The organism is Brevibacillus fluminis (genome assembly GCF_052072235.1).
Taxonomy (GTDB): Bacteria; Bacillota; Bacilli; order Brevibacillales; family Brevibacillaceae; genus Brevibacillus_D; species Brevibacillus_D fluminis_A.
This window is the reverse complement of the sequence record NZ_CM125436.1, coordinates 4,159,076-4,389,761: the sequence shown is the minus strand read 5'-3', so window position 1 is coordinate 4,389,761 and position 230,686 is coordinate 4,159,076. Positions and strand designations below refer to the sequence as shown.

Below are 230,686 nucleotides of genomic sequence, written 5' to 3'. Positions count from 1 at the left end.
CCGCAACGAAAAACGGCATGGTCGCGACGATTCCGTACGGCGTGTGGTATTCCGGCACGATCATGGACCAGGCGCCGGAAACGAAAGGGAAGTGGGGCGTGTTCCTGCTGCCTGCTTTCGAGAAAGGCGGCAATCGCGCTTCCAATAACGGCGGCTCCGCGCTGGTCATCCCGGCAGCCTCCAAGAACAAGGAGATCGCCTACAAGTTCGTCGAGTTCGCGCTGACCGATACAGAGGCGCAAATGCTCTTGATGAAAAAGTACGGCCTGTTCCCGTCGCTGCTCGAAACGTACAAAGACCCGTTCTTTGATGCACCGCAGGAATTTTTCGGCAACAAGCCGATCTTCCGCATGTTCGCCGACGAATCTGCCGCGATCCCGGCTGTGAATGATACGAACGATTACCAGCGCGCAGCGAAGCATGTGGCAGACGCGCAAGCCAAGATTTTGCTGAGTCAGGCGGATGTAAAAGCGACGCTCGATGAGGCCGCCGAGCTGCTTTCGGTGGAGACGCAGCGAAAGGTCAAACAGTAAGAGAAGGAGCCGAGCACCGTCGCATCATGCATGCCGCGCGCGGTGCTGCGATGGGGGCTTGCGTATGACGGCCCCCATCCGACATAGGGAGGATGGCAGTAGTGGAACCAATCAAACGCATGCGGATGACATCAGGCATGACGCCGTACCTGTTCATCGCACCAGCCATTTTGCTGTTTCTCATTTTCACGGTGTACCCGGTGTTCCAGTCGCTTTTGCTCAGCTTTCAGGTGAAAAAGGAAGGCCAGATGATTTTCGGCGGCTTGGCCAATTACGCGCGCTTGCTGAACGACCCGCTGTTTTGGGCGAGCGTAAAAAACACATGCATCATCCTGGTCGTACAGGTGCCGATCATGACCTTTTTGGCGCTGCTTCTCGCCGTATTGGTCAATGCATCCTTCATCCGCTTCCGATCGTTTTTCCGCATCTCGCTGTTCATGCCGGTCATCACGGCGCTGGTGGCGTATTCGATCGTGTTCAAAATCATCCTCGATGACAACTACGGCTTGCTCAACTATATGCTTGCAAGCATGGGCTTTGCGCGGATCGGCTGGCTGACGGACCCGTTTTGGGCGAAGGTATCGATCATTTTGGCCATCACATGGCGATGGACCGGCTACAATATGGTGATTTTCCTGGCGGGCTTGCAAAACATTCCGAAAGACATGTACGAGGCCGCCAGCTTGGACGGGGCGGGTTCCGTCCGGCAGTTTTTCGCGATCACGGTTCCGCAGATGAAGCCGGTGATCCTGTTCAGCGTCGTGCTGTCGACGATCGGCACCTTGCAGCTGTTCGACGAGCCGTACATTTTGACAAAAGGCGGTCCGGCAAACGCGACGCTGACGATCACGCAATATTTGTACCAGCAAGGCTTCAAGTTTTTCGATTTCGGCTACGCCTCGGCGATCTCCTACGTGCTGGTCATCATGATCGGGGTGCTGTCGTATGTGCAAATGAAATGGGCGGGTGATAAAGAGTGAAAAAGCTCTCGGTTTATACGCTGCTCTTTTTCGCCACCGTCGTCTCACTCGTGCCGTTTTACTGGATGTTCATCAACGCCACACACCAAAGCGGCGAAATTTTCAGCGTGCCGCCGAATTTTTTGCCGGGCGATTCCTTGGTAGACAACTACACCAACCTGCAAGGGAACATCAACATATCCGGCGTGATGATGAATTCGCTGATCATTACGGTGATCTATACGGTCCTGAGCGTTTTGTTCTGCTCGATGGCAGGCTATGCGTTCGCCAAGTTCCGCTTTCGCGGGCGGGACCAGATTTTTTTCCTGCTGCTGCTCGCGATCATGATTCCGTCGCAGGTGACCTTGATTCCGCTGTTTCAAATGATGGTAAAATTGCAATGGCTCAATACATACCAAGCCGTGATTTTGCCGACGCTTGCGAATCCGTTCGGCATCTATCTCATGCGGCAAAACATGAAGGCGATCCCCGATGAGCTGCTGGAGGCAGCGCGCGTGGACGGGTGCGGGGAATGGCGCATCTTTTTCACGATGATCTTGCCGGTGATGCGTCCGGCGCTGGCTGCGCTCGCCATCTTCATGTTCATGAGCCAATGGAACAATTTCGTCTGGCCGCTGTTGGTCATGAGCGATAAAAGCATGTACACCTTGCCGGTCGCGCTGTCGACGCTGGTCGGGTTCACCCGGATCGATTACGGGCAGGTCATGCTGGGAACGACGATTTCGACACTGCCGATCATGGCATTTTTCCTGCTGCTGCAGCGCCAGTTCATCTCAGGCCTGCTGGGCGGGTCGGTAAAAGGGTAACGAGAAGGAGGGCATTCGATGCTGGCTGCGGAGAGGCATAGCAAAATATTGCAACAGCTGGAGCAAGACAAGACGGTGACCGTCGCGCATTTAAGCCAAAGTCTGGACGTATCGGAGGTGACGATTCGCAAAGACTTGATCAAGCTGGAGAACGAGGGACTTTTGACGCGCATCCATGGCGGGGCGACGACGACCAATTTTTTGCCGATGGAGCGCAGCTTTACCGAAAAGCTGGAGCAGCGCATGGAGGAGAAACGGGCGATTGCGCGCCAGGCGCTCACACATATCCAGCCTGGCGATACGATCATTTTGGGCGTGGGGACGACGACGATGGAGCTGGCGAAGCTTTTGCATCACATCAGCGATTTGACGATCGTCACCAACGCGGTCAACATCGCGATGGAGCTGAATATTCAGGGCAAGCACAACGTCATTCTGGTCGGCGGCGAAATGCGGCTGAAGTCGTATGCGCTGGTCGGTGCGGTCGCGGAGGATTGCCTGAAAAAGCTGTCCGTCTTCAAATGCTTTCTCGGAACGGACGGCATCCATCTGGAAAACGGCATCACGACATTGGCGCTGGCCGAGGGCAAAATCAATCGGGTGATGATGGACCGCGCCCGCAAAGTGTATCTTCTGGCGGATCACACCAAGTTCGGCGAAACGTATCTGACCCGCTTCGCGGAGCTGGGCGATGTGGACCGGATCATCACCGACCGGCTGGATGAAGCGGTCTGCCACGCGTATCAAGACCAAGGGGTCAAGATCGAGATGGCGATGTAGGCAAGCGTAAAGGAAGCAAAAGAGGGGCGGGAGTGGAATGGCACTTGTTTCTTCAACGGCGATGCTTGCGCGTGCGCGTGAGGAAGGATACTGCATCGCTGCTTTCAACGTGCACACGCTGGAAATGCTGCAAGCGGTGGCAGAAGCGGCGGAGGAAGCGGCGGCGCCGCTGATTTTGCAGTCGACGGTAGGGACGGTGAAGCATCTGGGCGCAGGCTATGTGGCAGCGATGGCAAAAGTCGCGGCAGCGTCGGCCAGCATCCCGATCGCGCTCCATCTCGACCACTGCCATGACGAAGAATTGATCGCGGCATGCATCGACGTTGGCTATACGTCTGTGATGATCGATGCCTCCATGCATCCGTTCGCCGAAAATGTGGAGCGGACGCGGCGGGTCGTGGCGCTGGCGGCGCGCCACGGCGTCAATGTCGAGGCAGAGCTTGGCAAGGTCGGCGGCGTGGAAGACGATCTGGTCGTTGCAGACGCGGATGCGGTGCTGGCCGATCCGGCCGAGTGCGAGGAATTCGTGCGGCTGACAGGCGTGAGCACGCTTGCCCCGGCGATCGGCACGGCGCATGGCATGTACAAGGGAGAGCCACGGATCGATTTCGCCCGGATCGGGGCGATCGCGGCGCGTGTGGACGTCCCCTTGGTGCTGCACGGCGGCTCCGGTATTCCAGTAGAGCAGGTGAAGCGTGCAGTGTCGCTCGGGATGGCCAAAATGAATGTGGCGACCGAGCTGCGGATCGGTTTTTCCGACGCGATCAAAGAGGTGTTTGCGGAGAATCCGGACGAAAATGATCCGCGAACGTATATGAAGCGGGCCAAAGCAGCGGTCAAGTCGATCGCGCTCGCCAAGATGAGCATGTGCGGCTGCATCGGCAAAGCACGGTAATTTTACAGGGGAAAGGATGAAGAGGCATGCGGGTCAATTTGGATGATGTGACCGTCTTGCAGCAGTTGGATACGATTCGCGCACTCCGCGATACACAGGAGTACGACAAGCAGTTTCGGGAGGGGTGGCAACTGGCGCAAACGATTGACCTTCCCGCGTCCGGCAAAGCGGTGCGCAATGTGCTTGTTTTGGGCACGGGAGGCGGTTCGGCGGCGAGCGTCAATTTGCTGAAATCGTACCTGTTCGATGAGCTGCGCGTGCCGGTTCAGCTGAATCAAGGCTATACGATTCCCGCCTTCGTCAATGAAGAGACATTGGTGATCGTCGTGTCGCATTCCGGCAATACGGAAGAGGTCGTCGCTTCTTATGAAGCCGCGATTGCGGCTGGCGCGCAGCTGTTTGCCATCACGGCGGGCGGAACGGTTTTGGCGATGGCCAAGGAGCATGGGCATCCTCATCTGTTGGTGCCGGGCGGCATGATGCCGCGCATCGCACTCGGCTATATTTTTCTGCCGATGTTGGCGGTTTTAACCAAAGCGGGGCTTTGCGCCGACAAGGAGGCGGAGGTCGACGAGCTGATCGCGTTGTTTGCGCAATGGAGAGAGGCATACGGTCCCGAGGTGCCGACGGCGGAAAATGCGGCAAAGCAAATCGCGTTGGAAATGGACGGCTTGACTCCTGTCATTTACGGCACGCTGCCCTTTTTCGATGCACCTGCGTGGCGCTGGAAAAACCAGCTCGGCGAAAACAGCAAGGTCATGGCGTTCTGGAATGCCATTCCGAGTCTACACCACGATGAGGCTGTAGGCTGGGATGCCCCTGCCGCCATGCTGAAAGGCTATCATTTCACGTTGCTTCAAGATGCGGAGGATAGCGAGAAGACGACGCGCCGCGTCCAAATCAGCGCGGAGATTTTGCGCGAGCGGGCGGGAGCGGTGCGGGTCGTAAGCTCAAGCGGCAGCTCCCGGCTGGCCCGGTTGTTTTCCATCGTCTATTTGGCTGATTTCGTTTCCCTTTATGCGGCCTTGGTGCGCGGGGTCGACCCGACGCCGGTCGACGTGATCAATCTGTTCAAAAGCAAAATGGGCCAGCCGCTCGTGCAGGTACAGGTACGCCCATGATCGTCACGGTGACGCTGAATGCGGCGATCGATAAAACCTATGTGCTGCCATCTTTTACGGCGGGAGCCTTGCACCGTCCGCAGCAGATGCTAAGCCTCGCAGGGGGCAAAGGGATCAATGTGGCCCGGGTGGCTCGCACGCTCGGGATCGAGGTGACGGCCACCGGTTTTGTTGCCGGGTACAACGGCAAAATGATTGCGGAAGGGTGCGCCAAACATGGGATCACCCCCTCCTTCTGCGAAATTGCGGGCGAGTCGCGCATTTGCATGACTTTTCTTGATGCCAGCAGCGCAACGGTGACGGAAGTGCTGGAATCAGGGCCAGCGGTCGATCCGGACGCATTCGCCTCCTTTCGCGCCCATCTCCGCAAGCTGGCGGCACAGGCACGCTATGTCGTGATGTCCGGCAGCCTGCCGCAAGGGCTTGCAGCGGATTCTTACAAGCTTTTGATCGAAGACGTCAAAACGGCAGGTGCGGTCCCCGTGCTGGACACGAGCGGAGAGGCGCTTGCCCGCGCTTTGCCAGCCCAACCTTTTCTGATCAAGCCGAACCGCGCGGAAGCGGAAGCGTTGCTTGGCTACCCGCTTGCGGATCTGGATGCAAGGCGGCAGGCTGTAGCCGACCTGATGCTGCTCGGTGCGCGGCATGTGCTGCTCTCGCTGGGCGAAGAGGGCGCTCTGTTTGGCGGAGGGGGCTTTTTATACGAATTGCCTGCGCTGCCGCAAGGGCCCGTGGTCAATCCGGTAGGTTGCGGCGATGCGCTTCTGGCAGGTGTCGTCACGGGGCTCGTGCGCGGTTATACGCTGGCGGAGGCCGCTACGCTGGGAATCGCCTGTGCGGCAACGAATGCGATGAGCCTGGGGGCAGGGGTCGTTCAGGTGGCTGACGTGGAACGGCTGTGGGAGCGCGCGGTTTGCACGGCAGTAAAGTGACGAAAGCGATGGGAGGGAGCGCCATTTGCGCTATGTAATCGGACTGGATGTAGGCGGAACGACGATGAAGGCTGCCGCTATGGATGAGACAGGTCGCATTCTCGCCCGCGGAGCGAAGGAAACAGGGCCGCTCGGCAGCCCTGAACGGATATTTGAGCGAATATTGGCACTGATTGAAGAGCTGCGAAAAAGCGCCGGCGTTCCGATCGAGGCGGTGGGCATCGCCATTCCCGGTCCATTTGATCCCAGGCGCGGGCTTTCGGTCCACTCGCCCAATCTCGGCTGGAAACAGGTCGATGTCCGCACGCCGCTGTCGGCAAGATGCGACCTGCCGCTATATTTCGAGCACGATTTGCGGACGGCGACGCTGGGCGAGGCGACGTTCGGCGCCGGGCGGGGCGTGGACAACATGATTTTTGCTCCGCTTGGCACCGGCTTTGGCGCGGGTGTCTACAGCCAGGGACGCCTGCTCGCGGGGACGAGCGGCTTTTTTGGCGAAATCGGGCACGTCACGGTTGCTGGCAACGACGCGCGCTGCAACTGCGGCAAAATCGGCTGCGTCGAAACGATCGCGTCCGCACCGGGCATCGCCCGGCTGGCCCGCGAGGAATTGGCGCGGTTGCTGCAGCAGGATGCGGAACTGGCACAAACGAGTTCCCTGTATCAGCTGGCGGGAGGCGATCTGGCAGCGATCACCGCTTCCGTTGTGGCGCAAGCGGCGGAAGCGGGCGATCAGACGGCCCGCAGCGCTTGGCATGCGGCATGCGAGGTGATCGGCTGGGCACTCTCCATTTTGATCAACCTGTTCGGTCCGCAAAAAGTGATTGTGGGCGGAGGGGTCAGCAAAGCGGGCGAATTGCTGCTTGAGCCGGTGCGCCGCAGCGTGGAACGGCATGCGATGGCGACGCTGCACGATTGCGTGGACATCAGCATCGCCCGGTTGGGGGCGGATGCCGGCATTCTCGGCGCCGGCGCGCTTGCGCTGCAAAACCATTCGGATGGGGAGAAGAGGGGAGCGATTGTACGATGAAGCGAGACTATGATTGGGAAAATCACCGGCTGCTGCAGCGCAGCCGCTTGCCGGGGCGGGCGTATTTCATCCCATTTCCAGATAATGCGTCCGCACTCACGTTTGAACGGGGCAACTCGCCGTGGTTTCGCCTGCTTAACGGCAGCTGGCAGTTTTTCTATGCGCCATCGCCATTGGCGGCGCCGGCCGATTTCCATCGGAATGACTATGACGCAAGCGAGTGGGATACCGTGCAGGTGCCGCACATGTGGCAGCTGGATGGGTACGGCAAACCGCATTATACCGATGTCGATTATCCGTTTCCGGCTGATCCGCCGCTCGTTCCGTCGGACAATCCGACAGGCTGCTACCGCCGCACCTTCCATCTGCCCGCCGATTGGGCAGATCGGCGGGTGATCCTCCGTTTTGAAGGGGTGGACAGCGCCTATCACGTCTGGGTGAACGGACAGGAAGCAGGTTACAGCCAGGGCAGTCGGCTGCCCGCAGAGTTCGACATCACCGCCCATTTGAAGCCGGGTGAAAATACAATCGCCGTCCGCGTGTACCAATGGTCGGACGGCACGTATCTGGAAGATCAGGATATGTGGTGGCTCTCCGGCATTTTCCGCGACGTTTCGCTGTTTGCCAGACCGCAGCTGTCGCTTGCCGATTTCACGGTGCGCACGGAATTGGACGCTAGGTACGAGGATGCCGTCTTGCGGTTATCGGCACGCGTCGCCGATGCTGCCGGGAGCGGATTTACCCTTCGCTATGTGCTGCTCGATGCCGAGGGAGCTGCTGTCGCTACGGGAACATGTGAGGTGACAGGCGGCGCTTCTGATGGGGAGGTTGTCTGCGAAGCGGCGGTTGCGGTCGCAGCCGTGCATAAATGGTCGGCAGAGCAGCCTTACTTGTACCGCTTGCTCCTTCGTCTGGAAAATGGAGCGGGCCAAATCAGCGAGGTTGTCCCCTACAAAGTCGGCTTTCGCCAAATCGAGGTCAAAGACGGCAGCTTTTTCGTCAACGGGGTGGCGATTTTGCTCAAAGGGGTGAATCGCCACGATCATCATCCCGATTTCGGCCGGGCGTGCCCGTATGAAACGATGAAGCAGGATGTGCTCCTGATGAAGCAGCACAACATCAATGCGGTGCGCACGTCCCATTATCCGAACGATCCGCGCTTTTACGACCTGTGCGATGAGTACGGGCTGTACGTGATGGATGAGGCCGATCTGGAGACGCACGGCTTTGAAAAGCTCGGCTGCTACAATCGGTTAAGCGACGATCCCGACTGGCAGGAAGCCTACATTGACCGGGTGCAGCGGATGGTGGAGCGCGACAAAAACCACGCCTCGATCATCATGTGGTCGATGGGCAACGAATCCGGCTTCGGCTGCAATTTCGTGGCGATGGCCGCCTGGTGCAAGGAGGCGGACCCGACGCGCCTCGTGCATTATGAAGAAGACCGGGACGGCGTCTTTTGCGATGTGTTTTCCACGATGTATTCGTCGCATGAAAAAATGGCCGAGTTCGGGGCGATGGAGCATCTGGACCGGCCGCACATTTTGTGCGAATATGCCCATGCGATGGGCAACGGTCCCGGTGGCCTGAAGGAATATGCCGAGCTGTTCGATGCGTACAAGCGGCTGCAGGGCGGCTTTGTCTGGGAATGGATCGACCATGGCATCAGCCACACGCTGCCGGATGGGCGCAAGCAGTACCGCTATGGCGGCGATTACGGCGACGTGCCGAACAACGGCAATTTTTGCATCGACGGGCTGGTGATGCCGGACCGCACGCCATCGCCAGGACTGATCGAACTGAAAAAAATCATCGAGCCGGTGCGCGTCGATGCTGCCCGGCTTGCGAGCGGAACCGTGCGGATCACCAACCGCTACGATTTCATTTCGCTTGATCATCTCGCCTGCACGTGGACGGTCAAGGCGGATGGCACGCTGCTGCAAAAAGGGACGCTTGCGCTGGGCGAGCTTGCGGCAGGGGAGAGCTGCGTGGCTGCGATTCCATATAACCTGCCGCACGCGCCTCTGCCTCACACCGATTATTGGCTCGAGCTGCGCTTTACGCTTGCCGAGGAGACCGGCTGGGCGGAGGTTGGACATGAGGTGGCATGGGCGCAATTTTTGCTGCCGACACCGACGCCGGTTGTAGTGCCTCACGCTTCGCCACAGCTGCTTTCGCCACTTGCGCTGGATGAGACTACCGAAACGGTGCGGATCAGCGGCGAATCGTTCTCGCTCGTGTTCAACAAGCGGACGGCTACCATCGATTCGTGGACCTTCGCTGGCAAAGAGCTGCTCCACAGCGGCCCCAAGCTGAACTTTTGGCGGGCTCCGATCGACAACGACATGTATGTGGTCAAAGAGTACGAAAAAGCATTTTTGCACATGCTCCAGGAGCGCATCAACGCGGTGTGTGTGGAGCAGCCCGCTACGGATACGGTGCGGATCAGCTGCAGCCTGCGCATTGCGCCGCCGGTGTGGGACTGGAAGCTTGCCTGCGAGTGCGTGTACACAATTCGCGGAAATGGAGAAGTGAGCATCGAGGTGACGGGCATACCGCATGGAAAAGTGCCTGAATCGCTGCCACGGATCGGCTTTGCGATGCGCCTTGCCAAGGAGCTTGACCAGGTGGCTTGGTACGGGCGAGGACCGGGCGAAAACTATGCGGACAGCAAGGAGGCCAGCCGATTCGGCGTATACACCCGCTCGGTCGACGAGCTGTTCACCAACTATGTTTATCCACAGGAAAACGGCAGCCGCTCCGATGTAAAATGGCTGTCGATCGCCGATGCGCGCGGAATCGGCCTGCTTGCGGCCGGTGCGCCGAGCCTTGCGTTCAGCGCCCATCGCTACACGACCGACGATCTGCAGCAGGCGAGGCATGCGACAGACCTCGTGCCGCGCGACTTCATCACGCTCAACCTCGACTATCGCCAAAACGGACTCGGTTCAAACAGCTGCGGGCCGGGACAGCTCCCCGCATACAAGCTGACGGCTGAGCCTTTCCGCTTCCGTTTCATCCTGCAAGCCTTCGACCAAAACACGATTTCGCCTGCGGGGGCAAGCAAAGCGCTCCTGCAAAGCCTGGCTCTCTAGCGCCAGGCTTTTTTCTGTTTGCAGCGAGTGTGTTCTTAACGATTTCGCCATACCAACTTAACGGAAAAAACATTGTAAATTTTGCGGCACATGCGTATATAATAGAAACATCCAAATAAAAACCACAAAAAGATAATGAAAAACAACAAAAACAACGAGTGCAACGAAGGGGGTACGCATCATACACATGGGGCTACACATCACGCGGCGCGAGGCCGCAGTCCCCATGAACGGGTGCATCCGTCGTTTCATCGGAATAAGCAGAAAAAACCACAGAGAGGAGGCAATAAATGTGAAAGTCGACTATCATGTGCATCTGGAGGAAGGGCCGTATTCGGTCAGGTGGTGGCAGCGAACGGCGGAAGCTTTGCAGGCGTTCTCGCCCATTGCGGAAGAAAAGCATACGCTCGCGTGGATGGAGCAGCTTTCGGAACGGATGGCCGCCCGCATCCGCAAAGGGGCCTACTCGCAGGAGTGGCTTGATCTGTACCGCATCCGGGCCAAGGAGCTGGGGCTTGCCCAGGTCGGAATCGTCGACCATTTGTACCGGTTTACCGAGTTCAAGCCGTATTTCGAGCAGCATATGCATATGGCGGACGATCCATTGGGGCGCATGCAGCGCATTTGGCTCGACCAGGTGTGCACGTCTTCTCTCGATGAGTTCGTCGCCTTCATCACCGAACAAAAAGCAATCTGGGCCGAGGATGGGCTGACGCTGCGGCTTGGCCTGGAAGCGGATTACTTTTTGGGCGGGGAGACGGTGCTCCGTCCGCTCATCGCCAAGTATCCGTGGGATCACATCATCGGCTCGATTCATTTCGTCGACGGCTGGGGCTTTGACAACCCGGAGGCGGTCGAGCGGTTTGACCAGTCCGACCTGCGCGAGCTGTATGAAAAGCTGTTCGGCATGGTGGAGAGCGCGATTCGCTCCGGTCTGTTCGATATTATTGCGCATCTGGACAATTTGAAGGTGTTCGGGCACCGGATCAGCGACGAGGAGCTGGTGCCGCATTACCGGCGAATCGCCCGGCTTTTGCAGGAGCATGGGATTGCCACCGAAATCAACACAGGGCTGTATTATCGCTACCCGGTGAAAGAAATGTGCCCGGCTTACGGCTTTTTGCAGCTGCTGCATGAGCATGGCGTGCCGATCACCACGTCTTCCGATTCGCATTTTCCCGATCATTTGGGCAGCTATTTGGGAGAAGCGCGGGCATTGCTGCGGCAGGCGGGATACACGGAAATTGCCACGTTTGAGTCGAGGGTGCGGAAGATGGTCGAGCTGGACTAATGTCAGATGAAAAAAAGGGCAGTTGAGGATGTGTGTAACGCCTCCGCTGTCCTTTTTTGCTTTTTCCCCGAACCTCTGGCATGTCACATGCAATACAATTGTCATCGTGTCGCGCTCTTGGGTACAATACGTACAACATCATACGCGAACAGGAGGAACGCATGCACATGTACAAACGCATCATATTCGCCAGCCTGCTGTTTTTCCTGCTGATTGCTTTTGCTGTGCCAGGTGCTGCAGAACGGCAAAAAGCGATTCGGGTCGCGGGGGATAACAATTTTCCGCCGTTTGAATATTTCGCCCAATCGGGTGTTTACTCCGGATTTAACGTTGACATGATGAACGCCGTCTCGCTTGAGACCGGCATGAACATCGAATTCGTCCCGCTGCCGTGGAATGAAGCGCTCAAAGCGTTGCAAAACGGTGAAGTAGATGCCGTGCAAGGGATGAAATACAGCCCGGCGCGCGATGCCATCTATGATTTTTCCGAGCCGTATTTCACCAGCTCGCAAGGCATCTTTGTGCGCAAAGACAACATGTACATTTTTCAGATTGATGATCTGGATGGACGGCGGATTGCCATCCAGAACGGAGATATTGCCAACGACCTGCTGCGCAAGCACCATAACGCCCGGTTCGTCACGACCAGCAGTCAGGAGGAGGCGGTGCAGCTTTTGCTGGCGGGGAAAGTGGATGCGTTCGTCGGCAACAGAATCACGGGGCAATATTTTATCCAGAAAACGAATCAGCAGGACCAGATCAAAATTGTCGGCGATCCGATCAACCCGACCGACTACGGGGTTGCCGTAATGCCGCGTAACCATGCGCTGCTTGAAGACATCAACAAGGCCATTTTGCGGCTGAAGCAAAACGGCACCTATGACAAAATTGAACGGAAATGGTTTGGCGAGTACATCATGCCAAACGCGCCCAATCTGTATGCGATTATGAAGGTGCTCCAGATCGTGCTGATCGTCGTCGGGACGATCGTGGTCATCGTGCTTTGGTGGAACCGTGTGCTGAAGCGGGAAGTGAAGCGGCGGACTGCCCAGATCGGTACGATCAATCAACAGCTGAAGGAAAAGATGGAACAGCTGGAGGAGAACATCCAATTCCAGCAGCAGCTTCTGGATAGCACGTACAGCTTTTATGTGACGCTCGACAAGGGGGCGACGGTATCGCGGATGAACCGGAAGGCAGCGCGTTATCTCGGAGTCGCGAGTTCGCTTGTCGGATTGCCGATGCATGAGACGCTTCTTTCGGCATTTATCCCGCGCGACGAGGTGGTTGCGGCGCTGACGCGAGGAGAGGCAACCCTGCAAAAAGAAACGGTATGGACCAGGCCGGTGGCGGATGACGGGGTGCAGCGGACGCTGCGCTACGATATTTTTCCGATTGTAAGCCCGGCGCAGGAGATTACCGGAGCGATCATCAATTTCATGGATGTTACCGAGCAAATCGAGCTGGAGAAAAAAATCGAGCAGGAGGACAGACTCCGCTCGCTCGGTCAGCTGATTTTGGGTATCGCCCATGAAATCCGCAATCCGCTGACGTCCATTTTGACCTATACGGAGCTGTTGCCCGCCAAGTTTGACAATCCCAAATTCCGGGCATTCTTTGCCGAGCAGGTGCCAGGCGAAATCAAGCGATTGAACGGGCTGGTCAGCGATTTGCTCGATTACGCCCGGCCCAAACAGCCGCATCCGGTTTCGTTTGCGGCAGAAGAGCTGATGGAAGCCGTGCTCGGTTTGTGTCAGCAAAACATCAGGGAACGGGGTGTCGACGTCCATGTACAGATGGAGGCGGGGCTGATGCTGTACGCGGATTTCAATCAGACCAAGCAGGTCGCGATCAATATCATCTTAAACGGCGTCGAGGCCATGCAGCCGGGTGGACAGCTGACGATTCAAGGGACGAGAGACGGCACACTGGCAAAGCTGTTGATCACAGATACCGGCGAGGGAATCGCCCCCGATGATCGCTACCGGGTGTTTGAACCGTTTTATACAACCAAGCCGCATGGAGTGGGGCTTGGTCTGCCCACCACCTATCATCTCGTGAAGGAAAACGGGGGCACGATCGACATCGAGAGCAAGCGGGGCAGCGGAACCAGTGTGATCATCCGCTTGCCCATGCCGCAGGAAGGGAGTGAATGAGCATGTACAATGTGATGATAATCGACGATGAGCCGGCGATTTGCCAGTCGCTCACGTTTGCGCTGGAGGACCGTTACCATGTCTATTCCTTTACCGATCCAGCCGATGCCTTGGCGCTGTTTGGCCGAACCGAGGTGGCGCTCGTGCTGCTGGATTTGAAGATCGGGCAGCATGACGGCAATGACGTGCTCAAAGAGATCAAGCGCCTTTCGCCGGAAACGGTGATCATCATGATGACCGCGTTCGGCAGCATTTCGTCGTCGGTGGAAGCGATGAAAAACGGGGCGTTTACCTATTTGACCAAGCCGCTTTTGCAAGACGAGCTTGCCGTCCAGCTGTCCCGCGCCGAGGAGTTTTATCACCTGCAATCCCGTGTCCAATGGCTGTCGCAGGAATTGGACAAGCGCTCCGATCATTATGGCTTGATCGGCAACAGTCAGGCGATGCAGCGGCTCTTTTCGCTGATTGAAAAAGTCAAGGACATCGATTCGAGCGTGCTGATCCATGGTGAGAGCGGGACGGGCAAGGAAGTGGTTGCACGCGCGATTCACCAGCAGGGCAAGCGGCACAAAAAACGGTTCCAGGCGGTCAATTGTGCCGCCATCCCTGACAATCTGCTGGAGTCAGAGCTGTTCGGCTACGAAAAAGGAGCGTTTACCGGTGCGATGCAAAGCAAGCCGGGGCAGTTTGTGCTGGCGGATGGCGGGACCATTTTTCTCGATGAAATCGGGGAGATGGACATGAGCCTGCAAAGCAAGCTGCTGCGGGTCATCCAGGAGCGCCGCGTGACCCCGCTTGGCGGTATTGAAGAAAAGGCGATCGATGTGCGGATCATCGCCGCGACCAACCGTGATCTGTGGCGGGAAGTGAAGGCAGGGCGGTTCCGGGAGGATCTGTATTATCGGCTGAACGTGATTCCGGTGCAACTGCCGCCGCTGCGTGAACGCAAGGGCGACATTCCGCAGCTGGTGCAATATTTTGTGGACAAAATCAGCGAGCGGATGGGCAAGCCGATCGACGGCATCTCACAGGAAGCGCTGCAGGTGCTGGAGGGCTATGCGTTCCCCGGCAACGTCCGCGAACTGCAAAACATCGTGGAGCGGGCGATTGCGCTGACCGGCTCGTCGCTGATCCAGAAGCGGGATTTGCCGGAGGAGCTGCAAAATATGCTGCAGGAGCAGCCGATCGTATCCAGACAGAAGCTGATTCCCGTCTACGTCGGCGAATCGATGGAGGAAATCGAGAAGCGGGTGATTTTGCACACGCTGTCCCATCAGGAGGGAAACCGGCGCAAAACGGCGCACATGCTGGGCATCGGGGAGCGCACGCTGCGCGACAAGCTGAAAAAATATCAGGAAGAGGAGCAGCAACACTAGCTGTTTTCAGGTGGGCGGCAATTTTCGCAGGGCGGCAGAAATTGCCGCCTCTTTTTTGTGCTTGGTAGGGCGAAAACGGCCATTTTTGCCGCCTGTACGGTTGGCACGCTTTTTGAAAGTATGTAATTTTCGAAAACAAACATAAATTCAAAACAGGGGGCAGTATTGATGAAAATGTTCCAAAAAGGGTTGCTCAGCGTATTCAGCTTGTTGATGACAGGCATTCTCGCCGCAGGCTGCGGTTCCCAGCCGGCAGCGCAGCCACAGCCCGACGCAAGCGCGCCAGCCAAGCAGGAAGCGCCGGCGGCAGCAGCGCCTGACGATGAAGTGCTGAAAAAAATCAAGGAGACAAAGACATTGGTTGTGGGGACGGACGCAACATTCCAGCCCTTTGAATTCAAAAATGCAAAAAGCGAATTCGACGGCTTCGACATCGACCTGGTTCGCGCTGTGGCCAAAGAGCTTGGAGCCGACAAGGTGGAATTCGTTGACACCGAGTTCAAAGGCTTGATTCCCGGCCTGCAAGGCAAAAAGTTCGACATGATCGCCTCGGCGATGTATATCACCGACGAGCGCAAAAAGACGATCGACTTCTCCGATCCGTATTTCCCGGGTGGCTTGTCCATTATGGTGAAGAAAGATAACAACGCGATTGCCGGTGTGGACGATTTGAAAGGCAAAAAGGTAGCGGTTCAAATCGGCACCAAGTCCGCCAAGTTTTTGAAGGAAAAATATCCGGACGTACAGCTGGTGGAAGTGGAGAAAAACGTAGAAATGTTCCTTGAGCTGGATAGCGGTCGCGTCGATGCGGTTGTGACGGGACTGCCGGCAGCCAAAGTGTACGCGAAGCAAAATGACAAGGTGAAAGTATTGGACAAAACGTTGACACAGGAAGAATACGGCTACGGGATTCGCAAGGAGAACGCTGGTTTGAGGGATGCTGTCAACGAAGCGCTGAAAAAAGTGAACGCAAACGGTCAGTACAAAGAAACCGTGCTGAAATGGTTTGGGAACGAGTAAGCGATTCAGCGATCGCATAGAGAGGGAAATGGATTGTGCCGGACGGGGCTTGCTCACGGGTCATGGAGAGCCCCGTCAACACAATCGTTTCGGAAGGTAGAGAAGGAGGGATTGAGAGATGGGCCTGGATTTTTCCGTCATTTTTGAAGACAACAACCTGATCGCCCTGCTGCAAGGTCTCTGGGTGACAATCTCCATGACGTTTATGGCACTCGTGCTCAGCGCCGGATTGGGACTGCTGATCGGACTTGGCCGGATGTCGAATAAAAAGTGGCTGTCGATGCTGTGCTCCTGGTATTTGGCCTGGTTCCGCGGCACGCCGCTGCTGGTTCAGCTGATGATTTTGTACTATGGGCTTGCGATTGGCATGCAGGTGGATTTGAGCGCGGCGACAGCCGGGGTGCTCGGGCTTGGCATGTACAGCGCGGCGTATGTCTCGGAAATCGTGCGAGGCGCGATCCAATCGATTGACAGAGGCCAGATGGAAGCGGGACGCTCGCTTGGCATGAGCCACTGGCAGACGATGCAAAAAGTCATTTTGCCTCAAGCGGTGCGCCGCATGTTGCCGCCGCTGTGCAACGAGTTTATCGCACTGACCAAAAACTCGTCGTTGCTCTCGGTCATCACCGTATCCGAGGTGATGCGCGCAGGCAACCTGATCGTCTCCAACAACTTCCGTTACTTTGAAATCTATATCGCGATTGCGATTCTCTACTTTGTGGTGAACTACTCCATCTCGGTCGGCATCGGACGTCTGGAAAGGAAATTGAACGTGGAGGGGGCGCGCGCATGATCCAGGTCAAACACATCCACAAGTTTTATGGCAAGCATCACGTGCTCAAGGATGTCAGCCTCCAGGTGAAAAAAGGTGAGGTGGTCGTCATCATCGGTCCCAGCGGCTCGGGAAAAAGCACCTTGCTGCGCTGCATGAACTATCTCGAACAAATCCAGGATGGCGCGATCGAAATCGAGGGCAAGCCGATCGGGCTGATCGAACGCAACGGCGAGAAAGTGGAAATGCCGCAGAATCAGCTGGACCGGATTCGCGCTGAGGTGGGCATGGTATTCCAAAACTTCAATCTGTTCCCGCATCTTTCCGTGCTCGATAACATCCTGATGGCACCGATGACGGTCAAAAGGATGAAGCGCTCGGACGTGGAACCGCTGGCAAAGGAGCTGCTTGTCAAAGTCGGCCTTGCTGAAAAGGCGCATATGTACCCGGATCATTTGTCAGGCGGTCAAAAGCAGCGCGTGGCGATTGCGCGGGCATTGGCGATGCAGCCGAAGGTCATGCTGTTTGACGAGCCGACCTCCGCGCTTGATCCGGAGCTGGTCGGCGAAGTGCTTGCGGTCATGAAGCAGTTGGCTGCAGAAGGCATGACGATGGTGGTCGTGACGCACGAGATGGGCTTTGCCAAAGAGGTAGCCGATCGCGTCGTAGTGATGGATGCAGGCTCGCTTATCGAGGAAGGAGAACCGGCCAAAATTTTCACCGCGCCACAGCAGCAGCGCACACAGGCGTTTTTGAGCAAAGTATTATCCCACGATTGATCAGGAAGGAGTCTGGCCCATGTTCCAGCATATTACCCAACCGCCATTCCGCTTATCAACAGGAAAATCAGATCCGTATGTCACCCGCTTGTCCGAGTGGATCGAGCAAACGGTTGATCCCGCGAACCACTATGATTTTGCCATTCTCGGCGTGCCGCTGTCCAAAAGCTCGATCAGCTTTTCCGGGGCGCATGCGCATCCGCAGCAATTCCGCCAGCTGTTAAGCGCGTTTACGACCTACAATATGGACGAGGACATTGAGCTTTCCGCGCTTCGCGCTGTCGATCTGGGCGATGTGGCGATGCATGTGACCGATATTTTGCGTTGCCACGCCAACATCGAAGGGGCGCTTCGCGAAGTTACGGCAGGGGTAAGCGGTATGCCGGTCATCATCGGCGGCGACCATTCCATTACGTTTCCCGCGATCAAAGGCCTCCGGCGAGCAAGCGGCAAACGCATCGGGCTGATCCAGTTTGACGCGCATCTGGACGTGCGTGATACAGCGTACGGCGGTCCGTCCAACGGGACTCCGATGCGGAATTTGATCGAGTCGGAGACGGTGCGCGGCAGTGACATCATTACCATCGGGCTGCGCAGCTTCGCCAACTCGCGCGAATATCGTCAGTACGCCGAAGAGCGGGGCATGACGCTGATTACCGCAAATCAGGTGCGCAAGCGTGGAATCGAGCCGGTGGTCGAGCAGGCGATCCGCACGCTCGAAGCGAAATGCGACGCCATCTACGTCACATTCGATGTCGATGTCATGGATCAATCCATTGTGCCGGGCGTGCCAGCCATCGGTCCGGCAGGGCTTTCCTCCACCGAGCTGTTCACCGCAGCGTTTGCCATCGGCCAATCGCCGAAGCTGATCGGCATGGACATGGTTTGCGTCGATCCGACCCGCGATGTACGCGACATCACCTCACGCGCAGCGCTTCATCTTTTCCTGCATGTGGCATCGGGCGTAGCGAAACGAAAACAAGGATAGAACGGATCAGAAAAGGCGTGCAGACACGGGACAGCCGTGGGCGCGTCTTTTTTACACTTTTGTAACCGTTTCCCCTTACAATAGTAGAAAGCAGTCGAGAGCATACAATCATCAGAACGATTTCGTGAAGAGATGAGGAGAGATGACCGATGTTTTCCAAAATTCTGATCGCCAATCGCGGCGAAATTGCCGTTCGCATCATCCGTACATGCCAAAAGCTTGGAATCACAACGGTGGCGATTTATTCCGAAGCAGACGCGGAGGCACCGCACGTAAAGCTGGCGGATGAGTCTTACCTCGTCGGCGGACCGCGCGTGAACGAAAGCTACCTGAACAGTGACAAGATTTTGGAGATCGCCCGGGAGTCGGGGGCGCAGGCGGTTCACCCAGGCTATGGGCTATTGTCCGAAAACGCCGGCTTTGCCCGTAAGTGTGAAGAGGCAGGCATCGTCTTTATCGGGCCATCCCCCGATGTCATCGCACGGATGGGCAGCAAAATCGAGTCGCGCAAAGCGATGGAGGAAGCGGGGGTTCCGGTCGTGCCGGGCATTTCGTATCCGCTTGCCGACGTCGAGGAAGCGGTGCAGGTAGCTGCGGGAATGGGCTATCCGATCATGCTGAAAGCATCGGCGGGCGGCGGCGGAATCGGGATGCAGGTCGTTTCCAACGAAGCGGAGCTGCGCAAGGCGTACGAGGGCAACCAAAAGCGTGCCACAGACTTTTTTGGCGACGGCGCCATGTATGTGGAAAAATACATCGCCAATCCGCGCCACATCGAAATCCAGCTGCTGGCGGACAAGGAAGGCAACACCGTCTATTTGTGGGAGCGCGAATGCTCGATTCAGCGGCGCCATCAAAAAGTGGTGGAAGAAGCGCCGTCTGTCTTTTTAGATGAAGCGACACGGGCGAAAATGGGCGCGTCAGCGGTGTTGGCAGCGACCTCGATCGGTTACAGCAATGCCGGGACGATCGAGTTTTTGGTGGATGAGGAGAAAAACTTTTACTTTTTGGAAATGAACACGCGGCTGCAGGTGGAGCATCCGGTGACAGAAGAGATTACCGGACTGGATCTGGTCGAGCAGCAGCTGCTGATCGCATCAGGCGAACCGCTGCGGTTCACGCAGGCCGATGTGAAGCGCCAGGGCCATGCGATCGAAGTGCGCATTTATGCGGAAGACCCGAAAACCTTTTTCCCATCGCCGGGAACGATCACGACATTCCGCACACCCCAAGGGGAAGGAATTCGCCATGAGCTGGCGGTGAGCGAACGCTCAGTTGTGACGCCGTTCTACGATCCGATGATCGCCAAGCTTGTGGTGACGGGAGCGAACCGGGAAGAGGCGATCGCCCGTCTGCAAAAAGCGCTGGACGACTACGTGGTTGAAGGGATCAAGACGAACATCCCGCTTTTGCGCGAGATCGCGGCGCACCCGGCCTATCTGGCTGCAGACACCACGACCGCGTTCGTAGCGAAGCATATCCAGAAAAAATAAAGGCACAAACGATGGACGCCAAGCCAGGTGGTAGCTCGCCGGGTTTGGCGTCTTTTTGTTTCGCGCAACTCTATTATTCTTGTAAAAATCTATGAAATAGGGCGTCTTGCATATTGACCTTTTTGCTACTTTTTGCTTCGAGAGAAACAGTTGACATTCACAATATATTGATATAGATTTAGTTGAGTCAACTACATATAGTTAGATTTGAGAAATTTCCACTTGACAAGAATCTAGCGATCGGGGGTGTTTTCTACCCCTTGTCACTGCTGGGTTTGCGGCTTTTTGGTGGTAGCTATACATACATAATGCGAGAGCGAGTCTCTTCCAGATCGCGATCTTTTCCGATCGATAGCAGGGGAGGCGTTTGTGTTATGCTCGTTTTCGATGTCCACAGGTAGTAGAGAAAGGAGACCGGTATTCATGCTGGTTGCGTACGATTCCAAGACCGGGAATGTAAAGCGGTTCATCCGCAAGCTGGGGCTTCCAGCCGTCCAAATCGACGAGAAGCTGAAGCTTGAGGAGCCGTTCGTTCTCGTTACATACACGACTGGCTTTGGCCAGCCCCCGGAAAAAGTGATGTCGTTCCTCGAACACAACCATCGCAACATGGTCGGCGTGTCCGCGAGCGGCAACCGCAATTGGGGCGACTGCTTCGCAAAGAGTGCGGATTACATCTCCGAAAAGTACGGAGTACCGGTTTTGACCAAATTCGAATTGGCGGGAACGCTTTCGGATGTGGAACGATTCAAGAGAGAGGTGAGCGTAGTTGCTTCATATTGAACTCAACAACCTGCTCATGCAGCGGGATGCGGAAGGCTTTTTTCAATTGGACAAGGATCTGGAGGCGGTCGACGCGTTCATGGCGGAAGTGATGACCAAGAGCTTGACGTTCCCCAGCCATCTGGAAAAAGTCCGCTACATGATCGAGCACGATTTTTATGAAAACGTATTTGAACACTATGCCGAGAGCGAAGTCGAGAAGGTGTATGACTTGGCTCATTCTTATGATTTCCGCTTCCAATCGTATATGGCGGCGTCCAAATTTTATACAGACTATGCGGTAAAAAGCGACGACAAAACGCTCTACCTCGAGCATTATGCAGACCGCGTGTCGATTGTGGCGCTGCACTTGGGGCGCGGCAATGTGGATACGGCGCTCAGACTGGCAGCTGCGATGATGGAACAGCGTGTGCAGCCGGCAACCCCAACGTTCCTGAACGCCGGGAAGAGCCGGCGCGGAGAAATGGTGTCATGCTTCCTTTTGGAAATGGACGATGCGATGAACTCGATCAATTTCGTGCTGGGCACTTGCATGCAGCTGTCCAAAATCGGCGGCGGCGTTGCCGTCAACCTCTCCAAGCTGCGCGGCCGCGGCGAGCCGATCAAAGGCGTTGAAGGCGCGGCAAAAGGGATCATGCCGGTTTTGAAGCTGATGGAGGACGCGTTCTCCTATGCCGACCAGATGGGGCAGCGCAAAGGCTCCGGCGCCGGCTACTACAATATCTTCGGCTGGGATGTCATGGAGTTTCTGGACAGCAAAAAAATCAATGCGGACGAGAAAATTCGCTTGAAGACGCTGTCGATCGGCTTGATCGTGCCGGACAAGTTTTATCAGCTGGCTGAACAAAACCAGCAGCTGTACGTGTTCGGTCCGCATTCCGTCCACAAGGCGTATGGCATTCACTTAGACGACATGGATATGGATGAGATGTACGACACGCTTCTGGCAGACAGCCGCATCAAGAAAAAGGCTGTGATGAGCGCGCGCGACATGCTCACGAAAATCGCGACGACCCAGCTGGAATCAGGCTACCCGTACATCATGAACCGCTCCAATGCCAACCGCGCGCATGCGCTGAAAGAGCTGGGAACGATCAAGATGTCCAACCTGTGCACGGAAATTTTCCAGCTGCAGGAGACGTCCGAAATGGGCGACTATGGCCAACCGGACATCATCCGCCGCGACATCAGCTGCAACCTGGCCTCGCTGAACATCGCGAACGTCATGGAGCATAAGAAAATCCGCGAATCCGTTCACGATGGCATCACCGGCCTTACAGCCGTCAGCGACATGACGACGATCGCGAATGCGCCGGGCGTGGCGAAGGCGAACGCCGAGCTTCACTCCGTCGGCTTGGGTGCGATGAACCTCCACGGCTTTCTGGCGAAAAACCGCATCGCGTATGAGAGCGTGGAAGCCCGCGATTTCGCGCGCACGTTCTTCATGATGATGAACTTTTACTCGCTGGAGCGCAGCATGGAGATCGCCCGTGAAAAAGGCAAGTCATTCGAAGGCTTCGAGCGTTCCGAATATGGCAAAGGCACATATTTCGAACGGTACCGCACCACCGATTACCGTCCGGTCACCGAAAAGGTCAAGGCGCTGTTCGAAGGAATCGCGATCCCGTCGCCGAAAGACTGGGCAGAGCTTGGCGAAGCTGTGCAAAAGCACGGCCTGTACCATGCCTACCGCCTCGCGATCGCACCGACGCAAAGCATTTCCTACGTGCAGAACGCGACGTCGAGCGTCATGCCGATCGTCGAGCCGATCGAGACTCGCACCTATGCCAACTCGACGACCTACTATCCGATGCCGTTCATGAATCGCGAGAACTTTTTCTATTACAAGTCCGCGTATCAAATGGACCAGTTCAAGGTAATCGACCTGATCGCAGAAATTCAAGCGCATGTCGACCAAGGCATTTCGACCGTTCTGCACGTGAACAGCGACGTGTCGACCCGCGATCTGTCCCGCTACTACATTTACGCAGCCAAAAAGGGACTGAAATCGCTGTATTACACCCGGACAAACATGCTTTCCGTCGAGAACTGCATCAGCTGTGCGGTGTAATGGAAGGAACGGGGACGAAAGGGGATCAAACCATCCATGTGCGCAATGAAAGCCGTCAACTGGAACCGACCGGATGACGATTATACCAATATGTTTTGGAGCCAAAACCTTATGCAGTTTTGGACGGATGAAGAAATTCCGCTCTCGGATGACAAAATGTCCTGGATGGAGCTGTCGGATGCGGAACGCACGCTGTACAAGCGCGTGCTGGGCGGCCTGACGCTGCTCGATACCGTACAAGGCGGCGTCGGCATGCCGAAGATTCTCGAGCATGTCGACGGGTTGCAGCGCAAGGCGGTCCTCGGCTTCATGGGGATGATGGAGCAAATCCACGCGAAATCGTACAGCAGCATCTTCACGACGCTGGCGACGACGGAAGAAATCGACGCCATCTTCCAATGGGTCGAGCAAAACCGCTACCTGCAGACGAAAGCGGAGACCATCGTGAAGTATTACCAAAACATCGAGACGCCTAAAGACTTGTACCTGGCGATGGCAGCATCCGTCTTTTTGGAAAGCTACCTGTTCTACAGCGGCTTCTTCTATCCGCTTTATCTCGCAGGCCAGGGCAAAATGACGAGCAGCGGCGAAATCATCGACCTGATTTTGCGCGATGAGAGCATTCACGGCGTCTACGTGGGCATTCTCGCACAGGAAGTGTTCGAGGAGCTGACGCCGGACGAGCAGAAGGACGCCAATGAAACGCTTCACGAAATGCTGCGCTTCTTCCACGAAAATGAAGTCGCCTACACCGATGAGCTTTACACGGAGCTTGGGCTGGCTGATGAAGTGAAGACGTTCGTCCGTTACAACGCGAACAAGGCGCTGATGAATTTGGGACTGGACCCGATCTTCCCGGAAGAGGACGTCAATCCAATCGTGTTCAACGGCATCAGCACCCGGACGAAGCAGCATGACTTCTTCTCCAAGAAAGGGAACGGCTATGTCCGCACCCTGAACATCGAGCCGCTGACGGATGACGATTTCAAATTTGATCTGTAAGACGTGAAATAAAACACAAGCCGACCTCCAGCTGGCGTCAAGTCAGGCGGGAGGTCGGCTTTTTTGTTTATCAGCGATGGAGAGCGGAAAGAATGACAGAATGGGACATTGTCGCATTTTTACCATACAAAGCGCAAGGAAATCCGGTATGCTATCAGTATGGATGCATAGAGGGAAGAGGGATCAAAATGACCACCTATATCGCGCTGCTCCGCGGCATCAATGTCAGCGGGCACAACAAAATCAAAATGGCTGAATTGAAGCGCACCATGGAAGGGCTGGGGCTTTTGCAGGTGCAGACTTACATTCAAAGCGGCAATGTCCTGTTCCGATCACCAGAAAATCCACAGTTTTTGCGCGAGTTGATCGAGGCGGGCATCAAGGACGCCTTCGGGTTTTCGATCACCGTCGTGCTGCGCACGGCAGAGGAGCTGGAGCAGATCATCGCGGATTGTCCGTATGCCGATGTTCCGCTTGCCGAGGGAGAAAGCATCCACGTCACTTCATTGACGGGACCGCCCGGTCAAAAAGCCGTGGACACGCTGGCAAACAGCGAGCGCGAGCAGGACGAATATCAGATTCATGGCTCCGAGATTTACTTTTTGTTCCGGCAGCGAATCCTGGATTCCAAGCTGGCGAAAAGCATGCAAAAGCTCGGCGATCAAACGACGACGCGCAACTGGAATACGATCAACAAGCTGTCCGCCATGGCAAAGGCGATGGAGCAGTAGCATACAACAAAAAAGAAGGCCATCCGTTCACATCTGATGGCCTTCTTTTTGTTTTCCACCTTATTCGTTCGGCTCTTCTTTCAGCCGCTGCTCCAGCAGCTCGGACGTTCCTTTCATGATGCGCAAGAGTTCCACAACTTCCTCGCGGCTCATGTTTTCCAACGCTTCCGCCATTTTCAGCACACGGCACCGATACAGCTTTTCTACCAATTCGACGCCCGCTTCTGTAATGGTGATCATGACGGTGCGCCGGTCTTCCTTGAGGCGGAGCCGCTCGATCGTTCCGAGCTTCTCCAGGCCGTCGCTGATCTGCGTGATGGCGCTGGAGGTGAGCCCGGTCACTTTGGCCAGGTCGGTCGCGCGCTGACTGCCATGTGTATGCAAATAATGCAGGACGTATCCCTGCGTAGCCGTAAGTCCAACTCCCCTCGCGATTCCCTCGTTGTTGACCAGACGAGGCAGATGCACGACGAGATCGAAATAGCTTTGAACCAGATCTGTTAACTTCTGCAGTGTTGTCACCTTCTACCCACGTATTTGCTTTTCATTATAACAAGAAGCGTGCTGGCCTGCACCAGCTGCTAAAAAACAAACTAATCGCAAGTAAAAGAAGGAAAAACAAAACGTTTACATGTGGTTTATATTGCCTTAACAAATCAATTCTATCATAAAACCATGAACGAACCCCCCAATAAAGGAGAATGAACTCATGAACAAGCTGTTTCGTCCGTTCCTCGCTACTGCTTTGCTCGCTACGGTTTTGACAGGGTGTGGGCAAGCGCAACAGGCTGCACCGAAAACTGATGGATCTGCGGAAGGATCTGTACCACAAGCACAGCCGGGCACAACGGCAAGCACTCCTTCCGAATTGACGATTTATACCGCGCTGGAAGATGACCAAATCAAAGCGTATCTGGAATCTTTCAAACAAGCCAATCCGAACATCAAGCTCAACATCGTCCGCGATTCGACCGGAATCATTACGGCAAAGCTGCTCGCTGAAAAAGAAAATCCGCAGGCGGACGTCGTTTGGGGCGTCGCTGCGACAAGCCTGCTGGTGCTCGACCAAAACAACATGCTGGAAGGCTATTCGCCAAAAGGCGTGGAGCGCATCTCCCCCGAGTTCAAAGACAAGCAGCAGCCGGAGCACTGGGTCGGCATCGATGCGTGGGAAACCGCGATCATCGCCAACACCAAGGAGCTGGAGAAGAAGCATTTGCCGATTCCGCAATCGTACGATGATTTGATCAAGCCAGAGTATAAAGGCATGGTCGTCATGCCGGATCCATCGGCTTCCGGAACCGGATTCCTGACGATCAACGGTCTGCGCCACCTGAAAGGGGAGCAAGGCTCCTGGACCTATCTCGACAAATTGAACGATAACATTGCGATGTACACCCAATCCGGCTCCAAGCCGGCGAAAATGGCAGCGGCTGGCGAATACCCAATCGGCATCTCGTTTGGCTATCGCGGCATCACCGAGAAAAAGAAAGGCGCTCCGGTAGAGGTCGTCTTCCCGAAAGAAGGCTCCGGCTGGGACGTGGAAGCCAACGCCTTGATGAAAAAACCGACGATCAAGCCGGAAGCCAAGCTGTTCCTCGACTGGGCGATCACGGATGAAGCGATGAAAGAGTACAACAAAAACTATGCGATTATCGGCGCGAAGCAGGAAGGCGCCCAAATTCCGGAAGGCTATACCAAAAACCCGCTGGAGCAGCTGATCAAGCTGGACTTGAACCAGGCTGCGAAAGACCGCGACCAAGTGCTGCAAGAATGGCAAAAACGATACAGCTCGAAATCGGAACCGAAGAAATAGATGTCTGATTGACCAGTGTTTTGCATGATGCCGCCGCTTGGCGCAAGAGAGGACGTGAACGAATGAGCAACCAAGCATATTTATCGATTCAAGGCGTTGCCAAACAGTTCGGCATTTTTCACGCTTTGAAAGGGATTTCCATCGACATCCAAAAAAACGAGTTCGTTTGTCTGCTCGGCCCAAGCGGCTGCGGCAAAACCACATTGCTGCGCATTTTGGCGGGGCTGGAGCAGCCGACTCGTGGCAAGCTGTACAGCAACGGCAGGGAGATCACCTCTCTGCCGCCTGCCAAGCGCAATTTCGGCATGATGTTCCAGTCCTATGCGCTTTTTCCCAACATGACCGCTGCGGGCAATATCGCTTACGGTCTCAAACAGAAAAAATGGAGCATACCGCAGATCGACCAAAAGGTGCAGGATGTGCTCGGCATGGTGGACCTGCTTCCTGCCAAAGACAAATATCCCATGCAGCTTTCCGGAGGGCAGCAGCAGCGCATCGCATTGGCCCGGGCCATTGCCCTTGAGCCTGACTTTTTGCTGCTGGATGAGCCGCTGTCCGCGCTTGACGCCAAGGTGCGCCTCAAGCTGCGCCGGGAAATTCGCCGGCTCCACGATGAACTGGGCATGACGACGATTATGGTGACGCATGACCAGGACGAGGCGCTGACGATGGCAGACAAAATCGTCGTGATGAACCACGGCGAAATCGTGCAGGTAGGTGCGCCGCAAGAGGTCTACGCCAAGCCGAACAGCCCGTTTGTCGCTGATTTCATCGGAGCATTCAACTTTTTTAACGCAGAGCAGTTCGCAGGCTTTGCCAAGCATCAGCAGATGCTGTACGGCATTCGGCCGGAGCATGTCCGCGTGCTGGATGAGGAAAGCGAGTTCGGTCTGCAGGCTGTCGTTGCAGATATGGAATTCCGCGGCTCCTTTTACCGGGTGATGCTGCAAGTGATGAACGAACAGAGCGAATGGACCGGGGGTTTCATGACGATCGATTTGCCCGTTGATCAGTCGCATCGACTCAACCTGAGAAAACAAAGCAAGCTGTCCTTTGAACTGCCGCTGGAAAAGCTGGTTTCGTTTGACCAAACGGCAGCAGCAAACTGAAAGGGAGCTACAACAGATGGCATTTACGAGAACATTGCTTACGGGAATTGTAGCTGTACTGGCGGTTTGCGTCCTGTGCCCGCTGGTCGTGCTGTTCGGCAAGGCATTTCAAGACAATGACGGACATTATGTCGGCCTGGTTCATTTCAGCAGCTACTTTTCCACCCCTGCTTTACTTGTTTCCATCACGAACACGCTGTATATTTCCATCGCGTCGACGGTCATCTCGGTCGTGCTCGCCTTTTTCTTTGCGTACGCCTTGAAGCGGACCAACATCAAAGGCAAAGGCTTCTTCGCTTCCGTCGCGCTGCTGCCGCTTTTCGCGCCGACGATGCTGCACGGGATCGCGCTTACGTATCTGTTCGGCAATCAAGGCATCGTCACGACCGGTTTTTTCGGCTGGCTGGCAGATGGTTTCAAGCTGGAGCTGTACGGTCCGGTCGGGATCATCATTGCGGAGGTGATCTATACGTTTCCGCAGGCGTATCTGATTTTGGCGGTGTCGCTCGCGATGGCGGACTACAATCTGTACGAAGCGGCGGAGACGCTCGGGGCTGGCAAGCTGCGCAAATTTTTCACGGTCACACTCGCCAATATCAAGTATGGGCTGATCAGTGCCGCATTCGTCTGCTTTACGATGAGCTTTACCGATTTTGGTGCTCCGAAGGTGGTAGGCGGGCAGTTCAACGTGCTGGCAACCGATATTTACAAGCAGGTGATTGGGCAGCAAAACATGGCGATGGGAGCGGTGGTCGGCCTTATTTTGACCGTCCCGGCGATCCTTGCCTTTGCCGTCGACCGCTTTATCACGCGGAAGCAAAGCGCAACCATTACGGCCAAATCGAAGCCGTACCGGATCAATGACAACAAAGGAAGAGATGCCGTTTATTTCATCTACTGCCTGGTGATCGCGCTGCTGATCCTGGTGCTGATCGGCACCGTCGTGTTTGCGGCGGTGGTGAAAGTGTGGCCCTACGATCTGTCGCTGACATGGGATCATTTCGACTTCAGCAATGTGGCAGGCGAGGGCATGCAGCCGCTGGTGAACAGCGTGGAAGTTTCGCTCTTGACGGCGGTGCTCGGAACGATCGCGACCTTTGTGACGGCTTACATGATCGAGAAAACGCGGCAGCTGCAGGCGCTGCGCCAAATCGGTTACTTTCTGGCGATCTTGCCGCTGGCTCTGCCGGGGCTGGTCATCGGCCTTGCGTATGTGTTCTTTTTCAACAAGCCGGACAATCCGCTTCACTTCTTGTATGGAACGATCTGGATTCTTGTTTTGGCGAATATCGTCCACTTCTTTTCCGTCACATTCATCACGGCGACCAGCGCGCTGAAGAAGCTGGACAAGGAGTTTGAAATGGTGTCGGAATCGATGGGGATTCCGCTTTACAAAACGTTTTTCAACGTGACGGTGCCGATGTCGCTTCCGGCGATTTTGGAAATCGCCGTGTACTACTTCATCAATGCGATGGTCACGATCTCGGCGGTTGTTTTCCTGTATGCGCCGGATCTGAAATTGGCCTCGGTCGCCATCGTCAACATGGATGATGCAGGGGACGTAGCTCCGGCCGCCGCGATGTCGGTTTTGATCGTGGCGATCAACCTGGGCGTCCGTGGATTGTTTGAGTTCTCCACCCGCTTCTTGCGGAAACGGACGGAACAATGGCAAAAACCAACGACAATGTAGGGCGAAAGGTGAGAAGCAGCATGATTAAGGCAGTGATTTTTGACTGGGCAGGCACGACCGTGGACTACGGGTGCTTTGCGCCGCTGGCCGTTTTTCTCGAAGTATTCCGCAAGCGCGGGATTGAACTGACCGCAGAGGAAGCGCGCAAGCCGATGGGGCTGCTGAAGCGCGATCATATCAAGGCGCTGCTCGAAATGGAGCGCATAGGCGACCTGTGGCGCCAGCAATTTGGCAGAGAATGGGCGGAAGCGGACATCGACCTGCTGTACGTGGATTTCGAAGCGCTTTTATTCCAGGTTCTGCGTCATTACGCCGAGCCGATCAAAGGAGTGCCGGAGATGGTGGTCCAGCTCCGCGAAGAAGGGCTGAAAATTGGCTCCACCACCGGCTACACGGCTGAGATGATGGCGATTGTATCCGAGGAGGCGAGGGCTCGCGGGTATGAACCGGATCTGCTCGTGACGCCGACGGAAATGCCGGCGGGGAGACCACATCCGTACATGATTTTTCAAAATGCGATCAAGCTCGGCGTTCCGACGATGCATGAGATCATCAAGGTGGGCGATACCGTAAGCGACATCGCGGAAGGCGTCAACGCGGGTGTCTGGAGCATCGGCGTCATCAAGGGCGGAAGCGAGCTGGGTCTTACCGAAGCGGAAGTTACCGCGCTGCATCCGGTGGCGCTGCGTGAAAAGATGGCGGAGGTGAGAGACCGTTTCCGGAATGCGGGGGCACATCTGGTCATCGATGCGATCACTGATCTTCCTTTGGCGATCCAGCTGATCAATCATCGTCTTGCTAAAGGGGAGCGGCCGACGATGGCGGCGGGCAATCCGTATCTGCTGCTCACGCCAGGGCCGCTCACTACATCGCCAACGGTCAAGCAGGCGATGCTCAAAGACTGGTGCACATGGGACAAAGACTACAATGGCCTGGTTCAGGCGATCCGTCAAAAGCTGGTGGCGCTCGCAACAAAGGACGCCGACGCCTATACGGCTGTGCTGATGCAGGGCAGCGGGTCGTTCTCCGTCGAGTCGGTAATCGGCTCGGTTATTCCGAAGGATGGCAAGCTGGCGGTAATCACGAACGGTGCGTACGGCAACCGGATCGTCCAGATGGCGAACGTGTACGGCATTCCGACCGCTGTTATCGATTGCGGTGAAGTCGGCAGCGTAGACCCGCGGCAGCTGGATGATCTGCTTGCGCGGGATGCGGCGATCACCCATGTGATGGCGGTCCATTGCGAGACGACGACCGGCATGTTAAATCCGATTGCCGATCTCGGACGTGTGGCAAAAGCGCACGGCAAAGTGTTCATCGTCGACGCCATGAGCAGCTTTGGCGGCATTCCATTCGACATGGCTGACTGGCAGATCGATTTTTTGATCAGCAGCGCCAACAAATGCATCCAAGGAGTACCGGGTTTCGGCTTCATCATCGCCCGCCGCGACGAGCTGCAGGCATGCAAAGGGCAGGCGCGCTCGCTCTCGCTCGATCTGTATGACCAATGGGAGACGATGGAGCGGGATAACGGCAAGTGGCGCTTCACATCGCCAACCCATGTCGTTCGCGCCTTTTACCAGGCATTGCTGGAGCTGGAAGCGGAGGGGGGCATCGCTGCGCGGCACGAGCGCTATGCCGCCAACCAGCGCACGCTCGTGGCAGGGATGAAGCGCATCGGATTCAAGCCGCTGCTCGAGGAAGCGCATCAGTCGCCGATTATCACATCGTTTGTGTATCCTGAATCCAGCGCGTTTACTTTTGCGGAATTTTACAAGCGCCTCAAGGAAAGTGGATTCGTAATCTATCCGGGCAAAATCACCGCAGCGGACACGTTCCGCATCGGCAATATCGGCGATGTCGAGCCGGCTGACATGGAGCGTTTGGTCACAGCAATCACACAGCACCAATTTTGGCGCTAACGAACAACGGGAGGCATGGCACATGAAAATCTTTTGCTTAGGCGGAGCGGGCAACATTTGTCGGGAAGCGGTGCTTGACCTGGTAGAGTATTCCGATTTCACGACCATCACGATCGGCGATTTCAATGAGGAGGAGGGGCGGAAGCTGGTTGCCGCCCTGCATGATCCACGGGTCGATTTTGTCAAAGTGAACGTACGCGACCATGCGGCAACGGTCGAACAGATGAGAGGCTACGATATCGTGATGGACGGCACCACGATCACGCTGAACGGCTTGTCGACCGCCTGCATTGCAGAAGCGGGCTGCCATGGGATCAACCTGAACGGATTCGGAGAAGAGGAGGCTTCCGACGAGGTGTTCCGTCGAAACGGCAAAACGTGCGTCCCCGGCTTCGGGATGACGCCTGGCGTGACGCAGATGATGGCGATGCACGCGGCCAACCAGCTCGACGAGATTGACGAGATTCGCGTCAGCCACGGCGCGTTCCGCCCGATCGCATTTTCCAAGTCGATCGCCGAAACGACGACGTACGAATACGATCCCGACTTGCCGGGCCGCGTCGTGTATGAGAACGGGGCATTCATCCAGGTCGCACCGTTTGCCCGCCCGCGAGAAATCCAATTGCCTGAACCGTACGGACTGACGACGCAATACATCATTCCGCATGCGGAGACGAAAACGCTCGCACAGGCATTGGCCCACAAACATGTGAAGCTGATCGAGGTGCGCGGCACATGGCCCGCCAAAAACATGCAGCTCGTCCGCGCGATGTATGACTGGGGACTCATGCGCAACGACAAAATCGTGGTAAACGGCGCAGAGGTCGGCATTCTTGATTGTATCGCCCAATATCTTTATAATTCTAAAGAAGGAAAAGAAACGGAATTATACGGGTACTCTCTCCATGTCGAGGTGACCGGCAAAAAAGAGGGCCGTTCGTATCTACATACGTTGACGCATACGCACCCGGCTTCCGATGGCTCCGTGCCAGGCTGGGAAAAGCTCCGTGCCTATACGCGCAACGTGGGAATTCCCATGGCGATTGCTGCATGGCAACTCGCGAATGGAGCGGTGAAGAAGACCGGCGTCATCACGCCGGAAGAGGCGTTTGACCCAGCGGTAATTTTCCGCGAGCTGGCTCGCCGGGAGATATACGTCCACGAGGAGGTCAAACCGCTATAAATGAAATGAAGGCGGGAGGTTGGCTAGCGTGTCACTGGTCGGAGAAGAGCGCAAAGAGTACATTTTGGAGCAATTGCATACGGCAGGCAAAGTGCGGACGAATGACTTGGTGGAGAAGCTGCAGGTTTCCTCCGAGACGATCCGCCGCTATCTCGAAGAGCTGGAGTATGAAAACAAATGCAAGCGAGTGTATGGCGGGGCGGTCAAAATCAATCTCGACCGCGAAGAGCCTTCCATGTTCACACGGGAGATTTTGCATGCCGACGAGAAGAAGCGGATTGGCCGCATGGCTGCGTCCCTGGTGCAGAACGGCGACATCATCCTGATCGATGATGGGACGACCTCCCTGCAGATGATTCATTTCCTCGGCAACAAAAAGAACATCACGATCATCACCAACTCGGTCACAGGTCTGACCTTGCTGGTGGACAGCATCAACAAAGGCTTGATGGATGCGGAAGTGTACTTCATCGGCGGCAAGGTTCATCCCAAGCATTTCCGGATCACCGGTTCGGTGGCACAGCAGATGCTGGACAACTTTTATGTGGACAAGGCGTTTGTTTCGATTGACGGAATCACGCTCGGCAGCGGCATCACGAGCTTTGATGCGGAGCGGGCGCTGATGGTGCGCAAATGCATCGAGCACGCCAAGCAGAGCATCGTCCTGACCGACCATTCCAAGCTGGGCTCAAGCAATCTGTACAGAAGCGCGGAGCTGCGCGAGATCGACATGATCATCTGCGACGTGCCCGCGCCGAAAGAGTGGGTGGCGGAATTGGAAGCGAAAGATATCGAGTGGCTGGCAGCGGAGTAATCGTCCGTTCTGCCGGCGGCCAAAAATCCCCATTCAGCGCTGCGAGTCGCTGAGCGGGGATTTTTTTCTAACGGAAACCATGTAGTAACCCGATATATAAGGGTGTGTGGTTCTCTTTAGCGTCAAGATCAACGAAAGAGGAGGAAATCAGGTTTGATTGGAAAAAAAGTCTTGGTTGCGTTTTTTCAAATGGTCCTGGTGGCTGCAGTAATCGCCACGGCTGTTGGGGGCAACACAGGAACAGCGCTGGCCGCGAATGAAATTTCCAAGCTGGTGCTTTCGAAAAACAGCCTCTCGATGGAGACGGGCGACACGTCCGCTTTGACGGCGACGGCGCTGTACACCAACGGCTCCAGCGAGGATGTCACGATTAAAACGGATTGGGTCTCGAGCAAGGACAGCGTCGCATCGGTGTACGCGGGGAATGTCACCGCAAAAGGCGAAGGAACGGCGACGCTGACGGCGACGTACATGAATACGACGGTTATTGTGAATGTGACCGTTGTGAAAAAAGTCAGGGCGCTCAGCAAAGACAAGCAAAGCATCGATATTCGCAAAGGGGCGAGCGACCAGGTGACGCTCACCGCCGTGTTTACGGACGGTTCGACGGATGATGTGACGGCAAAAGCCGAGTGGACCGTTGACCAATATTCGGTCGCAACGGTGTTGAACGGCAAAATCGTCGGCCAGGGAGCGGGTACGGCGACGGTCACCGCCAAATACGGCAGCCAATCCGTCACGATCCCGGTCAGCGTCGAGGTGATCAGACGGCTGGACCCGGGCAAAAACAGCTTGTCCTTGCCGCTCAATGGCTCGGAGCCGATCACCCTGCTGGCGACATTTGCCGACGGCACGGTGGAGGATGTTGCAAAAATCGCAGAGTGGTCAAGCGATAACGGCAGCATTGCCGATGCGATTAAAGGGGAAATCAAATCGTACGGAACCGGTACGGCGACGATCACCGCCAAATACGGGACCAAGACGGCAACCATCAAGGTGGAATCCGGCATCTCCCGCCGCCTGGATGTGGACAAAACAAGCCTGTTCATGAAAGTCAATGATGTCACGCAGCTCAAGCTGACTTCCACCAATGCGGACGAAAAGCCGGAGGATGTCACCGACAAGGCGGTCTGGACGTCAGGCAACGAAACGGTCGCCTATGTGAGCAAAGGGAAAGTCACCGCGTACGCGTCAGGTGAGGCTACCATCACAGCGACGTACGGGACCAAAACCGTGACGATTTTGGTGGATGTCGATGTGCCGCGCAAGCTCGGCGCCGACAAGACGACGGTCGCGGTGCAGCCGGGAGATACGAACAAGCTCGTCCTGACAGCGTACTACCAAGATGGGCGAGAGGAAGACATTACCGAAAAAGCCCAGTGGAGTTCCGCTTCGACCGCGGTAGCCGAGGTGCGTCAAGGCGTGGTTACCGGGATTGCGACAGGCAGCACGACAGTTACGGCTACCTATGGCAAACGGTTTCTGACCATTCCGGTCAGCGTCGGGGTGATCAAAAGTCTGACGGCTGATCAGACCAAGCTGATCCTGAGCAAAGGGAAAACAGCGAAGGTCGCGTTGACCGTCGAATATGCAGACGGCTTGAAAAAAGATGTAACGACGCTGGCGACATGGGCAAGCGCCCAGGAAGCGGTCGCGACGGTCACGGATGGTGCGGTTACCGCCGTCGCTGCGGGCAAAACGACCATCACCGCCACATACGAAGGCAAAACCGTCTCGATCCCGATCGAAATCGACCAGGCGCAGTCGCTTTCAGCGAGTGTCACGACCATCGTCATGGGGACGGGCGAGTCCAAGCAGGTGACGCTGACCGCCACAACGGCAGACGGCACTGCCAAAAATGTGACGGACGATGCGGAGTGGATCACGAGCAACGCGGCGGCAGCCGATGTAGCAAAAGGGCTGGTGCGCGGCTTGACCAACGGAAGAGCGGTTGTAACCGCCAAATACGGCGGCCAATCGGTCACCATCACGGTTGAGGTCGGAATCGTCACCAAGATGGACACGGACAAGCATTACATCACGCTCAAAACCGGCAATACGGTACAGGTCAATCTGATTGCGACGCTGTCGGACGGCAGCACGAAAAACGTGACCAAAGACGCGGAGTGGAAGACCACGTCCTACAAAATCGCGGACGTACAGGACGGTCTTGTGACAGCGGTCGGTTACGGTAAAACGACCATAACGGTTCGCTACTCCGGCAAAACGATCAGCATTCCGGTCGAGGTCGACACGTTAAAATATTTGAAGACGAGCGCGGTCAAGCTGGAAATGAAGCCGGGGCAGACAACGAAGGTGACGGCGACCGCCACCTATATGGACGGCACCGACACCAACGTGACGGTTGCAGGGCTGTGGGCCTCGTCCAAAATTCTCGTAGCCGATGTGAAGGACGGAATCATCACCGCGTATGGCCCAGGCCAGGCGACGATCACCGTCAACTTTGCCGGCAAAAAAACAGCGGTTGTCGTAGTCGTCAAACCGTAACATGAATCCCCCGGACAGCTCGTATACATGTGAAGAAGCGATTCGGGTTGCTCGGGGGATATGAACATGCTATTTGAAAAGGTGATTGCGATCGTAGCAGGCAGCTTTCTGATCGGGATCGGTGTGAACGGCTTTTTGGTGCCTCACCATTTAATGGATGGCGGCATGATCGGAGTGGGCTTGCTAGCCAAGTATTATTTCGGTCTTGCCCCAGGGGGCATCATGCTGCTCACCAGTATCCCGATATACGGACTGGTGTTTTGCTGCGATCGCTTTTTGTTTTACCGCAGCTTCCACGGGATGCTGCTTTCGTCGTTTTTCATCGACTGGCTCAGTTTTTTGCGGGAAGCGATGCCCTCATCGCTTGCGACCGCTTCCGTTGTCGGCGGCGCCCTGATCGGCAGCGGCGTCGGCATCATGCTCGCTTATCAAAGCAACACGGGCGGGACCGACTTGCTCGCACAGTTTTTGTCCAGGCGAAACAAGGTGCCTGTCGCGCTGTTGATTTTTTTGATCGATGGGGTCATCGTTGCATCCTCGCTGCAGGCAATCGGCCTTACGCGCATGCTGTTTTCCCTGATCACGATCGCAAGCGTCGCGGTTGCCACGCATTATTTCAGTCAGATTGGGCCTGAGCCTTATCTTGAATAAGCTTCAGGTTGTTTTGCAGCCGTTCGTCATCCGGTGCCATCTCGAGCGCCTGCCTGGCGAATGCGAGCGACTTTTCCAGCATGCCGAGATAGTAGCAGCTAAGTGCGCCCAAATCGTACAAGGTGTAATCCCAGGAGAACGGCTCATTGAGATAGGAGATGGGCCTCTCCTTGATTTGCAACGCTGCCTCCACCATATGATAGATGCACGGCCAATCTTGTTCCTTGTAGGCGAGTTTGGCCATTTCCACGTAAGGCTCCCGCAGGTGGGGTGCTTCCGCGATGGCTTTATACAGCCAGCTTTTCGCTTCATCCCGCTCCCCTTTGGCTTCATAGGCGCGGGCGATAAAGCGCATGGAAGCGGCACGTTCGTCTTTCCAGAGCGCGCGCGGCATGGTCAAATGACGTTTCAACGTTTCGATGCATTTGTCCCACATGCGGTAATACATGTATTCGCGGCCGAGATAATGCATATTGCGGTCGTGCTCCGGGTTTTCCTGCACTGACTTCTCCAACAGGGGAAAATATTGGCCGCGCGATTTCGTATTGTCCGGGTAATGGTTGAGCCGAATATCTTCGGACCAGACATAATGGTCGAGATCGGTGCCATGGTACTGCAACTCCTCATGAACCGGATGAATCCAGCGGAACCCGCTGCGCCGGTGTATCTTTTCCTGCCAGAAGGTCACACCCCGTGAGCCATCCGGGTTAAAGCTCCATGTATAGAAATATTTGAGCCGCGTCGCTTCCGGTGTCCAGACGTCTTCCAGCTTTTGACGCCAGCCAGCCTCCATGCATTCGTCGAGATCGGCGGTAACGCAAACATCGACGTCGCGCGGGATGAAGCTCATCGCCGCATTGCGCGCCACATCGAAGCGCCACGGGTCCACTTTGATTGAATAAACATAGGCCCCCCGTGCCCGCAGCCGCTCGACCGTATCGTCTGTAGAGCCCGTATCGGCAACGACGACCATATCCGCCTCCAGCATCGAGTCCATCCATCGATCCACGAATTGCGCCTCATTTTTGCTAATGGCATAGACCGCTACCTTGAGCTTATTCACGCGCATTGCCTCCCTCGATACCCGCAAGTGACCAGAGTTTTGCTTTCCATTGTTCGAATTCTTCATCCCAGGCGGCAGGATGATCATGATCGTCAAAGACGCGTTCCGTTTTCGTCTCTGCTTCTTTTAAGGCAAGGAATGCCTCCACATGCCGCCCGAGCTGATGCAAATACATCGCTTTGATGAAATGGGGTTCGCGTCGATGCGGAAGGTGCGAGATCGCATTGTTCAAGCTGAGCAGTGCCTGATCCACCGAGCCAAGCTCTCGGAAAATCGAAAACTGCAGCTGGTATAGATAGGCGGAGTCGTTGCCAGGCAGCGAAAGGCTTCGGTGGACGGCTTGAAGCGCTTCCAGATGCCGATTGTTATGCATATATTCCGCGGCGAGATAGCTCCAGGTTTTCCAGTAGCTGTCGAACTCTTTGATCGATTGCTCGAGCATGGGGATGTCATTTTCGTGTGAACGTCGGTTATGCTCGTTCCGGTACACCCACAGGTCAGCGATCGAGGTCACCTGTTCCAGGGCGTTTGGCTGCAAGACCTCATGGATCGGCAGCTTCCACGTGTAGCCGCGCCGCGAATGAATCCAGTCATGCCAGTTCACGGTGACGCGGTGATCCGGCCTGATTTTTTTCACCCGATAGCGGTAGCGAGAGCTTTCATACGTCCAATGGGCCGCCAAAAGGTCACGCCATCCCTCCATCAATGTCTCGTTTGCGGCCAGTGCGACACACAGGTCGATTTCGGGGGAAACCAGTGACAGGCACGTGTTGCGCGCGTCATCAAACCGGAAGGGCGTGACGCATATCGGATAAACAGACAGATTGACGTCGGGATGGTTTTCTTGAAAACGGGCAATGACCGCATTCGATCCGTCTGTCGAGCCGGTGTCGCACAGGACGATCTGGTCGGATGTCTTGACCGAATGCAAAAAAGCGTCCAAGTCCGCTTCGTGATCGTCGAACAAAGCGTAGACGGCGATTGTGGGGCCATACAGCTTCTTGACCGTATCAAGCGATTGGGTGCTCGGGTTGACGCCGACATAGGCGCCGATTTCTTGCTCCACATGCGAAAATGCGATGTGAGGGAAAGTAGCGAGCACCTCTTCATGCGTCCAGTCGTCTTTTACATGCTTTTCGTACGGGTTGCCCATGTAAGCGTCTTGCGGGTATTTGATGATCGGGATGCTGATGAAGACAAAATCGCTTGCGGCAAGCAGCTTTTCATAGACTTCCAACGCTTCTTCCTTTGTCATATGTTCCAGCACGTCACCCAAAAACGTGATGCCGTAGCGCTGTTCAGGCGTGAAGGTGCGGACATCGTCCGTGCGCAAAACGTCATATTTGCTCGCAAGCTGAAACGTAGAATGATAGGGCTCCCATATTTCCAAAGCGGTGAAATGCGTGTGCGGCAGGCGGGCGCGAAACAGGTCCGAATAAGTGCCGGCCCCTGCTCCCACGTCCAGTATCGAATTATCGCCGCAAATCGTGATGAAGCGTATCACGAGGCGTTCGATCCATGCTTTTCCAGATTTTGAACTGTAGGGCATACAGACCTCCTCTACGACATGGCATTCGGTCATGCCAAATCAACTGCTACAAAGATATTCAGTTTCTAGGAAAGCGTGATTGTCCCTGAGTAGGTAACCAGCGACTATTTTTGCTCGCGCGGCGACAACCTTACGCAAAAAACAAGACCTGCAGATGGTATACTAAAAGGGTCGAAAGAGAGAGCGGAAAGGGAGAGCGTAGTGGAGCGTACTCTAGCAGATCGGAAGGCTGCGGCAAAAAGGTGGGCGCAGCTGTATTTTTTTATCATGCTCGCCGTCGCGTGCATACTGGCTGGACAACCGGTACTGGCAGCGGGCGGCGGAAACGGTTCGGCGGGGGTGATCGATGCGACGAAATTTGATTTCTCGCAACATGAAATGGTTTCTCTGGATGGCGAATGGGAGTTTTACTGGAATCGGCTGCTTGTGCCAGGCGATTTCGCGAAAAGCGCCGCCCCGCCACCTGCATACGAACGGGTCCCCAGTCAATGGAATGCCTATCAAAGCGGCGGACATCCTCTCTCCAATCAAGGCTATGCCACCTACCGCGTGCGGATTCAGCTAAAGGAAAGCGATCGGAATCGCCAGCTGGCCTTGTACATGCCGAGCGTTGCAACCTCCTACATCCTGTGGATGAACGGTAAGGAGCTTGCCCGAAACGGCGTTGTGGCGATGCAGGCTGACGACATGAAGCCGATGAATTATCCCAAGGTCGTGACATTTCAGTCGGAGAAGAGCACGGTCGAGCTTGTGATCCAGGTCGCCAATTTCGTGCAGCGGAAAGGCGGATTGTGGCAGTCGATCAAGCTGGGCAGCGCGGAGGCGGTGTTGTACCAGCGGGACAAGCATGTCGCCTACGAAATGGTAATCACCGGCAGCCTGTTCATCATGGCCATCTATCATTTCATGATCTTTCTCTTGCAGCGTCGGGAGTGGGCGGCATTTTATTTCGGCGTGCTCTGCCTGATGATCGGCATCCGCAACCTGCTGCTCGGCGAGACGCTGGCGATCCGTTTTTTTCCCGGCTTGACGTGGGAGCTGGCGGTGCGGGGGGAATACATCTGCGTGATGATCAGCCTGGTCTGCCTCATCCTGTTCGTTCATGCCCAATATCCGAAAGAAACGAATCGGCACGTCCGCATCGTCGCGATCTGGATGTGCGCAGGCGTGCTGATGGCGGCGCTGTTGACCAAGCCGCTGCTGTTCACCCGGCTGCACATCTTCATCCAGCTGCTGACGGTCGGATCGCTCTGCATGATTTTTTGCGCCTATGTGCTCGCAGCGATTCGCAAGCGGAGCGGCTCCGTGTTGAACGGGATCGGCCTCGCGTTTTTTATCGTCTCGATCCTCGACGATTTCTTTTATTACTTTTTCAACCAAACCTGGCTGTTTGAAAACATGATTCCGCTCGGCCTCCTGCTCTTCATGGTTACGCAAATGATGAACTTTTCCGTAAAATTCGCTCGTTTGTTCCGCAACGTCGCAGACTTGAGCATGGAACTGAAAAGCGCCAATGAAATGCTGGAGCAAAAAGTGAAGCAGCGGACGGAAGCGCTGGAGCTGGCGAATCTCGATCTGGAAAAGGCGAATGCCGAGCTGTCGCAGATGGAAGAATCGCGCCGCAGATTGCTGTCCAACATTTCGCATGAGCTGGGCACGCCGCTCACCTCGATCCAAGGCTATGTCAAAGGGATGATCGACGGAATCGTGCCGAGCGGCGATCCCAAATACCTCAAGCTGATTCATGAAAAAACACTGCTCTTGGGGCGGATCATCCGCGATCTGTTCGAATTGACCAAGCTGGAAGCGCGGCAGATCCAGTTTGATTTCCGCGAGGTGGAGATTCATGCGCTGCTCGAAACCCTTTGCGGCAAATATGAGCTGGATGTCGAGAAGCACGGCCTGCGCTTGATCCGCGAGCTTCCTGCACAGCACGTAACCGCGCACCAAACCGTGGTAAACGTAGACCCGATGCGGTTTGAGCAAGTTTTCGCCAATCTGGTCGTCAACGCGCAAAAATTCACACCGGCCGATGGCATCATCCGGGTCGAGCTTCGTGTGGAGGCGGAATCTGCCAGCGCTGGCGTGGCCGTAATTACCATAGCGGACACGGGAAGCGGCATCGCAAAGGAAGAGCTGCCATTTTTGTTCGACCGCTTTTTCAAGGCGGCGGAATCGCGTAAAACCAAATCGGATGGCGTCGGACTCGGCCTTGCGATCGTGAAGGAGATCATTCAGTACCACCAGGGGCAAATCTCGGTGGACAGCGCGCCGGGAGAAGGGACGAGCTTCCTCATCAGACTGCCAGTCCGTTTTATTCCGGAGAGAGAAAGACAGGAGGTTTCGTAGGTGGGAGAAGGAAAAATTTTAGTCGTGGAAGACGAGACGGAAATCCGCGAGCTGGTTCGCCTGTATTTGGAAAACAGCCGCTTTCAGGTCGTGGAAGCGGAGCTGGGCAAACAGGCGCTGCAGCTGTTTGCGGAAGAGGAGCCGGACCTTGTGATTTTGGATATTCTCCTGCCCGATTCTGACGGGATTTCGCTATGCCGGAGCATCAAGCGGATGGCAGATGTGCCGATCCTGTTCCTCACCTGCAAAATGGAGAGCGAGGATATCATCACGGGCTTGAATACAGGCGGGGATGATTACATGATCAAGCCGTTCGATCCCGGCATCCTGATCGCACGGGTGCATGCACTGCTGCGGCGCCAGACGATGCTTCAGCGGCTGGGGAGCCGGATGCAGGAGGAGACGGAAGGGCAGGAGGGCTTGCGGCAAAAGGCGGGGTATGAGCATGTGGGGCTGACGCAGCGGGAGCTGGAGATTTTGCAGTTGATCGACAAAGGCTTCACCAATCAGGAGATCGCGCAAACGCTCTACCTTTCTCCCGGCACGGTCAAAGGCTACAACAATCAAATATTCGGCAAGCTGGACGTAAAAAACCGGACGCAAGCCATGGCCAAAGCGCGCGAGCTTGGCATCCTCTGAAAACCTGGCGACAGCCGGGTTTTTTCATGTACGCGCGTGAACGATGTTGACCCAATGTAAAGAATTTGTAATGTGGAAGGGAATAATTACCAATATGTAGAATTGAATAATCAAAGCCGGGAAACAGGCGTTGGGGTCGCAATCGTTGTAAAACTGCATAGATGCGCAAAAATAGCCAAAATTCTTGTAAGAATTCCATGGCATCGCAAACCGTTTTTGCAGCTGATTATTCAATTTTACGATAATTATGCAATTTTGCATTGATTTCTGCTCTTTTCGTACTGATTTTGCTTGAAAAAAAAGAACTCTTCTAGTTGGCATCAATCCTGCATATAAAAATGGAGTAAAAGCAAGGGGGTACCTACACATGAACTTTGAATACCTGTACGATGAAACGGAAAAGCCGCTTACCCGTTATGTAACATTCGTCACCAAGAAAAACCGCTACGACTTTGGACTGTTTCATACGCAGCAATTCAACGGCAAAAGCATGGTAGTTTCCTTGCAAAGCTTGAAGGCGGCGCTGATGGCTGCAGATGACGTGTACCGCAGCGATTACTGGATCAAAAAGCTGGAAATCGATGAGGAAGACATTGAAGTGGTGAAGGAGTTTTTCAAAAACAGCTTAAGCCCAATCGATTCCCTTTTGACGCAATATTAGGAATAGCCTTTCATCTTTGTCGGCCTGTCACGGGATTACACGAAAACAAGTATGTATCGGGAGGAAACCATGCTGATCAACTTTGAAGTGCTCAGTTCTTGCACCGGCAAAATTGAGAAAATCTTGAAGAAAGAAGCCAGCTACATCTATGAGCAGGAGCCATTCTGCTTGGTACGGACATCAGACGGCATGCTAGTGGAAATCACAAGCCAGTTCAGCGGTTATGTAAAATCAATGAAAGCGGTGCTGGGACAAACGGTGACTCCTGAAACGGTTCTGATTCGGATTGAAGAGAAGCTGTCACACGTATGCGCAGGCAGCGATTAAACGGACAGGTTGGCTGAGAGAGAATCGAATAAAGGGCTCTGGTACGCCAAATTGGCTGTGCCAGAGCTTTTTACCGTTAGTGGGCCAATCGATTGCAGGTCAAGTTTTTGAATTGTCGAATAATAGAAAATAAAGATATAATGGAAAAAAGTGGACAGAGGGGGCTTGTCAGATGGCGCTGCTTCCTACCGATTTTTCGTTAGCAGGGCGCACCCTGGAAGAAGACGTCTATACGGGTAACGGCACGTTTTTGCTTGCCAAAGGAACGTGTCTCACACCCGACCAGCTCGATTCGCTCGTCAAACACCGAATCGGTGCCATTCGCGTTTGTGATGCGTTTGAGGATGTACGGACAAGCTTCCCGCCAAAGGATTCGGTAGCCGAGCAGATGGAGCGGTTCGCCATGGAACGGGAATCGATGGCCCATTACGTGAGCGCGATGGCCCGGACAAAAGCATTATTTGACAAAGTGACAGAAGATTCAATCCCTTCGTTGGAAGAATTTACGGATGCTGTGATTCCGGTGGTGAAGGAAGTTTTGCAGGAGACGGGCATCTTCCGTTTTCTGTATGCATTGGAGGGCTCCGAAAACTACACGTACCGTCATTCGCTCAACGTCGGCATGCTTTCGGCGCTGATCGCCAAGCTCCTCTGCCTGCCAGATGAAGAGATCAGCCTGGTCGGACAAGCAGGGTTCCTTCATGATGTCGGCAAGGTGCTGATTCCTGCGGACATCTTGCTGAAACCCGGCAGGCTGACAGAGGACGAGTATGAGCAAATGAAATTCCATACGGTTTTCGGCTACGAACTCATCCATCGGATGGAAGGCGCGACCGAGGCGATTGCCCAATGCGCGCTGTTGCATCATGAACGACTGAATGGCACCGGCTACCCGCTCGGACTCACGGAAAGCGACATTCCGCTGCTTTGCCAAATTATTGCGGTCGCGGACACCTTTGATGCCATCTGTTCAGATCGTGTCTATAAAGAGCGGACGTCTCCGTTCGTTGCCGCCCAGCTGCTTTGGCGCGCCGCCTGTGACGGTCTTCTCAACGCCGACATTGTCACCCGCTTTGCCCATTACATCGTATCGCTGTATGCAGGCAGCAAGGCGCTGCTCAATACCGGGGATGAAGTGGAAGTCATCTTTATTTTCAAAGATGAGCCGATGCGCCCGCTTGTGCGCAAGGGCGAAGATTTTTACGATCTCCGCTCCCATCGCATTTGGGATATTGAAAAAATGATTGGCTAATCACGATCACTCCGCGCTGTTGGCGGAGTTTTTTGCGTATAGCGGGCGCTGCAATAGGCAGGCACCTATTTGTGCGCGGCTGTATACCTTGTTGGAGATGATGCATCAACCGATGGAGGGAACAGCATGCAGTTTTATTACCAAGACAAAATGCCGCTGCGGATTTTGGATGAAGGCGAGTTCTGGAAGCACCAGGAGGCGGAACATACCGAAGTGATCCGCGCCTTGACGCCAAACCTTGAGCCACAGTTCGTGGACGCCCTTGCCAGCTGGGAGCAAGCGCTGTCCCGGACGCAAGCCGTATTTGTCAGCTATATTGAGAATGTCATCCGTTCCGGCAACCAGATTTCGCCCGAAATGAACGCGCAGGTACAGCAGCTGGTCGCCTACGCCCTGGAGCAAAGCCAGCAATTCGTTGAGCTGCTCAACCAATTGGGAACGCAAAGCCAGGCGTTGAAAAGCAATCCGACGGCCATTACGGTTTTGAATCATATTCGGCGAGAGTCGGAGTATTTCATGGGTATTGCCAGCGCCTATCTCAACCAGTATTAGAAGGAGTATGGGCCGCTCACATGCGAAAAGCCCGCCTGAATTGGGGCGGGCTACAGCTTGATGGACGCGAGGATGGAAAACGGGTCGGGCAAAAGCGGCTTCTTTTTGGGTTTGGATGCTTCCGCAATAATGGCGGGCGGGGAATCCTGGGCGAACATCTCAAGCCGTTTCAACCGGTACTTTCCATCGGGGTAATGCGCAAGTCCTTTACTTGTGGAGAACGCGATCCGGTAGCCGCTCTCTTGCAGGATCGCCGCTGAGCTTGGTTTGGACTCGCCAAAAGGGAATGCAAAAATAACGATTTTTTTGTTCAAGTGGCTCTCCAGCGCCTGCTTGGAGTCAATCAGCTCGGTGCGGAATTCCTCGTCCGTGATTTTCCGCGTGTTGCGGTGGTGCACGGTGTGCGATTCCAGATCGACGAGACCGCTTTTATTCATTTCCTCAAGCTGCTGCCAGCTCATGTAATTTGGCCGGCCAACCGCACCGGTCACCACGAAAATGGTCGCTTTCGCACGGTGTTTTTTCAGGATCGGAAAGGCATTGGTGTAATTGTCTTCATAGCCGTCATCAAGCGTGATCAGCACCGGCTTCTTGGGAAGCACGGTTCCGCGCTCCCAGAAAGACAACAGCTCGCTTGCCGTAATGGTCGTGTACCCGTCCTTCTGCAGCGAAACCAGCTGATGCTCGAATTGCTCAGGCGGCACGTACAAATAGTTGTTTCCTTTGGAGATGCAATGGTACATAAGCACAGGAATGGACTCTTGCTGATTATGCTTTACCTGCATCTGCACCGGGACGGTGGTCGGATGCTTGCTTCCGGTTGGCGCGTGGCTGAAGCCGAGCATCATCGGGAACAAGAATGTGAGAAGCAGAGTCGTCATTTTGCGCATCGTGGATCTTCCCTTTCAGAAACAAATGGGTTTGATGGTTATTGTAGCAAAGCATTGTAGAAATCTGATGGAATCATTGAAAGAAACGGACGGTAGCGAATGTTGCGCCAAAGCGTCCGATACGTTTTTCGCGAATGTGCTGCGATACTCCCCGGTCAGCCTGACGTCAAGGCTGTCTGCGCACGGCAGTCACAAGGTTTTGCAGCTGATTGCACAAGTAAGACGGAGGAAAGGGGAATGACGTTACATGGTGCTGTGGAGATTTTTTGGGGGATGAAAAAAGCGAGGGATTCGCAGGCTGGGAGTGAAAATTGGTCTTGAAATTGGTGAGGAAATATTGTAAATTAATAGTGCAAATTCATGAAACATAACGCGCCCTCATAGTTAAATGGTATAACAGATCACTCGTAATGATCAGTTCGTGGTTCGATTCCGCGTGGGGGCATCTGGGAAAAACTCTTGGGAGATCAAGGGTTTTTTTGTTTTTGTGTCGAGGAGAAAAGGTAGTGTTGATTGGCAAAAAACTTCATGTCGGCAGGGTCAAGAGCCGAGATTGCTTGCAACGTTTTTGAGCAAACGAAAGAGGCTTTTTTCACGACTTGACCAGGAAACCTCCAACCGAACCCCGCCTTGATAGAGCAACGCTTCCAATCATCCATAGAAAAATTCTGTCCCTTTCGTCATTTTTCCCTAAATGATGCCAAAAACTGATATAATCATTTGCATATACAAATATTCAGAATAGGACATCGTGAATTGAGGACGAGCACTGATGAAACTGACCCGTGACGAGCAAAAAACTACGCTTTACATTGTTGGTTCCCTGTTGCTTTTCTCCATGATTCGTCTGTGGAACGGAACAGAACCGTTTTCCGAGGATCACCAAAAGTTTTTGCTTATTCATACGTTGCTTGAGTTGTTTAGCATTTTTGTGTCCTACTCGATTTTTCTTCAATCGTGGTACACCTTTACGCAATCCAAACATAGGCCGCTCCTGTTTGGCATTTTGTTTTTTTGTGTCGGAAGCCTGGATCTCGCCCATACGCTATTGTATAAGGGAATGCCCTTTCTTGCTGACGGACACTCTGTATCGCGCGCAACCTGGCTGTGGATTATGGCGCGGGTTACGGAGAGCGTCGGGTTAGGCAGCATATTGATACGCGGGGAGCTGTTGCGGAGCAAAAACACCAGCAAGCCGCTGCTGTTTGCGGTTGCACTGCTGTATTTGTTTGTCGTCATTTCTTTCATTACGATCTATCCAAGCCAGCTGCCGGTTCTGCTGAAAGAGGGCATCGGGGTTACGTCGCTTAAGCTCGGAGCAGAGTATGTGATCTCCTTCGTCCATTTGCTCAACATGCTGGTCATGCTGAATATCTACCGCAAGCAAAAAGACGTCAACATGCTGAGTCTGGTGACGGGGACTGTTTTTATCTTGCTGGGGGAGCTTGCGTTCACACTCTACAAAACGGTTTATGATCTGGAAAATGTACTGGGTCACATCTGCAAAGCAACAGGCTATTTCTTTTTGATGAAAGGAATATTTTTTCCGCAGTACCAGGAGGTTATTGAAGAAAAGGAGCTGGCCGAGTCCAAATTGCAGGTTGCCGTCGGTCAACTGGAAGAAAACGAGAAGAAAATGACCACGCTGGTCATCGAGGCGCAGGAGGAAGAGCGCAAGCGGGTTTCCCGGGAATTGCATGACGGAATTGGGCAGTCGTTGTACAGTATTATTTTTTCGTTAGGCATGGCGCAAAAACGAAGCGACTCGCTGCGGGTTGAGCTGGAACCCATTCAGTCGCTTGCCGACAGCGCGCTTGAAGAGGTACGCCGCATGGCCAGCCGTTTGCGTCCAAGCGTATTGGATGATCTCGGTTTGATTCCGGCTTTGCGTGCTTATGCGGAACAGTACCAGGATACATACGGGATCGAGACGCAGCTGGAGGTACTCGGCGTGACCGGTCGTTACCCTGCTGAAGTGGAGACGGCGCTGTACCGAATTTGCCAGGAGGGATTGACGAACGCTGCGAAATACGCGCAAACGCCGAAAGCGAAGGTGACGATTGAGCAAGCAGAGCGGTGCGTCAGCATGACCATCCAGGATTTTGGCAACGGCTTTCTGCTTGAGGAGGTGTTGCGCCGTCCGAACAAAGGCATTGGTCTGTTCAGTATGAGAGAACGCGCGGCGCTCCTGAACGGTACGCTCTCGATTCATAGCGATGTGCAGGGAGGTACGCGCATCGAGGTTCTGATTCCACTAGAGGGATAAAAGCTTGGCGAAATGGAGGACAGGATGAAAATACGGATACTGATAGCAGATGACCATACTATTGTTCGTACCGGCTTGGAGCGAATGATTGCTGATGAGGAGGACATGGAAGTAGTCGGATCGGTCGCCGATGGCAATGCGGCATATGAAGAGACGATGCGGCTCAAGCCTGATGTGGTTATCATGGATTTGAACATGCCCCCAGGGCAAAATGGGATGGTGGCGACGAGCCGAATCAAGCAGAAACTCCCTGATGTCAAGATTCTCATTTTGAGCATGCATGATGACCGCGAATATGTGTTCCGCGTGCTGCAAGCGGGGGCGTCCGGCTATCTGCTGAAAAGCTCGGCAGACATGGATTTCATTTCAGCGATCCGCACGGTCCATCGGGGAGAGGCGTATCTGTATCCCCGAGCCACCCGCTTTTTGATCGAAAATTTTACGAAGGAAGCCAACCAGCACCCCGGCGAGGAAACGCTTTATGAAAAGCTGAGCGACCGGGAGAAAGAAGTGCTGGCCTATACGGCACAAGGCTATGCCAACAAGGAAATAGCTGACATGCTATATTTGTCGGTGAAGACGATCGAGGCGAACAAAGTAAAAATTATGGAAAAGCTGCAGCTGAAAACAAGGCATGAACTCGTCAAATATGCGTTAAAACACGGACTGTTAAGCAACGAAAAGGAAATCTAGCCAAAACCCTCGCGTACAAAAGCGGGGGTTTTCGCATGTCTGGCCGAGGGAAACCCCTAATCGAGCAACAACCCGCTCGAAAAGAATAGGGTCTTCCCTAATTTCTTTTTTGCCATGGGATCGAGATAATAGAGATAACAAACGCGCGCATGTAGGTCTCCTGGGAGGAAAAGGAATGGAGGAAAAGCAGAAGCTGCTTTTTGACTTGCTTCGTCTTCAGGACGAGGAAAGGCAAACGCTATCGCACGATCTTTATCACGATATCGGACAAACGATGTATAGTCTGACTCTTGCAATCAAGATGGTTGTCAAACAGAACATCGATTCTACAACAAAACAGCATCTGCTGCAGTTGGAAAAAGCAATCGACAATTCGCTGGAAAAGCTGCGGGAAATCTCATTTGCGCTCCACCCATTCATGATTGAAGATCTGGGGCTGATCGATACGCTCGGTTCTTTTTTGCGCCGGATGGAATTGACAGTGAAATGCCAGATCAAGCTGACGGTCATGGGGGAACCGGTGAAGCTCCCGTTGGAAAAAGAACATCTCATATACCGCATTTGCCAGGAAATCGTCAACTATGTCGCCGCCCGGTATACGGTCAACAATCTCAGCATCGAGTTAACGTACGGCGAACAGGAACAGAGCGGATTGGTGGTTTGTGTAGAGTCACCGTCTATTGTTTCTGCTGAGCAGGTAGCAAACGATCTGATCCTGACAACGATCCGAATTGACATGCTGGATGGTACTGTCGAATTCGTTGAGGGGAAGATCAAGAACAGCGTGGAAATCCGGATACGTATCCCGTAAAGTGTCCGTGGCATTCGGTCAAACAAATCGTTATCGCAGTGGAGTGGGGGTTTCATGAAATCGATAAAGACAAAGTGGCTGTTGACATTCAGCCTCTTACTTATAATACCAAGTATTTCGATATGTTTTATAGTATTTTCACTTGCCAAAAACGCGCTTGATGATTTGGGCAAGGAAAATTTGCGCTCTTACGTGAAAGAGGCAGTCTCGATCATCGAGCTTTTGGATCAGCAGGTGCAGCATGGAAAAATCACGCTCGAAGAGGCGCAGGAGCTGGCAAAAACGCAGATCATTGGAATGCGCAACCCGGATGGCACACGACAACGATCGAAATCGTTCCAGATTGGACAATATGGCTATTTGATCGTCATGGATGAGCACGCCAACGTGTTGGGACACCCTTCCCTGGAAGGAAAGAACCTGGCTGATACGAAGGACGAAAACGGGGTTTTCTTTGCGCAAGACTTTGTCAAGAAAGCGCTGGCGGGCGGCGGAGTCACGACGTATTCGTGGACGATGCCGGATAACGAGGAACGGGTGGAGAAAAAGCTGGCCTACTCAGAAAAAGACCCGAACTGGGGATGGATTGTCAGCGCGACAACCTACAGCCTGGAGTTCTCTCACCAGGCCGATTATCTGCTCTATACGTGCCTGGTTAGTTTGCTGATCGCGGTAACGGCTGGCGGGGGGATCATCTACTACTTGTCGAACCGGATGACCAAGCCGATTTTACTTCTGCAAGGTCAGATGAGGAAAGTGGCTAATGGCGATCTGTCCGCTCCACGTTTACCGATCTCCTCCAGGGATGAGATCGGCAGGCTATACGATGACTTTGGAACGATGGTTGTCCAGATCAATGAAATTGTGCAAAAAATATCGTTGGCAGCCGACCAGGTCGCCTCGACATCCGGCGAGCTGAGTGCAACCGCTTTGGAATCAGGCAAGACGAGCAGCCAGGTTGCTTCCGCCATCCAGGAAGTCGCCGAAGGAACAAGCGCGTCCCTTTCAGGAACGACGCACGCGAGGACGACCGTTTCCGAAATCAATCGCGGGCTTTCCTTTATCACCAGCAACATGCAAATACTCGCGGAAGCGTCGATGGACACGTCTGCCGCTGCCAGCGAAGGCTATTCGTTGCTGGATGGATCACAGAAGCAGATGCAGCAGGTGAAAGCGACGAGCGAGATGCTGGCTGCCACCATCAGCTCGTTAGGGGAGAAATCCAGAGAGATCGGTCAGGTCATTTCGCTCATCAGAGGGATTGCCAATCAGACCAACTTGCTTGCCTTAAATGCCAACATTGAGGCAGCGCGAGCAGGGGAAGCAGGCAAAGGTTTTGCGGTTGTTGCGGCAGAAGTGCGCAAGCTGGCGGAACAGTCGCAGGAAGCAGCCAAACAGGTTGGACACGTCATCACGGCCATCCAGGAGCAGGTCACGGTATCGATTCAGGCGATCCAGGAGGAAGAACACGTGATCAAGGAAGGGATTGCCTCGGTGGAGGCAGCCAGCCGCTCCTTTTACAAAATTACGCATGAAGTCAAGGACGTCACGGCCAAGATTCAAGAAATCAACGCGGCGATTCAGGAAATCTCTGCGGAAAGCATCTCGCTGATCGATACGATCGGTGATGCCGAGCAAATCGCTCAAAGGACGGCAGAGCATAGCTCACAGGTGGCAGCAGCCTCTGAGGAGCAGCATGCAAGTTCAGAAGAAATATCAGCGGTAGCGGACACGCTCGCGAACATGTCGGAAGAGCTTCAGGGAATCGTCAGCAAGTTTGCCTTGTAACATTACTGTTCCGTGAAAGGATGGTTCGATGGAAAAATATAGGCTCACATGCAAAACGGAAGCTGCAGGCGAAATGCTGTCTTATCCGGGAAGTGATGGCGATGCGTTTGATGCGCTGACCGGGTTGCCTTCCTTCCGCTGCTTTCGGGAGCAGTTGGAAGCGTATTTTCACCGTCATCCTTGCAGCCAAGTTGCCATTTTGGTGATCAGTATCGACCGTTTCAAGGCATTCAACGCTTCGCTCGGCCACAAGGTAGGAGACATGTTGCTGCAGCAGGTGACTTTCCGGCTCCGATCAAACCTGTCCTTTGCTTCCTTTCTGGCACGGATGGGCAGTGACAAGTTTTTGCTGTTTCACCCGTTTGCAAACGAGCAGGAGATTCATGAGCTGATCAGGCAAATCGACGGAGCGTTTCACCAGCCGTTGTTGATCGACCGCTTCGAATGGAAAGCGACGATGCGAATGGGAGTCGCGCTGTACCCGCAGGATGGTGCCCAGGCGAGCACACTCGTAAAACGTGCGGAGTCGGCTCTCAATCGGGCAAAACTCCAGACGAAAAGCTTCCAGTTTTATTATGCGGACATGAATCATAATGAACTGGAACGATTCCTGCTGGAAAATGACCTGCACAAGGCACTCGGCAACGAAGAGCTGCATCTGGTTTTCCAGCCGCAAATCGATGTGCATGCATGTAAAATTGTGTCCATGGAGGCGCTTCTGCGCTGGACACACCCAACGAAAGGAACGATCTCCCCGAACGAGTTCATTCCGTTATGCGAGGAGACCGGGCTGATCTTGCCCATTGGGGAATGGGTGATCAAGACGGCATGCCGTCAGCTGCAACAATGGAAACAGGCTGGCATTCCCGTTGACAGCGTGTCCGTCAATCTTTCCACCCGCCAGTTTTACTCGTCTGGTTTGGCAGAATCCGTAGCTAACATCCTGTGGGAAACGGACCTGTCGGCACATCAGCTGGAGCTGGAAATTACGGAGAGTACGACAGCCGGACTGGAGCATTCCCTTGATACACTGAATGCCTTAAAAGCACTGGGCGTTACGATCAGCGTGGACGATTTCGGCACCGGCTACTCCTCGATGAGCTATTTGAAGAAGTTGCCGATCGACCGGCTGAAAATCGATCAGTCGTTCGTGCGCAATGTAGCGGCAGATCAGCGCGATGCGGCGATTATTACCGCGATCATTACGATGGCCGAGCAGCTTCAGCTGGGGGTCATTGCAGAAGGCGTGGAGACGCGCGAACAGCTCTCTTTTTTGAAGGGCAGCCGCTGCTCCCATGTGCAAGGATACTATTTTTCGCCTCCGTTGTCGGCGCACGAATTCGAGCAGCATGTTACGGCGATCCATAAGAAGGTTTTAGATGAAATTCATCCTTTGTGAAGCGTTGAAAAACCTGGTACAAAATCACTTGCATCTTATACGGCTTCATGATTACACAGAAGCGAGAGATCGCAACGCGGCGTGAATTTGCGCCTGAAGTGATTGTGAAGACATAGGAAAGCTCCCTTTCTCAGATCGAGAGGGGGCTTTTTTAGGTGAAAGGTATTTTTTGATAATGATAAAGATTTGTTCCATAATATTACAGTAATAGGTAGGGAGTGAACCATGTGATAAATATGTTTATAAATGAGGGGAAATTGGGTTTCGGTAAAAGAGATTTTACAAAACGGTAATTTGGTAAAGAAAGACCCCCAGGTTTCCCTAAGGGTTCGTTGATGGACAGCGAAAAGTATGGATTCTATCTGAACTTGATAATCCATTTGCTTGAAACAGTGCCACCCCTACCGTCATTGGCTGTAACAGTAATGGTCACAATATCCCCAACGTTAGCTTCAGGGTTTTTTAGAAAAGGTATTCTTAGTAGAGAACTGAATTCAATTTGAGGCGTATATCTCTCATCGTCAGCCACAGCAGTAAATGTTAATCGATCTGAATCAGGATCAGAAAATAAGTTATCCAATCGAGTAGTAACACTTGAATAACTTGGAGACACCTCGGTAATCTCAAAAACCCCATTGTCATCACGAACGACTGGAGGGCGATTTACGCTATTCTCGACTTATTCCCTTCTCGATGTGGAGGGTTTTCGTTCGAGCCTACACCGTGCGGGCGACTTTCATCGCACACGGCGTTCCATCAGCCGTACAATCTCAATCCTCCTTGGCAAAATTTACTTATTTCCCCACAAGGATTATAACATAATTTTCCAAACGCACGTTGTGTTACATGGGCAACGATATTACTCGACAAGATCTTTTTGAGCCATATCATGATTCAATCCTTGTATGAATTTGCCTAACCACCCTAAAGTTTTACCCTTATTCTAAGCCAGATTTCAATTTAAAAGACTGACTTGTGGGTGCTTCATAAAGTTTAGTGAGCTAACGGAGAACTTTAGCTCACTACACAAATTAGATAAAGCTGCCGCGGCAATCGGCAGTTTCATTGCGTTAACGGGCAGCATTCAATCGCTCTTGTTTTTATGCTCGAGATAATGGTAATATTTTACGGGAACGTGTGTTTGTTTTTTCGTTTTCCAACGGATAGGGGGGAATAGGCGTGGTTGAAATCATTGAAAAAGAGCAATTTTCGGTTGTTGGAAAATTAGGAAAGGGGGTTGCGAATGAAGCTCCCCAATGGATACCCTCATTAAGGAAAGAAGCAAATCGTAACTTTATTGAGATAAGCAATCTCGCCATCCATCATCATGTGCAAACGGCTCCCGTTTGTTTCGTTAAGGAGCCGATGTGTACATGATCCAATTGACGAACCGCCAGGCACGGCAATTTCTGCTATTGAAGCACGGGTTGTTGGGCGAATATCAGTTTACCGGAAAGCAGGGAGTATTGGATTTTGTGCGGCAGGTCGGCTGTATTCAATACGATCCCATCGATGTTTGCGGAAAAAACGCCGAACTGGTGTTGCAGTCGCGAATCAAAGGATTTACCAAGAACATGCTCGCCGAGTTGCTGTATCAAGATAGAATTCTTGTCGATTATCCCGACAAGAATCTGGCCATTATCCCCGTCGAGGACTGGCCGTATTTTGAGCGGTACAGGCAGGCCGCCCGACAACATGCCAAGCGCTATCCCGAAATGGAAGCGTTGATCGAGCAGGTACGAGTTCACATCCAAAATCACGGTGCGCTAAGTTCGGATGATCTCAAATTGGATGGAAATTTCGCTTGGCGGTCGGCTATCCACTGGAGCAGCGGAAACAATTCATCCCGGTCGGTGCTGGAGCAGATGTATTCGACAGGCGAGTTGATTATCCATCACAAAAAAGGAACGCGTAAATATTACGATATCGCGGGGAAGTACATACAGCCAAATCTGCTGAATGCGCCGGAGCCGCTGGAGGGCGAGCTGGAGCATCACAAGTGGCGGGTACTGCGTCGAATCGGCGCTGTTGGCCTTTTATGGAATCGCGCATCCGATGCCTGGCTGAACATTTGGGGATTGAAAGCGGAGCAGCGCAACGAGGTTTTCCGCCAACTGTTGTACGAAGCTCGCATTGTTGCTGTTGCCGTGGAACAAATGAAGGATATACTTTATTGCCGCGCGGAGGACTTGCCGCTTATTGAAGCCGTTCTGCAAAATCCAGAGCCGGAATGGCGCTGCGAGCTGATAGCCCCACTAGATAATTTCATATGGGACAGAAAACTGATCAACGAATTGTTTGGATTCGATTACACCTGGGAGATTTACACGCCTGCAATCAAACGGAAATTCGGCTATTATGTGTTGCCTCTACTATACGGAGAAAGCCTCATCGGACGAGCCGAGGTAATCGCGGAGCGAAAATCCGGGACGCTGGTTGTTAAAAACATCTGGTACGAGAACGACATAAAGCCAACAAAGCAATTGCGAACAGCCTTGAACAATTGTTTTCAAAATTTTGCATTATTCAACGGATGCGAGACGATTTCGACAGAGTCTTTGAACTGATATTTCCAGTCCCTTGGTAACATTTGCCGACAAGTCTCCGCGTACGAATCAGGTAAGCCGACGCGTCCGATAGTGCCGTTGTACGTAAGGGTACTTTTCCTTCATCCGATGAGTCTTATTGAGAGTGAGCAAGCTTTCGTTGCGAAAATAATCAACGAATAGTTGGGGGAGACGAAAGAGCATGTCTAAAATCATTGAAGGTTTCAGTCCTTTTCAAGGGGAACATTGCGAGACGACAGCAATGGGCAATTTACTTCAATTTGCGGGAGTCCGACTATCGGAGCCGATGTTATTCGGTCTTGGGCAAGGGCTAGGATTCATTTATTGGGATTCGAAGGCGATGGACTTTCCTTTTATTGGGGGAAGGGTGAAGCCGGATGAAATAGCTGCTTGCTTAGCGTCCCGGCTCAACTTAATCATCAAGGCGCAAGAAACCTCGTCCATTGAAAAAGCGTGGCAGAACGTACGGAGCTTCATTGAATGCGGAATTCCGGTGGGGCTTAAGTTGGACTCCTATTATTTGGATTATTTCACGAACAAAGTGCACTTTGCCGCCCACTATGCGGTAATCTATGGCATGGATGACGATTACGCCTACATGGCGGATACTAGACAACAGGGAGGACTTGTGAAGACGAGTTTGGCCCATTTGGCTATGGCTAGAAACGCAAAGGGGCCTATGAGTTCTAGGAATCGTTCCTTTACGATCGAGCCGATCGGCACCCATCCGCCGCTTATCCCCGCTATACGATCATCCTTAACCAAGAATGCACATGACTATTTGAATCCGCCCATTCGCAATATGGGGAATAAAGGCATTATGAAAATGAGCAATGAGATCCTGAAGTGGCCTTCTCGCAGCAAGAATTTTGAGCATGATTTATGCTTGACTGCGTTATTAATGGAAAGAGCGGGAACCGGCGGCGCTTTGTTTCGAAATCTATATCGAGATTTTTTAAAAGAATGCGTGGATCTGTTTGGAGACCCAAACGTCGAACAGGCATACTTGATGTTTACTGAAATCGCTCCCATGTGGGTTAACGTTTCTTCTTTGATCGACCTTGCAGGAAGAACGGGAAACCAGCAGGAGTTAAACCAGGTTTCCAAGCTTTTGCTCGAGATTGCGGATAAAGAACGCGTAGCCATGGAATTTTTATGTAAGTAATGTGTTCGGCATAAACAATCTGATTCTCGCAAACGGGTTTTGAGGAAGGTGCAGTCTATTTGAAACTTTATCGTCTGCTTGCCATTACGATGCTGCTGCTGAATCGCAAACGAATTAGCGCAAAGGAGCTTTCAAGAAAAAAGACGGCACGGAACATTATGAGTACCTTCAATCTACAGTAACAGTTCGTAGGAGGTTGGCATGGCCACACGTTTTCTTGCAGGCATTCTTTCCAGCTTTCTCTTTACTTTCGGAGCGGCGCTCTTCTTTTTCTATGACATCGACACGGTTGTGCCGCTGGCGATGTTTACGTTTCCGACGGTGTTTTTCATCGGTATTCCATTCTCATTTGTCATCGATCTCCTCATGAAGCCGCTGGGAAAGCAGCACAAGGCTATCGTTTTTTGGGTCGAAAGTCTTCTCTATATTCTAGCTGGAGTGGCCGCTACCGCGATCCTATTCTGGACAATTTCCGGATCGTTTCGGAACGTAACGGGGGAGATCTATCTTTTGGGAGTCATCGCTTCCTATGTGTATTTATTAAGTCTCCGATTTTTGAGAGCCAAAAGAAGTGCCTCACATAACGAATAGGAACAGAGAAAATTCTGATATTTTATAATAGAAAAAAATGGTATAATTGGAATCTGGGCAATTCCGAAATGATTCCGGTTTTCATGATGCAAATCGGTTTCACAATAGGCCGTAAGTCAGTCTGTATCCCATTTGAGAAAGGATGAATGACAATAATGGATGCCATTCTTACCAAATCCTTTAGCAATGCAACGCCGTTTCCGCCTACGGTCACGCCGATCTGGACCGAGCTGTCCAGCATCGACTGGCGCTTTCCCAAATGGATGGACCGCAATGGCGTCGTGTTCGGCAATACAGGCAATACGATTGTAAAAAGTCTGGATCATTGGACGACTTGGACAAATGTGGCCACGATTCCGAACGGCTATGGCGAGCCGAGGATGGTTTTGGTGGGGGAATCCGGCAGAATCGTCGTTGGGACTGACGCCGGGCATGTTTTCGTCTCGGATGAAGCGCAAACATCATTCGGTTCAGCGCCCGTGTTCACCTTTGAAAGCGGATATACCGACGAGAAGCATGGCCACTGCGTATATCAAAACGTCATTTTGCTGTGCGCGTACGGCATCAAAAACGCCGCGAACCCGCCGCGGGAGGTGTACATGTCCCGCGATTACGGCGCGACGTTCGTGAAGATTTTCGATTATCCGCCGGATGAGATGAGCGTGCCGGGCAACTTCCACATTCACGATGTGGAGTATGACCCATACGCGAATCGGATTTGGCTGGCGGTTGGCGATACGCCGAATAACCAGGTTTTTTACAGCGACGATCTGGGCGGGACTTGGACAAAAGTCTTCAGCAGTTACGTCGGGTCCAAATTCACCCAGATCATCGCCTACCCGCACGGCGTCGTGTTTGGTTCGGACCAGCAAGCGGATGGCCTGGTGTATTGGAAGCGGCCGAAGGGCTTCCTGCAAGCACCTGTTTTGGAAAGCGACATCGTGAGGGATTTCCTGTTGTTCAATGATAAAAATCTGTTTGTGCATTATGCCACGAGGCGATGGGTGGTCAGAGACAAAGACTACCAAATGGCATTGGTGCCATGGATTCGCGATAATAACGATCCTGCTGCAAGACCGCGGCTGCTGGCATCCGTGGACGGTTTGCAGTGGTTTGAAATTTACCGGCATGACTCGAATCAACTTGGCTTCTATAATATCATCGGGCCGCATCCGGAGGACCCCGACCGAAAGATTCTCGGCATTTTTGGCAGAAACGGCACCTCGTATGTGTTTAAAGCAAGTCTGCCTGTCTTTGCTTGACAGTCATAGATCCACGCGGGAGCAGGCTGGGCCTGCTCTTTTGCTTTTATGGCCTTTTGGCAGGGGGCGAAATCTGCCAGGAATGTTTCGCCGCTACACGGACTGCTGATGGAGCAGGTGATGGTAGACGCCTTTTCGTTGGAAAAGCTGCTCGTGTGTGCCGCTCTCGACAACGGCGCCTTGATCCAACACGACGATCAGGTCGGCATGGCGGATGGTACTAAGTCGATGGGCGATAATCAGCGTTGTCCTGCCTTGCAGCATTTCGGCCATGTTTTGCTGAATTACCCTCTCCGATTCCGTATCGAGAGCGCTCGTCGCTTCATCGAAAATGAGAATGCGCGGATTGCTGATGAGCGCACGCGCGATGACGATCCGCTGACGCTGGCCGCCGGATAGCCGGATGCCGCCTTCGCCGATGATCGTCTCGTATCCGAGCGGCAGAGCCTCGATGAACTCGTGTGCGCCGGCAAGCCGGGCTGCCCGCGCGATCTCCTCGATGCTGACGTTCTCGCTGTTCAAGGCGATATTTTCCCGCACCGAGCCGCGAAACAGCATCGTTTCCTGCTGCACGACGCCGACCTGCTTGCGGATGGAGGCGGCATGCACTTCGCGCAGTGGATAACCGTCAATATAAATCGTGCCGCCGGACGGCTCCAGAAGCTTCAGAAGCAAATGGGCAATGGTCGATTTGCCTGACCCGCTTCGTCCGACAAGCGCTACGGTTTGCCCGGGTTTCAGCTCAAGATCAAGGTTTTGCAGGATCATGTTCCCGCCGCGATCATACTGGAACGATACCTGTTCAAAGCGGATATGACCCTGAATCGAGGGAAGCATGCGCATTTTGTCCGGTTGAGGATGCTCCGGCGTCGATTCGTATACATCGTTCAACCGTTCCATCGAGATGCGAGCTTCCGAGAGTTCGCCTGCGCGCAGTGAGAGCATTTCCATTGCGAACAAAAATGAGGTGAACAGCACGGTGTAGGCTACGAGTTCTCCTACGCTAAGCTGACCCTCCATCACGTAGCGGGAGCCAAAATAAAGAAGTGCTACATGACTTAAGGAACGCAGTCCCCCTGCTACGGCTTTGGCGGCTGCCTCCAGCCGGTTGCCTTCCAACCGCAGTGCGAGCAATCTGCCCAGCTTGTGCAAGAGCTTTCCGCGAATCGTTCGTTCCAGGGACAGCCCTTTGACGGTAGCGATCGCATGAACAGCTTCGACGATCTGTGTCTGGGATTCTCCTTCGGCATTGAGCTGCTTGCGGAGGTTGCGGCGCATTTTTGGCAGGATGTACGCATAAAGGCCGATATACAGCGGCATGAGTGCGAATGCGACGAGCGCCAGACCGGTATGGTAATACACCATTAAGCCCCCATACACGAGCAGGGTCAACAAATCGAGCGATAGCTCGATGGCGTGGTCGGTCATCAGTCTGCGGAGCTTTTCGTTCTCGTACACTCGTGTGAGAATGTCGCCTGACGTTCGCTTTGTAAAATAAGAGTAGGGCAGGTGAAACAGATGACGATAGAAGCTATCCAGCATCGAATGATCGATCGCATAGGCAAGCCGTCCGATGAGCAGCTGGCGAACGGCAGTACAAATCGCATTGAAGCAGATCAGGGCGAGCAGGGCAGCCACAATCGTATGGAGCAGCGGCCAGTTCGCAGTGTTCAGAACACGATCAAAAATTTGCTGCGTCATAACCGGGAACATCAGCAAAATCAGCTCGATGGTTACGGATAGCCCCAATGCTGACAAGAACAGCTTCTTGGAAGGACGAACATAATCGAGATAACGTTTCCACAAAACCTCCCTGTCGTCGAGCGGAACGAGCGGGCCGGCAGGCTGCATGGTGACGACAAGCCCGGTCCAATGTTTGGTAAAGGTCTCAAGCGACATCGTATCGATATACCCCAAACCTGGGTCGGCCACAACAAGCTCATGCTCGCCGACCTCATACACGACAATGAAGTGATTGCCGTTCCAGTGAGCGATGAAAGGAGTCGTCAGCTCATGGAGAAGCGTGCTCGACGTATTCAGCCCCTTGGCCGCGAACCCGAGCGACTCAAGCGTTTCGATCAATCCGAGCATCGACGTTCCTTCCGCTCCTATGTTGCAGCGCTCGCGCATCCGGTTGACGCTGGCGTTCAATCCATAATAGCGGGCGATCATGGTCAGGCAGGTGGGGCCGCAATCCATCTCGCTCTGCTGCATGAGCACAGGGAATTTGCGCCGCCATTTCCAAGCCTTCCACGGTTTGCCGGCGCGTCCGGCGGATTGCTCGGATTCATGCGGTGCAAAACTGTCGTCTGCAGGTAATGCAGCCCGCTCAGCCTCTTCGGGAGGCGTAATCATAGCCATTGCTTTGGTCGAATAGTGGGAGGAAATCGAGCGGATCGATTCCAGAATAACCGGATAGTTTTGAATCAGCTCGTCGAAATCCGTCTTCGACAGGCGGAAAGCGGTCACCGTGTCGGCGGCCCGAATCGTCGCTTTGCGTGGTTCTCCCGTGAGCAGCGCCAGCTCACCAAAAAAATCGCCGGGATAAAGCCGATTGACAACTGCCGCTTCCGGTCCTTTCTCGACAAGCGCGGAACCTTCCTTGACGATGTAGAAGGCGTCGCCAGCCTCCCCCTCCCGCACGAGGCACATGCCGGGCTCATACGTACGAACCTCCAGACGGTCCAGGAGTGAGCGAAGCGCAGCATGGTCAACATGGGTAAGGACAGTGTTGTTTTTCAAAAATGTGCGGATTACATCCGAGGAAATAAATTGCCTGAAATAGTTATCGATAGCAGGGTTTTGGGCGACTAACTCCTGAAATTGGCTGCGTCCGAGCCGCAGCACTTCCAGTGGAGTGGAGGCGCGGATCGTGAGGGCGGAAGCTGCCTCTCCATCAAGCAGGCTGTGTTCGCCGAAATGCTCCCCTGGCAGCAGCAGCCCGAGATTCGTTTCCTTGCCCGCGCTGTTTACACCAATTTTTCTCGCTTTACCGGATACGATGAGATAAAAGCTGTCCGCTGTGTTGTCCCGGTCCACGATCGTTTGTCCCATTGAAAAAGCTTCCGATTGAAACTGTCCGGCAAGCAGTTGCTTCTCTTCGTCACTGAATACATCGAACAGTGGAAATTGCTGCAAAACGTGCATGCGGTTTTCGTTCACAAGCTTCATCCCTCACCCAAGCTCCATATATCTTCATGAATGTCGAGCGTCCGTTGATACGCCTCCAGCTTATCTTGAAATCGTTGCTTGCGGATGCTTTCTTCGACTGCCTCGGTTAATTCAGCCGGGTACAGACTCTCTACCAGGATGAGGCTGTATTCACGTTTCCGTTCAAACGGACCAAGCACCGTTCCCTGGGTTGCGTGAAAGACGGCTGCCGCTGTTTCCGGCTCCAGATCCGAACGGCTGATCAGGCCGACGTATCCGCCCGATTTGGCTGTTGCCGCATCCGACGAATACGCGCGTGCGAGCATGTGAAAGTCGGAGCCCTCCTCCACGCGGAATAGCAGTTCTTGTGCGGCACCGTATTCTTCCGTTGTGATTGTCGAGATTTCGGCGCGGTCAAATTCGTGTGCAAATTCCAGAAAGTGCTGCCGGATTTCATCGGCGGAGACAACGTGGCGGGCCAAGATTTCCCGCAGCGCTTGCGGTCTCAGCAGATCGATGAGATCATCTAGCGTCATCTTGCGGCACTCCAGCCATTCTCTGGTCTGAGAGGCCGTTACTAATTTGTTGGCCCGGCGGAACCGGGTCACCTCTGCCTGCAGTCCGGCGATGTCGGCGGTGAGCCCAAGCGCGCAAGCCCAGCACTCGATCGTCAGGTCGTCCTTGCAGCGGCCGATGTCCGCCCATGAAGCGTTGATTCGCAGCCGTTGCAGCAGTTGCTTCAAGGTCAAAGTCAAATGATTGACACGGAGTGAAATGATTGTTGCAGTATCCAAAATCCAATCCTCGCATTTCGCTAACATATGTCATTTATACTAGCAGCAGAGCCGATTTTTGGCGATTTTAATATTTTTCGAGACTTAAACAAAACTTAAACTTCCTGTTATATAATGGGCGCATCTGTAAAAAGGAGGCTTTCATAATGGCGGAGAACGAGAAGCAACAAAACGAGCTGACTTCCCTTGAACTAACGGACCTGTCCGAAGAATTGTCCGAGCAGCAGTTGAAGGACGTGAAAGGCGGAGATTGGAAAATCGGTTCCAAACCTCCTGTTGGTAAAAGACCAATTAATCCGTAAAAACGTAAAATGGCCAAAAGCCCCGAGCTGTATGATACGCTTGGGGCTTTTGGCTTTTATGGCTCAACTCCGAATTTATAGCCGAATCCGCGGATCGTCACGATGTATTTCGGGTTTGCCGGGTCTGCTTCGATTTTTTTGCGAAGGTTGTGGATATGGACCATGACCGTTCGTTCGTCGCTCATACCGTTTAAGCCCCAGATTCGTTCGTAAAGCTGGCCCACGCTGAACACGCGCCTTGGATGCTCAAGGAGATAGAGCAGTAGCTGAAGCTCCTTGGCAGACAAGGTGACCGGCTGGTTGTCCACGAGCACCTCCAGTCGCTTCTTGTGGATGATCAGCCGTCCGTCCTGCCAAACTTCGGCGCTGTCGTTCGCCTTCGGGCGCGACCGATAGCGCCGAAGCCCCGCTTGTACGCGCGCCACGAGCACCTCTGGCTCAAACGGCTTCGTCACATAATCGTCACCGCCCATGTTCAATCCGGCCACAATATCCTGCGGGCTTTTTTTGCTGGTTAAAAAAATGATCGGAATGTCCGAACGGCTGCGGAGCATCTGCACCAGCGCCAGACCATCGAGTCCGGGCAGCATAATGTCCGAAATGAGCAGATCGTAGGTTGAACGTTGAAACAGGCTGAGTCCTTGCTCCGCAGTCCTTGCGACATCAAGGCGGAACCCTTCCTTCCGCAAATAAATACCGACTAGCTCGCAAATATCGGGATCGTCTTCAATCAGCAGAATGGTCGTCTCCATGTTCTCCTCCTTCGCCAAGGTGATTCGTGTCAGCAGGGGCATCCCCGATTTTTGCAGGAAGCGTAAGGAAGAAGTCGCTTCCAGCGCCCAGCTTGCTGCTTACGCCAATTTCGCCCTGATGGCGTGCCATGATTTCCGCGCAAATCGCAAGCCCAAGGCCGCTTCCGCTTTTTGCGTGCTGACTGCCGGCGATCCGGTAGCGGCGTTTGAAGATGTGAGGAAGCTCGGATTCCGGGATACCGATGCCGGTATCGGTAATATGGATGATGACATGACCGTTATCCGAAGCGAAGGCTGGCAACAATTCTGCCCATATCCGAATGACACCTTCGCCGCGGGTGTATTTCACCGCGTTGGAAATCAAGTTGGCAAAAACGCGCTCGAAGCGGAACCGGTCCAACGTAACCAGCAGCTCCTTGGTAGAGGGCAGCGAAAAAAGCGGTTCTTCCCAGATCAATGTGATTCCTTGTGCACTCGTCTCGGCGGCGTAACGGTGACGTAATTGGCGTAAGAAGGGCAGGATGGGCACTTCCGCAAGCTCGAGCTGAATGTCACCGGTTTTCAATTGGCTTAATTCGACGACGTTGTCGATCAGCTTCTCCAGCATCAGACTCCGATCGTAGATGCGGCCGGCATAAAGCGGCGCTTCCTCCTCCGATACGACACCTGTCGCAATGGCTTTGGAAAAGCCTTTTATCGCTGTGAGCGGGGTCGACAAGTCATGATGGACTTCCGCCAGCAAGGTGCTGCGTATCGTTTCGATCCGGCTCAGCTCCTGATTTCCCTGCTCCAGCTGCAGATTCAACGCCTGGAGGGAGGAAGTCCGCTGCCTGATCGTCTCTTCCTGCGATGCAATGACTTTGTTCAGCTCGATCGACAGCAATTCCGACTGGGTAACAGCCCGCGTGAACAAGAAGGATAAGTTCAACAGCTGGGTCAGCAGAAAAAACAGCAGCCCGAACGAAACGAGCCCGCCGAACGCGACGAAGCCGGTATAATAGAAAATTTCATGAATGACGGTGAGAAAGAAAACGAGAAAGCCGATCATGTTGGAGCGCGAGCCTGTTCGTCGGCGCAGCGCAGCGCGAATGTAGATGTACATGACGTAAAGAAAGACGGGAAGCAGCAGCACGATAATGTACGGGACCATCAGCTGCGTGTACACCTTGGCTGGCGTTGCGAGCACAAAAGCCCCGAAAGCGCCCAAGCCGGCGGCAAACAAAGGGAAGATCCGCAAAATCGCATCCTGCGGATACTGCTTATTGACAAAGGCTGCCAAACTGAGGATCGTGACGATTTCCGACAAATATTCCAGCTTGACTCCCCATTCCCACGAAAGCCCTGGGAACAGGACGTAAACGAACGATTCACCCAGCAGGGAGGACCTTGTGCAAATGGCCAGACAAATCAGGCCGAACCATAAGGCGGCACGCTCCTGCTTGCGTAACAAGTAGAGGAAGAGCGTGTACACCGTCATGAGCAGCAAGCATCCTGTCACAAATGTCCAGACCATAATCCGGTTTCTGTGCAGCGATGCGATCTCTTCTGCAGCCCCCATGTCGATGCTCTCCCAAATCCCGCCTGTGCGCTGAACGAAATTGGAAACCTGGATGACCAATTCGTTATCGCCCGGACGCGGCAGAAAGAAGTATACCTTCGGGTAGTTTCGTGGAACCATGCTCGCGGCATCGGTGCCGACGATACCGAGGCCATTCAGTGGCTTGCCGTTGATCCAGAGTCGGTAGGCGCTGGCGACATTATTGACATACAGGCCGAGCGGTTGCCCGGCCGCCTCGGCAGATAAAACGAACTTCATGCGATACGTGGCATAGCCTTCATTCGCCAATGCCTGTCCGCCTACCGAATAAGACTCCCATTGAGCCGGAATCGTAACCGTCCATGCACCCCCAGGCGAGCCATCCGTGAAATCGCCGGGCTCCATCAAGCGATTCCAGTAAAACGCCCAAGGTCCGTCCAAGGTAACGACCCCGTCCTCTTGAGGATTCCATTGCTGCAAATCCCGCTTGTCAAGCGCTGCATTCCTATCAAGATTCGTTGCCCAGGCTGATAGCGGCGCATTGCACGAAATGATCAGAACCATCAGTAAATAAACGGCAAACGTTTTCATGCCCACTCTCCAGACAAGTACAATTTGGGCCAATCGTCATCGATCTGTCCATTCACCCCAGGACAGGATGTTCTGCGAATTGCTAAGGTGTAATTATAGGAAAAAATGAGCCGGATTTGAAGTGAAAAATGTCTGGGACGGCACCGAGCATGTGTTTAAGCAAACCGGTCAGTCTTTGCTAGACAACCAAACATTCATGCAACGCGTGAGCAGGCCAAGGCTGCTTTTTTTGCGGCCTTTTGCAGGATACAGAATATTCCTGTGATGTTGTATGATTGGTAGCGGGCAGGAATCAACGAGAATGAGTTGGAGGGAACGTACATGAATCGCATCTATTTTGCCGGAAATCCGTGGCCGGATGGGCACCGGATCAAGGCTTTCGCATGGAGTGGACGATTGGAGCCGGAAAGCGGACTGTGGTTCGATTTTCATCTGGAGTCGGATGATTATTATGCAGACGATCAAGATGATGAGGATGAAGAAGACGAAGACGTTGAGAGCGATTGGGCGTCCAAGATTGTCTGGAATAACTACCACAGTTGTACGCTTTCATCCACAGAATGGGGAGACGGGGGCTTCATGGTCGGATCTGCGGCGGAGCCGTTCGATTTCACGTGCCTTACGCAAACTGTCCTCCGCGCCGACCCGCTTGAAACGTATGATTTTGAAGAGCGGGCTTTCCACATATATTTGTTGGGCCATGATGCGGCAGCCGACCACCGGTTTACATTCAGCCGGGAAGCCGACGGTCGCTATTCCATTGAATGGCAGGGAAAAATCGCATTGTACTATGTCGGCTCCGAGGAGTTCGTCCATTCTTTCCGCGCGGGTGTTCAGGACGTGGAGTTTGAAGGGTTTTTGGTACCGGACGGCATGAGCGATTCGTTAGCGAAGAAGGAGCTGCAAAAATACGTGACAGATGTGGAGCGCTACACCTTGATGACAAAAGGGGCAGCGCGTTATTGGGTGTGGAAGTGACAGGGTCAAAAAGAGTGAGGTGAAACGATGGATTACCAAAAAGTGAGCAAGGAGCTGTCGTACGCGCTGCGACATGCCCCGCAGGAGTACGGTTTGGAGTTGGATGAACAGGGCTGGGTTGCGGTGGAACATGTGCTAGGTGCATTGCGCAAGCAGCCGAAATGGAGAACGCTGACAGAAGCGGATTTGCACACGATGATTGCGCGATCGGAAAAAAAGCGCCATGAGATCCGGGACGGGAAAATCCGGGCACTCTACGGGCATTCCGCTCCGCAAAAAATCACCAAGGAAGCGAAACAACCGCCTGAATTTTTGTACCATGGGACACCGCGCCATTTCGTCCCGTCGATTCTAAAATCAGGTTTGCTGCCAAAAGGAAGACAGTATGTGCATCTCTCCGATGAGATCGGGACTGCGCAGCAGGTTGGGGAAAGACGGGATGAACAACCTGTCATCTTGCGCATTGATGCATGGAAAGCATGGCGTGACGGCGTCTTGTTTTACCACGGGAACGAGATGGTCTGGCTCGCCGATCGGGTGGAGCCGCAGTATATTGCCATACTGGACGATTGCCAGCCATGAACCGGAAAACAGCTGTCTGGCTTGCCGGAGGGGTTCTCCTAATCGCATTCCTCATCGTCTGTTCCGTCAAAACAAGCCCATTCGGGAATAACATCGTGGTGGTCATCGTCAATGAGAGCGGGCAAACGGTCAACGGGGCAGCTGTCGAGTATTTCAATCAGCGCGAGACGATTCCGCCGTTTGTCACAGGCGGAGTGCACACGGTTGTGCTGGATATTAGCGAACATAAGGGGGAGGGCACCGTGACATACACGTCGTCCCAGCAACGTGAGCGAGAGGTGCTGCTTTGTGGCTATATCGAGGGAGGCAAGCCTGGGCTATACAGGGGAAAAATCACCGTGCGTTTGCTGAAAAATGGCAAGACAGAGGTGGAGAAGCAGCCTGCTCCGTTCTCCATTTTGTAGCGCATCCGCCTCTTCTAATTTCTTTCATTCGAGTAAAAAAAATCTATTAATTCGCACCCCCAATATTCTACAATATGAGCAGGTTGAGCAAAGAAATAATGAGCATTGCAGCCGGTCAACTGGATATTGTTATGGGGGTCTGCCATGATTGTTTACTTCAAAGATTTTTTGCTGAACACGTTCATCGTTTTTTCCCCGCTTGTCCTGTATCCATTCATTTACCAGACAAAGGATCGTCCCTGGCTCTACCGATTTTTGGTGGGGTGCATGTTTTCCTTTGCCATCGTTGTAACGATGTCTTTTCCGCTGATGATAAAGGGCGTCACGTACGATTTTCGCTCCATCCCGCTGACGGTCGGCTGTTTGTACGGCGGCCCGCTCAACTCTGTCATCCTGTACGTTATCGTCATCTGCTACCGCTATGTGCTGGGCCAACCGTTGAACCTGCTTTATGCGCTCGCCCTTTTGCCCAGCCTGGCCATCGTTGCGCTGCTGTGGAAAAAATATCAGACCAGCAAGCCGTACCAAAAGATCATCATCGCCGTTTTTCTGTGCACATCGATCAAGCTCATAACCTTTGGTGTGTATCTTTCGGTAACCAACAAGGTGGGCCTGCTCCTAAACAGCGTGCCGGAGACGATCGTAAGCTATGCGATCCAAGGCTTGCTGGTGGGAATCTTCGTCTTTTGCATGGAATTTTTGATGCGGTATTACCATTTGCAAGAAGAGATGGTGCGCAGCGAAAAAGCCAAAATCGTCAGCGAAATGGCCGCGGCGGTTGCTCACGAAATCCGCAATCCGCTTACAACGGTACGCGGGTTCATCCAGTTGCTGGGGGCGGACGGAATCAGTGCGGAAAAGCGCGGATTTTATCAAAAAATTTCGCTTGAAGAATTGGATCGGGCACAGATGATCATCACCGATTACCTTTCCTTGGCCAAGCCTGATCCGGAAACCGTGGAACTCATTCAGATCCAGGATGAAATCCGCTATTTCTCGAATGTGCTGCTGACTTATGCCAACTATAACAATACGCAGATCGAAACGAATATCGACTCGGAAGAGAACATGCAAATCGTGGGCGACCGGCACAAATTCAGGCAAGCGCTGATCAATATCGGCAAAAATGCGATAGAGGCGCTGCAGGATGGCGGCTCCCTCACCATTTCCGCGAAGAAGCGCGAGGGAATGGTGGTGATCGAGATTCGCGATACCGGGGTCGGCATGACAGAGGAACAGATCCAGCGACTCGGCACGCCATACTATTCGACAAAAGAAAAAGGAACCGGCTTGGGCACGATGGTTTCGTTTACGATCATCAAAAAGATGAACGGCACGATCACGATCAAGAGCAAGCCGGGCAAAGGAACGCTGTTCTGCATTCAATTTCCGCATGCATATGCTGCTGCCGGCAGTATGGAAGAGGTGGCTGCAGGGAAAGAGCAGCAACTGGTTCACAAAAACTGATGCCTACTTGTGACAACGGTGTACCGCTTGATACGAGGCAAGGTACAGCCGGTCCTGGTCCAGATGGTAATCCAGATAGCGCCCCGGTTCGGTCAACGATCCCAGCTCTTCTCGCATACAAGCCGAAAAGCCGTTGGCAAGCAGCTGATTGGCGATATAGTCCGGCTCCAAATTTTGCGGATGGCTGTCCGGATAGAGCGCATGGAGGTTTTGCAGCGAGCGCGATTGATGCTGGTAGTACATATAGGTGCCGAAAATTCGCGCGTCGTCCTGCAAATACGGCAGCAAGTGCGCCAGCGGCCAGGAATCGGCATACAGGGAAAAATCGTTGAACGAGAGCGTATCGATGACAAGGCTGATGCAGCCGTTTTGCAACGGAAGCCGCAGGTCGTTGTTGACGATGTAGAGCACCTGGAGCCTGGGATTGAGATGCTCAAGCTTTCCTTTCAGCTTTTTCAGCATCATCAGGCTGTTGGCCGTAAACACATAGAGCGTATCCGGCGGCAGCTGGGCCAAATATTTGGGCGGAAATACGTAGACTTCGACATTGGTTTGCAGCATGATCTGGTGCGGTCCCATGTTTTGCTGCAGCGATGTGTAAATCCACTGGCTGCCTTTTTCCATCAGGCTGATCCAGCCGGGTGACAGCTCCGGGAAAATATCCTGATCATAAATGAAATAATCTTGCATCGGGGAAGCTGCCACCGAAGAGGTGAGCAGGATGCCTTCCTTGATTTCGGCGAAGTAGCCGCAGCGGCAGTGGAGCCTTGCCTCCAGCAGATGCTGCCCGAATAAAGAGGCGTTTTCGAGCGCGAGCGGCTGGTTGCACGACGGACAGGCGAGCAGCGGAATGAACGACAATGGGACGCCTGTTTGCAGCGCGGGAGGGTCCAGCTTGCGCGTTGTCCGAATTTTTTCCTCCAGCAGGGCGATCGATCGGTTGAGCTGGGAGCTTTCCTCCTGCAAAAGCTGTTTCTGCTCTTGCAGCAAGCCGACGAAATATTCCAAATCGTCATTGTCGGCGAACTGCGAGATGCGTTTGAACGACATGATTTTTTGGATGTCCTGCATGGAAAAGCGCAGCTGCTTCAGTTCCAGAATCCAGTTCATGTCATCGACACAGCCGTCATGGAAGCGGTATTGGGCATCCTGCTTGACCGGGATCAACAACCCCAGCTCCATATAATAGCGGATGGTTTCGATTGTGACGGAAAATTGCTTGGCGAATGCGCCGATTCTCACTTTTTGACACGCCTCCCTTTCCTCTTTTCTATTATACTAGAAACGTGGGGTTAACCCTATGTTTTTGTGAAAAAGCGGTCGATTACGCGCTTGATGTGTAGATACGTGCATCCGGTAAACTGGGGAAGAGAGCACATGGCGCTTATGAAATGTAAGCGCAAGAAAGCGCTTTCAAAAATAGAGGGGGACATGCTGATCGCTTGCGATCGCATGACAACATCGAAAACAGAAAGTGAGGATGTGGAATGAAAAAAATGGCAACGCGCACCAAATGGTTGGCACTTGCGCTGGCAGGGGTGCTTGCGCTTGCAGCAGGCTGCGGCAACAGCGCCGCACCGGCAGGCGAGGAAAGCAAATCGAAGGAATTGAACGTGTTTAACTGGTCCAATTATTTGCCTGAATCCGTAATCAAGCAGTTCGAGAAAGAATCGGGCATCAAGGTGAACTACAGCACCTACTCGTCCAACGAGGAGATGCTGGCCAAGCTGACTGCAAGCAATGGCGTCTATGACGTTGCGGTCGCGACCAGCTACATGGTGGATATCATGAGCAAGCAGCAGCTGCTTGATCCGATAGATTTGAACAAGGTGCCGAACTTCAGCAACATCGGCCCGGATTATGTAAAAAAAGCGTTTGACCCGAAAAATGAATTCTCCATCCCGTATTTGGCGGGCAACATCGTTTTGGCCGTCAACACGGATAAAGTGAAAACACCGGTTACAAGCTATGCCGACCTGTGGAAGCCTGAATTCAAAAACTCCGTCGTCGTTGTTGACGATATGCGCGGCCTGATCGGGATGACCAACCAGATGCAAGGCAAATCGATGAATGAGACGGACGATGCCGTGCTGCAAAAGTCGAAGAGCATGCTTGTCGACCTTTTGCCAAATATCAAGGCGTTTGACAGCGACAGCCCGAAAACGCTGCTGATCAACGGGGAAGCAACCGTCGGCTTGGTATATGGCGCAGAGGCTGCGCTGGCCCAAAAAGAAGTGCCGGCGATCAAAGCGGTTTATCCGAAGGAAGGCGTCATCCTGTGGATGGACAACTTCGTGATTCCAAAAGGGGCAAAAAACAAAGAAAATGCAGAAGCGTTCATGAACTTCTTGCTGAGACCGGAAATCAGCGCGGAAATTTCCAAAGAGATTCCGTATACGAACCCGAATATCAAAGCCCAGGAGCTGCTCGATGACTCGATCAAGAAAGATCCGATCATCTATCCGACGAAAGAAGACTTGCAGCGCGGGGAATATGCAGGCGATGTGGGAGACAAAATCTCGCAGCTCGACCGCATTTGGAATGAGCTGAAATCGCACTAGATCGATCAATGAGGAAGTGAATGGAATGGGAGATTTGCAAGGAAAGGCAGCCGAAATCGTCCTCACGAGCAACGCGGTCTTCACCGGTTATGGGGATGCACCGAGCCCGGGAGCGGTGGCGATCGCGGGCAACCGGATTTTGGCCGTCGGGACGGAGGACGAGATTCGTCCGTTGGTGGGACCTGAGACAAAGGTGCTGGCTTATGAAGACAAGCTGATCATGCCGGGGTTCCACGACTTCCACGTGCATGTGCTGCTGGGAAGCCTGGAACAACAATGCATCAATCTGCTGTCGGCCAAATCGGAGGAAGAAACCGCTCAAATGGTCAAGGCGTATGCGGATGAGCATCCGGAGTATCCATGGGTGATCGGTTTCAGCTGGTACCATGTTCACTGGGATGAAAAAAAGCTGCCGCATCGCTCGACGCTGGACAAGTATATTCCGGACCGTCCGGTATTTTTGTTCAACGCGGAGTGCCACGGGGCATGGCTCAACAGCAAAGCGCTTGAGCTGGCTGGCATTACGCGCGACACGCCTGACCCGCCGTTTGGCGAGATTGCGCGCGACGAGAACGGCGAGCCGACGGGCTTCCTGTACGAAACGGCGATGGCGTTGGCCAAACAGGCATTCGAATTCCCGACCGAGCGTCGGATCAGCCTTTTGCAAGGGTTCCTCGACCATGCGGCACAGCTTGGCGTCACCTCGGTGGGCGACATGTTCCCGCTGGTGACGATGGAGCTTGGCGATCTCGACATGTACCGGCAGTTCGAGGAGATGGACCGGCTGACCGTGCGCATCCACTTTTTGACCGAGCTGGACGGCGATCTGGAAAAACCGCGGAAGCTGCGTGAAACGTACCGTTCCGAGAAGCTGCAGTTCGCCGGTTTGAAAAATTTCCTGGATGGCGTGCCGACGACGTATACAGGCTATTTGCTCGAGCCGTACGCGGATCGTCCCGATACGTGCGGGGACACGCTCATTCCGAAGCATGTCATTGAGGATTGGACCGTGCAGGCTGACCGCGAAGGCTTCCGCATCCGCTATCATGCGTGCGGCGATGCGGCCGTTCGCCTGGGACTGGATTGTTTCGCGGAAGCGCAGCGGCAGAACGGGGCGCGCGATTCGCGCCATACGATCGAGCATATCGAAGTGCTGCATCCAGACGATCTGCCCCGCTTCAGTGAGCTTGGCGTGATTCCATCGATTCAGCCGGAGCATCTGGCATCCGACACGTTTGCCGGACATACGTATTTGGCGCGTCTTGGCCCAGAGCGAAGCCGCCGTACCTGGCCGATCAACAGCCTGCAAAAATCCGGGGCAACACTCGCGTTCGGCAGCGACTTCCCGGTGGTCGGACTCGATCCGATCACGGAGCTGTACCGCGCCGTGACCCGTCTGCATAACGACGGCCAACCGGAAGGCGGCTGGAATCCGGAAGAGCGGATCAGCATGGCCGATGCCTTGCGCGCATACACGTCGGGTGCCGCTTACAGCAACTTCCGCGAGCACGATTTGGGCACGCTGGAAGCCGGCAAGCTCGCCGACATCGTGGTGCTCGACCAAAACCTGTTTGCCATCCCGCCGGAGCGAATCCGCGACACCAAAGTCTCCCTGACCATGATGGACGGCAAGATCGTTTATCAGAAGGAAGAAGAGTAACCAATTCAAGCTAGCTGCCGTCCTATTATGTGGGACGGCAGTTTTTTTCTCGAAAGCCGTTCACCCCGACCCCCAGCAGGCATTGTAACCGCTTTTGCGTAATTTTCTTGACCAAATCCCCTCACTTCCATTACAGCATCCGCTCAGCTTCTTTATCGAGCCAACCAACATGAAAGGGTATAACATGGTGCCGTTCCGGGCAATCGCAGAGGCGATCGGCATCACGGTCGAATGGGACGGGGCGACCAGCACGATCACGGCGAGCAAGCAGACGAGCCAAAAGAAGACCACGGTCGTGCTGCAGCTGAACAATCCGGTAGCGACGGTGAACGGCGTTCCCGTGCAGCTGCCGGTAAGTCCGGTGGAGCAGAAAGGTTACACGCTGGTGCCGCTCAGCTTTTTCAGCCAGCGGTTTGGGGCCCATGTGAACTGGAACGGCGCCACCCGGACCGTCACCATCGCCTCAGCGCAAGAGGATCTCTACACCATGGGATTTTATCATTCGTGCCGTAAAACCCTTGTTTTAGCTATGGGGATATAAGGCAAATTTCTCTGCATCTCCTGTAGGGGGGGGGCTAAGAGCAAACGAAATAGTGTTCTTTTTTTGAATGCTTGCATTAGATAAAATGTCTAGTGGTATTATTAACCATAGATGATGGTTTTGAGTAGATCAGTGGAGAGTGACCACAATATCGTAGTTGACTGTAACTATCACGTTGGCTTTTGCCCGAAGTATCGTAAAAAAGTTTTTAACAGAGCCAGTAGACATTCGGTTAAAAGAGTTGTTTCTTGAAAAGGCAATCGAACTACGTACTGAAATTGTTGAAATGGAAATCATGCCTGATCACGTTCATTTGCTCATCAAATGCGATCCGCAATTTGGAATTCACCGAGTTGCCAAACATTTGAAGGGCTATACATCGAGAGTGTTGCGGATGGAATTTAGGCATCTAAAAAACAGGCTCCCTGATGTGATGAAGAAATACATTGAGTCTCAAAAAGAAAGGGGTGATTGAATTTGCACAAAGCGTACAAGTTTCGTTTGTACCCAAATAAAGAACAAGCCATCCTCATTAACAAAACAATCGGATGCACGCGCTTTGTATTCAATCACTTTCTTGTGAAACGAAAAGAGGCTTACGAACAAGAAAAGAAAACGCTGAATTACAACGACTGTTCGGCTATGTTAACTCAACTAAAAAAAGAGTTTGAATGGTTGAAAGAAGTAGATTCTACTGCTCTACAATCCACCCTGAAAGATTTGGATTCCTCGTACAAAAAATTTTTCAAGGAGAAAAAAGGCTATCCCAAATTCAAAAGCAAGAAGAATCCAAAGCAATCCTACACATGCAAGATGAACATCAAAGTGGATGGGAATCGCATCAAACTTCCCAAACTTGGATGGGTTTCATTTGCCAAGTCCAGAGAAGTGGAAGGGCGCATCCTTTCCGCTACGATCAGACGCAGTCCCGCAGGGAAATACTTTGTATCTGTTCTTTGTGAAACAGAGATTCAGCCACTACCAAAAATCGAACAGACAGTCGGAGTTGATCTTGGTATCAAGGATTTTGCGATTCTCTCTACTGGTGAGAAAGTGGGAAATCCCAAATACTATCGCAAGTATGAAAAACAATTGGCCAAGTGGCAACGGATTCAATCCCGCAGACAAAAAGGCAGTAAAAACCGTGACAAAGCACGTATCAAAGTAGCACGACTCCATGAAAAAATCGCAAATACCCGCAATGACTTCCTGCATAAATTGTCAACCAAGCTTATCAACGAAAACCAAGTGATCTGTTTGGAGGACTTGCAAGTAAATCATATGGTCAAAAACCACAAATTAGCAAAATCCATTGCAGATGCGTCATGGTCTATGTTTCGGACGATGCTGGCGTACAAGGCGCAATGGTATGGCAGAACAATCTCGATTGTCGGGAAACAATTCCCTTCTAGCCAACTCTGTTCCACCCCTACCTGTGGCTACCGTAACAAAGACGTGAAAAACCTGAAAATGCGACAATGGACATGTCCAAACTGCGGTGTCCAACATGACCGTGACCAAAATGCTGCCATCAATATTGAGCGAGAAGGACTTAGATTGTTGGCATAGCCAACTGAACTGTGGGGCACACAGGGATAGCTTGGTGAATTTCCCCTCGTTAGGAGGGATTACCCAAGAATCCCCTGCCTTTAGGCGTGGGGAGTGTCAAGCGATTTCGTCCTTTGCAGAGCGGGCGCTCATCCCAAGCTTTGATTCGGTGGCGTTCGGCTGGAGCCGGATCGACGCGGATGGCAACGTGACGGTAAACGGAAAAGACTTTTATTGGCCGCAGGCGGCAGGCGACACGACGCCGGAAGGAATCATTGATGCCGCCGCTGGCCAGGGGACAGCCCCTTTCCTGATGGTATACGCAGGGGATGCGGCAGGAGAGCTGACAAAGCTTTTGGAAACGAAAGACTTGCGTGACCGCGCGATCCACAACATCCGCAAGCTTGTGGAAGAAAAACGTTTTGCCGGGGTTGTCCTCGATTTCGAGGGACTGGGAATGAATGACGACAACCCGCAGGTCAAGCAGAAATACAACGAATTCGTAAGCCAGCTTGCTGCAAAACTGCATCCGAGCGGCATTCAGCTTGCCCTGGCGCTGCATCCGCAAAACGGGGCGTTTAAAGGCTATGATTACGCAACGCTAGGCAAAATCGCCGATCTCATCGTCGTGATGGCGTACGCCTACGAGAATGAAAAGCAGCCAGAGCCGTTGGACCGGGTTAACGAAGCGATCAAGCTCGCGGTTGGACAAGTGCCGAAAGACAAGCTGCTGCTCGGGATTTCCATGGGCAGCGAAAATGCGCAGTCCGTCAACAGCAAGATCGGGCTGGCCAAACGGTACGGGTTAAAAGGGATCGCGCTGTGGCGCCTCGGTTTGATCGGACAGCCGGCGATGGCCGAGATGCAAAAAACCGTTCAATGGAAAAGCGCTGTTCAAGTGACCCATAGCTGAATTTTTATACGATGACAAAAGGCATGTATCCCACGAGGAATACATGCCTTTTTTTCTTATTGCATACCACGTCGGTGGGGCTGCTGCTGCCGGTAGTGCTCCATCATCCGCCGGTGATGGTACGCGCGCATCCGGTGGTAGTGTTCATGCTCGGCCAAGCTGTGATAACGTTGGCCATGTACGCGATGCCCATGCTGCTCGTGCATCCGCATGGTGCTGAAGTGATGGGCCATGTTCAAATGATGCTGCATACGCTGTCTGTGATAATCAATCGGATTCATCAATGCGCCTCCTCTCGTTATCGGTGCAATTGGTTTATCGTATGAAAATCGGCTCTGACATGCATAGACGAAGACCACGGAAAAAAAATTTTGGTAAAGAAAAGCATTAATCCTACTTGACAGATAGGAATTATCGTATTTTAATAAGGATATACAAAAGAGAGACCATTACGTTTCGGAAGTGGAGGGGAACTCCGGTGGCAACATTGCTCATACTGGTAAATATTATTTTCATGCTCGCTCTCATTGTTGGTTTGTACGCTTTGCAAAAGAAACATGTGTCGTTCTCCAAGCGTGTGTTCATCGCACTGGGAGCAGGTATCATTTTCGGGCTGGTTCTGCACAGCGCCTACGGCAAGTCCGATGCGCTGAAAACGTCCATTGACTGGTTCAACATCGTCGGTAACGGTTATGTCAAACTGCTGCAAATGGTCGTCATGCCGCTCGTCTTCGTATCCATCGTTTCGGCTTTCACCAAAATGAAGCTGACGCAAAACATCGGGAAAATCAGCACGCTGGTGATCGCTCTGCTGGTTGGAACCACGGCTGTCTCGGCAGCGGTCGGGATCACCAGCGCGTATACATTCAATTTGCAGGCTGGCCAAATCACGCAAGGCGAGACGGAAGCCGCCCGCGCCGATGCGCTGGTCAAGAAAATGGAAGGCATTCAGGACATGACCTTCCCGCAAAAAGTCGTCGAGCTGCTGCCGGCAAATCCATTCCAGGATTTCACGGGTGAACGCGCAACATCGACCATCGCGGTCGTCATTTTTGCCGGATTCATCGGTTTGGCTTACTTGGGCGTAAAACGGAAAAACGCGGAGCAAGCCGCTCTGTTCGCCAGCATGGTCGATTCCTTGTACGCGATCGTCATGCGTGTCGTTACGATTATCCTGCGTCTGACGCCATACGGCATTTTGGCGATCATGACGCGCGTTGCGGCAACCAGCGATTACAATGCGATCTGGAACCTCGGCAAGTTCGTCGTCGCTTCTTATGCAGCATTGATCGTCGTCTTCATCATTCATCTGCTCTTGCTGACCGTAGCAGGTCTCAATCCGGTTACGTATGTGAAAAAGTCGCTGCCTGTTCTCACATTTGCCTTCACATCGCGTACGAGTGCAGGAGCTTTGCCGCTCAATGTCAAAACGCAAAAATCGCTTGGCGTTCCTGAAGGGATTGCCAACTTTGCCGGATCGCTCGGTCTGTCGATTGGCCAAAACGGCTGCGCAGGTGTATATCCTGCGATGCTCGCTATCATGATCGCACCGACTGCAGGGATCGATCCGTTTACACCGGCCTTCATCTTGACCGTAATCGCGGTCGTTGCCATCAGCTCCTTCGGGGTGGCGGGCGTCGGCGGTGGCGCAACATTCGCCGCTCTTCTGGTGCTTTCCACCTTGAATCTGCCTGTAGGCTTGGCGGGTTTGTTGATCTCGGTTGAACCGCTGATCGATATGGGCCGCACCGCCTTGAACGTCAGCGGAAGCATGACGACGGGCATTCTTACCAGCAAAGCGACAAAAGAGCTGGATACGGCAGCATTCCATGAACACAATGAGCAGGCTGTGGAAGCGTAAGCGACCACAAGCCCAGCGTAAAAACGAAACAGGCAAAAACAATTTCCCAGCCGTCTGTGCATGCAGGCAGGCTGGGATTTTTTTGTGGCAACTTTTAAGAAATTTTTTCGATTTGCATAAGGGGCACGTAAGGTCTGGCGGCTACCATGGTGAAAGAAATTCGGTACGGCATACCGGGAAGGGACGTGTGTGATGAAACGAAAAAAAGGGAGCGTCGGTCGGATGATCCTTTTTGCAGTGATCGTGATCGTCGGGCTGGCTGCCGCTGCACCTTATGCGACGCTCGATCCGGCACTGAGCAGGATCAAGCTGGACACAGGATACCCGCTGCATTATCCGCTTCTTGTGGTGCACATTTTTACCGCACTGATCGCGCTTTTGACAGGGCCGTTTCAATTTTTGGCGAGATTGTGCAAGACCCGGCTGCCGCTGCACCGGCTTTTGGGCAGCGTGTATTTGGCTTCGATCTTGGTCAGCGGCGCAACGGGGCTTGCGGTCGCTTTCCACGATGGCAGCTTCACCAAACAGATGGCGTTCGTCACGCTGTCTGCGCTATGGCTGCTGACGGCGTGGCGCGGCTACCGGACCATTCGACAGGGGGATGTGGCGGGGCATCGCGTCTGGATGATGCGCAGCTACGGAATCACGCTGGTGGCGGTTACTGCGCGGCTCGCTGTGCCTGTGTGCATCCTGTTCTACGTGGCGGCAAAAGGGCTGCCGGGAACCGCCGGCATTGCCCGGATGATCGATGCTATTTTGCAGGTCAACATCTGGCTGGGGATCATTTTGAATCTGGTCATCATGGAGTGGAGCCTGATTCGCAAAGGTAACCGGTAGGCAAAAAAACGATTGACAGCAGCGAGAGCCGCTCCATATAATTAGTTTGCTTAAATAATTGTATTACAAATTAGTTGCAAACCTAATTATGTAGTTGAGGTGGAAAACATGTCTTTGGAACATCATCCAACAGCACAAAAGCTGCTGCAATCTCTCATGCAATTCCGCAAAGCATCGTGGCAATTGCGCTCGATCGAAGGATGCAAGCCGAGCGAACTCAGGGTGCTGTTTTGCCTTCACAAAAATGTTACCCCGGAAAATCCGGTCATGAAAGTTTCGGACATCAGCAAGCGTCTGCAGGTGACTTCACCGACCATCACCCAGCTGATCAAAAGCCTTGAAGCGGATGGGCTGGTCGAACGCAACATCGATCCAGCCGATCGTCGTGCCGTCGGCATCAAGCTGACGGAGTTCGGGGAGGCTGTCACGAAAAAGGCGATAGAAGCGCTTCATACCCGGATGAACGGTCTGATCGAGTATCTTGGAGAAGAAGACAGCAACCGTTTGTCTGAGCTGTTGCAAAAAGCATCAGACTATTTTCATCAGCGCGAGGCGGGCATTGACCCGATGCGTATGCATGGAGGTGAGGAAGACGAATGACCAAGCTTTTCCGTTTGCTCAAGCCATACCGGTTGCAGGTGGCTGTGATCTTGCTGTTCGTTTTTCTGCAATCGTTCGCGGAATTGTTTTTGCCGACCTTGATGTCTGACATCGTCGACATCGGCGTGGTGAAAGGGGATATTCCGTACATCCTCAAAATCGGCGCCTTCATGCTGCTGGTTGCGGCAGCGGGTGCGTTCTGTTCGATCGGCGCAAGCTTGTTGTCAGCCCAGTCTACAGCCGGGTTCGGCAAAATTTTGCGCGGCAAGGTGTTTGCGCGCGTGGAAAGCTTTTCGCTGCATGAAGTGGATAAAATCGGCACGGCTTCGCTGATCACGCGTACAACCAACGACATCACGCAGGTGCAGCAAGTGCTGACGATGATGCTGCGCATGATGGTTATGGCGCCGATGATGTGTATCGGCGGCATCGTGATGGCCGTCAGCAAAGACGCCAAGCTGTCGCTCGTCTTTGTCGTGGTCATTCCGGTATTGGTCGGCGCGATTTTTTTGGTTGTGCGCAAAGGGATTCCGCTGTTCCGAATCATGCAGGGCAAGCTGGACAAATTGAATCTGGTCGTGCGCGAGGGGCTGATCGGCATTCGGGTGATCCGCTCCTTCAATCGGCTGGACTATGAGAAAAAACGCTTCACGGAAGCCAACAGCGGCGTGACGGATACGGCAATCAAAGTCAACAAAATCATGGCTGCCCTGATGCCGACGATGATGCTGGTCATGAACGTTTCGATCATTGCGATCGTCTGGTTCGGCGCGATCCGCATCGACAACGGGCACATGCAAGTGGGCGACCTGATGGCCTTCATCCAGTATGCGATGCAAATCTTGTTTTCGCTGATCATGGTGTCGATGATGTTCGTGATGATCCCGCGCGCGCAAGCATCTGCCGTGCGGATCAACGAGGTGCTCGAGATGGAGCCGGACATTACGGATGCTGCCGATGTGAAGGAAGCAGGAGCTTCTCATGGGCTCGTCGAGTTCAAGGATGTTGTTTTCAGCTATCCAGGTGCGGAAAAGCCCGCATTGTCCGGCATCACCTTTACCGCCAAGCCAGGGGAGGTAACGGCGATCATCGGCGGGACCGGCTCAGGGAAAACGACGTTGATCAGCCTGATCCCGCGCTTCTATGACATCGACAGCGGCAGCTTGCTGGTGGATGGCGTCGATGTGCGCGAGATGGCACAAGACGCGCTGCGCCAAAAAATCGGCTTCGTGCCGCAAAAAGCGGTCCTGTTCACCGGAACCATCGCCGATAACATCCGCTATGGCAAAAAAACAGCAACGGACGAAGAAGTGTGGCATGCCGCCAGCATCGCGCAGGCGAGCGGATTCATCGCGGAGATGAAGGACGGCTACGACTCCATGATCGCGCAGGGCGGGACCAACGTGTCCGGCGGGCAAAAGCAGCGTCTGTCGATTGCGCGCGCCCTGGTTAGAAAAGCGGACATCTATATCTTTGACGACAGCTTCTCCGCGCTTGACTTCAAAACAGACGCCTTGTTGCGTCAGGCGCTGCGTACGGAGACAACGGATTCGACCGTCTTGATCGTCGCTCAGCGCGTCAGTACGGTAATGGATGCCGATCAAATCATCGTGCTCGATGAAGGGAAGATCGCAGGCATCGGCACGCACAAAGAGCTGATGGCCAGCTGTGAGGTTTATCAGGAAATCGTCTCTTCACAGCTTTCGGAGGAGGAGATCGCATGAGTGGACCACAACGAAATCAAGGGATGGGCTTTGGCCCGCCAGGCAGAGGTCCGGGCGGCGGTCCGATGGCGATGTCCATGCCGGTGCAAAAAGCCCGTGACTTCAAAGGGACCTTAAAGCGCCTCAGCCGCTACTTGCAGCCGCGAAAATACCAGCTGACAGCCGTACTTTTTACCGCAATTCTCAGCACCGTATTTAGTATCGTCAGCCCCAAAATTATGGGGACCGCGACGACCCGGTTGTTCGAAGGAATCATGGACAAAGTCAACGGCGTGCCGGGTGCGCATATCGATTACGACTATATCGGACAAATCATTTTGATCCTCGGCGGCCTGTATGTTGCAAGCGCGCTGTTCGGCTATTTGCAGCAATATTTGATGGCGGGCGTTGCCCAGAAAACGGTATACGATCTGCGCAACGAAGTGAACGACAAGCTGTCCCGGCTGCCGCTTTCGTTTTTTGACGCACGGCCGCACGGGGAAATATTGAGCCGCGTCGTCAACGATGTGGATAACATCAGCAATACGCTGCAGCAAAGCTTGACACAGCTGATAACCTCGATTGTCACAATCCTTGGCGTCATCATCATGATGCTGACGATCAGCCCGCTGATGACGCTGATCCTGGTCATCACCCTGCCGGCCAGCTTCATGGTGACAAAAGCGATCGCCAAACGGTCGCAAGTGTATTTCGTCGGCCAGCAAAAATCGCTGGGCGAGCTGAACGGCCATGTGGAGGAAATGTACACCGGCCACCGCATCGTCAAAGCGTTCGGCCATGAGCAGGAATCGATCGAAACGTTCCATAAAATCAACGACAAGCTGTATGATTCCGGCTGGCGCGCCCAGTTCATTTCCGGGATCATCATGCCGCTCATGTCGCTGATCAACAACATCGGCTATGTGCTGGTCAGCGTGGTCGGCGGCGTGCTCGTCACGCAAAACGCGATCAAGATCGGGGACATCCAGGCGTTTATCCAGTATGCGCGCCAATTTTCCATGCCGATTACGCAGACCGCCAACATCGCCAACATCATCCAGTCGACGATCGCATCCGCAGAGCGGGTGTTCGAGCTGTTGGATGAGCAGGAAGAAGTCGCTGAGGCGAATGTGCCTGTGACTGTTGAAGCGCCGCGCGGAGACGTGCGTTTCCACGATGTCACGTTTGGCTACAAAGCGGGCGAGCCGTTGATTGAAGGGATGAACATCGACGTCAAACAAGGGCAGACCATCGCCATCGTCGGACCGACCGGGGCGGGAAAAACCACGCTGATCAACCTCTTGATGCGCTTTTACGAGCTAAACGGCGGCAAGATCACCATCGATGGCGCGGACATCTCCGAAATGAAACGCGGGGAGCTGCGCAGCTTGTTCGGGATGGTGCTGCAAGAGACGTGGTTGTTTAACGGGACGATCCGGGAAAACATCGCGTACGGACGGGCGGGCGCAACCGATGAAGAGGTCGTGCAAGCTGCAAAAGCCGCACACGCGGACCACTTCATCCGCACGCTGCCGGATGGCTATGAGACGGTCCTCAATGAGGAAGCCTCCAACATTTCGCAAGGGCAAAAACAGCTGCTCACCATCGCGCGCGCAATTCTTGCGGACCCCGCGATCCTCATCCTCGATGAGGCGACAAGCAGCGTCGACACCCGCACAGAGGTGGCGATCCAAAAAGCGATGAACAGCTTGATGAAAGGTCGAACCAGCTTCGTCATCGCCCACCGCCTCTCCACCATCCGCGACGCCGACCTGATCCTCGTCATGAACAAAGGCAGCGTCATCGAAAAAGGCAACCACGAACAGCTGCTGGCCAAAGACGGCTTCTACGCCGACCTGTACAACAGCCAATTCGCAGCCACCAACCGGGAAAAGGAAGTCGTGTAAAAGTATAAAAAGAGGTTGAGCAGCAAGTGCGACTGCTCAACCTCTTTTTATACTCAAGATTTTTTTATATTATTATATTATTATTTTATCCCGAAGCGGGAGTGTTGACGCAGCACGGGATTTGGGAAAAAAGTGGCGCGCAGCCTTTACCATGCCCGCCAGGCGGAGCCAAAAAACGAAAACGTCTTTCGCGCCACATCTACTTCCTTGAGAAGCATCCGCCGCGCAGCGTGTGGCATTTGGGGCGCGGTTTTCGTTTTTTGGCGGAGCCGATCACCCCGACCCTCAGCAGGCATGGTAAGAGCGGAGCGCCACTTTTTTCCCAAATCCCCGAACGACCACCAACGTCTACCTGTCAACCTCCCGCCCCTCGGTGAGAAGCATCCGCCGCGCAGCGTGTGGCATTTGGGGCGCGGTTTTCGTTTTTTGGCGGAGCCGGTCACCCCGCCCCTCAGCAGGCATGGTAAGTGCGGAGCGCCACTTTTTTCCCAAATCCCCGATCGACCTCAAACGTCACTCTTCCGCATTGGCACCGGAAACAAGTCGCTCAACCGCTGCGTCCGTCCCAGCTCATCCTTATAAATCACATGCTCCCGCGAAAACCGCCTCGGACTGTCAATACCGGCCGCCGCCGCAAGCGCGAAGAGGGACGCGCGCATGCTGATGACATAATTCATGACACGCCACTTCTTTTCTTCCGGCAGAAGCGCATTCTGGTATTTCGGATCGGTGGTGGTGACACCCGCCGGACAAGCGCCGGTGTGACATTGGAGCGCCATGATGCAGCCGTTTGCCATCATGAAGCCGCGCGCTGAATTGACTGCATCCGCGCCGATGGCAAGAGCGATCGCCACCTTGTCGGGGGAAATCAGCTTGCCGGAAGCAAATATGGCAAATTTGTCCCGCACGCCAAACTTGTGCGCCGTATCGACGAGTGTGATCAAGCCGGGGATGAGCGGCAAGCCCATGGAATCGGCCATCGATTTGTAGGTAGCGCCGGAGCCGCCTTCGCCGCCGTCAACGGTAATGAAGTCCGGGAAGATGTCCATTTTGACCATCGTTTGGAAAAAATGCTCAAGGCTGTCTTGCTGACCGACGACAATTTTGATCCCGACGGGCTTTCCGCCCGCATCCTGCAGACTGCGGATGAAAGTGAGCGACTCTTCCGCATTTGTGAGAAACGCGAAGCGGTTGGGCGAATTGATCGTTTTGCCTACAGGCACTTTGCGCACCGCCGCGATTTTTGCACTCACTTTTGCGCCTTCCAGATGGCCGCCGCGAATTTTCGCGCCTTGGGCGAATTTCAGCTCGAACGCTTTGATGTACGGTTCACCCGCCTTCACCAGAAACTCATCGTAAGAAAAGTTTCCGTGTTCATCCCGGAATCCGAACAAGCCGGGCCCGATCTGGGAGACAACGTCCACGCCTGTCGCCAAATGTTCCTGCACGACCCCGCCTTCCCCGGTGTTGATCCAGGACCCTCCAGCCATCTGTGCGCCGCCGCCGGTCGAGAGAATGTAGTTCTCGCCTACGGAACCGTAAGACGTGGCGGATGCGCCGAACATCCCGTTCACTTTCCACGGCTCTCTCCGGTCGCGGCCGATGACCAGCGCATCCTCATCGGGATACAGCCAGCGCGGCGTCTGATCCGCCACGACTTTTTCCTTTCGGCTGAAAATGCCCTCGTGTTCGATGATGAATTTTTTGGCATCGACGTGCTCTTCATTCAATATCGACAATTCGTTGGCGAGCAACGGAAACATGCTATTCGCTATGTAATAGCCGGGGGAATCAAAGTCCCGTTTGGAGCCGAAGCTGATCAAATCGCTCCGGTATTTGGCGGAGTAAACCAGGCCGATGAACTCATAGCGGGAAAACGGCTTGCCGGCGCGATCGTCGTCGAACCAATACTGTCGGAATTCCGGTCCGAGCTTTTCCAGCAAATAACGCATCCAACCGAGTATCGGGTGGGAGCGAATGATCGAATGGTGAGTTTTCCTTCCATTCTCGCGCAACACGAGCACACCGACCAGCATGACGACGACAGCCAGCACAATGATGACCGCTACGATCGAAATGACCACAACGGCAATTTCTTGCAGCATGAATCGTACCTCCTTGGCATCCTGCCAGATGGAATGCAGAGCATTTCAGATAAAGCGAAAAATGGAAATATATGTTGTATACTTGTAAAAAGCGACGCGGAGTGAGAGAGCGTCACGCAGCTGCGCAGAGCGTTTCCGAGCGTCGTGAATCAGGGGAGCAGGAGGGATTGGATGCTGGATGTTTGCCAGATTTGCAAGGAAAGACTTGATCATCATATGCAATGCAGTTGCACGAGGCGAAAGGCTGTAACGACAATCAAAAGCGACCAGAACAGCGAGGCGAAAGGGTGCCCCAAATGCGGGGGAAGCTCCGTGAGCATCTCGGAAATGTCGGCTACCGGTGGGATGCTTTCGCGAATGTTTGATGTGCAACACCAGCAATTCGAGGTTGTAAGCTGTGATCGTTGCGGCTACAGCGAGTTTTATAAAAGAAACAGCTCATTTGGAAAGAGTTTACTCGACTTGTTCTTCAGTTAAGCCGGTCCCAGTCGGCAATTGTTAAAATAATGGAAACTGTCACTAATGATTTTTATTCATTTTATGCAAATAACCCCAAGCGCGAATAAAAAACACGTATCATAGCGATATCTTTCCTAAAAGGGGGACGCTATGATCAGTGACGTTCTGCTAAGCTTATTGCAAATTATCATTGTGAATCTCGTGCTGAGCGGCGACAATGCCATCGTAATTGCGCTTGCCTGTCGGAGGCTGCCGGCGCACTTGCAGAAAAAGGCCGTGTTTTGGGGGAGCATCGGTGCGATTGCACTGCGCATCATCCTCACGTTTGCAGCGGTATGGATGCTAAAAATTCCGTTTGTGCAGGTGATCGGCGGCGTTCTGCTCATCTCGATTGCGGTCAAGCTGTTGGCCGGGGAAGAGGAGCATGCTTCCATCAACAGCGGATCGAACATGAAAGAAGCGATGAAGACGATTATTTTTGCCGATCTGGTGATGAGCCTGGACAATGTGATCGCGGTCGCAGGCGCGGCAAACGGCAATTTGGTGCTGGTCATGATTGGACTGGCCATCAGCATTCCGCTGATCGTCTGGGGAAGCCAGCTTTTGATGAAGCTGATGAACCGGTTTCCGTTCATCGTCCTGGCCGGGGCCGCTTTGCTTGGCTATACCGCTGGCGAAATGATCGTGGGAGACGCCTTCATCGCACGCTTTCTTGAGCCGGTTCTGCCGCAGGCGCACGTTGCGGTGCCGATTGCGCTTGCCGTGATCGTGGTGGTGCTGGGCAAAATCAAGAAACAGAAAGCGGCGAAGCGCGAGGAACAGAGCGAGGCTTCCGAGGCCGTTTAAAAACGATACAAAGGACAAAAGACGGAGGGTGCGGATGGAAAACCGGGACTGGCTGATTTTGCACGAGTTATATCGGCACAATAACATCACAAAAGCTGCGCAAAGCCTGTATCTCTCCCAGCCGGCCTTGACCAAGCGAATCCGTCAAATCGAAAAGGAATTCGGCATTCAGCTTGTGCACCGGGGAAGTCGCGGCGTCCAGTTCACGCCGCAGGGAGAATATTTGGCCAAGTGTGCGGAGGATATGCTGATCCGGCTGCAGGCGATCAAGGATCATGTCGCCAGCATGGAGGATCGCGTGGCCGGAACGCTGCGCTTGGGCGTTTCCAGCTATTTCACCCGCTACAAATTGCCAGGGCTGCTCAAGGCGTTCAAAACGGCGTACCCGGATGTGGAGTTTCAGGTGATGACGGGCTGGAGCAAGGATGTGTACAAATTGGTGTACAACCACGAGGTGCACATCGGTTTTGTCCGGGGCAACTACAGCTGGCGGGGCGGCAAGCATCTGCTGTTTGACGAAACCATTTGCGTCGTCTCGGCGGAGGAGATTGCGCCAGCCGACCTCCCGCAATTAGCGCGGATCGATTACCAGACGGACGATTTGCTCAAGGCCGTGATCGAAAATTGGTGGGCGGACAATTACACCCAGCCGCCGCTCATCGGCATGGAAGTGGACAAGGCCGAAACGTGCCGGGAGATGGTGGCGAGCGGGTTGGGCTATGCGATTTTGCCGCGATTCATTTTGAACGGAAACGGCAATTTGCACACGATCGATCTCACCGATCGCAGCGGCGTACCCATTTTGCGCAAGACATGGATGTTTTACCACGAGGAATCGCTTGCGTTGAACGTCGTGAAGGCATTTGTTCAGTTTATCGAGCAGATGGAGATGGAAGATTCCGTGTAAATGTAAGCAACAATAGGAAAAGCGATGAGCCAGGACAAGCGGCTTCATCGCTTTTTTATGTTAAGGCCATTCCCCTGCCATTCCTTTTCGTTATGGATTTCAATGAAGAATCGATATTTTTCAATCAGGCTAATCTGCTCTACACTTTGCATATGGCAGCAGGACTGCAAAACAATTGATGATGTCAGAAACAACAGAGGTATTCACAATGCTTATACGTGTAGGCAAGGCGCTTCTCATCGCGGTGGTCGGCGGGACGATTTGCTCGCTCGTTCACTCGCCGCTTCCCTGGCTGTTAGGGCCTTTGATTCTAAGTGTAATCTGCAAGTTTTTTGGGATGAATGAAGTCTCGGTGCCGCCCTGGTTTCGCAAAGTCGGTCTGATCGTCGTCGGCGTCACGCTTGGCATGCGCATCACGCCGGAAATTTGGCAGACGATGGCAAACCATCTCGGACTGATGCTGATCGGTACCATTATCACGATATTGTTTGGCGTGCTGAATGCATGGATTGTTTACCGGTTTGAAAAGGTTGATCTGGTTACCGCCATTTTCAGCAACATCCCGGGGGGCCTGACGGAAATGGTTACAATCGGCCAAACCATGGGGGGAAACATGCAAATCATCTCGATGTTTCATTCGATCCGGGTGGTTATCATCGTTTGCTTCACGCCTTATTTCGTCCGCTTGCTGACCGCGTCGCCAGCCGGTGTGCCAACCGGAATGCAGGGAGGAGCGATCGTGGGGATTCTGCCGACGATCGCGCTGCTTGCCATCGGCGCCATCGGTGCGCTGCTGGTGTCAAAAGCGCATGTGCCCGCTCCCTTTCTGCTGGGGTCCTTGCTGTTTGCGGCAGCGGCTTGCCTCGCGTTTTCGATCGGGCAGGGAGGCGCAACGCTTGCCAAGCCTGTCGTCAATTTTGCGCAAGCAGCCATCGGCTTGAGCATCGGGCTTGAATTCAGACGGGATGATCTGGTGAAGCATCGTCGCTTCTTTTTTCTCGGGATGGCGCATTCGCTGTTTCTGTTCGTATTAAGCCTCACGCTGGCGTTTGTGCTTCCGTACGTGTCCGATATCGAGCTGATCGCAAGCGTGCTGGGGACGGCCCCGGGCGGCATTGCGGAGATGAGCCTGACAGCGCTGATGACCGGCGCCGATCCGCTTTTGGTCACGGCGTTCCAGTTATTCCGCGTCTTGTTTATCGTGACGGTCTTCTCGTTTATGATTCGCGCATTCGTCAAACGAATGGAAGCCAAGTCGCCGGGGACGATTGAAAAAACGTATCCTGCGTGACGCACAGTGAATTTTGAAAACAACAATCGGGGGAATCGCTATGGGAATGTATCAAATTGCAGTGATGGAAGGGGACGGCATCGGGCCGGAGATCGTGAAGGAAACGGTGAAGGTGTTGCAAGCGGTCCAATCGCTCGCAGGCGGCCTGCAGCTGGAGCTGCGCTGGCTGCCAGTCGGCTTGCAGGCTTACGAAACGCACGGCTCGACGCTCCCGACGGAAACGCTGGAAGGCTTGCGTCAATGCCATGCAGGCATACTCGGTCCAGTTACCACTCATGTGTATGACACGGAAGCAGACATGGTCAATCCGAGCGGCATGCTGCGCAAGACGTTCGATCTGTACGCCAACATCCGGCCGGCGAAAAGTTTTCCCGGCGTAGCGAGCCGCTATGACAACGTCGACATGGTGATCGTGCGGGAAAATACAGAGGGGATGTATGCGGATCGCAATCTTTTTGCAGGGCAAGGCGAATTCATGCCTGATCCGGATACGGTGCTCTCGCTGCGGGTTGTCACCCGGAAAGCGTCCGAGCGTCTGGCAAAAGTCGGGTTTGAACTGGCAAAAACGCGCCGGCAATCGCTTGCGGTCGTGCACAAAAAGAATGTGCTGCGAAAAGGCTGCGGACTTTTTTACGATAGCTGCATCGAGGTGGGCAAAGCCTATGAGGAGGTCGCGATTCGCGATTACCATGTCGATGCGTTCGCGCTCTATCTGGTGCAAAAGCCGGAAGCGTTCGATGTCGTCGTGACGACGAACATGTTCGGCGATATTCTCTCCGACCAGGCGGCAGGATTGGTCGGAGGTCTGGGGCTCGCACCCGGCTTGAATCTGGGTGATTCGTTCATGATCGCCCAAGCGACACACGGCTCCGCACCGGAAATCGCCGGCAAAAATATTGCCAATCCGGTCGCCGAAATCTTGTCCGCCGCTTTGATGCTGGAGTGGCTCGGGATCCGCCATCAGGACGCCAGCGCGGAGCGGGCAGCCGCGCTCATCCGCCGCGGAGTCGAGCGTACCTTGCGGGAAGGAAACAAAACGCCGGATATTCGCGGCTCACTGACAACGTCGGAATACGGCGATGCGCTGGTGCAAGCGATCGAGCAATGGCAATAACCCCTGTATGACACAAAAGCGCCTAGGCTTTTTCTTTAGGCGCTTTTCGGCGTGAAAAAAATGAAAAATATCGGAGTAATAGCGTTTATTCGAATTATTCGAATAATATTTGTCGATCAAAAATCCGGTGCTATGATGTCCCTAGTTGTAATCGCTATCATTTTTCATTCCAAGGGGGCACACAAATGAAAATGAAATCTACGAAACACAAATGGGTGACATTGGTATTGTCCGGGCTGATGGCTGTTGGCTTGACTGCCTGTGGGGGAGGCGGAAATGCTTCCGCACCGGCATCATCATCTGAGAAGCCGCAGGAGCAGGCAGCGTCCGCTTATCCGGAAAAACCGATCTCGATCATCGCACCGTCGGGAGCAGGCGGCGGTCTGGATAAAACAGCGCGTTCGCTGGCCAAGACTCTCCAGCAGACCAACCTGGTAACCAAAACCATGACGGTTGAAAACAAGCCGGGCGGCGGGCAATCGGTGGGACTGGCCGATTTCGTGACACAGGATACGAAAAACTCCTACAAGCTGCTGCTTCCGTCCACGCCGATCGTGATCAACCATTTGAAAAAAGACGGAAACAGCCCGTTCTCCTACAACGACATGACGCCGCTCGCACAGCTGACAAAGGATTACGGGGCCATCGTCGTACGGGCTGATTCCAAATACAAAGATTTGCAGTCGCTGTTCAATGATTTGAAAGCGGACCCAAGCAAATTTACCATTGCCGGCGGTTCCGCTCCTGGCTCGCTCGACCATCTGACGATCATGATGCCAGCGGTTAAAGCGGGCATCGATCCGAAAAAAATCAAATATATCTCCTATGACGGCGGCGGTGAGGCGATCGCGGCACTGCTCGGAGGAAACGCCGATGTGCTGGCGACCGATGTATCCGGCTCGGGTGAATTCGTAAAAGCAGGGAAAATCCGCGTGCTGGCCGTGTCCTCGCCTGAACGTTTGACAGGATTGTTCCAGGAAACGCCGACGTATAAAGAAGCGGGCTACGATACCGAATTGGTGAACTGGAGAGGCGTGTTTGGACCAAAAAACATGTCGCCTGATGCGGTTGCCTTCTGGCAGGACAAATTGAAGGCACTCAGCCAAACGGATGAATGGAAGCAGGAGCTTGCCGCAAACAGCTGGGATGACGGCTACAAAAATGCGGACGATTTCAAAAAATATTTGGATGAGCAAGAGAAGATGTTCAAAGACATCTTGACACAGCTGGGCATGCAGAAATAGCTCGTACAAAGGAGCGGGGATAGGGAGGAAACATCTGTGAGCAAAACCTTTGATCGCTACGCGAGCTTGATTTTTCTGGCAATCGGCATCCTGTTTGTCGTCGGCAGCCGGTCCATTTCCGCAAGCGCCTACGGGAGCGAGGTCGGACCGGACATTTTTCCACTGGGGCTGGGCAGCCTGCTCGTCTTGCTGAGCTTGCGCCTCTTTTATGAAACATTTCGCTATCGTCATGTGCAAAAAGAGAAGGGCACCTTGGACTACAAACGTTTTCTCATCATCCTGGCGGCAGCCATTTTGTACGCCCTGCTGCTGGAGGAAATCGGGTACATCATCAGCACCTTCCTGTTTCTGACCATCGGTTTCCAAACGATGCAAAAAGGGAAGTGGCTGTCCACTCTCTTGATTGCCGGTGCTTTTTCCATCGGGATCTATCTCATCTATGTCAAACTTCTGGAAGGCAGCCTGCCGGGATTACCCGGCTGGCTCGGCTAAGGAGGAGGTAGGAAATGGACTCTTTTCATTATTTGATGAACGGGTTTGCCACGGCGCTGCAATGGCAAAATCTCGTCTTTGCCTTTGTGGGCGTGCTGATCGGAACGGTTGTCGGCGTCCTGCCAGGCATCGGGCCGATCAGCGGGGTCGCGCTGCTGATCCCTGTAACCGCTTCACTCACGAGTGGACTGCCGCCGGAAGCAGCGGCCACAAGCTCGATTATCTTGCTGGCCGGCGTGTATTACGGCGCGATGTACGGAGGCTCGACCACATCGATTTTGCTGAACACGCCAGGGGAATCCTCATCGGTCGTCACCGTTTTGGACGGCTATCCGATGGCCAAGCAAGGAAGGGCTGGCTCAGCGCTGGCGATCGCGGCGATTGGGTCGTTCGTCGCAGGTGTTGTCTCGCTCATCGGTCTGGTTTTCCTAGCGCAGCCATTGTCCGACGTCGCCTTGAAGCTCAGCCCGGCGGACGAGTTTTCCTTGATGATTCTCGGGTTGTGCGCATTGAGCGGACTGGCGGGCAAGTCGATCACCAAGGCGCTGATCATGACATGTTTCGGGTTGCTCTTGGCCACGATCGGGATGGACAGCGTATCGGGTGTTGCGCGCTTTACGTTTGATTTTCCCGAGCTGTATTCGGGGCTGGAGTTTTTGACGATCGCCGTCGGGGTGTTTGCCCTCGGTGAAGTATGGAAAACCATTTTGGAAAAAGAGGGGAATGACGGAGAGATTGCGAAGATCACCCGCATTCTCCCGACAAAGCAAGACATGAAGGACAGCGTCGGTCCGATTCTCCGCGGCTCACTGGTCGGCTTTTTTAAAGGGATCGTGCCGGGATCAGGCGCAACGCTGGCTTCCTTTTTGGCCTATTTGCTGGAGAAAAAAATCAGCAAAAACCCCGAGAAGTTCGGGAAAGGCGCGATCGAGGGTGTAGCCGCACCGGAGTCAGCCAATAATGCCGCTTCCGGCGGCGCGATGATTCCGCTCCTGACGCTCGGGATTCCGGGCACAGGGACGACCGCCGTTTTGATGGGCGCGCTGATCATGTACAACGTTCAGCCAGGTCCGCTGCTGTTTGAGGAGCACCCATCGATTGCGTGGGGGTTGATCGCCAGCATGTTCATCGGCAACGTCATGCTGCTCATCCTCAACATGCCGCTCGTCCGCGTATTTGCCAAACTGATCGAGACGCCGCCAAAATACTTGATCCCGATGATTGTCGCCATTTCCTTTTTCGGCGTGTATGCGGTGCGCGTCTCTGTGTTTGATCTGCTTCTGCTGATCGTTTGCGGCGTTGCCGGCTATTTCTTGAACAAAAATGATTTCCCGCTTGCGCCGCTCGTGCTCGGCCTGGTTCTCGGGCCGATGATTGAAAACAACATGCGCCGAGCGTTGACGACCTCAAACGGCGATTTTATGATTTTCCTGCAAAAGCCGGTGTCGTTGGTTTTCCTCGTGATTGCCGTGCTGTGGATTACGATTCCGCTCTTGATGAAGTTGAGAGGGAAGAAAGTGATCGTGAACGTGGAAGGATAGCGAAAAGAGGGGGATGCAGATGAATGGCGATGTGAAAAAGACGGTAAAGGAGCAGTTTGGCCAGCATGCCGAGAAGTATGTGGTCAGTGAGACACATGCCAAAGCGGATGATTTGCAAGAGCTGGTAACGTGGCTCGAGCCTAAGCCGAATTGGCGCTTTCTCGATATTGCCACAGGCGGCGGGCACGTCACGAAGGCGGTTTCGCCCCATGTTGCGCTGGTGTTTGCCACCGATCTGACCCGCCCGATGCTTGCGGCGGCCAAACGGCATTTGGATGCGCATTGCGAAAACGTGCATTATCTGGTCGCCGATGCCGAGGAGCTGCCTTTTTTGGATGAAACCTTCGATGCTGTGGCAAGCCGGATCGCGCCGCATCATTTCCCGAATCCGGAGGCGTTCGTACGCGAGGTGAATCGGGTGCTGAAGCCTGGCGGGAAGTTTTTGCTGATCGATAACATCGCGCCGGAAGAGGAAGCGCTTGATCGATTCGTCAATACGCTGGAGAAGCTGCGGGACAAAAGCCACGTGAGAAGCTATTCGATTCGCGAATGGCGCACATGGATCGAATCGACATCACTTACGGAGCAGCGTTCCGCCACCCGGAAAAAAACGTTCGCGTATGCGACATGGGTACGGCGCACGACCGAATCGGAAGCAGAGGTGCAGCGTGTAACGGACCATGTCACAGCGGCTGATGAAGCAGTACGGGCATATTTTGCCGTGAAGCAGGAAGGCGGCGAGATCGTCTCCTTGGCTGTAGATGAATGGATGGCACTATTTGAAAAGAAGGCAGCGATTCGCTAGCCTTCTTTTTTCATGTGCACACATTTGTATTTACGCTCGGGGCGGCCGACGGTACCGTAGACGGTCTCCACTTCCAGCTCGTCGATCGAGGCCAAAAATTCCAAATACCGCCGGACCGTGGAATGGCTCATCCCGATGAGCGACGCCAGCTCGTCCGCGTTTACGCTATGTGTCGTCGCGCGCATTTTTTCGCGAACCAGCTTCAACGTGTGCCGATCGATTCCTTTCGGGTATTGAACGGTTGCTTCCGCCGTTTTCGGCGATGCCGCATGATGGTGGGCAGAGGTAAAAAGCAAATCGACATCCGTCTGGTTCATGACCGGATTGTGCTCAAGATGGCGCCTCGTCTGGAGGTAGTGATCAAGCGTGGCGAAAAATTTGTCCACGAGAATCGGCTTGATCATGTAGCCGAAGGCACCTCCTCGAATCGCCTCCCCGACGGTGGCGACATCATTCGCCGCGGTAATCAGGATGACATCGATTCCGCGAAAGCTTTTCCGAACTTCCCGCAGCAAATCGATCCCGTTCATATCGGGCAAGAAGACGTCCAAGAGGATCAGGTCCGGCGTGAACACATTCAGCAATTGCAAGGCATGTTTTCCCGTGGCTGCCGTTGCGACCACCTCGAAGCGGTCCAGCTTGGCAGTAAACTGCTCATAAATTTTGGCAGCGATCTCGTCATCTTCGACGATCATGATGCGAATCGGTTTTTCTGACAAACGAAACACCCCCGGTTGCAGTTTCTGCTGTTTATTGTTTTGGAATGACGATGGTGAAACGTGCCCCGCCGAGCTGGCTTTTCGCTAAAAAAATCTGGCCATGCAACTGTTCGATCGCATTTTTGACGATCGCAAGGCCCAGTCCGCGATTATCGCCCGGCTTGGTGGTAACACCGCTTTCAAACACTTTTGCCTCCAAGTCTTTCGGAATTCCCGGCCCGTTGTCCTCGATTTCAAAGATCAGGTCGCGTCCGACATCGGTAAAGGAGACGCACACGGCGGCGGCTGTCCCGTGCAATTCAAGGGAAGCTTCCAGCGCGTTGTCAATGACATTGCCGAGGATGCTGACGAGGGCTTTGGCATTGATCGTATGCGGGATTTCGGTCAGGCTGCTGTCCGGATCGATGTCGAGGGTAACTTTCAGCTCTTTGGAGCGGTTGATTTTGCCGAGCAGGCATGCCGCGATATACGGTTCGCTGACGGAGGACATGAGGAACGCAATCACATCCTGGCGTTCTTTCACCTCGTCCGAGATCAGCTCGATGACCTTGTCATATTCCTTCAGCACCAGCAAACCGTAAATGGTATTCAAGCGGTTCAAATATTCATGATTTTGCGCCCGCATATTGTCCGAAAACGAACTGATCCGCATCAGCTCGGTATTCAGTTGCTCAATTTCCGATTCCGTGCGGAAGGTGATCACGACGCCTTTGATCTGGTTTTCTTTTAAGATCGGGGACGAATCGATGACAAAAATCTCGTGGCCGAGTAAGATTTTTTGGTGAATAATCTCTTCCTGCCGATTGTGCGTAATGCCCTGAATCGTTTCGGCGATGCGCGGGTTTTGAATCTTGGCACCGACTCTCACATCATCCTCAAGCAGCTCGCGGGCCCGCTTGTTCATCGAGATGACCCGGCCTTCCATATCGACAGCTACGATGGCGTCGCGGATCGATTCGAGAATCGCTTCTTTTTCGGTAAAAAGAAAAGAGATTTCTTCCGGCTCCAGGCCGAAGATCAGCTTTTTGACGCGCCGCGCGATGAGGTAGGCGCCGACGATTCCACAGAGGAAGACCAGCAGCAAAAGCCGCAAAATATCGTCGCGATATTCACCGATCCGTCTTTCGACCTCGTCCATCACATACCCGACGGACGAAACGCCGATCAATTCGCCTTTTTTGTTGTAGATGGGCGTTTTCGCTTTGATCGCGGGACCCGAAATGCCGGACCCCCGGTAAATGATCGATTTGTTTTCATAAAAGACAGGCGCATTGCTCGTCCCCATTTTCTGGCCGATATACTCCGGGTTGTAGTGGGAATAGCGGATGCCATCCCGGTTCCCGATGACGACATAGCTTGAGCCTGTAGCGATACGGATGCTTTCGGCGATCGGCTGAATGACTTTGGACGGATCATCATCATCGAACGCTTCGATGATACGCTCGTTCATGGCGGCTAATTTTGCGACCGTCATCGCCTGGTTTCCGAGGTAACGGTCCAAAATATCGTCGACGATGAGCGTGAACAAATAATTGCCGACGAACATGCTGATCAAAATCACGACAGAAATGAGCAAAACCATTTGTGTCAGCAGATTGATGCGCATGTTTTTGAAGCGAAGGAGTTTCATGCGGTCACCTCAGTATCCATCTGGCTGTATCGTGAAAAAATGAGAACCCTTTCATTATAAAGGTTTACACCGATTCTGTAATGGTTTCTGGCAGTTTTGCAAACAGGTGGATGTATCCAGAAGTGATTGAAAGTGACCTAGGGGAAGAGAGAACGGCCGCTTGCCGGAGGTGTGCCGGAAAACAGCCGCCAATCGAAGGTGTTGCGTGGAGAGGAGCAGGTGCCAAGCTATGGTCGCTCACGCGGCGTTTTGTTGATGATGTAGTAGCTGACGATCAAGGTGAGGATGACACCGGCATAGAGGAGCGTGTTGACCGGATTGTTGTGATCGACGATGATGATGCGGATCATGGCCGTAATCCCGATGTACAAAAAATAGCGCAGCGGAAAGTGGTAGCTGTCGCGAAAATATTTGACGATCATCGAGATGAACTCAAAGTAGAGGAAGAAGACCAAAATTTCCTCCAGAAAGTAGTGGATGTTCGCTTCCTTGACCAGGATGACCACGCTGAAATGTATCAGCTCCCGGATAAGCAGAACGCTCAACATGGTTCCAAGCAAAATCAGCGAACCGTTGAGCACGAATTGCAGTGTACCCGGAATCGAGAAGGTACGCGGAAGCTGTTTCACCATTTTTGTCAGCATCAGAACACCCCATTGCACATTGAAATTGGATTGATGGAAAGATTGTGAAGATTTCGTGTTACCAACTATAGCACAGGGGTGAATATAAAGTAAAACACATTCAATTGATTGTGACATACTTTTTACGTTTTTCATTGATTTTTCACAATTTCTCCACGATTTTCATTTGTTTTCGATAGGGGAGAAACGCGAAAAAACCATTCCTTGCTGCCGCACCTGTTCGCGTTGGCGGCGTGTGGAATGGTTTCGTGGAAATGGTTGGGAATGACCGTGGGCGGAAGCGTTTGGCTCAAGCCATTGCGCTTGCCTGCTGCACATGCGCAGCATACAGCGAGGCGATGCGGCGGCGTCCTTCCTGAATGTACGGATGGAACTGGATCGTAGCCTGCGCGCGCACCTGTTCTACCTGCCGGATCGCCCTTGCCAGCTCATCTTCCAATGTGCCCGCATTGGGGCCATGCGTATTGGCAATGCTCAAGCCTGCGGCATATCCTTGCGCTTTTGCCACCTTGGCGCTCTCGATGCCAGTGATGTTGCCTGCCGCATACAGTCCGTCGAGCGGCGTTCGCATCTGTTCATCATGCAGCGGCACATGCCCCCCGAGTTCCGGGATGTAAGCGAACGGACAGCCTGCTACCGCAGCAAGCTCCGCTAACGGGTAAAGCCCTCCCGCGATACAGACGAAGTCGGCCGGAATGATCCGGTCTGAACCGGGAACCGGCGTGCCGTTGGGCGCAATTCGCGCAATCCGCACGCCTTCTACCTGATTGGAGCCGATGATTTCCAGCGCGGCTGTGCGCAGCTGGATCGGGATGCCCCACATTTTGACCCCTTGCGGCGGAAAAAAGCGGACGCCAAGCCGCTGCATGCCGGCACTCTGCATCAGCCTGCTGCCCAGGCGGATCAACGGCGAAGGGGCGAGATGTGCGACGCGCAAAAGCGATTGCATGACATGCGCGGGATCGGCAGGATGCTTGTTCACGTCATTTACCGGCGGGAGCACCATGCGATCCACATGGATGCCGGCCAGCTGAAGCTCGCGGGTGATCGCGACGGAAAGAATATTGACGCCGATGATGACGCCGCGCGCTCCGACGCGCACGCGCTGTACATTGGTCATGACTTGGGCAGCACCGATGGACATCACGCCCGGCAGCGTCCAGCCGGGCAGCGGAACAGCGGTTTCCGCAGCGCCTGTCGCCAGCAGCACGGCGGGAGCATCGAGAATCCCGTCTGTCGTGGAGACACGCCAGCCGTCCAACGTCTTCTGCAGATCGTAAACGGACGTTCCTAACGAAAGGGAAACGCCGGCTGCCTTTGCTTCGGCGACCAGCTTTTCGGCTTCCTCGATCCCGTTCCACCATTCGCCATCCGGCTCCTGATGCAGCTGTCCGAGCAATCTGCCGCCCGGTTTGACGAATTCGTCGATAACCCGTACGGATACGCCTTGTTTGGCTGCGGCGATGGCAGCAGCCAATCCTGCGGGGCCGGCTCCGATGATGATACACTCGCTCATGCGTGGTTCCCTCCTTTTTTCAAAGGGGACGAAAACGGCTTGCCAGAGATGACCTCCATCATATCGTCGACGAGCGTCAGACAGGCGCGTATCCCTTGTTTGCCATTAACGGTTACACGGCATTCAAAGCAATGGCCGATGTTGCAGTAAAATCCCCGCGGCGTTCCTTTCTCCTCCTGGAGCCGCAGGGTGCGCACGCCGTTCGCAAGCAAGGCGGCGGCGATGGTTTCCCCTTCTTTTGCTTCATATATCGTTTCATCGAACCGAAAGCGGATCGTTTTTCTTGGCGGCAGCGTGCCTAAAACAGGATGATGCTCGATACGTGCGTTGTGTGGGTTCATCGGTTCCCTCCGAGCAGATCGAATGGTATGGGGCGAACGGGCGGCTGATAGCCGAGCGGCACGGAATGGGATGGCGTTTGCCCGCTACTTTGGTGAGCGATTGTATCGACAAGGGCACGGCAGGTGCGTCCGCCGCAGTAGCCCATCCCTGCCCGAGTGCGCAGCTTCAGCTCGCGCGACGAGCATTGGTAGGCGTTGGCGACTGCAACCAATTCACCCAAGGTCACTTCTTCACAGCGGCACACGATTGTTTTCGATTGGTCCATGTGGTATCTCCCCCTTGTGACTGTTGTTTAATGCAACTCCCATGCCGCACTCATTTTCCCGATGGAAAGCGTGGCGATGTCTAATCGAACATACAGTGGAAAAACGTGGTGTATAAATAGTAAGAAAATGTCTTGGATTTTGGACATGAAAAAATCAGGCTGACGGTGGGGACAGATGAATCGAGTCCTTTTTCCAAGCGAAAGATGCAAAGCGGTTTTGGCACGAAAGTTGCTTATTTTTCCAAGGAGGAAGGACGAGTGACATGCTGCTCGCAATTTCCGCAAAGCCTGCTGCCGCAAGCGCGGGTGAGGGTGTATACTGGAAGACAGCATCAGGCAAAAGTGGCTAGACGTAAGAACGGATGATACATAATGATGAGGTGGAAAAAGATGAGCGAACTGTTTCAAAACCGCGTAGGGGCTCTGCGCGCTTTCATGGCAGAGCAAGGGCTCGATGCCGCGATGGTGACGAACCCGATCAATGTGTACTATTTGACCGGCTTCCGCTGCAATCCGCATGAGCGTTTTCTCGCGCTCGTGCAGGACAACCGCAACGAACAGACACTTCTGTTCGTGCCGTCATTGGATCGGGAAGCGGCACAGGCCGCTGCGGCAGGCTGCACGATCGTGCCGATCACCGATACGGAAAATCCGTTCGAGGTGCTGCGCAGCAAGGTAGGCGCAACGCTCGGCACAATGGGCGTCGAGAAGAAGGATGTCAGCTTCTGGCAGTATGAGCGGCTGCGTGAAACATTTCCGGATGCTGCCTACACGGACGTGCAGCCTTTCATCATGGGGCTGCGTCTGAAAAAGACACCGCAGGACATCGCGTACGTTACCCGTGCCGTCCAAATCATCGAGCAAGTCGTAGAGCACGCGTTCACTCACGCCAAAATCGGGATGACCGAAGCGGAGCTGACGGCAGAGCTGGAATACCAGATGCGTGTGTTTGGCGCGGATGCGCCCGGGTTTGACACGATCGTGCTGGCAGGCAAAAACGCTGCGCTGCCGCATGGCAAGCCAGGCGCTAAAAAGCTGGAAGAAAACGACTTTTTGCTGCTCGACATGGGCGTGGTCAAAGACGGCTACTATTCCGACATCACCCGTACGTTCATCATGGGGGAAGGCACGGACGAGCAGGTGCGCATCTATGAAACCGTCCGTGAAGCCAACCAGCGCGCCATCGATGCGGTAGCCGTCGGCAAACCGCTTGCCACCATCGACCGCGCGGCCCGTGAATACATCGAATCATGCGGCTACGGCCCCTACTTCAACCATCGCATCGGCCACGGCCTCGGACTGGAAATTCACGAGGAACCATCCATCCACGGCGAAAACGGGAACCTGATCCAACCAGGCCTTTTATTCACCATCGAACCCGGCATCTATTTGCCACAAGTAGGCGGCGTGCGCATCGAGGATGACGTCTACATCACCGAAAAAGGCGAGGTACAGGTGATCACCACGTACACAAAAGAATTGAAACGAATCGGCTGCTAATAGAAAAACAGACCACCCGTCTAGTAAAACGGATGGTCTGTTTTTACTTTGATAGGATCTTTTTCTAGTATTTTTTCCCTTACTATATCTTCCATGATTGATCCCTCAACAAATCCGCAGCGAAGGAATTTTTGCAAGAAAGTGGAGCGGATGCCTTTACGATGCCCGCCAGGCTCTGCGAAAAAAACGGAAACGCTTTGCGCCACATCTGCATCTTTGAGATACACCCGCCGCGCAGCGTGTGGCTTTGGGGCGCAGTTTCCGTTTTTTTCGCGGAGCCGTTCTTTCCAACCCCCAGCAGGCATCGTAAGAGCATCCGCGTAACTTTCTTGCAAAAATTCCCTCACCTCCACCAAAGCCCAAGGTTTTTGTTTAGAATCATTCCAAAAAGATATTGACTTTCATCTCCAATCGGGTAAAATGATAATTGTTCCTAGTTTAAAATCATTATCGTTAAGAGAGGCAAAGGAGAGAAATCAACATGACAGCGATCGTATATACCAGCAGCACATGCACCTACTGCAAACAGGTGAAAGCATTCCTCGAATCCCAAAACATCGCGTTTGAAGAGCGCAACATCGACGAAAACCAAGCGTATTTCGATGAATTGAGCCGCATGGGCATGATGTCTGTGCCAGTAACGGTGATCGGCGGCAAGCAAGTGCTCGGCTTCAACCCGGCGCGCATTCAAAAGCTGGTAGCAGAAGCGCAAGTGCAGCAAGCGTAAGCAAAATGAATGACGAATGAGCCTCCCTACATACGGGGAGGTTTTTTTGTACAAGAAAGTGTAGCCAAAAAGCGTGTCCTTCACGATTGACGGAAAAGAAAATTTTTACAATTATGGTATAATCGAGCATGAATGATCACGGAAGAGGAGAATGTGACATGAGATTCAAGCGACAGATCATCACGCTGGCTGTATGCGGTTGCCTGCTTGCAGGCGGCTGTGCCGCTTCTGCGAACAAGCAACCGGATGAGCATGGAAATAAACCGGATGCGGCAGCGCCAGCGAGCGATAAAGCGCCCCAGACGCCATCCGGACAAAACGGGAGCGTGGGGACGGTCCCACCCGTTTCGCCAACCGGAACCAAGCCCGGGGACAGCAAGCAGCCTTCCCCGCCACAGCCTGACGAGGCACAGGCAGCAGGAAAAGTCATCCTGGACGGCAAGTTTTTGCCCATGCTAAAGGACGGCCGCGTCCAGGGGATCGACATCGCGATCGGGACGACGAAGGAAAGCGTGTTGAAAAAATACGGCCCGATCACCAAGCAGGATGATTACGACGGCGGCCAATACACGGCATTTGCAAAGCTCGCGCATGGCGTTCTCTATTTCGACGGCCACGATCGCGTGTACTGCATGGATTTGGGCGCGCAATGGGCGGACAAGACTGAATTGAATGCGATCAAGCAGGCGCTCGGCGCCCCGATTGACGAAGGAGTCAGCGAGGTGAACGGCGATTACAGTCTCTATTATGCCGTGGGCGAGATTGAAGTGTATCTGGGCTTTGACAGCAAAGATGCGCCGCTGAAATCGATTCGGATCATCAACAAGCAGATGATCTCCGATTATCCCCAAAAGCCGCTCAACGAATAAGCCGCGTTTCCATGAAGTTAGACAATGTTTTTGACACGATGTAAAGGAACGTAAACACTTTTCCCCGTTTCCAAGCCGATTTTCCATGGTACGGCTCTTGCACATCTTGTAACCAAGCAGCATATTGACAAGGAAATGGGGGACATATCGTGAAAAAACGAGTTTTTGCATGGGTAAGCTCTGCTGTCGTGCTGGGAACAGTCGTGTCAGGATGCGGCGGGCAGGGGGCACAGGAAGCGCAAAGTCCGAATCCACAGCCTGCACAGCCGGCGCAAAACAGCACGCCGGCTCCGGCGGAAAAGCCAAAAACAGAGCAGGTGCTGCGGTGGAATCTGCACTCCGAGCCGCCGTCGGCAGATCCGGGCATCGCGGAGGATACAACATCGGCGGCCATCGTCCGCGCAACTTTTGACGGGCTGACGCGCTCGGGCGAGGATGGCAAGCCGCATGAAGCGGTCGCCGAGAAGATCGAGGTATCTCCCGATCTGAAAACCTACACTTTTACCCTCCGCGATTCCAAATGGAGCAACGGCGATCCGGTCACGGCGCACGATTTCGAATATGCGTGGAAGCGGGCGCTCGATGCCAAGACAGCCTCCAACTACGCGTATCAGCTCTATTACATAAAAAACGGCGAAAAATACAACAAAGGCGAAGCCAAAGCGGAAGACGTCGGCGTGAAAGCAATCGATGACAAGACGCTGAAGGTCGAATTGGAAAACCCGACGCCGTTCTTCCTGGAGCTGACCGCCTTCCAAACGTATTATCCGGTCAATCCGAAGGTCGTTTCGGCCAATCCGAACTGGGCGATGGATGCCAAAACACACGTCGGCAACGGTCCGTTCAAAATGGAGAAGTGGGACCACAAGAGCAAGCTGATCATGCTCAAAAACGAAAACTATTGGGACAAAGATACCGTAAAGCTGGATAAAATCGAGTTTTCCATGGTGGAAGACGAAAATACGGAGCTGTCGATGTTTGAGAACGGCGAGCTGGATTGGGCGGGGCATCCGCTAAGCTCGCTGCCGATCGATGCGCTGCCGGCCCTCAAAGATTCAGGCAAGCTGAACGTCCATCCGGTAGCGGCGACGTACTGGTACAAATTCAACACCGAAAAGCCTCCTTTCAATAATGTGAAAATTCGCAAAGCTTTTACGTATGCAATTGACCGCCAAGCCTTGATCGACAATGTCCTGCAAGCCAATGAGCAGCCTGCGATGGGGCCGGTTCCGCCATCCATGTGGCTGAACCCGGACGGTTACTTCAAGGACAAAGATTTTGACAACGCCAAAAAGCTGCTCGCCGAAGGGATGAAGGAGCTGGGCCTCTCCAAGCTTCCGCCGATTACGCTTTCGTACAATACGTCCGAAGGGCATAAAAAAATCGCCGAGGCGATCCAGGATCAATGGCGCAAAAATCTGGGCGTGGAAACGAAGCTGGAAAACTCCGAATGGAAAGTGTACCTGGAAAAAATGCATGAGGGGAACTTCCAGGTCGGGCGTCTCGGCTGGTCGGCGGACTTCAACGACCCGATCAACTTCCTGGAGCTGTTCAAGGAGAAAAACGGCGGAAACAACGATACGCGCTGGGAAAATCCGAAATACAAGGAACTCCTGAACCAATCCGGCCTGGAGTCCGATCCTGCCAAACGATCCGAGCTGCTGCGCCAGGCCGAACAAATCATCATGGACGACATGCCGATCATGCCGATTTATTATTACACGCACACATGGGTGAAGAACGACAAGGTGAAGGGCGTTGTCACCGACGCGCTGGGCGCCATCGACTGGAAATGGGCCTCGATGGAGTAAACATACGGCTAAGACTTAAGGAGATGTACAGGAAGCGAGTGCTGTGCATCTCTCTTTTTTTGCTCACATTGCCGAGTAGTGCCGCATACAGTAGCGAAAGGAAAACGGAGCCAGCCTGTGTTTTGCAAGAGAAAGATACGGATACAGGCGGTAGGAAGAAGCAGAGAGGGGGACTTGCACCATTGAAAGTCAGCGGAGATACAGCAACCCGAAGCCCCGGAATCACGAAAAAAATATGCCTTTGCATGATCGTAAAAAATGAAGCAACCATCATTGAAAGATGCCTGCAAGCGGCAAAGCCTGTGATTGATTATGTGTCGATTTGTGATACAGGTTCCACAGACCGGACACCGGAAATCATTGAAAACTGGTGCATGGAAAATGAGATACCGGTGACGATCCACCATGAAGCGTTTCGAAATTTTGGCTATAACCGCAGCCTGTCGGTTGCCTTAGCGCAACAAACCTATGCGGACGCAGATTACTTGCTGTTGCTCGATGCCGATATGATTTTGGAAACAAAGCCGCATTTCGATAAAGCGAGTCTGCAAAAAGACCTTTACATGCTCATGCAGTATAACAGGCAGATTCAATATTGGAACACCCGTCTCATCAAGACGTCGCTGCCGTGGAAATGCATAGGGGTGACGCACGAGTATTGGGGACTGGACCGCGAAAGGCTGGAGCGCGAGCAATCCGGATATGTTGAGTCACGCGGAAAGCTCGATGGGCTGATCATTGATGACCAGGAAGATGGGGGCAGTAAAAGCGATAAATTTGAACGGGATAAACGATTGCTGGTAGAGGGACTCCACGATCAGACAACCCCGCCCGATTTGCGATCGCGCTATATGTTTTACCTGGCGCAAACCTACTATTGTCTCAACGAGTTTGAAGAAGCGATCAAATGGTATAAGAAACGAGTGGAGGCTGGGGGCTGGGCGGAAGAAGTGTTTTACTCGATGCTACAGATCGGGATATGCTATGAATCTTTGGCAAATCGCGCTTCCTGCCAACGCCAGCAGCTGCAAAAAACAAACGAGCCGGCAGATCAAGCGGAAATCGGCTCCGTTACGCATCCGGCAGAACAATGGGCTGCCCTTGCGATCCTGTCCTATCAAAACGCGTGGGAATATCGGCCGAACCGCGCAGAGCCCCTGTATTTTCTCGCCCGCATGTTTCGAAACCAGTCAAAGCATCGCATCGCGCTGATGTATGCGCTGCAAGGCAAAGAAATCCCGTTTCCCAAAGACGATATTTTGTTCGTCGATTTTCGCGTCTATGACTATTTGTTCGACTATGAAATTTCCATCTGCGCGTTTTATGTTGAAAACAAACGCCAGCTTGGCCGTGCTGCACTGCAAAGGCTCAGAGCGAAAAGCAAGCAGCTGCCTGCAGACATCGCCCAGTCGGTTGAAAGCAATGCCAAATTTTACTGATGGTGAAAATGAACATGCTCATGCCCATGCAAGGGGAGGGAGAAGATGGCGATTCTCGTGACAGGGGGAGCGGGTTATATCGGAAGCCATACCGTGGCCGAGCTGCTGCGACAGGGCGAGGAAGTCGTGGTCGTCGATAACCTCAGCACTGGACATAAACAGGCGATTGTCGGCGGGACGTTCTATCAAGGGGATATTCGCGACCGTAACGTATTGGATGCCATCTTTCGGCAAGAGGAGATCGAAGCGGTCATTCATTTTGCAGCCAGCTCGCTGGTCGGGGAGAGCGTGCTCGAACCGCTGAAGTATTATGACAACAACTTGCTCGGGGCGTATACGCTTCTTCGCGCGATGATCGATCATGGCGTGAAAAAAGCCGTGTGCTCCTCGACTGCAGCCACCTATGGCGAACCGAAGCGCATCCCGGTTCAGGAGGGCGATCCGACAGAGCCGACCAGCCCTTACGGAGAGACGAAGCTTGCGATGGAAAACATGTTTCGCTGGTGCGATCGGGCGTATGGGGTCCGTTCCATTTCGCTGCGCTATTTCAACGCTGCCGGCGCCCATCCGGATGGGATGATCGGCGAAGATCACAAGCCGGAGAGCCATTTGATTCCGCTCATCCTCCAGGTTGCTCTCGGCCAACGCAGCATGATCCATATCTTTGGCGACGATTTCCCGACTCAGGACGGAACCTGCATGCGCGATTATATCCATGTCGTTGATTTGGCTCATGCGCATTGGCTGGCTTTGCAGCACCTGCGCAAGCATAACCGGAGCGACGTGTACAATTTGGGGAGTGACATCGGTTTTTCTGTGAAAGAAGTGGTGGAGAAGGCCCGCCTGTGTACGGGACATCCGATTCCGGCACGTGTGAGCCCGCGAAGGGAAGGCGATCCTGCCATCATCATCGCATCATCGGGCAAAGCGCGGAATGAATTGATGTGGAAGCCGGCATACACCCGATTGGAAACCATCATCGAAAGCGCGTGGAACTGGCATCGGTCACATCCGAACGGCTACAGCGAGTAGCAGCGAAAAAAGGGAAAAGGTATAGGGGGACGATCTGCCCTCCTATACCTTTTTTGTATGACAACGAATCGTTCAGGTCACCGGGATATTCAGCTTGCTCATCTTGTTGTACAAGGTCGCCCGCGAAATCCCCAGCCGCTTGGCCGCCGCCAGCTTGTTGCCTTTTTCCAGCTCAAGCGCATGCAAAATCACCTTTTTCTCATGCACGTCAAGCTCCTGCTGCAAATTGATCAGCTCGTCCGGGAGCAGGCTGGCGTACGTTTTTTGCTTGGCCTGCTGCGGGAATGTCAGATCCTCTTCCTTGATGATCCCGTCCGTCGCGAATACGACCAGACGCTCCACGGTGTTGCGCAGCTCGCGGATATTGCCGGGCCATTGGTAGGCGAGCATCTCCTGCATGACCGTTTGCGAGATGCTGTTGATCGGCCGGTTGTAGCGCATGGAAAACTCATAAAGGAAAAAGTGGCACAGCTCGATGATGTCCTCGATCCGCTCGCGCAGCGGCGGGATTTTGATCGTCACCACATTGAGGCGGTAGTACAAGTCTTCGCGGAACTGTCCTTGCTTGACCAACTCGGCCAAGTCTTTGTTGGTGGCGGCAATCACGCGGAAGTCGGCCTCAACCTGCTTCGTGCCACCCACCGGATAATACTTTTTCTCCTGCAGCACGCGCAAAAGCTTCACCTGCATGTCGAGCGGCATTTCTCCGACCTCATCGAGGAACAGGGTGCCGCCGCGCGCCAGCTCGATCATCCCTTTTTTGCCTTTTTGGTCCGCGCCGGAAAAGGCGCCTTTTTCATAGCCGAACAGCTCGCTTTCAAACAAGGTCGGCGCGATTGCGCCGCAGTTGATCGCAATGAAAGGAGCATCGGGGTTCTCGCGAATATCGTGGGTCGCGCGGGCGAACAGCTCCTTGCCGACGCCGCTTTCGCCCAAAAACAGCACGGTCGCTTTGGTGGAAGCGACTTTTTTGATCTTTTCGGTAATTTTTTTGATGACGAGGCTGCTGCCTTTGATGTTGTAGAACGGATCGGCGGAGGGGCTCAGCTTGGCGACCTCCTGCTGCAGGCTGTGCACTTTGGACGTGGCGTGATACAGCTCCTGATTCAGCCGCACCTGGCTGGTCACGTCCGTTTCGACGGCGACCGAGCCGATGATCCGGTCATGGAGCCGGATCGGGTTGGAGTTGATCAAGACGAACAAATCCTCGCGCGGCTGGTGCTGCTTGCGGTAGACGGACTCTCCGGTCTGCAGCGTTTTGAGCGTCATCAGCATGTCGACGGGAAAAAAGTCGGTGATCGGCTTGCCGATGGCGTCAGCGGCCGCGACGGAAAAAATGTTTTCCGCGCCTTCCGTCCAGACGATAATGTTGGCGTTTTCATCGATGACCGAGATGGACTCCTCGACTGTGGAAATGATCGTATCGAAATAGGCTTCCAAATATTGATAAGCGCTGGCGATAGCCGCTAGTGTGTCTGTTTTGGTCAAATAGCCGATGATGTCGTGCCGGGCATTGACAACAAGCAGCTCTTCACTCGCGCCGAACATTTCCGCAGCGGCTGTCAGCGCAGCGTCGACGGGAACGGTGGGCAGACCTGTCCATGACGGATCGGAGGCGGGACGATCGGCGGGAAAAGCAGACTTCATCACTTCAGCAAGCAAAGGCAATTTATGTTTGATGGAAAAAACCTCCTTTTGCCTGAAAATGTATGATTTTTTAGTCACTTTCCAGTTCATTATACACGGAACCGAAAGCGCGTAAAGATTTTTAGACAGAATCATCAGGGAATTGCGCCGTAAAAGAGCTGGCATAGCAATTGCTAGCTAAAAAAGTAGCGATGCAACCGCTTCGATTCATTGCAAGCTGCATACCACACTATTTTTTCAGCAAGGGAGTGATCGCCATGACGAATAAAACGAATGCTGAGGTCGCGATCATCGGCGGCGGGATCATCGGGAGCGCGATTGCGTACTACGCAGCGAAAGCGGGGCTGGATGTCATCGTGGTGGAGCGGGGCGAGCTGGCCTGCGGCACATCGTCGCGCTGCGATGGCAACATCCTGGCGATCGATAAAGATCCGGGCTTCGACAGCCTGATGTCGCGCAAAAGCCAGGAGCTTGTTGCGCAGTTGGCGGCAGAGCTGGAGCATCCCTTTGAATACCGCGCCCCCGGCAGCATCCTCGTCTGCGAAAGCGAGGAGGAGATGGAGGCCGCACAGCAGTGGGTCAATCGGCAAAAAGAGATCGGGCTGCCTTTTCGCATGCTTGATCGCGAAGACATTCGCAACGAATCCAAATTTTTCGCGGACGATCTGCTGGGGGGACTGGAATGCGCCACGGATTCGACCGTGAACCCGTATTTGATGACCTTTTCCTTGTTTGAGGGTGCGAAAAAGCACGGAGCGCGCATCCTACAAAAGACAGACGTCACAGATGTTCGGCGTGAAGGCGGGCAGTTTCGCATCGACACAAGCTGGGGGGAAATCACGGCCAGGCAGGTGGTGAATGCGGCAGGAGTCTGGGCTCCGCGGATCGGGCAAATGGTCGGAATCGACATCCCGATCCATCCGCGCAAAGGTCATCTGATCGTCGCCTCCCGCCAGGAAAACGTCGGGCTGCGCAAGGTGATGGAATTCGGCTATTTGATCTCCAAGTTTGGCGGCAAGCGCAAAGTCGACCCTGAAACCGAGCGGTACGGGGTGGCGCTCGTGTTCGAACCGACGGAAAGCCAAAACTTTTTGATCGGATCGAGCCGCCAGTTCGTCGGGTTCGATACGCGCGTCGACCTGGACGTCGTGCGCTGCATGGCGCGAAGGGCAACGCGGTTTTATCCGAAAATCGGCGATTTCAGCCTGATCCGTACCTATTGCGGGCTGAGACCGTGGACCGAGGATCATCTGCCGATCGTTTCGCGCGTGGAGGAGGTGCCCGGCTTCATCATTGCAGCAGGCCATGAGGGCGACGGGATCAGCTTGGCTGCGATTACAGGCAAGCTTGTCTGCGAGCTTTTGACCGAACAGCCGGTGACGAGCATCCCGACCGAGCCGCTTCGGCTGGAGCGCTTTCTGGCCAGAAATCGATAGAAAGTAGGGTGGAAGATGAAATCACGAAAAATGTTTTCGACAGTCGACACGCATACGGGCGGCAATCCGACCCGGACGGTGATCAGCGGCTTGCCCAAGCTGAAGGGGCGCACCATGTCGGAGAAAATGCTGGAAATGAAGGCCCGGCACGACTGGATTCGCAAGCTGTTGATGTTTGAGCCGCGCGGTCACGATGTGATGTCGGGGGCGCTCTTGGTGGACCCCTGTCATCCTGATGCCGATATCGGCGTGATCTATATTGAGACAGGCGGCTATTTGCCGATGTGCGGCCATGATACCATCGGCTTTTGCACCGCGCTGGTGGAGACGGGCATGATCCCGGTGGAAGAGCCGGTCACGACACTGAAGCTGGATACTCCGGCTGGGCTGGTGGAGGTGGCGATCGAGGTTGCGGATGGCAAAGCCAGGCAAGTGACGTTCCAGAATGTCCCAGCTTTTCTCTATGACAGCATCGAAGTAGAGGTGGAGGGGCTGGGACAGGTTGCTTGCGACATTGCCTACGGCGGCAATTTTTATGCGATCACCGATGCGCGCAAGCTTGGCCTCGAGCTGGTGCCAGCCAATGCGTCGCGCATTATCGAGGAGGCGGTGCGCATTCGCAAGGCGATCAATGCCGCGGTGGAAGTCGCCCATCCGGAGGCGCCGTACATCAAAGGAGTGACGCATGTAGAGTTTTATACCGAGCCCACACACCCGGAGGCCACGGTGAAAAATACCGTGATCGTGCCGCCCGGAGGAATCGATCGCTCGCCATGCGGCACGGGCACATCGGCGAAGCTGGCGGTTTTGTTTGCCAAAGGGGAAATCGGGCTAGGGGACGAATTCGTTCACGAGAGCATCGTCGGCTCCTTGTTTCGCGGACGCGTGCTCGCCACGACCGAGGTGGGCGGCTTGCCAGCGGTGGTTACGCAGATCAGCGGTTCGGCTTGGATCATGGGGATTCACAAATTTTTTATCGACGAGCGCGATGAATTGGCAGAAGGCTTCCTGTTGATTCCGCCAGCGGACGATCACTAAGAGAAAAAGGGGTGCTATTATGCAGGCAAAAAAACTGTATACCACCATCGATGCACATACCGGCGGCGAGCCGCTGCGCATCATCACAGGAGGGATTCCCCCGCTCAAGGGCTCGACGATTTTGGAGCGGCGGGCCTATTTCCGCGAGCATCTGGACGATATTCGCCGCGTCCTGATGCATGAGCCGCGCGGCCACCATGGCATGTACGGCTGCGTCATCACGCCGCCTGTCAGCGAGGATGCCGATTTCGGCGTATTGTTCATGCATAACGAGGGCTTTTCCACCATGTGCGGACACGGCATCATCGCGGTCGTGACCGTGGCGATTGAAACCGGCTATTTGCAAATAAAAGGGGACAATCCGCGCATTGTCATCGACAGCCCAGCAGGAAAAATCATCGCGTATGCGAAATGTGAAGGTACGGAAGTAAAATCTGTCTCTTTTGAGAATGTGCCGTCGTTTGTCTTTGCCCAGGATGTGCGAATTGAGCTTGACGGGCGCAGCTTCTGTGTCGATATCGCGTTTGGCGGCGCGTTTTACGCCATCGTCGACGCCAAGGAACTGGGGGTCAGCGTGGAGATCGAACAACTGCCGCAGCTGCAGAAATGGGGCCGCGCCATCAAGGAGCAGATCGAATCGCGCATGACGGTGCAGCATCCGCTTGAAGGGCAACTGCAAGGGATTTACGGTGTCATCATTTCCGATGAGCCGAAGAAAACCAATTCCCATCTGCGCAACGTGACGATTTTCGCCGATGAGCAAATCGACCGGTCGCCTTGTGGCACAGGTACGGCTGCGCGCATCGCTGCCTTGTACAAACGCGGGCAGCTTACGCAAAACGAAAATTTTGTCCATGAAGGCATTGTCGGCAGCCAGTTCGTCGCGCATGTCGTCGCGGATACGAAGGTGGGCGAATTCGAGGCTGTCATCCCTTCCATCGAAGGCAAGGCGTTTATCACAGGGCTGCATCAGTTTGTGGTCGATCCGACCGATCCGCTCGGCAGCGGGTTTTTGCTTAGCTGAGCGTACGCGCACGTGTTTTGACGAGAAGAGAGGAGGAACCCATTTGCTGATTGTAAGCGCAAAGGAGCAACGAGCGATCCTGTCCGTTCATGAGGCAATCGACGCTGTGAGCGTCGCGTTGCAAGAATTTTCTGCACATCGTGCCCTGTCCCCGATCCGCACCTTTCTGCCTGTGCAGAAAGGCAACGGCACCTCGATTTTTATGCCTTCCCTGGTAGAAGCGACCGATAGCCTCGGTCTCAAGTTCGTCTCCGTCTTTCCCGATAACGGCGCAAAAGGCAAAAAAACAATTTACGGCGTGGTCATCCTCGCTGATGTGATGACCGGCGAGCCCGTTGCGATGCTGGAGGCGTCTTATTTGACGGTGCTGCGGACCGGCGCGGCTTCCGGGCTGGCGACCCAACATCTGGCACGCGAGAACGCCAGGTCGCTTGCCGTTATCGGCACAGGGGCACAAGCGCGCGGCGCGGTAAACGCAGTCGCAGCCGTGCGCTCGATCGATCAGATTCGCCTGTACAACCGCAGCCGGCAAAAGGCGGAAAGCTTCGCAGCAGAGCTGACCGAGCAGTTCGGGTCAACGGTCGAGGTGGTTGTTGCTGCAACGGCCGACGATGCCGTTTACGGGGCAGACATCGTCATCACGGCGACGAATTCTCCGACACCGGTCTTTTCCGCGCAAGCGATCGGAGCGGGCACGCATATCAATGCGATCGGTTCGTTTCGACCGACGATGCAGGAACTGCCGACCGATGTGATCGCGCGGGCGGACAAAGTCGTAGTGGAATCGGTGGAAGGCGCGCTGGACGAGACGGGCGATCTCTTGCTGCCGATCGAACAAGGGGTGTTCGCGCCGGAGCGTATTTATGCCGAACTGGGCGAAATCGCCGCAGGGGAAAAACACGGCCGCGAGCGCGAGGATGAACTCACCGTCTTCAAGTCGGTGGGATTGGCTGCGATGGACGTGGTCGTCGCCAAAGCGATGGTCGACAAGGCGAAAGCGCTGGGCATGGGAGTCGAGGTGACCCTGTAGGCGAAAGCTTCATGCTGCGGATTCACCTTTCGCGGCAACCAACAGGTGGAGGGGATCGATCCATGGAATGGATGCGCATCGTCAATGAAGCTACGCCTCCGGCACAAGCAAAACAAATGGCAAAACGAAAATCCGCGTGGTGGCTTCCGCTGGTTTTCGTTTTGCTGTTGCTCGACTTGTTCCTGTCCGCATGGGGAAGAGGAGAATGAAAGTAAAACAGGCGGTCCGCCACGGGGAACCGCCTGACATTCGGCATGGATCAGAGCGTATGCTTGATCGCGCACGTTTTGATTTGGCTGTAAAAATCGAGGGCAGTCTGGCCCTGCTCACGCGTATGCGAGCTGGAGAGCCTCATCCCGCCAAACGGTGCCTGATACTCGACGCCCGCTGTCTCCTGATTGACCCGCACCATGCCCGCGTGAGCCTCCTCGAGAAAGCGGTGCGCTTTGGACAGGTCGTTCGTGAAGACCGAAGCGCTCAAGCCAAATACCGTCTGGTTGCAAAGCGCAATCGCCTCGTCAAAGTCGCTTGCTTGCAGCAAGGTAGCCACAGGTCCGAAAATTTCCTCCTGGACCAATGTGTGGCTGGCCCCGACCCCTTGCACGATCAGCGGGCTGATGAAATAGCCGTTTTCCCCTGAAGCAACCGGAGCCGTTTCGGCGACAATCTCCGCTTCCTTGCGGGCAAGCTCCACATACTCATTCACTTTCGCAAACTGGTCGCGCGAAGCTACGGGGCCGAGATAGGCAGCCGGATCGAGCGCCGGCGCGATTTTGAGTGCTGCGACAGCGGCCGCAAGCTTCTCCACGAATGGCTCGAACGCACCCCGCTCGACGATGATCCGGCTTGTAGCCGTGCACTTTTGGCCGGCAGAACGGAAGGCACCGCTTACGATCATCGGGACCGTCTTGTCCAGATCGGCATCCGCGAGCACGATCGCCGCATTTTTGCCGCCCATTTCCGTCTGATACTTGATATTGCGCCGTGCGCACGATACGGCAACCTCCTGTCCCGTCGATGTCGAGCCGGTAAAGCTGACCGCATCGAGCGCGGTTTCATTCAGCAGGGTATTGCCGATCACGCGTCCTTTACCGATGACCAGGTTCAGGACGCCGGCAGGAAGCTGTGCTTCCGCGAACAGCTCCGCCATCCGAACCGCCGTCAAGGAAGCGATGTCGGCAGGCTTCCAGATGACCGTATTGCCGCAGATGAGGGCGGGAGCGATTTTCCAGATCGGGATCGCGACGGGAAAGTTCCAGGGCGTAATGATCCCGACGACCCCCAATGGCACGCGCTTGGCGTATTGCAGAACATTCGTGTCCGTTGATGGGATGATGCTGCCGTTGGCGCGAACGCCTTCCCCGGCATAGTAGCGCAGCAGATTGATGCCGCGGACCACTTCTCCGCGCATCTCGCTGATCGGCTTGCCCATTTCGCGGCTGGCGAGCGTCGCCAATTCATCCACATTCCGTTCCAACACCGCTGCCATTTTGGACAAATAGTCGGCGCGGGCGGCGCCGGTCAGACGCGACCAGGACGAAAAGGCATGACGGGCCGCTTCCTCTGCCGCCCGCACATGACTCGCGTCGGAATAGTGAATCACCCCGACCTGTTCTTCCACATTGGATGGGCTTGTGACGACCGCCTCGTTGCCGGTAGGGGTAATCCACTCGCCGCCAATCCAGTTTTTGCTCTCCATCGGTTTGCCTCCTTTATCGAAAACATAGTAGTAGTAAGACGCAGCGAATGCTTGGGAAAGGCTGCGCCAACAACGTGGCACAGCCATAGCGGGTTACCCGCGAACAGCGAAATCGTACGCTTCCTTGATCCCGGCATAATATTCGGAAGAAAGCGGGAGGCGCGGCGGACGCGTCGGCCCCACAGGGAACCCTGCCAGCTCCATCATGTATTTGATCGATTGCACGAGCTGCGGGCTGGCATCGTAGTGGAAGAGCGGGAGCAGGCGGCGATACAGCTCCATCGCTTCGTTCAGCTTGCCTTCACGGGACAGGCGGAACAGCTCGACCCCTTCTTTCGGCAATGCGTTCGGGACGCCTGCGATCCAGCCGGTCGCACCGAAGAGCGGTCCTTCCATGGCCAGATCATCCACGCCGATCATCACTTCCAAATCGGTTTTTGCCAAAATCTCGTGAACGCGGCGCACATCTCCGGAAAATTCTTTTACACCGACAATGTTGTCAATCTTGCTGAGCTTTGCCAAAAGATCCGGGGTCAGATCGACTTTGTAGTCGTGCGGATTGTTGTAGGCGATGATGGGCAGCCCCACGCTCGCCAGCGCTTCATAGTGGGCGACGACTTCATTTTCCAGCGGACGGTAGTTGATCGGCGGCAGCGCCATGATTCCGGCAGCGCCCGCCTCTTTCGCCTGACGGACCCATCCGACCGCCTGCTGGGTGGAAGGAGCACCGGAACCGACAACGACAGGGACGCGATCTTTCGCAGCCGCGACGACCGTTTCGACCACTTTTGCCCGCTCTTCTACAGTCAGCGAGGCATATTCGCCCAAAGAACCGCATGGCACGAGGCCGTGTACCCCTTGTGTAATCATCCAATCGCAAAGCTCATGAAGACGCGTGTAATCAACTTCATAACTCTCGGTAAAGGGGGTGACGAGCGCGACATAAACACCTTCGAATTTGGCCATTGTGAAACTCCTCTCGCATGTTTGTTTTAGGAAATGTCCTCGCTTGCATTCTCGCAAGTCTTGTGCCAAACGGTTTTACCCGTCTTTTCACGGCAACTGTCTAAATTGGCGTACACGTGAAAAAGGGGAGTGTATAAGAGATGAGAAAATGTATCGAATTTTATACAGTGAAAATATTTTGAATTTTGATCGCCATCCTTTTACAATGAGTGAATACCACGCTTTACAATAGAGATACACAACGCGATGGTAAGGGGGTTTTTTGTGTGAGAAACAGAATCCGTTTTACCGTACAGGCCAAGATCACGCTCTCTTTCGTCATCATCATTCTCGTCATGATTGCGACAGGCGGCATGAGCTACTGGAAAACATCGTTGATGGAGCAGAAAAGCGATGAGATCGTGCATGACGCCATGGTCATCGGGGAGGCGGCGCGGGATTTGCACACCGATTTGGTGCAGCTTGAAACCGGGGTTCGCGGTTACATCCTGACCGAGAAAGAAGAGTATTTGGAACCGTACTTCATCGGGACGGCAGAGCTGGTCAAAGATTTGGCCCAAATCCGATCGTATGAAGAAAACCATCCGGTCATGAAAGATTTGATCGAAAACAAGGCGTATCCGCAAATCAAGCTGCTGCAGGAGTATTTCGACAGCCAGGTTGATCTGGTCAAGCGCGGGAAGAAGCAGGAAGCGCTGGACAAGCTGGGCAACGGAAAACGCGCGATGGATGAGTTCAACAAGATCAACCAGCAAATCTTGAAAAATGTGAGCAATATCGTGGACGCAGCGTCAGCGCAAACGACGGAAGCGGCAGATCAGGCCAAGCTGACCATCATCGCCGGGGCAGCCAGTGCGCTGGTGATTGCGGTTGTGTTTGCGCTCCTCTTGATCAAAGGGATCGTCAGGCCGATCAGGCGGATCAGCCGCCAGATGGGCGAGATTGCCGATGGGGAAGGGGATTTAACCAAGACGATCGAGGTCGGGACGAAAGACGAGCTGGCCGATTTGGCTGCTTCTTTCAACCGGATGACCTCGAGCTTGCGCGAGCTGATTCGCCAGGTCGGGCAAAACGCGGAGATGGTGATGGCGTCGGCCGAAGAGCTGACGGCAAGCATCGAGCAAAACGGCAAGGCGAGCGAGCAGATCGCGTTCGGCATCCAGGAGGCGGCTCACGATGCGGAAAAGCAGGTCATTCATATAAAAGGAAACGCTGCGGCGCTCACGCAAATGGCTGGCGGGCTCAGCGAGATCGCTGCGGGGGCTACCGAGGTTTCGGGCTATGCCGAACGAACTTCCGCAATCGCGCAGGCGGGCAGCGAACGGATCGGCAAAGCGATCGCGCAGATGGATTCGATCAACAAGACGGTGCATGACTTGGCCGATCACATCAATGAGCTGGGCAAAGACTCCGAAGAGATCGAAAAAATTGTGGAGGCGATCACAGGGATTGCGGCGCAAACCAATTTGCTTGCGCTGAACGCAGCCATCGAAGCGGCGCGGGCGGGTGAACACGGACGCGGGTTTGCCGTCGTGGCAGGCGAGGTGCGCAAGCTGGCGGAACAGTCAGCGGAATCGTCCCGGCAGATCACCGAATTGATCGTCGACATCCAAAACGAGATCAAGCGTGCGGTGCAATCCATGAAGCAGAGCGCGGATGAGGTGCAGGAAGGCATCCGGTTCGTCCATCAGGTGGGCGAATCGTTCGGGCAAATCCAGACGGCGGTGGACGAGGTGACCGGCCGCATCATGCAGGTGCGCGACACGTCCCGCGATGTGACGAGCGGGACGGACCAGCTGTCTGCGTCCTTCTCCGAGATGATCGCAGTCGTCGAACATAGTGCTGCGGGGGCACAGGCGGCATCGAATGCTTCCGAGGTGCAGCTCGCCTCGGTGGAAGAGATCACGGCATCGGCGGCCTTGCTCGCGAAAATGTCCGAGCAGCTGCAGCAGATGATTGCCCGATTTAACGTGTAACGAAAAAGACCGATCGTTCCATCGTGAGCGATCGGTCTTTTTGCGTTTCGGACGCCTCTATTTTCAGTCGTTATATGCCGTGAAGGTTCTGTCGAAAGTCTTGCGAACAGCGCGGTGAAACAGTCGAATTTACTCATTTTTTGTGAATTCTATATTGAAAATTGTCAAAATATCCGATTAACGTAAAAAAGAATAATGACGAATTTAGTGGTTTTTTGTTGCAGATATCAGGGAATATCCTGATTGTAGTCAAAAGGGACCACCTCTATGATGAAGCTATCCATTGGACGAAAGACGATAGATTTGCGAGAAGAAGACGGGCATGGCGTAAAGCTGCAGGCAGTCGGAAGAGAGGAGATGGAGTAGCTGGTGTCCAGCAATCTAGGCGATTTACTTACATATCTTCATGCGTTGCCGGAGTTCATGCTGTTGCAGGATGAACATGGGGGCTGGATCGCTGCCAACGGGATCGCACTGCGCCATTTGCAATTGGAAGGAGTCGCATATCAAGGCAGATGCACGCGGGAGCTGCTTCAGGAAGCTGGTTGGGAGCAGGAGCTGTGGACCTGTTTTGAGGAAGCTTGCGCCAGCGCATGGCAGCGCAAAGCGATCGTAGAATGCGAGCTGCCGTTTCGCTATGTCGATGGACGGACGACGCGCTTGTTTGTGCTAAAGATGATTCCGCTGATCAAACAGGCGGGTGAGCCGAATTACCTGGTGATTCAAGGCCGCGACAACACGGTGCGGACGTTGATGGAGGAAGAGATCACGCTGGCCGGCAAAGTGTTTGAAAGCGTCAGCGACGGCATCTTTGTGACGGATGTGGAAGGGACAATCTTGTTTGTGAACCCGGCCTTCACAGCGGTAACAGGCTACAGTGCCGCTGAGGTCATCGGCAAAAACCCGCGCGTGCTGAAATCGGGCAGACAAGGAGCGAAATTTTATCAGCATATGTGGAACTCGCTCCTGGAGGACGGCTACTTTCATGGCGAGATTTACAATCGGCGCAAAAACGGGCAGGTGTACCCCGAATCGCTCACGATCAATGCGATCAAGGACAAGATGGGCCATACGACCCATTACGTCGCAATTTTCCGGGATATATCCGAGCGGGAGCAGGTGCGCAAAGATGTGATGCTCACCGGCAAAATCCAGCGCAAGTTCCTTCCGCCCGATTACCAGGATCAATGGGTGACGATTCGTTCCTTTTTCAAGCCTTCCCACTATGTCAGCGGGGACTTGTACGATTACAAATGGCTGATGGACCGCAAAAAACTGTTCGGCTATTTGATCGATGTGATGGGGCACGGCTTGTCGACCGCCTTGCAGGCGTCTGTCCTGCGGGTCCTGTTTTTGCAAGCGGCGTCGCTCGGGCTGTCGTTGCAGGAAAAAGTGAGCTGGATCAACCGGGAGTCCATGCGTTATTTCACGGAGGATACGTTCGCGGCCGCGATTTGCTTCGAGGTGGATCTGCGTGCACGCACGTTCACCTATGTGTCATGCGGGATCAATTATTTTCTCGCCGCGACGAAAGAGGTGAGCGGGGTAATCAAAGCTCCCGGAATGTTTCTCGCCCTGAGCGAATCGGCGGTGTATGAACAGCACGTGCTGCCCATTTCCCCAGGCGATAGCTTCTATTTGATGACGGATGGCGTCTATGACAAAATGCCTGCACACTACAAACAAGAGCTTCCCTGCTTTGACGAAATGACCGACAATTTGAAAAAATGGATTTTCACGCAAAAGCACAAAGACGACGCGTCTGCAATTTTGTTCACGATTCACGATTTACCCGAAGCAAGGTCATGAAAAAAGGATGGAAACATGATGAAAGAGCTGGAGTTTACCTTTACAACCCTCGATGTCTTTCAAAAGATCCGGCCGCATGTCATCCAGTATGTGCGCGAGAATTTGAAAGGGAACTCTGCGTTGATGGAAGTCGCACTGATGGAAGCTATTAACAATGCGTGGGAGCATGGGGGCAAAAAAGATGCAAACAGAGGTGTGCGTGTCAGACTCCGCGTCCAAAACGGAAAGCGCCTCATCATTCGTGTGAAAGACGATGGTCCCGGTTTTCATGCAAACGAAAAACTCAAGCAAATCAACGTGGAAGAAGGAAACCTATTCGAACGGTGCCTGTATGAAGAGTCAGGCCGAGGTCTGCTACTAATGAATCAAGCAGCTGACAAAATTACGTACAATCGGCAAGGGAACGAGGTTTTGATGGTCAAAGCATTGCCGGTCAAACGCGGCAAGCCGTTTTTCCCGCCGCATTAAGGAGAAAGCAACATGAGTGTGCATGTGTTTAAACTTTAGGCAAGAAGAGGAGGGAAGCAGATGAATTACCAAATTACCGCAACAAACGGAAATGTGGATGTTCAGTTGAAGGGCGAAATCTATGTAGAGGAATCGGCGCTGATTCGCGAGGAAATGCTTCAATATATTCAGGATGGGCACAAAAATCTGCGCATCGACATGAGCAATGTCACGTTTATCGATAGCTCGGGCCTTGGCGTACTGGTCGCGATCCAGAAGCGGGCCATTCAAAACGGCGGGGCAGTCACCATCATCGGCTTGAAAGGAAGCGTCTTGGAGCTGTTCGAGCTGACGCGCTTGAATAAAGTGTTTACAATGGAATGAGAAAAGAACAGCGCATCAAATAATGTCGTTTTTATCCAGGTAAGAGGAGAATTGACAAGTATTTTGTGATAGGCTCTTTTCGCAAATTTTGTTGCTATTGCTGTTGTGGAAACGTGTGTTCTATAATGAAAATCAGGAAGTCTACAGGATTTCCATTTACCGTGAATGCACGCTTCGCTTGGTACTATAACGATCAAGCAACTCACGGCTTTTCTAAAAGCAACAATTTCTTGGAAAAGAGCGTTGTGATACGATAGTAGTGTCAGACCATCGTTTGAGAGGGGGAACCATCCATGGAATGGATGCTATGGGGACTTTTTCTCTTTATCGCGATCGCTGTCGTGATCGGCATCGCATCCGGTAAAAATCGAAGCGGCACACGTGGCGGGCACAGCTACACATCCTCGGACAGCAGCGGCTTTGTCAGCGATGGCGGCAGCAGCTTCTGGGACTCGAACTCGAACGACTGCGGGAGCAGCGGAAGCGACGGCGGAAGCTGCGGTTCTGATGGTGGAGGCGGCGGTGGAGACTAACCGAAAAAGCCGTCGGCCAATTTGAAAGGAGAGATGTTAAAGATGATGATGAAACGAGTTGCCGTACAGATTGCAGGATATGAGGTCGCAGGGTCCTCCTTTTAAAACGGGCAATTGGATGTGACAGACGGGTTAAAGCGAGGAAACTCCTGTGATCTCAAACGTGAGGAACCACCATTCGTTTGAATCTGACAAGTATCAGGAGGAATCCCGTTGAACGTGAAACATTTGGGTTGGAATGAGCATTTTGAGCAAGCGTTTCAAACATATCAAGGAAAAGGATACACAGTGGGCAGAGTCGCCCTTGAACATAAGCGGCTGTACCGCGTTTATACGGAACAGGGTGAACTGTTGGCGGAAGTGACGGGCAAGCTGCGGCATACGGCGACTGGGCGCGAAGATTTTCCCGCTGTCGGGGATTGGGTGGTGATCTCCCCGCGCGTGGAGGAAGGCAGGGCAACGATTCACGCCGTGCTGCCGCGCACAAGCAAGTTCTCCCGCAAAGTCGCAGGAGCTACGACGGATGAGCAGATCGTCGCTGCCAATGTGGACACAGTGTTTCTGGTAAATGCGTTGAACAACGATTTTAATGTAAGACGGATCGAGCGCTATTTGGTCATGGCGTGGGAGAGCGGGGCCAATCCGGTCATCCTGCTTTCCAAGGCCGATTTGTGCGATGATCCCGAGCGGTTCGTCCGCGAGGTGGAGGCGGTGGCCATCGGGGTGCCGATCCATGTGACCAGCTCACTGCGCGACGAGGGCATCGAAAGCATCGCCCCTTATTTGCAGCCGGGCAAAACGATCGCGCTGATGGGCTCGTCTGGCGTGGGCAAATCTTCCTTGATCAACCGGATCATCGGGGATGACCGCATGGCGGTCAATGCCGCGCGCGAAGGCGACGATCGCGGGCGCCACACGACGACGCATCGCGAGCTGATTTTGCTCGATTCCGGTGCGGCCTTGATCGATACGCCGGGCATGCGCGAGCTGCAGCTGTGGGATGCTGATGCCGGCTTCAGCGAGGCGTTTGACGACATCGAGTCGCTGGGGGCGTCGTGCCGATTCAGCAACTGCCGCCACCAAAAAGAGCCGGGCTGCGCGATCCAGGAGGCGCTTGCGACAGGCGAGCTGGAGCAAAGCCGCTATGACAGCTATTTGAAGCTGCAGCGGGAGCTGGCGCATTTGGCTCGCAAGGAAGACAAAAAGCTGCAAAGCCAGGAAAAAGAGAAGTGGAAAAAGATTACCCAAAGCGTGCGCAACCGGCCGGTGAAAAGGTAAAATTTTATGGGTCGGCAGTCTTGTCGAAATGAGTCGACTTGTGATAGATTGAATAGCATACTCCATACATCGCTACTCGTATAATGGTTGGGAATATGGCCCGAGAGTTTCTACCAAACGACCGTAAATCGTTTGACTACGAGTGAAAGAGCGCCTAGGGTTCCGTTGCCGCAAGTGCGGCAGGCAGGTCCGAGCGGCGCTGGCGCGAATGGCACAGCGAAGCGAGGCTATCCCGCTTCTTTTGTGCAAGACAGCCAAGGCGTTGCCGATCGATGGGCATCGTCATGGCAATTTCGACGCTACACCTAAGGGATAAAAGCCCAGAGGGACAGTTTTCACTTGACTTCACGAGATTTTCGTCAAGGAAACTGTCACTCCTGGGCTTTTTTTATCGTGTAAGAATTTATAAGCGCATGCGCTTATAAATTCTGGAGCGGAAGACGGAGTACCTCAGCGTCACTTCCGGCATCGCGTCGGTAAAAACTTCCACAGATCGAAGGATCTGCTTCTTGAAAGGACTTCTGAAAGAAGTTTTTCTTATCGTATAAGAATTTATAAGTGCTCGCACTTATAAATACTGGAGCGGAAGAAAAACTTCCTTTGACCGAAGAACCTGCTTCTTGAAAGGACTTCAGAAAGAAGTTTTTCTTATTACTATTTTTGCAACAAAAATGAAAAGGGAGCTGCCACATGAAACTGTTACAAGACCGTATTCGCAAAGACGGAGATGTCCTCTCCAGCCACGTTCTGAAGGTTGATTCTTTTCTTAACCATCAGGTAGATCCGCTGCTCACGATGGAGATCGGCAAAGCGTTTGCCGAGCGTTTCGCAGGGGAGCCGATCACCAAGGTGCTGACGATCGAGGCGAGCGGCATTCAGTTTGCCATGGCGACTGCGCTGGCGTTGGGCGTACCATTCGTTTATGCGAAAAAGAAAAAGGCGGTCACGCTGACCGAGGACGTTTATTCGGTTCCCGTCGAATCGTTTACACGCAAGGAAACGTATCAAGTGAGCGTCTCGAAAAAATACGTGACCGCAGATGATACCGTGCTGATCGTCGATGACTTCCTGGCGACAGGCGCAGCGCTGATCGGGCTAGTGGACATCATCGGACAAGCCGGGGCCAAACTGGTCGGCGTTGGAGCAGTGATTGAAAAGAGCTTCCAGGAAGGGCGCGGACTTTTGGAGCAAAAAGGCGTGCGAATCGAATCGCTGGCGCGCATCGAGTCCATGTCACCGGCAGAAATCCACTTTATCGAGGAGACGGCAACCACATGCTAAGCAAACAAAAGATTTTCACATTGGGTTTTCAGCACGTGCTCGCCATGTATGCCGGCGCAGTTGTCGTGCCGCTGATCATCGGCGGCGCTTTGAAGCTGACGCAGGCGCAGATGGCGTACCTCATCGCCGCAGACTTGTTCACATGCGGGCTGGCTACGCTAATTCAAGTATTGGGCACCCGTTATATCGGCATCAAGCTGCCGGTCGTTCTCGGCTGTACGTTTACGGCGGTCGGGCCGATCATCGCGATCGCCTCGACCACCAATATCCCTACCGCATATGGCGCGATTATCGTCGCAGGAATATTCGTCGCGTTGGCTGCGCCGTTATTCGGTAAATTGCTGCGCTTCTTCCCGACCGTCGTGATCGGCTCCGTCGTCACGATCATCGGTCTGTCGCTGATTCCCGTCGCGATGAACAACGTCGCTGGCGGCCAAGGAAGCCCTGATTTCGGACAACCGCGCAATCTTTTGCTCGCTTTGCTGACTCTTGCTATCATTTTGATCGTCAATCGTTTCTTCAGCGGTTTTGTGCGTGCAATCTCCGTCCTGATCGGTCTTGCGGTCGGAACGACAGTTGCGTATTTCCTGGGCATGGTGAATTTCGGGGCGGTGTCGAGCGCTTCTGCGATCAGTATTGTGCAGCCTTTTTATTTCGGCGCTCCGCAATTCAACCTCGCCGCGATTGTGACCATGATCATCGTTTGCATCATCGGGATGGTCGAATCGACCGGTACGTATTTTGCCTTGAGCAAAGTGACCGGCAAGGAGCTGAAAGAGCAGGACATCGTCGGTGGCCTGCGTGCTGAAGGTCTGGCGATCGTATTGGGCGGGTTGTTCAACGCGTTCCCGTATACGAGCTTTTCCCAAAACGTCGGACTGGTTTCGCTTACAGGCGTGAAAAGCCGCGATGTGATGTTTGGCGCCGGCTTCATCATGATTCTTCTCGGCCTTTTGCCGAAATTGGCGGCGCTGACTACGGTCATCCCCAACCCGGTATTAGGCGGCGCGATGGTCGCGATGTTTGGGATGGTCGTTGCTTCCGGGATCACGATTCTCTCGCACGTCGACCTGCGCCAAAACGAGAACCTTTTGATCGCGGCTTGCAGCATCGCCGTTGGCCTGGGCTCTTCGGCGGTTCCGCAAATGTTCGATCATTTGCCAGAAACATTGAAAATGCTTTGCACCAACGGCATCGTCACCGGCTCTGTCACCGCTGTGTTGCTCAATTTGCTTCTGATGCACAGCAAAGGAACGGTAAGCAGCGTTGAAATGGCTGCGCAAACGACCGGACAAGAAGTGTAAGAAACGAAACCCCCGCGACATCCTTGGGAAGGAGCGCGGGGGTTTTTTGTGGCTTCATAGCGTTTTTTCCACTGCACGGACATGCGCCACCTGCACCTTTGCGCGCGCAGTTCCTTGCCAGTTGACGAGAAAAATGCCTGCGCAAATAAAAGCGCCGCCGACAATTGAGTACCATTCAATCGTCTCATGCAAAAGCAGCCAGCTGGAAAGCACCCCGAACAGCGGGACCAAAAACAGATACGCGCTCGTCTTGGCGGGGTCGCCGTTTTTCAGCAGATAATACCAGAGGGAAAACTGCACGATGGAGCACATCACCACAAGCCAGAGCAGGACGGCAACCGACATCGTCGTGATGCGGAAATAGGGATGCTCCGTCAAAACGCTGAGAAGCAACAGCGCGATTCCGCCGAATATCATCTGATAGGCCGCGAGCGTCGTCATCTGGAAGGCGCTGCCCCAGCGTTTGATCAGCAGTGTGGCGATGGCAAAAAAGATGGCACCGGCCATGCTGAGCAGCGTGCCCGGCTGAAACCCGAGCTGAAAATTGAGGCAAAAGGCGACACCGATGAAACCGACGATGACGCCCAACCATTGGCGCACGCGGTAGACGGCGCCGGTGAACAGCGTCCCGAGAATGATGACGAACAGCGGATTCAGGTTGAGCATAATGGAAGATTCGCCCGAGGTGATCCAGCGCATGCTGTAATACCCGCAGCCCATCACGCCTGCCGATTGGATGATGCCGATGACGGCAGCCTGCCACCATTGCGCCGTTCCGCGCGGGCGAGGCTGCGGTTTTTTGGCGACGAGCAGGGCGAGCAAGCCGCCGGCAAGCACAAAGCGGATGCCCATCAAAAAGAATGGCGGTGCATATGCGAAGCCGATTTTGCCGACGGGAAAAGCGATGCCCATCAATAGCGTCGTGATCAGGAGCAGGCTGACGTATTTGAACTGCTTCATCGAGATGACCTCCGTTTTCGTTGTTGTTGATCTTATTGTAGAGGAGGTTTGGTTTTCTGTATAATGATTGCTATAGATACTCGGTATCAGAAAATATGATTGCCATTCGATTGAGGGAAGGGGAGGAACAGACACATGGAAAGCGCCGATTTGCGGGTCTTTCAAATGGTGGCGCGGGAAGGCTCGATCACGAGGGCAGCGGCCCGGCTCGGCTATGTGCAATCCAACGTGACGGCCCGTATCCAGCAGCTGGAAACCGAGCTGGGCACGACCTTGTTTTTGCGGCACAACCGGGGGATGACGCTTTCGGCAAGCGGCAAAACGCTGCTCGGGTACGCGGACAAAATCGTCGGCCTGCTCGATGAGGCGACCCGGGCGCTCGCCGCGACAAACGAACCGAGCGGCCCCCTTGCCATCGGCTCCACGCAAACAGCCGCGGCGGTCCGCCTGCCTCCGCTGCTCGCCGCCTATCACCGCCAGTACGAGCAGGTGCATCTGTCGCTCACGACGGGCCATACACAGCTGTTGATCGAAAAAGTGCTGCAATATGAGCTCGATTGCGCCTTCATCGGGATGAAAAGCGACCATCCCCAGCTCGATTCCATCACGGTCTTCAATGAAGAGCTGGTCATCGTCTCGGCCCCGTCCGTCACCGGAATCGAGGAAGCGGTGACAAAACCGATCCTCGTCTACGGCCTCGGCTGCTCCTACCGGGACGTGCTGGAGCGCTGGATCGCCGCAAGCGGCTACAAACGCCCCGTCGTCATGGAACTCGGCACACTGGAAGCCATCATCGGCACCGTATCGGCAGGCCTCGGCATCTCACTATTGCCGCGCGCCGTCGTCGACCGCCATGCCGCGGAAGGAACACTCCGCGCCCACCCGATCGACGCCGAATACCGTTACATGAAAACCGACCTGATCACCCGAAAAGACACCTTCATCAGCAGTGCGCTGCGCGCGTTTATTGATTTGCTGCCTGCTGTTACGGTAGATGATCAGGAAAAAGCAATGATCTAGGTGCGATCAGGCATCTTCACGGCAAGATAGAGGCGGGTCTTGCGCTCAGCGCACGTAGTGACGCATGTTTTCCTTTTTCCCCGACTGGAAACAACCGTATCCAGCTCCCGGTGACCAAAACTCTGACGTTTTCTTACTTCTTTGGGGCGCTGCTGGATGGGCTTCCTTACGTTGAATCGGCCACGCGTTTCAACAGGACCTCGGCGTTTGCCTTATGACGCAAGGCAGCAGTATTCCCTTTGACTAAAAGACCTTGATAGAACCAGCGGTAGATCGTTTTAAACGAAATCTTCTGCTCGAAAGACCAGGTTTGAGCCAGTTTCTCCGCAATATAGGATTCACGCCCGGAAATCCATTTGCCATTCGGAATCGACTTTTTTCGGCGCTGTTCATAGGCATCATGAGCCGTCTCAGCTAGAGATTCACCAGTCTACGTTCCCCGCTTTCACTCACGGGCAATCGTGGGCTGATGGCGTTTGAGTTCCTTGGCAATCGCCCGAGTAGACCAACCCAAGCGATGAAGGAGTGCTAGCTGACTTCGCTCTGTTATGCCAAGATGTGAATAACTCATGATTGATTCTCCTGTGTAAATGGTGTTGTGGTGACTTCATTTTACACAGGAGAATCAATCATGGGCCATTTTTTGTCTAAACGTAGGCGTCGCACTTTATATTACAATTCGCGAATAGTGTACCGGAAAGTGAAAATCTAACTGAAGAGGACTTTGAATGGGCCGCTCCACACGATTTTTAATAGAATATATCATGTGTTAAGCTGTGGGTGGTTCATAATGGTGAAGACAACCTGCTAGTAAATCAGAAAATCAAAAGGTGAGAAAATTATGAAGCTGTACGATGAGCTATATGGACAATTTGAAGTTGAAGATGTTCTTGCAGAAATCATCCATACAAAAACAATCCAAAGATTAAAAAACATTCATCAAGCAGGCGCTGCTTACCTTGTAAACAACGAGTGGAATGTAACCCGTTATGATCATTCATTAGGAGTCATGTTGTTAATAAGGAAGTTAGGCGGGACGATTGAGGAACAAATAGCAGGGTTGCTTCATGATGTTTCACATACCGCTTTTTCACACGTTGTTGATTTCGTATTCGACAATAAGGAGCAAAATTACCATGAAACGATTTTTGAAAATGTCGTTATGAACTCAGAAATACCGGCAATCGTAGCAAGCTATGATTTTACTATCGATGACATCTTGAATATGGATAAATGGTCGATTCTGGAGCAACCGCTTCCTAAACTATGTGCGGATCGGCTAGATTACACGTTGCGAGACATGTATTACTATTTTCGAGCAACGCAAGAGGAAGTTGCAACCTTTTTGGACTCGCTGAAAATGGTTAATGGGGAAATTTGTGTTTCATCGGTGGAAATGGCAGAATGGTTTACTGCTACTTACTATAAACTTGTCATCGATTATTTTTTAAGTCCCCGAAACGTTTTCTCCTATCATTTGCTTGCTACGATCATCACTCTTGCTTTCAAGAAGGGAGTCTTACACCCAGACCAGTTGCTGTTGGATGACCCAGCTGTTCTTGGCATTATGAAGTCAAGCAATGATCGTGAAGTTTTACAATTACTCGAATTTTTAACATCCACAGTTGAGCTTGAAGAAAATGAAAGTCACTATGATTTTCATATGGTAGGAAAAGCAAGGATTATCGACGTACCAGTTTCCCTCGACAGGATCACCATCCATAACGCATCAACCTTATCCCAAAAGGTTAGAAAAATGAATGAAGAAGCATTACAAAAATCACGAAGAGGTACATTTGTCAAAATCAAATCACCTATGATTCCGTTAACTTAGAACATTTGAGTATGCAAACAACGCCTATTCATCTCACTATCAAAAAGGAAGGGCGAAAATTCGAACGGCCAATTAGCGAGTGTTTTCAAAAGAAATAAGAGAGTAACCTCTACTCAAGCCAGAGTTGATAAATAAGAGTTTTTCCATGAAGGATAGTATCTATTTCAAGTAAATCGTCTTTTCCATAGACGGGTTTTGGGGGAATACAGTTTTACTATAAAATGGAAATAGGACAAGGGAGGAAATTATTATGAAGGTTAATCGAAAAACGGCATTAGTAAATGAAAAAGAAGTTCAATATACACATATTGAAAACGCCAGTTCAGCGGTCTGCTTTATGTTTTCCGGAACAGGTTATACATATGAGAAACCTTTATTTTATTATTCGACAATGACAATGCTTCAAAATCAGTATGATGTTGTCCACGTCCATTACTCCTACGAACAAGATGTTTTCAAACTTTCATCGGAAGATTTGACAACTATTATTTATAATGATGTAAATGCTGTCATTACTGAAGTTTTCAATAGTCGACAATACCTGAATACCGTATTTTTAGGAAAATCACTCGGTACGATCCCTATCATAAATAGGTTTATGAGGAACGATGAGTATTTGAATTCTAAATTGATTTTGCTTACACCATTATTAAAGTTTGATACAATTTTTGAAGCATTAATGATGAGCAATCATTTAGCCCTCATTGTTATAGGGAACAGGGACACCCATTATATTACCAGTAAAATCCAAGCAATTGAAAATAAGCCGAATATTCGAATAGAAGAAATCCCCAACGCTAATCATTCTTTAGATATTGAACCAACTAATACTTTGGATTCCATCTTAGCTTTAGAAAAGGTATTGAAAAGCATCGGGGAGTTTTTATCTGACTCTCATTGAATAGGGTGTATTGTTATGGGGTTTCGATGATACTTTAGGGTATCGCCTTGGGGGGGATGGGGAGCCGTGCCTTGCCTGAGGCATTACTCAAAATAGAACCGAATAGTAAGGCTACTATTGATAATTTTATCTCGTTAGAAAAGAACGGGTTTCCATGGCAGCAACCAGATCGAGTATACATCCTGACACATGTAGGTTTATCTACCTTAAGATCAGAGATTTCAACTCTGCGGTTGCAGGTTATGAGAAACCGCATCCTCAAATACATAGGACGATATTGAAAAAGATAGGGAATTACGAGGGCAGTTCGGCAGTGCAATACCATGCATGACATCTCTTCTATATTGAATACGATGGAAATAGCACCAATCCCTGTGATAACAGTGTAATACAAAGATGGAAGCTCGGTAATTTGCCGAGCTTTTCATCTTTGTATTAACCAAATGCTCCGTCATTACTATTTTCGCACCAAAAACCGAACCCCAAAGCCTTACATAACTAGCCTTTTGCTTTTTATTTTTATTCGCCATAACCACCGCAGCAAAGGGATTTTAGCAAGAAAGCGCAACGGAAGCCTTTACAATGCCCGCCAGGCCCGACCCGCAGCAGGCATTGTAACAGCTTCCGTGGAGCTTTCTTGCTAAAATCCCCTCCCCTCCACTAAAGAAAAATGGTATTTTTAACCGTAACGACACGAGAGGAGAGAACACAGTATGGTGATTTCCAAGGAATGGGACAACTTGCTCGAACTGATCTCGGACGGCATTATCATTACCGATCATCAAGGCGTGATCGTCAAAGTGAACAAAGCATATGAACGGATGCTCAGCATCAAAGCCGTTGATCTGGTCGGACGCAACATGAGCGATCTGAAACGCGAAGGGTATCTTGAGGAATCCAGCTCGCTCAAAGTTATCGAAACCAAGCACCCCGTAACACTGATCCAGGAGCATTTTGGCAAAGACCTGATCGTCACCGGCATGCCGATGTTCAATGAGCAAAACGAACTTATCCTGGTCATCAATTGCGTGCGCGACATTACAGAGCTGAACCAACTCAAGCGCAGCATGCAGCAGATCGAGCAGATCAACCACAGCTATTTCGAGCAGCTCACCTATTTGCGCCAGCGCGAGATTCACCTTGACGGGCTGGTGGCGCACAGCCAGTCGATGCGCGAGGTGCTGACGAAGGCGCTCAAGGTCGCGGCGGTTGACTCCCCGGTCATGCTGCGCGGCGAATCCGGTGTCGGCAAAGAGGTCATCGCCAAGTTCATTCATCAAAACAGCAGGCGAAACGGGGAAGCGTTCATCAAGGTGAACTGCGGCGCGATTCCGGAAAAGCTGATGGAAAGCGAATTTTTCGGCTATGAATCGGGGGCGTTCACCGGTGCGGGCAAAGGCGGGAAGCCGGGCGTATTCGAGCTTGCCAATCGGGGCACGCTCTTTCTCGACGAGGTCGGCGATATGCCGCTCGATCTGCAGGTCAAGCTGCTGCGCGTGCTGGAGGAAAAAGAGTTCCGGCGGATCGGCGGGGTCAAGACGATCCAGACAGATGTGCGCATCATCGCGGCGACGCATCAGCATTTGGAGGAAATGGTGGCGCAGAAGCAGTTTCGCCAAGATTTGTACTACCGGCTGCAAGTGTACCCGATCTCCATCCCACCGCTGCGGGAACGAAAGGAAGACATCCCGTATCTCGTCGATTCCTTTGCGCGGAAGTATGAGGAAAAGCATCCTGTCCCCCTGCATATCGATCCGATGGTCAAACAGCTTTTGTGCCGCTGTGACTGGCCAGGGAACATCCGCGAGCTGTTCAACATGCTCGAACGGCTGGCGATCACCTCCAACAACGGGGAAATCTTGCCGGAGCATCTGCCGCTGGAGATGTACCGCCATGTCGGCAGCACGCTTCCGCGCAATTTTTTGGAGGAGGTCGAAATGTTTGAATACCAAGGGCTGAAGCAAGCGCTGGTCATTCACAAGACGACGCGAAAAGCGGCTCAATCGCTGGGGATGAGCCAAACCACATATGTTCGCAAGCTCAATCTGTACCGTGGCAAATTCGACGCTGACCCAAAAATGGAGCAAGAGATCCCGGGATGAACCGAAAATGGTTCGGTTCAGGCAGATAGGCGCCATTAACATTCTGTAAATTCAGTAAATAAAGAATTGGCATAATCGTTGCAATTCATTTGATCACAAGCCCATTACCGAATAAGTCTGGCATCGTTCACACCATCGACTGATTGAACAGGGGGGAGCCGAATGGCTACGAAGACCATGGTTGAGCTGCGCAACATCGTCAAGCGCTACGACCAAACGACGGTGGTCCATGATCTCTCGCTTGCGATTGCGAGCGGCGAGTTCATTACGCTGCTCGGTCCGAGCGGCTGCGGAAAGACGACGACCTTGCGCATGATCGCCGGCTTTGAAAAGGAAAGCTCAGGCGAAATATGGCTGGATGGCGAATCCGTTCAAGACAAGCCAGCCTATGCCAGAAACGTCAATACGGTTTTCCAAAACTATGCGCTGTTTCCGCATCTGAGCATTTATGAGAACGTCGCATTCGGCCTGCGCGTCAAAAAAGTCGCGAAGGCGCAAATCGACAGCAGTGTCCGTGACGCATTGAAGCTGGTTCAGCTCGAATCGTTCGCAAACCGCAAACCCGATCAGCTGAGCGGCGGCCAAAAGCAGCGCATCGCCATCGCGCGGGCGATCATCAACAACCCCAAGGTGCTTTTGCTCGACGAGCCGCTTGGCGCATTGGACCAGAAGCTGCGCAAACAGATGCAGGTGGAGCTGAAGCATTTGCAAAAGCAGCTCGGCATCACGTTTATTTTCGTGACGCATGACCAGGAAGAAGCGCTGACGATGTCCAATCGAGTCGCCGTCATGAACAAAGGGCGAATCGAGCAGATCGGCACTCCCGCCGAGATTTATGATCGGCCTGCGACCCGCTTTGTGGCGGATTTCATCGGCGAGAGCAACATGCTGACGGAAAACGGGGTGACGATCGCTGTCCGTCCGGAAAAAACGACCCTTTCGCTTGCAAGGGAGGATGACCCGAATTTGACTCAGCATCGCGTGCGGCTCCTGGAGCGGATTTATACCGGCATTCATGTGAAGACCGTGGTGAAGCTGCCGGACGGGCAGGAGCTGCTTTCCTTGGAAAAAACCGATCAGCTGCTTCCGGCAGTCGAAGGAGATGAGCTTTACATCCGCTGGCAGACAGCCGATGCGGTTGTGCTGCAAGAGGAGGCGGTCACGTCCTGATGCGCGCGAAGACGAGGAAGATTTTGCAGGCGTACTCGATTCTGGTTTATCTGTTTTTGTACATTCCGATTGCCGTCCTCATTGTCTATTCTTTCAATGATTCCGAGATCATCACGGTTTGGCAAGGGTTCACGCTCCGCTGGTATCACAAAATGTTCGGCAATGGCGCCATTTTTGACGCGGCCCAAAACAGCATCCTGATCGCCTGTCTGACCACGGTTTTCTCCTCGGTCGTCGGCACCATGGCGGCGCTCGTGCTACACCGACACAAGATACCAGGGAAGAAGATCATCGACACGCTGTTTTACATTCCGATCGTGATCCCGCCGATCATCGTCGCAGTCGCGCTCCTGGCCATGTTCGCCTGGTCCAAAATCACGCTGGGCATCGGGACGATTACGGTCGGGCATGTGGTTATGACCATCTCTTTTGTCACGCTGATCGTGCTTGCCCGGCTGCAAGGGTTCGACAAGACGTTGGAAGAAGCGGCGATGGACCTCGGCGCCAACAACTGGGTGACGTTTTGGCGCGTGACGCTGCCGTTGATCGCTCCGAGCATTTTCGCCGGCGCCTTGCTGACGTTTACGATCTCGCTCGACGAGTTCGTCATGACGTTTTTTACGACAGGCCCGGGCATCAATACGCTGCCGATCCTCATTTACTCCATGGTCAAAACAGGCGTCACGCCGGAGGTTAACGCCTTGTCCACCGTGTTGATCCTGCTGACGGTCCTGCTCGTATTCGTGGCGGAAAAATGGCGCGGCTCCATCAAAGCCAAGTGAGGAGGGGAACGAATGAACCGCACGAAAAAACTGGCCTTGCTCATGCTGACGCCGAGCCTCTTGTGGCTGATTCTGTTTATGGTGATCCCGATCGTTCTGATCGCTTTCATCAGCTTTACGACCAACGACGGCTATGGCGGCATCGTGTACCAATTCAGCACCGATTCGTACGCCGAGGCGTTCGATTCACTCTACTTTAAAATTTTTGCCCGCTCGGTGTTTTGGGCGTTTCTGGTGACCGCGTCCTGTCTCATCGTCGGCTACCCGTTCGCCTATTATCTGGCCCATACGAAAAAGTGGAAAAATGCGCTGCTCTTTCTTGTGATAATCCCGTTTTGGACCAATTTGCTGATTCGCACGTACTCGTGGACGATTTTGTTAAAAAACGACGGCGTGATCAATTCGTTTCTCCAGATGCTCGGGGTGATCGCAGAGCCGATCAAAATGATCTACACCCCGTTTGCGGTAATCATCGGCTTGATCTACGGCTTCCTGCCGTTCATGGTGCTTCCGCTGTTCACCTCGATTGAAAAACTGGAGCACACCTATCTGGAAGCGGCCGAAGATCTCGGGGCCAAGCCGATGACGGCATTCTTCCGCGTCACCGTGCCGCTGACCATGCCGGGGATCTTGGCGGGCTGCCTGTTGACGTTCATACCGGCGCTCGGCATCTTTGTCGTTCCCGATCTGCTCGGCGGCGCCAAAACGATGATGATCGGCAACGTCATCCGCGACGATTTCATGGTCAACATGAACTGGCAGCTGGGCGCAGCCGTCTCTATCGTGCTGACGGTTTTGGTCATTTTTTTCATCCTCGTGTTTACCCGGTTCTCCGCAGGCAAACAAGCGCTCTGACGGAAGCTTGCAGGGCAGGGTTGACTCATAAAAAAAAGACAGGGGTGTTTTCATTGAGAAAAAAACAGGCGCTTTGGGGACTGCTTTTAACGTCACTCTTGGTAACCGCGGGCTGCGGTAATGCCGCGCAGCCGAACAATGCCGCTCCGGCAGCTGCCAATACGGGGCAGAGCGCGCAGCCATCTGCAGAAGCACCCAAGCAGGAGCTGGCGAAAGAGCTGAAGCTGTTCGCGTGGGGCGAATATTTTCCGCAAGAGGTGCTGGACGATTTCACGAATGAAACGGGTGTCAAAGTCATTTATGACAAGTACACGTCCAATGGGGAGATGTTGACCAAGCTGAAAAGCGGGGCCGTCGATTACGATCTGGTCGTGCCGACCGATTACATCGTCGAACGGATGGCAAAGCAAAACATGCTGCAAGAGCTGGATATGAAAAACATCCCGAATTTTGCCAATATCGCCGATGTGTTCCACGAGCGATCCTTTGATCCGGGCAACAAATACTCGGTGCCGATGTACTACGGCAGCATCGGGCTCGCTTATGACAAAACCAAGGCGGATAATCCGACAGGCTGGAAAGACTTGTGGAATCCCAAGTACAAAGGGCATGTCATCATTTCGGAAGTGGGCCGCGAAGCGCTGCTCGTCGCCCTGCAAAAAAACGGGAAGAGCATGAACTCGACGGAGCCTGCTGATCTGGAAGCGGCGAAAAACGACCTCATCGCTCTGGCGCCGAACGTCCTGGCCTACAACAGCACGCCGTCTGACGTGCTTGCGGTCGGGGACGCCTGGATCGCAGCCGTATACTCCGGCGAAGCGGCCAAAGCGATGAAGACCAACAAAAACCTTAACTACGTCATGCCGCAAGAGGGCGGGACACTGTGGATGGACAATTTGGCGATCCCGACCGGGGCCAAAAACAAATATACGGCAGAGGTGTTCATCAACTACATTTTGCGCCCTGATGTCAGCAAGCGCTTGACCGATGTGTATCCGTACAGCAATCCGAACAAGGAAGCCGTCAAGCTGATGAGCGATGCGGAGAAAAACAACCCTGCGTCGTATCCGCCGGAAGACAGTCTGAAAAAAGCCGAGTGGTTCGCAGACTTGGGACCGAAATTGAAAGAGATGGACCGTGTGTGGAAAGAGGTTCGCGGCCAATAATCGTGAGGAGGTAGTAGCGATGAAAGTGAAGGTAGCAGCTGTCCAATACGCATTCAAAAATATTGAACATCCATCGCAATTTGTGGAGCAGGTAACGCAATACGTGGAGCTGGCTGCCCTGCATCAACCGCAATTTTTGCTGTTTCCTGAACTGAGCAGTGCACAGCTTTTGTCGATCGCGAAAAAAGAGCCATACGAGGCGATCCGGGAGCTGGACAGCTATACCGGGCTGTATGTGGACCTGTTTGGCGGTTTGAGCAAAAAGCATGGGATGCATATCATCGGCGGTTCGCATGTGACGAAAAACGAACAGGGCGATTACGTCAACCGTGCATACTTGTTCTACCCCGACGGTACGTACGCGTTCCAGGACAAAATTCATTTGACCCCAAGCGAGAAGCATCCGTGGCAGCTTGCGGCAGGCCAGGAATTGAAAGTGTTCGAAACCGAATACACCAAAATCGCGATCCTTACGTGCTATGACATCGAGTTTCCCGAGCTGTCGCGGCAAGTCATGCAGCAGGGCGCGACGATCATCTTTTGCCCGTCGAGCACAGAGCAGAAGCAGGGCATGTACCGCGTCCGCCGCTGCGCACAGGCGAGAGCGATCGAAAATCAGCTCTATGTCGTCGAAACGGGAACGCTCGGCGAAATGAGCAATGTGGTCAACATGGAAAACAGTACGGCATGGGCGGGCGTATTTTCGCCATGCGATACCCACTTCCCGATCGGCGGGGTGGTCGCGGAAGGAATCGAGCATCAAGATATGATTATCGTGGGGGAAATTGACCTGAAGCTGATCGAGGACGTGCGCGTCAGCGGGTCTGTGCCGTTGATCCAGGACAGACGGCACGATTTGTACACCGTGGAATTCAAAAGCTAACGTCGATAGCGGGAAGAGCCTGTGGCATTGGATGCCCAGGCTTTTTCGCACAGATAAGCGCAACCGTGGCCCCGCCAAAAGCATGGCGTCGCCAGGTTTTACTAATACAGATAAGAATTTACAAATTCTTATCCAGTATAAGTGCAACCGCAGCTCCGCCAAAAGCATGGCGTCGCTAGGTTTTACTAATATTTCAGCGTGTCATAGAACATGGTGAAGAGCGCTTGCAAATCTGGTTTTTCCGGGGATGCTGCGACAAGGCGATCCAGCCGCAATCCGTTGATGTAGATACGCAGCAGCTTTGCCGTTTTTTCCGCATCCAGCTCGGGGGGGATGGCACCGTGCTGCTGTCCGATCTGAATCCAGCGGACGGACATCGCGATCGACCGGTCGTGAAGCCGGCTCAAAATTTGCTTCACCTCGGGGTTCTCCTGCTGGCTGATCAGGTAAAAAAAGATCTTGTTGTTCACTTCCTGCTCGTCAAGGAGAAAGCGGCCCATATTGTCGATCAGCACTTTGAGCGGAGAGGCGAGGTCAGGTCCGGACGCCCGCGCGACCGCTTCGTCGAACGATTCGTTCAGCTGTTCCGAACGGTGCTGCAAAACAAGCCCAAACAGCTCGTTTTTGCTTTTGACGTAATGGTAAATGGCCCCTTTGGACAGGCCGGTGCGGTTGATGATTTCCTGCAGCGTCGTCTTTTTGCAGCCCAATTCCTGAACGGTTTGCTCCGTTGTCTGAAGCAGCAATTGAAAGGTTGGATTGGAACTTATCTGTTGCATCGCGTGATTCCTTTCTAGTACAGATAAGAATTTATAAAATTCTTATCCAGTATAAGTGCAACTGCGGCTTAAGCCAAAAGCATAGCGCAGCCAGGTTTTCTAATACGGAAAGATTGCCCTCATACTACATCCAGACCGTCGGTTTGTCAACCATTTACAAACCGACGGTCGGTACTGTATACTCGACATAGAAAACATCTTGGAAAAAACAAGGAGAGAAGACATGCGCACGCTCTGGTCGATTTTTCGCGATTTTATCCCGCTGATCGCCGCCTTTTTCATTCCGCCGCAAATCGTGGGGTTGGGAATCGCTCTGTTGATTGTCGGGTGGATGCTGTACAGCCAGGCGAAGACCCGCTCGCTGAAAACGTTGACGATCATCAATGCGGCTTATTTTGTCATCGCGACCATCGTCACGCTATTTGATCCGAATACCAACATACTGGAGTACGGACTGGTCACAACGTACGTGATTTTGGCCGTCACCACGACGCTTTCCTTGTTTGTCGGCGATTTGTTCACGATTCAATATGCCAAGGAAACGACGCCGCAGGCTGTCTGGACACACCCGCTGTTTACTTCCATCAATCGGCGGCTGACCGTAATCTGGAGCGTTTCCTTTACGCTTTCGGCGCTGTTTGCTTGCCTGACACAATTCGCGATTCTCTCTGGCGTCGCCGGGACGGTGCTGACCTATATCTGGATGATCCCGGGACTGATCGCCAATTCCGTATTGCCGCCGCGCATGCAGCGCCAATTTGCCGAAAGGATGAAAACAATGCAGCCACAAGAACTCAATTGGAACCCAGCCATTGCAGATGCCCCTCCTGCCGAACCGTACCATTATGACGTGATCGTGGTCGGTTCCGGAATCGGCGGGCTGACCGCCGCAGTGGAGCTGGCGGCGCTCGGGTCAAAAGTGCTGGTGCTCGAGCAGCATTATTTGTTTGGCGGAGCGTGCTCGACATATACGCGCAAAGGGGGCTTCAAATTCGAAGCTGGCGTCGAGTCGATCAGCGGATTGGGCGAGCAAGGGCCGGTCAATCATTTGCTGAAGCGGCATGGCCTGGAAGGCGCGATCACGTGGCTGAAAAACACGTACGAGTACCGCGACGGGAATCAGACGAAAATCATCCCGAACGACTACTGGGCGTGGCGGGACCAGCTCATCGCGGAGTTTCCGCATGAACGTACAGGCATCGAGGCGATGTTTACGGAGATCAAAGCGTGCTATGACGGCATGTACTCCGTATTCGCACCGGATCGCCTTTGCCCGCGCAAGCCGGAATCGATGGAAGAAATGACCCGCTTTGCGGAAATGTATCCGGAATTTTTGCGGTGGAGTACCAGCACGTGGAAGGAATTTCTGGATGGATTCGTCCGTGAGCCCGCGCTGCGTGCACAAATGTCCATGCTGACGGGCTATGTCGGCGATGCGGGGGAAGAGACACCTGCCGGTACCATGATCGCGCTGATGGGCTACTTTTTGATCGGCGGTTTTCGTCCGCAGGGCGGCGGTGGCGAGTTGGCCATGAAGCTGGTGGAAAAACTGCGGGAATACGGCGGCGAAGCGCTTTTGTCCCAATTGGTGCAATCCATCATCGTTGCCGACAACCAAGTCCATGGGGTCGTCACCAAAAAAGGCGTTTATTACGCCCCTGTCGTCATTTCCAACGTCGATCCGCGCGTCACGTATGAAAAGCTGGTCGGACTGGACAAATTGCCGCTCTCCTACCAGGAAAAAGTGCGGCGGCTCGAACCGTCCACCTCGCTGTTGATCTGGACGGCAGCGATCGATTGCGAATTTGCGACCAGCCATTTGATTCATTATTCGCTGCCCAAACCGATTCATTTGGCAAGCATCGACCAGCGAATCGAAGGCTTCGGCATCCATTCCGCCTCCGCGCTCGATTCGACGCTGGCGCCGAAAGGAAAGGGCACGTTGCACATCAACATGCTGACCAAAGCGGAGGCGAGCCGCTTCCAGGCCATGACGGAAAAAGAGTACGCTGCGGTCAAAGCGGAGGTCGACCGCGTATGCCGCGAGCTGCTTCGTGAAATCGACCCGCAAGCCGCCGATTCGATTCTCTTTACGGAAGTCGCCACGCCGCGGACCGTCGCGCATTACATGAGAACGCATGAAGGCTCGGTCTACAACAGCAAACGGCTGGATGGCGAAGCGAGTCCGTTCCCGACGTTCAAAGCGCCGATCGAAGGGCTTTATCTGGTTGGAGCAGGCGTAGGTTACGGACCGGGCATCGAGGCGGTCGTCATCAGCGGTGGCGATGTCGCGTCACAGCTTGGGGCCTTTTTTGCAGAACGGAAGAAGATACAGACAGCTTAGGGGACTCCCCTGGGCTGTTTTTGTTTCCGTCTCGCACTCGGACCAGTGCAGCAGACGATTTTTTTGAACTCGACCGAAAGTATTATTTGTATTACAATAAGTAATACTTAATGGCGCACACGATTTGCAGGGGAGTGATTCGCACACATGATTATTTCATTGCAGTTGGAAAGCGATACGCCGCTGTATGAGCAGCTCCGCAACCAGATCGTTATCGGGATTGCCACAGGGGAGCTGGCGGCCAATGAGAAGCTGCCCACCGTACGCCAATTGGCCGAAGAGCTGGGGATCAACACGATGACGGTCAACAAGGCATATACCCTTTTAAAGCAGCAAGGCTACATCGTCATTGACCGACGGCACGGTGCCAAGGTAAGTCCGCCCGGAGAGGACAATCCGACGCCTTCTCCGCAACTGGCGGAGCAGCTGGAGCTTCTCATCGCACAAGCGACGATTCAAGGCATCGACCAATCCGGGTTTCACGCTCTTTGCTCCCAAATTTTCGCCAAAATGACGTATCGGCACGCCTAATCTTTTGATATGAGGTGATATTCGATGTTCACGATTGTCTTGCTTGTGATCGCTCTCATTTGCTACACGGCGATGATTGCCACCTATAAACCGCAGGCGACATATCGCAACGGGATGCTGTTTGCCGTCACCTTGCCTGCACATGCCGTGGATCATGCGCAAATTGAGCACATTCGCGCGCAATTTCGCAAGCGGCTCAACCAGGCGAGCATCTGGATGGTCGTCATGCTTGTACCATTCATTGCGCTCCAATCCAGGATGGCGTATCAGACGATTTATTTTTTCGTTTGGCTTTTTGCGTTCTTCATCGTCATGGTGATTCCGTTTCGCCGCGCTTTTCGCGAGACGCTCGCCTTAAAGCGCGAGAATGAATGGTATGTTGGCAAGAAAGGAGTTGTCTACAGCGATCTGCGTGTCGCACAGCTGAAAAATCAACGCACAGCTTCACTGTGGCTGTTCACGATACCGTTTGCGATCTCGATCGGCACGATGCTGTGGGCTGTGCGCGAAGATATGGAGCTTGCGGGCGTCACCTCAGGCGGCTTTGTCCTGACCGCCATGCTCTTTTTCATCTGGCTCTACATGCGCAAGTCGAAGGCGAGAGTGTACAGCATGAACAGCGAAGTGAATCTGGTGCTGAATCAGGCGAGACGCAGGACGTTTTCTTATGCGTTGCTTTTGATCGCGATCGTCGAGTCCATTCACTTTTTGCTTATGTATTTGCTCGCTGTCAATGACAACGCGGATGCAAACGGTGTATGGCTCACGGTGATCCTGCTGTTTACGGCGGTGCCAATCGGGATTCTGTATTACGCGTACCGCCACGTCCAGGCGCTGGAGCAGGACGTGCTGGCACACGACGGGAAAGTCATCTATACGGATGACGACGAGTATTGGGCAAACGGCTTCACCTACCATAATCCACATGACAAAAGCGTGTTCGTGACCAAGCGGGTCGGATTCGGCGAAACCGTCAACACGGCGACATGGGCAGGCAAAATCATTGCGTGGGGCTCCGTCGGCTTAGCCGCCGTGGTCGTCATCGGCGTTTCCTTCATGCTGATCCGCTCGGAATTGACGTCACCGGTCTTGTCCGTCACGCCGGATCACAAGCTCGCCATCGCGTACCCGATGTATTCTTTCGATGTCAGTCTCGCTGACGTCGAGCACGTGGCGCTGGTTGACAGCGTGCCCTCCGGTATCAAGACCAACGGAGAGGCTACGGATACGTACGCGCGGGGCCACTTCCGGCTGCAAGGGCTGGGCAAATCGAGATTGTACATTTTCAAAAACAACCCCCCTTACATTCAAATCAAGCTAGGCGACGGCTATGTTTTCTATAATGAGAAAGAACCGCAGAAGACCAGGCAGCTTTTCGAGCAGCTGCAAAAAGTGGTCGGGAAGTAAGCTTTATTTGCTTTTTTCCTATTTCCCAGCCTTTATCTCCGCAATCGCTTCCGCCGGCAGCTCATACAAAATGACCGTATGATAGGTCGGGTAAAGAAACGGATCGGCTGCAAACCGCGCTACTTCACGCACGTTGGCACGCAGGGGGAAATCCGGCCCAAACCCGTCGACCACCGCATTGGTCAGCAAAATCCGCGACACGGTAGGACTGCGCAGCAGCACGGACTGAACAAAATACGGATAGCTTTGCAGCCGCTCGGTCGCATAATCCGGCGCGTAATAGTCGAACAGCCGCTGTTCCTCCCATGTGTAGGTGAGCGTCCCTTGGGCGGGATAGCGAGCTTTGACAAAATCCACCAGCTGTTTGGCTGGAGGCGGGGCGAGATGGGCGTGCAGCACCTCGGCTTGCCTTAGCGCAAGGGGTACGATTAGCAGCAGGGCGATCAAGGCGGGAAGCCACACTTGCGCAATCCGCCTGCCTGTGATCCATCCGCTCATCTGGACAAAGCCGCGCGCAGCCAACAGCAGCACCCAGGGCAGAATCGGCAGCAGATGGCGCGCTTTTTCGCTGTTTTGCCCAAGCAGAATCCACGCGAGATACGGGAGCACCGCCAACAGCAAAAAGGCGAGCAGCATCCGGCCGCCCTGCCCGCGCCAAGCGCGCGGGAGCAGGCTGATCGTCAAGAACAGGAGCTGAAGGGCTGCCAGCAGGAGCGCAGGTACACGCCGAGCGAATGAAAGCGGCAGCTGGGCAAGCCCGAGCAATCCGTTGACAACCAGCCGGTCCCACAGCCAAATCGCGGCGATATGCCACCAGCCCAGATGGCTGGAAAACTCCGTCCCGCCCCAGTCGGTAAAATGACCGGATGTAAACGCAACGCCAAGGGAGAGGAAGGGCAGCAGCCCCCCTTCCGTAGCGGCAGTCGGCAACAGCCACGCGGCGAGCCCCGCCAGAAACAGGCAGCCTGTGATAAAAAGCTGAAGGAAAAAGCCTGGCATCGATTTTTTCTCCCGATACATAAGGGCGAGCGGCAAAAACAGGAGAACCCCGACGGGAAAATACGAAATGCGTATCCCGAGCAAAAGCCCGAACAACAGCGCACCGATAGAGGTGAGCCCAAGCAGATTGCGATTCGGTTGGCACAGGGCGGTAAGCAAATACGCTTCCAGCAGCAAAACACCGGCCAAACCAAGCCCCTCCGACATCGGCTGCACAAAGGTCAAAGACAAAAGCGGGCTGGCAGCGAACAGCAGTACCGCAAGCCACGCACCCCAGCGGGTCGGGACGAAGCGGCGGGCCAGCGCAAAAAACGGAAACAGCGCCAGACTGCCCGCCGCAGCGGACGTCCACGAAAGCGCGAGAACCGGATCGCCCGAAAGCGGAAGGAGCGCTCCCGCAAGCAATATATAGAGCGGATAGCCGGGGAAATGGGGCTGCATCTCAAAAATATCGTAGCGATGCAAAGCCAGCGTGAAATCGACGGCATCCCAGTTTTCCGCATACGGTCCGGCAACATGCAGGCGAACGAAAAACAGGGCGATGGATACGAGCAGCAATAGCGCGTAATCGACGGAGATGAGAGTAGAACGAATGTGCCGCATGATGCCTCTCCTTTGCAAAAAAATGAAAACGCAAACCTGACAGAACACGAAAGCCGCGGTTTTCACCACGGCTTATTTTCGTAAAAAACATCTCGACGTTTTTGTCCCTTCTATTCCATCGCAGGCGGATTCACGACAGGGGACAGCTTTTTCCTTGTGGTGGAGACCGCTCTATACCGCATCAGGAAGAAGATGACGAGGTAGTAGAGCCAATACGAGCAAAACTCTTCCACCGATGGGTTGTGCGTGTAGCCCAGCATCGCTTTGAGGAAAATTCCGACCTCGCCGCTGATCAGCGGGTGTTTGCCGGTATCGCGGATATAGTGTTCCTCATCGACGGGATGCTCCGGCAAGATCGCTGCCACGTTGTACAATTCGCCGATTTCGCCCGCAGACGTTTTGTATACGCTGCCGATGATGCCTTGGTCTTGCAGAGAGCCGACCCCTTGGGAGAACAAGCCTGCCGCAATGATCAAGATCATGGCTTTGGTGATGGTGAAAAATTTGCGCAGCGAGATGCGCTTGCTGCTGTTGAAAAATACGTAAGACAGGATGCAGGCGAGAACCAGCCCGGCGATTGCCCCCCAGCTTGTGAGCGCCCGCTGGATGTCGCCGCCGCTGATCGCTGCAAAAAAGAAGACGGTCTCAACCGCTTCGCGCAGTGTGACGAGAAAGGTGTGGACGATCAAATTGGCCGCGCTGCCAGCCGTCAAAATCTTGTTCAGCTTTTGCTGCATGTCACCGCGAATGTCTTTTTGCTGCGAATTCATCCAGACAGCCATATGTGTCAACAGGAAGGCTGAGGCAAACAGCATGCCGATCCGCATGAAGTTTTGGCTTGCCATCGTCGCAAAGCCGGTCAGCACCACCTGGAAGAGCAAAGCGACGGCGAAGCTTGTGACAAGCGCCAGGCCCGCCCCGGTCCAGACCCATTTGTTCCATTTGGAGGCGTTGACACGGTTGAGATAGCTGATGATGATGCCGATGATGAGCAAAGCCTCGAACGCTTCGCGCAGCGTAATTAAAAACGCTTGCAAATCCACTTGGAATCCCTCCAAAACAGGCAAGGAGACCTCTTGCCACGAAGAGGTCCGCGCCTATTGTTTCTAAATAGATTAAAAACCTAGAGCAGCCCTTTGCGTTTTCCAATCCAGAACGCACCGCCGGCAAGGACCAGGATGCCGCCGATCACGCCGACGGTAACCGCCGGATTCACCTTGGATTCAGCAGGAGCCTCCGGTGGTGCGGTTGGTGCCGTTGCGGATTCTGCGGTCGCACCGGTCGCATTGTTCGCGCTACCTGATGCAGGTTGTGCGGGTTGTTCAGGCGTCGTTTGCGTGTCCGCAGGTGCAGCGGGAGCGGTGGTTATAGCCGCAGCAGGGGTCTCGGTCGGTGCCGCCGGATTTTGCCCAGCCGTCGCCACAGGCTGTTTGGCTGCTGGTTGTGCACTTGCATCAACCGGTTTGGTCGCTTGCTGCGGAGTAGCCGCTGGCTGTGCCGGTTTGGCGGCTGCAGGCTGCTGGGCAGGCGTCGCTGGCTGTGCAGCAGCTGTTTTCGCCGGCTCTTGCTTCGCGGCAGCCGCGCCTGCTTTTATTGACGCGAGTGGAGCGAGCGTGCTCATCACCACGTTTTTTTCCGTCTGGAACAACTGTTTGTCAGGCGCCACGACGCCAACGCCGAACAAGCCCGGATTGCCAAGCGCTGTCAACGCTTTGTCGAAGGCGGCGTACACCTTTTTCGACCCGGCCTCTCCGACGAATGGCTCGAGCACGACAAATGTGCCGCGACCTTTGGCGAGCATCAGCTTCGCTTTCGCATAATCGTTGAATTCCTCGTCGACCGATTTCAAGCGGCGTTCAACGTTTTTTACCAAAACAACCCGGTAATTATGTAACGCGAGGTCTTTTTGCTTGCTCTTCAAGTTGGATTCGATCGTATCCGAGAGGGATTGGCCGAATTCGAGGACGATTTCCGCTTTGCGCGCATTGTACGCCGAGAGCGCGCCAGCCCAGTCCTCCGGGCTCTTTTCCAATTTAGCAGCGATTTCTTTATACGTTTCAGCTACTTCTTCCTTGTTCGGATCGCCATAGGAATAAGCAAAAGCCGTAACAGGCTGTACGATGAGCAGCAGGAAGATGAGCAAGCAGCGGTAATACAAAGGAAGACCTCCTCACAACGCATTTGAGATTGATAATGATTATCAAAAGAGTAAGCCCTTTTATCATAAGGTGGGAAACGATGCCGCGTCAATAAAGATTTTCAGGTCAGAACAATGGGAAAAAAGGGAAAGGCTGCCGGACACATTCGTGTCGCTGGCAGCCTGGTTTTGGCAGGATCAGTTAAAAACGGAGCTGCCGCAGCGCATGGAGGGCATTGTCGGCAATCGCTTCTGCTGTGAACACGAAAAACACAGGGGACAGGAAAGTTTCGGCGCCGTGAGCCAGATCAAGCTCGCGGCTGATGGAAAGGTCGGTCACTTCCTTATTAAAGTACACTTCCATTTCGGCCGCAGTCAGGTCGGTGATTACCTGCATCTTCCGTACGCTGTCAGACGTGCCGAACAGCAGACTGCTCGACTCGGCGATGAAGCCTTCCTCATGCCCGATGGCGGCGTGGACCAGCTCGTTGTTTGCGTTGTAGGTTTGTACCCAGCTGCCAGCCTCTTTCGGCATGGCAAGGAAAATGTTTGTGTTCCATTCTTGTTGGTGGAAGTAAGCGCCAGTCTGCTGCCGGATCGCGACTGTATGGCACAGAACAGGGGCACCGGGCAGGAGCAGGAAAAATTGGTCGTAGGAAAGTCCGGTGAACGCTTCTTGTTCAGCGACATCGACACTGATTTTGATCCCTTCCCACAGGTTTCCTTTCGTATCGCGCAATGCCGCGAAAGTGCCGCTTCGCTTTTCTTTTATCAACGAGCGGGCATGCAGCTCAGCGGGGAGATTGAAGATCCCGCCAGCGTACGGATTCCACCATGATTTGGCGACCAGCTCGGGAAAGGAACGGTCCAGCCATTCTTTATTACCGGCTGTAAGCGACAGGAGAGAAGGGAAAAAGTCAGGCGCCGCCTCCAGCCGAATCAAACCGTTGTCTGCATACAGCGTAGCGAACCCGTCGCGCGAGCCGTCGCCTTTTTCAATCGGGTCGGGCCCCACGGGAAACAACACATCGGTAAACTGCGCCGAAATCGTCTTTTGATCGAAGGAAGCTGTTACAAGCTGGATATCGCCGGTGCAGGCAGGCGTCAACGTGAAAGACGCGCTCGTCTCTTCGTCATCACTCGATAGATTGTGCGTTTGTTCGTGAGCTGTGCCGTTCGTCTTCATTCCCAACGCCACTTCGCCGTCCAGATACTGCAGTTTGTAGTCCTTCAAGGTCGCTTCCACCTCGGCATTCACAGGTACAAACGGGTTCCGCTCATTGACGAGCAGCTCCTGGTGGCGGTAGAGCGGTTTGTTTTCCACTGTAGTCGTCCGCAGCGCGTGGGCGCGGAACTCCCGCCAGTCGGTGAACGAACCCATGCTGACGCGTAGCGGCTTGGTCGTGCATGTCTCCCGGGCAGCCAACAACCCTGCCTCGCGCGCGAGCTGCATGTGCCAGCCTTCAAAAATGGGGGAAAACTCCTCCGGCCAGCTGATCCCGCACGGCGTAGCATTTCCCCGCACAAACAGCCAGTTTTCCGCCAGCTTGCTGCTCTCCCAATATTCAAAGGAACTGCCTTGCGAGTCGTTCGTTTCAATGAAGCCGTCCTCAAACGGCAGGATGACCCGATAAAGCCCGGTGGAGAGGGCCAGCGTGAATGACAGCTCTCGCGGCACATCGCCTGTGTTGGTCAATTCGTGCCACTGTTCGACCGTGCCATCACCATAGAGGAGCGTATGGATGGCAAGCATGATCCCGGCGAAATCGCCGGAACGATAGGTGACGGTCAGCCCGATCCCGCCGTGCTTCTCAAAAAAGGTGACAGATTCCGGCTCTTTTTTGGAAAACTCGCTGGAGTACGGTTTGCCGATCCGTGGATAATAAAAGGTCGGAGGCGTATCGGGGGAACCGTTGTGCAAGCGAATCTCATGCTCTTCCTTGTCGTAGGCGACCGCATACTTGCCGTTATAAATCATCCAGCTCGTCTCGGTTTCGCCATGAAGCCGTGCCCCCAATCCGGTGAAGGCGGCTCCAACCTTTTTGCGAAACGTTACGGAGCGTCCTCCTTCAAGCGTCGCGGTGATCGGAATGGACGCTTCATAGAAGCCGAAATCACCGAGGCGATAGGGGATCGCAAGGGAAACGCGTTCCTTCGCTTTTGCCGTGACGGTAAAGGATGTTTGCTCGAGCGTAAGGAAAGGAGCGTTCGGCAGCACCAGTGAAAAAGAGGCCGTTTCGGGAAAGTTGTTTTGCAAATCGAGATAAAAAATACCTGTTTGGTCGCGATGGTGCAGCGTGCCGGGGACCGTGAGCGAAAGCGACGCCGGGAACTTGGGCACGATGCCGACCTGGAAGAGCGCGGATTTTCCATTGATGAGGATGTGGGCGCGAACGCACGGGTGTGTCGTCCAGATGCTTTGCTCACGGTCGATTTCGCCGACAGTGAAATGACCGGTAATCGATAGCTCCTGCTCCACGGTCACATCTTCCGTCAGCTCGAACGCGATGTTTTTGTCGCTTTCGCCTGTGAGCTTGATGTGCAGCGGGTTCCCGGACTTGTTGACGATGCGGTATGTAACGGGATAGCGGCTGCCAAACACCAGTTCCGCCTGCTCCACGGTGGCGCTGATCAAGTAATCATCGGTTTCGATCAGGCGCAGGCCTCTCCCGCGCCGCTCGAACTCGACGCGCAGGCGCACGTCATCGCGCTGCCAGCTGTACTCATAATAATCGAAGCGATTTTCGGTCCGGCCATCAGGCTCCACCTCGATGGGGCGCGTGCTGTCGCGGTACCAGTCGATCGTCGTGAAGTATTCCGCGATGGCTTCTGTCTGCAGCACCGTCGGGATAAAATTCATCAGGTGCGTGCTGTCATCGCGGCGCTCCCAGAAAAACCCGCATTTTTTGTAAAGTGGGATCGCCTTTGTGTTGCCAGCCCACGTATAAAGGTCGAGGCGCGGCCAGCCGAGTTTGATCGTCTCCTCGACAGCGCGCAGCACCAGCAGCTTGCCGATCTTTTGGCCTTGGTACTCGGGGCGGACATTGAGCAGCGGAATGTAGAGCGCGCCCGTATCTTCCCTGTATTCACCGAAGCTGCAGTAACCGGCTACCTGCTCTTTGTCCATCGCCAAAAAGACGCGCAGCGCATCGGAGGTGGCTTCCTCCTGCAAAACCTGTTCGGTTGTCTTGATACTGTTGCCGCCGCCCCAGCCATCCTGGCTGTTGTTCCACATGTGGGCCACGGCAGCCGCAAGCTCGGGGCGATAGTTAACGAGAGTGATCCGATCCATAATTGGTCCTCCACAGTAAATTTGGAAAAATAAGGTCCCTACTTGTACTATACGTTGCATGCGGAACGCTCGTTTCAACTTTTTTCAGCAAAAATCCGCAAAAATTTGTCGAAAGAAGAGGGATTTCCTTGCATTCTGGCTATGAATATAGTAACATAATCGATGTTGTTACCAGATGTGCCCTTAGCTCAGCCGGATAGAGCGTTTGACTACGAATCAAAAGGTCGGGAGTTCGAATCTCTCAGGGCACGCCATTTATAGTCGGGAAGTAGCTCAGCTTGGTAGAGTACTTGGCTTGGGACCAAGGGGTCGCAGGTTCGAATCCTGTCTTCCCGACCAGTTTTGCCGGTGTGGCGGAATGGCAGACGCGCGCGACTCAAAATCGTGAGGGAAACCGTGGGGGTTCAAGTCCCTTCACCGGCACCATACATACGTAAAGCAAACGGCAGCTTGCATCGGCACTGTCGTTTGTTTTTTTATTTGGGACGATACGCTGCAAGCTGATACAATAGAATGGTGAATCTGGCGAAAGGGGTGGCAGCATGAGATTGGCAGACAAAAAAGTGGTTTGCTACGTGGAAGAAGAATTCGAGGATCTGGAGCTGTGGTATCCGGTCATGCGCTTGCGGGAGGAAGGGGCGACCGTCCATTTTGTGGGGCCGCAGGCGAACAAGAAATACATCGGCAAGTACGGAGTGCCGTGCGAGTCGGACAAGGCAATGGGCGACGTGTCCGCAGAACATTATGACGGCGTGCTCGTGCCGGGCGGCTGGGCGCCGGACAAATTGCGCCGCTATCCGGAAATTTTGACGTTCATCCAGGAGATGCACAAGGCGAAAAAGCCGATCGGGCACATTTGCCATGCCGGCTGGGTGTTGGTTTCGGCAAAAATTTTGCAGGGTGTGACGACAACCTCCACGCCGGGCATCAAGGATGATATCGAAAATGCGGGTGCGACCTGGATCGATGAGGAAGTGGTCGTGGACGGACACATCGTCGGTGCGCGCCGTCCGCCAGATTTGCCGGCTTACGCCAAAGCGTTCGCCGATTTGCTGGCAAGCGAAAAGTAGCGAAAATCAAAGCCATTTAACGTAAGACGGAGCTATTCGTCGATGTTGAATGGTTTTTTCTTTATTTGTCAAATGCCTCCTCTTGAAAGTCAAAGAAGGTCAAAGTATAATCAAATCATCGAAGGTCAAACAAGGTCAAACAATGCTGGATGACGAAGCCTTCGATCCTAACCAATTCAATCGAACCTTGTCAAATTCGAGGAGGTATGAACGATGTTATGCCAACAATGCAATGAAAACCAAGCAAACGTGCTTTTTGCCATAACCGTGCAAGGCAAGTCGCAGAAGATGTATCTGTGCGACTCTTGCCAGGCCAAATTAATGAATAAAAACGGAGCAGGCGTAAGCGGCAAAGCCTACTCGCCGTTCTCCGGGCTGGATGACTTTTTCAAAGGATTCGGCATGCCGGCGATGGATATGATGAACCGGGCGGAGCGGGCGAATCCGCAGTCTGATTCATCGGTGCGCGGCGGCGGCTTGCTCGATGAGCTTGGCCGCAACGTAAGCGACGCTGCGAAAGCGGGCCTGATTGACCCTGTAATCGGTCGCGATCCGGAAATCGAACGCGTCATTGAAATTCTCAATCGCCGCAACAAAAACAATCCCGTCCTGATCGGGGAACCGGGCGTCGGGAAGACGGCGATTGCGGAAGGATTGGCCTTGCGCATCGCGGAGGGCCAGGTTCCAGCCAAGCTGCGCAACAAAATCATCTACACGCTAGATGTGGCATCGCTCGTAGCCGGTACCGGCATTCGCGGCCAGTTCGAGGAAAAGATGAAGCAGATCATCGCAGAGCTGCAAAAGCGGAAAAACGTGATCCTGTTCGTCGATGAAATCCATCTGCTCGTCGGTGCAGGCTCCGCAGAAGGCTCGATGGATGCGGGCAACATCCTGAAGCCGGCACTGGCGCGCGGTGAGCTGCAGGTCATCGGGGCGACTACGCTGAAGGAATACCGCCAGATCGAGAAAGACGCCGCGCTTGAGCGCCGCTTCCAGCCGGTTATGGTCAAGGAGCCGTCCGTCGAGGAAGCGATCGCGATCTTGCAAGGCTTGCGCTCCAAATACGAAGCATTCCATCAGGTGACTTATTCGGATGATGTGATCCGCGCTTGCGTCGAGCTTTCGCACCGCTACATCCAGGACCGTTTCTTGCCGGATAAAGCGATCGACCTGCTCGATGAAGCGGGTTCCAAGGTGAATTTGCGCTCCTCTACACAAGACGTGGAAGACTTGCGCGAGCGTCTTGCACAGGTGAGCCAGAAAAAACGCAATGCAACCGTCCGCGAACAGTACGAAGAGGCAGCCAAACTGCGCGATGAAGAAGAGCGCATTTTGCAGCAGCTCGACCAGGCGGAAGGCAAAGAACAGCGCGCGGCTGTCACCCTTGAAGACATTCAGGGCGTGATTGAAACGAAAACCGGCATTCCGGTGAAAAAGCTGCAAAGCGATGAGCAGGCCAAAATGAAAAACCTGGCTGAGCAGCTGGAGGGCAAAGTGATTGGTCAAACCGATGCGGTGAAACAGGTTGCAAAAGCGATCCGCCGCAGCCGTGCGGGGCTGAAACCGAAAAACCGTCCGATCGCATCCTTCCTGTTCGTCGGCCAAACCGGGGTCGGGAAGACCGAGCTGACCAAAGCGCTTGCTGAAGAGCTGTTCGGCACGAAAGACGCGATGATTCGTCTGGACATGAGCGAATATATGGAGAAGCATACCGTGTCCAAACTGATCGGTTCGCCGCCGGGCTATGTCGGCCATGAAGAGGCCGGACAGCTGACCGAACGCGTCCGCCGCAACCCGTACAACATTATTTTGCTCGACGAGATCGAAAAAGCCCATCCGGATGTGCAAAACATCTTCCTGCAAATTTTGGAGGACGGCCGTCTGACCGATAGCCATGGGCGCACCGTTACTTTCAAGGACACGGTCATCATCGCGACGAGCAATGCGGGCCAAACCGAAAAACGGATTACCGTCGGGTTCGGCGCAGATGCCGTGGAACCGCAGACAACAACGGTGCTGGAGTCGCTTGCAGGCTATTTCCGACCAGAGTTTTTGAACCGCTTTGACGCGATCATTCCGTTCAATCCGCTGACGCGCGACGACCTTGTCCGCATCGTCGATCTGATGCTGAAAGATACGGTGGCGACACTGAAAGCACAAGGGCTCGAGGTGACCGTAAGCGAGCAGGCAAAAGCGAAAATTGCGGAACTCGGATACAATCCTTCTTTCGGCGCCCGCCCGCTGCGCAGAGCAATCCAGCAGCATGTGGAGGACGGCGTAGCCGATCTGCTGATCGAGGAAGAAAATGTGCAAGCGATTGTGATCGATGCCGATCAGGATGGCATCCGCATCGTCAAAAAAGCATAAAGCGTTTGAACATGAAGAGACTGTCGGGCAAGCCCGGCGGTTTCTTTTTTGTAAAAGGCTGGAACGGATTACCTGCATGCGGGAAGCAGCGATTGTGCACAGTAAGAAAGCATGTGATCCGAACTTTGGTATAATAATTATTTTATTATAGTTATTACTTATTTAAAATAATTATTGATAAGAGGAGCTATTCGTGGTAAGATAGGTACATGAACAAGAAGCGCGCTTCACAATTTGGAAAGGGGAAATGATCGATGCAAAAAACAATCGAAACGTTGAACAAACAGCTTGCCAACTGGAACATTCTTTATGTAAAACTGCACAACTACCACTGGTTCGTAAATGGTCCGCATTTCTTTACACTGCATGAGTTGTTCGAATCCCTGTACAATGAAGCAGCGACAAACATCGATGAATTGGCAGAGCGCATTTTGATGATCGGCGGCACTCCGGCTGCTACCATGAAGCAATACTTGCAGCTCGCATCCGTGCAGGAAGCGGCTGGTCAGGAAAGCACCGATGACATGGTGAAGGCCATTATCAACGATTTCCGCCAGGTAGCTTCCGAGTCCAAAGCAGGTATGGTGACAGCAGCCCAAGAGGGTGACGAAATCTCTGCGGACATGCTGAAAGAGATTCAGGCAAAACTGGAAAAACACGTATGGATGCTGAACGCTTTTGCGGCGAAAGAACGCGCAGCGGTTCGCTGATCATCCCTTACAGAAACTGGGTCTGCAACCGTGCGGACCCAGTTTTTTTCTGCGAATGGCGAAGTTTTTCCGATACCGATAAAAACCAAACCAAATAACATTGAATAAACATAAGAAGATATGGTACATTCGGCATGGTAGAGAAGAGAGAGATGGAGTGAGAGCAAATGAACGCCAACCAGGTGATGGAGAAAGCGCAGATCGCGATCTCCGATATGGCAGACCGACTCGAACGCATTGCAGCCCAGATGCGGGCAGCGGGCGACGAGACGATGGCTGCCAAAATCGCACAGCTGTTGGATAAGGCGCGCACGGGCGAAATGAGCATTGCCTTTTGCGGCCATTTTTCCGCAGGGAAGTCGACGATGATCAACACCCTTTTGGGTAAGGATATTTTACCGTCCAATCCGATACCGACCAGCGCCAATGTGGTCAAAATCCGCGGCGGCGAGCCGGCGGCACGTGTCTACACGCGCAATTCCGGCGTGCTGACCTTTGATCCGGACACGGAAATGTCGAAGCTGAAGCAGTACGCGATCGATGGCGATACGGTTGATTGGGTGGAGATTTCCTACCCAGGCACGTTCCTTGGCGAGCAAGCGGGGCTGCTCGATACGCCCGGCATCGATTCCACCGATGCAGCGCACAAAATCGCCACCGAATCGGCGCTTCATCTGGCGGATGCGGTCGTGTACATGATGGATTACAACCACGTGCAGGCAGAAGAAAACTTTGCGTTCACCAAGATGCTCAAAGACTGGGGGAAACCGGTCTATTTGGTCATTAACATGATCGACAAGCATCTTGATTTCGAGCTGGATTTTGACAGCTATAAAGAGAGCGTCGAGGATGCGTTCGCTACGTGGAACATCCAGCCGGACGGCATTTTCTATACATCGCTGGCCGAGCCGGACCATCCGGAAAACCAATATGAAGCGTTTTATGCGAAGCTGCAAGAGTTGATCGGCGACCGTGAACAGCTGATCGAACAAAGCATTTTGATGTCTGCCTACCAGCTGATTGACGACCATCAGCGTTTCTTGAGCGTTCAGCATGCAGACAAGCGCCGGGCACTGGAAGAGAAGACGCAGGTCGAACTGGACGGCGTAGACGCCGGCGACGCCCAGTCGGTCGCTTCCGCGCTTCAAGAAGTGACTGCGCGGATCGCCAAAGAAACGGAACAGGTAAGCAAAGCCTACAAAAAAATGGAAAGTGACTTGACCGTTCTGCTCGACAATGCCCGCCTCACGTATTACAGCACGAATGAGGCAGCAGAGCGTTACCTGGAGAGCCGCCGCCCCAATTTCAAGGTGGGGCTTCTGTTTGCCGGCAAAAAGACCGAAGAGGAAAAAGCAGCCCGCGAGCAGGCGCTGCTTGCTGACCTGCAAGAGAAGGTAGCGGCGAATCTCGATTTCCATTTTAAAGAGCTTTTGACCAGATTGCCGCAAGAGTATGGCATTCGCGACGATGCCTATCATCAGGAAGTACACGGGCTGCAAATCGCCATTACGCCTGAACTGCTGGCATCGCAGGTGAAGCAGGGTGCCGCTTCGCGCGAGTATTTGCTGAATTACTGCCAGGACATTTCCAATTCCATTAAAGCAGCGTATCGCCGTGCGGGCCTTGCGCTGATCGAACGCGTCACCAAACAGCTGGAAGAGCGTCTGGCGGGCGAATCGGCTGCATGGCGCGAAAGCGAGCAAAAGCTCGCGGCCGTTGCAGACGCCCACAAAGCGCTCGCGGCATTACAGGCAACCGAGGAGCAAGCAGCAGACCGCCTGCGTGCCATCCTCGTAAAGGGAGAGTAAAAGAATGAATCAGTTGAAGCAAAAATTGATCGACGCTGCGGTGCAGCTGCGCAGCACAAGCGATGAAATTCGCATCGTACCGGGCATGCAGGCGCAGGCCAAGGCGATGAATGATCGTGCAGGAAGACTGGAAGAAAACCGATTCACCGTCGCCTTGTTCGGCGCCTTTTCCGCAGGAAAATCGTCGTTTGCCAATGCGTTGATGGGAGACATGATCCTTCCTGTCTCGCCGAACCCGACCACAGCGGCCATCAACAAAATCATGCCGCCTACCGAGCAATATCCGCATGGAACCGTGCGGGTTGTCGTCAAAACGCGCGAAGCGATCGAAACGGATGTATTGCGCTCGCTGGCTGTGTTCGACATCCATGCGAAAGACCTGGAGAGCGGCCTTTCGGAAGTGGCGCGCATCGATGTGGCACAGGTTGCACCAAATGCGAAGCCGCACTACACCTTCCTGAAAGCGGTAGTCAAAGGATTTCCCGAGATGTCGGCACACATCGGCGGCGAGCTGATCGTCGACATGCAAGCCTTCAAAGGCTTTGTCGCAAAAGAAGAAAAAGCCTGTTATACGGAATATATCGAGCTTTTCTACAGCTGTGCACTGACAGACCAGGGCATCGTCCTGGTTGATACGCCGGGCGCGGACTCGATCAATGCCCGCCATACCGGTGTCGCATTCGATTATATGAAAAACGCGGATGTCGTTTTGTTCGTGACGTACTACAATCACGCGTTTGCCCAAGCGGACCGCGAATTCCTCCTGCAGATGGGCCGCGTGAAGGATACGTTTGAAATGGACAAAATGTTCTTCCTGGTGAATGCCGCTGACCTGGCCGCATCCCAAGAAGAGCTGGACGGCGTCGTGACGCACGTCGAGAAAAATCTGCTTTCTTGTGGAATTCGCAATCCACGGATTTATCCGATCTCCAGCCAAACCGCCTTGCTCGCCCGTTTGCATGAAAAAGGCAAGCTGGCCGGTTCGTCGGAGAAAGTGTACCGCTCCCGCTTGGCGCTCGCCGAGACCGATGAGTTGCCGGCGCCAAAGGTGGGTCTCACCCATTCCGGTTTAACCCGCTTTGAGCAAGACTTCCTGCGGTTCACGCTGGAAGAATTGACGCAGATTGCGGTAGACGCCGCCTATCATGAAATCAGACGTGCCCATTCGCTATTGGGCGAATTCATCTCGATGGCGCAAGCGGACGGCGATTTGCGCGCCCAGCGCAGAGAGCAGGCCATCGTCGCGCGCGAAGGCGCAAAAGCAGCGGTCAACGGGCTTTCCACGGCAAATGAGGAGCGCGATCTGGACAAAGAACAGAGCGAGCTGATCTACTACGTGAAGCAGCGGCTGTTTTTCCGCTTTACCGAGCTGTTCAACTACGCTTTTAATCCATCTGTTCTCAAGGAGGACGGGCGCAACATGAAGCAAGCGGTGCAAAGCTCCTTGACCGAGCTGTTGCGCATGATCGGCTATGATTTGGGACAAGAGCTGCGCGCGACGTCCTTGCGCGTGGAAAAATTCCTCAACAAGCTCGGAGCGCGGCTCGTGGAGCAATGGGGCAAGGAAATCGCCGGCATGACGGGTGGACTGGCGCTCGCGGCCTATGTGAACCACGCGGTAGAAACGCCTGCGGTACCGGAGGAGCTGCCGCTTGAAGCGAGCATGGCGCAGCTTACCAAAGCGCTTGGCTTGTTCAAGGGCACGAAAGACTTTTTCGAGCAGGATGGCAAAACCAGATTGCGCGATGAGCTGGAAAAATTGCTGCAGGAGCCGGTGGCAAGCTTTTTGGCGCAAGGAAAAGAGCTGCTGGTTGCCCAATTCGCCCAAGCGTTCGCCGAGATGGTGACGACCGAGCGAAACCGCGTGCTGGAGCAGATCGACGAGTATTTCACAGGGGTATTCGCAGCGCTCGACATGACGCTCGACCTCGATGATTTGCGCGCGCGCCACGAACGCATCGGCACCGTGCTTCAATCGCGCTAGACATAAGGTGTGATAGCAAAAAAGACCGACAGGAAATTCTGTCGGTCTTTTTGTATACTGCGAGTTCATCCTTACTGAACTTGAATTTGTCCATCCTTGCCCAGGAGGACGTTGAACTCCTTCACCACGACAGGAGCTGCCTGCGCATTTGCCAGGTCATAGCGCAGCACCTGGAACGTGCCATCCGCCGTCAGCTTGCCTTTGAACTCGAGGCCCAGCAGATCGGATTTGTAAAAGCTGAAATCAGCCAGTTCGGTCTTTTTCAATTCAGCGGCAACCAGCTTGCCGTCGCCGGAAAACATCGCGGCACGCAAAGCGGCTGAGGATTCGTATTTTTGCTGGAGGAAGCTCTGCAGCTGTTTGGCAAGCTCGGAATCGGCGATCTCCTTGCCTTTTTCCACGACCTGCTTGCCTGTTTCCACCGCTTGTTTGCCCACTTCAACCGCCTGCTTGCCCGTATCGATCGCTTGCTGGACAGAGGTTGTCGCTTCCTGCACGCCCTGCGACACGTCGGAGCAGGCTGCCAAAAGAAGCGCGGGGATGAGTACCAATGCATAACGCATGAGGGTGTCCACTCCTTTGACTTGTAAAGCTCTACCCATTATTGTAGCGCAAAAATGCGGACGGGGGAGAATATTTTTCTGCTGTAGGCTCAACTTCCGCATTCGTCGCATAGATTGGAGCAGAAGCAAAAGCTTTACAACGCAAGGGAGGCACACGATTATGCAAGGCAAAGTGAAATGGTTCAACAAAGACAAAGGGTATGGGTTTATCGAGCGCGAGGGAGGCACAGACATTTTCGTCCATTACACTGCGATCGTTGGCAATGGGTTCCGCAATCTCGAAGAGGGAGAGAACGTGACCTTTGACGTCGTCAACGGGCAACGCGGTCTGCAAGCCGCCAATGTTGTAAAAAATTCGTAGTTTCCAAATAAAAGGAACATTTGCTATCATGAAAGGGATGAGCTTGGATTCGGAAAGGAGTGCCATTGCACATGAGTTCACTACTGTCACAGCTAAAAGGGCATATTCACGATATGGAAGCGCAAATGGTCGAATGGCGTCGTCACTTTCACCAATATCCGGAACTTTCCTTTCATGAAGTAAAGACACCTGCCATGATTGCCGATATTTTACGCGGCTTGGAACTAGATGAAGTGCGGACGGGTGTCGGCGGACGCGGCGTCGTCGGCGTTTTGCGCGGGGGACAGCCGGGCAAAACGGTTGCGATCCGCGCCGATTTCGACGCCCTGCCGATTCAGGATTTAAAAGATGTCCCGTACAAATCGAAAGTACCTGGCGTCATGCATGCTTGCGGCCATGACGCCCATACCGCCACTCTGCTCGGGCTGGCCAGCGTGCTGGCTAACCATCGGGAAGAGATCCCCGGCACAATCGTCTTCGTGTTCCAGCATGCGGAGGAGGAGCTGCCCGGCGGTGCCATACAGATGGTGGAAGACGGTGCGCTGGACGGCGTAGACGCGATTTTTGGCGCGCATCTCTGGTCTTCTGCTCCGGTTGGGGAGGTTTGGATTGGCGCGGGCCCGGTCATGGCCAACGCGGACGATTTCACCATCAACGTCCAGGGCAAAGGCGGCCACGGCGCCATTCCGCAGCAGACGGTGGACTCCATCGTCATCGGCTCGCAGATCGTCATGAATTTGCAAACGATCGCAAGCCGCAATGTCAGCCCGCTCGATAGCGTGGTCGTAACCGTCGGCACGTTCACTGCGGGCGACAACTTCAATGTCATCGCGGACACATGCCGCATGACAGGCACGGCGCGTTCCTTCTCCGCTGAGGTGAGAGATCGGGCAGAAGCGCGCATCCGGGAAATCGTCGAAGGCACCGCACGCATGATGGGCGGAAGCGCCACTGTCGAATACACGCGCGGCTATCCGGCGGTCATCAACACGGAAGCGGAGGCCGAGATCGTACGCAAATCTGCGGTCGAAGCGGTTGGCGAAGCGGCGGTGAAAACGGTTGAGCCGACGATGGGTGGCGAAGATTTCTCCTATTACTTGCAAAAGGTGCCGGGCGCGTTCGTCTTCATCGGCGCCGGCAATCCGGAAAAAGGGGCCGCATACCCGCACCATCATCCCCGTTTCGATATCGATGAAAGATCGATGGTCATTTCAGCAGAGGTGCTCGGAAAAAGCGCCCTGCACTATCTTATCACCAATCAAGCGTAACACGACAAGCGCTCTGCTGATTGTAAGCAGGGCGCTTGTCGATTTGACGCCCATTCCTGCGTTTGGCAGAAACGAACCCTCATCCATCGACATAAGCTATCACTGGGAGGAAGGGGTGTTCTTCGGGGAATGAGCCAACCATGCATCGGCATTTTAACTTGGAGGAACGGGACCCGCTTCGGCGAGCCAGCTTTTTTTCGCCGTCTGATCCGTGCGGGACAGAAGCTTGGCGCTACGGTTTTTCTTTTTTCGCTGCAGGATGTCGCATTGGAGCGAAGGCGGGTGCGAGGATTCGTACCAGACAAAGTGGGCAAATGGAAGAGCAAATGGTACCCGTGGCCCGACATCGTGCTGGATCGCTACCGCTACTATCCGCTGAAACGGCACGAGGCGTATTTGCCGTTTCGGCAGCAAAATCTGTTTCGCTATGCCAACAGCCGATTCGCGAACAAATGGAAGGTGCATCAGATGCTGTGGGACGACGGCCGCTTGCGGCCATGGCTTCCGGAAACGTATGCGTATGAGAGAGGCCAACTGGAACAGATGCTCACCCGTCATCGGCTGCTTTATGTGAAGCCGAGCAACGGCACAGGAGGAAGGAGCATCCTGCGCATCGAAAGCACCCCGCACGGTTATCTGCTGTGGGGCAGGGGGAAAAAGCAAAACAAGGAACAGCTTGGAATCAAAACGAAAGCGGAGCTGTGTGCATTCGTTGAATCGTGGATTCAGACGGAACGTTCCGGCAACGAAATTTTTCTCATTCAACAGGGGCTTGAACTCAACCTGATTCCGGACCGGACCGCGGACATTCGGCTCTTGATCCAAAAAAATAAGTCAGGCGAGTGGAAAACGACGGGGATCGGGGCGCGGATCGGCGCCTCCCACAGCTCAACGTCCAATCTGCACGGCGGCGGAAAAGCGATGGCGGCGTTGGACTTCCTCGTCGAACATTTCGGCGAATCGGAAGCACAGCGAATCATCAGCGAATGCCGGTCGATGGCCAAGTTGGCCGTTCATGCGATTGAGGAAAAGTATGGCCAGATGGTCGAATTCGGCATGGACATCGGCGTGGACACGAGCGGGCACGTCTGGTTGATCGAGATCAATCCGAAGCCGGGCCGCGAAATTTTTCGCGAGCTGGGGGATATGAAGCGGTACGAGGTAGCAATCAGGCGTCCGCTTGAATATGCGCTCTATTTGTTAGATCAAGAGGGCGCGTAGTATGATGGTAGGAAGAAGAGGCACTTTCGCGCGAGGGAGCGGGTGCCTTTTCCTTTAGGCAACTCTCATTAAAAAAAGCGGGAGGAAAGGGCGAGCGATCATGAGTGGACAAGCATTTTCGATTCAAGCGGGAGAAAATCGCACGATTCGCGGCAACGTGCATGACAATGGACAGGCAGAGGGAGGCACGAAGCCGGTCTTGATTTTTTGCCACGGCTTCAAAGGGTTCAAAGACTGGGGCAGCTTTCCGTATGCATGCGAGCAGCTTGCCCATCGCGGAATTACGGTCATCCGGATCAATTTTTCCCATAACGGGGTGGGCGAGACGGATTTTGATGAATTGGACAAGTTTGCGAGTAATACCTATGAGAAAGAACTGGAGGATTTGGCCACGGTCGTCGGGGAACTGAACGCAGGCAGGCTGCCGGTGCCGCAAGCGGCTGACAAAAACCAGCTCTTCATCGTGGGACACAGCAAAGGCGGAGGCGACGCCATCCTGTTCGGGGCCCATCACCCGCAAGTAAAAGGAATCATTACCTGGAACGGCATCGCGGACGTTAACCTGTTTGATGCCAGACTCAGAAAAGAGATCGCGGAAAACGGCGTGGGCTATATCGCGAATGCGCGGACTCGCCAGCAAATGCCGATCACGCAGGCAGTTATCGACGATGTTGATCGCAACCGGGACGCATATGATCTGCTGGCAAAAGTAAGAGAAATGGAGCAGCCGCTCTTGATTGTGCAAGGCGATGCCGATTTTGACCGGCTGGTGGAAGGGGCAAAACGGCTGCATGCGGCAGATGCGGACAGCCGCTTGCATGTCATTGCCGCAGGCGATCATGTCTGGAATACGCGCCATCCGTTTGCCGGAACGACTCCGCAGCTGGAAGAAGCCATCGAGGTGACTGCTAACTTTATCCAGGATATTTCTCACCCTTAACCTTTTGAGATGTGGTATACTTGTAGGCAGCACTTACCTGCTAATTAGTAGAAGATTCAAACAATTTTGCGAATAATGAGTTGGAGTGGAGAAAAATGAGAGAAAACAAAATCCATCTGTACGATACCACTCTGCGCGACGGGACGCAGGGTGAGGGAATCAGTTTATCTGTAGAGGACAAAGTAAAGATTGCGATTCGCCTCGATCAGTTCGGGATGGATTTTATTGAAGGCGGATGGCCGGGCAGCAATCCGAAAGATATGGCTTTCTTTGACCGGATGAAAGAAATGAAGCTGAACCATGCGCGAATCGCTGCATTCGGCAGCACCTGTCGTCCAAACGTGGCTGCCGATGAGGATGCCAACCTGCGCGCGCTGATCGATAGCGGCGTCACGGTGGCGACGATTTTCGGGAAGTCATGGGACCTGCACGTGACCGAAGCGTTGAAAACGACGCTGGAGGAAAACGTGCGCATGGTAGGCGATTCCGTTCGTTTCCTCAAAGCAAACGGACTCACGGTCATTTTTGATGCCGAGCATTTCTTTGACGGGTATAAAAACAATGCGGCGTACGCGGTTTCCGTGTTGAAAGCGGCCGAGGAGGCGGGCGCGGATTGGGTCGTGCTGTGTGACACGAATGGCGGCAGCCTGCCTGATGAAGTGTTTGCGATCGTCTCTGCGGTTGTACCGCAGCTTGCGGTTCCGCTGGGCATCCATGCGCATAACGATGGCGAGGTGGCCGTAGCCAATACGCTTGCCGCGATTCGGGCCGGAGCGAAACAGGTGCAAGGAACGGTCAACGGGATCGGCGAACGCTGCGGAAACGCCAACCTCGTCTCCGTCATTCCCAACCTGCAGCTGAAGCTGGGCTACTCCTGTGTGTCCGAAGAAAATTTGGGGCAGCTCACCAAGCTTTCTCGCTATGTGGCGGAAATCGCCAACATGTCCATGCCAAACAACCAGCCGTTCGTCGGCAACAGCGCGTTTGCCCATAAAGGCGGCATTCATGTGAGCGCGGTCTTGAAAAACCCGCAAACATACGAGCATATGGAGCCGGAGCTGATCGGCAACCGTCGCCGCGTGCTTGTCTCCGAGCTGGCTGGCCAAAGCAATCTGCTCGCGAAAGCAGACGAACTGAATGTGTCGTTTGACCAGGAGAAGGCGGAATCGCGCGAAATGATCAAGCTGATCAAGGAGCGGGAATACCAGGGATACCAATACGAGGGTGCGGAAGCGTCGCTGTCGCTCTTGATGATGGAGGGCACCGGCAAGCTCAATGAGCTGTTCTCGCTCGAATCTTTCAAAATTTTCATGGAAAAATCGCCGGAGCGCTCCATCCTGTCCGAGGCGATGGTCAAGCTGAACATCAACGGGCAAATCATGCATACGGCTGCGGAAGGGAACGGACCGGTCAACGCGCTTGACCACGCGCTGCGCAAAGCGCTGGAAAATCATTTCCCGTGCCTAGGCGAGATGCATCTGACCGACTACAAGGTGCGCGTGCTGGACGAAGGCGAAGCGACTGCCGCCAAAGTGCGCGTTTTGATCGAATCCGCGCGCAATGGCGAGAAATGGAGCACGGTCGGCGTTTCCACCAACATCATCGAAGCGAGCTGGGAAGCGCTTGTGGACAGCGTGCGCTACTTGCTGTGGAAAGAAGGCTGCGAGGCGCAAGAACCGGAAATCCAGGGCGAGTTGAAGGTCGGAATCGCGAATCACTGATCAGATGGAAAAAGTGCGAAAATGATGAGGCCGAGTCGTTTGACTTGGCCTTTTTGCGGGTAAACAAAGAGAAGGGAGGGATGGGGATGCTACGACCGTCATACAGGAAGAGAACATGGATTACGTTGGCGGTCGCGACGCTGCTCTATTCTTTGTTTTCTTACGCTACATCTGACATTGAAATTGCCAACAACAGCTTCCGGCCGGCGATCGCGCTGCTTTGCGCCTTTGCGGCCGTCTACGGGCCGGTGTACGGATTTATCGCCGGCTTTTTGGGGAATATCGGTGTTGATTTGCTGAATAACCAGTTTTGGTGGAATTGGAGCCTGGGCAACGGAATCATCGGGCTGCTCTGCGGACTGATGGTGTATGTGCCGGAGTATCCGCCAAAAGCCGGGAAGGTGACCCCGATGCAGTGGGTCATGTTTCTGATTTTCATCATGGTCGGCAATTATGTCGGCCTGACCTTTGCCGCCGTTCTGGATGTGCTGCTCGACCGCATTCCCTTTCCGGAGGCTGTGTTCGGCAGTGCAATCACGCCTGCCACGATCAATTTCCTTTCCACCCTCGTGCTGGGTCCCCCCTTGCTGATGATTTTGCTGAACTGGAGAATGAAAGAAGACTAAAAAGACCGCGTTCCCGTCCAAGCGGAAAATGCCTGGACGGAGCGTGGTCTTTTTTTAGTTCGCTGCTTCGACGGAACGGCTGCGCAAAAACAGGCTGAACAGCAAGCTGGCGAATGATAGCCCCGCCATCATCAGAAAGAGGGAGGAGGTACCGAAATGATCCAGCACCCAGCCGCCGAGCACCGACCCGACCATCCCGGAAATACCGAAAAACAGGATGGCGAGAACGGTTTGGCCGGTCGATTTCCATTCTTCCGGCACGACCTTGTACAGATACTGGATGGCCGCTGTGTAGAAAATAACGAACGTGATCCCTTGCATCAGCTGCAGCGCCACGATTTGTTCAGGGGTGACCGCGAGCGAACAAAGAAAATACCGAATCGTGTAACAAGCTGCGGCAAGCGAAATCAGCGTCACTTCTTTCATCCGGTTCAAAAACCAGAAGCTGATCGCAAAAAACACGACTTCGCTCACGGCATTCCAAAACCAGGCCTGACCGACCAAGCCGGTAGAACCGCCCAGACTTTGGATGGCGACGCCGAGAAAGTGGTCGTTCATCCGATGGGGGAGCGCGGTCAGGAACACCAGCGCAAAAAACCAGAGCGTTTTGCGGTACGTGAAAAATTGGCCCAACGCCCGCAGCGAGACGGGCGCGCGTGCTGCCGTCACATCCGGCAGCAAAAAACAGGAAAACGCCGTGGCGACACCAAAGATCGCGAACAAAACGGCGAGGCTGCCCACCCCGTATCCGTCCGCCACGTAACCGGTGATCAAGGAGGCGGTGGCGTATCCGATGGCGCCGTACATGCGGATCGAGCCGAAGCTGATGCCGCGTTCTTGGGAAATGCGGTAATTGAGGCTTTCGGTCAATGGATCGGTCGGCAAAAAGAAAAAGTAGAGGAGAACCGTCAAAAGCAAAATGGACGTGAAGGCGGACAGCTGCAAAAGCAGGACGCCGAGGCCGATGGATAATAGCAAAATCAGCAAAATCACTTTTTTCACCGTTTTGTATCGGTCGCTGATGAACCCCCAAAGCGGCTGGGAGATGATCCCGGTCAACGCTCCGGCCCCGATTATGACCCCGATCTGGGCGGCGGAAATGCCTTGGGCCGCATAGTAAATCGGCAAAAAGGAAATGAAGATCGACAGCAGGGAAAAGTAAAAATAGTTATAAGCGCGAAGCGCGTAGATGGACGTCACACGCAATCTCTCCTAGTCGCAAACTTGGCTGCGCCATGCTTGCGGTGCAGCCTTGGGAACATTTGGGCCAAAAAGGCTTTCTCCCGCAATGCTGCAAGAGAAAGCCTCTGTTTTGTACCGAGAAATCTCGTTAGCCTTGTTTTCTCATGCCACCCAGCTCTTCGACGATCAAGGTCATCTCGTTGATGCTGAAATTGGCTTTTTTCTGCACCATGTTGTACAGATACAGCAAATCCTCATAGTTGGCGAGATCGAAATCCTCGGGCCGCATGACAGCGGTGTTGGCCATGTTCAGCTTGGCCTTGATCCCCTCGATGATGATCGCCAAATTTTCCTGTGTTGCCTGGTTCAAATCTCCCATATGATTCTCTCCCTTTCCGCTCGTTTATTTCGTCAGTTGGCCGCGGGTTACGCCGAGCTGGTTGGTCGCCTTCAGCGTCCGCCAAACCTGTGTACCGGTAATTTCGCCGCGCATCGCTTGGCGGTACAGCCGGATGACTTCCTGGACGCGCTCCGCTTCCTCTTCAAGGAACTCGATGCGGAAGCTGCCGACGCCAAGATCCATGAACTCGCGCAAATACTCGGCGCCCGACTGGTCAATCGCGTTGTACACCGTATTGCGGCAGCCGGTATCCACACGGACAGGGTGAGAGAAGCCAACGCGGTCTTTCAGCGAGATGCGGGATTCTTCGCACGGCGTTCCGCAGTTCGTATGGTCGGTCCCCTCGCTCAAGAATGTGCAGTACACGCAGTGCTCGGTGTGGAACATCGGCATGTGCTGGTGAATGACGACCTCCATGTTCGGCGAATCGGCATTTTCCAGCAGATCGACCATCTGTTGGATGTTTAAATCATACGAAGCGGTCACACGTTCCATGCCGCACTCAAGGAACAGGTCGGCTGTTTTATGATTGGACACGTTGAGTGAGAAGTCGCCGATCAGCGGGATGGAAATCTCCTCTCGACGAGACAGATAGTAATAGAGCGCGCCGGTATTGCGGACGAGGATCGCATCCGGCTTCGCTTTGGCGATGAGCGCAAGCACGCCGTTCTCGTCTGGCATATGGATGCGCATGGTCGCCAGGGCGATTTTTTTGCCAAAGCGATGGGCAAGCTTCACCGCATCCGGGTATTGCTTGACGAATTCGAAATCCGCATACAGGAAGTCGACATCGGTTTGCGCAGCAGCCTCGATTTGCTCGAGCGAGCGGCAAAGGGCGGTCAACAGCGGCTGCTTCCGATTTTTCACCAAATGGCTGTCCGCGTATGCATCCACGTTCCGTTTGGTATACACCGGAGGTACCATGCGCAGTGTCGTCAACTGCTCGACGGCTTCCCGGCGCATCCGGTTAAGCTCGCTCATCGGAATGATGACATCGCCCGCCAGATCGACCGTAAGCTGGCCAGGCTCAAGGTAATACAAGGTTCCGCCAAGCCGGCCAAGCTGATCGTGGAGCGATTCGTGCGTCAGCGGGCGCTTCAGCGCGGTTTCCAGCAGCGGCTCCGATTGGATGCTCACGGCGTGGTTGGTGCCGAGGTCAACCCAAGTCGTTTTCAAATGTTCGCCAGCCTTGCCGCTTACATGGACGGCGAGCGGGAACGTATGGTACGGCTTTTCGGTTTCAAACGTTTTGCGCAGACGCTTGTTCAATTCAGGATCATTCGTTTTCCAGACGCGGTCGCCGACGTGGATGCGCTTCAGGTTGACGTCATTGCGGCCCATCACGATTTCATACAGTCCGCGCTCGACCTCGCCTTCCACCTTGCGCCCTTTCGTCAGGATGTCATAGACGCGGCCGCCTTCTTCTTTCTGCGTCGGGTCGCCTGCGTCAAACACGATCCCGTCGCCGCGCTTCAGCGGAGAGTCCAGCTCGACAAGGACAGCGGTCGGCATTACTTTTTTCACTGTGCCTAAAAAGACACCGCGACTTTTCGGGAATGTGCCGTCCAGCAAGGTTTTGTTGTTGGTACCGTCCAAAAAGCCGTGTGTAAAGCCGCGCGAAAAGCTTTGCTGCAGCTCGCGGAGTTCGACCTTGCTCGGCTTGGCATCGACACCGTCAAAATATTTATCGATGGCTGCACGGTATTTGCTGACTACGTTCGCGACGTACTCAGGCGACTTCAAGCGGCCTTCGATTTTGAAAGAAGTAACGCCCGCCTCGATCAGCTCCGGCACGATATCGATCGCGGCCAAATCTTTCGGGGAGAGCAGATAGGCTACGTTGCCCATCGGCTTTTCTACGCCATCGACCATCAGATCATACGGCAGGCGGCATGCTTGCGCGCATTCGCCGCGGTTGGCCGAGCGTCCGCCCCACATTTCCGACGTCAGGCACTGACCGGAGTAAGAGACGCACAGCGCGCCGTGGACGAACACTTCCATCGGCAGCTTCGCCGTGTCGCCGATTTTTTTGATTTCTTTCAGCGAGTTTTCGCGTCCGAGTACGACACGCTCCAAATCGAACGGCTTGGTGAATTCCACCGCTTCCGGAGAAGTAATCGTCATCTGGGTGGAGCCGTGGATCGGGAAGTCAGGCGAAATCTCGCGAATCAATTTCACCAGACCGAGGTCCTGCACGATCAGGGCATCGACCCCGGCGGCGATACAGGCTTCCACCAGCTTGCGCGCTTCATTCAATTCGTCTTCAAACACCAGAATATTAAAGGTAACAAAGCCTTTCACACCGTACAGGTGCAAAAACGCCATGATTTCCGGCAACTCATCCATTTTAAAGTTTTCAGCCCGGGCGCGGGCGTTGAACTTTTCTACGCCAAAATAACAGGCGTTGGCGCCATTGGCAACCGCAGCCTTCAAACAATCCCAATTGCCCGCAGGAGCGAGCAACTCGATATCTTCTCTTCTAATGATGTTCTGCACGTTACAAAATACCTCCATACTAGGGCAGTCTCTCACTATCATAGGGAAAGTAAGGTAGAAAAAGCAAGGGAAGAAGTTGGGCAATCGAGAGTTGGGACAAAATCAGCCGCCAACTTTACTTTACGAGCATTCTATCTTTCGCAATAATATAGATAGAAAGAAAGCAAATAGGCACGACCGGGAATCGACGTTGAGGGAGGAGAGGCAAGGATGACGGAAAAGGAACTGCTGGTGGATTTGGTTGGCAAGGTGGGCAAGCTGATTGAGTACAATCATGAGTTTCGTCAGGAATTGGCGGAGGTAAAAAAAGATGTAGCTGAGTTGAAGCAAGATGTCGCGGTGCTGAAGCAGGATGTCGCGGTGCTGAAGCAGGATGTCGCGGTGCTGAAGCAGGATGTTGCGATGTTAAAGCAGGACGTTGCGATGCTGAAGCAAGATGTCGCATTGTTAAAGGAAGAAGTCGCTGTTTTGAAGCAAGAGGTTGCAGAGCTGAAAGAAGAGGTCAGGGAGCTGCGAGTCGACGTCGATCTGCTGAAAGAAGAGGTCAGGGAGCTGCGAGTCGACGTTGATCTGCTAAAAGAAGAGGTCTCCCTGCTGGGTGACAAGTTTGACCGCCACGAGCGTAGACAGGTGCTGCAAGGAATTCGCCTGGAAAATGTGGAAGTAGATGTAAGCTTGCTAAAAGATCGGCTGCAAATATAAGGGCAGGCACGGCCATTCGTGTTCAGCCTGTTCTGTCGGTGCCGATCAGGAAAGGAATTTAGAAGAACATGTCCAAAGCAGACAACATGCTTTCCATCTTGTGGCTCCTGAAAGTGGGCAAACGAATGACCGCCAAGCAGCTTGCCGAGGCGCTGGAGATCAATATCCGCACGGTGTATCGCTACATCGACGCTCTCTGTGCTAGCGGCGTACCGATCGTTTCGGACCCTGGGCATTACGGGGGCTACAGCCTTCTGTCCCAATTTACGGAGGCTCCGCTGTTTTTCCATCTGGATGAGCAGAAGGCGCTGATTCACGCAGCGGTTTTTGCCCAGGAAGCAGGTTATCCGTTCGGCGAATCGTTGGAAAGCGCCGTTTCCAAGCTGAAGCGGTATACAAATGAGAAACAGCTTGAAACCATCAACCGCCATATGGTTGGCTTCGATGTCATCAAACCGCCGCCCGACTCGTCATTGACCGATTACTTGAAGGACCTGGAGCTGTCTGTGGCCGAAAGCCGCACGCTTGCGATGGAGTATCAGACGAGCAGAGAGCCTTTGCCCAAAAGCCGGCTGATCGATCCGTACGGGCTGGTCAACTGGAAAAACAAATGGTATGTCGTGGGCCATTGCCATTTGCGCGGCGAAATCAGGAGCTTTCGCGTCGATCGCATTCGCGCGCTCGTTCGGACGGAAGCGAGTTTTGTGCGGCCGGACGCTTTTTCCGCCCGGCATTTTTTCATGAAAAGCCTGCTGCCTGATCCGGCGCAGCCGGACAAGCTGGTCTCGGTTCACATCGTGGGCAAACCGCAAGCGCTTGATGATTTGTGCAATCATTGGATGCTTGGCCACATCGTCATCGAGCGCTCCGAAACGCACGTTCACCTCAAGCTTGATGAACAAATGATCCAATCGCTGGCCCCCTATTTCCTGCTCTCTTATGGAAAGGCGATCCGGGTGCTCGAGCCTCTTCAGCTAAAGGAGCGGATGGTGGCGATCGTTACAGACCTGCTGGATTTTTACCAACATGATGACAGTGAGTAACTCCACTGACAGGTTTTGTCAGGGAAGTGCGTTTATCATAGAGAAAAAAGCGATGGATGACATCGGTACGAGGAGGAACTCATGAATAAAAAAGAAACGCTGAAGCTATACGACTATCATGTATGGGCAAACCGCAAAACGTTCGATCATGCAAAGGGGCTGCCGGCAGGGCTGTACCACGAGCAGCTCCAAAGCGTGTTTCCGACGCTGTACGATGCGGTTGCGCATATTTACATCGTCGATAACGTTTGGCTCCGCGCGGTCAGCGGCAAAAGCTATGAAGAGACTGTATCGGAAATGCCTGGCGTAATGGAAGAAGTGAAAGGGAAAAGCCTCGGGGAGATGGAGCAGCTGTACGGTTCGCTGGCAGAACGGTTCCGGACGTTTTTAATGGAGAAAGAAGATTATGCGTCCACGAATTCCTATACACATCCGGCGTTTGGTACGCTGCACGCCACCCCATTCGAAATCGTCCAGCATGTTGTCAACCACGGCACCTACCACCGCGGCAATCTGACTGCGATGATGCGTCAGCTGGGGCAGAAAGGCGCTTCTACCGACTATATCTACTATTTATATGAAATCAGGTAGCGCGTGAGAAACGAGCATCTTTCCCAAAGGACAGCGGGGGGATGCTCGTTTTTTGCTCGAATGCACAAGAGATAGGAACGCACGTTTGTATTTGGCGAGTGTATCGGATTTTTCTACAAGTAACAATAACTGTCGAAAGCAAAATAGTTTGACTATTGGAAAAAGCAGGGTGTATAATCTTGGTAACTTTGTTAGTTATAATTACTAATTTTGGTGGTGACATCATTCGGTGACGGAGCTGAAGAAAACCGGGGGCACCAAACGAGTCAAAAAGTTAAATAAGGAGGCGATTTTGGAGCAGGTGATCGTGAATCAGCAAATATCCCGCGCCGAAATCGCCAAACAAACACAGCTGAGTCGCCCGTGCGTATCCGCACTGGTAGACGAGATGATACGAGAAGGGTTGCTGCATGAGATCGGGATCGGCGATTCCAAGGGAGGACGCAAGCCGATTTTGCTTGCTTACAACTACCAGGCCTATGCGATCGCGGGCGCGGTTTTTGAAGGCTCGTATCTGCAGATGGCGATCGCCAATCTCAAAGGGGAATTCATCGCCGAGTCGCGTACGCGGCTCAAGCAGTCGACCGATGGCAAAGCGCTGATCGCGGACCTGGACGCTGCCTTGACCGATCTGTTGAAAGAATGCGGCTTGACGCGCGACCGTCTGCTGGGCATGGGCGTCGGTTTGCCCGGCATCACCCAGAGAGGGACGGGGACCGTCAGCTACTCGCTGTCCACCAGCTGGATGGGGCTGTCGGTGCAGCAGGAGATGGAGCAGCAGCTCAGACTGCCTGTCATCATCGATAACGACGTTAATATGATGACAATGGGCGAGTATGCAAAAGGGGTGGGCGTCGACTCATCCAATCTGGTCTACATGTACGTGGGCACGGGAATCGGAGCCGGGATTATCCTCGACGGCCAGTTTTTTCGCGGAAGTCGCGAGGCGGCAGGGGAAATCGGCTACATGATGATCGGGCCTGTACATAATCGGCACGGGGAAGAACTGGGCGTCTTTGAACACAACTATTCCGTGCTGGGCATCAAGGAAAAGGCAAAGGGGATTCTCTCGGGCCTGGAGGAAGGGCAGAGCGTCATCGAGCGGCTCGCCTGGCATGCTGAACAAGGCAATGAGGAAGCGGAAGCGCTGCTTGCTGACATTCATCGGCACTGGGCATTCTGCATGGCCAACATCATCAGCGTCCTGAACCCGGAGCTGCTGATTTTGAGCGGAGAGATGATCCATCTCGACGAAAGAGGGGGGGAGCGGATTCGCAACTGGCTGGGCGAATGGGTTCCAGTCGTTCCCCGCATCGAAAAAGCAAGGCTGGGGGAGAAAGCAGGTCTGGTCGGCGCGGTTCACAGCGTGTTGGAGGCGTTTCCGTCCGCCAGATTGCTTGATAAAGTGTAACAAAAACGGTCATGACCGTTTTTGTTGACCGCAAGCGGTCGCATCCAATCTAATGAAAAACAGAGGGGGAGTTTGGTGTGAAGAAGTGGATTTTTGGTTTGATGGCAAGCTCATTGGCGCTTGCAGTCTCCGCATGCGGCGGCGGTGGCGGTGAAACGGCAAAACCGCAAGACAATGGCGGGGGGACATCCGCGACGCCGGCAACCACGCAGCCACAGGCACAGCCGGCAGCGTCTGGCGATCCGCAGAAGCTGGTTATTTATACGGCTCGTGACAAAAACATTTTCGAAATCGTTTTGCCAAAATTCAAAGAAAAGTACCCGAACATTGAAGTGGAAACGCTGGAAATGGGTGCGCAGCAAATTTTGGAGCGCGTGCGCGCCGAGAAAGCGAACCCGCAAGCCGACTTCTGGTGGGGTGGTACGCAATCCGCCCTGGCGACCGCTGCGAACGAAGACTTGCTCGAGCCTTACAAGCCAACGTTCAGCGACAAGATTCCAGACTTGTACAAAGACAAACAGGATCGCTGGTACGGTGAGATGCTGCTGCCCGAGGTCATCATGATCAATCCGCAGGCGATCAAAAAAGAAGATGCGCCAAAAGACTGGGATGATCTGCTCGATCCGAAGTACAAGGACAAAATCGTGATCCGCAACGTACTGCCATCCGGCACGATGCGAACCATCTACTCCGCGATGATTTTCCGTCAAGGCGCGGATACGCCGGAAAAAGGCTATGACTGGCTGAAAAAGCTCGATGCCAATACGAAAGAATACACGCAAGACCCAACCAACCTGTACCTGAAGCTGGACCGCCAGGAAGGCGCAATCTCCCTGTGGAACCTGCAAGACGTTCTTTTGCAAAGCAAGAAAAACAACCATCCGTTTGATTTCGTCTATCCGGCAAGCGGTGCACCAATCTTGGTGGACGGCGTAGCCTTGATCAAAGGCGCCAAAAACATGGATGCCGCGAAAAAGTTTTATGAAGTGCTGTTCAGTCCGGAGGTTGCGTCCGTTCTGGCAAAAGACCGCTTCCAGTTCCCATCGCGCACCGACATCAGCAAAGACGACCTGCCTGACTTCATGAAAAACCTGGAGCTGAAACCGCTGCAGCTCGATTGGGATGTCATGGCATCCAAGGAAAAAGAGTGGATGCAGTATTGGGATGAAAACATCAAAGGCAAGGGCGGCAAATAAGCGAATGCAGCAAAAAGACTAGGCGGAAGGGCACTTCCGTCTAGTCACATTCATTTTTTCTCATTTTCCACCGTGATGGCAAGGGAGGGTTCCCATGAGCAGTGTAACATTGGAGCGCGTGAGCAAGCGCTTTGGCAACGCGAAAGGCGTGGCAGAAGTAGACATTCATATCGAATCCGGGGAGTTTTTCACGTTTCTTGGCCCGAGCGGCTGCGGCAAGACGACGACGCTGCGGATGATCGCAGGTTTTTATTTTCCGAATGAAGGGCGAATCCGCTTCGGCGGTCAGGATGTGACATCATTGCCGCCCCACAAGCGCAATACGGGGATGGTGTTTCAAAATTACGCGCTGTTTCCCCATATGACCGTGGCGGAGAACATCGCGTTCGGGCTGCAAGTGCGCAAGATGCCCAAGCATGAAATCAGAGAGCGCGTCGCCAAAATCCAGCAGCTGGTACGACTGGACAGCTATGGCGACCGCCGCGTCGACCAGTTGTCGGGCGGTCAGCAGCAGCGTGTCGCGCTGGCGCGAGCTTTGGTCATCGAGCCGCAAATTTTGCTTCTGGATGAGCCGCTGTCCAATCTGGATGCGAAATTGCGTGACGAGACGCGCCAGGAAATCAAGCGGCTCCAGCTGGAGCTGGGCATTACGACGATTTATGTGACACATGATCAAGCGGAAGCCATGTCCATGTCAGATCGCATCATGGTCATGCAGGGAGGCGAAGTGCAGCAGATCGGAGCCCCGCATCAGATTTACCACCAACCGCTCAACCGCTTTGTCGCATCCTTCATCGGCGAAACCAATCTGCTGGAGGGAGTCGTCGAATCCGTCGAACACGGCATCGTGCGTCTCCGCATCGCTCCCGAGGTGGTTTTGTCCGGTCTGGTGCAAAACGCCTCGCCCCGATGCAAGCTTGCGGCGGGTGAAAAAACGACCGTCTCGATCCGGCCGGAAACGATCCAGGAAGCGACCGATGCCGCTGGTGAGAACATCGTCAAAGGAACGATCCAGTTCGCCGAATTTACCGGCTCTTCGACGCAATACGTGACGAATGCGGGCGCGTTTTCGCTGCGGAGCATGATGATCAGCCAAGGCAAACGGGTGAAGCAGCGCGGCGAGGAGATCTTGCAGCACATCCCACACGAGCATGTGTATTTCGTAGGCTAAGGGGGGAACGCCATGAAGCTGGAACTAGAAAAGCAGCCTGTCGCGTCCAGACGACTTTCCCTGACCGCCTCGCCTTATTTCGTTTACGTCCTTGTCGCGCCGCTGTTTCTCATTTTATTGGCCTATGTCATCTATCCGCTGTTTGAAACGTTTATCGCCAGCATCAAGGTGGATGAGCAAATCACCTTCAAAAACTACCTGAAGTTTTTCAGTCTGGAGCATACCGCCAATCTGGAGGCGCTCTGGACCAGCATCTACATTAGTGTCCTGAGCGTGATCACCTGCGGCATCGTCGGCGTCGGGCTGGCCTTTTTGCTTGAGCGCTACGAGTTTCCCGGACGCAAAATTTTGTCGGTTCTCGCATTGGTGCCGATGGCGTTGCCGCCGTTGATCGGGGTGCTGTCGTTTACGTTTTTGTACGGAGAGAGCGGGATCATCCCGCGCGCATTAAAAGAGCTGTTTCATCTGCAGCAGGTTCCGTTTTCGCTAAAAGGCATTTGGGGCGTGCTGGTGGTGCATACGTTCACGATGTATACGTACTTTTTCATGACGGCGCAAGCAGCGATCCGCGGGCTCGATCCTTCTCTTGAGGAGGCGGCTGCGAGTCTGGGCGCCAATCGCTTCACCATCTGGCGCCGCGTGATCATCCCGATGCTGACGCCGGCGATCGTCGCCTCATCGCTTCTGGTGTTCATGATCGCGATGGCATCCTACACCGCACCGCTCATCTTCGGGATCGACCGGACGATGACGATGCAGATTTATTTGGCGCGGACCAATGGCGATCTGGATATGGCGGCGACACAATCGACGATCTTGTCTGTCGTCTCGATTGCATTTTTGCTGATCATGCGCTGGTACCAGGGGGCGCGCAATTACCAGAACATGAGCAAAGGTATCAGCGTCCATCGCACCGAGATCAAAAGCCAGGCCGGCAAGTACATCTCGATGCTGCTGTCCTTCATCGCGACGCTCATCCTCATGCTGCCGATTCTGGTATTGGTGTTGATTTCGTTCTCCGTCGACGGCACATGGACCGTGCAAATCTTGCCGCCGCAGTATACGGCAAGCCATTATATCGATTTGTTTACGGACAGCAAAACATGGAAGCCGATCGCCAACAGCTTGAAGCTGAGTCTGATCGCGGTTGTCGGCATCATCATTTTCGGCGTGGCCGCTGCCTATGCGATGGTGCGCCTGCGCTTCCGCGGCAAAACGCTGATGGATGCGCTCATCATGCTGCCATGGGCGCTGCCGGGCACGGTGGTGGCGATCAATCTGATCGCGGCGTTCAACCAGCCGACGGTGTTCAGCTTCGGGCAGGTTTTGATCGGAACGTTCTGGATTTTGCCGCTCGCCTACTTCGTCCGCCATCTGCCGCTTGTGTTCCGGTCCACCTCGGCGACGCTGATGCAAATGGACGGATCGGTGGAGGAGGCTGCGCGCAATCTTGGCGCTTCCTGGTGGTACAGCTTCCGCCGCGTCGTTTTCCCGATGGCGCTCGGAGGGGTACTGGCCGGCGCGCTGCTTGCATACGTGCAGTGCATCGGCGAATTCGTCGCTTCCATCCTGATTTTCACCACGAGTACGACACCTTTGTCTGTCGCTGTTTTTCAGCGGATGTATAACTTTGAATTCGGTACGGCCTGCGCTTATGGCGTTCTGCAAATCATCGTGATCATCGTCGTCCTGTTCATCGCCCAAAAGCTGACGGGAGACAAGGCGGGCACTGCCGTGTAAGGAAAAAAAGGAGGAGCTTCACGTGGGGAACAGTGAAGGCAGTACGAGGAGTCTGCATGGACTGATCGATCTATGGACGGCGATCAAACCGCTGTCAACGATCGCGAGCGCGATGAATACGGGGGCACATCCCGATGATGAGCACAGCGCGATGCTCGCGTATCTTTCATTGGGAAAAGGCGTGAGCACGTCGAGCATCATCGCGACGCGCGGGGAAGGCGGTCAAAACGAGATCGGCTGCGAACTCGGCAATGCGCTCGGGATCATCCGCACGCGAGAGCTGGAGGAAGCATCCAAAGCGAGCAACGTGACGCTTGGGATCTTGAGCGAGGCGCCGGGTGACGCGATCCATGATTTCGGCTTTTCCAAAAGCGCGGATGAGACGTTTCGGAAATGGGGGGAAACCGTCGTCTACGAACGGCTCATCCGCAAAATCAGGGAGCTTCGCCCCGATGTTGTCATCCAAACATTTTTGAATGAACCGACCACGCACGGGCACCACCGGGCGATCGCGATCTTGACGAGCCGCGCTTTTAGAGATGCCGCCGATCCGCTCGTGTTTCCCGAGCATGAAGAGAAAGGGCTCAAACCGTGGCAGATCAAAAAGCTGTATGCGCCGGCGGATGCTTGCGATTACCATGTAGCGGTACCTGTCGGGGATTACGATCAGATGTACGGAGCCTCTTATCTCCAACTGGGCGAGGATGCCCGTTTCATGCACAAAAGTCAGGGGATGGGGGTTCATTACGATGAAGGGCCCACCTCCAACTACTATAAGCTGGAAGCATCGATTCACCCGGCCAAAGACCGGGAGCCGGATTATTTCGACGGGATCGCTTTTACGTTTGAAGATTTGGCCTTGGAGATTGCGGCGCGGCATCAGCAGCCGGCTGTGATCAAAGCGCTGCTGCGGCTTCACGCGGATGCGGCGGAAGCGATCGCCGCTTATCCGCGGTTCGCACAGGTTGCGTTCCGCGTTCACCAGATGAAAGCGACGCTTGCGGATGCGATCGAGGTTGTCCGGCAATCCGGTTTGACCGAGGAGGCAAAGGGCGATGTCCTGCACAGGCTGTCCGTCAAGGAAGCGCAGCTGAACAGGGCGAGCAGGGAGGCACTGTCACTCGTCGTCAAGCTGAAGCCGGAGTCGGGCGAGCTGGTCGCGGGGCAGACGACGCGCATGGCGGTCACGGTGTACAACGGCGGTTCGATCGATGTGCTCGATCTCAAGCTGCGCCTGCAGCTGCCGGAAGGGTGGCGGGCGGAACCTTTGACAGAGGTCCACATCCCCAAATTGGGCTACAACCAGACGGGAAGCGCGATCTTTGAAGTGACGGTTCCCCTCGATGCCAACGAGTTCCGGCCGTACGAGCCGCCAGCTGCCGTCGCGGTGGTCGAGTATGCCGCATTCGGAACCGGGAGCTGCATCCGCGTTGCACCTGACATGCAGGTGGCTGTGCTGCCGGCCTACTCCTTGACGCCGAGCCCCGCTGCCACGATTCTCAACACGCTGCACGCCTCGGAAGTGATCGATGTCAAAGTGGCTGTCAAAAACTACCGTCCCGATCCGTCGCAAACCGTGATCACGCTTGACGTTCCCCACGGCTGGAGCGTAGAGCCTGCCGCATGCGAGCTGTCGTTTTCCTTTCAGGATGAAACCAAATCGGCAGCGTTCACGGTAAGGCCGGGGGCAGCCGTCGAAAACGGTCAGTACGTGATCCGCCCGATCGCCCGCGAGACGGATGGCACGATCGCAAGCGACAAGAATGTACAGGTGATCGAGTACCCGCACATTCGCCGGACGTATCATATCCAACCGGCCCAATTGACGATCCAGGCATTCGATTTGCGCATTCCGCACAACCAGCGGGTTGGCTACGTGTCGAGCGGTTTTGACAACATCGACCGCTATTTGCGCCAGATCGGCGTCAATTGCGTCAATCTCGAAGTAAACGAAATCCAGTACGGCGATTTGAGCCAGTACGACACGATCGTGCTGGGTATACGGGCATACGGCTTTTTGCGCGAACTCACCTGCAGCAACCAGCGCCTTTTGCAGTATGTAGAGAACGGCGGCAACCTTGTCGTCCAGTACCACAAGCCGGAAGACAAGTGGAAAAAGGAGCTGGCGCCCTATCCGATCGTGTTGGGCGAGTCGTTGATCGACTGGCGGGTGACCGATGAAAATTCGCCGATCACCGTGCTCGCACCCGATCATCCGGTTTTCCATACGCCCAATTTGATCACCGACGACGACTGGCGAAATTGGGTGCACGAGCGGTCGATCTACAATCCGGCCCGATGGGGCAGCGAATATTGCGAGCTGATTGCTACCAGCGATCCGGGAGAGCCGGAATTCCGCGGGATTTTTCTCACCGCGCCGTATGGCAAAGGAACCTATACCTACAGCTCGCTCGCCTGGTTCCGCGAAATTCCCGCTTTGGTACCGGGGGCGATCCGCATGTTCGTCAATATGATCAGTTTAAAACGATAAAGCCGCAGGGCCAATCAGTCGGGGAGGAGTGGAAACGATGAAAGGTAAAGAGCAAATATTCCAGCAGGAGGGGGAGCGGTTTCCCGGGAAAACCTACACGGAAGCCGTGCTCGCGCCGGCGTTCAACGAAGCGAAGGTTCATCTGCTCGGGCCGATGATGGCCATTAACAAAGCGCACCTGATCATGCTGCGCGAAACGGAGCTGCTGCAGGAAAACGAAGCGCGGGCGATTGCGCGCGCCATTCATTCGCTTGATATGGAGGCGCTGCGCCAGGCGGCGTATACCGGCCAATTCGAGGATCTGTTTTTTCAGGTGGAAGACGAACTGCTGAAAGCGGCCGGCGATATTGCCGGCAATCTGCATTTGGCCCGCAGCCGCAACGATATGGGCGTCACGATCTACCGCATGGTGCTGCGCGAAAAACTGCTTGTCGCGCTGAACTCCGCGCTGTTGCTCAAGGAGCAGCTGCTCGCGTTTGCAGAAGAGCACGCGGAGACGGTGATGATCGGCTACACGCACACCCAACAGGCGCAGCCGACGACGATGGCGCACTACATCATCGCGGTCGTCGATTCGCTGAGCCGCGACATCGAGCGATTGAAGAGCGCGTACCGAACCTGCAACCACAGCAGCATGGGGGCGGCTGCACTGACGACGTCCGGCTTTGCGATCAGCCGGGAGCGCATGGCGGAGCTGCTTGCTTTTGACGGGCTGGTGGAAAACTCCTATGATGCGATCGGCGGTGCCGATTATTTGGGCGAAGCAGCGTCAGCGACGCAATTGGCTGCGATCAATCTCGGGCGGACCGTGCAAGACTTTTTGACATGGTGCACGGCCGAGTTCGCCGTCGTGAAAGTGGCGAGCCCCTATGTGCAAATCAGCTCGATCATGCCGCAAAAGCGCAATCCCGTCTCGTTCGAGCATATGCGCTCCCTGCTGTCAAGCGCGGCGGGAAATGCGGGAACTGTACTTGCCATGATGCACAATACGCCTTTTGGTGATATCGTGGATACAGAAGATGACATGCAGCCATACGTATGGCGGAGCCTGTCCGTGCTGGAGCAGATGTACCGCTTGCTGGCATGCGTGATCGGCACGCTGGAGGTCAACCGAGAAGGCTTGCTGGAGCGGGCAAAAGGCAGCTTTGCCACCGTGACCGAGCTGGCTGATACGCTGGTGCGCACGGATCGGCTTTCGTTCCGCAATGCCCATCACATCGTCAGCCATGTCGTAAAGGCGGCGGTCGCCCAAGGAATCAGCGCGAACCAGATCAGCCTTGCCATGGTCAACGATGCTGCACAGGCCGTGCTTGGCCACGATCTCAAGCTGACGGAAGCGCAGCTGTCCCAGGCGCTCGATCCTGTTCATTTCGTCGCAATCCGCTCGCTGCCGGGCGGCCCTAGTGCCAAGGAGATGAACCGCATGATCGCCGTGAGAAAACAAAAGCTCGCCAGCGAGCGCACCGATTGGGCAGAGCGGGTAAGCGCCAATGCGGCCGCGCTCCGTTTACTGGACGACACCATGGCGAAATGGAGTGGAGCGTAATGGCCCGCATCCAGATTCCGCTTTTGGCGGTGGACGGCGGCGGGACCAAATGTCTGGCCGTCTTTGCGGAAGCGGACCGCTCGTTGCTCGGGACAGGCCGGGCAGGTTCCTGCAACTACCAAGGAATCGGCGAGGCGGCTGCCAAACAGGAAGTTATCAAAGCGATTCGTGCGGCGATGCACGAGGTGTGTCAGCGCAAGGGAATCGAAGCCGGGCAGGCGGAATGGGAAGTCGCGTGTGCCGTCTTCGGTCTGGCTGGTCTCGATACGGAACGCGACCGCCAGATCATCCAGCAGATGGTGTCGGCGGCATTAAGCGAGCTTTCCATTCAGGTGAACGATCTGATCGTGGAGAACGACGGGTTCGCCGCGCTCCTGGGCGCAACGAAAGGCGGGGCCGGCATCCTGGTGATTGCGGGCACGGGCTCCATCGCCTACGGTATCAATGAGGCTGGCACCACGGCGAGAGCCGGCGGGTGGGGACATCGGGTCGGCGACGAGGGAAGCGGCTACTGGATCGGCAAGCAGGCCGTGCAGGAAGTGCTGCGCGCAGCAGACGGCCGATCGGGCGCGACGCAATTGACGGATCTGCTCCTGACCCATCTTGGCCTTGATCATGTCGAAGCGCTTTTCAACTGGGCGTACAGCCCTGATTTTTCTGTGGAAAAAACCGCTGAACTCTCCCCGCTCGTCTCGCTCGCGGCAGAAGCGGGCGATAGCGCAGCCATGCGGATTTTGCAAAAAGCGAGCGAGGAGCTGGCGTTGGCTGCCCAGTCGGTCATCACGCAGCTTGCGCTCGGCGAGGTGCCATTCACCATGATTTTGCAGGGCGGCGTGCTGCAAAAGCACGACCTGCTGAGGGGAATGGTCGTGGAACAAATCAAAAGCATCGCGCCAAAAGTCCAGATCGATATGGAGAATCATGAGCCGATTGACGGTGTCATTGCAAAAGGCTTGGCCTATCTCGAAAAGCGCGCACAGGCGCAATAGCTTGAGGTGTATGAAATGAAACGTTTGCTGTTTATTTTTCCCCATCCTGACGACGAATCGTTTGCCTGCGCCGGAACGATGGCCAAATACCATGAAGCCGGGCATGAGATTTTATTGATTTGCGCCACGTACGGCTGCAAAGGAAAGCCGGGCGGCTTCACCTTTACGTGCAGGGAAGAGCTGGCAAACCACCGCAAGCAGGAGCTGCTGCAAGCGGCACGCGTGCTCGGCGTGAACGAAACGATCTTTTTCGGCTATCCGGACGGAAGCCTTGCCGAGGTGGATGCTGCGGAACTCACCGCGCGCATCCGCGCCCATCTGGACGAGCTTATGCCGGACATCGTCGTGACGTTTCCGCCGGATGGCGTTACCGGCCACCCGGATCATATCGCGCTCTCCCGCGCGACGGAGCAAGCCGTTTTGCAGGCGGAGCAGACGAAACCATGCGATTTTTACTATGTCTCCATCCCGAAATATTACGACCATTGTGCAGATCAAGGTCCCAAACCGGCCGTTCCGATCACCGGGAAGGTTGACGTATCCCGTTATCGGGAGCAAAAAGCGGAGGCGCTGCGCGCACACGAAAGCCAGATCTACTCGGTCAATCGCGCCTATCCGGGCGTGATGCAAGGGGATATCGGCGTCATCTGCCACTATGAATACTATACGCTCATTCGCTCCAACGGACATCCGATCGAGCCGAAACCGTGCGGCGGGGAGATCCCCGTCATCGACCTGGTCTGAACCGGTTCGACTGTTACAGCCACCTGCAGCCCTTTTTCGCAAAGGGAGGCAGGTGGTTTTTGTTTCCTTGCAGCCGTCGCTGCTACCGGAGAAGGTGGATTGGTTTGCGATGGAGAAAAATGGATAGTGGAGGTGTGGGCCATGTACAGACTTGTACTCGTGGACGATGAAGAAGACGTCCGCAAAGGTGTCTGCGCAGAAATCGACTGGCAGGCTTGCGGTTTCGAGGTTGCGGGCACGGCAGAGAACGGCAAGGAGGCGACGGAATTGATCGAGCGGCTGCGCCCGGATCTGGTGGTCACCGACATCAAGATGCCTTTTATGGACGGGCTGCAGCTTTCCGAATGGGTCAAAGCGCACGATCCGACCACCAAAGTCATCATTTTGACCGGATTCGATGAATTCGAGTATGCGCAAAAAGCGATCAAGCTGCAGATCGATGAATATGTGCTCAAGCCTTTTTCCGCAAGCGAGCTGATCGATGTGCTGGAAAAGGTAAAGGAGCAGATGGACGCGGAAGCGAACCAAAAGAAAAACGTCGAACTGCTGCTGGAAAATTACCGTCGCAGCTTGCCGATTTTGCGCGAGGCGTTTCTGTCTTCCTTGATCACGCGCAAGCTGAGGGGGGACGAAGCGCGCGAAAAGGCAGCGCGCTACGATATCAAGCTGCAAACGGGACCTTGCGTTGCAGCCGTCATCTCGCTTGATCACAGCGAAAAGCGGGACGACGAAATGCCGTTGTTTGCGGTGAAAAACATCGCGGAAGAAGAGATGAACGAGAAGGAAGCGGGCATCGTCTTTTTGCATGATGACGCGGTGGTTCTCCTGTTTTCCTTTGCGCAGCAAAGCAATGGCGAGGGCAGCGTGATGCTGCGAACCGTGTCGTTTCTTGAACAAATACGTCAGAATATTGCGAAATATACAAGGTATTCCGTTTCGGTCGGGGTCGGTTCGCTCGCACACGATCTGGCTGCAATCAGCGATTCTTACGAAGGCGCCCGGCATGCGCTCGATTACCGCGCGCTGCTCGGCACGAATCGCGTGATCTGCATCGACGATCTCGAACACCGCGCACGCAAGCGACTTCGTTTTGATGAGCGGATGGAAGTCGAGATTGTACGCTGGATCAAGCTGGGGACGATCGACGAGATGCGCGCAGGCATCGAGCGAATGTTTGCTGAGATTGCGGAGCAGCAAGCGTCGATCCGCGATTTTCAGCTGTTTTTGCTGGAATGCATGACCACGGTCGTGAAAGCAGCGCGAAGCGCGGGGGTGGAGGTGGATTCGGTGTGGGAAGAAAAAGCTCCGATTTTCGCCCCGATCCAGCAATTTCGCCAGCTGCAGGAAGCAAAAGACTGGATCATCGGCATCTGCACCCATATCATGAACGCGATTGCGGCAGGCCGGCAGACCGGCTACAAGCAGCTGGTTGAGCAGGCGCGTCTGTACACGCGGGCGCATTTTCATGATCCGGAGCTGTCGATTCAGAAAGTTTGCCAGGAGCTGCACATTAGCACCGGGTATTTCAGCAGCATTTTTAAAAAGGAGACCAAGCAGACGTATGGCGGCTATCTGCTGCAGCTGCGAATGGAAATCGCCCAGGAATATTTGCGTACGACCGATTGGAAAACGTTTGAGATCGCCGAAAAAGTCGGCTACCCCGATTCCAACTATTTCAGCTTCTGCTTTCGCAAGCATGTCGGAATGTCGCCGAAAGACTACCGCAACCGAGTCAGAGGCGATCAGCCATGAGCAAAGGATGGGACCGCGCGCTTGACCTTTTGCGGATGCGAAGCATCCAGTTCATCATCACGGCCTCGTTCACTTTCGTTACCGTGCTGGTCATGCTGTTTGTCGGGGTGATGCTGTACAGCAAGTTTTCCCAGACGGCAGAGCAGAATGCGTACTTGTACACCCAGCAGACGATCGAGCAGGTCAGCTACAATCTCGACCGCTATTTGAACGACATGACCGGCATTTTCAATCTGGTCGAGGAAAAGGTGGTCCGCAGCCAAAACGTACCGGACGACAAGCTGACCGAGCAGCTGGAGACGATCGTGGAGACGCGGGATGACATCGTTTCGCTGGCGGTGTTCACCCAGCAAGGCGAGCTGATCAGCGGCGTTCCGTCGCAAGCGATGCGCAAAAACACCAAGCTTGCCTGGCAGAGTTGGTTCGCACTCGCACAGGAAAATCCGAAAAATCTCTCATTCTCACTCCCGCACGTCCAAAATCTGTTCAAAGGGCAGTACCCGTGGGTCGTCTCGATGAGCAAAAGCGTGACGATCCACCAAAACAACCGGCAAATTCCGGGCGTGCTCCTGATGGACGTGAACTTCAAAACGATCGACGATCTGAGCCGCAAAGTGAGCCTCGGCAAGAAAGGCTACGTCTACATCATCGATCTGGTCGGCAATATCGTCTACCATCCGCAGCAGCAGCTCATCTATATCGGCTTGAAAAACGAAAACCGGCTGCTCCCCCTGCGCTACTCGTACGGCAGCTATCCCGACGATTCCGCAGAGGACAAACGATTGATCACGATCAAAACGGTTGACAGCATCGGCTGGAAAATCATCGGCGTCTCCTATATGGACGAGATTGTCACGACCAAGAAAGAGATCAGCGGCTTCATTTTTTGGCTGTTGATCGTGGTCGCCATCATCGTGCTGCTCTTGCTCAGCTATTTGTCTGCGCGCATTTCAAGGCCGATCAAAATGCTCGAGCGATCGATGAAACAGGTCGAATCCGGCGATTTGACCGTTGCGGCGAGCGTGAAAGGAAGCCACGAGGTGGAGCAGCTGTCCCATCGCTTCAACCTGATGGTCGCGCGCATTCGCCAGCTGATGGATCAGATCATCGCGGAGCAGGAGGCCAAGCGAAAAAGCGAGCTGGAAGTTTTGCAAGCCCAGATCAATCCGCATTTTCTGTACAACACGCTCAACTCGGCCGTACGGATGGCAGGCATCGGCAAAAAGGAGGATGTGATCACGACGATCACCTCGCTGTCCAAATTGTTCCGCTTGTCGCTCGGCAGAGGCAAGCCGATCATCACCGTCGCGGAAGAACTCGAGCATATCCGGCATTACCTGATCATCCAGAAGATGAGGTACAAGCAAAAATTCGCGTATGAGATCGAAGCCGAAGAAGCGGCGCTTGGCTGCCTTACACTCAAGCTCTTGCTGCAGCCGATTGTGGAAAATGCGATTTACCACGGGATCGAGCAGATGGCAGATCCAGGCTTCATCCGCATCCGCGCAGCCGTGATCGGGGAGCGCATTTTGTTCCAGGTGAGCGACAACGGTTTGGGTATGCGCCCTGACGTATGCGCACAGATTTTACAGGGGGAGCATCAGAGCAAAGGGGGATCAGGGGTTGGCGTCAAGAACATTCATGAGCGTATCCGCCTTTACTACGGGGAGGCATATGGCGTCTCGATTGAAAGCGAAGAAGAGATGGGAACGGTTGTGAGCATATGGATACCATTCATCGAACCAAAAGGCGAAGAAGAATCAGCATGAGCGTGTTCGGGGTGCTGCTTGCGCTGATGGCCCAGCTGTCCGCCTGCACGGCGACGGATCAGGAAAACCGTCACGACCGGATCGAGACGATCGCGTTGATCGTCAAGATGAAGCATGGCGATTTTTGGCGGACGGTCAAGATGGGCGCGGAATCAGCGGCGAAAGAGCTGGATGTGAACCTGAATTTTTACGCACCGGATTATGAAGAGGATGTGGAAGGACAGATCAGGCTGATCGACCAAGCGTTCCGCGACGGGGCGGACGCGGTGGTGGTTGCCGCCAATGACGCTGCCTCGCTTGCAGAGGTCGTCAAAGAGGCAAAGCGCACCCGCATTCCGCTCATCTCGATCGATTCCGAGTTTTCCACCGACCAGGTGAAAAGCTTCATCGGCACCGACAATCTCGATGCGGGCAAAAAAGCGGCGGACAAGCTCATGCAGCTTGTGGGCAACCATGGCAAAATCGCGATGATGGGCTCGATCACCGGTGCGGACAATACGGAGCAGCGGGAGATCGGGCTGCGGCAGGTGCTCTCCCACTACCCGCAGGTGCAGCTGGTCGCAGAGGCGTACAGCAGAGCCGATCCCAAGCTGGCGGCCGAACTCGTGCGCAAGCTGCTCACTGGCAGTGAAAAGATCGATGGCATCCTCGCCTTGAACGCCACCGTGGCCATCGCGATCGCCGAGGAAATCAACAAGCTGGGGCTCACAGGCAAAATCAAGCTCGTGACCATCGATAGCCCGCCGGAAGTGCTGGAATATTTGCAGGACGGCGCGATCCAGGCAACGATCATCCAAAAGCCGTTCAGCATCGGGTATTTGAGCGTCAAGCACGCCGTGGAAGCGATCGATGGTATCCCGATCCCGGGGCGGGTCGATACCGGCACAAAGGTGATCGATCTGGAAAACATGTTTTGGTCGGAGAATCAGAAGCTGCTGTTCCCGTTTGTGAAGTGACCGGCAAGTGATGAGGATTTTGCTAGGAATGATGAGAATTTTCTATTATCTTTTCCGGTGGAATCGCTTACATTTTGGTACAGATAGGAAAATATGTAAAACCGATATCGATCTGTAAGGGGGATGTTGAAGTGAAAAAACTGGTTCTCTCATCGCTCGCTACTGCAGTTACGTTATCCATTGCGGGATGCGCAAGTCAAAGCGGCTCCCAGCCGACAACAGGAGGCGCCGACGGCGGAAAGCCCAAGATCGGGGTCGCCATCTACAAGTTCGACGATACGTTCATGACGGGCGTGCGCAACGCCATCTCGCAAGCGGCGGAAGGCAAAGACGAGGTGGACATCGTCGACAGCCAAAATTCACAGCCGACGCAAAATGACAAGGTCGACTTGTTCATCACCAAGAAAGTCAGTTCGCTCGCCATCAACCCGGTTGACCGTACGGCAGCGGGCGTGATCATCGATAAAGCGAAGCAGGCGAACATTCCGGTCGTCTTTTTCAACCGCGAGCCGATGCCCGAGGATATGCAGAAGTGGGATAAGGTGTATTACGTTGGAGCGAAAGCGGAGGAATCCGGCACGATTTCCGGCCAACTGCTGGTCGATTACTGGAAGGCGCATCCGGAAGCTGACAAGAACAAGGACGGGGTCATGCAGTATGTCATGCTGAAAGGCGAGCCGGGCCACCAGGATGCGGAGCTGCGGACCAAATTCTCGATCAAGGCGATTGAAGATGCGGGCATCAAGGTGGAGAAAGTCGCCGAGGATACCGCGATGTGGGATCGCGTGAAAGGGCAGGAGAAAATGGCGGCGTTCCTCGCAGCCAATGGAGACAAGATCGAAGCGGTGCTCGCCAACAACGACGACATGGCGCTCGGCGCGATCGAAGCGCTGAAGGCGGCAGGCTATTTCAAAGATAACAAATACATGCCGGTGGTCGGCGTGGACGCAACGGCGCCGGCGCTCAAAGAGCTGGAAGCCGGCACTTTGCTCGGCACGGTGCTCAACGACGCCAAAAACCAGGGCAAAGCGACGCTCAACATCGCCGACGCGCTCGCCAAAGGGCAGACACCGAGCAAGGATAACACGGGCTATGACATCACCGACGGCAAATATGTTTGGGTGCCGTACAAAAAAATCACCAAGGAAAACATGAGCGACGCCCAGTAAGCCTCGCGAGAAAACCCACTCGGTGCAGCGTGAACGTGTCGCCGGGTGGGTTTTTCTCCAGTATGCGCAAGCGAATGGACGACTCTAATGCGAGGGTGGGAGGCGATCGATAGCCATGACCGATTACGTGCTTGAAATGAAAGGAATATGCAAAGAGTTCCCCGGGGTAAAAGCGCTCGATGATGTCACGCTGCAAGTGCGCAAAGGCACCGTACATGCGCTGATGGGGGAAAACGGGGCGGGGAAATCGACCTTGATGAAATGCCTGTTCGGCATGTACAAACCCGATGCGGGCGAAATCATCCTGCACGGGCAAAAAGTGGACATCACGAGTTCCAAAGCGGCGCTTGACAGCGGCATCTCGATGATCCATCAGGAGCTTCATCCCGTGCCGTTCCGCAATGTGATGGAAAACATCTGGCTCGGCCGCTTTCCGATCAAACGAATCGGACCGTTTCCGTTTGTGGATGAAAAGAAAATGCAGCACGACACGAATGCGCTCCTAAAAGAGCTGAATCTGGATGTGAAGCCGACGGATCGGGTAGGCAGCCTGTCCGTGTCCAAAATCCAGTCGATCGAGATCGCCAAGGCGGTCTCCTACCATGCGAAAGTAATCGTGATGGACGAACCGACCTCCTCCTTGACCGGCGCGGAAGTGGAGCAGCTGTTTGCCATCATTGAAAAATTAAAAAGCACCGGCGTTTCGATTATTTACATCTCCCACAAGATGGAGGAGATCTTGCGTATATCCGACGACGTGACGATCATGCGCGATGGCAAAAAAATCGGCACCTGGAACGCGGCGGAGCTGACGACGGACATGATCATTGCGCGGATGGTCGGGCGCGATTTGTCGCAGCGCTTTCCCGAGCGGAGCAACAAGCCGGGCGATGTGCTGCTGAAAGTGGAAGGACTCACGTCGCCGTTTCCCCAATCGTTCAAAAACATCTCGTTCGAGCTGCGCGAGGGCGAAATTTTGGGGGTAGGCGGGCTTGTCGGCGCGCAGCGGACCGAGCTGATCGAGGCGCTGTTCGGCTTGCGTTCCGTTGAGGCGGGCGAGATGTGGATTCGCGGGAAACGGGTGAAAATCAAGTCTCCCATCGATGCGAAAAAGCAAAAAATCGCGCTCTTGACCGAGGAACGCCGCGCCACCGGCATCTTTCCCGTTTTGCCGGTATGGGAGAACACGGTTATGGCCAATCTCGCACGCTACCAGCGCCCTTATCTGCTGCTCGATGAGCGGCTGCAAAAGCAGCAGGTAGCCAAAAGCATCGATCTTTTGCGCGTCAAGACGCCGTCGATGAAAACGCTGATCAAAAATCTGTCAGGCGGAAACCAGCAAAAAGTGCTGCTTGCACGCTGGCTGCTGACGGAGCCGGATATTCTTTTGCTCGATGAGCCGACACGCGGCATCGATGTTGGCGCGAAGTACGAGATTTACTCGATCATTGCCGATCTGGCCAAACAAGGGAAAAGCATCATGATGATTTCGTCGGAAATGCCAGAGCTGCTTGGCATGTCAGACCGAATCATGGTGATGTGCGAAGGAAGGCTGACGGGCACCGTGGATGGCAAAAGCGCGACAGAGGAAGACATCATGCGGCTTGCCACAAAGCATTTGGCGTAAGAGGGGAGAAGAGAGGGATGAGCAGTATTGGCGCAAAGCAAGCCAAAGAATTTTTGTTTCAAAATGCGATCTATATCGTGCTGATCGTGCTCATTTTGGGCATCGCCGTCTATGATCCGCGCTTTTTATCGGTCACGACCTTGCGCGATATTTTGCTGCAATCGTCGACGAGAGCGATCATCGCGCTGGGGGCGGCATTCGTGCTGATCACGGGCGGCGTCGATCTGTCCGCCGGACGGGTGGTGGGGCTTACGGCCGTCTTGTCGGCGTCGATGCTGCAGCTGCAGGACTACCCGCGCCGCTTTTTTCCCGATCTGCCCGACTTGCCGCTTTTGGTGCCGATCGTGCTGGCGATTCTGGCGGGCTTGATCGTCGGCCTGATCAACGGGCTGATCGTCGCCAAGTTCAGCGTGCCGCCGTTCATCGCGACTCTCGGCACCATGGTCATCGTCTACGGGATCAACTCGATCTATTTCGATATGAAGCCGAACGAATCGCAGCCAATCGGCGGGCTTTCCAAGGAGTTCAGCCAATTAGGCACGGGATTCATCGGACCCAATGGCCCCTACTCGATCCCGTATATCGTCATCATCGCGGTGGTCGTCGCGTTTTTTGTCTGGGTTATTTTCAACAAGACGCGGCTCGGCAAAAACATGTATGCGATCGGCGGCAATATCCAGGCCGCGACCGTATCGGGAATCAATGTCGGGTGGAACCTGATGATCATCTACGCGATCGCAGGAGCGCTGTATGGCCTCGCGGGGGTGCTGGAAGCAGGCCGCACGGGCGGCGCCACCAATAACTACGGCAATATGTACGAACTCGACGCCATTGCGGCGTGCGTCGTCGGAGGCGTGTCCACATCGGGGGGGATCGGCAAAGTATCCGGCATTTTGACCGGCGTGCTGATTTTCGGGGTCATCAACTACGGGCTGACCTTCATCGGCGTCAACCCATACTGGCAGCTGATCATCAAAGGGCTGATCATCGTCGCTGCCGTATCGTTCGATATTCGCAAGTATTTGGCCAAAAAATAAGCCGCAAAAATCAATGGAGTGCTGACAACAACCCGTAGCTACGGTGAAAGAGAAAGGCGGGAGGAGAGTAGGATGGCTCCCTCACGTCAATCCCTTTGTTGTCAGCACTCCTTCATTGTCCATCCCCTCAAACACGATGGAGACTTTCTCTTCCATAATCTCTTCGAGCGGCCAGGCGCCTTCGCTGCGCACCCAGTCGTACAAGGCATTGTAATAAATGTTTTCCAACATGTTGGCAACGACGAGCGGGTTGAATTTGGTCTTGAGCCGCCCTTTTTCCTGCGCTTCTTCGATCAGATCGGCGAAAAGCTGGCGCAGTTCAACATTGGCATTCTTTTCCGAATCGAAAATTTGCCGGTGCTTCATCGACGATTCCAGCAGCACCTTCATGAAATCGTAATTCTGGATATTAACCTCGTTTAAAATTTTATAAATGCGCAGCACGCGCTGCTTGCAGCTATCGCCGTAATCCCACTCATCGCGGCGCTCCTCGATTTCCTGCAGCCGGTCGTAACCCCAGTGGGCGAGAATCGCTTCCTTGGAGGCAAAATGCAAAAAAATCGTCCCTCTCGCCACGTCGGCTTCCTCCGAAATCATGTCGATGGTCGTTGATTCGAAGCCGTGTTCTTTGAACAGCTTGATCGCTGCATTGAATATCTTTTGGCGGGTTTCCCGCTTTTTCCGTTCCCGTCGTGTGGTCATTTCGCGCACCTCCATTTTTTGTATTATAGCACATTTGCAAATATCCGCAGAAAAACTGTAGACGAAAAATGCATTAGAATGTATATTTATATAAAACGGTGAATAAATATTCGAAATAGAATGATTCACTGCCCAGAATGGGAACGGGATTTAATCAAGGGGGACTGTGCCATGGCAATGACAAAAACCATTACAGTGCGTCACGCGCTGATTGAAGATTTGGATCAAATGCTGGAAATCATTAATAAGTATGCCCAACAAGGGCTGATGCTGCCGCGCACGAAGCTGTCGGTCTGCGAAAATTTGCAATGCTTCCTGGTCGCCCATGACGGCGAATCGGTCGTAGGCGTTGCCGGCTTGCATATTTTGTGGGAGGATCTCTCGGAAATCCGTTCGCTCGCCATCGCGGAAAATACCAAAGGCTTAGGCATCGGCAAGCAGCTGGTCGAAGCGCTGGTCGAACACAGCAAGCGCTTGGGGATCAGACGCGTTCTGTCGCTCACGTACCAGAAAGAGTTTTTTGAAAAATGCGGTTTTACCGTCGTAGCAAAAGAAGGCTTGCCGCAAAAAGTCTGGAAAGATTGCATCAACTGCTCCAAGCTGCCGGTTTGCGACGAGATCGCGATGATCCGCGAGGCGTTCTGATTGTCGCGAGCACATCGATCCATCCATTTTTACCCATCCATATGGTATGATGGTAGAGATGAATGGAGGGATAAGGATGACAGTACGCAATGAAAGCACCGTATTGCAAAACGGCATCAAAATGCCTTGGCTCGGTTTGGGCGTCTGGAGAGTAAAAGAAGGTTCGGAAGTGGTTGATGCTGTGAAAGCGGCGATCGCAGCCGGCTACCGGAGCATCGACACCGCTGCGGTGTACGGCAATGAGGACGGCGTTGGCAAAGGAATTGCAGAATCCGGCGTCGCCCGCGATGAGCTGTTCATCACCAGCAAGGTGTGGAATGCCGACCAAGGCTACGATTCTACGCTCAAAGCGTTTGATGCCACCATGAGCAAGCTTGGCCTGGATGTGCTTGATCTCTATCTCATCCATTGGCCGGTAAAAGGCAAATACAAAGAAACGTGGCGTGCGCTGGAAACGTTGTACAAAGAAGGCCGCGTTCGCGCGATTGGCGTGAGCAACTTCCACGTCCACCATCTGGAGGACTTGCTTGACGGCGCAGAGGTGGCGCCGATGGTGGATCAGGTTGAATTCCATCCGCTGCTGAGCCAGGTTGAGCTGCGCACGTTTGTCAAGCAGCACAACATCCAGCTTGAGGCCTGGAGCCCGCTGATGCAAGGGAACCTCGATCTGCCGCTGCTGACAGAGCTTTCCGGCAAATATGGGAAAACGGCTGCACAGATCGTCCTGCGCTGGGATCTCCAGCATGAAGTGGTGACGATCCCGAAATCCATCACGCCTGCCCGTATCGCCGAAAATGCCGATATTTTCGATTTCGCGCTTTCTGCGGAGGATATGGAGAAGCTCGACGGCCTCAATCAAAACAAACGATTCGGCCCCGATCCGGATAACTTCAACTTTTAATATGCTTGTACATAAAACCGGCCCAGCGCCGGTTTTTTATTTTTTCAAGGCAGTCGCATTTTTCTCTAATAGTTTCACAAAAAAAGGGAACACTGAAAGAGAATTTGAGCTTTGACAACCAGATATCATCTAAAGGAGGAACAGCTGTGAAAAAGTGGATTGCGAGTGCCGTCCTGCTGTGGGCGATTACAGGGAACGGAATGGTGTACGCCACGCCTGAACATGAACACCCGGACAATTCGGCAGGGCATACGCAAGGCAAAATCGAGAGTGAGACGCAAGGAAAACGAATGGTCACGATCTATAATGCCAGCGGCAAGGAAATCGGCAAGGCAGTCGTGTTTCAAGAAGGAAACGGCGTGCGTGTCGAAGTAAAAGTCAGCGGGCTTACCCCTGGCCAGCATGGTTTTCATATTCATGAAAAAGCGTTCACTGATTTCGATTTCAAAACGTCTGGTGATCATTTGAATCCGGGGCAGCGCCAGCATGGCTTTGATAATCCGAAAGGGTTCCACCTGGGCGACATGACCAATCTGGAAGTCAAGGAAGACGGCACTGGCGAAAACAGCTTCCGGATCGAAGGGGCAAACTTGGCGAATAACAGTCCGCAATCACTGCTTGGTCGATCCATCATTATCCACGCGCAGCCTGACGATTACAAAACCGATCCTGCCGGCAATTCCGGCGAACGTATCGCGGGAGGAAATATCCAATAGTTACAAAAGCGAAAGCCGGTAACAAAAAAATTGTTGCCGGTTTCTTTATTCAACCAGCCTGCATGCATTGACAAGCGGTTTGATGGCACATACAATAAGAAGCATTGCTAGAAAAGGAACTATTTTCTGACTGAAAGGTATGGCCCTCTAATGGATAGTCGTCGTGAGCAGTATATTAAAGAGTTTGAAAGCATTTTTCGAGTGTTCAACCGCAGGTTTTTGCGGGAAATGAATCAAATTTTTGGCGACCGACTGTCCTATTCGGAATTTCTTTATCTGAAATTCTTGGATCAGAAGGGCTCGCAGATGGTTTCTGCTCTGTCCGAAGAGTTTAGCGTATCCGTAAGCCATATTACGGCTGTGATGAACACACTGGTGAGCGAGGGCTATGTAAACAGAGTACGTTCCGAGCAGGATCGGCGTGTGGTGGAATTGACGATCACAGAAGAGGGAAAACGGTTAATTACCGAACTGGACAGTGTGAAAGACGTACATTTGCGGAATTCGTTTGAGCCGCTCAGTACCGAAGAAATTGCACAACTACTGGCACTCTATCAAAAATTGTCCACAAAAAACCCTAGTCAGTCTTGAGGCTAGGGTTCTTCTTTTTCTCTTTTGACATGACATCCACACGCTTGTTGCAGGATATTCTTGCGAGAATGTTGAATCATAAGGGAAGGAACCTAGCTGCGGAGGGTACGCAACGTGCAAAAAATCGATTGGGACAACTATTTGCTTCCATTTGAGCAGGCTGTGGAAGAGTTAAAGGTAAAATTCAAAAACTTGCGCAATGAGCTGAAAAAGCGCGATGAACATACACCCATTGAATTCGTCACCGGAAGGGTCAAATCGCTTGCCAGCATTTACAATAAGGCGAAGCGCTTGCAAGTGCCAATCAATGAGCAGATCGCCTGGGAACTGCGAGACATCGCGGGCATTCGTGTGATGTGCCAGTTCATCGATGATATTGCGGTCGTGACGGAAATGATCCGCCAGCGAAAAGACATGACCGTCTTTTTGGAGAAAGACTATGTCAGCAAGCCGAAGGAAAGCGGCTACCGAGGCTATCATCTGTCGGTGGAATACCCGCTGATGACGGCGCGCGGCCAACTGACCATCCCGGTGGAAATCCAGATCAGGACGCTTGGGATGAACTTTTGGGCGACCATTGAACACTCGCTGAACTACAAATACGAAGGCGTCATTCCGAGCGACATTCGCCAGCGGCTGATCGAGGCGGCCAAGGCATCCTACAAGCTGGATAACGAAATGAACAATATCCGCGAAGAGATCAAGGAAGCGCAGGTGGCGTTCACCCGCAAGGAAGAGCTGGAGGTCGATTCCTTAATCGGCTTGGTCGAGCTTGATCTGGATGCAGACGACGATGAGGATGCGGAGCAAGTGAATGTTGAACCTACGCCATTCGAGGGGAAGGACTGAGAGGATGAGCCAACCGGTGATCAACTGGCAAGAAGAGGTAAGCAAGCGGCAGGATGAGCTGCTGCTGGCGACACAGAAATTTTTGCAAATCAAAAGCGTGCTGGATTTTTCGACAGCTTCCGCTGGAGCGCCGTTCGGCAGCGAAATCCGCAAAGCATTGGATTACGTGCTCGATGTGTGCAAGGAAGCGGGCATGGAAATCAAGGATGTCGAGGGATACGCCGGCCATGCCGAATTCGGCGCGGGAGACGAACTGGTCGGGATTTTGAGCCATGTGGATGTCGTTCCGGAGGGAGACGGCTGGAGCGTACCGCCGTATGAAGGCCGGATTGTGGATGGCAAGCTGATTGCGCGCGGCGCCATCGATGACAAGGGCCCGACGATGGCCGCGATTTTTGCCGCCAAAATCGTCAAGGAGCTGGGGCTTCCGCTCGGCAAGCGCGTTCGGCTGATTTTCGGCACCGATGAGGAGACGTCATGGCGCTGTGTGGATCGCTATTTCCAAACGGAAGAAATGCCGACGGTCGCCTTTACACCGGATGCGGACTTCCCGATCATCTACGCGGAAAAAGGCATGACCGATCTCGAGGTAAGCCAGACGCTGGCGGACTGGCAGCAGCTCGGCGTGGCGGAAGAAAGCGAGCCGGAAGCAGGCTTGCTCGCATTCGATTCGGGCTTGCGCGTCAACATGGTGCCGGATCATGCCAAAGCGGTTCTGCGCTGTGGGAAGCTGTCGGCAGAGGAGCTTGCGGCGCGCTACGCAGACTATCTCGCCCAAGCGAAGCTTACGGGCGAGTCGACCGTGGGGCAAGGCGAGGTGACGCTGACGCTGGAAGGGCGCTCCGCTCACGGCAGCACGCCGGAGCTTGGGGTCAACGCCGGAACCATGCTCGCCCATTTCCTCGCCACAGTCAAGCTGGATGCGCGGGGAGCGGCTTTTGCCCGTTTTGTGGACCAGTATTTCTATGGCCAGCATGATGGCGAAAACCTCGGCATTGCCGCACATGACGAGGAAATTGGTCCGCTAACCGTCAATACGGGCGTGTTCCACTATGAGGCAGAGGGCGATGTGACGATGCTGGTCAACATCCGTTACCCGCATTCCGCACCGTACGAAGCGTGGGAGCCTCGCTTTTTGGAAAAACTGAAACCAGCAGGCTATACATTGCGCATCAATGAGCATCGCGGGCCACTGTTCGTGGATAAGGAGCATCCGCTGATTACGACACTTTCACGCGTTTGGACGGAGCAGACGGGAAAAGAAGCCGAATTGCTTTCGATTGGCGGAGCGACCTATGGCCGGGCGTTGAAAGTTGGCGTCGCATTCGGACCGCTATTCCCGGGCCGTCCTGATTCCGCGCATCAGAAGGATGAGCATATCATGGTGGAAGATTTGCTCAAGGCGACAGCCCTGTATGCGCAGGCGATTTACGAACTGGCCAAGGAGTAGGCACCAGTCGTCTTGACGAACGGGCCAGCATCAGGAAGGAAGATGTTTTTACATGACGAAATCATTCGCAGCATTCGGATTGCGCACCGAGGTTTTGAAAGGTGTGGAGGATCTTTATTACAAAGAGCCGACGCAGATTCAAACCGAGGCAATCCCGCTGATTATGGAAGGTAAGGATGTGATCGGACAGGCGCAGACGGGCACCGGTAAAACGGCGGCGTTTGTGCTGCCGATCTTGCACAAGCTCGTGCCGGGCAAAAAGGATGTGCAGGCGCTCATCCTGACGCCGACCCGCGAGCTGTCCGTGCAGATCGCTGCCGAGATCGAAAAGCTTGGCAAACATCTCGATGTCAACGTGCTTTCGCTGCACGGCGGAACCGACATCGACAAACAGCTTAACCGGCTGAAGGCAAATGTGCAGATTGTCGTCGGGACACCCGGCCGCATTCTCGATCACTTGAAGCGCGGCTCTCTGCATTTCGGCCGCATTTCGACGCTGGTGCTGGATGAAGCTGACAAAATGCTGGAGATGGGTTTCCTTGATGAGGTTGCGGAAGTGCTGTCGGGCACCCCGCAGCAAAAGCAAGTGCTGCTCTTCTCCGCTACGATGCCGGATGATGTGAAAAAGCTGTCCCAGCAATTCATGCAGCAGCCGCCGCACATCAAAATCGAGAACAAGCAGAAAACGGTCGAGCAGATCGAGCAGGTGTTCTATGTCGTCAACCAAAGCGACAAGCAGGATGCGCTGATGGATTTGATCGAACAAACCAAGCCGTTTTTGGCCATTATCTTTGCCAATACCCAGCAGCGTGTGCAACAATTGACAGGACACCTCAAGGAACAAGGATTGAGCGTGGAAGGACTTTACGGTGATTTGTCCCAGAACAAGCGGGAACAGCTGATGAAAAACTTCCGCAACATGAAGTTCCAGTTCCTGGTTGCCACCGATATCGCGGCCAGAGGTCTGGATGTGGAAGGCGTCACCCATGTATTCAACTACGATTTGCCGAATGACATGGAAAGCTACATCCACCGCGTCGGACGTACGGGCCGCGCGGGACAGTCGGGGACGGCAATCTCGCTTGTTTCTCCTCGTCAAAAAAATATCCTGGGGCGGATCGCGAAAAGCACGAAAACGACGATTGAAGAAAAAGTCCTGCGTGCAGGCCGCTATCTGGATGAGGGACGAAAAGAGCGGGCGGCAGAGCGTGAATCGCACTTCATGGAACTGCGTAAAGAGAAAAAACGCGAGGCATCCGCACAGCAAAAGACAAAAGAGACGCCCGTGCTCGAAGCGCTGAAAAAAGCCAAACCGGTCAAGCCGGGCTATAAACGGAAGCTCAAGCAGGAAGTGCAGGAGCTGCAGACGGCGTATGAGCAAAAGCAAAAGCGCGAGGCAGCGAAGGCAGCGCGCAAAAGCGGAGCTAAGACCGGTGCGGCAGGGACAAAAAGCCCGGCAGGCAAAACCGGTGGCTCGCCGTCTGCCAGAGGCACTGGCAAGCCAAATCCATATGCCAAAGGACCGAACGGCAGAGGCTCGTTTGGAAAAGGTACCGGCGGCAGAGGAAAAAAATAGCTCATTTTCCAAGAAAATGGGCACCCTACCCGATGAAAGGAGCGTGCAGACAGCATGGCGATGAAATGTATTACTGTCTATACTAACAGCTACGAAGCTTTTTCCGATGTATATGAGAAGGTATTGAATGTAGATTTGGGGGAATACGAAGAGAAAGAAGTGGAAGGAATTACGGTGAGTGATGCGGGCAGCGTGCCGGAAGAGTATATCGAGCGCATGCGCAGCAAGCCGGAAGTCGCTGTCATGTCCATCAAGCGCAAAGGAATCACCATCCTTCAGCATGGCGATGTGTTTGAAATGCTGATCCCGGAAAAAGAAATTGTGCATGCCTAACAACTCGTTTATCGAGTTGTTTTTTTTTGCTGTCAGGCGACGTAAACCGACAGCCTGCGTCACTTTTCAACAATAGGACTTTCTCATCAGGAAAACTACGAGTAAAATAGAGAAAACAGTGTACTTATGAAAGATCACCTGAAAGAAACGATTGGCGAGAGGAGTTTTTTATGAGCCAAGGTTGTCCTTATTGCGGCAATGAGCTGCAGAAGCATGAATTTTTCTGCGCGGATTGCGGGCAAGATGAATTTATTTGCTACCGTGCAGTGAAGGATTACCTGCGCAAACATCCGAATTCAAACGCGATGCAGGTTGCCAATGCGACAGGCATTTCGATATCCAAAATCCTTCAATATATCCGGGAAGGCTCACTCGCAGTTGTGGAGCAGGAAGGTCGACGGGCAAGACAGTGAGAAGAGCATACAAACACAAACCAGCAGCTAAAACAGTCACCATTGTCACATTCGGTTTGTTTATGCTATTCGGCCTGCTGCTGCTATCCTTTGTCACGCAAAGGCCCGAAATTGATCCGCCCAAAGCGGTGAACGGTGTGCTCGATGCAACAGGCTGGGATTTTGCCACACAAGGGAATGTAAAGCTTGTGGGCCAATGGGAGTTTTATCATAGCCAGCTGCTTGGTCCCGCTGATTTTACCCAGCGAAATGATGAAGGGAAGCCATCGCTGACAGGCTACATGCCTGTACCGGCACAATGGGAAAGCTACCCGATCCCGAATTCGTCCCCATTCGGCTACGGAACGTTTCGACTGCGGATCAAGATGCAAAAGCAGCAAGGGACCATTTTCGGGATCAAACAGTCGATTATTCGGACAGCCCACCGGGTTTTTGTGAACGGCCAGGAAATCGGCAGCCAAGGCGTGCCGGGACGGACCAGGGAGGAGACGATACCGGCGAATTTGCCGTATACGCGTTTTTTCGCCATCCAGGGTGATCAAGCGGACATCATCGTGCAGATCGCCAACTATGAATACAGTTCAGGCGGATTCAATCAGCCCCTCATGTTTGGGGTCCAAAAGAAAATCATCACGGAATGGGGAAAAAGCGTGACGTCCGAGCTTTTGATCGCCAGCGGCTTTTTGCTGGCAGGAGCTTATTTCCTCGCCTTGTACATGATGAGACGAAAGGAACGCGCATGGCTGTATTTCGGGTTATTCGGGATTTTTGGCTGCATCTACATGCTTACACAAGGGGAGAAGTTGATCACGGTGCTGATCCCCGACATTCCGTACGAGTGGTTTACAAAGCTGCAGTGCATGTCCGGACTTTGTGCCCAGCATTTTATTTTGGTCTACGCCCAGGCTTCCTTTCCGGGGATTTGCCGTAAAGGGCTGGTGCGTGCGATCCTCCTCTTCAACCTTGTGATGATGGGCATTGCGCTGTTTACGCCCGTTGTCATTTTTTCGCAGCTGCAAAACCTCTTTTTTGCGACAGGGATCTCTTGCATCCTGTGCATGTTATATGTGATGATCGTCGGGGCGATCCGGGGCCTCGAAGGAGCCGTTTATATGGCGATCGGCGCCTTTTCCATCCTCGCGATCGACTTCACCAACCTTCTGTACATTTTGGGCTACAGCATTCCGGTCGGGTTGAATTCGGTCTTGCTGCTCCTCTTGATCTGCTCGCAGGTGCTGCTGCTCTCCAAGCGGTTCACGAATACGTATGTCAAGGTGGAAAAGTTGTCAGAGCAACTGCTGGCGATGGACAAGCTGAAGGACGAGTTCCTCGCCAATACGTCGCATGAGCTGAAAACACCGTTACATGGCATCGTAAACATCGCGCAATCGCTTGTGGAAGGCGCAGCGGGCAAGCTGAATGACAAGCAGGAAGAAAACATGGCCATTATCGTATCGGCAGGAAGAAGGATGGCGAATCTCGTCAACGATATTTTGGATTTGGCGAAGCTGAAAAATGACGAGATCGTACTGAAACGCAAACTGGTCGAGTTGCAGCCGGTCGTTCAGGTGATTTTTGAGATGTTCCGGCATTTGATTGGACCCAAACCGCTTCGGTTCATCAGCATGCTGCCGCAATCCCCGCTGCTTGTGTTTGCCGATGAGGACCGGCTGACCCAAATTTTGTACAATTTGCTGGGCAATGCGCTTCGCTTCACGGCGGAAGGGGAGATCGTCATCTCGGCTGTGCAAAAAAACGGGTGGCTGGAAATTTCCGTCCGCGATACAGGGATCGGCATCCCGGAAGAAAACTGGCAGCTGATCTTTAATTCATTTGAACAAACGGGAAGTTCTGTAGCGCGGGAGTACGGCGGCACCGGGCTTGGGCTGAGCATCACGCGCAGGCTTGTCGAATTGCACGGAGGCAGTATCTGGGTTCATTCGGAAGTGGGAGTAGGCTCGGTTTTCACCTTTACGCTGCCCGTCACGGCGGGGCGCAAGGAAGTGCAAGAGGAGCAGCGCAACAAATGGAGTGGACGGGAAACATTCATTCCGGCGCCGCTGCCAGCTGCTACACAGATGCACAGCGGCGGCTTTACCGTCCTGGTGGTCGACGACGATGCCGCCAATCTGCAAGTGCTGCGGAACATTTTAACGATGGAGCGGTACAACGTCATTGCCGTTTCGAGCGGGGAAGAGGCGCTGCGGCAGTTGGAGGAGCGGCACACGATCGATCTGGTGATTACAGATTTGCTGATGCCGGGATTATCGGGAATCGAGCTGTGCAAGCGGATACGCGAGCACTATTCCCTCTCCGAATTGCCGGTCGTGATGTTGACGGCACGCAATTGGCAGGATGATATTTTGGCCGGATTCGCTGCCGGCGTAAACGATTATCTCGGCAAGCCGGTCAATGCGGGCGAAATGAAGGCGCGCATCCGCACGCTGGTCGAGCTGAAAAAATCGGTGCAAGAGCGGATCGGTTCGGAAATCGCCTTTTTGCAGGCGCAAATCAAGCCGCATTTTTTGTTCAATACGCTGAACACGATTTTGGCGGTCAGCGAGAAAAGCTTGCCGGAAGCACAGGATCTTTTGGCGGAGCTTGGCCACTATTTGCGCGGGAGCTTTGATTTTGAAAACCGGCAGCAGCGCATTCCCATCCGCAAAGAGCTTGAATTGGTCATGTCGTATTTGACCATCGAAAAAGCGAGATTCGGCGAACGGCTGCAGATCGTTTATGAAATCGATCCGACGCTCAATATGCTGATCCCGCCGCTGATCATTCAGCCGCTTGTGGAAAATGCGGTACGGCATGGCGTCACCAAAAAAGCGGAAGGCGGCACAGTAAAGGTGTCGGTGCAAAATACCGCCGAGCACGTCATCATCGCGGTGCAAGATGATGGAGTGGGCATGGCTCTGGAGCGCGGGGCCAAAACGGGTGTCGGGCTGTACAATGTGGAGCGCCGTCTCAAGGCGATGTACGGCTGCGGTCTTGAAATCAACAGCACCCCTGGGAAGGGGACTAGCGTGACCATGAGACTAAGGAAGGAGGGATTGGATGCTGCGAGCAGTGCTGGTGGATGACGAATTGCCATCCCTTACCTGGTTGGAAAAACGGCTGCACGGATTGGCCAATGTGGTCATTGTCGGGACGTTTACGAACCCGTACGAGGCAGTGGATTCGTTGGCCCACTCTCAACCGGATGTCGTCTTTTTGGATATCGACATGCCAGGCATGAATGGCCTGGAGATGGCGGAGCGCATGATCGAGATCGCCCCGCATGTCCATATCGTCTTTGTCACCGCGTATAACTATTACGCAACGGAAGCGTTCGAACTCAGTGCCATCGACTACGTGCTGAAACCCGTTACGACGGCCAGACTGGAAAAAACGATCAGCCGGATGGCAGCCCGGCAGCAGCCAAAGAAAGACGTGCCAAAGACGCCAGGGAATGTGGAAGTTCACTGCTTTGGCCGCTTCGATGTGATCGTGGACCAGCAAACGAGCGGAATGAAATGGCGCACCTCCAAGGAACGTGAGCTTCTTGCCTTCCTTGTGCACAATCGGAACGAGCTGATCGCCAAGGAAAAAATTTTGGATGAGCTGTGGCCGGAAACACCCCAGGAACAAGCCAAGGCTTACTTGCACACGTGCGTATACAACTTGCGCAAAAAATGGCTCGATCTCGGCTACAAAGAAATATTGGAATATACGAACGGCTGCTATCGGTTGAACAGCAGCGGGATTGATTGCGATGTGGATGCGTTTCGGCAGCTGATGTCCGCATGCGAGCAAGTCAATGCGGGCACGATCATGGTGTGCGAACGGATCGTCAAGCTGTACAAAGGCAATTATTTGGAAGAAGACGGGTTCCTCTGGGCGATTGCGATTCAGGAGGATTACAAGGAAAAATACATGAAGCTGGTTATGCAGATGGCCGATTATTATGTGGCAGCAGGGCAGTATCCGCAAGCGGCTTCCTGTTACCGCCAAATCGTCAAGCTTAATCCGTTTCTCGATCATGTCAATGAAATGCTGCTGAAGGTGTACGCCCAGATGGGAGATCGGCTCTCCATGGTGCGTCATTACAATGAGTTCACGCAGTTGCTGAAAGATGAACTGGGCATAGCCCCGATGCAATCCACGACACTTTTGTACAATCAGCTTTGCGAAGGCTTTATCGAAGGCCGGTTGTCCTAGTCTGGCGTGTGATGAAAAGAAAGAGCGGCCTACCAGAGAACACTGGTGGGACCGCTCTTTGTTGTTTTTCCTTTGAAAAGGGCGCTATAGCCAGCGCAGCCCTTTTGGATAATGATTTTTCAGCTGTTCGTCCACCTGCTTGCCCCAGCCCAGGGCAAATCCGTCCACGGTGACGATCGTCCATCCGTTTTGGCCGGAGCGAGTCAAGGACTCACCCTTCAGGTAACGCAAAACATCGGCATCAGACGCTGCAAAATCGGCGGTCCGCGCTGCATCGGCAGGGCGGCAGCCGAGCGCCAGCGCATGCGACGGCTCAAAACGGCCTTTTTTCACGGTGCCCAGATGCCAGCCGGCACGCGCGACTTTGATTCCGGAAAGGTCGATGAAGCCTTGCGGAAGCATGTACAGCTGCTCGCCAAACAGAATGTAGGCGGAAGGATCGGTTGAAGCCAGAGACAGCCCCGGCAGCGCTTCGCGTGCAAACTCGTTCCAGAGGCCAATCGCTTCTGCCAGGCCGGCAGCAGGTTTGGCTGGTTTTTTTTGCTTTTTCGCTGCAACCTGTACAGGGGCATCCCCGTCTATACCCTGGATGCCTTCTTGTGACTGCTTTCTGATCCTCGCGATGTAATGTCCTTCCCCATGCAGCCGATGTGGCCACAGCCGGGCTGTCTGGCGCAAAGCAGGCAGTGGTGGCGCTGCCCAATCCGCTTCCCCAGGCGAGAAGAGCGCATGATGGTTGATCGATTCGATAGCAAATTCAGGATGACGCAGAAGAAAGCTTGCGATCGATTGCTCATTTTCCAACGGCGCAAAGGTACAGGTGGAGTAAACCAGCACACCACCTGGCTTCAGCATGTGCGCGGCCGCTTCGAGAATGTCCTGCTGCATGCGGCCGCATTCGGCGACCTTATCCTCGGACCAATCTTCAATGGCCTCCGGCAGCTTGCGGAACATACCCTCGCCCGAGCAGGGCGCGTCGACAAGAATATGGTCAAAAAACAGTGGAAACCGTTCCATCAGCCGCTCCGGCGTTTCATTGGTCACGATCGCATTGGTGACGCCCAACCGCTCGATGTTTTCCGCTAACGCTTTGACGCGGGCGGGATGAATCTCATTCGTGACCAAAAGCCCTTTGCCTTGCATCATGCCGGCAATTTGTGTCGATTTACCGCCCGGCGCAGCGCACAGATCGAGAATGGTGTCGCCGGGGAGCACATCCAGCGCTTCCGCTGCAGCCATGGCGCTCGGCTCTTGCAGATAGTACAGCCCGCAGGCATGATAAGGATGCTTCCCCGGCCGTTCCTCACCCGCGTACGTGAATCCGGTCGGACACCACGGAACCGGTGTCAGCGAAAAGGGAAGGGATGCTTGCAGGTGCCCGCTGTCATGCGAAAGCTTTAGTGGATTTACCCGCAATCCTTGCCAGGCAGGAAGGGTGTAGCTATGGAGAAAGGCGTCGTATTGGTTGTCTAAAAGCGACTCCATCCGTTGGACAAAGCGCTGTGGCAAAGCTTTCATGGAATCGAAAATCCCCCTATGTAATTAAATTGTGAAACGACAGGAATATGGCGAAAAATGGCGAATGAAAGAAAGGAGTGAGGTGAACTGGCATTGAGTAGGTCACGTGCTGAAAAGTATCGCTCACGACGTCGAGTCGACTCGGAAGTTGGCCGATTTTGGGTTCTTGGGCTACTATTCTCCCTGTTGGTATTAGCCGTCGAATTCTTTATCGAAATTCCTTCCAATGCACCATGGCTGCAGGATATGGAAATGGCGCTGTTTTCCGCTAGTTTTACGCTGCTTGCGTTTTATTTGCTGGGATTGACCTTTATCTTTTCCCGCCAGGAGGAGACTGGAAAGGTCAGTCATCAGGTTATCATCTTTGTATGGTTAGGAGCAATCCTGTTTCATTTGTTCCTGCTTATCAGCAACATCAGCAATCAGCATGTTTATAAAGCGGGGATCATTCTGTTTCTCGGCCCCTTGTTTCTCACCATCTATCATTTTATCACGTATTTGTCCGCTTTGCGCGAAGCGCAGCGGGAGAGCCAGCTGGCAGCGGCCGTCTCCAATGAGCGGGTCGCCTATCAGCTGATTCTCGAAGCGTCAAAGGTACATAGTGAGATCAAAAGGCTTGGGGAGTTCTATCCGGAAGTGGAGCAAATGCTGAGGGCCAACGATTTTTATGGCAAAATGGAGCGATACATCTTAGAAATGCAGCAGCATTTGCATGCTGAACGATTTGAGCGCAAAGAAATGGAAATGCTGGAAGGTCATTACTATTATTTGGAAAATCTGCTGACACTGGTGAAACAGCATCCTGGCATTGTGGAATCACGGCTGTTTACCCATCGTGAGGAGCAGGGGAAATAAAGGGGGATTGACATGTTCTGGAAGAAGAAGGGGAACCAAGAAGCATCTCATGCAGCTGTTATGGATACGCCTGCTGTCGCACAGCAGGAAACCGCAGCGACAAAGCAAGCGTTAGAGCATGAGCTTGCAGCATTGTACGAAAAATTGGGACATGTGATTTCGCAGCAGGGCGTTGTCGACAACAAGCATGGAGAACTGGCGAAGCTTGCCGGCAAGTTGAAAAACGTCGTGGACACGATTCAAGGCTTGGGCCAGAAATCGGATGATGTCACGGAAAAGCTGCAGGGCCATGGCGAACGTTTGGATCAAATCTCCAAGCAATCGGCAAGCCGGCTGCTCGACGGCAAAAAATCGCTGGAAAACGTCGTGAACGTCGTATCCTTGCTGGAACGCGAATCGGCGAATACCGCTGTTTCCATGAGCCGCCTGGAAGAGCGCTCGTCTGAAATCACCAGCATCGTGCAGGTGATCAGCGACATTGCGAACCAAACCAACCTGTTGGCGTTGAACGCCGCAATCGAAGCGGCGCGTGCCGGCGAACAGGGCAGAGGATTCGCAGTAGTAGCGGATGAAGTGCGTAAATTGGCTGAAATGACGGCGAATTCAACCAAAAACATCGCTGCGCTGATCGAGAAAATCCAGGAAGAAACAAAAGAAGCGTTGGCAAACAGCGAAAAGAGCACCAAAGCGATTCATGAAGGCTTGTCTGCCAGCCAGGATGCCGCAGGAAAAATGGAAGCGATCGCGGGTTCTTTCCAGGAAGTTTCCGTGGAAATGCAGCAGGTCGTGGAAGCGATCCAGCAGCAGCGCAACTTGTCCAACAGCTTGGCTGCACAATCCAGGCAAGCAAACGAAGTGTTGGCGCAAATGCATGATGGCGTCCTGGCATTTGAGCGTGAGGCGCACGTTGTCAAACAGGACCTCGAAGCGACGCATAAAGGATTCAAAAAGCTTTTGCAATCATAGCATATCAATCGGACAAATCATTGCATGCAAACAGGGCTCTGCCAGCATGGTTGGCGGAGCCCTGCTGTTTGCTGCAGCACGGAGCGTGTAACCAATCCGAGACGAAAGCCCCCTTCCCACTCATCGCGTGCGGAGGGGGCTTTTGCACAGGAAAGGGGCTAGTTGCTAAGCCTTCCTCAGTACAAACAGCGTCATAAAGCTTACCGCCTGCTGCAAATCGGCCGGGAGAGACGCGGCCATTTCCGGGGAAATTGCCTCTTTGTATACAGGAATCATTTCTACGGTTGTAAAACCGTTTTCTTCCGCCAGTTGCTTGGCTTCCCACGGCATCATGGTGTTCTGAATAATGGATTCGTCGTACAGGCGGCGGTAGCTGAAAGCGCGCGGGCCCGCAGTCGGACCCAAAATGCCAAGCAGCAGGTGTCCATTTCGACGGAGCAAGCGATGGAATTCACGCAATGTTTTAAGTGGGAATGGAGTAAATTCAACTACATTGATCGAGAAAATACCGGCAAACGTTTCGTCCGCGAACGGAAGCGAGGAAATGTCCCCTTGCTGGAAATGCAGCTTGGCTCCGTCTGCCACGCGTTTTTGCGCCCATTCAATCATTTCGGTCGAAAGGTCCACGCCCTCCACGGTGTAGCCTTGGAGAGCGAGCTTCCAACTCGCGTAACCATCCCCGCAGCCTGCATCAAGCAACGGACCATCCTCTTGCTTGACGTACGTAGTCAGGAGCGGCAAAATCTTTTTCCGGCTGCCCTTTTCCCAGCGGCCAGCACTTTCCGCATGCCAGCTGGCCGCCCGTTTGTTCCATTCATCTGCCGCTTGTGTGATCCACTCTGAATGTGCCATGTTCTCCTCTACGCTCCTTTTTCGATTGCATCCCTTCCATTTTACAGGAAAAAACACCGCCTGAGGGACGGTGTTTGCGAATAGCCCGCGACTTGGCTGTACAGCCGCAATTGCCTTCTTTTTAGTTTTGGGTAAAGGATTGATTCAGGACGCTATCCGGTGCAGCCGCATTGCTGGAAGACGTCGCCTGGTTTTGCAAGAGGGAATGACTGATTGCGGCGGTGTTACCGGCCTGCGGGGTGCTTGAAGCATAGCTCGCATTGGCATTGTTGACATTGGCATAAGCGGTTGGGTTCACGCTGCTGCGCACCGTTTCGTAGCTTGGCATGCCTGGCTGCTGCATCGGTTGGTACGGATTATGCCGGGATGCCTCGAAGCTGAGCTGTGCCGTCAAGCTGTAGAGCTGCTGGAGCATCGCATTCGACTGGTTTTCGGCAGCCGCCAGTGTTTGCAGCTGGTTTGCGATCGCATGGAGCGTGTTGGCTGCATTGCGCTCGTTTTGCTGCAGCTGTGTGATCAGACGCTGTATCTCGTTGGTCAAGCCAGGTGACTGATAATGGTTATACATGTGGGTAAACCTCCTCGGCTTCTCATGTCGTGTTGAAATGAAACAGGGTATTCCTGAACACTAGTCTTTACCTCAAATGGAAAAGTATACAGACACCATCATGAGCGCCGCGCCGTACGCTATTTTGGGGAACGTGAAACATGCATCATGCGGGATTTTACCCAGTTGAAGGATAAAAGCGTCACTGTTTTTAAGCGTTAGTCGGTGTTCTTGCGAGGGTAAGCGTTTCCATTGTAATCTCATGGTAATGAGCATGAATTTTCCAAATTGGGAGGCAAAATCGGCATGAGCACAGATTTTTTTCCGATTCAAGATTGGGACTATGCAGAGTTTTATGTAGGCAATGCAAAGCAGGCGATGCACTACTTCACGAAAGCGTTCGGCTTTGAGGCGTATGCTTACCAAGGTCTGGAAACGGGCAGCCGCGACAAAGTTTCGTACGTCGTGAAGCAAAATCATATCCGCTTCGTGCTGACCAGCTCATTGGTGCCGGACAGCCCCATCGCTGAATTCGTCAAAAAGCATGGTGACGGTGTGAAGGATATCGCGCTGCGCGTCGAGGACTGTGAGCGCGCGTTCCAGGAAGCGGTTTCGCGCGGGGCAATTCCGGTGATGGAGCCGACGGTCATAAGCGACGAGTTCGGTACGGTCAAAAAGGCATCGATCGCGACGTACGGTGACAATATTCACTCCTTGATCGAGCGCAAAGATTATAAAGGTGTATTTCTCCCAGGCTTCCGCGCGTACGAGTCGCCGGTGAAAGGGGAATCGACAGGGCTGATCGGGATTGACCATATGGTCGGCAACGTGGAAGTGATGGATGAGTGGACATCCTACTACGAAAAGGTGATGGGCTTTACCTCGCTCCAAAACTTCAGTGACGACGATATTTCGACCGAGTATTCCGCGCTGATGTCCAAAGTGATGCAATGCGGAACCGGACGGATCAAATTCCCGATCAACGAGCCGGCAGAAGGCCGCCGCAAATCGCAAATCCAGGAGTTCCTTGATTTTTACCAAGGGCCAGGGGTTCAGCACATTGCGCTGCTCACCAATGACATCGTGACGACCGTCACCAAGCTGCGCGAAAACGGCGTTGATTTCCTGCATGTGCCGGATACGTATTACGAAGATTTGAAAGAGCGGGTCGGCGATATCGATGAGGATATTGAAACGTTGCGCAAGCTTCGCGTCCTGGTCGACCGGGACGATGAAGGCTACCTGCTGCAGCTGTTCAGCAAACCGATTGTTGATCGCCCTACGCTTTTCGTGGAAATCATTCAGCGAAAAGGCGCGCGCGGGTTTGGCAACGGAAACTTCAAGGCATTGTTTGAATCGCTGGAGCGCGAACAAGCGCTGCGTGGCAATCTATAGGGAGTAAAGCAGCGGCCGTCTCTTTTAAGGAGGCGGCTTTCTCGTGCAGATGCAACCGCGCCTCCGTCAAACAGCTTGGCGCGGCCAGGGTTTCAAACGGAATTCAGAGCGGGAGAGCCGCTTCTTTGCTATCATAGAAAAAAGTGCCGCCAAGCGGCTGTGGCAAAAGAGAGGGATTGGAGCTTACGCGATGCGAAAAATCTGGTTTAAGCTGGCGCTGATCCTGCTTGCGGTCAGCCTGGGTGGAATCATGCTTTCTACCCTTCTTTCCATTAAAGAGATGGATGATAACTTTTCGGCGTACTTGCACGATGTCAGCCGAAAGCACAATCAGGAAATCGTTCGCCTGCTTGCCGCGAGCCATGCGCAAGAGCAGGGATGGGAGAAACAGAGCTTTGCGCTGCTGCAGCAAATGGCAGACGTGCTCGATCTGCATATTCAACTGTATGACCAAGACCAGCGTTTTTTAGGCGATTTTCACGAGCGTGACGACGGGGTGAAGCATAGCTTTGACCCGCATTCGCTTTTGCCTGTGGAAAGCGGGGGAAGGAAGGTCGGCTATGTCAGCATCCAGCATAATGAGCAGGCGGAGACAGAGGAGCTGGCGGGGCATTTCCGTTCTGCGCACACGTCAGCACTTGTGTGGACGACGCTTTTCGTCTCGCTGCTCGTCGGGGTGATTGGCATTATGGCGGCGCGCAAGATCGTCAAGCCGGTGGAACGCATCCGAACCGCTTCGCTTGCGGCGGCGAGCGGCGATTTGCGCGTGCGCGTGCCAGTCCCGAATGGGTCTGATGAGCTGTCGGAGCTGGTTCATTCGTTCAATCAACTGGTGGCGACATTGGAAACGCAGGAGCGATTGCGCAAACAGCTCACCTCCGATATCGCCCATGAGCTGCGAACGCCGCTCAATACGATTTTGGCCCAGGTGGAAGGCATGATCGACGGGATTTGGCCCGCTACGCCCGCTCATCTCGAATCGACGCGATCGGAGGTGCTGCGGTTAAGCCAAATCATTCACGATCTGGATCAGGCGATTCAAGCGGAGCTGGGAACAGCCGGCATGGAGATGGAGGAGCTGGAAGCGGGACAGGCCGTCAACATGCTCGCAGGCTCCATGAGCGCTTCATTCGCCAAAGCGCAGGTGCGCCTTTTGCTCGACATCGCTCCTGAACCGGTTTGGATCGTAGGGAATCTGCAAAAAATCGGACAGGTGCTGACCAATCTGCTGGCAAATGCGCTGCGGCACACGGGTGCTGGGGGAGAAGTGATTGTATCGCTTGCAAAGAGCGAAAACCAGCTTGTGCTGCAGGTAGCAGACAATGGCACAGGGATTCACCCGGATGATCTGCCGTTTGTGTTTGAGCGCTTTTTTCGCGCAGACCGTGCGCGGCAGCGGGGGACGGGGAGCGGCTCCGGCCTGGGTTTATCAATCGTAAAAGGAATCGTGGAGGCACATGGCGGCGCGATCCACATCGAAAGCAAGCTTGAGGCGGGGACGACCGTTACGATTCGCATCCCTTTGGCAAAAAAATAGATCAATCGGGAGTTGGGTGGAGTCAATGCTGAAAAGTATCAACAAACGTGCAAACGCGATCGTCGTTTTGCATGAAATATACGGGATCAATGCCCATATGGAGGAAGTGTGCGAGCGGTTTGCACAAGCGGGATTTGATGTGTTTTGCCCCAATCTACTCGCGCGCGAGCAGCCTTTCTGTTATGACGAGGAACAAGCAGCTTATCGCCATTTCACAGAGGCGGTCGGATTCGATCAGGGGTGTGAGCAGGCGACGGAATTGATTCGCAGCCTGCGCAACCGGTATGAGCATGTGATTGTGGCAGGCTACAGCATCGGCGCTACGATCGCATGGCGCTGCAGCGAACAGGCAGGGCTTTGCGACGGTGTCGTAGGCTACTATGGCTCGCGCATCCGGCAATATCCTGAACTTCAGCCGGCGTGCCCGGTTTTGCTCTTTTTGCCGAGTGAAGAAAAGGCGTTCGATGTCGGCGAGCTGTTGGCTGTCCTGCTGCAAAAAGAGAATGTGCAAACATGGCAGCTTGAAGGTCTGCACGGCTGCTGTGATCCCCATTCCGCTCATTATGTGCCGAACGCCCATGATTTCGCCTGGGAAAAAACAGCTGCCTTTATCAAACCGATTGCTGCAGGACGGAAAACCAACGCGCTGTTGTAGCAGGCATGCAGAGAAGGTGATCCCGCCATGTGCGACAGATCGCCTTCTCCTCGCAGGCCAGCATATTTTCTACTTCACGCGGATGGCAAGAGAAACTGATTTTTTCTCGAAAGTGAACTGGACTCTTGCGCTGCCTGCCGATTTCGGGGTCAGGATGATGCTGTCTCCCTCCTGTTTGACATCGATGACAGCGGGATTGCTGTTGCTTTTTACCAAGGTCTGGGCTGTCACGTTGGCCGTGCTCGCGTCTTTATAGGAGGCTTTGACGATGAGCGAGACAGGGCCGTCCGCCAGCTTGAGCGACATGCTGGTCAACTTCTTTTGATCGGCGGCGTCGCGGATTTCGATCTTGTCCAATGCGACAGGGGCACTGGCCGCACCTTCATCGGCATATGCCTTCAAAGCGACGTTGGCCGTGGCATCGAGCGTCGTAACGTCAATCCATCTGTCTCCATTCGCGGAGAAAAAGCTTTGGTTTTTGCCGGAACTCGCTTTGGACGAATAGCCTTTGATCCGGTTCTCCACCGGGATTGGATACTGGTTGCCCGGGACGGTGACTTTGGCGACGACGGCGAAGGAGGTGCCCGCTTTCACCTCTGCCGGTTCAGTCAGCTGTACGGTATGGTAACCCATGTATGCAAGCGTGCCAATGCTGGTGCTCGCCAGCTTGCCTGCGAGCGGTCCTTTTTTCGGATCGACATCGGTATAAACCTTCACTTCATAGGTCGCATCATGCCCGAGCGTATAAAAGCCGGCTGCTTTGACGCGGACGTCGCGCAGGGCGGGAAAAATGTTGGCGAACCAGCCGGTATCCTTGCTTCCTCCCAGGCTGCCGGTCAAACCAAGCTCATCGTACTGATAAATCGTCTGGTAATTATTCGCCGCCTCCGGTTTGACGAAAGCAGTAAATTCGGTCAGTGTCCGATCATAGTATGAGATGTAGAAATACCCGTCGTCTCCCCAGTTTGTCCCCCAGCTGTTTTTGGCGATAAAGGCGCCGTTGCCCGGGGGTTTTTTGAGAAAGTTGTCTCTGCTATAATTGTCGTCCCAACCGACGATGGTCACCGCATGGTTGGGCACTTCATTGCGCGAGTTGTAATAAGCTGCCGCATTGTTGTTGAATAACGATTCTTGAAACGAAAGGCCGACATAAAGGCCGCCATTTTGCCGCAGGCTTTCTTTGATGGCCTGATTATCCAGCGCATTGGCGCGTTCAGGCAGGTACAGGACATCCTGGCTATGTTTCTGCGCAGGCAGCCCCGTTTTTCGTTTGTTGGTTTGATCGGTGTACGGATCGTCCACCTCAAGCACAGGTCCGTTCCACCGCACGAGATTGGCGGTAGAAATGCTGGCGTTTCCTCCCGAACAAGGGCTCCAGTCGAAAAGATGGTTGTTGCGCAAATAATTTTCAGAAAAATCCCAGGATTCATCGGGAAGGAGCGCTGATTCAACCGATGCGAGCGTGGCAAATGTCCAGCATGCCCCGCAGGAGCCTTGGTCCCGAACAGGTGAAACGCGATGGAGTGCACGCAGATCATAGGCCGCAGGCAGGGCAGCCTTCACGCTGCGCGCATGGCTGGACTCGCGCGGCAAGGAGAGCACCACCGGACCGGGTCGATAGCCCAGCACATGGCCGTCTGATGTCGCAGAGGAAAGTGCATGCGCAGTCGTTTTGGCCGAAAATGCCGGATTGATCGGGGCGAATTGGAACGTGTCTTTTGAGCTGGCGACCCCCGTTAACGGAAAAAAGGCGGCGACGGCAGCGAGAGAGAGCGAAAGCAGGCGTTTCGGAATGACGGCCAAGGGTGTTACCTCCTCATCGTTTCTACCACTTTTTCTCACTGTATCAAAAGACAGAAAACATGCACAAGTGAAAGATTGCGGGCGATTCAAAAGAATGCACATGTAAAAAACGTTGATCGAACGCCTTCATTTGATCGGGCGAACAGCTGGCTGAAAAACCCCTCAGCCTGTATCCCTCGGCCAAAGTATGGTAAACTAAAAGACAAATGTTATGGTGTAGGTGGCGATAGGATTGCAATCGTTCCAACTGGAGTCAATCGCGAAGACGGCGAAGGAAGGCGCGCGGATGGCGGGGGAATTGAGCCTCAAGCGCATGAAGCAGCCGTATGAGGTTGAGTATAAGACATCGGCTTCCGACTTGGTCACAGCGGTCGATAAAGAAGTGGAAGAGCAGCTCGTGAAGCTGATTTTGTCACGGTTTCCCGATCATGGAATTTTAGGTGAGGAAAGCACGTTCAAGCAAGACCCGAACCAATTCGATACATTGTGGATCATTGATCCGATTGACGGCACGACGAATTTTGTGCATCAGCAGATTAATTTTTCCGTATCGATCTCGGTCTACCATCGGGGGGAAGCGATGGTTGGGGTCGTGTATGATCCTTCCCGCGATGAGATGTTTTTTGCGGTAAAAGGAGAAGGCGCTTACTTGAACGATCGCAAGCTGCATCTGGATCGGCAAGTCACGCTTGAAGAAGCGCTCCTGTGCACGAGCGTGTTCTGGAACAAGCGGGCGGAACAGATCGGCATCGATCAGATCGTCAAGAAGCTGGCGGGCAAAGTGCGCGGGATGCGGTTGCTGGGCAGCGCGGCCTTGGAGATGGCTTATGTGGCGGCAGGCCGGCTGGATGGCTATGTGAGCATGTCGCTCAACCCGTGGGACTTCGGGGCAGGTCGTCTGCTTGTGGAAGAGGCGGGCGGCATCGCGACCCGTATGACCGGGGAACCGCTGCCGCATGATGCGAAAAGCAGCGTAATGGCCTGCAACCCTACTTTTTATGAAGAGCTGAAGCAGTACATGAACATTAGTAAATAACGGAATCGTAAACCGAGGAAAACGGGCTGTCGCCATAGAGCGAGGGCCCGTTTTTGCAGTTTGCTAGACATGTATACAAGCGGTGCTTTGCTTTTTACATAGAGTAGTAAAGAGCAGCAGGCATACTCGTGAAAGATTATGGTTGCCTGACTTATCTGATAAGGAGGTTAGCTTATATGGGATGCAGGCGTGGTATTCTCGGAGGTCTCTGTGATGGGGGGTTCATCTGGTTTCTCCTCATTATTTGGTTGTTCTTCGTGATCTGTGATAACTAAAGTGAGTTTTACAAAGAAAAAAACTCCGTGTCTGCAGCTTGCAGTACGGAGCTTTTTTTGATTATGCGAGAATCCAACGGGACGATTATCTCGAAACATAGCGGTCGAGACGATGTTCAATCCGATCCTGGATGATAGAGAGAACGAGGCAAATCAGCCAGTAAATGAGCGCCGCTTCTGAATAGACAAGCAACGGTTCATAGGTGGAGGCGGTGATTTCCTGCGCTTTGCGGAACATCTCGGGGACGAGAATGACCGCAGCCAGCGAAGTATCTTTCACGAGGCTGATGAACGAGTTGGACAGCGGCGGAACGGAAACGCGCGCGGCCTGCGGCAAAATGATGCGCTGCAACGCCAACCGATAGGACATGCCAAGAGAATACGCTGCCTCCCACTGTCCTTTGGAAATGGACAAAATCGCAGCCCGGACGATTTCCGAGCCGTACGCTCCCACGGAAAGCGAGAAGCCGATCACTGCGGAAGGAAACGGGTCGATCGTAATCCCGATGCTGGGCAAGCCGAAAAAGATAATGAAGAGCTGCACCAATAAGGGCGTTCCGCGGATGATGGAAACATAGGCGCGCGCGAGCCCGCGAAGCGCCTTTGATTTCGACAGGCGGGCGAGAGCGGTCAGCACCGCCAAAAACAGGCCAATCACGAATGAGACCGCAGCGAGCGTGATAGAAAAGGTCAAGGCTCCTTTTGCCAGAGGCCAAAAGGAGCTTTGTGCAATATCAACCAAACGGTTCAGCCGTTCGGAATCACCGAAAAGATTATTTAGAAACATCGGCACCAAACCATTTCTCAGAGATTTTCAGATACGTACCGTCTTTTTGAATCTCATCCAACGCTTTGTTGAACGCATCGACCAACTCCGTGCTGCCTTTGCGGAACATGAAGCCGTTTTTGGCGACGTTCGGGTCTTTTGCAACGATTTTGATCGGTGTATCCGGTTTTTGCTTCAGGAAGTCGAGCAGGGACAAGCCATCATTGATCGTCACATCGACACGTTTGGAAGTAAGCAGATCGATCGCTTGGTTGAAGCCTTCAACCGCGACGATTTCCGCGCCGTTTTTGCGGGCGATGTCCGTCAGGTTGCTGGTCAGCGTTTGCGCTGCTTTCAAGCCTTTGATGTCCGCAAAGCTTTTCACTTTGTCATTGTCTTTGTGCGTGACCAAAACAGCTGCGGAAACGATGTACGGATTGGAGAAATCGTATTTTTCCTGGCGGTCGGGACGGATGCCCACTTCATTGGCAACGACGTCAAAGCGCTTCGAGTCAAGACCTGCAAACATGGCATCCCACTGGGTTTCCATGAAAACCGGCTCAACGCCCATGCGCTTGGCGATTTCCGTGACGACCTCGACGTCAAAGCCGGTCAGCTTGCCGGATGCATCGTGGAACGTGAAAGGAGCGTACGTTCCTTCCGTACCGATCAACAGCTTTTTTTCCGCCTTGACTTTATCGAGCAGATTCTGCTCTTTTCCCGCTTCCGGCTGTGCGGCTTGTGAACCGTTGGTGGCGGTGTTGCCGCCGGTTTGCGGCTGGGAACCGGATGAACCGCAGCCTGCGAGTGCGACGGTCAAAACTGATGCGAGCAGAAATGATACGAGTTTTTTCATGACTAAACCCCCACTAATCCGATGATATTTGTATGATTTGTAATTTAACGATGTTTTGCCCAATTTGTCAACTACAATTTGCACATTGCCTCTTTGTTACGATTTACCGCAAATCCAATGATTATCCACAAAACGTGCGATCTGAAAGTGAATCGAAGAAACCGGCAAAGGGTGGTACAATAAGAAAGCACTCGTAATTTACGTATCTACCGGTGTGGTAGGGGAAAGAAGGAACAAAATGAACGATTGGCTCATGTATACAGATGCCAGCGGCGAGCAAAAAAACCATGTCGCCTGGCATGAAGTCTTGAAAGAGATCGCGCAATTGAACGGTACGACCCATACGATGGTGCATGCCGCCTATGGCGATCATGTCGATCTGGTAGTTGCGGGAGGAAACGACGGCCTCGTGCTTGTTCAGTGGAAAGAAAACGATCCGGAACCGCCGCAGCATTTCGTTTTGGCGATGGATCAGTCTGCCGACCAGGTGCGGATGCTGACCGTGGAAGGGCAGGATGCCGAGCTGCCGATCGGTTGGTGCGTCCCGCTGCAGTTGGTCGTTCCCGTGTGCGGCGATATGCTGCGCACCTGTGAAAAAGCCAATCATGAGCAGCTTTTTTGGCTGAATGTCAGCGAATAGGGCAAGGAGGACAGCTGGATGGAAATGGAGCCGCTTTTGACCACCATCTTCGTCATGGGCGTCATGATTGCGATTGGCGCGCTGATCGGCAAACGCATGCCTCTGACCCATGATTCGCGACAACTGATGATTACGCTGATCGTCAATGTTGGACTCCCTTGCATCATCTTGCACGGATTGTTTCAGCTCCCGATGACGCGGGAGCTTTTGCTGCAAATTTTCATTGTATTCGGACTAGCGTTTCTGCTAAGCTGCCTTGGCGTTTTGCTCGGATTTTGCGCAGCCCGCCTGCAGGGTGTTTCCATAAAAAAAGCTTGTGAAATGGCGGTGGTATCCGGCTTCGGCAATACGGGAACGATCGGGTTGCCGCTCTGTGCTGCGTTGTTCGGGCCAAAAGGCGCGGTGCTTGCCGCCGTTTTCGATGCCGGGATGGACTTGTGCCTTTGGACGCTGGGCGTCATGCTTTTGCAGGAAAAGCGCCGCGTCACGCTCGCCGGATTGAAGTCTCTTGTGAACATTCCGATGATGGCGATTGTGCTTGGGCTTCTGCTCGCTTCCCTCGGCTTGACGCCGCCGCCGGCACCGATCAAGCAGCTCAGCGCGACATTGGCCGCGATCGCCTCGCCGATGGCCATGATTTACATCGGCATGCTGCTGTTTGATTATTTGCGCCATAAACGGCCGCTGGCGATCTCTCGAATGGGGGCACCGCTCGGCATCAAGCTGGCCGTCTACCCGATCGCGGCAGCGCTTTTGACCACCGTATTTCCGCTGTCCCGCGAAATCGTGCAGGTCGTGGCAGTGCAAGTGGCGATGCCGACGATCGCGATCGCTCCGATCGTTTTCGCCCGGTATGGGGCGGATGAGGAGTTGGCCGCGATGATGACCGTTTTTTCCACGCTGCTGTCGCTGGTGACGATTCCGCTGGTCATGATGGTCAATCACATGTTCCTATGAAACATTTCCGCCAAAATGCAGTCAAATGGAGTAGAAAGCCAAATGATAAAGGTGGAACCAGCATGAGACGTATCACATGGATGGCGGGAATTTTGGTAGGCTTGCAGGTACTGACTGCAATTCCTGCACAGGCAGCAACAGGACCTAGTGTTATTATGAACCAAAAACAGGTGGAATGGAAAGCAAAACCGCTCATTCTCGCCAATAAAACGTATGTTCCGGCAACCGGACTGGCCAGCTTGCTGGCTGCCAAGCTTGTAGAAGCAGACGGTGTGCTGACTTTTCAGCGGGGGAGCCTGACGGTTTCGTATAAGCCGACAGCCGGTACGCAGGTGCCGAAAGGCTATGTCCCGCTCCGCGAAATGGCAGAGGGTGTTGGTTACAAAGTGGCCTGGGACGGACCTATGCAAGCGGTCACGATCGTCTCGCAGGCTGATCCGAAAATCGGGAAGGGATTCGTCATGGTCGATCCTTTGAAGCTGACAGAAGCAGAGAAAGCATTCGTTGCGCAAAACAAGACGAAGCCAGGCGTGCATCAACAGGGCAATCTGTACATGGTGGCGCTTGGCGCGCAGCCGAATCCCGGCTACGGCATCAAGTTCGTGAAAAACGAGCAAAGCTGGGAGCAGCTTTTGGTGCATGTGCAGCGGACAAAACCGGAACCTGGGAAAATGTATCCGCAGATGATTGCCTATCCGTATTTGCTGGGCAGAGTCGATCTGCCGTCTTATACGACGCTGGTCGTCATTGATGACGAGACGGGCAAACCGATGATTTTTGCAGAAGACACTGGCAAATAATGAAAAAATAGACTATACTGGAACTATCTATTTCCAATTGATCGTGAAAGGGGGTGCAGGTGCGTGATGAAGTCGATTCAAGCTTGGATTTTCGTGGAAGCTGGGGTCCAAACTCATGATTTTTCCTTCAACGGGACCAGTCTGTCCTTTTTTACCCCTACAACCAAGCTGAACGACAAAGGGCGTATCCTGCATCACTAGCCGCACAAAAGCGCGAAGACCGATGCCGCAGGTATTTGCCTGCGGTTTTTTTGTGCGCTCAAACACGATTAGGAGGAATATACGATGATTTTGGCAGCGACAAATGCAATGACGAAAAGCTACGGGGCACATCCCGTTTTGGAAAATATCACGATCGAAATTCATGCCGGCGAACGAGTCGGCATCGTTGGCCCAAATGGGGCAGGCAAGTCAACTCTTTGCAAAATTCTTTGCGGGCAGGAGAGCGCAGACAGCGGCGACATTTTTAAAGCGAAGGGCAGCCGTTGGGCGTATTTGCCCCAAACGCCTGTCTATCCTGATCAGTGGACAGGGCGGGACGTGATCGCTTCCGCATTCGCCGAGGTGTCCGCCATCAGCGGGAACATGCGTGAGCTGGAACAGCAGATGAGCAAGGCGGCAGAAAACCCCGGGCTGTTGGAACAGCTGCTGGGAAAATATCAACAGCTGCAGGAGCAGTTCGAGCGGCTGGATGGCTATCGGACGGAGACGGTGATGGCGCAGGTGACGACCGGGCTCGGCATCTCGGAAGCGATGCTTGATACGCTGTTTGCCCGCTTGAGCGGCGGCGAACAAACGAAAATCGGCTTGGCAAAGCTTTTGTGCGAGGCGAGCGATGTGCTGCTCCTGGACGAACCGACGAACCATCTGGATGTGGAAGCGATGGAGTGGCTTGAGGAATTCCTTCGCGACTACAAGGGGACCGTGCTGGCGATCTCCCATGACCGTTACTTCCTCGACCGGATCGTTACCTCGATTATCGAAGTCGATTGCGGGGAGGCGACGCAGTATCTGGGCAACTACACCGCGTATGTGACGGAGCGGGAGGAACGGCTGTTGCGCCAGTTCGCCGAATATGAGGAGCAGCAGCGAAAAATCAAAAAAATGCAGGAGACGATCAAGCGGCTGAAGGAATGGGGCAACCGCTCGAATCCGCCGAATGAAGGTTTTCACCGCCGAGCCAAGAGTATGGAAAAGGCGTTGGCGCGCATCGAGCGGATCGAGCGTCCGAAGCTGGAGGCGGACCGGATGGCGCTCGCGTTCAAGGCGACCGATCGGAGCGGGACGGATGTGCTGATCGCCGAAGGGGTGGGCAAATCGTTTGAAGGCAAAACGCTGTTCGCCGATGCCGATCTGCTGCTCCGCTACGGAGAGCGCAAAGCGCTGATAGGCCCGAACGGCTGCGGCAAATCGACGCTGATGAAAATGCTGATGGGCGATCTGGCGCCGGACGCGGGAACCGTTCGCCTTGGCGCAAGCGTGCAGGTCGGCTACTTGTCGCAAAAAGCGATTGAGGGCGATCCGAACCGGCGCGTCATCGATGCGTTTCGCGAAATCGCCAAAATGACGGAACCGGAGGCGCGCCATCGGTTAGCCAAATTCCTGTTTTACGGCGAACAGGTTTACAAGCGGGTCGGACAGCTGAGCGGCGGCGAGCGCATGAGGCTGCGGCTGGCGCAGCTGATGCATCAGCCGATCAATTTGCTGCTGCTCGACGAGCCGACGAACCATCTGGATATCGAGGCGCGCGAAACGCTGGAAGAAGCGATTGCCGAGTTTCGCGGCAGCTTGTTCATCGTCTCCCATGACCGCTACTTTTTGCAAAAAATGGTGGACGGCGTGTTTTGGATCGATGAGCAAAAGATCGTCCGCTACGAGGGGCGCTATGAGGAGGCGCGGGAGCAGCGCAGACGGCAGCTTGCGGCGAAACAGGCGGCACTGGCTGCAGCGCCATCCCCGCAAAAACAGCCAAAGCCGGCCGTCCAGGAGCCTGCGAAAGCGAAACAGCCGGAAAAGCGGGTGAATCCGTACCAGCTGCAAAAGCTGGAAGAGGAGATCGCACAGCTGGAGGCAGAACGCCTTGCTGCCCAGCAGCAGCTCGCCGAAGCGTCGAGCGACTACGCGCAGCTGGCGCATTGGCAAGCGCAGCTGGAACGAGTGGAAGCGGCATTGGCTGCGAGCTACGACCGGTGGTATGAGCTGCAAGCAGAGTAAAAAAATCCCCGCACCGCGCTTACGCGGTATGCGGGGATTCTTGTTTCGCCGGGTCAGGATGCGGCTCGGGCAAATATCGTTTGCGCGATTGGAACAAAACCAGCAGCACGATCATCAGGACGCCGCCGATCAAATAAGGCGCGTTCGGATGCCATGCATAGACAGCGCCTCCGGTCAACGGCCCGAGAATGCGGCCCAAGCTGTCCATGGAGCTGATTGTGCCCGATGTCACGCCTTGGCCTTGGGTCGTGCGCTGCGACACCATCGCGGTACCGGTCGTGCGGATCATCCCGCCGCCTGCGCCGAACAGGGCGAGGATCAAGGCAAAGCTCCAAAACCCGCTGCCGATCGGGATAGCCAGGAAGCCGACGGCATACAGCACGATGCCTAGCACAAGCACTTTTGCCTCGCCGAGCTTTTTGACCATTTTGCCGATCATGCCGCCTTGCACAAAGGCGCCGACAAAGCCCATGACGAGGAACATGTATCCGAGCTGCTGCTCGGTCATGCCGTACAGATCGTTGATGTAGAGGGCAAAGGTCGTTTCCAGACCCGCCATCGCGAACGAAACGATGAACAAAATGAAGTACAGCAGCGACAAGGCTGAACCGAACAGCGCTGCGATCGGGTTTTCCCGCTTTTCGCGCTGGATGGCGCCTGTCCGTTTTTCTTTCGGCAAGCTTTCTGGCAAGGCGAACAGCACGAGGAAAAACGTGAGAAACGCGACGCCGCCGGCTGCGAAAAACGGAACCGCAAAACCGAATGTGCCAAGGATGCCGCCGATGGCAGGGCCGAAAACGAAGCTGAGCCCGATTCCGGCACCGATCATGCCCATCCCTTTTGCCCGCTCCTTCGGCACAAACAAGTCGGCGACCATCGCGGTGACGGTCGGCATCGCAGCAGCGGAGACAATTCCTCCGATGATGCGGTAGGCGAGCATTTCGCCGTAGCTGGTGGCGAGCCCGAACAGGATGAACGTGATGGAGAAGCCAAGCAGTCCAAAGCCGATCAATGGCTTGCGGCCCATCCGGTCTGAGACGATTCCCCACAGAGGGGCGAACAGAAACTGCATGATATTGTAGCTGGCGAACAAGGTCCCCAGCATGAACGAATTGACCCCGAGATTTTTGGCAAAATAGGGCATGACGGGAATGATCATGCCAAAGCCGAGCATGATGAGAAAAGCAGTGAAAAACAAGAGGACAAGCTGCTTCTTACCCACTTCGTAAAACCTCTTTCTTATGAAAATTTTCCAGAGTCACGTATCTTTTCACCTTACGTGAAGCATTTCAGTAAGTCAAGTTTATTCGCAGGGGTTAATTTGGGCAACACATGCTATAATGAAGTGTCAAGTTTGGTGAAGGAGTATGAGCCCGATGATTTATTATTTGACCTGGCAGGAAGACGATTGGCTCGATGAAATTATCGACCGGTTTCCCGGCGTGAACGCGCTGGTGCCAAACGGCAAAAGCCTGCAAGCGATTCGCCAGGCGAAGGCGGCTGGCGAGGTGACCCGCATGGTGATTGTCGTCAATGTCGGCCAAGAGCCGGAGGAAACCAAGCAATTTTTGGATGTGCTCGCCGCTGATGGCGATCTCGCTTCCTATCCGCTGTTTCTCGTCGGGGGTACGCCAGATGCAAAAAGCGAATGGCAGGCAGGCTACCCGCAGGCAGATGTCGTGGCGATTGACTGCCATCCGTTTGAATTCGATTATGACGCCGTGCTTTCCCGCATGGAGCGACGCATGGAGGAACAAAGGTGAGCGCGCACAAGTCCGATTTTTCGCTGCCCGAGTTTCTGAAGCGCTATTCCATTCACATCTACACGGGTGATCCGGAAGGGGACAGACTTTTGATCGAAGACGAGCTGAAAGAGATGCGCGAGCTGGGGATGATTGACAAGGAAGAGTACATGGAAGCTCTCGCCGCCTTGCGTGCACAAAGAAAGACCGTATGACTGGCAAGACGCGCTATGTTATAATCACACTGCCAATAATTAATGAGAGGAAGAGAATCCGATGACAACTACTGGAGCGATTGATCAGCTGGCCGTAAATACACTCAGAACGCTGGCGATCGATGCAATTGAAAAAGCCAATTCCGGCCATCCCGGCATGCCGATGGGCGCTTCGCCAATGGCACACGTGCTGTGGAGCCGCTACATGAAAGTGAACCCGCAAAATCCTTCGTGGATTGACCGCGACCGTTTCGTGCTGTCCGCAGGCCATGGCTCGATGCTGCTTTATTCCATGCTGCACCTGATGACATACGATGTAACTATTGAAGATTTGAAAAACTTCCGCCAGTGGGGCAGCCGCACGCCAGGACATCCGGAGTTCGGCCACACAGCAGGCGTCGACGCGACGACAGGTCCGCTTGGACAAGGGATCGCGATGGCAGTCGGCATGGCGATGGCGGAACGCCATATGAGCGCTACATACAATCGGGACAATTTTGACCTGATCAATCACTATACCTATGTGATCTGCGGCGACGGCGACCTGATGGAAGGCGTATCCGGCGAAGCGTCCTCGCTGGCAGGACACCTGAAGCTCGGCAAGCTGGTCGTGCTGTACGATTCAAACGACATCTGTCTGGATGGCAAGCTGTCCGTATCTTTCTCGGAAAATGTGGCGCAGCGCTATCAAGCATACGGCTGGCAATACATCCGTGTGGAAGACGGCACGGACTTGGCGGCGATCGATGCGGCGCTGGCAGAAGCGCGCGCTGATCTGGAGCGCCCGACATTGATCGAGGTAAAAACCGTCATCGGCCACGGCAGCCCGAACAAAGGCGGTTCCTCCGCTTCCCACGGTGCGCCGCTCGGAAAAGATGAAGTGAAACTGACGAAAGAAAACTACGCATGGCCGCATGAAGAATTCCATGTGCCTGCGGAAGTGGCTGATTTTTACAAAGGCATCGCACAAGCGGGAACAGCCAAGGAAGCAGAGTGGCAAGCAATGTTTGACCGTTATGCGCAGGCGTACCCGGAGCTGGCTGCACAATTCAAGCTGGCTGTGGCGGGCGAACTGCCAGCAGGCTGGAACGCAGAGCTGCCTGTCTATGAAAACGGTGCGAAACTGGCGACGCGCGTCGCTTCCGGAAACGCGATCAACGCGCTGGCGAAAACCGTTCCGTATTTCATGGGCGGTTCCGCAGACTTGGCGCACTCCAACAACACCTTGATCAAAGGTGCAGGCGATTTCTTGCCAGGCAGCTATGAAGGCCGCAACTTCTGGTTCGGCGTTCGCGAATTCGCGATGGGCGCTGCGTTGAACGGTATGGCGCTGCATGGCGGCGTGAAAGTGTACGGCGGTACATTCTTCGTGTTCTCCGACTACGTTCGCCCGGCAATCCGTCTGTCCGCGCTGATGAAACAGCCGGTTACGTACGTGTTCACGCATGACTCCATCGCAGTCGGGGAAGATGGCCCAACCCATGAGCCGGTAGAGCATCTGGCTGCGCTGCGCGCGATGCCAGGCGTGACGGTGATCCGTCCGGCAGATGCGAATGAGACCAATGCTGCCTGGAGCTATGCGATTGCAAGCAAAGACGAGCCGGTCGTACTGGTGCTTACCCGTCAAAACCTGCCAGCGCTTGAGGAAACCGCTGCTTTGGCTGCAGCAAACCTGAACAAAGGCGCTTACGTGCTGGCTGATGCCGAAAACGGCCAGCCGCAAGTGATTCTTTTGGCGACAGGCTCCGAGGTTCCGTTGGTGATGCAAGCCCGCACAGAGCTTGCAAGCCGCGGCATCCAGGCGCGCGTTGTCAGCATGCCGAGCTGGGAGCTGTTCGAGCGTCAGTCCAAAGAATACAAAGACTCCGTCATCCCGCCCACGATCAAAGCGCGCGTCGGCGTAGAGATGGCGATGCCATTCGGCTGGGAGCGCTATGTAGGTGACGCTGGCACCATCATCGGCATCAACCAATTCGGCGCATCGGCCCCTGGCGACCGCATCATGAAAGAATACGGCTTCACTGTGGAAAACGTTGTGCAAGCGGCAGAAAGCCTTGTGAAATAACAGCTTCAATTGAATCGTAAAAAGCCCATCCTTTGCGGAGATGGGCTTTTTTTCTGTCCTGAGTCTTTCTTCCTGATTTTTAAAAATATTCTTGCAACGGTTGTTTTCTTACTTTAGAATTCTATCTGCTGTCATGAAATTTGGTATGAGGCAAATCGTGAACGATTATCGTTTCTGCGATTTCGCAGCCATTTTTCGAAGTATTTTTGCGAAGATTTTATACCTATTGAACTTTTCGAATGGTATTATTTTACTTGGGTAAATATTGCAAGGTACCTCTACCCCCTAGAAGAACAGATGGAGGAGAACGATGAACGTTACGATTTCCAGGAAATTATATGTAAGTTTTTCTTTAATTTTACTCATCATGGCCATCTTTGCAGGCTTGGCGATCGACAAAATGTACACGATCAATTCCAAGTCAGAAGAAATCTCCGGCACCTGGCTGCCCGCGGCCAAACATGTGAATGAGATCAATTACCTTGCCGAACACCTTGTGTCGACCGAGCTGAAGCACATCTCCTCAACCGACAGCTATACGATGGACAAATACGAAGCGGATATGAAAAAAACGCTTGAGCAGCTGGATCAAACGTTTCTGGAATATGGCAAATTGATCGTTTCCGCTGAGGAGAAGAAAACATTCGATCAGTTCCAACAGGAATGGGAAATTTATACGTCCGTCCATAACAAAATTCTTGAAGCGAGCCGCAAGCAGGACAAGCTCGCCAGCATATTGCTGGTGAAGGACGCCGAGGATCGCTTCCAGTATTTGCACGTGTTTATCAACAAGCTGGTGCAGCTTAATTTTAACGGTGCTGCGAAAGCGACCAAAGAGAGCGGCGACATTTTCCAAACCGGCATTCGCGATACGCTGGTGATGATTGTGATCGCGGTCGCACTCGGTTTGTTCATCGCGTATACCGTCAGCCGACTGATCGCGCGGCCGATGAAACGGATGACCGCGATGGCGGGCCAGATTGCCGAAGGGGATTTGACCGGGGAAGACATCATCATCAAAAACCGGGATGAGATCGGAGAACTCGCGAAATCGTTCAACCTGATGAAAAGCAATCTGCGCGACTTGATCGGCCAGTCAAGCGCAAACGCCGAGCATGTCGCGGCTGCGGCGGAACAGCTGCTCGCGAGCGCCGAACAATCGAGCAAAGCGACGGAACATATCGCCACCACGATTCAGGAAGTTGCGGCCGGTTCCGAGCGGCAAGTATCGAGCGTGGAGGAAGGGGCCCGAGTCGTCGAGGAGCTGTCGCGCGGCACCGAGCAAATCGTCGAGAGTGCGGAGACCGTTTCCGGCGCAGCCAATCGGGCAACAGAAGTCGCCGCTGATGGAGCGGAGGCGATTGGGCAGGCGATCCAGCAAATTCACGCGATCAGCCAGACCATCAATCAAGTCGCGGAGGCAGTCAAAGGGCTTGGAGACCGCTCGCAGGAAATTGGCCAGATTGTCGAGGTCATTGCCGGGATTGCAGCCCAGACCAATCTGTTGGCTTTGAATGCCGCAATTGAGGCAGCGCGAGCGGGCGAGCAAGGAAGAGGGTTTGCTGTCGTTGCGGACGAGGTGCGCAAGCTGGCCGAGCAATCATCCCGTTCTGCAGAACAAATCAGCGTCGTCATCCAGTCGATCCAGGTCGAGACGAAGGCTGCCGTGCAATCGATCCAGGTGGGAACCGCTGAAATGGAAGGCGGCATCGAGCTGGTCAATGCGGCAGGCCAATCCTTCAGCGATATCCGGACCTCGATTAATCAGGTCGCGGAACAAATGGCAGGAGTCTCGGCCGCAGCCAAGCAAATGTCGACCTTCACCATGGAGGTTGTAGGCGCGATCGAGCACGTGGCAAGCATCGCCGAGCAGACTGCGAGCAATACGCAAAACGTATCGGCGTCCGCAGAAGAGCAGCTGGCATCAATGGAAGAAGTCGCGGCATCGTCAGGCGCCCTGTCGCAAAAAGCGGCAGAATTGCAGGAGCTGATCGCCCGCTTCAAGGTATAAGGATACAAGTGTGGGACCTGGTCATCTAGTTGCTAGGTCCTATTTTATTTTTCTCTCTTCATTGCGAAAGCTTTCTGTTACAATACTTGTTAAGATAGAGAGAAGCAGGGTAGAAGTGTGATGCGAGATGTAGGGGGCGCTAGATAGAATGATCGTTGTGGATGATAAGTGGAAAAAAATGTGCCAATATTATGGAGTGACGGAAGCGGATCTTGCGTTGCTCCATCGACATAAAGCTTTTTTTATGCAGCATGCGGACGATGTCGTCGATCGATTTTACAAGGAATTGTGGTCGTACAGCAATTTGGCTGAAATGATCCAGGCCAACAGCACCGTAGAGCGTCTGAAAAAAACGCAGATTTGGTATTTTCAGTCGCTGGCCAGCGATCGGATCGATGCGGATTATATTGCAGGCAGACAAAAGGTCGGGGCTGTCCATGCCCGTATCGGCTTGTCCGCGGATTGGTTTTTGGGCGGATACACGATTTATTTGCGGTTGATCGCAGAAAAGGCGTCCGGCTTGCCGGATGCTTACGAACTGTATCAAGCTGCCTGCAAGCGCCTGTACTTTGATTCCGCGATCATTTTGGAGCAGTATATCGGCGATACCCAGCGCGAGAATGTGAACTATCGAAAAAACATGGAGATGGTCGCCGAAGAATTGAGCGGGTCCACCCGCGAGGTGACCATCATCGCCAGCGAATATGCGAAATCGGCGACAACCTTGGCGGAATCGCATGAGGAGATCGCTGAATCGATGAGCATCTTGAAAGCGCAAAGCAAAGAAATCGAGAAGCTGAGCGATTTCGTCGCGGAAGTTTCGTCACAGACCAACCTGCTTGGCTTGAATGCTGCGATTGAAGCGGCGCGGGCAGGCGAGCACGGGCGCGGATTCACGATCGTCGCCAACGAGGTGCGCAAGCTGGCGGACCGGGCCAAACATTCATCACAGGAAATTCAGCAATCACTGGCGCAAATTTTGGTCCAGATCAACAAGATCGAGAGCCAGATCGAGATGACGGTGGCGTCAACCGAGCAGCAGGCCGCTGCCTCGGAACAGTTGGCGGCGCTCGTGCAGGGATTGGATGAGATTACGAATCGGTTGCATGTGTAAAGGAAGAATCGGAGGCGATGAGCTTTCGATTCTTTTCTTTCTACGAAACTTAAAAAACGATGGCGGAAAAAATAACAGCAAGTCAATCGATGCGGCTCTTTCGCATATGTTGATAAAGGTTGCGCAAATGGGAAGAGACCAAAATCGTATCGTAGGAGTGACGATTCTATGTCGGAACATGAAACGAAACAGGATTTGTATGAAAACATTTACAGCAGATGGCTGAGTGAGGCAGACATGCCTCTTGAATTGAAAGAGGAATTGCTTCAGATTCAGGATCAGTTCAAAGAGGTGGAAGACCGGTTTTATAAAGATTTGGAGTTCGGTACGGCGGGCATCAGGGGACTACTGGGAGCGGGTACGAACCGGATCAATGTCTACACCGTGCGAAAAACAGCGCAGGGGTTGGCCCGGTATGTGCGGGAGCATGGACAGGCGGCGATGGACAGAGGGATTGCGATCGCTTATGATTCCCGCAAGTATTCGAAGGAATTTGCTGGGGAAATTGCAAACCTGCTGGCGAGAAACGGAATCAAGGTGTATGTATTCCAAGAGATTTCGCCCACTCCCTTGTTGTCTTACGCGATCCGCAAGCTGGGCGCTTTTGCCGGACTCGTGATTACAGCGAGTCACAATCCGCCGATGTACAACGGGATCAAGGTGTACAATGAGGAAGGCGGACAAATCAACGAGGAATCGGCGCGGCGCATCTACGAAAAAATCCAGGAGATCGCTGATCCGCTCCGTATCGATACGCCCAGGGACAACAAGGCCGAGGCGGCTGAAACGGTCGCAATCGGGGCGGAGCTGTTCGAATCGTATCTGAACGATGTCGAAGGCCTTTTGCAGCAAAGGGCACGCAATGAAGCGCAAGGACACAGCCTGTCGATCGTGTATACGCCTCTGCATGGCGCGGGAGCGAAGCTGGTGCCCAGCTTGTTGAAGCGGGCGGGATTTGGCTGCGTCCATATCGTGAGCGAGCAAGAGCAGCCGGATTGGCGCTTTCCGACCGTCAACGCCCCCAACCCTGAAGACCCGGACGTTTTTGCGCTGGCATTGACGCTCGCTGAAGAAAAGCGCGCGGATGTCATTTTGGCGACGGACCCCGATGCCGACCGGCTGGGCGTTTTGGCTCGTACGGCACAAGGGTACAGCCGGTTGAACGGAAACCAGCTGGGAGCGCTCGTGCTGCATTATTTGCTGGAACAAAAAGCCGCACAAGGCGAGCTTGCAGAAAATGGACTCTTGCTAAAAACAATCGTAACGTCTGATTTGGGGCAGCGAATTGCGGAATCGCATCAGGTCAAGACGATCAATACGGTCACCGGCTTCAAATTTATCGCCGACAAGATTGAGGAGTGCAAGCGTACTGGCGAGCACACCTTTCTTTTCGGCTATGAGGAAAGCTATGGTTACTTAGCCGGAGACTTTGTGCGGGATAAAGATGCCGTGCAAATGACAGCGATTGTCTCGGAAATGGTATTATTTTATAAAGGGCAAGGGAAAGATTTGTTCCAGGTGTTAGAAGAGATCTATGAGAAATATGGATACTATCAAGAAGAACTCTTGTCTTTTACGCTGCCTGGAAAAGAAGGGCAGGAGAAGATTCAGGCGATCATGTCGGCATTGCGTCATGAGCTGCCGGAACAGATTGCGGGCATTGCGGTCCGTGCGGTGGAAGATTACCAGCAACAGACAAAAATTATGGTGCAGAACAGGCGGACAGAACCGCTCGAGTTACCAAGCGCCAATGTCGTCAAAATTTTGCTTGCGGATGGATCATGGGTAGCAATCCGGCCATCCGGCACAGAGCCAAAAATCAAGATTTATCTCAGCGCGTTTTCGCAGGACACGAAACAAGATGCAGATGCTAAGCTGTCGGCGCTTCAGGACGCACTTTCGGAAATGTTTCGCTGACAAGTCAGCTGCTAAGAGGAGAAGGAAGGAACTTACTTGAATCGACATCAAATCAAGAAAGCCATCATTCCGGCTGCCGGTTTGGGCACACGGTTTTTACCTGCGACCAAAGCCATGCCGAAAGAAATGCTTCCGATCGTCGACAAGCCTACGATTCAATACATTGTCGAAGAAGCGGTGGAAGCCGGCATTGAAGACATCATCATCGTAACGGGAAAAGGGAAGCGGGCAATCGAGGACCATTTTGACCATGCATTTGAACTCGAGCACTTGTTGCTGGAAAAGCAGAAGCTCGAATGGCTCGAAATGGTGCGCAAATCGTCCAAACTGGCGAATATCCACTATATCCGGCAAAAGGAACCGCTTGGCTTAGGGCACGCAATCTGGTGCGCGCGCAAATTTATCGGGGAGGAGCCGTTTGCCGTTCTTTTGGGAGACGATATTGTCCGTGCAGACCAACCATGCATCAAGCAGCTTGCCGACATATTTGCGCAGGTCAATTGCTCGGTTGTCGGGGTGCAGGAGGTGCCGATAGACGATATTTCCAGGTACGGGGTGATCGATCCGCTCGACCGGGAGGGAAGCCTGTACCGCGTCCGCACCTTTGTGGAAAAGCCGCCGAAGGAAGCGGCGCCCTCGAATCTGGCCATCATGGGGCGCTACATCTTGACGGCAGACATTTTTGATTTTTTGTCCCGACACGAAAAAGGTGCAGGCGGAGAAATCCAGCTGACGGATGCCATTCAGAAACTGAATGAGCGGCAGACGGTATACGCCTATCGTTTTGAAGGAAAGCGCTATGATGTTGGGGATAAGCTCGGTTTCATTACGACAACGCTCGAATTCGCGCTGGACAATCAAGAATTGCGCGCACCGCTCCTGCACTATTTGCAGCAACTGTTGCAAGCGAAAAAAAACGTTGGAAAGTAGCAAGATGGCGGAATCAAAATGGAAAAGCCGAGAAGAACACAGGAAAGCTGTCGCGAAATGCGGCAGCCTTTTTCTATACGATAAGTGTTCCAATGAGTTGTCCGTCATTCGTGGACAAGAAAAAAATCGGCAAGTCCCAGCCGGACTAGGCAAATAATGACGCTGTCCAACATACAGATTGAATAGGGCATAACGAGAGAAACAGACTGTGGGGTGGTTTCATGGCCATATTGGTGACGGGGGGCGCAGGCTATATCGGCAGCCATACGGTGGCGGAGCTGGTGGCAGGTGGAGAGGACGTCATTGTTCTCGACAATTTAACGACAGGTCATAGCCAGGCGGTATCAACACCATTTTTTTACGAGGGCGATATACAGGATTCTGCTTTGCTCGATCGCATTTTTACCGAGCATGCGATTGAAGCGGTCATTCATTTTGCGGCAAGCTCGCTTGTTGGTGAAAGCATCATCGATCCGCTCGGCTATTACGATAATAATCTCCTCGGCGCCCACATGCTGTTGAAAAAAATGCGTCAGCATGGCGTGAGCAATCTCGTTTTTTCGTCTACTGCGGCTGTATACGGCGAACCTGCGAACATTCCGATTGAAGAGAGCGATCCGACGGTGCCCACCAATCCGTACGGAGAAACCAAACTGGCCATCGAAAAAATGATCGAGTGGTGCAGCCGTGCCTACGGGATGAATGCGGTATCGCTCCGGTATTTTAATGCGGCGGGGGCGCATCCGGATGGGACCCTAGGCGAGGACCATGTGCCCGAGAGCCATCTGATCCCGATCGTCCTGGAAGCAGCCTTGGGAAAACGCGAGTATGTCGCGATCTATGGCAACGATTATCCGACAGCAGATGGGACGTGCATCCGCGATTTCATTCATGTGATGGATTTGGCAAGCGCCCACTATCTTGCCCTGCAAAGGCTGAGGGAAAGCAGGGAGGGCGGCATTTTTAATCTCGGAAATGGTACTGGCTATTCGGTGAAGCAAGTGATCGAGCTGGCGCGGGAGATAACCGGCCATCCGATACCAGCGCGGATCATGGGGAGAAGGAGTGGCGATCCGGCCATCCTCGTCGCATCGTCGGAATTAGCAAAAGCCGAGCTAGGCTGGCGGCCGCAATACGACGATATCGGTACGATCATCCAATCGGCTTGGAACTGGCACCGGCAACATCCTCATGGATACCAGGGCAGCGGGCACGTACAGCGGGCACAGAAACGGTGATGGGAGACGAGCCAGCTTCCCGAAGGCGCTGCTGTTCTAAATGGTGCCAAGAACAATACCCTAGAGACATGCAGCATTGGACGATCGATACAATGGCTTGCGGCGAAAAAAGATCGAGATAAAAGGAGTAGCAGAGCTATGGAATCTTTTTTCTTCAGGGATTATGTCAAAGTCCTGTTGCGCAGATGGTTGATGATCGTCATCCTCATCGTTCTTGCGGTATCTGCCACGGGATGCTTCAGCTTTTACATCCTCAAGCCGAAGTATCAGGCAAGCGTCACATTGCTGGTGGAGATTCCGCAGGTGAATAATCAGATTGGCTATGACCAATTGCGCGCGAACCAAATCCTTTTGCGGACCTACGAGGAAATCATCAGAAGCCGCAACATCACAGAGGATGTGATCAAGAAATTAGACCTGCAGATGACATCGGAAGAGTTTTTGAAAAAGATTACCGTCGCATCGCCGGCAGATTCGTTGATCACCTCCATTCAGGTAACAGATGAAGACCCACAGAAAGCGATCCGGATTGCGGATGAGATCGCCCATTCGTTTTCTTCCAATCTCGGCTCCATCATGAACGTGAGAAATGTTTCCATTCTCAATCAAGCCCAACTGGACAGCGAGAAGCCGGTCAGTCCCAAACCCTACTTGAACATGACCATCGCCTTTATCCTTTCGCTATGCGCAGGATGCGCGATCGCGCTTTTCTTTGAAATGTTCGATACTACGATCAAAGAGCAGGCCCAAATCGACGCTGTTCTCAAGCTTCCCGTTCTTGGAGTCATTCCGGAGATCAAGTCGAAAAAAATGAAAAACGCGCGACAAAAAGAGAGAAGCTTTTTGATGGAAGAGAGGGGGAGGCAAAATGAAACAAGCGAAAGCGCCTGTCAAGTTAATATGCCTTCATGAGCCAAAGTCTCCCGCTGCTGAAGCGTACCGCACGCTCAGAACCAATATCCAGTTTGCCGGACTGAACCGAAAAATCAAAACTTTGATGG

General features: G+C 53.8%; 198 protein-coding genes, 4 tRNA genes, 5 pseudogenes and 1 riboswitch (2 of these 208 cut by a window edge). Of the genes and pseudogenes, 166 read left to right on the top strand and 41 right to left on the bottom strand.

Going from position 1 to position 230,686, the window contains the following annotated elements; genetic code table 11:
• The 21 genes from ACTID9_RS21695 to ACTID9_RS21595 all read left to right on the top strand — a co-directional run.
• Positions 1-533, top strand: the 3' end of a protein-coding gene (locus ACTID9_RS21695; protein WP_441066948.1) for an ABC transporter substrate-binding protein. It extends 805 nt beyond the left edge of the window; the window shows 533 of its 1,338 coding nt (coding positions 806-1,338); the start codon falls outside the window, past its left edge; its stop codon occupies positions 531-533.
• 92 nt (positions 534-625) lie between these two features.
• Positions 626-1,513 carry a carbohydrate ABC transporter permease gene (locus ACTID9_RS21690; protein WP_441066947.1) on the top strand — a complete coding sequence of 296 codons (888 nt, stop codon included), beginning with the start codon at positions 626-628 and terminating at the stop codon, positions 1,511-1,513.
• The gene (locus tag ACTID9_RS21685) at positions 1,510-2,319 is read left to right on the top strand and encodes a carbohydrate ABC transporter permease (protein ID WP_441066946.1); all 810 of its coding nucleotides are present in this window, start codon (positions 1,510-1,512) and stop codon (positions 2,317-2,319) included. Before ACTID9_RS21690 ends, ACTID9_RS21685 begins: the two co-directional genes overlap by 4 nt.
• An 18-nt stretch (positions 2,320-2,337) precedes the next feature.
• The gene (locus ACTID9_RS21680; RefSeq protein WP_441066945.1) at positions 2,338-3,099 is read left to right on the top strand and encodes a DeoR/GlpR family DNA-binding transcription regulator; all 762 of its coding nucleotides are present in this window, start codon (positions 2,338-2,340) and stop codon (positions 3,097-3,099) included.
• A 37-nt stretch (positions 3,100-3,136) separates the two neighbouring features.
• Complete coding sequence (locus tag ACTID9_RS21675; RefSeq protein WP_441066944.1) at positions 3,137-3,994, top strand: class II fructose-bisphosphate aldolase; 858 nt, start codon at positions 3,137-3,139, stop codon at positions 3,992-3,994.
• 26 nt (positions 3,995-4,020) lie between these two features.
• Positions 4,021-5,115 (top strand): bifunctional phosphoglucose/phosphomannose isomerase, encoded by a 1,095-nt coding sequence (locus ACTID9_RS21670; RefSeq protein WP_441066943.1) that lies wholly within the window; start codon positions 4,021-4,023, stop codon positions 5,113-5,115.
• Entirely contained in the window at positions 5,112-6,047 is a 936-nt protein-coding gene (locus ACTID9_RS21665) for a 1-phosphofructokinase family hexose kinase (protein WP_441066942.1), read from the top strand. The genes ACTID9_RS21670 and ACTID9_RS21665 overlap by 4 nt, the downstream gene beginning before the upstream one ends.
• Before the next feature lie 25 nt (positions 6,048-6,072).
• Positions 6,073-7,077, top strand: coding sequence for an ROK family protein (locus ACTID9_RS21660; RefSeq protein ID WP_441066941.1), 1,005 nt, complete (start codon positions 6,073-6,075; stop codon positions 7,075-7,077).
• Complete coding sequence (gene ebgA, locus ACTID9_RS21655) at positions 7,074-10,172, top strand: beta-galactosidase subunit alpha (protein WP_441066940.1); 3,099 nt, start codon at positions 7,074-7,076, stop codon at positions 10,170-10,172. Before ACTID9_RS21660 ends, ebgA begins: the two co-directional genes overlap by 4 nt.
• A gap of 292 nt (positions 10,173-10,464) precedes the next feature.
• On the top strand, positions 10,465-11,463 hold the full coding sequence (locus ACTID9_RS21650; protein ID WP_441066939.1) for a histidinol phosphate phosphatase domain-containing protein: 999 nt from the start codon (positions 10,465-10,467) through the stop codon (positions 11,461-11,463).
• 167 nt (positions 11,464-11,630) lie between these two features.
• A complete protein-coding gene (locus tag ACTID9_RS21645; RefSeq protein ID WP_441066938.1) occupies positions 11,631-13,619 on the top strand; it encodes a transporter substrate-binding domain-containing protein in 1,989 nt (662 codons plus the stop codon).
• A 2-nt stretch (positions 13,620-13,621) separates the two neighbouring features.
• On the top strand, positions 13,622-14,995 hold the full coding sequence (locus ACTID9_RS21640) for a sigma-54-dependent transcriptional regulator (RefSeq protein ID WP_441072687.1): 1,374 nt from the start codon (positions 13,622-13,624) through the stop codon (positions 14,993-14,995).
• 168 nt (positions 14,996-15,163) lie between these two features.
• A complete protein-coding gene (locus ACTID9_RS21635; RefSeq protein ID WP_441066937.1) occupies positions 15,164-16,015 on the top strand; it encodes a transporter substrate-binding domain-containing protein in 852 nt (283 codons plus the stop codon).
• A gap of 118 nt (positions 16,016-16,133) precedes the next feature.
• On the top strand, positions 16,134-16,808 hold the full coding sequence (locus ACTID9_RS21630) for an amino acid ABC transporter permease (RefSeq protein ID WP_441066936.1): 675 nt from the start codon (positions 16,134-16,136) through the stop codon (positions 16,806-16,808).
• Positions 16,805-17,566 (top strand): amino acid ABC transporter ATP-binding protein, encoded by a 762-nt coding sequence (locus tag ACTID9_RS21625; RefSeq protein WP_441066935.1) that lies wholly within the window; start codon positions 16,805-16,807, stop codon positions 17,564-17,566. Before ACTID9_RS21630 ends, ACTID9_RS21625 begins: the two co-directional genes overlap by 4 nt.
• A gap of 19 nt (positions 17,567-17,585) precedes the next feature.
• Entirely contained in the window at positions 17,586-18,554 is a 969-nt protein-coding gene (locus tag ACTID9_RS21620) for an agmatinase family protein (RefSeq protein ID WP_441066934.1), read from the top strand.
• A 149-nt stretch (positions 18,555-18,703) separates the two neighbouring features.
• Positions 18,704-20,047, top strand: a complete 1,344-nt coding sequence (locus ACTID9_RS21615) for an acetyl-CoA carboxylase biotin carboxylase subunit (protein ID WP_441066933.1) — start codon at positions 18,704-18,706, stop codon at positions 20,045-20,047.
• 423 nt (positions 20,048-20,470) lie between these two features.
• Entirely contained in the window at positions 20,471-20,830 is a 360-nt protein-coding gene (nrdI, locus tag ACTID9_RS21610; protein WP_441066932.1) for a class Ib ribonucleoside-diphosphate reductase assembly flavoprotein NrdI, read from the top strand.
• Entirely contained in the window at positions 20,817-22,901 is a 2,085-nt protein-coding gene (gene nrdE / locus ACTID9_RS21605; RefSeq protein WP_441066931.1) for a class 1b ribonucleoside-diphosphate reductase subunit alpha, read from the top strand. The genes nrdI and nrdE overlap by 14 nt, the downstream gene beginning before the upstream one ends.
• Positions 22,902-22,946: 45 nt before the next feature.
• The gene (nrdF, locus tag ACTID9_RS21600; RefSeq protein WP_441072685.1) at positions 22,947-23,903 is read left to right on the top strand and encodes a class 1b ribonucleoside-diphosphate reductase subunit beta; all 957 of its coding nucleotides are present in this window, start codon (positions 22,947-22,949) and stop codon (positions 23,901-23,903) included.
• 92 nt (positions 23,904-23,995) lie between these two features.
• A complete protein-coding gene (locus ACTID9_RS21595) occupies positions 23,996-24,634 on the top strand; it encodes a DUF1697 domain-containing protein (protein ID WP_441066930.1) in 639 nt (212 codons plus the stop codon).
• A 60-nt stretch (positions 24,635-24,694) separates the two neighbouring features.
• Here ACTID9_RS21595 and ACTID9_RS21590 read toward each other — a convergent pair whose 3' ends face one another.
• Entirely contained in the window at positions 24,695-25,156 is a 462-nt protein-coding gene (locus ACTID9_RS21590) for a MarR family transcriptional regulator (protein ID WP_441066929.1), read from the bottom strand.
• A gap of 187 nt (positions 25,157-25,343) precedes the next feature.
• On the opposite strand from ACTID9_RS21590, the gene ACTID9_RS21585 reads away from it, so the two are divergent.
• The 9 genes and pseudogenes from ACTID9_RS21585 to ACTID9_RS21545 all read left to right on the top strand — a co-directional run bounded on the left by ACTID9_RS21585 (position 25,344) and on the right by ACTID9_RS21545 (position 36,327).
• Positions 25,344-26,450, top strand: a complete 1,107-nt coding sequence (locus tag ACTID9_RS21585) for a putative 2-aminoethylphosphonate ABC transporter substrate-binding protein (RefSeq protein WP_441066928.1) — start codon at positions 25,344-25,346, stop codon at positions 26,448-26,450.
• A 62-nt stretch (positions 26,451-26,512) separates the two neighbouring features.
• Positions 26,513-27,559, top strand: coding sequence for an ATP-binding cassette domain-containing protein (locus ACTID9_RS21580; RefSeq protein ID WP_441066927.1), 1,047 nt, complete (start codon positions 26,513-26,515; stop codon positions 27,557-27,559).
• A gap of 16 nt (positions 27,560-27,575) precedes the next feature.
• The gene (locus ACTID9_RS21575; protein WP_441066926.1) at positions 27,576-29,249 is read left to right on the top strand and encodes a putative 2-aminoethylphosphonate ABC transporter permease subunit; all 1,674 of its coding nucleotides are present in this window, start codon (positions 27,576-27,578) and stop codon (positions 29,247-29,249) included.
• Positions 29,250-29,269: 20 nt separating this feature from the next.
• Positions 29,270-30,064: pseudogene (phnX, locus tag ACTID9_RS21570) on the top strand (phosphonoacetaldehyde hydrolase); the annotation flags it as partial.
• Positions 30,065-30,067: 3 nt separating this feature from the next.
• Positions 30,068-31,171, top strand: coding sequence for a 2-aminoethylphosphonate--pyruvate transaminase (gene phnW, locus ACTID9_RS21565; RefSeq protein ID WP_441072683.1), 1,104 nt, complete (start codon positions 30,068-30,070; stop codon positions 31,169-31,171).
• Between the two features lie 22 nt (positions 31,172-31,193).
• A complete protein-coding gene (locus tag ACTID9_RS21560) occupies positions 31,194-32,354 on the top strand; it encodes a saccharopine dehydrogenase family protein (RefSeq protein ID WP_441066925.1) in 1,161 nt (386 codons plus the stop codon).
• 28 nt (positions 32,355-32,382) lie between these two features.
• Positions 32,383-33,168: a DeoR/GlpR family DNA-binding transcription regulator gene (locus ACTID9_RS21555; RefSeq protein ID WP_441066924.1), complete on the top strand. Its 786-nt coding sequence runs from the start codon at positions 32,383-32,385 to the stop codon at positions 33,166-33,168.
• A 153-nt stretch (positions 33,169-33,321) separates the two neighbouring features.
• On the top strand, positions 33,322-35,676 hold the full coding sequence (locus tag ACTID9_RS21550; RefSeq protein ID WP_441066923.1) for an Ig-like domain-containing protein: 2,355 nt from the start codon (positions 33,322-33,324) through the stop codon (positions 35,674-35,676).
• Positions 35,677-35,742: 66 nt separating this feature from the next.
• The gene (locus ACTID9_RS21545) at positions 35,743-36,327 is read left to right on the top strand and encodes a YitT family protein (RefSeq protein ID WP_441066922.1); all 585 of its coding nucleotides are present in this window, start codon (positions 35,743-35,745) and stop codon (positions 36,325-36,327) included.
• Here ACTID9_RS21545 and ACTID9_RS21540 read toward each other — a convergent pair.
• On the bottom strand, positions 36,293-37,390 hold the full coding sequence (locus ACTID9_RS21540) for a tetratricopeptide repeat-containing glycosyltransferase (RefSeq protein ID WP_441066921.1): 1,098 nt from the start codon (positions 37,388-37,390) through the stop codon (positions 36,293-36,295). The genes ACTID9_RS21545 and ACTID9_RS21540 overlap by 35 nt on opposite strands.
• Positions 37,383-38,939, bottom strand: a complete 1,557-nt coding sequence (locus ACTID9_RS21535; RefSeq protein WP_441066920.1) for a hypothetical protein — start codon at positions 38,937-38,939, stop codon at positions 37,383-37,385. The genes ACTID9_RS21540 and ACTID9_RS21535 overlap by 8 nt, the downstream gene beginning before the upstream one ends.
• A 201-nt stretch (positions 38,940-39,140) precedes the next feature.
• Here ACTID9_RS21535 and ACTID9_RS21530 point away from each other — a divergent pair, with 201 nt between their 5' ends.
• From ACTID9_RS21530 to ACTID9_RS21505, 6 genes are all read left to right on the top strand, one after another.
• Entirely contained in the window at positions 39,141-41,288 is a 2,148-nt protein-coding gene (locus ACTID9_RS21530) for an ATP-binding protein (RefSeq protein ID WP_441066919.1), read from the top strand.
• Positions 41,289-41,927 (top strand): response regulator, encoded by a 639-nt coding sequence (locus ACTID9_RS21525; protein WP_441066918.1) that lies wholly within the window; start codon positions 41,289-41,291, stop codon positions 41,925-41,927.
• Positions 41,928-42,294: 367 nt separating this feature from the next.
• A complete protein-coding gene (locus ACTID9_RS21520) occupies positions 42,295-42,588 on the top strand; it encodes an SAV0927 family protein (RefSeq protein ID WP_441066917.1) in 294 nt (97 codons plus the stop codon).
• A gap of 69 nt (positions 42,589-42,657) precedes the next feature.
• A complete protein-coding gene (locus ACTID9_RS21515) occupies positions 42,658-42,915 on the top strand; it encodes a biotin/lipoyl-containing protein (protein ID WP_441066916.1) in 258 nt (85 codons plus the stop codon).
• A gap of 172 nt (positions 42,916-43,087) precedes the next feature.
• A complete protein-coding gene (locus ACTID9_RS21510; protein ID WP_441066915.1) occupies positions 43,088-44,167 on the top strand; it encodes an HD-GYP domain-containing protein in 1,080 nt (359 codons plus the stop codon).
• Between the two features lie 126 nt (positions 44,168-44,293).
• Complete coding sequence (locus ACTID9_RS21505; protein WP_441066914.1) at positions 44,294-44,719, top strand: DUF2935 domain-containing protein; 426 nt, start codon at positions 44,294-44,296, stop codon at positions 44,717-44,719.
• Positions 44,720-44,769: 50 nt separating this feature from the next.
• Here the strand turns inward: ACTID9_RS21505 and ACTID9_RS21500 are convergent, their stop codons facing one another.
• On the bottom strand, positions 44,770-45,609 hold the full coding sequence (locus ACTID9_RS21500; protein ID WP_441066913.1) for a polysaccharide deacetylase family protein: 840 nt from the start codon (positions 45,607-45,609) through the stop codon (positions 44,770-44,772).
• A gap of 374 nt (positions 45,610-45,983) precedes the next feature.
• Between ACTID9_RS21500 and ACTID9_RS21495 the strand changes: the two genes are divergently transcribed.
• From ACTID9_RS21495 to ACTID9_RS21470, 6 genes are all read left to right on the top strand, one after another.
• Positions 45,984-46,054: transfer RNA gene (locus tag ACTID9_RS21495), tRNA-Thr, on the top strand.
• 327 nt (positions 46,055-46,381) lie between these two features.
• Positions 46,382-47,875, top strand: coding sequence for a sensor histidine kinase (locus ACTID9_RS21490; protein WP_441066912.1), 1,494 nt, complete (start codon positions 46,382-46,384; stop codon positions 47,873-47,875).
• Positions 47,876-47,899: 24 nt separating this feature from the next.
• Positions 47,900-48,568 (top strand): response regulator transcription factor, encoded by a 669-nt coding sequence (locus ACTID9_RS21485; RefSeq protein ID WP_441066911.1) that lies wholly within the window; start codon positions 47,900-47,902, stop codon positions 48,566-48,568.
• A 175-nt stretch (positions 48,569-48,743) separates the two neighbouring features.
• Positions 48,744-49,379, top strand: coding sequence for a sensor histidine kinase (locus ACTID9_RS21480; protein WP_441066910.1), 636 nt, complete (start codon positions 48,744-48,746; stop codon positions 49,377-49,379).
• A 54-nt stretch (positions 49,380-49,433) separates the two neighbouring features.
• The gene (locus ACTID9_RS21475) at positions 49,434-51,167 is read left to right on the top strand and encodes a methyl-accepting chemotaxis protein (RefSeq protein ID WP_441066909.1); all 1,734 of its coding nucleotides are present in this window, start codon (positions 49,434-49,436) and stop codon (positions 51,165-51,167) included.
• A gap of 28 nt (positions 51,168-51,195) precedes the next feature.
• Positions 51,196-52,566 carry a putative bifunctional diguanylate cyclase/phosphodiesterase gene (locus ACTID9_RS21470; protein ID WP_441066908.1) on the top strand — a complete coding sequence of 457 codons (1,371 nt, stop codon included), beginning with the start codon at positions 51,196-51,198 and terminating at the stop codon, positions 52,564-52,566.
• A 358-nt stretch (positions 52,567-52,924) separates the two neighbouring features.
• Here ACTID9_RS21470 and ACTID9_RS21465 read toward each other — a convergent pair.
• Positions 52,925-53,218, bottom strand: a pseudogene (locus tag ACTID9_RS21465) (Ig-like domain-containing protein); the annotation flags it as partial.
• Positions 53,219-53,745: 527 nt separating this feature from the next.
• On the opposite strand from ACTID9_RS21465, the gene ACTID9_RS21460 reads away from it, so the two are divergent.
• The 6 genes and pseudogenes from ACTID9_RS21460 to ACTID9_RS21435 all read left to right on the top strand — a co-directional run bounded on the left by ACTID9_RS21460 (position 53,746) and on the right by ACTID9_RS21435 (position 58,151).
• Positions 53,746-53,943 (top strand): hypothetical protein, encoded by a 198-nt coding sequence (locus ACTID9_RS21460; RefSeq protein WP_441066907.1) that lies wholly within the window; start codon positions 53,746-53,748, stop codon positions 53,941-53,943.
• Positions 53,940-55,133: a winged helix-turn-helix domain-containing protein gene (locus tag ACTID9_RS21455; RefSeq protein WP_441066906.1), complete on the top strand. Its 1,194-nt coding sequence runs from the start codon at positions 53,940-53,942 to the stop codon at positions 55,131-55,133. Before ACTID9_RS21460 ends, ACTID9_RS21455 begins: the two co-directional genes overlap by 4 nt.
• A gap of 72 nt (positions 55,134-55,205) precedes the next feature.
• Positions 55,206-55,295 (top strand): annotated as a pseudogene (locus ACTID9_RS21450) (PadR family transcriptional regulator); the annotation flags it as partial.
• 19 nt (positions 55,296-55,314) lie between these two features.
• Positions 55,315-56,298: a BtrH N-terminal domain-containing protein gene (locus tag ACTID9_RS21445; protein ID WP_441066905.1), complete on the top strand. Its 984-nt coding sequence runs from the start codon at positions 55,315-55,317 to the stop codon at positions 56,296-56,298.
• 201 nt (positions 56,299-56,499) lie between these two features.
• Positions 56,500-56,889 carry a hypothetical protein gene (locus ACTID9_RS21440; RefSeq protein ID WP_441066904.1) on the top strand — a complete coding sequence of 130 codons (390 nt, stop codon included), beginning with the start codon at positions 56,500-56,502 and terminating at the stop codon, positions 56,887-56,889.
• Positions 56,890-57,044: 155 nt separating this feature from the next.
• The gene (locus ACTID9_RS21435) at positions 57,045-58,151 is read left to right on the top strand and encodes a hypothetical protein (protein WP_441066903.1); all 1,107 of its coding nucleotides are present in this window, start codon (positions 57,045-57,047) and stop codon (positions 58,149-58,151) included.
• A gap of 93 nt (positions 58,152-58,244) precedes the next feature.
• On the opposite strand, the gene ACTID9_RS21430 is transcribed toward ACTID9_RS21435, so the two are convergent.
• Positions 58,245-61,322 carry a peptidase domain-containing ABC transporter gene (locus ACTID9_RS21430; protein WP_441066902.1) on the bottom strand — a complete coding sequence of 1,026 codons (3,078 nt, stop codon included), beginning with the start codon at positions 61,320-61,322 and terminating at the stop codon, positions 58,245-58,247.
• Positions 61,319-62,095: a peptidylprolyl isomerase gene (locus ACTID9_RS21425; RefSeq protein WP_441066901.1), complete on the bottom strand. Its 777-nt coding sequence runs from the start codon at positions 62,093-62,095 to the stop codon at positions 61,319-61,321. The genes ACTID9_RS21430 and ACTID9_RS21425 overlap by 4 nt, the downstream gene beginning before the upstream one ends.
• A gap of 146 nt (positions 62,096-62,241) precedes the next feature.
• Between ACTID9_RS21425 and ACTID9_RS21420 the strand changes: the two genes are divergently transcribed.
• The gene (locus tag ACTID9_RS21420; RefSeq protein WP_441066900.1) at positions 62,242-62,397 is read left to right on the top strand and encodes a TIGR04149 family rSAM-modified RiPP; all 156 of its coding nucleotides are present in this window, start codon (positions 62,242-62,244) and stop codon (positions 62,395-62,397) included.
• A 56-nt stretch (positions 62,398-62,453) separates the two neighbouring features.
• Here the strand turns inward: ACTID9_RS21420 and ACTID9_RS21415 are convergent, their stop codons facing one another.
• On the bottom strand, positions 62,454-63,149 hold the full coding sequence (locus ACTID9_RS21415; protein WP_441066899.1) for a response regulator transcription factor: 696 nt from the start codon (positions 63,147-63,149) through the stop codon (positions 62,454-62,456).
• Entirely contained in the window at positions 63,124-65,277 is a 2,154-nt protein-coding gene (locus ACTID9_RS21410; RefSeq protein WP_441066898.1) for an ATP-binding protein, read from the bottom strand. The genes ACTID9_RS21415 and ACTID9_RS21410 overlap by 26 nt, the downstream gene beginning before the upstream one ends.
• A gap of 321 nt (positions 65,278-65,598) precedes the next feature.
• Between ACTID9_RS21410 and ACTID9_RS21405 the strand changes: the two genes are divergently transcribed.
• The 4 genes from ACTID9_RS21405 to ACTID9_RS21390 all read left to right on the top strand — a co-directional run bounded on the left by ACTID9_RS21405 (position 65,599) and on the right by ACTID9_RS21390 (position 68,708).
• A complete protein-coding gene (locus tag ACTID9_RS21405) occupies positions 65,599-66,255 on the top strand; it encodes a hypothetical protein (protein WP_441066897.1) in 657 nt (218 codons plus the stop codon).
• 27 nt (positions 66,256-66,282) lie between these two features.
• Positions 66,283-66,837 carry an RNA 2'-phosphotransferase gene (locus tag ACTID9_RS21400; RefSeq protein WP_441066896.1) on the top strand — a complete coding sequence of 185 codons (555 nt, stop codon included), beginning with the start codon at positions 66,283-66,285 and terminating at the stop codon, positions 66,835-66,837.
• The gene (locus ACTID9_RS21395) at positions 66,834-67,241 is read left to right on the top strand and encodes a hypothetical protein (protein WP_441066895.1); all 408 of its coding nucleotides are present in this window, start codon (positions 66,834-66,836) and stop codon (positions 67,239-67,241) included. Before ACTID9_RS21400 ends, ACTID9_RS21395 begins: the two co-directional genes overlap by 4 nt.
• 144 nt (positions 67,242-67,385) lie before the next feature.
• Positions 67,386-68,708, top strand: a complete 1,323-nt coding sequence (locus ACTID9_RS21390; RefSeq protein ID WP_441066894.1) for an ATP-binding protein — start codon at positions 67,386-67,388, stop codon at positions 68,706-68,708.
• Positions 68,709-68,711: 3 nt separating this feature from the next.
• Here the strand turns inward: ACTID9_RS21390 and ACTID9_RS21385 are convergent, their stop codons facing one another.
• Positions 68,712-69,950: a MerR family transcriptional regulator gene (locus ACTID9_RS21385; protein WP_441066893.1), complete on the bottom strand. Its 1,239-nt coding sequence runs from the start codon at positions 69,948-69,950 to the stop codon at positions 68,712-68,714.
• 245 nt (positions 69,951-70,195) lie between these two features.
• On the opposite strand from ACTID9_RS21385, the gene ACTID9_RS21380 reads away from it, so the two are divergent.
• The 6 genes and pseudogenes from ACTID9_RS21380 (at position 70,196) to ACTID9_RS21355 (ending at position 75,931) form a co-directional block, all read left to right on the top strand.
• Complete coding sequence (locus tag ACTID9_RS21380) at positions 70,196-71,269, top strand: ABC transporter substrate-binding protein (RefSeq protein ID WP_441066892.1); 1,074 nt, start codon at positions 70,196-70,198, stop codon at positions 71,267-71,269.
• 25 nt (positions 71,270-71,294) lie between these two features.
• Positions 71,295-72,929 carry an amidohydrolase gene (locus ACTID9_RS21375; protein WP_441066891.1) on the top strand — a complete coding sequence of 545 codons (1,635 nt, stop codon included), beginning with the start codon at positions 71,295-71,297 and terminating at the stop codon, positions 72,927-72,929.
• Between the two features lie 94 nt (positions 72,930-73,023).
• Positions 73,024-73,470, top strand: a complete 447-nt coding sequence (locus ACTID9_RS21370) for a copper amine oxidase N-terminal domain-containing protein (RefSeq protein WP_441066890.1) — start codon at positions 73,024-73,026, stop codon at positions 73,468-73,470.
• A 111-nt stretch (positions 73,471-73,581) separates the two neighbouring features.
• Positions 73,582-73,945, top strand: a pseudogene (gene tnpA, locus ACTID9_RS21365) (IS200/IS605 family transposase).
• 2 nt (positions 73,946-73,947) lie between these two features.
• A complete protein-coding gene (gene tnpB, locus ACTID9_RS21360) occupies positions 73,948-75,039 on the top strand; it encodes an IS200/IS605 family element RNA-guided endonuclease TnpB (RefSeq protein WP_441066889.1) in 1,092 nt (363 codons plus the stop codon).
• A 34-nt stretch (positions 75,040-75,073) separates the two neighbouring features.
• On the top strand, positions 75,074-75,931 hold the full coding sequence (locus ACTID9_RS21355; protein ID WP_441066888.1) for a glycosyl hydrolase family 18 protein: 858 nt from the start codon (positions 75,074-75,076) through the stop codon (positions 75,929-75,931).
• Between the two features lie 56 nt (positions 75,932-75,987).
• Here the strand turns inward: ACTID9_RS21355 and ACTID9_RS21350 are convergent, their stop codons facing one another.
• Complete coding sequence (locus tag ACTID9_RS21350) at positions 75,988-76,215, bottom strand: hypothetical protein (RefSeq protein ID WP_441066887.1); 228 nt, start codon at positions 76,213-76,215, stop codon at positions 75,988-75,990.
• Between the two features lie 230 nt (positions 76,216-76,445).
• On the opposite strand from ACTID9_RS21350, the gene ACTID9_RS21345 reads away from it, so the two are divergent.
• From ACTID9_RS21345 to ACTID9_RS21325, 5 genes are all read left to right on the top strand, one after another.
• Entirely contained in the window at positions 76,446-77,792 is a 1,347-nt protein-coding gene (locus ACTID9_RS21345; RefSeq protein ID WP_441072681.1) for an L-cystine transporter, read from the top strand.
• 222 nt (positions 77,793-78,014) lie between these two features.
• A complete protein-coding gene (locus ACTID9_RS21340) occupies positions 78,015-78,629 on the top strand; it encodes a DUF2306 domain-containing protein (RefSeq protein WP_441066886.1) in 615 nt (204 codons plus the stop codon).
• Between the two features lie 108 nt (positions 78,630-78,737).
• Positions 78,738-79,229: a MarR family winged helix-turn-helix transcriptional regulator gene (locus ACTID9_RS21335; RefSeq protein ID WP_441066885.1), complete on the top strand. Its 492-nt coding sequence runs from the start codon at positions 78,738-78,740 to the stop codon at positions 79,227-79,229.
• Positions 79,226-80,953 (top strand): ABC transporter ATP-binding protein, encoded by a 1,728-nt coding sequence (locus ACTID9_RS21330; protein ID WP_441066884.1) that lies wholly within the window; start codon positions 79,226-79,228, stop codon positions 80,951-80,953. Before ACTID9_RS21335 ends, ACTID9_RS21330 begins: the two co-directional genes overlap by 4 nt.
• Positions 80,950-82,839: an ABC transporter ATP-binding protein gene (locus ACTID9_RS21325; protein ID WP_441066883.1), complete on the top strand. Its 1,890-nt coding sequence runs from the start codon at positions 80,950-80,952 to the stop codon at positions 82,837-82,839. Before ACTID9_RS21330 ends, ACTID9_RS21325 begins: the two co-directional genes overlap by 4 nt.
• A 506-nt stretch (positions 82,840-83,345) precedes the next feature.
• Here the strand turns inward: ACTID9_RS21325 and ACTID9_RS21320 are convergent.
• Positions 83,346-84,941 carry a glutamate synthase-related protein gene (locus ACTID9_RS21320; protein ID WP_441072679.1) on the bottom strand — a complete coding sequence of 532 codons (1,596 nt, stop codon included), beginning with the start codon at positions 84,939-84,941 and terminating at the stop codon, positions 83,346-83,348.
• A gap of 174 nt (positions 84,942-85,115) precedes the next feature.
• Between ACTID9_RS21320 and ACTID9_RS21315 the strand changes: the two genes are divergently transcribed.
• The 9 genes from ACTID9_RS21315 (at position 85,116) to ACTID9_RS21275 (ending at position 93,643) form a co-directional block, all read left to right on the top strand.
• Positions 85,116-85,421 (top strand): zinc ribbon domain-containing protein, encoded by a 306-nt coding sequence (locus ACTID9_RS21315; protein WP_441066882.1) that lies wholly within the window; start codon positions 85,116-85,118, stop codon positions 85,419-85,421.
• 135 nt (positions 85,422-85,556) lie between these two features.
• Positions 85,557-86,249, top strand: a complete 693-nt coding sequence (locus ACTID9_RS21310; protein ID WP_441072677.1) for a TerC family protein — start codon at positions 85,557-85,559, stop codon at positions 86,247-86,249.
• A 34-nt stretch (positions 86,250-86,283) separates the two neighbouring features.
• Complete coding sequence (locus ACTID9_RS21305) at positions 86,284-87,156, top strand: LysR family transcriptional regulator (protein ID WP_441066881.1); 873 nt, start codon at positions 86,284-86,286, stop codon at positions 87,154-87,156.
• Positions 87,157-87,364: 208 nt separating this feature from the next.
• On the top strand, positions 87,365-88,447 hold the full coding sequence (locus ACTID9_RS21300) for an AbrB family transcriptional regulator (protein ID WP_441066880.1): 1,083 nt from the start codon (positions 87,365-87,367) through the stop codon (positions 88,445-88,447).
• A 40-nt stretch (positions 88,448-88,487) separates the two neighbouring features.
• Positions 88,488-89,561 (top strand): isocitrate/isopropylmalate dehydrogenase family protein, encoded by a 1,074-nt coding sequence (locus tag ACTID9_RS21295; protein WP_441066879.1) that lies wholly within the window; start codon positions 88,488-88,490, stop codon positions 89,559-89,561.
• Between the two features lie 185 nt (positions 89,562-89,746).
• On the top strand, positions 89,747-90,805 hold the full coding sequence (locus tag ACTID9_RS21290) for a Bug family tripartite tricarboxylate transporter substrate binding protein (protein WP_441066878.1): 1,059 nt from the start codon (positions 89,747-89,749) through the stop codon (positions 90,803-90,805).
• Positions 90,806-90,841: 36 nt separating this feature from the next.
• On the top strand, positions 90,842-91,297 hold the full coding sequence (locus ACTID9_RS21285; RefSeq protein ID WP_441066877.1) for a tripartite tricarboxylate transporter TctB family protein: 456 nt from the start codon (positions 90,842-90,844) through the stop codon (positions 91,295-91,297).
• Between the two features lie 14 nt (positions 91,298-91,311).
• Positions 91,312-92,838: a tripartite tricarboxylate transporter permease gene (locus tag ACTID9_RS21280; RefSeq protein ID WP_441066876.1), complete on the top strand. Its 1,527-nt coding sequence runs from the start codon at positions 91,312-91,314 to the stop codon at positions 92,836-92,838.
• Positions 92,839-92,851: 13 nt separating this feature from the next.
• The gene (locus ACTID9_RS21275; RefSeq protein WP_441066875.1) at positions 92,852-93,643 is read left to right on the top strand and encodes a class I SAM-dependent methyltransferase; all 792 of its coding nucleotides are present in this window, start codon (positions 92,852-92,854) and stop codon (positions 93,641-93,643) included.
• Here the strand turns inward: ACTID9_RS21275 and ACTID9_RS21270 are convergent.
• From ACTID9_RS21270 to ACTID9_RS21245, 6 genes are all read right to left on the bottom strand, one after another.
• Positions 93,640-94,362, bottom strand: coding sequence for a response regulator (locus ACTID9_RS21270; protein ID WP_441066874.1), 723 nt, complete (start codon positions 94,360-94,362; stop codon positions 93,640-93,642). The two genes, ACTID9_RS21275 and ACTID9_RS21270, sit on opposite strands and share 4 nt — an antisense overlap.
• 31 nt (positions 94,363-94,393) lie before the next feature.
• Positions 94,394-95,992, bottom strand: coding sequence for an ATP-binding protein (locus ACTID9_RS21265; protein WP_441066873.1), 1,599 nt, complete (start codon positions 95,990-95,992; stop codon positions 94,394-94,396).
• 227 nt (positions 95,993-96,219) lie between these two features.
• Positions 96,220-96,636, bottom strand: a complete 417-nt coding sequence (gene psiE, locus ACTID9_RS21260) for a phosphate-starvation-inducible protein PsiE (RefSeq protein WP_441066872.1) — start codon at positions 96,634-96,636, stop codon at positions 96,220-96,222.
• A gap of 289 nt (positions 96,637-96,925) precedes the next feature.
• Positions 96,926-98,152, bottom strand: coding sequence for an NAD(P)/FAD-dependent oxidoreductase (locus tag ACTID9_RS21255; protein ID WP_441066871.1), 1,227 nt, complete (start codon positions 98,150-98,152; stop codon positions 96,926-96,928).
• Positions 98,149-98,493, bottom strand: coding sequence for a (2Fe-2S)-binding protein (locus ACTID9_RS21250; RefSeq protein WP_441066870.1), 345 nt, complete (start codon positions 98,491-98,493; stop codon positions 98,149-98,151). The genes ACTID9_RS21255 and ACTID9_RS21250 overlap by 4 nt, the downstream gene beginning before the upstream one ends.
• Entirely contained in the window at positions 98,490-98,759 is a 270-nt protein-coding gene (locus ACTID9_RS21245; protein ID WP_441066869.1) for a (2Fe-2S)-binding protein, read from the bottom strand. The genes ACTID9_RS21250 and ACTID9_RS21245 overlap by 4 nt, the downstream gene beginning before the upstream one ends.
• A 390-nt stretch (positions 98,760-99,149) precedes the next feature.
• Here ACTID9_RS21245 and ACTID9_RS21240 point away from each other — a divergent pair, with 390 nt between their 5' ends.
• Complete coding sequence (locus ACTID9_RS21240) at positions 99,150-100,259, top strand: M24 family metallopeptidase (protein WP_441066868.1); 1,110 nt, start codon at positions 99,150-99,152, stop codon at positions 100,257-100,259.
• A gap of 20 nt (positions 100,260-100,279) precedes the next feature.
• Here the strand turns inward: ACTID9_RS21240 and ACTID9_RS21235 are convergent, their stop codons facing one another.
• The gene (locus ACTID9_RS21235; protein WP_441066867.1) at positions 100,280-100,594 is read right to left on the bottom strand and encodes a hypothetical protein; all 315 of its coding nucleotides are present in this window, start codon (positions 100,592-100,594) and stop codon (positions 100,280-100,282) included.
• Positions 100,595-100,740: 146 nt separating this feature from the next.
• On the opposite strand from ACTID9_RS21235, the gene ACTID9_RS21230 reads away from it, so the two are divergent.
• The 5 genes from ACTID9_RS21230 to galE (ACTID9_RS21210) all read left to right on the top strand — a co-directional run bounded on the left by ACTID9_RS21230 (position 100,741) and on the right by galE (ACTID9_RS21210) (position 106,137).
• Positions 100,741-100,986, top strand: coding sequence for a glutaredoxin family protein (locus tag ACTID9_RS21230; protein WP_441066866.1), 246 nt, complete (start codon positions 100,741-100,743; stop codon positions 100,984-100,986).
• A 158-nt stretch (positions 100,987-101,144) separates the two neighbouring features.
• Positions 101,145-101,855, top strand: coding sequence for a hypothetical protein (locus ACTID9_RS21225; protein WP_441066865.1), 711 nt, complete (start codon positions 101,145-101,147; stop codon positions 101,853-101,855).
• A gap of 149 nt (positions 101,856-102,004) precedes the next feature.
• Positions 102,005-103,666 (top strand): peptide ABC transporter substrate-binding protein, encoded by a 1,662-nt coding sequence (locus ACTID9_RS21220; RefSeq protein ID WP_441066864.1) that lies wholly within the window; start codon positions 102,005-102,007, stop codon positions 103,664-103,666.
• Between the two features lie 245 nt (positions 103,667-103,911).
• Complete coding sequence (locus tag ACTID9_RS21215; RefSeq protein WP_441066863.1) at positions 103,912-105,105, top strand: glycosyltransferase; 1,194 nt, start codon at positions 103,912-103,914, stop codon at positions 105,103-105,105.
• 45 nt (positions 105,106-105,150) lie between these two features.
• Complete coding sequence (galE, locus tag ACTID9_RS21210) at positions 105,151-106,137, top strand: UDP-glucose 4-epimerase GalE (protein WP_441066862.1); 987 nt, start codon at positions 105,151-105,153, stop codon at positions 106,135-106,137.
• 72 nt (positions 106,138-106,209) lie between these two features.
• Here galE (ACTID9_RS21210) and ACTID9_RS21205 read toward each other — a convergent pair whose 3' ends face one another.
• On the bottom strand, positions 106,210-107,784 hold the full coding sequence (locus ACTID9_RS21205) for a sigma-54 interaction domain-containing protein (RefSeq protein ID WP_441066861.1): 1,575 nt from the start codon (positions 107,782-107,784) through the stop codon (positions 106,210-106,212).
• Between the two features lie 257 nt (positions 107,785-108,041).
• Here ACTID9_RS21205 and ACTID9_RS21200 point away from each other — a divergent pair, with 257 nt between their 5' ends.
• The 5 genes from ACTID9_RS21200 to ACTID9_RS21180 all read left to right on the top strand — a co-directional run bounded on the left by ACTID9_RS21200 (position 108,042) and on the right by ACTID9_RS21180 (position 112,521).
• A complete protein-coding gene (locus ACTID9_RS21200; RefSeq protein ID WP_441066860.1) occupies positions 108,042-109,220 on the top strand; it encodes an NAD(P)/FAD-dependent oxidoreductase in 1,179 nt (392 codons plus the stop codon).
• A 15-nt stretch (positions 109,221-109,235) separates the two neighbouring features.
• Positions 109,236-110,258, top strand: coding sequence for a 4-hydroxyproline epimerase (locus tag ACTID9_RS21195; protein ID WP_441066859.1), 1,023 nt, complete (start codon positions 109,236-109,238; stop codon positions 110,256-110,258).
• Positions 110,259-110,277: 19 nt separating this feature from the next.
• Complete coding sequence (locus ACTID9_RS21190) at positions 110,278-111,282, top strand: proline racemase family protein (protein WP_441066858.1); 1,005 nt, start codon at positions 110,278-110,280, stop codon at positions 111,280-111,282.
• Between the two features lie 43 nt (positions 111,283-111,325).
• Positions 111,326-112,312, top strand: a complete 987-nt coding sequence (locus ACTID9_RS21185) for an ornithine cyclodeaminase family protein (RefSeq protein ID WP_441066857.1) — start codon at positions 111,326-111,328, stop codon at positions 112,310-112,312.
• Positions 112,313-112,374: 62 nt separating this feature from the next.
• A complete protein-coding gene (locus tag ACTID9_RS21180) occupies positions 112,375-112,521 on the top strand; it encodes a hypothetical protein (RefSeq protein ID WP_441066856.1) in 147 nt (48 codons plus the stop codon).
• A gap of 50 nt (positions 112,522-112,571) precedes the next feature.
• On the opposite strand, the gene ACTID9_RS21175 is transcribed toward ACTID9_RS21180, so the two are convergent.
• Positions 112,572-114,011, bottom strand: a complete 1,440-nt coding sequence (locus ACTID9_RS21175) for an aldehyde dehydrogenase family protein (RefSeq protein ID WP_441066855.1) — start codon at positions 114,009-114,011, stop codon at positions 112,572-112,574.
• Positions 114,012-114,104: 93 nt separating this feature from the next.
• Complete coding sequence (locus ACTID9_RS21170; protein ID WP_441066854.1) at positions 114,105-114,977, bottom strand: dihydrodipicolinate synthase family protein; 873 nt, start codon at positions 114,975-114,977, stop codon at positions 114,105-114,107.
• A 266-nt stretch (positions 114,978-115,243) separates the two neighbouring features.
• On the opposite strand from ACTID9_RS21170, the gene ACTID9_RS21165 reads away from it, so the two are divergent.
• The 8 genes from ACTID9_RS21165 (at position 115,244) to ACTID9_RS21130 (ending at position 123,989) form a co-directional block, all read left to right on the top strand.
• Positions 115,244-116,953, top strand: a complete 1,710-nt coding sequence (locus tag ACTID9_RS21165; protein WP_441066853.1) for a methyl-accepting chemotaxis protein — start codon at positions 115,244-115,246, stop codon at positions 116,951-116,953.
• 369 nt (positions 116,954-117,322) lie between these two features.
• Positions 117,323-118,762: a SpoIIE family protein phosphatase gene (locus ACTID9_RS21160; protein WP_441066852.1), complete on the top strand. Its 1,440-nt coding sequence runs from the start codon at positions 117,323-117,325 to the stop codon at positions 118,760-118,762.
• Positions 118,763-118,777: 15 nt separating this feature from the next.
• Complete coding sequence (locus ACTID9_RS21155; protein WP_441066851.1) at positions 118,778-119,230, top strand: ATP-binding protein; 453 nt, start codon at positions 118,778-118,780, stop codon at positions 119,228-119,230.
• A gap of 60 nt (positions 119,231-119,290) precedes the next feature.
• The gene (locus tag ACTID9_RS21150) at positions 119,291-119,593 is read left to right on the top strand and encodes an STAS domain-containing protein (protein WP_441066850.1); all 303 of its coding nucleotides are present in this window, start codon (positions 119,291-119,293) and stop codon (positions 119,591-119,593) included.
• Between the two features lie 293 nt (positions 119,594-119,886).
• Entirely contained in the window at positions 119,887-120,126 is a 240-nt protein-coding gene (locus ACTID9_RS21145; RefSeq protein WP_441066849.1) for a hypothetical protein, read from the top strand.
• Between the two features lie 213 nt (positions 120,127-120,339).
• Positions 120,340-121,404 (top strand): ribosome small subunit-dependent GTPase A, encoded by a 1,065-nt coding sequence (rsgA, locus tag ACTID9_RS21140; RefSeq protein ID WP_441066848.1) that lies wholly within the window; start codon positions 120,340-120,342, stop codon positions 121,402-121,404.
• Between the two features lie 56 nt (positions 121,405-121,460).
• Positions 121,461-121,563: riboswitch (purine riboswitch) on the top strand.
• 531 nt (positions 121,564-122,094) lie between these two features.
• Positions 122,095-122,685 (top strand): xanthine phosphoribosyltransferase, encoded by a 591-nt coding sequence (locus ACTID9_RS21135; protein WP_441066847.1) that lies wholly within the window; start codon positions 122,095-122,097, stop codon positions 122,683-122,685.
• On the top strand, positions 122,679-123,989 hold the full coding sequence (locus ACTID9_RS21130; RefSeq protein WP_441066846.1) for a nucleobase:cation symporter-2 family protein: 1,311 nt from the start codon (positions 122,679-122,681) through the stop codon (positions 123,987-123,989). The genes ACTID9_RS21135 and ACTID9_RS21130 overlap by 7 nt, the downstream gene beginning before the upstream one ends.
• A 54-nt stretch (positions 123,990-124,043) precedes the next feature.
• On the opposite strand, the gene ACTID9_RS21125 is transcribed toward ACTID9_RS21130, so the two are convergent.
• A complete protein-coding gene (locus tag ACTID9_RS21125) occupies positions 124,044-124,949 on the bottom strand; it encodes a DMT family transporter (RefSeq protein WP_441066845.1) in 906 nt (301 codons plus the stop codon).
• Positions 124,950-125,084: 135 nt separating this feature from the next.
• Here ACTID9_RS21125 and ACTID9_RS21120 point away from each other — a divergent pair, with 135 nt between their 5' ends.
• On the top strand, positions 125,085-125,969 hold the full coding sequence (locus ACTID9_RS21120) for a LysR family transcriptional regulator (RefSeq protein ID WP_441066844.1): 885 nt from the start codon (positions 125,085-125,087) through the stop codon (positions 125,967-125,969).
• Here ACTID9_RS21120 and ACTID9_RS21115 read toward each other — a convergent pair.
• Positions 125,969-126,540 (bottom strand): annotated as a pseudogene (locus ACTID9_RS21115) (IS30 family transposase); the annotation flags it as partial. The gene ACTID9_RS21120 and the pseudogene ACTID9_RS21115 sit on opposite strands and share 1 nt — an antisense overlap.
• A gap of 270 nt (positions 126,541-126,810) precedes the next feature.
• Here ACTID9_RS21115 and ACTID9_RS21110 point away from each other — a divergent pair.
• The 8 genes from ACTID9_RS21110 (at position 126,811) to ACTID9_RS21075 (ending at position 135,662) form a co-directional block, all read left to right on the top strand.
• Complete coding sequence (locus tag ACTID9_RS21110) at positions 126,811-127,803, top strand: HD domain-containing protein (RefSeq protein WP_441066843.1); 993 nt, start codon at positions 126,811-126,813, stop codon at positions 127,801-127,803.
• A gap of 250 nt (positions 127,804-128,053) precedes the next feature.
• Positions 128,054-128,704 (top strand): alpha/beta hydrolase, encoded by a 651-nt coding sequence (locus ACTID9_RS21105; protein WP_441066842.1) that lies wholly within the window; start codon positions 128,054-128,056, stop codon positions 128,702-128,704.
• A gap of 713 nt (positions 128,705-129,417) precedes the next feature.
• The gene (locus ACTID9_RS21100; RefSeq protein ID WP_441066841.1) at positions 129,418-130,806 is read left to right on the top strand and encodes a sigma-54 interaction domain-containing protein; all 1,389 of its coding nucleotides are present in this window, start codon (positions 129,418-129,420) and stop codon (positions 130,804-130,806) included.
• Positions 130,807-130,968: 162 nt separating this feature from the next.
• A complete protein-coding gene (locus ACTID9_RS21095) occupies positions 130,969-131,976 on the top strand; it encodes an ABC transporter ATP-binding protein (protein ID WP_441066840.1) in 1,008 nt (335 codons plus the stop codon).
• A complete protein-coding gene (locus tag ACTID9_RS21090; protein ID WP_441066839.1) occupies positions 131,976-132,758 on the top strand; it encodes an ABC transporter permease in 783 nt (260 codons plus the stop codon). Before ACTID9_RS21095 ends, ACTID9_RS21090 begins: the two co-directional genes overlap by 1 nt.
• Positions 132,759-132,770: 12 nt before the next feature.
• Entirely contained in the window at positions 132,771-133,613 is an 843-nt protein-coding gene (locus ACTID9_RS21085; protein WP_441066838.1) for an ABC transporter permease, read from the top strand.
• A gap of 53 nt (positions 133,614-133,666) precedes the next feature.
• A complete protein-coding gene (locus ACTID9_RS21080; protein ID WP_441066837.1) occupies positions 133,667-134,779 on the top strand; it encodes an ABC transporter substrate-binding protein in 1,113 nt (370 codons plus the stop codon).
• Positions 134,780-134,798: 19 nt separating this feature from the next.
• Positions 134,799-135,662 carry a carbon-nitrogen hydrolase family protein gene (locus ACTID9_RS21075; protein ID WP_441066836.1) on the top strand — a complete coding sequence of 288 codons (864 nt, stop codon included), beginning with the start codon at positions 134,799-134,801 and terminating at the stop codon, positions 135,660-135,662.
• Positions 135,663-135,847: 185 nt separating this feature from the next.
• Here ACTID9_RS21075 and ACTID9_RS21070 read toward each other — a convergent pair whose 3' ends face one another.
• On the bottom strand, positions 135,848-136,441 hold the full coding sequence (locus ACTID9_RS21070) for a TetR/AcrR family transcriptional regulator (protein ID WP_441066835.1): 594 nt from the start codon (positions 136,439-136,441) through the stop codon (positions 135,848-135,850).
• 223 nt (positions 136,442-136,664) lie between these two features.
• On the opposite strand from ACTID9_RS21070, the gene ACTID9_RS21065 reads away from it, so the two are divergent.
• The 3 genes from ACTID9_RS21065 (at position 136,665) to ACTID9_RS21055 (ending at position 140,723) form a co-directional block, all read left to right on the top strand.
• Positions 136,665-138,785, top strand: coding sequence for a phytoene desaturase family protein (locus tag ACTID9_RS21065; RefSeq protein ID WP_441066834.1), 2,121 nt, complete (start codon positions 136,665-136,667; stop codon positions 138,783-138,785).
• Positions 138,786-138,932: 147 nt separating this feature from the next.
• Positions 138,933-139,316 carry a GntR family transcriptional regulator gene (locus tag ACTID9_RS21060; RefSeq protein ID WP_441066833.1) on the top strand — a complete coding sequence of 128 codons (384 nt, stop codon included), beginning with the start codon at positions 138,933-138,935 and terminating at the stop codon, positions 139,314-139,316.
• 24 nt (positions 139,317-139,340) lie between these two features.
• Positions 139,341-140,723, top strand: coding sequence for a DUF5808 domain-containing protein (locus ACTID9_RS21055; RefSeq protein WP_441066832.1), 1,383 nt, complete (start codon positions 139,341-139,343; stop codon positions 140,721-140,723).
• Between the two features lie 18 nt (positions 140,724-140,741).
• Here ACTID9_RS21055 and ACTID9_RS21050 read toward each other — a convergent pair whose 3' ends face one another.
• The 4 genes from ACTID9_RS21050 to ACTID9_RS21035 all read right to left on the bottom strand — a co-directional run bounded on the left by ACTID9_RS21050 (position 140,742) and on the right by ACTID9_RS21035 (position 147,754).
• Positions 140,742-142,325: a hypothetical protein gene (locus tag ACTID9_RS21050; protein ID WP_441066831.1), complete on the bottom strand. Its 1,584-nt coding sequence runs from the start codon at positions 142,323-142,325 to the stop codon at positions 140,742-140,744.
• Positions 142,326-142,435: 110 nt separating this feature from the next.
• Positions 142,436-143,368: an FTR1 family iron permease gene (locus ACTID9_RS21045; protein WP_441066830.1), complete on the bottom strand. Its 933-nt coding sequence runs from the start codon at positions 143,366-143,368 to the stop codon at positions 142,436-142,438.
• An 80-nt stretch (positions 143,369-143,448) separates the two neighbouring features.
• A complete protein-coding gene (locus tag ACTID9_RS21040; RefSeq protein WP_441066829.1) occupies positions 143,449-144,483 on the bottom strand; it encodes a hypothetical protein in 1,035 nt (344 codons plus the stop codon).
• A gap of 181 nt (positions 144,484-144,664) precedes the next feature.
• Positions 144,665-147,754, bottom strand: coding sequence for an N-acetyltransferase family protein (locus tag ACTID9_RS21035; RefSeq protein ID WP_441066828.1), 3,090 nt, complete (start codon positions 147,752-147,754; stop codon positions 144,665-144,667).
• 177 nt (positions 147,755-147,931) lie between these two features.
• Between ACTID9_RS21035 and ACTID9_RS21030 the strand changes: the two genes are divergently transcribed.
• From ACTID9_RS21030 to ACTID9_RS20995, 8 genes are all read left to right on the top strand, one after another.
• Positions 147,932-148,008: transfer RNA gene (locus tag ACTID9_RS21030), tRNA-Arg, on the top strand.
• Between the two features lie 8 nt (positions 148,009-148,016).
• A tRNA-Pro gene (locus ACTID9_RS21025) sits at positions 148,017-148,093 on the top strand.
• Positions 148,094-148,098: 5 nt separating this feature from the next.
• Positions 148,099-148,180: transfer RNA gene (locus ACTID9_RS21020), tRNA-Leu, on the top strand.
• Positions 148,181-148,296: 116 nt separating this feature from the next.
• Positions 148,297-148,824 carry a type 1 glutamine amidotransferase domain-containing protein gene (locus ACTID9_RS21015; RefSeq protein WP_441066827.1) on the top strand — a complete coding sequence of 176 codons (528 nt, stop codon included), beginning with the start codon at positions 148,297-148,299 and terminating at the stop codon, positions 148,822-148,824.
• A gap of 213 nt (positions 148,825-149,037) precedes the next feature.
• Positions 149,038-151,191 carry an AAA family ATPase gene (locus tag ACTID9_RS21010; RefSeq protein ID WP_441066826.1) on the top strand — a complete coding sequence of 718 codons (2,154 nt, stop codon included), beginning with the start codon at positions 149,038-149,040 and terminating at the stop codon, positions 151,189-151,191.
• Positions 151,192-151,445: 254 nt separating this feature from the next.
• Entirely contained in the window at positions 151,446-151,901 is a 456-nt protein-coding gene (locus ACTID9_RS21005; RefSeq protein WP_441066825.1) for a Dps family protein, read from the top strand.
• Positions 151,902-152,068: 167 nt separating this feature from the next.
• Positions 152,069-153,709, top strand: coding sequence for a dynamin family protein (locus ACTID9_RS21000; RefSeq protein ID WP_441066824.1), 1,641 nt, complete (start codon positions 152,069-152,071; stop codon positions 153,707-153,709).
• Positions 153,710-153,713: 4 nt separating this feature from the next.
• Positions 153,714-155,693 carry a dynamin family protein gene (locus ACTID9_RS20995; RefSeq protein WP_441066823.1) on the top strand — a complete coding sequence of 660 codons (1,980 nt, stop codon included), beginning with the start codon at positions 153,714-153,716 and terminating at the stop codon, positions 155,691-155,693.
• Between the two features lie 71 nt (positions 155,694-155,764).
• On the opposite strand, the gene ACTID9_RS20990 is transcribed toward ACTID9_RS20995, so the two are convergent.
• Complete coding sequence (locus tag ACTID9_RS20990; RefSeq protein ID WP_441066822.1) at positions 155,765-156,256, bottom strand: hypothetical protein; 492 nt, start codon at positions 156,254-156,256, stop codon at positions 155,765-155,767.
• A 160-nt stretch (positions 156,257-156,416) separates the two neighbouring features.
• Between ACTID9_RS20990 and ACTID9_RS20985 the strand changes: the two genes are divergently transcribed.
• From ACTID9_RS20985 to ACTID9_RS20960, 6 genes are all read left to right on the top strand, one after another.
• The gene (locus ACTID9_RS20985) at positions 156,417-156,617 is read left to right on the top strand and encodes a cold shock domain-containing protein (protein ID WP_122919004.1); all 201 of its coding nucleotides are present in this window, start codon (positions 156,417-156,419) and stop codon (positions 156,615-156,617) included.
• A gap of 71 nt (positions 156,618-156,688) precedes the next feature.
• Positions 156,689-157,885, top strand: a complete 1,197-nt coding sequence (locus ACTID9_RS20980) for an amidohydrolase (RefSeq protein ID WP_441066821.1) — start codon at positions 156,689-156,691, stop codon at positions 157,883-157,885.
• Positions 157,886-158,014: 129 nt separating this feature from the next.
• Positions 158,015-159,106 (top strand): YheC/YheD family endospore coat-associated protein, encoded by a 1,092-nt coding sequence (locus ACTID9_RS20975; protein WP_441066820.1) that lies wholly within the window; start codon positions 158,015-158,017, stop codon positions 159,104-159,106.
• Positions 159,107-159,206: 100 nt separating this feature from the next.
• A complete protein-coding gene (locus ACTID9_RS20970) occupies positions 159,207-160,046 on the top strand; it encodes an alpha/beta hydrolase family protein (protein WP_441066819.1) in 840 nt (279 codons plus the stop codon).
• Between the two features lie 95 nt (positions 160,047-160,141).
• Positions 160,142-161,767, top strand: a complete 1,626-nt coding sequence (gene cimA, locus ACTID9_RS20965) for a citramalate synthase (RefSeq protein ID WP_441066818.1) — start codon at positions 160,142-160,144, stop codon at positions 161,765-161,767.
• An 86-nt stretch (positions 161,768-161,853) separates the two neighbouring features.
• Positions 161,854-162,393: an ECF transporter S component gene (locus ACTID9_RS20960; protein ID WP_441066817.1), complete on the top strand. Its 540-nt coding sequence runs from the start codon at positions 161,854-161,856 to the stop codon at positions 162,391-162,393.
• A gap of 54 nt (positions 162,394-162,447) precedes the next feature.
• On the opposite strand, the gene ACTID9_RS20955 is transcribed toward ACTID9_RS20960, so the two are convergent.
• From ACTID9_RS20955 to ACTID9_RS20945, 3 genes are all read right to left on the bottom strand, one after another.
• Entirely contained in the window at positions 162,448-163,593 is a 1,146-nt protein-coding gene (locus ACTID9_RS20955; protein ID WP_441066816.1) for an MFS transporter, read from the bottom strand.
• Positions 163,594-163,723: 130 nt separating this feature from the next.
• Positions 163,724-163,954, bottom strand: coding sequence for a DUF1128 domain-containing protein (locus tag ACTID9_RS20950; RefSeq protein WP_122919011.1), 231 nt, complete (start codon positions 163,952-163,954; stop codon positions 163,724-163,726).
• Positions 163,955-163,978: 24 nt separating this feature from the next.
• Positions 163,979-166,471 carry a DUF3656 domain-containing U32 family peptidase gene (locus tag ACTID9_RS20945; protein WP_441066815.1) on the bottom strand — a complete coding sequence of 831 codons (2,493 nt, stop codon included), beginning with the start codon at positions 166,469-166,471 and terminating at the stop codon, positions 163,979-163,981.
• 210 nt (positions 166,472-166,681) lie between these two features.
• On the opposite strand from ACTID9_RS20945, the gene ACTID9_RS20940 reads away from it, so the two are divergent.
• The 17 genes from ACTID9_RS20940 to mglC all read left to right on the top strand — a co-directional run bounded on the left by ACTID9_RS20940 (position 166,682) and on the right by mglC (position 188,405).
• Positions 166,682-167,173 carry a hypothetical protein gene (locus ACTID9_RS20940; protein WP_441066814.1) on the top strand — a complete coding sequence of 164 codons (492 nt, stop codon included), beginning with the start codon at positions 166,682-166,684 and terminating at the stop codon, positions 167,171-167,173.
• A gap of 68 nt (positions 167,174-167,241) precedes the next feature.
• Positions 167,242-168,216, top strand: a complete 975-nt coding sequence (locus ACTID9_RS20935) for a helix-turn-helix transcriptional regulator (protein ID WP_441066813.1) — start codon at positions 167,242-167,244, stop codon at positions 168,214-168,216.
• Positions 168,217-168,297: 81 nt separating this feature from the next.
• A complete protein-coding gene (locus ACTID9_RS20930; protein WP_441066812.1) occupies positions 168,298-168,807 on the top strand; it encodes a DinB family protein in 510 nt (169 codons plus the stop codon).
• A 229-nt stretch (positions 168,808-169,036) separates the two neighbouring features.
• On the top strand, positions 169,037-170,218 hold the full coding sequence (locus ACTID9_RS20925) for an ROK family transcriptional regulator (RefSeq protein ID WP_441066811.1): 1,182 nt from the start codon (positions 169,037-169,039) through the stop codon (positions 170,216-170,218).
• 101 nt (positions 170,219-170,319) lie between these two features.
• A complete protein-coding gene (locus tag ACTID9_RS20920; RefSeq protein WP_441072675.1) occupies positions 170,320-171,414 on the top strand; it encodes an extracellular solute-binding protein in 1,095 nt (364 codons plus the stop codon).
• A 94-nt stretch (positions 171,415-171,508) separates the two neighbouring features.
• On the top strand, positions 171,509-172,585 hold the full coding sequence (locus tag ACTID9_RS20915; protein ID WP_441066810.1) for an ABC transporter ATP-binding protein: 1,077 nt from the start codon (positions 171,509-171,511) through the stop codon (positions 172,583-172,585).
• Positions 172,586-172,597: 12 nt separating this feature from the next.
• The gene (locus ACTID9_RS20910; RefSeq protein ID WP_441066809.1) at positions 172,598-174,325 is read left to right on the top strand and encodes an ABC transporter permease; all 1,728 of its coding nucleotides are present in this window, start codon (positions 172,598-172,600) and stop codon (positions 174,323-174,325) included.
• Positions 174,326-174,347: 22 nt separating this feature from the next.
• Positions 174,348-176,816 (top strand): NEW3 domain-containing protein, encoded by a 2,469-nt coding sequence (locus ACTID9_RS20905; RefSeq protein WP_441066808.1) that lies wholly within the window; start codon positions 174,348-174,350, stop codon positions 176,814-176,816.
• A gap of 37 nt (positions 176,817-176,853) precedes the next feature.
• Positions 176,854-178,362: an argininosuccinate lyase gene (gene argH, locus ACTID9_RS20900; RefSeq protein ID WP_441066807.1), complete on the top strand. Its 1,509-nt coding sequence runs from the start codon at positions 176,854-176,856 to the stop codon at positions 178,360-178,362.
• Positions 178,362-179,351 carry an N-acetylglucosamine kinase gene (locus ACTID9_RS20895; RefSeq protein WP_441066806.1) on the top strand — a complete coding sequence of 330 codons (990 nt, stop codon included), beginning with the start codon at positions 178,362-178,364 and terminating at the stop codon, positions 179,349-179,351. Before argH ends, ACTID9_RS20895 begins: the two co-directional genes overlap by 1 nt.
• Positions 179,352-179,366: 15 nt before the next feature.
• Positions 179,367-180,095 carry a PIG-L deacetylase family protein gene (locus ACTID9_RS20890; RefSeq protein ID WP_441066805.1) on the top strand — a complete coding sequence of 243 codons (729 nt, stop codon included), beginning with the start codon at positions 179,367-179,369 and terminating at the stop codon, positions 180,093-180,095.
• Positions 180,096-180,236: 141 nt separating this feature from the next.
• Positions 180,237-181,847 carry a response regulator transcription factor gene (locus ACTID9_RS20885; RefSeq protein ID WP_441066804.1) on the top strand — a complete coding sequence of 537 codons (1,611 nt, stop codon included), beginning with the start codon at positions 180,237-180,239 and terminating at the stop codon, positions 181,845-181,847.
• Positions 181,844-183,616, top strand: coding sequence for a histidine kinase (locus ACTID9_RS20880; protein WP_441066803.1), 1,773 nt, complete (start codon positions 181,844-181,846; stop codon positions 183,614-183,616). Before ACTID9_RS20885 ends, ACTID9_RS20880 begins: the two co-directional genes overlap by 4 nt.
• Positions 183,613-184,572, top strand: coding sequence for a substrate-binding domain-containing protein (locus ACTID9_RS20875; RefSeq protein WP_441066802.1), 960 nt, complete (start codon positions 183,613-183,615; stop codon positions 184,570-184,572). Before ACTID9_RS20880 ends, ACTID9_RS20875 begins: the two co-directional genes overlap by 4 nt.
• Positions 184,573-184,703: 131 nt before the next feature.
• Complete coding sequence (locus ACTID9_RS20870; RefSeq protein ID WP_441066801.1) at positions 184,704-185,741, top strand: galactose ABC transporter substrate-binding protein; 1,038 nt, start codon at positions 184,704-184,706, stop codon at positions 185,739-185,741.
• Positions 185,742-185,856: 115 nt separating this feature from the next.
• Positions 185,857-187,368 (top strand): sugar ABC transporter ATP-binding protein, encoded by a 1,512-nt coding sequence (locus ACTID9_RS20865; protein ID WP_441066800.1) that lies wholly within the window; start codon positions 185,857-185,859, stop codon positions 187,366-187,368.
• 17 nt (positions 187,369-187,385) lie between these two features.
• On the top strand, positions 187,386-188,405 hold the full coding sequence (gene mglC, locus ACTID9_RS20860; protein WP_441066799.1) for a galactose/methyl galactoside ABC transporter permease MglC: 1,020 nt from the start codon (positions 187,386-187,388) through the stop codon (positions 188,403-188,405).
• Between the two features lie 81 nt (positions 188,406-188,486).
• Here mglC and ACTID9_RS20855 read toward each other — a convergent pair whose 3' ends face one another.
• Entirely contained in the window at positions 188,487-189,107 is a 621-nt protein-coding gene (locus tag ACTID9_RS20855; protein ID WP_441066798.1) for a TetR/AcrR family transcriptional regulator, read from the bottom strand.
• A gap of 171 nt (positions 189,108-189,278) precedes the next feature.
• Here ACTID9_RS20855 and ACTID9_RS20850 point away from each other — a divergent pair, with 171 nt between their 5' ends.
• The 11 genes from ACTID9_RS20850 to ACTID9_RS20800 all read left to right on the top strand — a co-directional run bounded on the left by ACTID9_RS20850 (position 189,279) and on the right by ACTID9_RS20800 (position 200,781).
• The gene (locus tag ACTID9_RS20850) at positions 189,279-189,752 is read left to right on the top strand and encodes an N-acetyltransferase (protein ID WP_122919027.1); all 474 of its coding nucleotides are present in this window, start codon (positions 189,279-189,281) and stop codon (positions 189,750-189,752) included.
• A 76-nt stretch (positions 189,753-189,828) separates the two neighbouring features.
• Positions 189,829-190,653, top strand: coding sequence for an aldo/keto reductase (locus ACTID9_RS20845; protein ID WP_441066797.1), 825 nt, complete (start codon positions 189,829-189,831; stop codon positions 190,651-190,653).
• A 146-nt stretch (positions 190,654-190,799) separates the two neighbouring features.
• Positions 190,800-191,369 (top strand): superoxide dismutase family protein, encoded by a 570-nt coding sequence (locus ACTID9_RS20840; RefSeq protein WP_441066796.1) that lies wholly within the window; start codon positions 190,800-190,802, stop codon positions 191,367-191,369.
• 150 nt (positions 191,370-191,519) lie between these two features.
• Positions 191,520-191,960 (top strand): MarR family winged helix-turn-helix transcriptional regulator, encoded by a 441-nt coding sequence (locus tag ACTID9_RS20835; RefSeq protein ID WP_441066795.1) that lies wholly within the window; start codon positions 191,520-191,522, stop codon positions 191,958-191,960.
• Positions 191,961-192,074: 114 nt separating this feature from the next.
• On the top strand, positions 192,075-192,809 hold the full coding sequence (locus tag ACTID9_RS20830; protein WP_441066794.1) for a GTP pyrophosphokinase: 735 nt from the start codon (positions 192,075-192,077) through the stop codon (positions 192,807-192,809).
• A gap of 4 nt (positions 192,810-192,813) precedes the next feature.
• Positions 192,814-194,259 (top strand): dipeptidase PepV, encoded by a 1,446-nt coding sequence (gene pepV / locus ACTID9_RS20825; RefSeq protein ID WP_441066793.1) that lies wholly within the window; start codon positions 192,814-192,816, stop codon positions 194,257-194,259.
• Positions 194,260-194,311: 52 nt separating this feature from the next.
• A complete protein-coding gene (locus ACTID9_RS20820) occupies positions 194,312-195,835 on the top strand; it encodes a DEAD/DEAH box helicase (RefSeq protein ID WP_441066792.1) in 1,524 nt (507 codons plus the stop codon).
• Between the two features lie 60 nt (positions 195,836-195,895).
• Entirely contained in the window at positions 195,896-196,168 is a 273-nt protein-coding gene (locus ACTID9_RS20815; protein ID WP_122919218.1) for an NAD/NADP transhydrogenase alpha subunit, read from the top strand.
• 170 nt (positions 196,169-196,338) lie between these two features.
• Complete coding sequence (locus ACTID9_RS20810) at positions 196,339-196,581, top strand: hypothetical protein (protein ID WP_441066791.1); 243 nt, start codon at positions 196,339-196,341, stop codon at positions 196,579-196,581.
• Positions 196,578-199,664 (top strand): ATP-binding protein, encoded by a 3,087-nt coding sequence (locus tag ACTID9_RS20805; RefSeq protein WP_441066790.1) that lies wholly within the window; start codon positions 196,578-196,580, stop codon positions 199,662-199,664. The genes ACTID9_RS20810 and ACTID9_RS20805 overlap by 4 nt, the downstream gene beginning before the upstream one ends.
• Positions 199,639-200,781, top strand: coding sequence for a response regulator (locus ACTID9_RS20800; RefSeq protein WP_441066789.1), 1,143 nt, complete (start codon positions 199,639-199,641; stop codon positions 200,779-200,781). The genes ACTID9_RS20805 and ACTID9_RS20800 overlap by 26 nt, the downstream gene beginning before the upstream one ends.
• A gap of 84 nt (positions 200,782-200,865) precedes the next feature.
• Here ACTID9_RS20800 and ACTID9_RS20795 read toward each other — a convergent pair whose 3' ends face one another.
• Positions 200,866-202,299, bottom strand: coding sequence for an RsmF rRNA methyltransferase first C-terminal domain-containing protein (locus ACTID9_RS20795; protein WP_441066788.1), 1,434 nt, complete (start codon positions 202,297-202,299; stop codon positions 200,866-200,868).
• A gap of 93 nt (positions 202,300-202,392) precedes the next feature.
• On the opposite strand from ACTID9_RS20795, the gene ACTID9_RS20790 reads away from it, so the two are divergent.
• Complete coding sequence (locus tag ACTID9_RS20790) at positions 202,393-203,154, top strand: hypothetical protein (protein ID WP_441066787.1); 762 nt, start codon at positions 202,393-202,395, stop codon at positions 203,152-203,154.
• A gap of 12 nt (positions 203,155-203,166) precedes the next feature.
• The gene (locus ACTID9_RS20785; protein ID WP_441066786.1) at positions 203,167-204,120 is read left to right on the top strand and encodes a methyl-accepting chemotaxis protein; all 954 of its coding nucleotides are present in this window, start codon (positions 203,167-203,169) and stop codon (positions 204,118-204,120) included.
• 165 nt (positions 204,121-204,285) lie between these two features.
• Here the strand turns inward: ACTID9_RS20785 and ACTID9_RS20780 are convergent, their stop codons facing one another.
• Entirely contained in the window at positions 204,286-204,972 is a 687-nt protein-coding gene (locus ACTID9_RS20780) for a class I SAM-dependent methyltransferase (protein ID WP_441066785.1), read from the bottom strand.
• Between the two features lie 121 nt (positions 204,973-205,093).
• Complete coding sequence (locus ACTID9_RS20775; protein WP_441066784.1) at positions 205,094-205,540, bottom strand: hypothetical protein; 447 nt, start codon at positions 205,538-205,540, stop codon at positions 205,094-205,096.
• Between the two features lie 285 nt (positions 205,541-205,825).
• Here ACTID9_RS20775 and hppD point away from each other — a divergent pair, with 285 nt between their 5' ends.
• The 3 genes from hppD to ACTID9_RS20760 all read left to right on the top strand — a co-directional run bounded on the left by hppD (position 205,826) and on the right by ACTID9_RS20760 (position 209,106).
• Complete coding sequence (hppD, locus tag ACTID9_RS20770; protein ID WP_441066783.1) at positions 205,826-206,914, top strand: 4-hydroxyphenylpyruvate dioxygenase; 1,089 nt, start codon at positions 205,826-205,828, stop codon at positions 206,912-206,914.
• Between the two features lie 190 nt (positions 206,915-207,104).
• Complete coding sequence (locus ACTID9_RS20765) at positions 207,105-208,451, top strand: sensor histidine kinase (RefSeq protein WP_441066782.1); 1,347 nt, start codon at positions 207,105-207,107, stop codon at positions 208,449-208,451.
• Positions 208,452-208,476: 25 nt separating this feature from the next.
• Positions 208,477-209,106 carry a dienelactone hydrolase family protein gene (locus ACTID9_RS20760; protein WP_441066781.1) on the top strand — a complete coding sequence of 210 codons (630 nt, stop codon included), beginning with the start codon at positions 208,477-208,479 and terminating at the stop codon, positions 209,104-209,106.
• 69 nt (positions 209,107-209,175) lie between these two features.
• On the opposite strand, the gene ACTID9_RS20755 is transcribed toward ACTID9_RS20760, so the two are convergent.
• The gene (locus tag ACTID9_RS20755; RefSeq protein ID WP_441066780.1) at positions 209,176-210,909 is read right to left on the bottom strand and encodes a lectin like domain-containing protein; all 1,734 of its coding nucleotides are present in this window, start codon (positions 210,907-210,909) and stop codon (positions 209,176-209,178) included.
• A 226-nt stretch (positions 210,910-211,135) separates the two neighbouring features.
• On the opposite strand from ACTID9_RS20755, the gene ACTID9_RS20750 reads away from it, so the two are divergent.
• The gene (locus tag ACTID9_RS20750; RefSeq protein WP_441072674.1) at positions 211,136-211,945 is read left to right on the top strand and encodes an inositol monophosphatase family protein; all 810 of its coding nucleotides are present in this window, start codon (positions 211,136-211,138) and stop codon (positions 211,943-211,945) included.
• A gap of 360 nt (positions 211,946-212,305) precedes the next feature.
• Here the strand turns inward: ACTID9_RS20750 and ACTID9_RS20745 are convergent, their stop codons facing one another.
• Positions 212,306-213,007, bottom strand: a complete 702-nt coding sequence (locus tag ACTID9_RS20745) for an amino acid ABC transporter permease (RefSeq protein ID WP_441066779.1) — start codon at positions 213,005-213,007, stop codon at positions 212,306-212,308.
• A complete protein-coding gene (locus tag ACTID9_RS20740; RefSeq protein ID WP_441066778.1) occupies positions 212,994-213,842 on the bottom strand; it encodes a transporter substrate-binding domain-containing protein in 849 nt (282 codons plus the stop codon). Before ACTID9_RS20740 ends, ACTID9_RS20745 begins: the two co-directional genes overlap by 14 nt.
• A 238-nt stretch (positions 213,843-214,080) precedes the next feature.
• On the opposite strand from ACTID9_RS20740, the gene ACTID9_RS20735 reads away from it, so the two are divergent.
• The 4 genes from ACTID9_RS20735 to abc-f all read left to right on the top strand — a co-directional run bounded on the left by ACTID9_RS20735 (position 214,081) and on the right by abc-f (position 218,453).
• Positions 214,081-214,482 (top strand): hypothetical protein, encoded by a 402-nt coding sequence (locus tag ACTID9_RS20735; RefSeq protein ID WP_441066777.1) that lies wholly within the window; start codon positions 214,081-214,083, stop codon positions 214,480-214,482.
• An 18-nt stretch (positions 214,483-214,500) separates the two neighbouring features.
• Complete coding sequence (locus tag ACTID9_RS20730) at positions 214,501-215,439, top strand: AEC family transporter (RefSeq protein ID WP_441066776.1); 939 nt, start codon at positions 214,501-214,503, stop codon at positions 215,437-215,439.
• A gap of 62 nt (positions 215,440-215,501) precedes the next feature.
• The gene (locus tag ACTID9_RS20725; protein ID WP_441066775.1) at positions 215,502-216,239 is read left to right on the top strand and encodes a protease complex subunit PrcB family protein; all 738 of its coding nucleotides are present in this window, start codon (positions 215,502-215,504) and stop codon (positions 216,237-216,239) included.
• Positions 216,240-216,524: 285 nt separating this feature from the next.
• The gene (gene abc-f, locus ACTID9_RS20720; protein ID WP_441066774.1) at positions 216,525-218,453 is read left to right on the top strand and encodes a ribosomal protection-like ABC-F family protein; all 1,929 of its coding nucleotides are present in this window, start codon (positions 216,525-216,527) and stop codon (positions 218,451-218,453) included.
• Between the two features lie 19 nt (positions 218,454-218,472).
• Here the strand turns inward: abc-f and ACTID9_RS20715 are convergent, their stop codons facing one another.
• On the bottom strand, positions 218,473-219,675 hold the full coding sequence (locus ACTID9_RS20715) for an MFS transporter (RefSeq protein ID WP_441066773.1): 1,203 nt from the start codon (positions 219,673-219,675) through the stop codon (positions 218,473-218,475).
• A 154-nt stretch (positions 219,676-219,829) separates the two neighbouring features.
• Here ACTID9_RS20715 and ACTID9_RS20710 point away from each other — a divergent pair, with 154 nt between their 5' ends.
• The 10 genes from ACTID9_RS20710 to ACTID9_RS20665 all read left to right on the top strand — a co-directional run.
• Positions 219,830-220,216, top strand: a complete 387-nt coding sequence (locus ACTID9_RS20710) for a hypothetical protein (RefSeq protein ID WP_441066772.1) — start codon at positions 219,830-219,832, stop codon at positions 220,214-220,216.
• Positions 220,213-220,410: a YqgQ family protein gene (locus ACTID9_RS20705; protein WP_441066771.1), complete on the top strand. Its 198-nt coding sequence runs from the start codon at positions 220,213-220,215 to the stop codon at positions 220,408-220,410. The genes ACTID9_RS20710 and ACTID9_RS20705 overlap by 4 nt, the downstream gene beginning before the upstream one ends.
• Before the next feature lie 61 nt (positions 220,411-220,471).
• Positions 220,472-222,475 (top strand): transketolase, encoded by a 2,004-nt coding sequence (tkt, locus tag ACTID9_RS20700; RefSeq protein WP_441066770.1) that lies wholly within the window; start codon positions 220,472-220,474, stop codon positions 222,473-222,475.
• 310 nt (positions 222,476-222,785) lie between these two features.
• Positions 222,786-224,486 (top strand): HAMP domain-containing methyl-accepting chemotaxis protein, encoded by a 1,701-nt coding sequence (locus ACTID9_RS20695; protein ID WP_441066769.1) that lies wholly within the window; start codon positions 222,786-222,788, stop codon positions 224,484-224,486.
• Between the two features lie 148 nt (positions 224,487-224,634).
• Positions 224,635-225,600 (top strand): protoglobin domain-containing protein, encoded by a 966-nt coding sequence (locus tag ACTID9_RS20690; RefSeq protein ID WP_441066768.1) that lies wholly within the window; start codon positions 224,635-224,637, stop codon positions 225,598-225,600.
• A 168-nt stretch (positions 225,601-225,768) separates the two neighbouring features.
• Positions 225,769-227,517, top strand: coding sequence for a phospho-sugar mutase (locus tag ACTID9_RS20685; protein WP_441066767.1), 1,749 nt, complete (start codon positions 225,769-225,771; stop codon positions 227,515-227,517).
• 36 nt (positions 227,518-227,553) lie between these two features.
• The gene (galU, locus tag ACTID9_RS20680; RefSeq protein WP_441066766.1) at positions 227,554-228,447 is read left to right on the top strand and encodes a UTP--glucose-1-phosphate uridylyltransferase GalU; all 894 of its coding nucleotides are present in this window, start codon (positions 227,554-227,556) and stop codon (positions 228,445-228,447) included.
• Positions 228,448-228,668: 221 nt separating this feature from the next.
• Positions 228,669-229,685: a UDP-glucose 4-epimerase GalE gene (galE, locus tag ACTID9_RS20675; RefSeq protein WP_441066765.1), complete on the top strand. Its 1,017-nt coding sequence runs from the start codon at positions 228,669-228,671 to the stop codon at positions 229,683-229,685.
• A gap of 138 nt (positions 229,686-229,823) precedes the next feature.
• Positions 229,824-230,597, top strand: coding sequence for a YveK family protein (locus ACTID9_RS20670; protein WP_441066764.1), 774 nt, complete (start codon positions 229,824-229,826; stop codon positions 230,595-230,597).
• Positions 230,554-230,686, top strand: the beginning of a protein-coding gene (locus ACTID9_RS20665; RefSeq protein ID WP_441066763.1) for a CpsD/CapB family tyrosine-protein kinase. It continues 533 nt past the right edge of the window; 133 of the gene's 666 nt are visible here — the first part of the coding sequence; its start codon is at positions 230,554-230,556; the stop codon falls past the right edge of the window. Before ACTID9_RS20670 ends, ACTID9_RS20665 begins: the two co-directional genes overlap by 44 nt.

Bases quoted from the DNA above. Each gene is read 5' to 3' on its own strand.
- ACTID9_RS21690 (WP_441066947.1), top strand. From the start codon at position 626: ATGGCAGTAGTGGAACCAATCAAACGCATGCGGATGACATCAGGCATG.
- ACTID9_RS21680 (WP_441066945.1), top strand. From the start codon at position 2,338: ATGCTGGCTGCGGAGAGGCATAGCAAAATATTGCAACAGCTGGAGCAA.
- ACTID9_RS21675 (WP_441066944.1), top strand. From the start codon at position 3,137: ATGGCACTTGTTTCTTCAACGGCGATGCTTGCGCGTGCGCGTGAGGAA.
- ACTID9_RS21670 (WP_441066943.1), top strand. From the start codon at position 4,021: ATGCGGGTCAATTTGGATGATGTGACCGTCTTGCAGCAGTTGGATACG.
- ACTID9_RS21665 (WP_441066942.1), top strand. From the start codon at position 5,112: ATGATCGTCACGGTGACGCTGAATGCGGCGATCGATAAAACCTATGTG.
- ebgA (WP_441066940.1), top strand. From the start codon at position 7,074: ATGAAGCGAGACTATGATTGGGAAAATCACCGGCTGCTGCAGCGCAGC.
- ACTID9_RS21645 (WP_441066938.1), top strand. From the start codon at position 11,631: ATGTACAAACGCATCATATTCGCCAGCCTGCTGTTTTTCCTGCTGATT.
- ACTID9_RS21640 (WP_441072687.1), top strand. From the start codon at position 13,622: ATGTACAATGTGATGATAATCGACGATGAGCCGGCGATTTGCCAGTCG.
- ACTID9_RS21635 (WP_441066937.1), top strand. From the start codon at position 15,164: ATGAAAATGTTCCAAAAAGGGTTGCTCAGCGTATTCAGCTTGTTGATG.
- ACTID9_RS21630 (WP_441066936.1), top strand. From the start codon at position 16,134: ATGGGCCTGGATTTTTCCGTCATTTTTGAAGACAACAACCTGATCGCC.
- ACTID9_RS21625 (WP_441066935.1), top strand. From the start codon at position 16,805: ATGATCCAGGTCAAACACATCCACAAGTTTTATGGCAAGCATCACGTG.
- ACTID9_RS21620 (WP_441066934.1), top strand. From the start codon at position 17,586: ATGTTCCAGCATATTACCCAACCGCCATTCCGCTTATCAACAGGAAAA.
- ACTID9_RS21615 (WP_441066933.1), top strand. From the start codon at position 18,704: ATGTTTTCCAAAATTCTGATCGCCAATCGCGGCGAAATTGCCGTTCGC.
- nrdI (WP_441066932.1), top strand. From the start codon at position 20,471: ATGCTGGTTGCGTACGATTCCAAGACCGGGAATGTAAAGCGGTTCATC.
- nrdF (WP_441072685.1), top strand. From the start codon at position 22,947: ATGAAAGCCGTCAACTGGAACCGACCGGATGACGATTATACCAATATG.
- ACTID9_RS21595 (WP_441066930.1), top strand. From the start codon at position 23,996: ATGACAGAATGGGACATTGTCGCATTTTTACCATACAAAGCGCAAGGA.
- ACTID9_RS21585 (WP_441066928.1), top strand. From the start codon at position 25,344: ATGAACAAGCTGTTTCGTCCGTTCCTCGCTACTGCTTTGCTCGCTACG.
- ACTID9_RS21580 (WP_441066927.1), top strand. From the start codon at position 26,513: ATGAGCAACCAAGCATATTTATCGATTCAAGGCGTTGCCAAACAGTTC.
- ACTID9_RS21575 (WP_441066926.1), top strand. From the start codon at position 27,576: ATGGCATTTACGAGAACATTGCTTACGGGAATTGTAGCTGTACTGGCG.
- phnW (WP_441072683.1), top strand. From the start codon at position 30,068: ATGGCGGCGGGCAATCCGTATCTGCTGCTCACGCCAGGGCCGCTCACT.
- ACTID9_RS21560 (WP_441066925.1), top strand. From the start codon at position 31,194: ATGAAAATCTTTTGCTTAGGCGGAGCGGGCAACATTTGTCGGGAAGCG.
- ACTID9_RS21545 (WP_441066922.1), top strand. From the start codon at position 35,743: ATGCTATTTGAAAAGGTGATTGCGATCGTAGCAGGCAGCTTTCTGATC.
- ACTID9_RS21535 (WP_441066920.1), bottom strand. From the start codon at position 38,939: ATGCCCTACAGTTCAAAATCTGGAAAAGCATGGATCGAACGCCTCGTG.
- ACTID9_RS21520 (WP_441066917.1), top strand. From the start codon at position 42,295: ATGAACTTTGAATACCTGTACGATGAAACGGAAAAGCCGCTTACCCGT.
- ACTID9_RS21515 (WP_441066916.1), top strand. From the start codon at position 42,658: ATGCTGATCAACTTTGAAGTGCTCAGTTCTTGCACCGGCAAAATTGAG.
- ACTID9_RS21510 (WP_441066915.1), top strand. From the start codon at position 43,088: ATGGCGCTGCTTCCTACCGATTTTTCGTTAGCAGGGCGCACCCTGGAA.
- ACTID9_RS21505 (WP_441066914.1), top strand. From the start codon at position 44,294: ATGCAGTTTTATTACCAAGACAAAATGCCGCTGCGGATTTTGGATGAA.
- ACTID9_RS21500 (WP_441066913.1), bottom strand. From the start codon at position 45,609: ATGCGCAAAATGACGACTCTGCTTCTCACATTCTTGTTCCCGATGATG.
- ACTID9_RS21490 (WP_441066912.1), top strand. From the start codon at position 46,382: ATGAAACTGACCCGTGACGAGCAAAAAACTACGCTTTACATTGTTGGT.
- ACTID9_RS21485 (WP_441066911.1), top strand. From the start codon at position 47,900: ATGAAAATACGGATACTGATAGCAGATGACCATACTATTGTTCGTACC.
- ACTID9_RS21480 (WP_441066910.1), top strand. From the start codon at position 48,744: ATGGAGGAAAAGCAGAAGCTGCTTTTTGACTTGCTTCGTCTTCAGGAC.
- ACTID9_RS21475 (WP_441066909.1), top strand. From the start codon at position 49,434: ATGAAATCGATAAAGACAAAGTGGCTGTTGACATTCAGCCTCTTACTT.
- ACTID9_RS21470 (WP_441066908.1), top strand. From the start codon at position 51,196: ATGGAAAAATATAGGCTCACATGCAAAACGGAAGCTGCAGGCGAAATG.
- ACTID9_RS21455 (WP_441066906.1), top strand. From the start codon at position 53,940: ATGATCCAATTGACGAACCGCCAGGCACGGCAATTTCTGCTATTGAAG.
- ACTID9_RS21445 (WP_441066905.1), top strand. From the start codon at position 55,315: ATGTCTAAAATCATTGAAGGTTTCAGTCCTTTTCAAGGGGAACATTGC.
- ACTID9_RS21440 (WP_441066904.1), top strand. From the start codon at position 56,500: ATGGCCACACGTTTTCTTGCAGGCATTCTTTCCAGCTTTCTCTTTACT.
- ACTID9_RS21435 (WP_441066903.1), top strand. From the start codon at position 57,045: ATGGATGCCATTCTTACCAAATCCTTTAGCAATGCAACGCCGTTTCCG.
- ACTID9_RS21430 (WP_441066902.1), bottom strand. From the start codon at position 61,322: ATGAAGCTTGTGAACGAAAACCGCATGCACGTTTTGCAGCAATTTCCA.
- ACTID9_RS21420 (WP_441066900.1), top strand. From the start codon at position 62,242: ATGGCGGAGAACGAGAAGCAACAAAACGAGCTGACTTCCCTTGAACTA.
- ACTID9_RS21415 (WP_441066899.1), bottom strand. From the start codon at position 63,149: ATGGAGACGACCATTCTGCTGATTGAAGACGATCCCGATATTTGCGAG.
- ACTID9_RS21410 (WP_441066898.1), bottom strand. From the start codon at position 65,277: ATGAAAACGTTTGCCGTTTATTTACTGATGGTTCTGATCATTTCGTGC.
- ACTID9_RS21405 (WP_441066897.1), top strand. From the start codon at position 65,599: ATGAATCGCATCTATTTTGCCGGAAATCCGTGGCCGGATGGGCACCGG.
- ACTID9_RS21400 (WP_441066896.1), top strand. From the start codon at position 66,283: ATGGATTACCAAAAAGTGAGCAAGGAGCTGTCGTACGCGCTGCGACAT.
- ACTID9_RS21395 (WP_441066895.1), top strand. From the start codon at position 66,834: ATGAACCGGAAAACAGCTGTCTGGCTTGCCGGAGGGGTTCTCCTAATC.
- ACTID9_RS21390 (WP_441066894.1), top strand. From the start codon at position 67,386: ATGATTGTTTACTTCAAAGATTTTTTGCTGAACACGTTCATCGTTTTT.
- ACTID9_RS21380 (WP_441066892.1), top strand. From the start codon at position 70,196: ATGAAAAAAATGGCAACGCGCACCAAATGGTTGGCACTTGCGCTGGCA.
- ACTID9_RS21375 (WP_441066891.1), top strand. From the start codon at position 71,295: ATGGGAGATTTGCAAGGAAAGGCAGCCGAAATCGTCCTCACGAGCAAC.
- ACTID9_RS21345 (WP_441072681.1), top strand. From the start codon at position 76,446: ATGCTCGCTCTCATTGTTGGTTTGTACGCTTTGCAAAAGAAACATGTG.
- ACTID9_RS21340 (WP_441066886.1), top strand. From the start codon at position 78,015: ATGATCCTTTTTGCAGTGATCGTGATCGTCGGGCTGGCTGCCGCTGCA.
- ACTID9_RS21335 (WP_441066885.1), top strand. From the start codon at position 78,738: ATGTCTTTGGAACATCATCCAACAGCACAAAAGCTGCTGCAATCTCTC.
- ACTID9_RS21330 (WP_441066884.1), top strand. From the start codon at position 79,226: ATGACCAAGCTTTTCCGTTTGCTCAAGCCATACCGGTTGCAGGTGGCT.
- ACTID9_RS21325 (WP_441066883.1), top strand. From the start codon at position 80,950: ATGAGTGGACCACAACGAAATCAAGGGATGGGCTTTGGCCCGCCAGGC.
- ACTID9_RS21315 (WP_441066882.1), top strand. From the start codon at position 85,116: ATGCTGGATGTTTGCCAGATTTGCAAGGAAAGACTTGATCATCATATG.
- ACTID9_RS21305 (WP_441066881.1), top strand. From the start codon at position 86,284: ATGGAAAACCGGGACTGGCTGATTTTGCACGAGTTATATCGGCACAAT.
- ACTID9_RS21300 (WP_441066880.1), top strand. From the start codon at position 87,365: ATGCTTATACGTGTAGGCAAGGCGCTTCTCATCGCGGTGGTCGGCGGG.
- ACTID9_RS21295 (WP_441066879.1), top strand. From the start codon at position 88,488: ATGGGAATGTATCAAATTGCAGTGATGGAAGGGGACGGCATCGGGCCG.
- ACTID9_RS21290 (WP_441066878.1), top strand. From the start codon at position 89,747: ATGAAAATGAAATCTACGAAACACAAATGGGTGACATTGGTATTGTCC.
- ACTID9_RS21280 (WP_441066876.1), top strand. From the start codon at position 91,312: ATGGACTCTTTTCATTATTTGATGAACGGGTTTGCCACGGCGCTGCAA.
- ACTID9_RS21275 (WP_441066875.1), top strand. From the start codon at position 92,852: ATGCAGATGAATGGCGATGTGAAAAAGACGGTAAAGGAGCAGTTTGGC.
- ACTID9_RS21265 (WP_441066873.1), bottom strand. From the start codon at position 95,992: ATGAAACTCCTTCGCTTCAAAAACATGCGCATCAATCTGCTGACACAA.
- psiE (WP_441066872.1), bottom strand. From the start codon at position 96,636: ATGCTGACAAAAATGGTGAAACAGCTTCCGCGTACCTTCTCGATTCCG.
- ACTID9_RS21255 (WP_441066871.1), bottom strand. From the start codon at position 98,152: ATGAGCGAGTGTATCATCATCGGAGCCGGCCCCGCAGGATTGGCTGCT.
- ACTID9_RS21250 (WP_441066870.1), bottom strand. From the start codon at position 98,493: ATGAACCCACACAACGCACGTATCGAGCATCATCCTGTTTTAGGCACG.
- ACTID9_RS21245 (WP_441066869.1), bottom strand. From the start codon at position 98,759: ATGGACCAATCGAAAACAATCGTGTGCCGCTGTGAAGAAGTGACCTTG.
- ACTID9_RS21240 (WP_441066868.1), top strand. From the start codon at position 99,150: ATGAGCGAACTGTTTCAAAACCGCGTAGGGGCTCTGCGCGCTTTCATG.
- ACTID9_RS21230 (WP_441066866.1), top strand. From the start codon at position 100,741: ATGACAGCGATCGTATATACCAGCAGCACATGCACCTACTGCAAACAG.
- ACTID9_RS21225 (WP_441066865.1), top strand. From the start codon at position 101,145: ATGAGATTCAAGCGACAGATCATCACGCTGGCTGTATGCGGTTGCCTG.
- ACTID9_RS21215 (WP_441066863.1), top strand. From the start codon at position 103,912: ATGATCGTAAAAAATGAAGCAACCATCATTGAAAGATGCCTGCAAGCG.
- galE (WP_441066862.1), top strand. From the start codon at position 105,151: ATGGCGATTCTCGTGACAGGGGGAGCGGGTTATATCGGAAGCCATACC.
- ACTID9_RS21205 (WP_441066861.1), bottom strand. From the start codon at position 107,784: ATGAAGTCTGCTTTTCCCGCCGATCGTCCCGCCTCCGATCCGTCATGG.
- ACTID9_RS21200 (WP_441066860.1), top strand. From the start codon at position 108,042: ATGACGAATAAAACGAATGCTGAGGTCGCGATCATCGGCGGCGGGATC.
- ACTID9_RS21195 (WP_441066859.1), top strand. From the start codon at position 109,236: ATGAAATCACGAAAAATGTTTTCGACAGTCGACACGCATACGGGCGGC.
- ACTID9_RS21190 (WP_441066858.1), top strand. From the start codon at position 110,278: ATGCAGGCAAAAAAACTGTATACCACCATCGATGCACATACCGGCGGC.
- ACTID9_RS21180 (WP_441066856.1), top strand. From the start codon at position 112,375: ATGGAATGGATGCGCATCGTCAATGAAGCTACGCCTCCGGCACAAGCA.
- ACTID9_RS21175 (WP_441066855.1), bottom strand. From the start codon at position 114,011: ATGGAGAGCAAAAACTGGATTGGCGGCGAGTGGATTACCCCTACCGGC.
- ACTID9_RS21170 (WP_441066854.1), bottom strand. From the start codon at position 114,977: ATGGCCAAATTCGAAGGTGTTTATGTCGCGCTCGTCACCCCCTTTACC.
- ACTID9_RS21155 (WP_441066851.1), top strand. From the start codon at position 118,778: ATGATGAAAGAGCTGGAGTTTACCTTTACAACCCTCGATGTCTTTCAA.
- ACTID9_RS21150 (WP_441066850.1), top strand. From the start codon at position 119,291: ATGAATTACCAAATTACCGCAACAAACGGAAATGTGGATGTTCAGTTG.
- ACTID9_RS21145 (WP_441066849.1), top strand. From the start codon at position 119,887: ATGGAATGGATGCTATGGGGACTTTTTCTCTTTATCGCGATCGCTGTC.
- ACTID9_RS21135 (WP_441066847.1), top strand. From the start codon at position 122,095: ATGAAACTGTTACAAGACCGTATTCGCAAAGACGGAGATGTCCTCTCC.
- ACTID9_RS21130 (WP_441066846.1), top strand. From the start codon at position 122,679: ATGCTAAGCAAACAAAAGATTTTCACATTGGGTTTTCAGCACGTGCTC.
- ACTID9_RS21125 (WP_441066845.1), bottom strand. From the start codon at position 124,949: ATGAAGCAGTTCAAATACGTCAGCCTGCTCCTGATCACGACGCTATTG.
- ACTID9_RS21120 (WP_441066844.1), top strand. From the start codon at position 125,085: ATGGAAAGCGCCGATTTGCGGGTCTTTCAAATGGTGGCGCGGGAAGGC.
- ACTID9_RS21110 (WP_441066843.1), top strand. From the start codon at position 126,811: ATGAAGCTGTACGATGAGCTATATGGACAATTTGAAGTTGAAGATGTT.
- ACTID9_RS21105 (WP_441066842.1), top strand. From the start codon at position 128,054: ATGAAGGTTAATCGAAAAACGGCATTAGTAAATGAAAAAGAAGTTCAA.
- ACTID9_RS21100 (WP_441066841.1), top strand. From the start codon at position 129,418: ATGGTGATTTCCAAGGAATGGGACAACTTGCTCGAACTGATCTCGGAC.
- ACTID9_RS21095 (WP_441066840.1), top strand. From the start codon at position 130,969: ATGGCTACGAAGACCATGGTTGAGCTGCGCAACATCGTCAAGCGCTAC.
- ACTID9_RS21090 (WP_441066839.1), top strand. From the start codon at position 131,976: ATGCGCGCGAAGACGAGGAAGATTTTGCAGGCGTACTCGATTCTGGTT.
- ACTID9_RS21085 (WP_441066838.1), top strand. From the start codon at position 132,771: ATGAACCGCACGAAAAAACTGGCCTTGCTCATGCTGACGCCGAGCCTC.
- ACTID9_RS21075 (WP_441066836.1), top strand. From the start codon at position 134,799: ATGAAAGTGAAGGTAGCAGCTGTCCAATACGCATTCAAAAATATTGAA.
- ACTID9_RS21070 (WP_441066835.1), bottom strand. From the start codon at position 136,441: ATGCAACAGATAAGTTCCAATCCAACCTTTCAATTGCTGCTTCAGACA.
- ACTID9_RS21065 (WP_441066834.1), top strand. From the start codon at position 136,665: ATGCGCACGCTCTGGTCGATTTTTCGCGATTTTATCCCGCTGATCGCC.
- ACTID9_RS21060 (WP_441066833.1), top strand. From the start codon at position 138,933: ATGATTATTTCATTGCAGTTGGAAAGCGATACGCCGCTGTATGAGCAG.
- ACTID9_RS21055 (WP_441066832.1), top strand. From the start codon at position 139,341: ATGTTCACGATTGTCTTGCTTGTGATCGCTCTCATTTGCTACACGGCG.
- ACTID9_RS21050 (WP_441066831.1), bottom strand. From the start codon at position 142,325: ATGCGGCACATTCGTTCTACTCTCATCTCCGTCGATTACGCGCTATTG.
- ACTID9_RS21035 (WP_441066828.1), bottom strand. From the start codon at position 147,754: ATGGATCGGATCACTCTCGTTAACTATCGCCCCGAGCTTGCGGCTGCC.
- ACTID9_RS21015 (WP_441066827.1), top strand. From the start codon at position 148,297: ATGAGATTGGCAGACAAAAAAGTGGTTTGCTACGTGGAAGAAGAATTC.
- ACTID9_RS21010 (WP_441066826.1), top strand. From the start codon at position 149,038: ATGTTATGCCAACAATGCAATGAAAACCAAGCAAACGTGCTTTTTGCC.
- ACTID9_RS21005 (WP_441066825.1), top strand. From the start codon at position 151,446: ATGCAAAAAACAATCGAAACGTTGAACAAACAGCTTGCCAACTGGAAC.
- ACTID9_RS21000 (WP_441066824.1), top strand. From the start codon at position 152,069: ATGAACGCCAACCAGGTGATGGAGAAAGCGCAGATCGCGATCTCCGAT.
- ACTID9_RS20995 (WP_441066823.1), top strand. From the start codon at position 153,714: ATGAATCAGTTGAAGCAAAAATTGATCGACGCTGCGGTGCAGCTGCGC.
- ACTID9_RS20990 (WP_441066822.1), bottom strand. From the start codon at position 156,256: ATGCGTTATGCATTGGTACTCATCCCCGCGCTTCTTTTGGCAGCCTGC.
- ACTID9_RS20985 (WP_122919004.1), top strand. From the start codon at position 156,417: ATGCAAGGCAAAGTGAAATGGTTCAACAAAGACAAAGGGTATGGGTTT.
- ACTID9_RS20980 (WP_441066821.1), top strand. From the start codon at position 156,689: ATGAGTTCACTACTGTCACAGCTAAAAGGGCATATTCACGATATGGAA.
- ACTID9_RS20975 (WP_441066820.1), top strand. From the start codon at position 158,015: ATGAGCCAACCATGCATCGGCATTTTAACTTGGAGGAACGGGACCCGC.
- ACTID9_RS20970 (WP_441066819.1), top strand. From the start codon at position 159,207: ATGAGTGGACAAGCATTTTCGATTCAAGCGGGAGAAAATCGCACGATT.
- cimA (WP_441066818.1), top strand. From the start codon at position 160,142: ATGAGAGAAAACAAAATCCATCTGTACGATACCACTCTGCGCGACGGG.
- ACTID9_RS20960 (WP_441066817.1), top strand. From the start codon at position 161,854: ATGCTACGACCGTCATACAGGAAGAGAACATGGATTACGTTGGCGGTC.
- ACTID9_RS20950 (WP_122919011.1), bottom strand. From the start codon at position 163,954: ATGGGAGATTTGAACCAGGCAACACAGGAAAATTTGGCGATCATCATC.
- ACTID9_RS20940 (WP_441066814.1), top strand. From the start codon at position 166,682: ATGACGGAAAAGGAACTGCTGGTGGATTTGGTTGGCAAGGTGGGCAAG.
- ACTID9_RS20935 (WP_441066813.1), top strand. From the start codon at position 167,242: ATGTCCAAAGCAGACAACATGCTTTCCATCTTGTGGCTCCTGAAAGTG.
- ACTID9_RS20930 (WP_441066812.1), top strand. From the start codon at position 168,298: ATGAATAAAAAAGAAACGCTGAAGCTATACGACTATCATGTATGGGCA.
- ACTID9_RS20920 (WP_441072675.1), top strand. From the start codon at position 170,320: ATGGCAAGCTCATTGGCGCTTGCAGTCTCCGCATGCGGCGGCGGTGGC.
- ACTID9_RS20915 (WP_441066810.1), top strand. From the start codon at position 171,509: ATGAGCAGTGTAACATTGGAGCGCGTGAGCAAGCGCTTTGGCAACGCG.
- ACTID9_RS20910 (WP_441066809.1), top strand. From the start codon at position 172,598: ATGAAGCTGGAACTAGAAAAGCAGCCTGTCGCGTCCAGACGACTTTCC.
- argH (WP_441066807.1), top strand. From the start codon at position 176,854: ATGAAAGGTAAAGAGCAAATATTCCAGCAGGAGGGGGAGCGGTTTCCC.
- ACTID9_RS20895 (WP_441066806.1), top strand. From the start codon at position 178,362: ATGGCCCGCATCCAGATTCCGCTTTTGGCGGTGGACGGCGGCGGGACC.
- ACTID9_RS20890 (WP_441066805.1), top strand. From the start codon at position 179,367: ATGAAACGTTTGCTGTTTATTTTTCCCCATCCTGACGACGAATCGTTT.
- ACTID9_RS20885 (WP_441066804.1), top strand. From the start codon at position 180,237: ATGTACAGACTTGTACTCGTGGACGATGAAGAAGACGTCCGCAAAGGT.
- ACTID9_RS20880 (WP_441066803.1), top strand. From the start codon at position 181,844: ATGAGCAAAGGATGGGACCGCGCGCTTGACCTTTTGCGGATGCGAAGC.
- ACTID9_RS20875 (WP_441066802.1), top strand. From the start codon at position 183,613: ATGAGCGTGTTCGGGGTGCTGCTTGCGCTGATGGCCCAGCTGTCCGCC.
- ACTID9_RS20865 (WP_441066800.1), top strand. From the start codon at position 185,857: ATGACCGATTACGTGCTTGAAATGAAAGGAATATGCAAAGAGTTCCCC.
- mglC (WP_441066799.1), top strand. From the start codon at position 187,386: ATGAGCAGTATTGGCGCAAAGCAAGCCAAAGAATTTTTGTTTCAAAAT.
- ACTID9_RS20855 (WP_441066798.1), bottom strand. From the start codon at position 189,107: ATGACCACACGACGGGAACGGAAAAAGCGGGAAACCCGCCAAAAGATA.
- ACTID9_RS20850 (WP_122919027.1), top strand. From the start codon at position 189,279: ATGGCAATGACAAAAACCATTACAGTGCGTCACGCGCTGATTGAAGAT.
- ACTID9_RS20845 (WP_441066797.1), top strand. From the start codon at position 189,829: ATGACAGTACGCAATGAAAGCACCGTATTGCAAAACGGCATCAAAATG.
- ACTID9_RS20835 (WP_441066795.1), top strand. From the start codon at position 191,520: ATGGATAGTCGTCGTGAGCAGTATATTAAAGAGTTTGAAAGCATTTTT.
- pepV (WP_441066793.1), top strand. From the start codon at position 192,814: ATGAGCCAACCGGTGATCAACTGGCAAGAAGAGGTAAGCAAGCGGCAG.
- ACTID9_RS20820 (WP_441066792.1), top strand. From the start codon at position 194,312: ATGACGAAATCATTCGCAGCATTCGGATTGCGCACCGAGGTTTTGAAA.
- ACTID9_RS20815 (WP_122919218.1), top strand. From the start codon at position 195,896: ATGAAATGTATTACTGTCTATACTAACAGCTACGAAGCTTTTTCCGAT.
- ACTID9_RS20810 (WP_441066791.1), top strand. From the start codon at position 196,339: ATGAGCCAAGGTTGTCCTTATTGCGGCAATGAGCTGCAGAAGCATGAA.
- ACTID9_RS20800 (WP_441066789.1), top strand. From the start codon at position 199,639: ATGCTGCGAGCAGTGCTGGTGGATGACGAATTGCCATCCCTTACCTGG.
- ACTID9_RS20795 (WP_441066788.1), bottom strand. From the start codon at position 202,299: ATGAAAGCTTTGCCACAGCGCTTTGTCCAACGGATGGAGTCGCTTTTA.
- ACTID9_RS20785 (WP_441066786.1), top strand. From the start codon at position 203,167: ATGTTCTGGAAGAAGAAGGGGAACCAAGAAGCATCTCATGCAGCTGTT.
- ACTID9_RS20780 (WP_441066785.1), bottom strand. From the start codon at position 204,972: ATGGCACATTCAGAGTGGATCACACAAGCGGCAGATGAATGGAACAAA.
- ACTID9_RS20775 (WP_441066784.1), bottom strand. From the start codon at position 205,540: ATGTATAACCATTATCAGTCACCTGGCTTGACCAACGAGATACAGCGT.
- hppD (WP_441066783.1), top strand. From the start codon at position 205,826: ATGAGCACAGATTTTTTTCCGATTCAAGATTGGGACTATGCAGAGTTT.
- ACTID9_RS20765 (WP_441066782.1), top strand. From the start codon at position 207,105: ATGCGAAAAATCTGGTTTAAGCTGGCGCTGATCCTGCTTGCGGTCAGC.
- ACTID9_RS20760 (WP_441066781.1), top strand. From the start codon at position 208,477: ATGCTGAAAAGTATCAACAAACGTGCAAACGCGATCGTCGTTTTGCAT.
- ACTID9_RS20745 (WP_441066779.1), bottom strand. From the start codon at position 213,007: ATGTTTCTAAATAATCTTTTCGGTGATTCCGAACGGCTGAACCGTTTG.
- ACTID9_RS20740 (WP_441066778.1), bottom strand. From the start codon at position 213,842: ATGAAAAAACTCGTATCATTTCTGCTCGCATCAGTTTTGACCGTCGCA.
- ACTID9_RS20735 (WP_441066777.1), top strand. From the start codon at position 214,081: ATGAACGATTGGCTCATGTATACAGATGCCAGCGGCGAGCAAAAAAAC.
- ACTID9_RS20730 (WP_441066776.1), top strand. From the start codon at position 214,501: ATGGAAATGGAGCCGCTTTTGACCACCATCTTCGTCATGGGCGTCATG.
- ACTID9_RS20725 (WP_441066775.1), top strand. From the start codon at position 215,502: ATGAGACGTATCACATGGATGGCGGGAATTTTGGTAGGCTTGCAGGTA.
- abc-f (WP_441066774.1), top strand. From the start codon at position 216,525: ATGATTTTGGCAGCGACAAATGCAATGACGAAAAGCTACGGGGCACAT.
- ACTID9_RS20710 (WP_441066772.1), top strand. From the start codon at position 219,830: ATGATTTATTATTTGACCTGGCAGGAAGACGATTGGCTCGATGAAATT.
- tkt (WP_441066770.1), top strand. From the start codon at position 220,472: ATGACAACTACTGGAGCGATTGATCAGCTGGCCGTAAATACACTCAGA.
- ACTID9_RS20695 (WP_441066769.1), top strand. From the start codon at position 222,786: ATGAACGTTACGATTTCCAGGAAATTATATGTAAGTTTTTCTTTAATT.
- ACTID9_RS20690 (WP_441066768.1), top strand. From the start codon at position 224,635: ATGATCGTTGTGGATGATAAGTGGAAAAAAATGTGCCAATATTATGGA.
- ACTID9_RS20685 (WP_441066767.1), top strand. From the start codon at position 225,769: ATGTCGGAACATGAAACGAAACAGGATTTGTATGAAAACATTTACAGC.
- galE (WP_441066765.1), top strand. From the start codon at position 228,669: ATGGCCATATTGGTGACGGGGGGCGCAGGCTATATCGGCAGCCATACG.
- ACTID9_RS20670 (WP_441066764.1), top strand. From the start codon at position 229,824: ATGGAATCTTTTTTCTTCAGGGATTATGTCAAAGTCCTGTTGCGCAGA.